Consider the following 225,196-nt stretch of genomic DNA (forward strand, 5'->3'; position numbering starts at 1 on the left):
CATTTCTATTCCTTAATTTAAACAGGATAGCAATTCCTGCAAAATCCCATGAAGTCGTTTCTTATCCTTGCCTACGGGTAAACGTGCCTTATGCATCAGAGATAAATTCAGACACTGTGGTTTTAATCCCTCATATAGTATCAATGCAGCCTCAATCAATAGAGTCTCCCGCATTGTTGGGAATGCCCACAGGACAGTTTTTCTGTACTGTTCACCATCAGTAATTTTTTGATTAACTATTTTTGAACTTGATGTGTACTCACGCCATCCATTTTCAATTGAATCAATTTTTAATTTTTTAATGTCTTTCACTCTTTTGTACATCTGTTTACTACCGATATACGTAGAGCCGTCCTCAAACTCAAATAAGTAAACGAATCCACAATAGCTACCATTTGTTAATTCTTCTTCACTCCAGTCTGTTGTGTAGTTCCATTCCATAAATATTCCAATATAACAATTACTATAGGAATATTTATGGACATTAAAGGCAGATTATGGATATACGAAGGTACTAAAGAGTTTCAAACTAAAATGAACTATTTCAGGAATGGGAAGTTTTACCCGTATAAGGATTCATTGGGAAAACTAACGATTGGTTGCGGTCATTTAGTACTGAAAACTGAAAATTTTAGTGATGGCATAACAGAAAAAGAAGCGGATATACTGTTATCACGTGATCTCGCGAATGTTATTTTGGAGGTACAGTCATTGGGATTGAGTGTGCCTGATGACTGGAATGATTTTTTGATCATCATGACATTTCAGTTAGGCATTAATGGTGTAAAGAAATTCAAAAGAATGATGACAGCCTTAAAGGCGAAAAACTACAGGGAAGCAATAGTACAAGCTAAAGACAGTCTTTGGTATCGACAAACACCCAATCGTCTAGATGACATGATTCAACAATTAACTAACAAATAAATAAGGGGCATTATGCCCCTTTTTCATTTTCCAGAATCGTTAAGATACGTTCAATTTTTAAATCGAGTTGATGAATCTGATCTTCCAGATTCTTTAGCGATTTCTTCATCTCATCCTGTTCTGCTTCAAGTCGTGAAATATTACTTTTCTGTAATGCAATTTCAGTCTCTACATTTCCCATTCGATCCAGCAAATCATTTGTATCAGTACTGTTATCCCGATAGATCGTCCACAAAAGCGTACAAAAAGCAACTACACAGGCTGCAATTGTTCCAATGTCCATTTTTAACACCTTATTATTCTAATATTAGTATTTATATTTAATATCCAGTAAAACTGGCTAAAGCAATACGGATTCCATTACCGCCCATCGCTTGTTGATATGTTTTTTGAAACCTGTTGATGTACTGAATCGAGAATGATGTACTGCTATTGCGTTTAATCACGATGCCTGAATATCCAGAAGTAGTACCATCAGTACTGTAATTACCAGGGCATTGACTGATGCAAATCCACGGATTAGTAATTACTGTATTCACAGTTAGAGCATTTTTCAAATCATGTGATGGTGGCACTGTAATGAAATCAGATATACGCGGCATCGTACCTGCACTTGCCGCACTCCATATGAGATTACCGGCTGGATCAAAAACATCCAGATATCCAGACTGAATAGGCGTTGTATTACTACATATCATAAAGCGTCCTGTACCCTGTTCATACATACTCGCTCCAGGAAAACAGTAACTACCATCGGTAAAAAACTGAAACCACTTTAACCCACTCTCGGGGAAAAACGGATATGGTAAATTACCCAACGTACTACCATTACCAAAATCACTAACAATTCTTGAAAAACCAATATCAGACAATGCACCCATCGCTTTTACAGTACTCATCACAACTGATTTGTTCTGAGAGTCAATTGTTAACGCTCCCGCTGAATTATAAAGCTGAAAACCTGCCATAATTACCCCTTACACATCATAGCTATATACGTCAAAATAGAGCGTAGTTGGATAAGTACCACTAGTTGGTAAGTACTGAACTGTAAAAGCATCAGTACCGGGAATACAGTAATAATCATTCCACGGCATATTAGTTCGTAGTACTGCCAACCATCCATTGGGACGCATTGATGGAAATGGTATGCTCCATGTTGTAATTCCTGCTGACACTGCCAGACTGACAGTACCCATAAAACGCATATTGTAATCATTGAGATCAACGGTTAATGTTCCCGTTGCATCCCAGCATTGTAAACCCTGTGCCATTTTTATTTCCCTATTACCATAATCCCATTCGTACACGTAACGTACCATTGTTATCAAATATCTGGATGAGGTTATTACTGATTGTCATTCTTCCAGTACCGCCAGCACCATTAATATATAAATTACCCGCCTTATCCATTAACCATCCAGTACTGTTAGGTACGTAATTATTACTCTGAATGTACTGACCTATTTTTGCGTTAGTGATTTCACCATCAATAATTTTTGCCGAATTAATACTCGCATTGGCGATCTTACCATTGGTAATAGCACCATCAGCAATGTATGCAGTGCCTATCGAACCAGACTGTATAATGGCATTATTGAGATATGTTGTATTTCCAACAATAGCAAATGGAGCTACCGCACCAACTGTTGCACCCGCCGATGGAGCCACTAATAATTTATCTGCAACAAAATAGATAGCACTATTATTTACAGTCCCCTGACTCGCAACAAGCCGAATACCCGATACAACACCATTCGCATTTGCAGAAAGAGTGTAAGATGCATCAACCGTACTTTTATCTGCTTTTGCAGTCATTTGTTGGTTAACACTGGCAATTTGATTATCAGTACTGGCCTTTAGCTGTGTAATCGCCTGTGTTTGTGCGGAATTGTTATCTACAACGGTCTGATTCAATGTAGTGATTTTTGCAGTATTACCATCAACTGTATTTTTCAGTGTATCCACGCGAGTATTGGTATATGCTGTACTCTGGTTAACTGCACTGGATAAGGTTGCATCAAGTTTATTCTGTAAATTAATAACGCTTTCAATCTGTACCGCATCATCCGCAGTAAATTGATAACGTGAATTAATCTGTATCGTCTGTTCGGTACTGTACTGAATACCATCCGTACCGAACATATCAAAAAGACCCATTTTGACTTTATATGTACCATCAACGATATTGGGTACAGAATCAAATGCTGGCTTATTTGAAATGAATGTACGAACCGTATTGCCTGATGTGATCACAAACTCAGCACCTGCATAGTCCGGTAGTTCATTTGGAGTCCATGACACAAAGAGATTACCAAATCCACCCGATATTGTAACACCCTGCACCAGTGGCATTTGTTTATTCTCGACTGTTATTCTCACCTCCTGGCTATATGTAGAGGCAAGATAACCCTGAGCTATAATGCCAATTGTAGGTTTACGAATCTTCCGACTATTGAGAACAAAGGTATAATTAAAACTACTGTCCTGAGTATAGAACGTATCAATAAGGGTATTACCATTATAGATATTAACGATATAGTACTTAAAATAATCAGTAAATGAACGACCATTGACTATTAACGCTTTCTGATTATCCCAACGCAGATTGAAATCTGTCTGATCAGTAATGTATGCAGACTCAGTACTGTTAATAAGTTTCAGTCCTGTTATTGCAGGCAGAAGAAAATTATACCCCGGTATAATACCATTAAGTGTTAATCGTTGGCTGATTAATCCGATGTTATTGAATGCAACGACTGAGAAATCATAAGTTTCAGTGTCGCTTAGACCGAATATCTCGTAATCTGTTTTTAATTTATTTGTACTACCTGCATAACTCCAGACATTGGATGTACTCAATTTATAATACACATAGTAGCCTCGAAGATTTGGATCAACGCTACCAGTCCATGACATGGTGACTACTGAACCAGTACTAATATTCCCCTTACGAGAAACCTGTAAATTCGTTGGAGGCATCACAGTTAATGCTGGAAACTGCATTGAACCCGATGGCGACCATACGCCCGGATCAATACCATCAAATATCGCATCTGGATACTCAACAGCAGTGATTGTTACATAGCCTACACTGTCTTGTTTGGTAGCAACATCTTTTGAGAGAACCTTAAATTTTCCGTTAATTGCCAGTTCTTCATTGCTGACATTTATGGCATCCCATACCTTCAAGTCCCAGCCTTCACTTGTTGTAAATGTAATAGTACGCAAACTGTACTTCGCCTTGAGGACTTCATTGTTCACCATGCGAGATAATGTATCGGTGTCATATACCCATGAATAATCCCGACTGAGCGTGATAACCTGTCCATCTGTCCTGATAGCTTCATCAGTACTGATATCTGATGGAATACGCAATACATCAGTAGTGTACATTGACAATGGATTCGTATATTTCGCATCGATGGTATTAAAATAGTCAGTACTCCCCGATGTACTAATCTGTACCTGACCAAACATGTTTGATTCATCAAATGATGCAACTGACAGTGTTTTACGGTCTGTAGTCATGCAAATCTGACCCGCATGTACATACATGATCCCACCGAAGGATTGCAGTACGTCCTCAATGTTCTGTTTATATGTATTGGAATAGCTCATTGAACCATTTGCATAATATTCCATCTGATTACAATATGCGGCTGTCTCATAAAATGTATCAGTATTAATTAATGCAGGTTCAATCCCCATCCCATATTCTGCATTTGTTAGGTAATCATAAATGATTGATGGGGGATTACTGGTAGCGAATTTAGTACCAGTACTGAAATCATAGATTTCCATACCTTTCATTTCAGTAGTTAATGTGAACTGATCATTAACGAGAAGATTATTTTCCAGAGAATCCTGTGTTTTCTTGATAACAACTGAAATGCTGACAACACCTTTTCCAAGAAATTTATCTGTCCATTTCGGCCCGGCATACTGTTTAGCCAGTGTTTTTGTCGTAGTGTAATCACCACCAAAACGTACTTCGAGCTGTAGTATGTCCCGATACTTACTGGCAATGCTCGCCTTTGGTACTACACCATCTGATGTGATCGGTACTGCAATGACAGGTTCATTATCGATATAGATTTGTTCAATATGCTTCTGCACACCTGCCATACACACAGCCTGTTCACTGAACAGGTACTGTGAACTGCCATCCGGGATGTTGTACCAGGCAACAATAGAACCGACCAGTATGAATGCTCCCCCACTGATACCGTTCTTATGGGGTAACTGACCACCGTACAGTACTGGTAGTCCGGTCGTGGGAGACGTCGATCTACTCAAACTTTCTGCCACATCCCCATAGTTCTGTACTCCCAACTGACTCAACATTGATGTAGCAACCAGACTTACGGCGGCACTGGCAGCCCCCCATCCAATAGCCGCTAATGCTGTACCACCAGAGAAGTACACAGCCGCTGCCACGATGACGCCCGTTATTACTGCGGAGAAAAACCCGCCTAAACTCTTACCCATTTAAGTTTTCCTTACTCTGTAATATTTCCCATCCGTGGGTTTTTGTATTAACTGAAAGTGTTCATGTTTATCATCGATTCCCAACAGGCGACCCGATACAACCACACCCATAGTCAGGGGATTATCTGAATCTAACCAGATATCGCCATCAATAGTATGTGTAACCTCATCACAATAAGTCTGTACTATCTGACCAGTATGGTCCCAGCCATCAGTATTTAAACCCTTAATACCCGCTTTGATAGTTTTATATTTCCTGTCAGAGAATGTAGTCCCAGCGAAGAGATCAATTACTTTCAGTACTGTCATATTACAGTCATTATCACAAAGTTTGTGGGGGTTATCTATTGCGTACTGAATAATGTCCATTAATTGATTATGTAAATTCATTATTTGTATTTCCATGTCTGGTTTTGATTCACCTGCCCCAACAAACTAAAGTACGCATCTGATGGATAATATGACTGATATACAGAATTCGCGGCAATCATTGGAGGTTGTCTGTCCAGTTTTTTATAGACTGAGTTTATATAGACAGTCATTTCATTTTTCATATCATTTGGTTCCGCTACAGCCTGGATATAGTCAATAAAACCACTAAACATGAGCATTGAATAAAGTACTGTACTGTCAAACGGATTCAGAATGGCTAACGTAATATTCATCTGTGCATCCTTGAGAAATCCACCAAGGGCAAGTTGTCGTACTGATGTATTGACATTACTGATTTTCATATTGATAGCGTCATTGCTGATGCCTTTCTGTTCAGTGAACGATGGTAATGAATCAGTCACAACATCTGGAAAACTAATATAGTTATTCCCATTCAATACAATATCTATGAGTCCATCTGTCCAGTGAAATGCACTGTATCCCTTTGGTAATACATCAAAACAGATCACATGAACACCCAGTGACATAAGTTCAGTTATCGTCAATTTTGTCTTATTACCGCCGCGAACGAGATTCCAGTACTTTAATAGCTGTGTATCCGTTAATATATTTTCATCCATTATATGATATTCTCCATTGCCTTGAGTTGAAGGTTCATGACATTAGTGATACCCATCGTGTAATCATTATCAGGATCTAGTACTGCCTCAATCATTAGATTGTTATAGGTAATGGGTTCATTAATCTGCACGGTATTCTGTAATGCGGGGAACAGCGTTAATGAGGTATCAGTACGGTCAATGATTCGGTAAATTTTATTATGATTCTGAAACTGAATCAGTTCACCTACTGCCATTGAATTGGCATTTGTACTGACAATGCGTGTACCTTTATTCGCTACTGACTTGCTCTCTAGTGCACCTGTCTGTGCTCCCTGATACATACCCATATGACCTAAAGAAAGCGTGAAGGGTTTGCCCTGTGAGTGCTCTGCAATAAAACTCATAACTTCATTTCGGTCTTTAACATTAAACGTTAATTGAAATGAAATTTGATAATACTGAATCCCAGTACTGCGAATAATCCGTTGACCTGTCCAAGATTTGTTGGAGTACATCGGTTCAGTACTTTTAATTTGCACATTGTTTATTTTGATTTTATTAGTAAAAGATGTCATGATCTCTCCCTGTCTTCTTATACTGAGTATTTATACGATGGATTTAATAATTGAATTTAATAAAACCATATTACCCATATTGAATATCATTGCGTTTCCGATATTACTTCTGATTATCAATATTTTTGTGGTTTATAGATCAGGTAATTTCGGTCTGGTATCAAACAAGATTTGGAATTTTTTCATAGGTGAGAAAAAATACTTTGATGAAGCACTGGACAAGCTTGAACAAGCAGAACATGATGTCGCCAGGTTTAATTTTAAAAACAACCTAAAGTTCACGGAAAAATCACAGATACTTACATTCATCGATACTATAAAGAAATATGACATCGATATTTCTGTATATGTTGGTTTACGGCGTTACTATAATCCTAAAACTGATAAAGTTAAGAAATACAAATCAAAAGATATGGCTACTTCTGTTTTCATTTTCATACTTATGTTTTTAATACTTTTACCACTTATGATCGCTGCTGCAATTGTAAAGGCACCACGAGGTTTTGAATTGTTTACAGTTCTCTTCTACATAGTTTCAATGACATTTTTTAGTTTCCTTACTTTTTCAGATATTTTAGAAAAACTGAAAGCAAGGCGAGCCAGAAAACAAATTTATGCTAAAAAAAGTAAGTACAGGAAGCGGAAATCGTGACGCATCTTTATGTATTACGTCTCTGTGCTGTACGTACTGCCTGATTAACGCTATTAGCATGTTTCTTTAGCATCTCATTGAATCTGGCATCACTACCAGACACATCCCCCTGTACGATAAGCGGAGCATTGATTGTGATTTCACCACCAGTACTGTTACTCTTCTCCTGATTATCAAGGAAAGATGTCAGTTTCTTGTTCGCTTCTGGCTGAACCACACGCTCACCCGCTTTCAGTACGAATGACTTGTTATCATAGCTTGCGGGGAGTTCATCAACACCGCCATGAAACTGACCTGATGAAGCACCTTTAGCAGTACTGATAATACTCATACCGAGTGAAAGTACTTTAGCGTAACTCGCTAATGATGCCGGGAACGGCTGTGCCAGTGCCTGTGCCAGTGCTGACTGAATTGACAGTACTGTCTGTGCGATTGTGATCCCGCGACTGACCATGAATGCGGCTTTGGCTGCACCTGAACTCTCACCAAATGCGGCAACCATCGCACCAGAAAGACTTTTTGCGGCATCACTAAAAATACTCAGTTCAGCCTGTGAATGCTGGTAACTGATATCGATCGCCTTAGCGTTGTATTTTGCAGTAATTTCCGCTTTGCGTTTCTCATAATCTTCATGGCCTTTCAGTAACATATCATTCTGAGCTAGTTCAAGATTCATCGCATCAGTGTTATCTTTCTGTAATTGTGCCGTGTTGTCATAGGCAAAAGGATTATCACCATTAGTACGTTCATTCTGTTGATCAGCGAGAAACGTTTTTTGCTTGTCATTGAGATTACCACTCTCAATAAGATTGTTTGTATCTCTCAATGGTTTGTTAGGATCTGAATATCCAATCATCTGATTAACCATTTCAGTACGTTTTGCTGCTGCACTTACCTTTTGATTATTCAGGTACTGTTCCAGTTCACTTTTGGACAGTCCAAGTGTTTTTGCACTGGCATTGATTGATTTGACTAATTCATCCTGTTGTCTGCCGAATTCTGATAACAGACGGGCATTGCTATCAATGGTCATATCTGAAATCGCCTTGTTCAGAACCTTACGTGCTGCAATCTCTTTATCCGCACGTGCCTTAGCTTCTGCTGCGGCTTTTTTCGCTGCTTCTTCGGCTTTCTTCCTGGCATCTTCGGCATCTTTATTGAGTTGTTTGTTCAGATTTTCACGTTTTTCTTTTACACCTGCATTCCATTGCTCTAATGCAGTATTCATTTCAGAAGTACTGCCATGATAAGCAGAGTATAATGACTTCTTGATTGCATCCTTCATTTGTGAATCTTGTGTTTTTAAATCACTAAGTTGATCCAGGATCTTCTGTCGTGAAGTTTGCAATGGCTTCATTGCATTTTTTAATGTATTCGCATCACTACCATCCGTCGCTGGTTTAAATGCCTTTGACATATTATCATTAACATCACTGGTATATTTTTTTAGTTCTTCACTCTTCTTTTTGGCTGAGTCAATTGCCTTTTGTTGATCTGCTGCTAACTGAGCACCATAGATTGATGAGTTTCTCAGTAATTCATTCTGAAAACCCTTTTGATAGTCTTCGACTTGTTTAATACCTTCCTGACTGGTCGCATAGGCAGAATCAGATATCGGAGCACTATTAATAATACTGGTCATCAGGTCAAGAATATCAGCTAATCTGTCTGCTATTGGAGCCAGTACTGCATAGTTCCATTTCTCCCATGCATTTGATAAATTATTAGTAGAATCGCGGTACTTTTCAAATGATGCACTTTGTTCATCCGTTAATTGTACGGTTTGTTTACTTAATGCTATCTGATATTCCTGTTCTGAATTGTACTGACTCAGTACCGGTAATCTTTTTGTCATGTCATTACCGATTGTCTCAGACATGTTCACCAGTTGTTGAGTACTATAACCCTGTGCTTTTGCAGCAAAGTAAATTTTTGCGAATACATCATCACCTGCTGCCGCCATTTTTTGTAACTCGACAATATTCAAACTCAATGGTTTAATAACATCGGTATACATAGAACCGCCAGCATTGAATAATCCATCCTGTAATTTGTCTTTCAGATCTTTTTGCTGGTCTGCTACGTTCTCCATAGTAAGACCGACTTTTGCGTACATATTTGCCATTTGCTGAATTTGACTCAGACTCGTCAAACTCAGACTCGCTGCCTGGAAAACTTCAAAAGACTTTTCAGCACTGTCCATTACACGTGAAAACGTTAATGCAATACCCGCTCCCGCTACAGCTACTGTACCAGCGAGACCAGTAAAGGCTAATCCGGCTTTACCCATGCCACCACTTAGCGTACTGGTAAATTCCTCAACAATACCGCCACTTTGAGAACCAAATTCATCAAGTGATTGAGTGCCTCGTCTTAATGCTCTTTGTAATGGAGTAATATCACCATCCAGCGTAACTCTAATATCATTATTATTTGCCATTATTTTTCCCTAAAGCAATTTTCCTTATTTGCTCTCCAAGTGATGTAATATCATTGATTTGTTTCTCTTTTATCTTTTCTAAATGACGTTCATGACGTTCTTTAGTCGTGAGGTTTTCACCATCTATAATCTCTAGAAAATCGAAATCAGTAATTTTCAAACCTTTTCGAAATGATTCTGTGAGATTTGGATTTGATATTGCCTCTGAATAACATCGGTGAGCATGAAATAACATATCCATTTTAGTACCAGACGGTTCAATATATGCGTCATATACCATTAATGCTTCAAGCACATCAGGATCTAAATTATTAAATTCATTTGGACTCAGACCCCGTTTATTCACCATCTTACAAAAGTAATTCAGATACTGATCACTTCTTACTTTTTTTCGATTTCATCAACTTTATCAGCAGAGACAAGATCCATAATCCCCATATAGATTTTATTTGCCATTTTAAAATCGATACTATTAACGTTAATACGCCCTTCCACATCTTCTGTACTGAAAACGGGATCACCATTTTCATCTTTAACGCATAAGACTAAAGTACTTTCAAGAGATTTACATTCCGGTAGATCACGTTGTGTCGGACGATGAATCTGTACGGTAATACCCGGTTCAATTTCAAAAGTATGTAGGGTTGGTTTTAATTTTTGCTTTAATTGTTCAATATTCATATTATTACTTCCATAAAAAAAGGTAAGGATTATTCCTTACCTTATTTATTAGTTCAGTATTATACAGTTGGTAGAATACCCGCCTGAATCGCCGCACCATCAACTGCAAGATTGAAGGTTTTGGTCACGACTGCATCTTTATCACCCGCCAGGGTAGTACTTGACACAAAGCATGTATAGATTACATAGAAACCATCGGTATGTGTTGAGTCATTGAAATATTCAATCTTTATCTGACAGCGTTTCTGCTCGTCAGCAAGCGTTTCAAGTAACTTATGTACTGTATTGTCAGGTAAGTAGTTAACCGTCAATTCAATATCGGGAATTGATTTAGTACCTAAAAGTTTACGATTATATGCACTATTAAAAGTGACCACGTCGATTACAGTACTTTCAAAGCCTGATGTAGTGAATACACCAACTTCCGGTACAACCTGAAAATCAGTTGCGACTGTAGGGGCAGCATTACCGATACTAACAGCGAGGTTAGCACCAGAAAAAACATCCATTGCCATTTTATATCCTTATATAAGTTTATTGGGAATTCCTTTCCCTTATTTATTAATTTTTAGTTCTGAAATTTCACTTTCAAGATTGTCTATCTTATCTAACAGGTATTGCAGTACTGGAGGAACATTAGCCATTAACATTCCAAGCTGATCTACCTGCAATACATTTTCAATATCGTCAATTGTGAGTTTTGTTTCAGTAACGTATTTTGGGTTTACCTCATCAGCAATAATACCGCGTCCATCTTTACCATATGAAAATTTATAATCATACGTTTTCCATGATTTCACTTCATCAATTGCATCTTCAACTGTAATAGGTACTATATCTGTTTTAATACGACGATCTGAAATTGGTGCATAGGATTTAGCAAGGAAAGTAACCAAATCGAATGTACCTGAATGACTCCATGTAGGCCCGGCAATATTTGCTGTGGTATAGAACGTTGATGTACCTGATACTAAGTTTCCATTAGCAACGATATCACCATTTTTTGTGAATGTAACACGTCCAGTTTCAGCACCATTCTGTGCCACATTAGCAAAAACAAATCCACCAGGATTACCTAACCCCTGATTGTTAATTAAATATGCTGAACCGCTACCAGCCACACTATTCCAGTTAAGATGTAAACCCTGTGGAGTTACACTATTATCACTAAGAAAAACACCTCCCGCCGCAACTGAACCATTTAAGTTTGATTTACCATAAACAGTTAATGTATCAGAAGATTCAAGTTTTGGAGACATAAATCTACCATCACTAAGAAATCTAAAGAATTGTGCTGTAGAACCGGGAACAAGTGCAAGATATGCATATGAACCAAAATTACTATCATAACGATGTGTTAGATAGGTATAGTGTGGAGTTAAAAACCCACTATAAGCAGATATAAGCTTTCCAGCATCAATGTTAGTTGCAGATGTTCCAGAATCAATTGTAGCTTTGATATCACCGATAACAGTACCGCCAGTTTTACCATTAATTGTATTTAACCGCGAGTCATTGCCTGCTGCAACAGTATTAGCTACTGTGCCAATATTCAATACTGATGAGTTACCAAGTCCTAAGTTTGTTCGTGCTCCTGCTGATGTATTTGCACCAGTACCACCACTATTAATTGATAGTGGAGTTGATAAATTTAGCACTGGTATATTAACTTCACTTGCAGTAAAACCAATAACACCATTACCTACTGATGTATTTCCGCCAACTGCATAAATCCGTGAATCATAATCAATATTATTTCCAGAAGTGTGAAAATCAATAATTTGCGTAGTTGACTTATCCAAAAATCCAACTTCAAGACCAGAATTCGCATATAGTACGCTTTCAAAAACCTGAGTTGATTTCCATGTATTGCTATTACCCAATACGGGTACAGTATTACCACTGTTACCAACGTTAAATTGTGCGGCTGTACCAAGACCTAAATTCGCTCTTGCAGTACTGACATTTGCTACATCAGATAGATTACTTGATATCTTTAACTGAGCATCATTGGTTACATTACCCAAGCCTACATCGGCCTTAGTGACTACGACATTACCCGATAATGGATGATCATTAACTGTAGTAATTTTATCGACATACTTAGCAGTTGTTTCAGCCTTACTGTATACGTCAAGATTAGTTCTGGCAGTACTGGCATTAGCCACATCTGCGAGATTCGCTGAGATCTTCAACTGTGGATCATTGGTCACAGTACCCAATCCTACATCGGCCTTTGATAACGACACGTCAGTACTAAGCGAATAGCCATTGATAGTTCTGCTCATTGGCACATACTGCCCTGCGATCTGTGTCGCTGTCAGTATGCGGGACCAGGCAGTAGAGGCATTCTTCGCATAAATCGCGAGTGCTCCACTTTTACTGATTGCCAGTGAACATACTGAGTTTACATCCACCAGACCAATTCCAAGCATATCAGCACCCACTGGATTACCATCCTGATTAGCCGGAACCTTGATAAAACTGTTACCTGTGGGTACGTCTGCTATGTACTGTGGTACGTCTACACCATTCGATCCGATGCCATAGTCGCCCTGGAAAACAGCGACTAATGCATTAATCGTTGTTGAACGTGCAATGACATCTTCTGGTGTAAATGTATAGGTTTTTGTCAGTACTGAATCCTTATCACCATTAATAATTGACGCCGTAATGGAACCATTCACGATTGCATAATCAATAGTACCTTCACTTTGTCTGTAATTGAGTACAACCTGAAATTCCTGTCCAGATTCGCCCATTTGATCCAGGTACTGATGTGATTCATCATCCGGTATGTAATTCACAACAATGCTAAAGGGATCTATTCCCTGCTCTGCCATGAGTTTTGTTTCATATTCGCTATCATATGTTTCAATAGACTGTGTACTGGAATTAATTTTCAGTACTGGAAATGCGGCAATTTCATTAATAAGAAGATTACCCGCTCCCTGTGGGGATGTATTACCCGTGTCACTATTGACATATAATTTAAAATTCAAACCTGTATATATGTCTGTCATAGTAAATCCTTGTTATTGTTTTTCGATTACTATGATATTTATTGTAAAAACCAGACTTACTGAACCCGTTGTAGGATCGGTAACTATGTCACTCTGCTCATATGAATAACCTATCAAAACTAAATTATTATCCCGGAAAGCCTGCCCTTTCTGTTCATCAAATACTGTAATTATTTCATCATATGTGAGTGAAGGGGCTGTACTGCCATTTGTCGGATTCGGTGAAACCAGATACTGAACAGTAATGTTTGCCTGATAACGCTGATTAGTACCGAAATTAATACTCTGTTTACTAAAGTTAAATGCAATTTCTTCAAAAATATCACTGTCACGTGACGTTTTGAGATTTTTTGTACTGTTAATCAGTTTCTTCATTGTTTGGCGTACATTGACGATAAGCTGTGACATTAATAGTCCTCCGCGAAGTGTTGTCCTTCCAAAGTGCGGTAATAGATATCCACTAAACCGGACAGGTCATCGACAATGTTATAGACTGTGTATTTTACGTCCCGAATAAGCAGTACTGAACCGATAGTGACGGTACTGATATCTGATTTTTTTACCGTGCAATATGTTTCATATGATTCGATGAAAGCACCACTACCGCTGGATACAGTTACGGGAACCATTTCAAGAATGGCCCTGAAAGTGGTTCCCTTTTCTGTTTGTACTGTTTCACCGAAAGCATTTATGAACACATCACACTGTGATGGTTTAAATGCTCGCATATGTTATGCACTAACTTTAATTACACGGAATGCTTCTGGATTGGTGAGTGCAAAATCGATATCAGCCCACACACGAGCAATAACAGAACCACGATTACGATTAGTTGTATCATCCATATCGAGTTCTAAACTGTCACCCCATTGAGCAATCGCCAGTTTTGAAAAGTCACCGAGGATCACGAAGTCACCCGCACCAGCCAGTACTTTACTGTCATAGGCAGGTACACCACAAAGGTCACCGTCATCAAACAAATACACAGCGGCGGTATTCGTACCACGTAATGTAGTACGTAGTGTCGCTTTAGTAGATGGGGACATTACAGCACTGATATTACCGAAGTTTACACCCTCATCACCCAGCTCACCCTGTGCTTCAACGATACTGTCATAATCATATGCAGTGACTGTTTTAACATGGCCTGCTGCAATAGCTGCATCCACTACTGCTTTCATAATGATGGTTTCAAGACGTTCTGCGGAACCCGCAACAATAGCCTGAGAAACAATCTGTTCAATCTGAGGACAGGATTTCACGACTGTACGCGATAACGGTACTGAACCCGTGAAGGTACGTGGTTTCATCAGTACTGATTCAAAGTTCGCGTCAACTTCTGGTGATACGCCATTCTCCGCAATGAAATCGAAGGTTTTAGTGAAATCACCGGATAGTTTTGGTAATGCGATTTCTGAGGTTAAACCAGTGTACATCTGTACCGGAAAGTTTTTTAAGACACTGTTTGCACGTAGTACATCAATAAATGAACCGTACAGTACATCAGTATGAATAACATCTTTCGCTGTCGCAGTTGTCACACCAGCACGAATGAAATCAGCATTACTGATGATGACACCATTTTTACCGTACTGTGCGTCTGTATTTTTTCCATCGAGCATATTACGCATCAATGCGTTTAGAGAAAATTCCATTTTTTTATCTTCCTTGATAGTTGTATTTTTATTCATGACCTGGCGTTTAAATCCATCAATGGATAAACCAGATTTAATTGCCTCATCACGAATGGAATCGGCTGTATTAAACGCACGTGAAATGGCGTTTATTTCATTTATACGTTCGTCTTCCTGAACATCCTGTTCTGGTTCAGACTCTGTATTTATTGATTCTTCTGTTTCAGTACTGGATTCCTGTTCAGCATTTGCTTCTGTTAGTTCAGTACTGGATTCTTGTTCTGTATTTGTTTCTTCTAGTTCAGCACTTGATTCTTGTTCATCATCCGTATTAGTTTCTAATGCCCGACCGATACCGACTTCATTATCTGCGGGTACTGTAACCATGCTGATTTCATAAGGTTCCCATTGAGTAATGATTAAATCATTCCCGGCAATTTGATAATCCAGAATTGAGTACCCTACTGAAACCTTCTGTAATGTACGCTCCTGCACCATCGCATATTTTTCAGCACCCAAACCTACAGAACTGAAACGGACTAATGCACGTCCTACACGGTCTGAATCGATGGTTGCTGATTCAATAGTTCCGATATGTGCATCCATATTATGATTGAATAATAAGGCTGCACCTGAATTTAAACGGTCCAGTAAAACATTCTCAGTACCGTGAAGAAGGATTTCATTGTATTCCTGACCACCAATATTACGAGTTACTGGCGTTTCAGAACTGAATGCTAACAGGACAGTAGTACTGTCATTATCTGAGAGACTATTTTCACTCGTTAGTGTCATCTCCCGTTTCTGTGTTTTGTTTATTTCCATCTGAACTTCCCTGTTCAATATTTGTTGTTGTATTTATTCCCTTCTCCCTTTCAAGTTCTTCAAATACGTGTTGTGGCTCCATGCCTAAATCACGGATTATCTGAGAACGAGATTTAACACCCATGTTTAGAAGTACCTGCTCGTACTGAGCATCTTTCACTGGATCGAGACTGATGGGTTTAACTGTTATAAAGGTACAATTTGCAATATTTTCAAAATCCACAAATGACAGATTATTCAGTTCTGTCACCATCAGTCGTTTAATAAACTCGCGGTAGATCGGTCTGAGTACTTTACTGATGAGTAAATTACTGCGGGTTTTAAAACCCTCCCGTGATATCCGATCTGCCATTTTCGCAGCACTGAATGATGCGTTTTGGGTGTCACCAGTAAGCATAGATTTGGGTACACCCAGACCAGTACTGATAGTGGTGAGTACTGCATCACTGAATTCGGTTATCTTGTCCGTGCCTGCGGTCGGATTCAGCGTCTGAATGTTCTGACCAGGCTGTAACTCTTTTATGGTTCCAGGTTCAAAGTACTCTATGTGTTCACGTGGTTCAGATTCAGTGTCGAGTAGTTCATCCTGAGTGGTATCACTGTTAGTGACAAAACCCATAGCCGAACTGGCTATTTTCTTCTGAATAACTGCCGCTTCGTTATAACTGTTAAAGTCCTCAAGCGTTTTGAACACGCTGATACAGTCAGGGAATCCGCGTTCCTGCCCTGCATACTCTGGTACGAAGTAATGAAGGATCTCATCTGCCGGAACACGTTCAGTACTGGAAGCATTAACCGTGTAATTCAGTGGGTTGATATCTGCTATATGGTAAGCCAGCACTTTCCCGTTACGATCACGTTCAATACCATTACTGATATAGGAACCGTTATTGAGTAGTTCATTTTTGGTACCAGGAATACGGGCCGCATCTATGACTGATATCTGTAGTTCCCGTCCCGGATGGATACGAATAAAACATTCACCATCGGTAGCTCGTGTACGTTCTACAAGTGCCTGAAATATATCGAATGAGAGAGTACCATCCAGTGAAAAACGTGAGGCATCAGAAGCCCATTCATAGAACATTTTCTCCAGACGATCCGCCAGTTCCTGATTTGTCTGTTCACCCATTATCGGGGCTGGCCTGACAGTGATCCCATCAGCACCGGCTACAGCATTTGAACTCATCTGTACGTAACGGCGGGCATAGGGGTTCTGTAGCGTCAGAGAACGGGATGCATCACGTAATGCTGTCAGTGACTGTCGCAGCACTGCATTGATATTAACGTTCTGAACCCCCGTACCATATGTACCGAGAATGCGTGTAGGCAATCCTGTTAAAGAACGGGTTTCACTTTTGAATTCCGAGGTACTGTTATGCGTTCTGTTCTTTCTGGCTGGTTTTGATTGTGGCAGTTCCGGTTGTGGATGAGTCTGCCGTGTATTAAAAGGCCACATTTCCGTGTGCTCCTGTTTTAGCGGCAATGTATTGTTGATTTAAAAAATCCAGTACTGCCATTTTTCATTTTACGTTTTAATTCATTTACCTGACTGGTGATTGAATTTTTCAGACTCATGAGCGTATTTATATCCTCATGAATTAATGTTTTATTATTAATTGTCAGTTGTGAATTATCATTATTTATACGTGCACTGATGATGACATTGATATCATCAAGTTGTTTTTGCAGTTCTGACAATCTGTTGGTTTGTGCCATCGGATCAATAACTGTTATATTACTGATACGCATGTTCCCGTCTGTATTTATTACTACGGTATAGTACCCTGCTGTAAAGTTTTTCGTATCGATTAATGCCGTTACATCATCGGCATTTTCATTTTTATATTCATATAGCGTTTGGGTACTGTTCCCGATTTTAATCACTGTATTGGCCGGGAGTACTTCATATAGCACCTCGCCAATAAAAATCTTGTCTTTCATTTATCCTCCGAACCATGATTTTCCGAGCGTAGTATTAGTTCTGGAGTATTTATTCGTTTTAATCTCTGATGGTGGCTGTACTGGAAGTACGGTTTCTTCACGTGTTGTTTGCTTATATTCACGTAATTTTTTGAACGGTTGAGTACCCAATTTTGAAAGGGCAAGTTTCATCATTACCAGTGAGTACACAAGTGTGTCCAGGGCTTCATTACGTCTGCCTGGAATACACTTCCAGCGAAACCCCGTACCAGAACGTTCCAGTGTTTCCGAGGTTAACTGGTCGAAATAGTCATCAGGGAGATCATGAGCAAACCGTATCTTTAGCGGTGCGTCGTTCTTTTCTGACAAGGCGTTATTCAGTAATGAACGTAACCAGTTTTTACCCTCATGTACATTGAGCATGTAGAACTGACGTCCCTCAGACGTACTGGACTTGAATAACGGACCATTGGTACTACTGCTGCCCTTGATTGCCTCGAATCGTTTATACGCCTGACAGAATGAATGTACTGTCTGTGTCGCCCTGCCGTTTCCACTGTCAACCGCAACTTTGAGTACAGGTACAGTACGACCGGATACCGTTCTGAACTTCTGCTGACAGAATGCGGCGAGATCGCTATATGCTTTTGCCCCTTTAATTTCACAGTTGGGTGAGTAGAAGTACCGATAACCGAGAACAAATAGCTCTGATTCATTGAATCCCATTACCTGGGCTTCTAATCTGTCTAGTTGTTGATCACAACCAATTACGATCCCAAGTACCGAATCGGGTATATGGGTTAAATCAAACGATTCATCCCTCAGTGCTTCGAGCTGGAGATCATCAAGTTCATCCCGGAACTCTGAATAATGCAGGCCGAGTACTGTGTTATAGAACGACTGGTAATTATATTCATACCATGCCATTTCAAATTCTTTTGCGATGGCCTGAATGGTACTGTTCGGTGAGTACAGACGGTTGATATAGAATCCGGCGGTATCAGTAACCTGGGGATTGGTGGCAACCCAGCGACCACATGCAACCATTCGTACACGCTGTGCTTCTGTGATTTCAGTATGACATTCAGGACAAAGTAATCTGGCAGTACTGCTATCAGGGAGATCACGCCGTCCGGCCTTTCGCCAATCAAACTTTACGTTTTCCCACTTTAAAGTGTGTTCATGTTCGCAGTGCGGGCATCTGCAAAAGTACTCCCGTTGGTCACTGTTCTGGTACTCAACATCGATTGCATCCCCGGAGAAAGTTGGAGTACTTGAAATGAGGATCTTTGCTTCCTGTCCGAAATCGGTGGCACGTTGTTCCGCTAATCGAATTGGATTCCCTTCATGCGTATTCTGATCAATTGCTGATATCTCATCCAGGATAATTCGTTTTAATGTTTTTCCCCTGAGTGCCTTTGCACTACCAAGCGTCATGAAGTACAGAAAATTTCCATCACGCAATTCAATCTGGTTTTGATTATTTGCTTTTGTCTTATCGTTCTTATCTGTTACAAGGTCTTTTAGTACTGGAACAGCTTCAATGGTTTTATCTATTTTCCCAGATTTCCATTGTTTCAGTTCTGCCAGTGATGATTGAGCAATGCCGATATTAGAACTGTCAGTACTCATCCAGTAGAATAATGCCGAGTTCAATATTGTCGTTTTTGCTATTTGAGCACTCGTCTTATAAATTACTTTCTTGTATCTGGTATCTTCAATAATATCCAGCATTTCACGCTGGAATGAGTACAGCTTAATTTTCTGCCCGGCTGCGGCACCATCGGGAAGTACTAAATTCTTTTCTACCCATTCAGAGGGTTTATATTTTATCGGTGGGATCAGGTTTCGTACTGTTCGTTTCAGTACTGTCGATATGTTCATCCGTGAACGTTCCTTCCATTGTCATTGTTCCTATCTCTTTAAGAATTTCATCAATGCGTTGTAGTAAAATCCGTTTTACTGCAAGTGCATCAGCCTGTTCGTGTATCTCATGGTGTAATCTGTTTGGTAGGGTGCGTAGATAATCACGCATCGTTTTGAAGTACTGCGAGAGTTCACGCTCTACGGTGCTGGCTTCCATCAGTTCACCAGTTTTGACCCGTACCTCTGCCTCTGCAAGATCTGCCTCTGCCTGGAGTTTGCGTAATCGTTCACGCTGAATCTGTTCATTGATATCAGTTTCACGTAATGGCTTGAGGACATTTTGTACTATCCATTCACGTGTATTGTGTTCATCGATATCATCACCAATTGGCATTCCCTTATCACGCCATTGTCTTACAGTACTTTCATCATAGCCATATTGTTTAGCTAATGCCCTTAAACTAATCATGTTTAAACCTCTTATCATTATTAAAGTATTTATCTTCTTTGCCGATAACTAGATTGTTTTTTTACGAATGGATGGATTCATGGGATTAAGACAAGATAAAATTTTAGTGCAAGCACTCATGCAAAAATTCCTTACAGATGAGACAATAAGGAAGAAAATTAGATTTATTTGCGGGAAGCATAAAAATGATTGGGAAAAATGGTTACAACTTGAAGTTGCATATTTCATATCTCAAATTGATGGATTATTTGTTGAAAAGGAAGTTCAAGCTTTTCCTGATAAAAGAATGCTTAAAAATAGATACAACATGTTTATCGATTTGGCATTTCGACAGAAACGTACACGCTATAACTCCTACATTTTTCTTGAATTTAAATGCTCAAACAACGTTCAGCCGCTAATAAATGGCTTCGAGCGTGACATTGATAAAATTAACTCTATCAAAAAGTGTTTATTGGATCAGCGTTCTTTTTGGTGTGTAGGTTTTCATCGAAATTGCAGTGATCGTAGCATCTCTAAAATGCGAGATTATGTCAAAGACATGAATGGTTTCTACAGTGTTATCAGGCTTTGTGATTGTGACGATGATGCAGATTGCGAATGCGAAGATGCTAGAGTTGGATTTGCTGTAATTTAGACAGCTTGCGGTGCGGGGTAAATAACACTCCGCATTCACATGAAAATATAAGGGCTGCCGAAACCTCGCGATCTTCGTCGAACGTCGGAGAACCTACTTGATCTTGATTTTTGATAAATTTATATTAGTTATTTCAAAAGGAATTTACTATGAATCTTTACACCAACACTAAATCAAGAAATGATTTCATTCGCAACGCAATCCTCCAAATGTCTCGGCAATGTAAGACAATGATGATAGCATCTGCATTTTTTACCGATGCAGAATTGATTTCTGATTTAGCCTCTAAAGGCATTACCATAAATCTAGTCGTAAGGTTAGGATTCCCCACAAGCCCTACGGCTTTGCGTTCTCTAATACAAAATAATAATGTAAACATACGCTTCTTCACAGATGAATCCTTCCATCCGAAACTTATCATATTTGATGATGACGATGCTCTTATTGGATCTGCAAATCTGACGAAAAGTGGAATAGATTCTAATCAAGAAATAATGGTTAGTGTTAATTCCGATGATGATGCGTTTATAGGATTAATTGAAACCTTTAACACTTATTGGATGGATGCTAAAGCACTCACAAATGAGTATTTAAATGATTATCAAAAAATATATAGAGAACATGATAAAATTAACAAAGATATTACCAGTCTTAACAATAAGGTATTGGATAAAATCGGTGTAATTCGCACTAATAACATTACAACTGATGTTAAGATTAAAGGATCAAAGAGTATATTTACTCATACATATCAGCAAAACTACCAATCATATCGAAATGCTTTCAATAAAATACAAAGCATTTATCAAGAATTCACCAGAAAAACACCTGACAATGTCATTCCATTAAGATTGGAAATTGACTCATTCTTTAGTTTTGTGAAGGATAAAATAGCAACTGGAGAAACATGGAAGGACACTAAGTTAGGATTTGATAATAACATCAATACATTAAGAGCAAACATATCAGAATGGCTTAAGACTTATTGGCCTCATTACGAGGAAAAAATTATACCCATTAATTACCCACTCATTCAAAGAAACTTTTCATCACCTGATAAAATAAAATCTTTAGACTACGATCAAATTATCGAAACATTAATGGTGCTGCATTCCTTACATGACCGTTATAGATTTTACAAAGGTGGGAAAGTTTCTCAAATACCGACATTTATAGAATTAAATCCTATTGACTGTGTCAAGATAAGCATTGTGCATTTACTTTATGGTCGAGGCGATATTGTAAGTAGAATGGCTGATTTAATTTATGATAGTAACTATAAGTTAAACCATTTTGGTAATGCCAATGTACAAGAATTAGTTGGATGGGTCAATAAAGAAGAATATCCGATCATCAATGGGAGAACAACAAAGATACTAAGGTTTTATGGTTTCGATGTTAAACAACTTTAATTAGCAGATTTTCAGAACTACAGGGGTTCGTACTGGTTCGGTACTATAGAACGTGACTGTTTCGTACTGATATCTGATGTGCCGTTACCGAGAGTGCAGGATGGAATTGATTTGATTAGATCAGAGGATGAGATGATACGTGAACATGAATCAGGTTGGTTCGTTGATCAGGAGAATTACCATTTTGAGTTGCACACATCCCCGTCCCTGATGCTGATACATCAACAAACCACCCAAAACTAGGGATGTGTGCGTAAAGCAGTATATCTGTAGGTTCCAGTAGTGGTAAAGTACTTCTGCTGCTTTTAATAAAGGTTTGATATGGACATTAAAAAATATGAAGTACCTTTTACTATCCTAATAGCGGTTGTTGCTTTTTTGGAAATTTTATTTTTGATAAAAGTACTATTTGCTGATGCGGCAGGGTTTGAGTGGGGTTCTGTAACAGATTGGGTTAGTGCTATATGTAACATTGCGATGGCAAGTGCTGCTGCTTATGCAGCATTACAAGCAAAGAAATGGTTTGAAAATAAAAAAGTTGAACTTGGCTACTTATCAGCGAGAGATCTATTTTTGACCTTAATGAAAATGAGACCAGTGTTAGATAATATGCATACACATGTTGAACATTTTTGTGCTTCATCAGATGTAAGCGAAGATTTAGCAAAAATAGAAAAGATACTTTCAGAGTTTTATACTCTCATTGCTGACTATGAGAAATCTATTTTCGAATTAAACGGTGTAGGTTGGAATTTTAAGAAAGAATACACTGATATTTATAATCTTCCGCTAAGAGTTGATATTGAACCTAATATTTTGCAAGCAAGAGTAACGGAGATTTTTTATTTAGATGCAATAAAGAATAGTGATTTACATAGCGATAAAAATAGTGATGTTTATGACCCTGATTATGTCAAAAATCAAGCCAGGCAATTAGAGCATGACATTAAAGAACTGTTGACCACTGTAATTCACTACAATGAGGTCATTGATTCTATATTAAATGAAAGACTGCAATATGAACTATATTTTGATATCAAAACTAAATGATATGAGTCTATATATCAACAAGGCTATGGCAGTACATTAATGTACTGCCTTTTTTTATAGTTCGTTCAGAGAAATCGATTTTGATATACTTGAGCCATCACCATAATTCTCAGTGATAGTTACTTTCTTACCATTGATAGTAAACTTTACAACACTATCGGCGGGATCATTTCTCCAACGTCCTGAACTATCTGGATTGTCAGAAGCCCACATAACTTGATCGCCGATCAGCTTACATTTTATAGCCCATCTAGTACCGTCATCTTTCCTAATATAGTGTACATACGCAATATCTGAGGCAATCTTATCCAGCTTCATGATCTTATGATCCCTACCGAACATAGTTGCAGCGGCTGCCTTACATATTTTTCCTACATTAGCTTCTGCTGCATACAGGGAAGTACTGAATATTAGAGGTAAAATGCAACATAATGATTTCATTTTCATAATAGTTTCCTTAAGTACTGTCAGTTTAATCATTTGTACTAAATAGTTATCGGTACATGAGTATTAAACTTTAATCAAAATTACATGTAACTTTTCTACCGCTTCTATGACAGTATCTATGTATGGATTGATTAAACTTTCGTTGAAGTACTCATCCCTTCTTTCCCGAATAGTTAAGTACTGGAATGGTTCACCTAAATTACGCACCTTAAAATCACGTGTTTCAATAGTCAATACGATGCCATCTGTACTGATACGAACTTCGTCTGTTATGTAATGATAGTAGTATGTACCATCATCACCTTCTCTAAATTCAATTATCACTTTCGTAAATCCATTTTATTGTTTATGGTATTTACTATAATACATCTGAGTTGTGCATTGCCTTTGACTCATACTATCCAAAGGCAATAATATAACTTAATCTTTTGTTATGTTTTTCTCATCAACATCTTCGGTTTTTATTACATGAAAATCAGAATCAAAAAATATTATATTAGCTCCTCCAACTTTATCACCATACATTTTAATACCCAATGATCGCTCCCCACATCTTTTAACTTTCTGACATTTTGAATTATAGTAACCAACAGATGTATATGGGCGACCATAATTATCAACCTGGTCAGTAGAGGTCATATCCCTAACAAACCTCTCCGCTCCAGTTTTAGGATTAATGTATACAGCAATTGATAAGTCATTGCTAACAGTTACTTTATTCCCTTCATTAGTTATTAAATAAAATGCAGCATTTGCGTTGGTACTCGCTATCAATAATGCCGCGACTGTTAATAACTTCTTCATTTTACCCCCTAACATTTCAAGTAATCTTTTCATTTTTCTTAATGATTTATTTTAAAGTATCTAAAGTTAGTACCTTACTGCCCCTATGTATCATTGCATGACAATTTGGACATAGTTGCCCCATGTGACTCGATGAATTGTTTCCTGTTCATTTTAGTATCCCTTTAAGTACTTCAATCTGAACATCGCTCTACACATTTTCACATAGTCTAATGCTCATTACATAGACAAACAATATGCCGGATCAATGGATTCGTTTCATGTCTTGATTGAAAATTTCACCATCATGCCGGGAAATGATCAGATGGGGTATCGCTTCGCTCTTGGATGTACTGACTGAGTACATATTAGGAGGCTTAAACAGCCGACGCCCCGCCCTTGTACAGCGAAATACTTTAGGCCGTAAGGCCGACCCCGTATTATTATTTTTACTTATTAGTACATAAAGAGAAAAGATTATGAGAGGTACTGAATGGCGAGGAACGAGCGGATTCAGTACCTCTCATAATAGCCACGAAGGAGCAAAGCGAATTCGTGTGCTATCTTATTATATAGAGGGATGATCTCTATAAGGCGGTACATACCGCCTTATGTCGTAACACTGCGTACATCAAACGGGCTTGCCCGTTTTCCTGTACTTGTTTTACGCCCTTCGGTCTTAATTTTGTCTCCTTTTATTACCTAACAATATTAGATAGTTTTTAGAGACATTTTTATGATCAACGTAGTGAATTATACTTAGATACAAAATGTAATCGTTGCTGTTCATTCAATTGTGATTGTGCTTTTTTATTCATCCACATATTAAATGACTCAATTGTTGGAAATTGCTCTTTAGTAATTCGTTGATATGCTTTTTTCTGTGAAGTACTTAAGTTCAATGGCAAGAATGTACTAACTGGCTTAGCACTATTCGTTACCTCAATAGCTAAATCAATAAAGATTGGTGTATCAGCCAATGATAGTGCCTGTTGCTTATCGAACACATAGATATCTACTACTACATCGCTCTCGTAGTCACGTAGTTTTGTACGTTGTATAAATTGATATAGTTCTTCATTCTCTCTTGCTTGTACTATCTGCTTGTATGTTAGGCCAAACATTAATTCACATTGTTTTACTTCTACATTAGAAGGTTTGAGTGAACTTAACCAAACGGCTTTTGTGTAGTTCTTGTAATCATTAATACCCCGGCTTTTAGGTGGTACATACTTACCGTTAAGTACTTTTTCGTTTTGGTCACTATTCACGGTAAATATGTAATCAGTTAAATTACTTCTTATCCACTCTAAAACCTTCTCAAACTGCTCAGGTGAGTTTGAACGTAGTGAGGCAGTTAATGGTACATCACTAAAGTAATGTACTCTCATACGCTGCTGTAGGGGTACTGAACGCTCTCTCAGTTTTATGGTAGTACGTTCAAAACTTTCAGGTGATGATAAGTACACAAGTGTGTTCTCAAAATCGTTAGCCATAAACGTAATATCAAGCCCAATGAAACGTTTCAAGTTCACCCAAGACATTACTTGAAGCTGATCTTTCTCTTGTTTGTACTGATTAGTACCGCCTACTTTCTCAAAGAAACGTGCATTGAAAAGAAAGTGATCATACTGCTTAACGAAAGAAAATGCTTTGGCCGCATTTTCAAGTACTACATCATTGAATTCCGTAACTGGTTTAGCCGTAACATGATTATCACCAATTGCTTCAAAGCTATGAAACAATTCATTCTCAATTAGTGATTTCTGGTTGGTGTTTGGTGTTGCGAAGTCATGGAATGATACAACATCATCTAGATATATCTTCCACTGTCGAAGTAATGATAAATCCGTTATACGCAAAAATGATTTATCAGTGATAAGTAACACTCTACAAGTTGGATTTAATAAAAATTCATATAATTCTTTTTCCACACTTTCAGTACAGCTTCTGGACGTAATCATCTTTGACACAGTCCCTAAGTCCCTATGTGTTTGTTCGACCAACTGTAATGTACCTTGTACGATGATATACCGATCATCAGTACGTAATATCTGTTGAATTAGTGCATGTGTCTTACCACTACCGCAATCTGAACTAATGTATTTTAATCTGCTATAAATAGTCATGTAATATCCCTATAGTATTAAAATAGCCAGCCTTCCCGCTGGCTTTTTTATTATTTTGAATAGTTGTAAAGTACTGAACTTAACTTTGTGTAATTTGAGTATTGGTTAGATAAAGCTAAACACCTTTCTTTTCGTGCAAGTACATATTCGTCATGTGCTTCTTGTACTGTAGGATATGTACCTAATTTTATTATTACCCCATTGATAGAAATTTGGGCCTGATACCCTTTATGATTTTGTACAACTCCCTTCATTAATGATGTGCTGAATGTTCGAAACAACTGATTTACTTCATTAGGTACGAACAAGCAGGTGTCCGGACTGTATATAGTACCTGATAGAAGGTCTTTATCTAATTGCCATCCGTTTTCATAGTTCGGTTCGAACCAAGCATAAAAATTACTAAATGCATACCATGCATTGCATATACTCACACTAGTGTAATTTTTGCTATGTTCAACTCTGTAATGCATATTCTGCCAATACCTATATGCTTCTTTATATAGTTGGTATTGATTACGTGTACATTTTAAATCATTTATCTTAGTCATTTTATATAATCCTTTATATTAAAGTACTTCAATCCTTGAAGTACTGATTACTTACTACCTAATATTATATGTTGGTTAATTAAGTACTGAATGGCTCCTGAAATGCTATTTGCTTTCCCATTATTAATTATTTTTTGTAGTGCTTCATGTTGAGTATTGTTAAGGCGTACTCCCACGCCTAGAGTTTTTTGCTCTTTCATATATTTTCCTTGTTCACATTTTTTTGTAATTTTCCGACAAAAAACACCCTAACATTGCGTTAGGGTTATAAGCGGAGATTTATCTTGCAATATGAGTATAAGACATAAATCATTTTCGTTTCAGGAATAATTTACTTCTTATTATTTTTATTTATTCTTTTTGTCAAACATGGGTATATAATACGAAATATAATTACTAAAACATAAAAAATAATTATTAATGGATACAGTATAAAAATATATAACAAACCAACTATAAACTCTTGTAATAAACACAACATATATTAATCTCCATTTGAATTACATTGTATTTATCATCAAGTATAAAAAAGCCCCCATAATGGAGGCTAATTGACTGCTACAATTAGGAGATATATTAAGCTTCAAGTACTTAGACCATGAAGGAATAGGTGCGAATATTTTTTGTATAATGTTTGAACTTAACACTAAACGCTACTATATGTTCTTTAATCTAAAGATTCCCCATATTCGAATGCTTCATCAGTCATTCTTTTAATTTCCTCTTGGGTATATTCTTCATTTTTTGTGGGATCAACACAAAGATCTTTTTCATCAAAAAACGCTACTGCCTCTTTGAATATTGTGACTCCCTTTTCATCTTTATACATAACAGGTATTTTTCGTGCTTTCATTTCAAGTACTTTCGGTTTCATATTTTATTCCTCATCATTTGTTAACTTAGATTTTAATGCATTTAACCGTTGAAACTTTTACCCATACTTAACCTCACTTTATCAAAACAGCTTCTTTAAATTGCTTAATCAAGTTATCCGATTTTTTCAATCCGTTCTCATTGCAATACTTCTCAAACACAACCTGAGAAATAGAATTAAGAGTACCATTTGCATTCAAGTAAAATTCTGAATCTTTATATCGAGCATTCAATGGGTAAATTTCACAATACTGGGTACTATATGCTCGCATGAAAGTATCAAGTACCATCATTTCCGGTTTTTCTATAATCAATTGTTTATACGCATCACTGTCTGTTAGCTTTTTAACTAGTTTCTTATGGGAAGTACTGTATTCAACTCCATCAAAAACAACTAGAAATTTATCATTAGCAGATGGTACACCACCGAGATAACGAATAAACTCTTCAATATTGATACCTTTATTAATAAGTTCATTCTTGCATTCATTATATAATTCATCTTGTTGTTTAATTTTATTAATCTGCTCTTGAATAGCTTCTTGTTTTTTCAAGAGATCATTAATAGTTTCCTTTTTGCTTTTACTCATGACTGCCTCGCTTAATTATAAAATGACAATGAGCGGCCCGTCGATTAATTAATAATCTGATTGACGTTCAATTTAATTTTATCGCGTGTCGGGCTGATGGAAATATATTACCACCCTGAACGGCTGGCAGCAACAAATAAATGAGAAAATCTTAAAATAATTGTTGACAAAACTCAAAATTAAAAATGTACTTTAAATTCCTTCTTAATAACTCTATCCGCACGTTCTGATAGTTAGTTTATTAGTACATTTAATTACTAGTACTTTTCCATTCAAATAATATTCCAGTACTTAATTTTATATTATCGCTCTATTCTTGACGCTGGCGTTATCGCAATAAATCGGCCCAAAAATCATCAAATAGGCATAGATAGTTCATTCATTGTACAACAAGGTTAAATCTCATACACATTAATTCAATATTAATGCATTTATTTTGCATAAAAATGCAATAATGGAGTGTAATTATTCAGAGATCGTCTAAAACGCTCTGTATCGCATTTTAAGGCCACCAGGCTAAAGACGAAGAATTACATTGGCAGGCGTAAAAAAACCTCACAGAACGCTTCCTGTGAGGTTGGATTTTTAAGAAGTACCGCGTTTTATATATTAAAATTGCAAAGTATCTTTGGGTAAAAGGTTAAGTACTTCATCTTTACTGATAATGCTTTCGCCTTGTATATATGTGTTGTTTTTTTGGTTATAAATTACAGTACCTTGTTTTGTTAAAAAGGTTACTTCATTTTCACTGATGAATACATTACCTAATACCTGACCGTCTTTAGCATCAACGTTGAGCCATTGCAACTCCTTCCCAGAATAGTATTCAATTGATATTAAAATAGTATCAGAGTTAGTTCTAAAAGCTGCTATTCTCTTGATAACCTTCCGCAGATGAGCATTGAATTCCTGTCTCATTGCAACATTCTCTCGATCTAATAATCCATCAGTAATGTTCTGAGCAATAGCATTAACCTCATCTTTTACATTATTACTCTTCTTCAATTCATCAAGACTATTTTCGAGATCTCGAATCTTAATTTGTAGATTTTTAAGTATGCGTCTATCGCTTGGGTCTGGAATATCCTCTTTTTCAATATCACTCATGACCTCATCGCGGTACTTTATAGTATAAATCAATTCATCATTAATCTTGTCAAACTCTTCATTTTGCACTGGTACTATTATTACATCATTCAATTTTCTCAAATGATTCAGAAGTGCCATCTCGAGAAATTCATACTTGAACCCCCTTGCACTACATCTCTTATTCCCTGCTACAACATGTGAGCAACGGCAGTACCTATTTTTGTAATCTATCATTACGAATAGATGTGCCTCATTGCATATGCCACACATTAGCATGCCAGAAAAAAGATTATTAGCACTTCTTGATATAGTTTTACTACGACCTTTACTTTTTAATTTTTGTTCAGCAGTTTTGAATTCACGTTGAGAAATGATTTCAGGGTAAATGATCATTTCATCATATTCTTGTCGTATTTTTGATTGAGGTCTATATTTCCCTGTTACTCTTACATCAGTTAACACACGATGTATGTTCCACCCTCCCCAAGTTTTACCATTGTATAACCAACCCCTGGTATTCAGTTCATCACGTATAAATGCTTGTCCATAACCTTTATTGTACAATTCAAAGATTAGTCGTATTGCTCTAGCATGTTCTTCAATAATATTGTACTCACCATTTTTAACTTTCAACCAACCAGGACAGCGACCTGTTAACGGTACTTTATACTGAACAGTATTTCGAAACCGTTTATCCCAATTTTTTGTTGATAGTTTTTGTTTTCGAAGTGATTCTTTGTGGCTACGAGTTAATCCTGCACTAATTAAATTTGTGTCTGAAAACTGATGATGAACTGTTTCCTGTTCTGCTTCATGTATATCACAACCGTTATTAATTAGTTTCAAAAACAATTCAGTTGCCGTGTTTGGATTTACACGCGAAAATCTATCAATATTTTCCAGAACCAATACTGCATTTTTTATTCTTCCTTTTACAATATCATCTATGAATCCGTGCAGTACTGAACCTAGTGCAATGTTCTTTCCTGAGAAACCAGAAACACCCTCAGCATTAAGAAAGGTAACAGTACTGGCATCGAGTGAATAGCCAAGTTTAAGTTCATCATCATAGTTCTTAATGTACTGCATTAATAAGCTTTGTTGCCTACTCATACCAAAACCACCCATTTCTGTCTTTTGGCGGCCAGACGATACCCTACAGTAGCAATATACGTTTTTCGTTTTCATGTACTGAATCCTTAACAAACCCGTGCTGTATAGTAGCATGATACATGGTGGTATAAGGACTAACAGGATGCAGCGCGATACCCGTCCCACAGAGTTAGGCGATTACCTCAAACACCGCCGTGCGCGGCTCGACCCGGATGCGCTTGGTTTTCATACCGGGCGTCGTCGTACACCCGGATTACGCCGTGAAGAGGTGGCGCATCTGGCCTGTATTAGCGCCACCTGGTATACCTGGCTGGAGCAAGGGCGCGGCGGCACCCCGTCAGCAGAAGTGCTGGAGCGCTTATGCCACGCTTTACAACTGAGCCCACCCGAACGTGAGCATGTCTTCCATCTGGCGCTCGGACGCGCCCCTGAGGTGCGTTATACCCCGTCGCTGGCCGTCACGGCGCGGCTGCAAAAGGTACTGGATTGTATGACGCTCAGCCCGGCGATGATCCGCACCGCGACCTGGTGTGTACTGGCATGGAATCAACCCGCTGCCGTCGTGCTGACCGATTATGCAAAGCTGCCCCATACCGAGCGCAATATTCTGCGGCGTATCTTTCTCGACCCGCAGGTACGTGAGGTCCAGGCAGACTGGGAAGGTCTGGCGCAGTCGCTGGTCGCCGCTTTTCGCGCAGATGCTACCCGCTCAGGCGCAACAGCAGAAGTGAAACCGCTTATTGATGAATTGATGGCCGCGTCGCCGCTGTTCGCCGAACTGTGGCGCAGCAATACCATCGACACGATGGGCGAAGGCACGAAAGTGCTGATTCATCGCGAGGCGGGGAGATTATCGCTGGAGTATTCGAGTTTTGCCGTTGAAGGGCAGCCAGATCTGACGATGATCGTCTATAACCCGTCAACGCCTGAGGATGCCAAAAAAATCAGCGCATTACTTAGCGCAGCCGCCCGCGCGCCAGATTAAGCCGGGTATCGCTCATTTGCACTGCGTTCTGGCTGACATGGCAATGGGTGATAGCAATCGCCAGCGCATCGGCGGCGTCCGCCTGCGGGTTCGCCGGAAGTTTCAGCAAGGCGCGTACCATATGCTGAACCTGGCTTTTCTCGGCGCTGCCAATACCGACGACCGTCTGTTTGACCTGACGGGCCGCATATTCAAACACGGGTAGGTCCTGGTTTACAGCAGCCACAATGGCCACACCGCGCGCCTGCCCAAGCTTGAGCGCAGAATCGGCGTTTTTTGCCATAAAGACTTGTTCAATCGCGAAGTAATCAGGCTGGAACTGGGTGATGATTTCCGTCACACCGGCATAAATTAATTTCAGGCGCGACGGTAAATCATCAACTTTGGTACGGATGCATCCGCTGCCCAGGTAGGTCAGTTGCCTGCCTACCTGGCGAATCACACCGTAACCGGTTACGCGTGAACCCGGGTCGATACCGAGAATGACAGACATCACGCGTCTCCGGTTATTGCGATAAGTTGCCTAATCACAGAGTAGCCGCAACCTCGTCAGAAATTTCACCGTTATGGTAAACTTCCTGCACATCGTCGCAATCTTCGAGCATGTCGATCAAACGCAGCAGTTTCGGTGCGGTTTCCGCATCCATATCCGCTTTGGTTGACGGGATCATGGAGACTTCGGCGTTGTCGGCTTTCAGGCCTGCCGCTTCCAATGCATCACGCACTGCGCCCATCTCTTCCCATGCGGTGTAAACGTCAATGGCACCGTCGTCGAAAGTCACAACATCTTCCGCGCCCGCTTCCAGCGCCGCTTCCATGATGGTGTCTTCGTCGCCTTTCTCGAAAGAGATCACGCCTTTCTTGCTGAACAGGTAAGAAACGGAGCCGTCAGTACCCAGGTTACCACCGGTTTTGGTGAAGGCATGGCGCACTTCGGCAACGGTACGGTTGCGGTTGTCAGACAGACATTCCACCATCACCGCTGTGCCGCCAGGACCGTAACCTTCATAAATGATGGTTTCCATGTTCGCGTCTTCATCACCGCCCACGCCACGTGCGATAGCACGGTTCAGGGTGTCACGGGTCATGTTGTTCGACAGCGCTTTATCCACTGCCGCACGCAGACGCGGGTTGGAACCGATATCGCCGCCGCCAAGGCGCGCTGCGGTAACCAGCTCACGAATAATTTTGGTAAAGATTTTACCGCGCTTGGCATCCTGTGCCGCTTTGCGGTGTTTGGTGTTGGCCCATTTACTGTGACCTGCCATAAGAAACTCTCCACTTAACCGTTGATTTATACGGCATGAATTACAAATTCTTCAATCGCCTGCCGGTTGCTCCATGATTTGGTTAACGCGGCCGCTTGCGGCGCATCGACCCAGCGGTAAGCCAGATGTTCAGTGAACACGACCGACCGTTCATGGGGTAGCGCAAGACAGAACCAGGATTCGGTATTGCGCACCACGCCAGGGGCGTAGCGATGACGTAAATGTTCAAAAATTTCAAACTCCACCGTGCGCTGACAGTCAATTAAGGCCAGTTGCTCAGTCGCAATGTCAATGGCGACCTCTTCCTTTACTTCGCGCGCGGCGGCTTGCGATGCGGACTCTCCCTCTTCCAGGCTGCCGGTAACCGACTGCCAGAAATCGGGATCGTCGCGTCGCTGCAACATCAGCACCCGCTTCGTGTCCTGGGCATAAATAACAACTAAGACAGAAACGGGATACTTAAATTGCATATTATTCGTTCTCCGAAATCTCTTTTGACGCTTTCGGAAGCACCTGAATACCCAGTTCCGCCAGGGAAGCCGGGTTAGCAAAGCTCGGTGCTTCGGTCATCAGACAAGCAGCCGCAGTGGTTTTCGGGAAAGCGATAACGTCACGAATGTTGTCGGTGCCGGTCAGCAGCATAGTCAGACGATCCAGACCAAATGCCAGGCCTGCGTGCGGCGGGGTACCGAATTTCAGCGCATCCAGCAGGAAGCCGAACTTCTCGCGCTGTTCCTGTTCAGTAATGCCCAGAATGCCGAACACGGTCTGCTGCATATCACCACGGTGAATACGCACAGAACCACCGCCCACTTCGTAGCCATTGATAACCATATCGTAAGCGTTCGCAACCGCCTCTTCCGGCGCGGCTTTCAGTTCATCCGCCGTCATGTCTTTCGGTGAGGTGAACGGATGGTGCATTGCGGTCAGGCCGCCTTCACCGTCTTCTTCAAACATCGGGAAGTCGATAACCCACAGCGGCGCCCATTTGTTTTCGTCGGTCAGGCTCAGGTCTTTACCGAGTTTCAGACGCAGCGCACCCAGCGCATCAGCTACCACTTTCTTGTTGTCGGCGCCGAAGAAAATCATGTCGCCGTCTTGTGCGCCAGTACGATCCAGGAGAGCTTCAACGATGTCCGCGGTCAGGAATTTCGCCACCGGGCTGTTGATGCCTTCCATGCCTTTCGCACGTTCGGTCACTTTAATGTAAGCCAGGCCTTTCGCGCCGTAGATCTTCACAAAGTTGCCGTATTCATCAATCAGTTTACGGGTCAGAGAGGCACCGCCAGGAACGCGGAGCGCGGCAACGCGGCCTTTCGGATCGTTGGCTGGGCCAGAGAAGACCGCAAACTCAACGTTTTTCAGCAGATCGGCTACATCCACCAGCTCCATCGGGTTACGCAGGTCCGGTTTATCGGAACCGTAACGACGCTCCGCTTCGGCGAAAGTCATGATCGGGAACTGGCCCAGATCGACGCCTTTAATGTCCAGCCACAGGTTGCGGATCAGCTCTTCCATCACTTCACGCACCTGCGGTGCGGTCATGAAGGAGGTTTCCACGTCGATCTGGGTGAATTCTGGCTGACGGTCAGCGCGCAGATCCTCGTCACGGAAGCATTTCACAATCTGATAGTAACGATCGAAACCGGACATCATCAGAAGCTGTTTGAATAGCTGTGGAGACTGCGGCAGCGCGTAGAATTTGCCTTTATGTACGCGTGAAGGCACCAGATAGTCGCGCGCGCCTTCCGGCGTCGCTTTGGTCAGCATTGGGGTTTCGATATCAAGGAAACCGTGGTCATCCATAAAACGACGCACGAAGCTGGTAATTTTGGCGCGGGTTTTCAGGCGCTGGGCCATTTCCGGACGACGCAGGTCCAGATAGCGGTATTTCAGACGCGCTTCTTCGGTATTAACCTGATTGGAATCCAGCGGCAGCGGCTCAGAGCGGTTGATAATGGTCAGTTCGCTGGCAAACACTTCCACTTCGCCGGTCGCCATATCGCTGTTGACGTTTCTTTCGTCACGAGCACGCACGGTGCCGGTCACCACGATGCAGAACTCATTACGCAGTTCGGAAGCCAGTTTGAAAGCTTCGGCGTCCGGGTCGAAGAACACCTGAACGATGCCTTCACGATCACGCATATCAATAAAAATGAGGCTGCCGAGATCACGACGACGATTGACCCAACCACACAGAGTCACCTGCTGTCCCACGTGGGACTTACGCAACTGTCCGCAATATTCTGTACGCATGAGATATCCCTTAACTTTGCCGCAGGCTGATTGTTGCCTGCCGTGCAGGCGACGATGTCGCAGCTTTAGCTGAATGTCACAACTGGATGAAAAAAGGCGGCTATTATACTGGAAATAATGGCACACGATAAGCCCGATACCGCCTGTACGCGCGTTTGCTGCGCACGCTTAGTGCGTATTCTCACAAAAATTAACAAAATTTGTAAACCGGGTGCAGCAGGATACCGCGTAAGGTAAGTGCGACCTCATTCTTTTTTCAGGAGTTATCATGCTTGAACTTAATGCTGCCAACACCGCCCTGGTGGTTATTGATTTGCAGGAAGGTATTCTGCCGTTTGCCGGTGGTCCGCACAGCGCTGAGGATGTGGTGAAACGTGCCGCGACGCTGGCTGAGGCGTTTCGCGCTAACAGTGCGCCGGTCATTCTGGTCCGCGTTGGCTGGTCTGCCGATTTTGCCGAAGCGTTAAAACAGCCGGTTGATGCGCAGACTGGCGGTCACGCGTTGCCGGAAAATTGGTGGACGTATCCGCTGACGCTTGGCAAGAAAGAGAGCGACATTGAGGTCACTAAACGCCAGTGGGGCGCATTCTACGGTACCGATCTGGAGTTGCAGTTGCGCCGCCGTGGTATCGACACCATCGTGCTGTGCGGTATTTCCACCAACATCGGCGTGGAATCCACCGCCCGCAACGCCTGGGAGCTGGGCTTTAACCTGGTGGTTGCGGAAGATGCCTGCTCCGCTGCCAGCAGTGAACAGCATCAGGGCAGCATGAAAAATATCTTCCCGCGAATTGGTCGCGTGCGCAGCACCGGGGAGATTCTGGCCGCGTTATGATTTACCTTGGCCTGCCGCAATGGTCGCACCCGAAATGGGTGCGCCTTGGCATCACCAGTCTTGAAGAGTATGCCCGCCACTTTAACTGCGTGGAGGGCAACACCACGCTCTATGCCCTACCGAAAGCCGAAATTGTCCAGCGCTGGTACGATCAAACTCACGATGATTTTCGCTTTTGCTTTAAATTTCCGGCGACCATTTCCCATCAGGCCTCGCTGCGCCAGTGCAGCGATTTGACGCAGGAATTTTTCACCCGTCTTGCGCCGCTGGAAACGCGTATCGGCCAGTACTGGTTACAACTGCCCGCCACTTTTGGTCCGCGCGATCTTCCGGCACTGTGGGCTTTCCTGGATGCACTTCCGGCGGATTTCACCTACGGTGTTGAAGTGCGCCACCCGGAATTTTTTGCCAAAGGCGAGACGGAGTTGTCACTTAACCGCGGTCTGCATCAGCGCGGCGTCAACCGGGTGATTCTGGATAGCCGCCCTATTCACAGCGCCATCCCCCACAGCGAAGCGGTGAGGGATGCGCAGCGCAAGAAGCCTAAGCTGCCGGTTCATGCCCTGGTGACCGCACAAAACCCATTGATCCGCTTTATCGGTAGTGACGATATGGAACAGAATCGTCAATTATTCAGCGTCTGGCTGGAGAAGCTGCCGCAATGGGAGAAGCAGAGCACGCCATATCTGTTTTTGCACACCCCTGATAACGGCCAGTCGCCGGAACTCGTGGATGTACTGTGGAAAGATCTTCAGCAGGCGCTGCCCTCTATTGGCACTCCTCCGTCCATTCCTCAGCAATCTTCTCTTTTCTGAACGGATTACCTATCATTGTAAAGCCATCCGCGTATAAAGGGAGTTTGTATGGTAAGCGCGCTGTATGCCGTGCTGGGTGCGTTACTGCTCATTAAGTTTTCATTTGATGTTGTGCGTCTGCGCATGCAATACCGCGTCAGCTATGGCGACGGTGGGTTCAGCGAGTTGCAAAGCGCCATTCGTATTCACGGCAACGCGGTGGAATACATTCCGCTGGCGTTGGTGCTGTTGTTATTTATGGAGATGAACGGCGCTGAAACCTGGATGGTTCACGTGTGCGGCATCCTGCTTATTGCCGGACGTTTAATGCATTACTACGGGCTTCATCACCGACAACTAAGCTGGCGTCGTTCCGGAATGAGCGCGACCTGGAGCTCGCTGCTACTGATGGTGGTCGCAAACCTGTGGTATATGCCGTGGGAGTTGGTTTTCTCCCTGCGTTAGCGCACAATACGCCACTTTGTTTTCCCGGATGTTTACATTATGTCTAACCGCGACATGCTTTTTTCCGCGCCTATCGCCAGCCTGGGCGACTGGACCTTTGATGAACGGGTTGCCGAAGTCTTCCCGGATATGATCCAGCGCTCCGTCCCGGGTTACTCCAATATTATCTCGATGATCGGCATGCTGGCGGAGCGTTTCGTTCAGCCACAGACGCAGATTTACGACCTGGGCTGCTCTTTAGGCGCCGCGACGCTTTCCGTGCGCCGTAATATTCATCACGATGGCTGCAAAATCATTGCCGTTGATAACTCGCCGGCAATGGTTGAACGCTGCCGCCGTCATATTGATGCGTATAAAGCGCCTACGCCGGTCGAGGTTATTGAAGGCGATATTCGCGATATCACCATTGAAAACGCCTCAATGGTGGTGCTGAATTTTACCCTGCAGTTCCTTGTGCCAGAAGAACGTCAGGCGCTGCTGGATAAGATTTATCAGGGGTTAAATCCCGGCGGCGCACTGGTGCTGTCCGAGAAATTCAGTTTTGAAGATGCCAACGTCGGCGAGTTGTTATTCAACATGCACCACGACTTTAAACGTGCCAATGGCTACAGCGAGCTGGAAATCAGCCAGAAACGCAGCATGCTGGAAAATGTGATGCTGACGGATTCGGTCGAAAAGCATAAATCCCGCCTGCAACAGGCCGGGTTTAAACATAGCGAAGTCTGGTTCCAGTGTTTTAACTTTGGTTCGCTGATTGCCCTGAAAGCGGGTGACCAGGCATGATCACCTTCGAGCGTTTTTATCAGCAAATCGCCGTCAGCCCCCTGTCTCACTGGTTAGAAACCCTGCCGGCGCAGATTGCCGCCTGGCAACGTGACCAGCTTCATGGTCAGTTCAAACAGTGGACCAATGCGGTGAATTTCTTACCCGAGCTGACGCCTTCGCATCTCGACTTGCTTAATAGCGTCACCGCCGAAAGCGAAACGCCGTTAAGCGCAGGGCAACTGACGCGCATGGAGACCCTGCTGCGCAATCTGATGCCGTGGCGTAAAGGGCCTTACTCTCTGTATGGCATCAATATCGACACGGAATGGCGTTCCGACTGGAAATGGGATCGCGTGCTGCCGCACCTGTCTGACTTGCAGGGCCGGACTATTCTCGATGTAGGCTGTGGCAGTGGTTATCACATGTGGCGCATGATTGGCGCGGGGGCAAAGCTGGCCGTGGGCATCGACCCGACGCAACTGTTCCTGTGTCAGTTTGAAGCAGTGCGTAAGCTGTTGGGGGATGATCGTCGCGCCCATTTATTGCCGCTGGGTATTGAGCAACTTCCGGCGCTGAATGCCTTCGATACCGTCTTTTCCATGGGCGTGCTGTATCACCGTCGCTCACCGCTGGAGCACCTGTGGCAGTTGAAAGATCAACTGGTGAAAGACGGTGAACTGGTACTGGAAACGCTGGTTGTCGACGGTGATGAGCATACCGTTCTGGTGCCGGGTGATCGCTATGCCCAGATGCGTAACGTCTATTTTATTCCCTCGGCGGCGGCGCTGAAAAACTGGCTTGAGAAGTGCGGCTTTGTTGATGTCCGTATCGCCGATGTCTGTGCGACCACCACCGGGGAGCAGCGCGGTACGTCATGGATGGTGACGGAATCACTGGCTGATTTCCTTGATCCGAATGACCACACCAGAACCATTGAAGGCTACCCGGCCCCGGTGCGCGCGGTGTTAATTGCACGTAAACCATGATGAGTGACGAAGCCCTTTCGCCAGAATAGTTCGGTTTGCAACAAGGCGGCGACGCAGCGCATCCCCGGGAGCGTAGATAACCAGGTGACCGGGGTGAGCGAGAAAAGCCAACGCCGTTGCAGGCCGAAATGTGCAGGCGAAAGATAAAAAAAGGCCCCTGTTAATGGCAGGGGCCTGGTACGAGCAAGCATCATATTGGGCGACATGATGCGCGGTAAAAACCGGTTATGGGCGATGCTGAACAATCATTGTCTTCATCACCGCCACTGCCTCGCCGTCCACACCATAGCGCGAATACTCATCCGCGGCGGCGTCCGACGACATGGACAATCCTGTATTGCGATAACGCATGGGCGATGGTGTCCAGATACCCGCTGAGCTGTGAACTTCTTTCACGCCTGCGTCAAGAAAACGCATCAGGTTCGCTGCACGGACACCCGCGCCAGCCATAATGATTGGAACACCTGAATGGGTATTTAGTTCCATAATTAATGAAAGACCTTTTTCTGCGCTCGCCTGTTGACCTGACGTCAGGATGCGGACAACCCCTAAATCTCTCAATTTTTCAGCGGCTTCACGCGGTTTTGCACACATATCAAAAGCGCGATGAAAAGTGACCGCCATCCCCCCTGCCGCCTCAATAATTTGTTGCATACGCGGCATATCGACATTGCCGTCCTCATCCAGCACGCCGGTTACCATTCCCGGAAAACCCAGTTCGCGGATGGACTGGATATCCTCCAGCATGGCGGCGAATTCATCGTCGCTGTAGCAAAAATCGCCCCCGCGCGGGCGTACTATCGGGTGCACAGGGATGGTGACCCGCTGACGGGCGGCTTTAAGCGTCCCGAGTGAGGGGGTAAGCCCGCCTTCTTTCGGCGCGGCGCACAGCTCAATGCGGTCCGCCCCGTTTTGCTGCGCGATCTCCGCACAGGTTGCGCTATAGCAACATATTTCCAGTAACGTCATCTCTTCTCCCTTTAAGATGCAGCATGCTCAGCATGGCACTATTTAACAACCTGCGTGCTGAGCGCCCTCACACAGTGAGATTCTATTTCTCGCTGGCGACAATCTCTTCTATCGACCAGGGGTGAAATTTGACGGTGACTTTACCATCGGTCACGGCAAGCGTGGGGTTCGGCAGGCGCTCTCGTTCACCTTTTGGCGAACTGGTCTTTACAAAAATGCCTGGCTGGCTCAACCCCTCATCCGAAAGCAGCGCCAGCGCGCGGGCATTCAGGGTTTCCGGCTCACCCGGCAGTACAATTTCGATATGCTCCCACCCCTCGTGCGGGTAACGTTTTTCCCCCGGCCACGGCAGTTCGACCACGCTAAATGCCCAGTGCGCGACCTGCACCGGTTGCGATAACCTGAACAGACAGATAGGTCGGCCATTAATAAGGGTTTCTGAGAGCAGCTCACCGCACTGTTCAAAGCCGCGACGCCAGCGTTCGGCCGTCGCGTTCTGGTGACAGCGCAAGGAGATATGGTCAGCATTGAGTTCATGAATATCCAGCCCCAGGCGGGTGACAAGGTGTGTCAGATCCTCAATGAAACGCGGGAGATCTGCAGCGATATCCTGCAGCTCGTCAATATGTTGCCAGCCAGCCATAGTTTGTTCCCATGCGATGAATTCGGGCGATACTTTACCCTGTTCTGCGCATGTCACCAACTCAGGTTATGCAGTGACATCGCCCGCGTCTGACGTCACTGCCACCCGGTTATTTGAGGTTCAGGCGAAGCCCCAGGTCGTTGGGATAGGGATTGAAATAGTTTTGTGCCAGTAAATAGTGATCAGGGTATTCACCAAGGTAATGTTTGAGCAACGTTAAGGGGGCAAGTATCGGCAGCAGCCCGGCGCGATAGTGAAGAATCACCTCCCGAAGCTCACCGCGCTGACGAGGCGTAAGTTTGCCATGAAAGTACCCCTGAATGTGCATCAATACGTTAGTGTGATTCTTGCGGGAGGCCGGGTGTTTGAGGATCGCCATCAGCTTTTCCCGGTAAGCCTCGAAAAACGCCTCCAGGTTGTCCCACTGGGAAAGTGACGCGACAAACGGCCCGATCTCGCGGTATCCCGCCTGATGATGTGCCAGCAACTGGAGTTTGTAGCGGCTGTGAAAATCGAGCAGGCTGTGACGGGTCAGACCGCGCGCCCGCAGGGTATTGAGTTCATATAACGCGAATACGCGCTCCACAAAGTTCTCGCGCAATACCGGGTCGTGCAGGCGACCGTCTTCTTCCACCGGCAGCCACGGGTACGCCGAGAGTAACGCGCCGGTGAAACGCCCCACGCCCTCTTTCCGACCTCGCCCGCCTTTTTCATCATACAGTCGCACGCGTTCCATTCCGCAACTCGGTGATTTCGCACAGACGATAAAACCGGCCAGTTCGGCAACGCGGGGCAGGTACGCCGTGGTGAAGTCATCTATTTTCTGGGTCACATCCTCATTCGGCGCCTGGCTAAAGCGCATCCGGGTCTCGCCACTGGCGGTCTGAACCAGACGCAACGCCGGGCGGGGAACGGGCAGCCCCATAGCCATCTCCGGGCAGACAGGGCTAAAGGTCACCCACTGGGCAAGTTCGTCCATCACAAACCCCATGCGCTTATGTCCGCCATCGAAACGCACGGCCGAGCCGGTCAAACAGCCGCTGATACCAATCGTCGGTTGAGTTTTCATACCCCTCTCCTTTTTATTGTGTTTTTCGGGTGAAAAAGAGCGTGACCGTTGCAACGGTAATGCCGAATTTCTTCATGGCGGTTTTGTTGAAAAGGTGTGTATCGTCCTGCAGATACAGCCAGTCATCAAAGTGTAGCAGCCAGGTTTTCCCGTCAGCCGTCACGTTCATGCTGTAACGCCAGTTAAAGGCATTGCCTGCCGCCTGACCGCGTGCGACACCGTCGATATCGCCGGCAGTCCCTTCATAGCGGCCGTTACCGGTACGCCGGATATGCCACACCCGCTGCTGTTTTTCGCCATCGTCGTACACAAAATGTTCGTTGAGTGTCAGCGTGTCGCCCACCACGTCGCCCTCTATCTCAACGTGGAAGCGGCGCAATTGTTTACCACTATAGTCCTGCACCATGCCCCAGGCTTCGGTCTTGCCCTGAAAATAGTGAAATATATCGAGCGATGGCTGTTGGCGTTGATAGTCATTTATCTCGCTACTACAGCCCGTCAGCATTAAGAGAAGTGTCAGTCCAAGTGCCAGAATGCGTTTCATTGTTCACCTCCAATAAGCTGCTGACGCAGCCTGGGGTATTGCGTATGGGGATCGAGCCAGATGGCCAGAAAGCTGATGCTGAACGCCAGGGATTGCGGTGGCCCCAGCGGGGTAAAGGCTTTTTGCGCCGCCGAAGCGCGATACCAGAACTGCCCTTGTTTATCGTGCAGAACAAACGCCAGTTGCGTGCCCGAACGGACATCCGGCCAGAGCGTTGCCAGGGTGCGTAGCCAGGCCTGACTCTGCGCTTCCCGCGTCAGAATGCCCAGCGCCAGCCACTGTTCGCGAGTCGCATCGACCAGTTCATCACGCGTGATGTCCCGCGCGTAGGTAATGATTAACGCCTGGTCCTGATCCACTGCGATATAGCGCCCCTGCGGCGTGCGCAGTTGCGAGGTATAAACGGTAAAGGGCCCCCAGGTTAACGTTGCGTCACCGCTTTTGCGCCAGTTTAGCCAGTCGGAGGCGCTCACTAAGGGAGTGGCGGCTATCAGTAATAGCAGCGCAAAGCGCAGAACTTTCATTGCCGCCTCCCCATCAATAAATGGAAAAAAAGCGCCAGTACCAGCCATCCGAGTCCGAGCCAGCTCAGCACAATAAAGTTCGGTTGCAGGAATGTAATCGCCCCCAGACGTTCACCGACATAGTAAGCAACAGGCCCGCCCAGCGTCGCCAGCAGCGCCAGCGTCCAGCCCGGCAAGGCACTGGTGTGGGTGAGTCGGGTCCAGACGACGGCAAACATCAGCCACAGCGCCACCATCCACAATGGCAGCACGCCATCTCCGCTAAAGCGGATCAATCCGGTAAGCGCCCAGAGGGCATCCAGCGAGCCGCCAGCCCCGGCCAGCACCAGCGCATATATGCGCAGCGCTGGCGCAAGCATAACGCAGGCGAGCATCGCCAGTGCGAGCCAGACGATAATGCCGCGCTCACGAAACAGCACCACCAGCGTCCAGTAAAGATCGAACGCCACGGCCATGATGAAAACCTGCAGATGGCGGTTCATACACGTTCCGCAGTCAGTTGCACCACGCTGATAGTGCGTGCATTGAAACCCGCTTCGCAGTAGCCAAAATAGTAGAGCCACATGCGGCGAAAACGCTCATCAAACCCCAGCTTTTCAATCTCTTGCCAGGCCTGAACGAAACGCTGACGCCAGTGCGCGAGGGTGCGGGCATAATCGGGCCCCATATCGAACACATTGCGCACCACAAAATCGGTATGGCGGGTCATCAGGTTGTTCATTGCCGTTATGCTCGGCAAGAAACCGCCGGGAAAGATGTAACGCTGGATAAAATCGACGCTTTTGCTGTAATCGCTGTAGCGCTGATCCTGAATGGTGATGGCCTGAATTGCCATTTTCCCGCCTGCGCGCAGGCGCGCCTGACAGGTTCGAAAGAAGGTCGGAAGATAGCGTTTTCCTACCGCTTCAATCATCTCAATCGAAACCAGTTTGTCGAACTGTCCGGTCAGGTCGCGATAGTCGCACAGCAACACCTGAACCTTATCCTGCAAGCCTGCCTGGAGAATGCGTGCCTGAGCCCACGTATACTGCTCGCGTGATAGCGTGGTGGTGGTCACCCGACAGCCATAATGACGTGCGGCATACTCCGCCATGGCCCCCCATCCGGTGCCAATCTCCAGCAGGTGATCGTCCGGCGTTAGGGCCAGTTGTTCGCACAATCGCGCCATTTTTGCCTGCTGCGCACTGGCGAGATCCTGATCGGGCGCGGTGAACAGCGCGCTGGAGTAGAGCAACTGTTCATCCAGGAAGTGGGCGTAAAAAAGATTCCCCAGATCATAGTGAGCGGCAATGTTTTCCCGCGCCTGCAGACGGTCGTTACGCCGTGTCCAGTGGCGTATCCGCTCAATCGGACGCCCGAGCAGGCGAAAGCCGCTTTCCAGTTTTCCCAGAACCTGGCTGTTGAGCGCTAAAATCTGCAACAACGGGGTAAGCTGATGCGTCTCCCACTCGCCATCCATCCAGGCTTCCGCCGCCGCAAGGCTACCACCAGTCAGTAAACGCCAGTAAACGGCCGGGGAAAGGATCTGCACCTCTGCGCGCAACGCGGCGGCAGTATCGCCAAAATGGTAAGTTTGCCCCCCCTCACGAAGCGTGAGAGACCCCACGCGTAAACCGTTCAGAAGGCGAAAGAGCATCCAGCGCGCGACGCGAGCATTACGCGGCATATCGGGTTCAAGCGCAAAGACGGGATCGGTCATGAGCGTTCACTCCTGCTGACGGGATGGTTATAAAGAGGTACGCGCTTAAGCCACAGACGCAGCGCCTGCCAATAAATGGTCATCACGGTCTTGAGCGTCATGAGCGGAAGACGCAACAGCAAGGACGTGAGTGCAGCGCGCGTTAATGGGCGCCGGGTCAGACGCAACGTGGCGTCGAAGACCTTCGCCTCTTGATGGTTTTCGATATGCATATGCAACGTTTTTCCGGGACGGTTAAAGCGCCAGTGATAGACCATATCCATCGGATTAAACGGGGAAACGTGGAACGCTTTTTCCAGCGGGCGGGCATTCTGTCCGTCAACGGCATAGTAATGTCGTTCATTCCAGGGCGTATTGCGCACCTCGGCCAGCACCCAACACAGAACGTCTTGCTGGTCGTAGCAGTAATAGAAATTGACCGGGTTAAAATGAAAGCCGAAATAGCGCAGTTGAGTGAGCAACATCACCCGCCCCTGCGGACGCTCGCCGGTCAGATTTTCCAGCCGTTCGAGAACTTTCGCCTTAAGCGGCGATCCCAGCGGATAATCCTCGTCATAAAAGGCGGCGGCAGCAAAACGGTTACGACGAATGCCTGACATCGGGAGTGCGTCCAGCTCATCCAGATCGAGCCAGGCCATAAATACGCGATAGTTGAAATGGTGCTCACGGGGCAGAAGACGCCGATGGCGTAAAACGCCTTCATAAAGACAACTGTTCATGTTACTGGCCCTCCCCATGCGCGATGCCCTGCACCACATCGAGCGCGCTGCGAACACCATCCTCATGAAAGCCGTTGTACCAGTAAGCGCCGCAGAACCAGCTACGCTGACGGCCATTAATCTCACCCCGCCGCGCCTGTGCCTGCCAGCTTTGTGGGTTAAGCAGCGGGTGCTCATAAACAAAGCGTTTCCAGACGTAGAGCTCATCAACGGGCTTGTCCGGGTTCAATGTTACGCAGAATAAAGGCGCTTCCTTTGGCAGCCCTTGCAGGATATTCATGTTGTAGGTCACACACGCGCTGGCCTGATCCTGCTCACTCAGGCGGTAGTTCCAGCTTGCCCAGGCACGCTCACGTTCCGGGAGCCAGCGTCGGTCACTGTGCAAGACCACCTCGTTACGCTGCCAGCCGATACCGCCGAGAATCTCTGTTTCCGCAACCGTGGGATCGGCAAGCATCGCCAGCGCCTGTGCGGAGTGGCAGGCAAAAATAACGTGGTCAAACGTAGAGGTCGCATCGGCAAGTTGGATTTCCACCCCCTTATCATGGCGGGTAACACTCTGCACCGGCGTATTGAGATGCAGCGTCAGGCGGTCGCCGAGTTTGGCGAGCATGGTGCGGATATACTCACGCGAACCGCCGGGTACCACATACCACTGCGGGCGATGGGTTACATCCAGCAGTCCATGATTCTCAAAGAAGCGCAGAAACAGTGGCAACGGGAAACGCCGCATCTCTTGCAGGGACGATGACCAGATGGCCGCCCCCATCGGCAGAATGTAGTGGCGGGCAAAAAAGGCGCTGAACCGGTGCTCATCGAGAAAGCTTTGCAGTGTGGCTTTCTCATCTACCTTGCCCGCGAGAGCCTGTTTTGCCTGGCGGTTAAAACGCACGATATCGCTGAGCAGATGCCAGAAAGATGGGTTAATGAGATTTCGGCGCTGGGCAAACAGCGAAGCAAGGGTGTGACCGTTATACTCCAGCCCACTTTGCGGATTGTGGACGGAAAAACTCATTTGCGTCTTCTGCCCGGCAATACCCAGTTCGCTGAGCAACCCCATAAAACGCGGATAGGTGCGATCGTTGTAGACGATAAAACCGGTATCAATGGCCCATGTCCCCTGTGGCGTGGCGACATCCACTGTAGCCGTATGCCCGCCGGGCGTGGCTTGTGCTTCAAATAGCGTCACCTTGTGATGACCGGCCAGCCGCCATGCACAGGTCAGCCCTGCAATGCCGCTACCAATAATTGCAATGTTCATGGCCGTACCATCCTGCGCAAGAATGCCCGCTGCACAACCGCGGGAAGAGAGGAGAGCGCGCGCAACAGCAACCCAAAAGCGCCCGGAAATGCGATATGTGTTTTGCCCTTTGCGAGACCGCGACGAATCGCCGTTACCGCCTGCCCGACGCTCACCTGACCAGGCATAGAAAAATCGTTTTTACGGGTCAGCGGGGTGTCGACAAAGCCCGGCGAGACCACGGTGACAGCGATCCCTTTCGGCTCCCAGTCCAGGCGCAAACTGTCAGCAAACCAACTGAGCGCAGCTTTTGACGCGCCATAGGCTTCGGCGCGGGGAAATGGCAGCCAGTGCGCCATCGAACTGACCAGTACAACGCGACTTCCGGGTTTAAGCTGTGTCTGGAGCGCGGCAAGACAGTTCACCGGGCCAAGAAAATTGGTGCTCATCACCCGTTCGACAAGAGCGGCATCCACCACCCCGTGCTCCAGATATTCGCAGGTGCCCGCACAAAGAATAACCAGATCGGCAGAACACCCTTCCAGCGCCTGGCGACAGGCGTCCCTGTCTGTCATATCGAACAGGCGCAGACGAATGTTAGGGCTATGCTGCTGTAGCGCCTCCAGACGCGATGGATCGCGCCCGCAGGCAATGACGAGGTAGCCATCGGCGGCGAAGGATTTAGCAAGCCCCTCGCCAATACCCGAACTGGCACCCGTGATAAGCACCGTTTTCATGCGCGGACCCTCTTTTTCACACCGCGGACCGCCCAGCCCAGTACAGGAAGATGCTCATACAGCATCTCCCCGGCGTCGTAAAAATCACGCTGATGTAAGACGTGCTCCCCCTGTACTTCCACGACCGAACAGCCTGGCAGCGTGAGGGGTTCGTTCCCACGGATATGCGGATGCGACCAGTGCATAGTCCAGGTCACCGCAAAACGCTGACCATCACAAAGCGGGGGATCAATAGAGAAACGGCACTGTTCAACGTTCGCCAGCAGATGGGTGAAGTAACGATGGATAGCAACGAATCCGTGATGCTCGCCAAACGGATCCTGCAACACAGCATCGGGATGATAGAGCGCGCTCAGCGCCGACGGCGGCTGGCTGTCCAGTTCAGCGTAGTAATGAATAAACCGATCAATGACGGACTGCATGGTGCTCATGGGTCTTACCCTTTCCGTTGACAAAACGCGGCTATCGCTCGATCTAAAACTTACACAATTAATTATATTTGTCCAAGTTTGTTGCAAAAATATTTTACAAACCATTAAATATCAACAAATTAATGCGATTAATTTTGTGCTTAATTTGAGGAAAAGGCGTAACCGTCCAGGTCGCTATGTAGCGACCATGAACACAAGCAGAAGAGAGGATCTAGAGGGTAATAACGTCGAGGGAATTGACCTGCGATTGCCACAGTTCAATCTGTTTTTTACGCGCGGCCGATAACTTACCGCTGGTGACCAGCAACCATTTTCTTGTCGGCAAAATCTCCGGCGCCAGCATTGCAGGCGGAACCGGAAGGATATCGATGCGATGCCCCTGCCCGGTCAGCCGCAACGCTTCAAGCCAGATTTCACAAGGGTCGGTCAGATGCCAGCCGGTGATAAGATAATTATCGCCTGGCGCGCGCTTATCCCCTTCAAGGCAAAACGAGGTGTAGGAGATAATAATGCCGTCGAGGATTTCACGTAGTGTCATCATTGCCGCAATATTGGCGGACATTTTACTGCGCAACGGGCGCAACACTTCCGTGACCAGTTCCGGGCGAGGATACTCGCGTCCGGAGTCGTAAATAAGCTGTCGCAGAGAGTCAATCTTCCCCTCTTTCAGCCGTGAAAGCATATTCTCTTGCAGGGTGACCCAGTTGTTCGTTCGCCGCATCTCTGGCCTTGCCAGCAGCGGCTTAACCTGGCTAACAGGCACCCCTTTTTTCACCCAGTCGAGAATTTTAAGCGCCTGTTGCACGTCGTCATCGTTGTAAAGCCGGTGCCCACCTTCCGTGCGCATCGGTTTGAGCAGACCGTAGCGGCGCTGCCAGGCGCGTAGTGTGGTCGCCGTTATCCCGCAAAGCCGGGCAAATTCGCCAATGGAATAAGTCATAGTACGCTCAAAGAAATAAACTCTTCTTACTATACTACGGATAAATCCCCCACGCAGGATAGCGAGTAAGATCAGGCGCCTGGCGTTTCGGATGAGGGGGCTGAAAACATGTCCATGATCGAATGTGTTAAGCGTTCATCCGGGCGCTAACAGGCCACGCTTTTTGACGTGAACCACCGGGTTACGGTGCTGACGCCTGCGGGCATTTGCAGTATACTCCCGCCTTTCATAATCAACACCCGGACGCGGCCTGCCCTTATGTGCCGCGTCATCAATGTAAGGTATCCCGGTGAATATTCAGGCTCTACTCTCAGAAAAAGTCGGTCAGGCGCTCATTGCCGCAGGTGCGGATGCGGATTGCGAACCGCAGGTCCGCCAGTCTGCAAAAGTCCAGTTCGGCGATTATCAGGCTAATGGCGTGATGGCAATTGCCAAAAAATTGGGCATGGCACCGCGACAACTGGCCGAGAAGGTACTGACTCATCTCGATCTCAGCGGGATCGCCAGCAAAGTGGAAATCGCCGGACCTGGCTTTATCAATATCTTCCTGGCCCCGGAGTTTCTGGCAGACCAGGTAAGCCTGGCGTTGCAGTCCGACCGTCTGGGCATCACGAAGCCGCAGGCACAAACCATCGTTGTCGATTATTCAGCGCCGAACGTGGCGAAAGAGATGCACGTTGGCCACCTGCGTTCAACCATCATCGGCGATGCATCCGTGCGAACCCTGGAGTTCCTCGGTCATAACGTGATCCGCGCGAACCACGTGGGTGACTGGGGTACCCAGTTCGGTATGCTGATTGCCTGGCTGGAGCTGCAACAGCAGCAAAACGCGGGTGAAATGGCGCTGGCGGATCTTGAAGGTTTCTACCGCGAAGCCAAAAAGCATTACGACGAAGATGAAGCCTTCGCCGAGCGCGCCCGTAGCTACGTCGTGAAACTGCAAGGTGGCGATGAATATTTCCTGCAGATGTGGCGCAAACTGGTCGACATCACCATGTCCCAGAATCAGATGACCTATGACCGCCTGAACGTTACCCTGACGCGTAAAGACGTGATGGGCGAAAGCCTGTATAACTCAATGCTGCCGGGGATCGTGGCCGATCTGAAAGCCAAAGGGCTGGCAGTGGAGAGCGAAGGCGCAACCGTGGTGTTCCTGGACGAGTTCAAGAACAAAGAAGGCGAGCCGATGGGTGTGATCATCCAGAAGAAAGATGGCGGCTACCTCTATACCACCACCGACATTGCCTGTGCCAAATACCGTTATGAAACGCTGCATGCAGACCGTGTGCTTTACTACATCGACTCCCGTCAGCATCAGCACCTGATGCAGGCCTGGACTATCGTGCGTAAGGCCGGTTATATACCGGAGTCTGTTTCTCTCGAACACCATATGTTCGGCATGATGCTGGGTAAAGACGGCAAGCCGTTCAAAACCCGTGCGGGCGGCACGGTGAAACTGGCTGATCTGCTTGATGAGGCGCTGGAGCGTGCCCGTCGTCTGGTGGCCGAGAAGAACCCGGATATGCCAGCAGACGAGCTGGAAAAACTGGCTAATGCCGTAGGTATCGGCGCGGTGAAATACGCGGATCTTTCCAAAAGCCGTACCACCGATTATGTCTTCGACTGGGACAATATGCTGGCGTTTGAAGGTAACACCGCGCCGTATATGCAATACGCTTACACTCGCGTACTGTCAGTGTTCCGTAAAGCGGATATCGACGAAAGCGCCCTTCTTGCCGCGAAGGTGGTGATCAGCGAAGATCGCGAAGCCCAGTTGGCCGCACGCCTGATGCAGTTTGAAGAGACGTTGAATGTGGTTGCCCGTGAAGGGACACCGCACGTGATGTGTGCCTATCTGTACGATCTGGCCGGTCTGTTCTCTGGCTTCTATGAACATTGTCCGATTCTGAGCGCCGGGAATGAAGAAGTTCGCAACAGCCGCCTGAAACTGGCGCTGCTGACTGCGAAGACGCTGAAACTGGGTCTGGATACGCTCGGTATCGAAACCATCGAACGTATGTAAATCGACGGTCTGTAAAAAAACCCGGCAAATGCCGGGTTTTGTTTTTATATCGCCATGCATGATAAAGATGCCCTCATCCCCCAGGGAGAGGGCCAGGGGTATATGCAGCTCAGGTGGTGGGTTCCGTTCCCCTTTATAATCCCCGCGGCCCCGCAAAGAAAGCGGTGCTTCGCACTGTGTTCGCCTCCCGCCCCGCTGCCTGCGGTCGGGAAAAGAGGTCAGCCCTGGCTAAAAAAGGTCGAAAACGTTCACAGCATTACCGACCGCACCAAGCGTATCCCCGGCAAGCTTTACGCCGCCGGGGAAACTTAGAAATACTTACGCAGATACTCGGTCAGACACAGCATCGCCATGGCCTGACCATACGGCATAGAGGTCAGCGGGATCTGGCGGTAGAAATCGAGATTGCTGCCCATGCCGGTACCGAATGAGACCTGCAGCAATTCGCCTTCAGGTGAGATATTCTTCACCACCGCTTTGATCGCTTTCTCAGCAACCTGCGCATATTCCTGGCCAACATAACGCTTACGTACCGCTTTCAGAATACCGTAGGCAAAACCGGCGGTTGCCGACGCCTCAAGATAGGATGTCGGATCGTCGAGCAGCGTATGCCACAGCCCGCTGTCGTCCTGGCATTTCGCCAGCGCAGCGATTTGTGCGTTCAACACCTGTACCAGATAACGGCGTACCGCATTGTTTGCCGGTAAATCCACCAGCTCCAGGAAATCCGGGATCACGATGGTCAGCCAGCTATTGCCGCGCGCCCAACGCGCATGCGCGAAGTTATGGCAACCTTCGTAGTTCCAGCCGTGGAACCACAGGCCTGTCTCCCTGTCCATCAGGTTCTGCACGTGCAGCAGGAACTGATAGGTCGCCTCTTCCACATACTCAGGACGGTTAAGCAGCTTACCGATTTTCGCCAGCGGCAGAACAGTCATCATCAGGGTGTCATCCCACATCTGCTGATGGTTCTCTTCTGCCAGAGTGATGTGTTGCATACCGCCGTGATCCGTACGCGGCATCTCATTCATCGCCCACTCAGCCCAGGTCTCCAGCCACGGCAGGAAAGCCGGATTCCGGGTCTCTTCGTAGCGATACGCCAGCGTCAGGAACGGTGCCATGGTGTTTACGTTCTTGGTCGTCGCGCCTTCGGCAAAACGGTCAGCGAACCAGCTATCAATCACGTCACGCACCGTCTGGTCACCCGTCTGCTGGTAATACTGATACATACCGTACAGACCGACGCCGTGGGTCCATTCCCAGCCCGCCCAACCTTTGGTGTCAATCACACGCCCGTCGTCAAGCCGTAGTAAAAACTCGCCGGTGGTGTCGTGAATATTGACCAGATTATGCGTGATCTTCTGAATCAATGATTTCAGCTCGTCGCGGGCGATAAAACGCTCTGGCTGACAAAGTAACGGGCTATGTTTGACAGGCCAAACCTTCATATTCTTAACCTCAGTTGTAAGTCGATTTCAGTGACGCGTTTTCTTTCAGGGAAGGCGCGGCAGGTTTATTACGATTCAGGTAGCCGATATTGTTGTTGCCCCACAGGGACTCAAACGGCATGCCGGCCAGCATCTCAACGGTGGCACGCGCTTGTGGCGTTGCGCTTTCCGGAATTACACGACCGGACTCACGCATTTTGGCCGTCTCTTCACGCAGAACGCTGTGGGTTTTCAGGTTCAGTTTGAAACGCAGAGAGACCAGGAAACCGCAGGCCAGCACCAGCAAGGTACCAAAGCACATGATCATCAGGATGGTATGGCTCACTTCCGGCACCTGCGTTTTCTGGCCGGAAACAAACCCGGAAGCCTGCATCACAATCCCCACCAGCATGACCGCACCGGCCTGAGAGGCTTTACGGGTCAGGGTCATAATGCCCGCGAAGATCCCTTCACGACGCTGGCCGGTAACCACTTCATCGATATCCGCGATATAGGTATAGGTGTTCCAGGGTACGTAGTTGATACCACCACGGCCCAGACCGGCAACGGCAGACACCAGCAGCAACAAGGCATAGATGTCGCTCAGACCCGCCCAGTAGAGGATGGCGAAAGACGCCGCGCTCAGACCAAACAGCACCACCACCATGCGATAAGACGGCGCCGGTCCAAAACGGATGCACAGCGGGATCATGGCGATAACGGCGATAAACTGGAAGATAGCCATGGTGCCCAGCAAGTTAGACGCGACAGACGCTTCCTGCATCAGAACGAAAACAACATAGTAGGTAAAGACGGCGTTAAAGACGTCCTGTGCGATATAGCCGCCCAGGTACATCCCAAGGTGCTGACGGAATATCTTGATGCGCAGCGTTGAGCTCAGCTCAACAAACAGGCGAGGCAGGCTCTGCCCCAGGGTCAGGTGTTTTTTCTCAGCTTCGGCACGCAGCGCGGCTTCGGTCCACGCTTCACGCGGACGCTCCCAGGTAAAGCACCAGACAAAAGTCAGCATCAGTGCGCACAGTACAGAGAACACCAGGCTTGCGTAGAAGAAAGAGATTGGGTTGTCTTTACCGAAGTGGGCCAGCAGCAGACCCGGCAGGAACGAGGCGAGGATAGCGGACATCTGCGCCATCGAGATACGCGCGCCGGAGAATTTGGTTTTCTGTTTGAAATCATCGGTCATTTCCGGCACCAGCGTTTCGTACGGCACCAGGATCATGGTATAGACCACATCAAACAGCAGGTATGTCAGCAGGTAATACCAGAAACTCATGTCACCTACCCACATAATGGAGTAGCTGAACACACAGGGGATGCCTAACAGAATAAAGAACTTACGGCGCCCAAAGCGTTTACCCAGCCAGGTAGAGCCGAAGTTATCGGTTAAAAAGCCCATCAATGGACTCACCACCGCATCCAGTACTCTGGCAGCCGCAAAAATAAACGTCGCTTCGATAGGCGTCAGGCCACAGAATGTGGTGTAGAAATAGAGTAGCCATGCGGCGGTAAGTGCTGTTGTGCCCGCCCCCAGGAAGTCGCCCGAACCATAGGCGAGGTAGTTAACCAATCCAATTTTACGTGTTTTCATTGCCGTTAACCCTGTTTATTAGTGAGGGACCTCTGGCAATCCGGCTTCGCCAAAGGTAATGCTTACACGGCTAAAGTAAGAGTATGTGCTTTGGGATACCTTTCTGTTTCTGCCACGACCGGGAGGCAAATGGCAAAAATACAAAGAGTGCCGCAACGCGCTTCACTGATTTATAAAACAGTGTTTCTTTTGGTTCAAAAGGCAGGGTCATAATTTGCGAGCCAGCCATCAGATTCCCGAGGGAAATGGCGATGGCTGGTGAAAAGACGAGCGGCTAGCGGTAGTTAACGATAACCTGGATACTGCGAACATTGAGGGCGGGAATCAATCTTCCACCGCCGGGCACTTCCCAGATAAAGCGTAACGGCTCAATCGCGGGCACATCGGCGAAGGCGACAGTGGTTCCACTCTGGGCATCGAGTTGCACACAGCGTGTCTGGCTACACAAGCGTGTATTTAATCCCGCAGGCGTCGGGCCGTTTAGCTCATAACGCCATGAAACTACTGTCATCAGGCCATTGACCGGCTGCGACGGGGCAAGAACACGCGATGACATGGCCTGCCCACGATTGCTGAGGATGACCCCGATATTGCTTGCCTGCCATGCGCCGTTTCCGGCGGCATGGACAAACAAAGGCAACGCGAGAAATAACCCGGCAAGCTTACGCATTATTTGCCTCCGATGGTCGCCGTCATCCGAATCGGACGGTTATCTGACATTTCCATGTTCGACAACACCACCAGTTGCGGCAGGCTGCGACGCAGGAAGCGAGACAACAACGGACGCAACGCATGGTTGACCAGCAGTACCGGCGGCGCGCCAAGCATCTCCTGACGCTGCAATGCTTCCTGGGTTTGCTCAAGTAAACGATCGGCAAGGCCCGGCTCCAGCCCACCGCCGCCTTGCAATGCCTGTAGCAACAGGCGCTCCAGCGGCGTATCAAGGCCAATAACCTGCACTTCGCCACTGCCAGGGAACCACTGCTGCGTAATCGCACGGCCCAGCGCCACGCGAACAACCGTGGTCAGTTCGTACGGATCGGTTTGCAGCGGAGCGTGTTCTGCCAGCGTCTCCAGAATGGTGCGCATATCGCGGATCGGCACTTTTTCTGCCAGCAGGTTTTGCAGCACTTTATGCAGCGTTGTCAGCGTAACAACTCCCGGCACCAGATCTTCGGTGAGTTTCGGCATTTCCTGCGTCACGCGGTCAAGCAGTTGTTGTGCTTCCTGACGCCCAAACAGCTCCGGCGCAAACTGACCGATCACGTGGTTCAGGTGCGTTGCGACAACCGTACTGGCCTCCACCACGGTGAAGCCCTGGATCTGCGCCTGCTCTTTGAGGGCGCTCTCAATCCAGATAGCCGCCAGGCCAAAGGCCGGATCGACAGTCTGTTCCCCTGGTAACGAACCTGCTGCGGTCCCCGGGTTAATCGCCAGCCAGCGCCCCGGATAGGCATCACCGCTCCCCACTTCCACCCCTTTCATCAGAATGCGGTAACGGGCTGGCGGCAAGTCCATGTTGTCACGAATATGCACCACCGGCGGCAGGAACCCCATGTCCTGGGCGAATTTTTTACGAATACTGCGGATACGTCCCAACAGTTCGCCATCCTGCTGGAAATCCACCATCGGAATCAGGCGATAGCCCACTTCCATGCCCAGTGAATCTTCCAGTTGCACATCATTCCAGGTGGCTTCCACCGCCTGGTTGTTTTCTGGCATCTTGATTGGCGTCGCTTCCGCCGGCGCCTTCTCTTCTTTACCGCGCAGCCACCAGGCCAGCGCCAGCAGACCCACGGTGAAAAGCAGGAAGACAAAGTTCGGCATACCTGGGACCAGGCCAAACAGACCCAGTACCGCGGCACTGAGCACCATTACGCGTGGGTTAGTAAACAACTGGCTAACCATCTGCTGGCCAACATCTTCATCGTTTGCCACGCGGGTCACGATAACACCCGCTGCGGTGGAGATAACCAGCGCCGGGATCTGTGCCACCAGACCATCACCGATGGTCAACAGGGTATAACTTTGCGCCGCATCGCCCATCGACAGGCCATGCTGCAATACGCCCACCAGCAGGCCGCCGACGATGTTGATAACCATGATCAGGATGCCCGCGACGGCGTCACCGCGCACAAACTTACTCGCACCGTCCATGGAGCCGTAGAAGTCAGCTTCCTGGGTCACATCAGAACGACGACGTTTCGCCTCATCTTCACCGATAAGACCGGCGTTAAGGTCGGCGTCGATCGCCATCTGTTTACCCGGCATCCCGTCCAGTACGAAACGTGCGCCCACTTCCGCGATACGCCCCGCACCTTTGGTGATAACCATAAAGTTGATGATAACGAGGATGATGAACACCACGATACCGATGGCAAAGTTACCGCCAACAAGGAAGTGACCAAAGGCTTCAACCACTCTCCCCGCTGCCGCCGTGCCGGTATGGCCTTCCAGCAGAATGATACGGGTAGAAGCAACGTTCAGCGCCAGGCGCAGCAACGTGGTAAACAGCAACACGGTGGGGAATGCCGCGAACTCGAGGGTTTTCTGGGTGAACATCGCCACCAGAAGCACCATAATCGAGAGCGCAATGTTGAAGGTAAAAAGCAGGTCGAGCACGAATGCCGGCAACGGCAAAACCATCATCGACAGAATCAACAAAATCAGGACGGGACCCGCCAGAATTTGCCATTGTGTTGATTTCAGGTTGCCAGGCAGACGCAACATTGCCACCAGATTAGCCATCAGTGTCCTTCTCGTTCATAAAATCCAGCGACTCTGGCACTGGGAGATTTTCAGGTCTGGCCGGGCGTTTGCCACCGGCCAAATTCCAGCGTTTCAATTGCCATACCCAGGCTAAAACCTCAGCCACGGCCGAGTAAAGCTGGCCTGGGATCTGCTGACCGATTTCAGCATGACGGTACAGGGCGCGCGCCAGCGGCGGCGCCTCAAGAATCGGAATACGGTTTTCGCTGCCGATTTCACGAATACGCAGCGCAATCAAACCAGAACCCTTCGCAATCACCTTTGGCGCACTCATTTTATTCTCGTCATATTGCAGTGCGACGGAGTAGTGCGTCGGGTTCGTTACAATCACATCGGCTTTCGGTACATCTGCCATCATACGACGGCGTGCCGCGGCACGTTGTAGCTGGCGGATACGCCCCTTAACATGCGGGTCACCCTCCTGCTGTTTAAATTCATCACGGATATCCTGTTTGGACATGCGCAATTTTTTCAGGTGGCTGTAGATCTGCCAGAAGACGTCGAACCCCACCATCGGGATTATCGACAGCACGACCAACAGGCAACACATCCCGGCCAGATTCAGCGCGCTGGCCATCGCAGTGACCGGCGCTTCCATCATCAGGCGCATGATTTCCGGCCATTTATGCCACAGATAAAAGGCGGCCACGCTGCCCATCAGGGCCGTTTTCATGATGGCCTTGACCAGTTCCGCCACGACCTGCGCTGAAAACAGGCGCTTAATACCACTCAACGGGTTAATTTTGGAAAAATTAAACTGTACCGATTTTCCGCTTAATACCAGTCCACCCAGTACCGGGGGAGCAGCCAGCGCCACCAGCACCACACCAGTCACCAGCGGCAATAGCGCCAGCACGGCATTTTTGAGCAACTCGATGAGATGCCCAAGGATCATTTTTTGGTCATTGATAATGCCATGATCAAAACGTAATCCCGACGACATGATGCCCGACAGTTTGCGGGCAAACGCGTCCCCACCCATCCAGAGCACGCCCACCCCAACAAAGAGCATCAATATTGATGTCAGCTCTTTCGATCGGGGAACTTGCCCTTCCTCACGGGCCTTCTCTTTTCGGTGGGGTGTGGGGGCTTCTGTTTTGTCGTCGCTATCGTCTGCCACGGCTCAAATCCACGGGTAGATGTTTGATGACATAATGCCAGAGTCAAGTCGGTCTAATGGGCAGAGTAAGGCATAAAAACACGGGGTTTTCGCGATTTGAGAAAAGGAAGAGTGCATGTACTTATCCGCCAACGATATACTACCGCGTGGGTCAGAAAAGCTGCTTTTGCTGCATATGCCTATAAAAAAGATATAAAACATAATTAACACAGGGATGATAACCATGCTGTTCAATCAGGAGCAGAGACGTCATCACACAATGATGTGTCTCGCAGCAGTACTGATTTATCATTTTTTTTTCTTTATTGTGGCATTGCTACCCAATTATGCCGCGCTCTATCATTCAGGTTTTGCTGCGCTATTTGTCGGCCTGGCCGTGAGCTTGCCGTGCACACTCTTGCTCTGGCGATGCTACAACCATCACTACCCTTTTATGCCGTTGGGGCAATTTAACCCCGGTTATTTCGCATTGGGCCTACTGGCTATCATCGCACTCAATATTGTCTGGCAGTTTTTGGGTATCGAAGAAGAGTGGGTGGCATCGCTAAAGAGCTACTCGGTTTCTGCGCGTTGGGGGCTGGCGTTCGCCATTTGTTTTATTGCCCCGTTTTGTGAAGAGGTGATTTTTCGCGGCTTCTTACTCAACGCGTTTCTCCGCTGGGGACGCTTTGCCAGGCAGCAGAGCATCGTGGTGACTTCGGTAGCCTTTGCGCTTATGCATACGCAATACCACGCGCCAGCCACCTTTATCTGGCTGTTTACTTTTTCGGCTCTGCTTTGCGTGGTAAGAATGTCATCCGGTGGGCTACTGCTGCCAATGCTGCTACATATGCTCAATAACACCGCTTCATTTTCCTTGTCCACGATGAGCTAAAAAAACGGGAAGCATTGCTGCTTCCCGTTTTATCAGTATGGCTCAGTGCAAGGGCATCAGAAACCGAGACTGTCGAGCAGATCGTCAACCTGATCCTGGCTTGCCACCACGCCCGCTTTCGTCGCATCAAGCTGCGGCCCATTGAGCAGACTTTCGTTTTCACGTTTCGGACGCGCAGACTGATCGGGAATGTTTTCGATCAGCACCATCAGAAGCTGTCGTTCAATTTCCTGAATCACATCCATCATACGCTTGATAACCTGACCGGTAAGGTCCTGGAAATCCTGCGCCATCATGATGTCTAACAGTTGCGCGTTGGTGAAGCTGGTGTGTCCCGGCACATCACCGAGGAATTTACGGGTGTCGGTCACCAGTTCACGGGCATCTTTCAGCTCGATAGGATTTTCAAACCACTCATCCCAACGCTTGGACAGGGATTTGGCCCCTTTTTCCATCGCATCCTGATGCGGTTGCGACGCCTCGACGCTATTGAGTGCGCGTTCAGCTGCCTGCGCGGTCATCTGCACCACGTAATCAAGACGATCACGGGCATCAGGAATGGCTTCCGCCGCTTCAGCAATCGCCTGATCCAATCCCAATTCACGTAAACTGTCACGCAGCATACGTGTCAGGCTACCGATACGGGCAATGATATCGCTGGCTGAATGTTCTTCCGTAGGTTTAATTGAAGGTTGAATCATCGTCCAGTCCTCACATGCCGAGTTTCTCGAAAATCTTACCGAGTTTCTCTTCCAGGGTTGCAGCAGTGAAAGGTTTCACTACATAGCCGCTCGCGCCAGCCTGAGCCGCCGCGATAATGTTTTCTTTTTTCGCTTCTGCCGTGACCATCAGTACCGGCAGCGAAGACATGTTGCCGTCAGCACGAATCGTCTTAAGCAGTTCCAGTCCGTCCATGTTCGGCATATTCCAGTCGGAAATGACGAAACCAAAACCACCGGTCTGGAGTTTGTTCAGCGCGTCAACGCCGTCTTCGGCTTCCTCGACGTTGTTGAACCCCAGCTCTTTTAACAGGTTGCGCACGATACGACGCATCGTGGAAAAGTCGTCGACAACCAGAAATTTGAGCTCTTTATCCGCCATAAAACATCACTCCTCGTTAAATACGTATTGCCTGTCCGGCACTAATTTTTGCCAACATCTGCTGGCTTACCTGGCTAAGATCGACCACTTCGCTGACGCCACCCATATTGATAGCTTCGCGCGGCATGCCGAACACCACACAACTTGCCTCATTTTGTGCAATGGTCCAGGCTCCAGCCTGGTGCATCGCTAACATTCCGGCCGCACCGTCATTGCCCATCCCGGTGAGGATAACCCCCACGGCATTGCGTCCGGCGTATTTCGCGACCGAATGAAACAGTACATCCACAGCAGGACGGTGACGGTTCACCGGCGGCCCATCGTGGATCTTAATCTGATAGTTTGCCCCGCTACGCGCCAGCTCCATATGCTTGTCGCCCGGCGCAATATACGCATGTCCTGGCAGGACACGCTCACCATCTTCCGCCTCTTTCACGGTAATCTGGCACAGCTTATTCAGGCGTTCGGCAAACGAACGGGTGAAGCCTGGCGGCATGTGCTGCGTAATAAGAATACCCGGACTTGACAGCGGCAATGGCTGGAGTACATGACGAATTGCCTCTGTTCCTCCGGTTGAAGCGCCAATGGCCAGTAATTTTTCCGAACTTAACAACGGACCAGACTTCAACGCTGCCGGGGCTGCCGACATGGGTTTATGTGCCGCAAGGCGCGCGCGCGAGGCGGTACGCACTTTTTCGGCGATCATTTCGCTGTAGGCCAGCATCCCTTCGCGAATACCGAGCTGGGGTTTAGTGACGAAATCAATCGCTCCTAACTCCAGCGCACGCAGCGTCACTTCCGAGCCTTTTCCCGTCAGGGAAGAAACCATTACGACCGGCATCGGACGCAGGCGCATCAGTTTTTCCAGGAAATCCAGACCGTCCATCCGCGGCATTTCCACATCAAGCGTCAGCACATCAGGGTTAAATTTTTTAATTAAATCCCGTGCAACCAACGGATCCGGCGCCGTCGCCACCATTTCCATATCGCTGTGGCTATTGATAATTTCGGTCATGATTTGGCGCATCAATGCAGAATCATCGACGGACATTACCCTGATTTTACTCATGCTTTATCCTTACTCAGCGCGTAAACGGTTTGACCACGCAGGCTAAACTCACGCACAAGGTTGCTGAAATTCTCCGAATGCCCGGCAAAAAGTAGTCCGTCAGGCTTAAGCAATGGCGCAAAACGATGCAAGATATCCTGCTGCGTCGTTTTATCAAAATAAATCATTACGTTACGGCAAAAAATCGCGTCAAACGGTCCAGGGACGTTATATTGTTTATCGAGCAAATTCACCGAGGTGAAGTCAACATAATTCGCCAGTTCCTGACGCACGCGCACCAGACCGGCATGGGGCCCGGTTCCGCGCATGAAGTAACGCTGTAGCTGTTGCGGCGACAGCGTTTTCAATTCATCCTGGCGATATACACCGTTACGGGCTTTTTCCAGCACTTCGGTATCGATATCGCTGGCAATTACCTTGAAACGACCCGGCGCCATGCCGAGTGCATCTGCCAACGTAATCGCAATCGAATACGGCTCTTCACCGGTCGACGCCGCGGCACTCCAGACGCGGTATTCACCGGTACGCTTGCGGGCATGCTCCGCAAGGACCGGGAAGTGGTGAGCTTCCCGGAAAAAAGCCGTGAGGTTAGTGGTCAGCGAGTTTATAAAAGCCTGCCACTCGGCGCTATTTTGGTTCGCTTCCAGCATGCTCAGGTAGCGACCAAAATCATCCAGCCCAAGGGTGCGTAAACGACGAACAAGGCGGTTATAGACCATGTCCCGCTTGTGGTCGGCGAGCACGATCCCTGCGCGTTGATAAATCAACTGACATATTCGACGAAAATGCGCGTCAGACAGCGCAAGACGCTGAGTCATCTGTTGCATGAGTGATGACGTTTGCCCGGTAGGCATTGATGATGTCATAGCGCCTTCTCATTCTGATTTAGGATACAACTGGTACTCCTTTGGGGAGTACCGCGTCTGATGTAACGACATGTTCTTCTAACTTAAACACAGCCACCAGAGAGGTCAGATGATCTGCCTGATGCGCTAACTGATCGGTTCCCGCGGCGGCTTCTTCAACGAGCGCCGCATTCTGTTGGGTCACCTGATCCATCTGACTTACCGCCAGTGCGACCTGCTCAATACCCCGGCGCTGTTCATCCGAAGCAGAAGCAATTTCGCCCATAATATCGTTCACCTGGGTGACAGAGTGGACGATCTCCATCATGGTTTTCGCAGAGGTATCCACCAGCACAGATCCCTGCTCAACACGTGAAACCGACTCTTCGATCAGGCCCTTGATCTCTTTGGCAGCCTGCGCGCTTCGGCTGGCGAGGTTACGCACCTCCCCGGCCACCACAGCGAAACCACGTCCCTGCTCACCTGCCCGCGCCGCTTCTACCGCCGCGTTCAACGCCAGAATATTGGTCTGGAAAGCGATACCGTCAATCACGCTGATAATATCGCCAATCTTTTGCGAACTGGCGGCGATCTCATGCATAGTGCTTGCCACATTCGACGCCTGCTGCCCGCCTTTACGCGCCGTTTCCGCCGCGCTCTGTGCCAGACCAGATGCCTGACGGGCGTTATCGGCGTTTTGTCCCACGGTCGCTGTTAACTGTTCCATGCTGGCCGCCGTTTGCGCCAGCGACGCCGCCTGTTGCTCGGTACGCGCCGACAGGTCGTTGTTGCCTTCGGCAATCTCCGAGATACCGGTATGCATCGCGTAGCTGCCGTGACGCACCTCGGTCACGGTAGAACGCAGTGCGGTCTGCATCTTTTTGAGGCTGGCAAAAATGGCCGAAATTTCATTTTTACCCACTACCGCAATCGGTCGAGCCAGATTGCCCTCGGAAATACTGTCAAAGTGACTACTGACAATGGCCAGCGGCTGAACAATCATCTTACGCGACCACCACAGCGCCGCCGACGTCAGCAACGCCGCCAGAACGACCACCACGGCAAAAATCACCGCTGAGCGCTGGTAATTGCTTTGACCCTCTGCCTTAGCGGTCTCCACAAAGTGGTTAATATGCTGCTGCCAGGCGGTAAAGTTTTTATCAAATACATCCTGCGACTGCTGAATCGGCGCCGACATAAAATCGGATAGCTGGTTGCTTTCAAGCCACGCGGCCTGGTGTTCCAGATCGCCATGCCATGCCGTATAAGCCACTTTCGTTCCGTCCTGCAGACGCTTACCTTCATCGGTCAGCGCCGGGATACTCAGAAACTCATTAATACTGTTATCGGCATCTTTCAGATTATCTTTCGCCTGTTTCATTAGCGCTTTGATATCGTCCGGCGGATAACTCAGCGCCGTTAACGTACCGGCTTTATTCAATGATGTACTGGCTTGTAATAACCAGGCGCGGGTTTGCATCAATGCGTTGCGCTGGATGTTACTTTTTTCAACTTCTGATAAATGGGCGGTGCTTTGACGAAACGCCCAAAACGACAACCCGTTGCTCCCTACCTGCAAAATGCCACAAACGATCAAGATCAAAAAAAGTGTCGTAGAAATTCGAATACGGTTTAACATCAACGCTCCCATCAGGCGGCAAAATGCCGCGGGTTAAAGCAGTTAAAAAGTTTCCCAGTTATCGTTTTGTCCGGTCGTTAGCTGACGGGCTCTGGAAGGAGCCGAAGTAATGGCTGCCGCCGGATTAAGCGCTCCTTGCGCGGTTTTTGTAGGGACAGAAGAGAGACGGAAAGTAGAAACCGCTTGCGTCAACCTGCTGGCTTGTTCTTCTAATGCAGCCGCAGCGGCGGCAGATTGTTGTACCAGCGAGGCGTTTTGCTGCGTGACGCGATCCATTTCGGATACCGCCAGCGCAACCTGGTCGATGCCACGGCTCTGTTCATCAGAGGCCGAAGCAATCTCACCCATAATGTCGTTTACACGGGTTACTGCACTCACAATATCGCCCATCGTCTCACCAGCGCTTTCAACCAGTACCGAACCGGTATCCACGCGGGAAACAGAGTCTTCAATCAGGGCTTTGATTTCTTTTGCCGCCTGGGCGCTGCGGCTGGCAAGGTTACGTACTTCGCCAGCAACCACCGCAAAGCCACGGCCCTGCTCACCGGCGCGGGCGGCTTCAACCGCCGCGTTGAGGGCAAGGATGTTGGTCTGGAAGGCAATACCGTCGATGACGCCAGTAATATCGGCAATTTTTTGCGAACTGGCGGCAATGTCATGCATGGTTTTCACCACGCCATCCACCACTTTACCGCCGCGTTCAGCGGTTTCGGAGGCGCTCTTCGCCAGCAGCGATGCCTGACGGGCGTTTTCGGCGTTCTGTTTCACCGTTGCGGTCAGCTCTTCCATACTGGCCGCCGTCTCTTCCAGCGCCGAGGCTTGTTCTTCGGTACGGGATGACAGGTCATTGTTGCCCGCGGCGATTTCGCTGGTGCCAGAGTGAATAGCATCAGAACCGGCACGCACATTGGTTACCGTATCAATCAATGAGCGCTGCATATGGTCAACGCTTTGGGCCAGATCGGTAATCTCACTGCGCCCTTCAACCACCAGCGTGTCGGTCAAATTGCCGCTGGCGATTTCACGAATGTGTTTAATGACGGCGGTCAACGGCGCCAGCAGAATGCGGCGAATGCCGTACCAGACCAATGCCAGCACAACGACCAGGGCCAGCGCGAGGGCCGCCATCTGCCATTTTGCAAAGTTATAATCACTCACGCTTTCGTCATAGGCTTTGCGATACAGCGATTCGCTTAACTGGGCATATTTGCCCATCGCATCACCGAGACCGTTTTGCATACCCTGCGTTGGCTGCGCAAAGTAGCCATCCATGTTGCCGCCTTCCAGAAACTGCACCAGTTCCGTCAGTCCCGCCGCATAGGTTTTATACTTTTCATCCAGAGTTTGACGCGCCTCTTCCATCGCGGGTACAGATGGCATGGCACGGAAGGCATCGTAGTGTTTTGCCGCATCAGCCAGGCTGGATTTCGCGCTTTTTAATAAATCTGTTTTAGCGCTACTTTGTTGGTTGTTCGGGTCCATCATCATTCGCGCAGATGAACGGCTCAGGTTGATACGTGTTTGCAGCATCAGTTCCCAGGTTTTTGTCAGTTCGGTCTGTTGCATGCGCAGATCGTTGGAAACCGCAAAGCTTTGCTGATTTTGATTAAGAGAAGAGAATAAAAGCCCGCCCGAGAGCAACTGCAGCAGCGCAAACACTACCAGTACACTCATCAGCATTGTGACAACGCGAATACGGTTCAACATGCTACACCTTCCTGAAAACTTGTTAACGGTGTTATCGGCAAGGGGCTATAGAACTTTACATTTGCGAAAGGGAATTAAACCGTCTCAATATTAACCGTAGAAATCTCCTTCGTCTGGAATGTTAAAAAGCGATAACTCAACTAAAAAGCGAGATCGATTAGTAATGTGTCACTGTATGTTCCTCCCGGTGGGGTCGTCTGATTCGGCATGACCTGCGCCGTATAGTTATAGGTGCGTAACGTGCCATCAGTGCTGATCGATGAAGACGTCCCACTGGACCAGCGCTCCGCCCCCGCAGCCCCCCAACGGGATGATGTGCTGCCTTTATAGATTTCATAACTCAGCCGATTTAAACCGTTTGCCATCTGTCGTACCGTCCCATTGGCATTGTTGCCATTATTGATACCAATGGTATAGGCATACCCTTTAGTGCAGGTCACGCTAATCGATTGTGAAATGGCGGGGAACGCCTTCGCGATTGGCGCACTGCCGAAATTGACATTAGGTGCTGAAATCGCAGTGCAATCGTTGGTCACTGTCATGCTTACCGTAAGATTCAGCGCCAGGTTACCACTTTGCAACTGCGTACAACCGGTTAAAATGGTCCCCACCGCGCATATGTTGTAGTAGAGATTCAGGTTTAACGTCCCCGCATAGGGACCGGCCGAAACGCTTTGACCGGTCACAGTGCGTAAAAAGAGTGGCAGCGTATAGCGCTTCGATCCCAGTACCGTCAAAAGAAAAGTGCCATTCCAGGTATAGCCAGCCCCACCGTTCGTGACTTCACCCGACGAACAGCCAGACACACCGCATAATTTCACCGGGATGGTATCCGTCACCGTTAAATCATCGGTACGCTTCATCGCCCCACGACTGGCAACCAGCGTTGAGGCCCCTGTCATAGTGAGTGTTGCGTAGTCATTTGTCAGAAGCGACAGCGCGGAGTCGCAATCAAGATAGATATTGGTAGACACCGGTTGCTCGGCGCTATTGAGGGTAAAAGATGTCACTGACGTGCCAAATGACGGGCTGGTATTCGATAAACTGGCGGTACAGGCAGCCCAAACCTGTGCGCTCGTTACCGACAGTAATAACAGCATTAACAGGATACGACGCATCAGTTGCTCCTCTTACACACAAGCGGGCCGTACGTTTCCAGCTTATGCTCCGGGTTGGCATTCAGGGTCAGGTTAGCGGTGCAGCGTGTGTCATCGGGTAACCGGACATTAAGCACACTGGCTTCATCCAGATTTTCCAGCCAGGCAATACCGTCATAGCCCACAATAGCTGTCGGTTTGCCCTGGCGACTCACTTCACTGGTGAGCGGTAACGGGTTGTTTTGCTCATCATGCAGGATCACACTCGCCACCCGCTCGCGCACCATTGGAAACTCCACCAGATAGCCTGAGTAACGACGCAGAGCAAGCCGCCGCTCGGTCTCAATGATCTGCGTGTCGGCGGGTAAATTCAGGGTGTCAATGCTGTAATTGGCCGGATAATACGAAGACACGCCGCTTATGAGCAGGTAGCCATTTTTATTCGTTTTTCCAATGAGTTGATTTTCATAATTTACCGGAATTTCCGGCTCTCCCCCCGTACTCACGACCACAAAGGCATCATTGATTCTTTTGGCGAAGAAGAATTCGTTATCCATCAGTACCAGCGATCCCATCGCCTCCCCCCACCATGTTCGCATGTCGCTGTAGCCGTACATGCCCCCCTGCAGTTCAACGTTGTTATTGCGCCAGCCGAGCGTTCCTTGTTGATAACTGTCGCCTTTGGTCTGTCGCGCCAGCGCCATATTCCAGCTCAAACCACCGTAAGAGGGCATCGAATGTCCGTAGTTAATCCGCTGCGCCGTGCCCGCATCCGCAGTGTTATCTACGCTCAGAGACACGCTGTCCCGATCGCCGAGCGGAATTTGTACCGAGACTGCGGCGTTCCAGTCACCGCGCCCATTCTCACGGCTTGCCGAAACATAAATATTGCTGTCTCCCCACAGATTCCGGCTCCATGAGAGGTTAAGCAATTCAGTCTTGCTGTTGTCAAAATTGCGAACGCCAATCCATGCCGCGCCAATATTGCCAAAATCGCCGAGATTAAAAGAGAGTGAGTATTGGTCCGTTTTACGACTCAAACTGGCTATTGGCGGCGTGTTATTGTCATTGGGATGGTCGTAATAGAAGTTTTGTTCATACAGCGCCAGGTTGCCGAAACCGCGATCGCGACGGATATGCTGCGTGGCAATGCTGAACATACCGGTACTGTACTGATATCCCCAGTTCAATTGACTACCACTGTCGCCCCGCATCTGACTTTGCGTCCATGACGAATTCACCACCCCAAGACGCCACAATTTCGCGACAGCGCCCACGCCGCCTAGCGCCAGTTTCTGCGCCCCTTCCCCATGAGCCTCCAGCGTCAAATAATCTGTCAGGCCGTAGCGATAAGACGCACTTCCCACCATGGAGCCATAGTCGAAACTGTCGATACCGTAATTACGCCGCAGCCCCCCCAGCGTTGCCGAACCATCACTGAGCCCCTCTTTAAGCAACTCGCTGGCGACATAAAACGGCATGGTGGTACTGACCTTGCGCCCTAAAGCATCGGTGGTGACCAGTACTGCATTCCCTGCACCGTTTATATAAGGCAAATTGGTCAGGGTAAAAGGGCCTGGCTCAATTTGTTTCGACCCGGCGCGGTAGCCATTAATGAATACATCAACCGAGGTCGGAACCGCCGCCTCGCCGGAAAATGACGGAATGGGCCAGGTCACCAGATCAGGACGCAGTGAAAAGTCACGCCCATAACTGATCCCCCCTACGCGTACGCTGTTACTCCAACTTAGCGAGTCGGAAATCACATCCCCCACACTCCACTGGATAGCCTTGTCTTCATCAGTCAAATGGAGGGTGGTGTCATAACGGGTATAGCCATCCTGTTGCGCAGGTTGACCCGAAAGGCGGGAGATGGCTGTCCCGGTCGTGGAAAACGTCATATTTCCGGAGAAATAGCGAAACTCATGCCAAAGAGAAGCACGTGTACCGATATTTTCCGTGTTATTGGTGTAGACATCATAATTCAGCAGCGCGCCACGCCCATTGGGTAAGGGGCTACGCTGCTGTCCGCCATTGAACGCGGTAAACCGCTCCGGCAACCACCCATCAGGAACAAACAGCAATAGCCGCTGACGTTCGCTATCGTAGTCAGTGCGCACGTTGGGTAACGCTGACACGTTTACCTCTCCCTGAGGAATATAATCCGCAGATATTCCGCAACGCTGCAGATCGGCGCTGGCGACAAAATAAGCACTGCCACGTCGCGTCACCGGTACAACCTGTTGCGTATCATAATGATTTATGACCAGGTTTAGATGAAACACCACCTGTTCATTCACTACTTGTGCATCCGGCGGCGGCGGAAGTGTGTCATCGCCCTGCTGTGCTCTGACATTAGCCGAATTGCCTAGCAGCATGATCATCGCCGGGAAAATTACCTGGCGGGAGACTGCCATTCACTTTCTCTGGCATTGATTGTCGCTTTAAGCTCGACAGGGGCAGGCAACCCGGCAGGGAGCGGCCAGGAACGCGTTTCCCCTGGCAGAACATAACCCAGCAGTCCGTCAGCAATGACCCGTGTTTGTCCACCTTGTCTGGCAGAGACAGCCGTCAATCGAACATGCACATCACCCTGGTTACGTATCTGCAGCGCAGGTTTTCCATTTTCTCGTACGACTTGCCAACTGAGCTCGCGCGGATCCACCAGCGCATGGTTTGCACTCTCAGGATAAGTAGTAATCCCCTTGCCATAAACAAAGAGCGGGATGGAGTAACGCATTTGCAGTTTGATACCCATCTGTCCCTGAGATGAGCCGGCTGGAGGGATTTCATCAACAATGATTCGGTATGCCTGTTCTGTGCCTGCGGGTATCTCCGTCTGTTTTATCAGGCGGATAAGCTGCTTAGTCCCTTTTTGTATGGTGACAATGGGCGGGCTGGCGACCACATCCGTCTGCGGTTGATAGCGCTCATCGCCACGCTCCTGGCGCCAACGGACGATACGCACCTGCATGGTTGCTGGCGTGTTGCCCTGGTTCTGGATCCACAACTCGGTGGCTTTATTCTCTGATCCTAACCAGGGATCAATCGGCCAGAGTAAGATTGTGGCTGCCGCATTGGCGTCTCCCATCGCAGTACACAGCATCATCATTAAACCTGCCGCCCTTGCGGCGCCGGAGGTGACGCTCATTTCCCTTCTCCCTTTACCATGTCAATGTCACAGTCAATTGATCAGAATATGTTCCCGCTGTGCCGAACGGGGACAGTTGCGCGGCGCCAAAGATGCTGAGCGCGATATTATTGGCATCGCTATAGGTGACTGACACCGACTGATTAACACCAATTTCTGTGTTTGCCGCCAGCGAGCTACTGCGGTAAATGCGATACGGAACCCGCTGTGTTCCACCGTTTAGCTGCATATTGCGTACCGTTGAGTAATACATCCCACCGTTGATGCTCATGGTTAAGGCAACACCCGGCGTGCAGGCGAGTGACATTCCGGCATTCGGTACAAAGCTGGTGGAGATCTGGCCGCTCTCCACCCCCGTATGAGTACCAAAATCAAGTGCGCCCAAAACCCCACCGACGCCTCTCGTTACAGAACATCCGGGTGTAATGGTCGCTCCAACGGTAAAAGTTTGTTGCGTCACCGTGACGGCAACCGCAGGCCCTGGCAGTACACTCATGCTCAGCGATAGCCCAAAAATGGCGTGCAACACCCCGTGACTTCTCGCAAGAGAAGCGCACTTTCCTTCTGGTTGCATCATATTGACGCTAGTAGGTCACGCTCACGTTTAGGGTGTCCGTATAGGTCCCGGGCAATACCGTTACGCTGTTACCCCCGCCAGTAATGCGGCCATACAACGTGTAAGAATCCACTCCACCGCTGGTGGTGGTTCGCGGGATGGCGGCACCGTTAACGATCTCATTACTGAACGCGCTGTCGCTAAAAACGCTGTACGCCACCCCTTGCGTGTTCGTTGGCGTTGCGGAACGCAAATACCGTGCCACTGTACCCGGCGTTCCCACCGTAGTGCCTGGTGTTGCAGTATTGGTGTTGCCGGTTATCTGGACGGTATAGCTGGTGGTCGTGCATTGAATAGTGAACGAACTGCCGCCAGCGCCCGTGTTAGAAAGTTGAGTGGTCAATTGAGAAAATGTGGCGGGATTTGTACCGAAGTCCAGTGTACCGAAGTTGATACCGCTTTGAGAGGGAGAACCATTAATTAAACATCCGTTTGATAATGTCAACGTCGCCCCAATAATACCGTTACTGGTAACCGCATCGGCATTATTTACCGACAACGTCACCAATCCAGTTAACAGGATAAGGCGTATTTTCTTCATATTATATCTCCGGGAAAGGCGAGCGTTCATTCAATATAAAAGAGCAACGTCATTAAAAACGGATGTGCGTAACTCAATAGGAGTAATAAGAAAAATTTAGTTGATGTCCAACGCTTCAACCACTGAATATGACCAACACCCTCAAAGGGTGCGTTAGTATATATTTTGATTGTTTTTCAATAAGTTAATTATAATGAAGCGTAACGAGAAAGAAATATGAAAAGGATATATTAGCAATAATGTGATAAACATCACAATATATGGTATAGCGTAAATTCACCATTAGCATATTAAAAATGCTGATTCGCACTGGTGCAATCACTGAAATTAAGCAGCACTTAAACTTTAAAAAATAAGTTTATTGTTTATTAACTTTATTATGATGCTCGACCATTTTTTAAAAATAAAAAGCCCATACCAATTGCAGGCCTTAAAAAATGACTTCAACCTGCTAAATTTAATAATTCACACTGACATAAATAGTATCTGAATAGTTACCGGGTGCAATCGCAGTATTTTTACCACCGCCGCGGATGCGGCCATACAGCGTGTAATAATCCACACCGTCAACTGTCGACAGACGAGGAAGCGCTGTGTTATTGGCAATCTCGTTGTTAAAACTACTGTCACTATAGAGACTGTAGGCAACGCCCTGGGTGCTATTACTGGCGCTTCGCAGATAGCGTGCCGTAGTTCCGGGGATACCAACAAGCGACGTGGGAGCCGTGGTGTTGGTAGTACCGGTTATCTGTACACTGTAGCTATTGGTGGTGCACTGGATCCCAAATGCATTCCCACCCGGCCCGCTGTTCGACAGTTGCGTAGAGAGTTCGGAAAAGGTGGCGGAATGGTCGCCAAAATTGAGCGTACCGAAGGAAATACCATTCTTGCTGGCGGAACCATTAACCAGGCAGCCGTTCGTCAGCGTCAGGGATACGCCAAGGGTGCCACTGCTGCTTGCCGAAACCTTAACCGGTAACGCCAGCGACAATATGCAGGCCAACAGAAACAGATATTTTTTCATAGTACAGTTCCGGAAAAAGCGCAGTTTATTCATCACGCAGTAACAATTTAAAAATTGCACTTCCATCGCTGCATAACACCGGGCATTCCTAAAATTGCATGTCACTGACAAATAAAAAATTATAAATATCTATGTTATTCAACAAATTACTGAAAGTTACTTACCATTTGACGTAAATTAGAATTCAAATAATTCAGTTGCGTAACTGATTCTATAATATAGGAAGTTAAGCCGAAAGAAAACATTATTTATGTACACTAAAACAAATTCAACGCTATGCTGCCATCTGTCTCTTTTAAAGAAACCCCATATATGTAATGCGTCATTATTCAGTAAATACAATGTGCCGTGTGTATTAACACGCAACATAACGGACATTCACATCATTTATCGTCAGGTATTTCTTTGCGTCGCTATATTTACGGTGATAAATACAGGAATCAGGACAGATGAATAAAAAACAAAAAGCGCGAGTGAATGGCAGGAAAGGAAAGAAAACCCCCACGCGATGGCGCAGGGGTTTAGGGACGCGCGATTAGGCGACGTGGGTAGCTGCGATATCCAGCAGTGCCATCTCGTCGCTGTTCAGCAGTTTTTCGATGTTGACCAGAATCAGCATACGCTCACCCAGTGCGCCAAGACCTGTCAGGTACTCGGTGGACAGGGTAACCGCGAATTCCGGTGCCGGGCGGATTTGATCCGCAGCCAGCGACAGCACGTCAGATACGCCATCGACAACAATCCCAACCACGCGCTGACCAAAGTTCAGGACGATGACCACTGTGTTATCGTTGTATTCAACGTCAACCTGGCAGAATTTCACACGCAGGTCGACAATAGGGACGATAACGCCACGTAAGTTAGTGACACCCTTGATAAAGTCAGGCGTGTTGGCGATACGGGTGACCTGGTCATAGCCACGAATCTCCTGCACTTTCAGAATATCGATACCGTATTCTTCATCGCCCAGGGTAAATACCAGGAATTCCTGGCCCGATGGCTCGCCAGCCAGTTTTGTTACATTGCTCATACCGGTCATGTTTTTACCTTCTTTTAACTCAGTCAGGCGGCAGTGTGCGCCACACGTTGTTCACGGTTTAATCCCTGTAGTGCCGAAACATCAACAATCAGCGCAACGCTACCATCACCAAGGATGGTTGCCGCAGAAATTCCCGGCACTTTGCGGTAATTGCTTTCAAGGTTTTTCACTACTACCTGATGCTGACCAATCAATTGATCAACCAGCAATGCATAGCGACGACCGGCGCTTTGCAGGATAACGACAATGCCCTGCGTAGCTTCGGTTTTCGCGCCATTAACATCAAATACCTTCCACAACTCTACCAACGGCAGGTACTCGCCACGCACTTCGAGTACGCGCTCGCCACCGGCCAGTGGGTGCAAATCTTCTTCGCGCGGCTGCAGCGATTCCATCACCGCGTTCAGCGGCAGAATGAACACTTCATCGCTTACTTTAACGGACATGCCGTCAAGGATTGCCAGGGTCAACGGCAGCAGAATGCGGATTGTGGTTCCTGCGCCCTGACGTGATTTGATCTCAACGTGGCCGCCCATCTCCTGGATATTACGTTTCACCACGTCCATGCCCACACCACGCCCGGAGACATCGGTCACCTGCTCAGCGGTGGAGAAGCCCGGAGCGAAGATCAGCATGCCGACTTCTTCGTCGCTCATGTTTTCGTGCACCGGCATACCCTGCGATATGGCTTTTGCCAGGATACGTTCACGGTTCAGGCCTGCGCCATCGTCGGTGACTTCGATGCAGATATTGCCACCCTGATGTTCTGCGGAAAGGATCAGGTTGCCAATTGGTGATTTACCCGCTGCAACACGTTTTTCCGGAACTTCAATCCCGTGGTCAAGGCTGTTACGCACCAGGTGCGTTAACGGGTCAATGATGCGCTCAATCAGGCTCTTATCCAGTTCCGTTGAGCTACCTTGCAGGGTCAGTTCAACCTGTTTATCCAACTTGCTCGCGAGGTCACGCACCAGACGCGGGAAGCGGCTGAATACATATTCCATCGGCATCATACGGATAGACATGACCGATTCTTGCAGATCGCGTGCGTTACGCTGCAACTGCGTCATGCTGGTAATCAGGTCGCCGTGGGTGACCGGGTCAAGTTCGTTCGAGCGCTGAGCCAGCATCGACTGCGTAATAACAAGCTCGCCGACGAGGTTAATCAACTGGTCAACTTTCTCTACCGCAACACGGATACTGGTTGACTCACTGGCGCGGGCCGGTTTTTCACGACCTGCGGGTTGCTCTTTGGCGACCGCTTTCAGCGCCGCGACAGGTGCTGCCTGGACAACCGGGGCCGGGGCCGAAACCGGGGCCGCTGCCGCTTCTGGTGCGGCCTCTTCAACGGCTTCAACCGCTGCAGCTTCCGCAGACGCGCTTTCCGCAGGTACGCTGGCGTTTTCAAAGGCGATCTGGTCTGCTTCTATAACGAAGCACAGCACCGCAATGATATCATCCTGGCTTACACCGCCATCCAACGTGACGCGTAAGGTATCCGTCCCTTTTACAACGTCGGTGAGCGTACCGAGGTTACCCAACTCTTCTTCCAGAAGGCTGACTTCGTTTTCTTTTAGACGCGACAGCACAATACGCAGCTTTCCGTCATCGGCCGGGCTCGCCGGAGCGGCAGCCTCAGCGTCCTGTGCGGCGCTTTCAACAACGGACAATTTGGCGCTATTGGCTGCAGCCGGAACAGCTTGCCCTTTGGCTTCCAACGCTAATTGACGCAACGCATTGCAGATATATTCAAAGCTGGCGGCATCTGGCTCCGTAGAGCTTTTATAGGCATCGAGCTGTTCCTGCATAATATCTTTGGTTTCCAAAAACAGGTTAATGATGTCAGTGTTGAGCTGCATTTCCCCACGGCGGGCTTCATCAAGCAGGTTTTCCATCAGGTGCGTGGTTTCCTGCAAAATGGTGAAGCCAAACGTGCCTGCACCGCCTTTGATAGAGTGGGCGGCACGAAAGATGGCATTGAGTTGTTCAGAGTCCGGCGCTTCTGGCACCAGGTCTAACAAATGCTGCTCCATGTCGGCCAACAACTCGTCAGCTTCATCAAAGAACGTCTGATAAAAATCGCTAATATCCATGCTCACGCAATCACCTCGACTCGGGTTGTGGCGATGTTGTAACTGCCGCCGCAGGCTCGGATGCTGGCGCTGGCGCCGCTTCTGCCTCCGGCTGTGTAATGACGCTTATTGGCACATTTTGGCTTTCGGCGTTTTCATGCAGAATGGCTTCTTCTGCTTGTTTGTTTAGCACCAACAGGCTGATACGGCGGTTGATCGCCTCATTCGGTCCGCGCTCTGCCAGCCTCATTGTGGCTGCCATGCCAATGACTCGAAGCATTTTTCCATCGTCGAGACCCCCAACAACCAGTTCTCGTCGCGAGGCGTTTGCACGATCCGCTGAAAGTTCCCAGTTGCTGTATCCTTTCTCACCGTTGGCGTAGGGATAGTCATCGGTGTGTCCGGAAATGCTAATTTTGTTCGGAATACCATTCAGTACCGGTGCTATAGCCCGCAAAATGTCACGCATATAGGGCTCCACTTCTGCCCGGCCGGTTTTAAACATCGGGCGGTTCTGGCTATCGATAATCTGAATACGCAAACCTTCCTGAACAAGATCGATCTTGAGGTGCGGGCGTAAAGCACGCAATTTCGGATCGGCTTCGATCAGTTGGTCCAGATCGCCGCGCAATTTTTTCAGCCGCGCTTGCTCCATGCGTTGTTTGAGATCATCAATGTTCGGCTGTTTTTTAACTTCGCCCTGCTGCTGTGTGTAGTCATCGCCACCGCCCGGAATCGGACTGTCGCTATTCGAAATTCTTGGTCCACCCGTTACCGCTGTTGCAAGGGGTGTACGAAAGTATTCGGCAATCTGAATCAGTTCTTTAGGGCTAGAAATTGAGATAAGCCACATAACCAGGAAAAAAGCCATCATCGCCGTCATAAAGTCGGCATAGGCTATCTTCCAGGAGCCGTGCGCTCCCCCGCCATGTCCTTTATGTTTTTTACGTCTTACGACGACGATAGGATGGGACTGATTTTTCATGCGTCCTCAGTCGTTGTCTGTTGGTTAGGGTTTCTTACCGCGCGCACATGCTCATCCAGTTCGACAAACGACGGACGTTCGGTTGAGTACAGCGTTTTACGCCCAAACTCGACGGCAATTGGCGGCGCGTAGCCGTTCAAATTCGACAACAGTGTGATCTTGACGCACTGCATCATTTTGGTCGTTTCGGCGCTTTTCTGACGCAACACGCTGGCCAGCGGAGAAATAAAGCCGTACGCCAACAAAATACCAAGGAAGGTTCCCACCATCGCGTGAGCAATGAGCGCACCAAGCTCCGCCGCCGGACGGTCCGCCGAGGCCAGTGCGTGAACCACGCCCATAACCGCCGCAACGATACCAAACGCGGGCAACGAATCCCCTACCGCCGCCAGGGCGTTGGCCGGGACTTCCGCTTCGCTTTCGTGGGTTTCGATCTCTTCGTCCATCAGCGCTTCAATTTCGAAGGTGTTCATATTGCCGCTGATGATAAGACGCAGATAATCAACAATAAATTCAAGCATGGTGGCATCGGCAAGGATGCGCGGATAGCTGGCAAAAATCTCGCTCTCTTTCGGGTTTTCGATATCCCGTTCAAGGGAGAACATCCCCTGCTGGCGAGACTTCGCCATCAGTCGATAGAGCAGCGCCAGCAAATCCATGTACATACTTTTTGTGTATTTTGAGCGGCGAAACAGCAAAGGTAACGCCTTGATGGTGCCCTTGATGGCTTTACCATTGTTGCCGACGATAAACGCACCGATGCCAGCGCCGCCAATGATGATAAGCTCGGACGGTTGATAAAGTGCGCCAAGGTGCCCGCCGGTCATCATATACCCGCCAAGGACAGCACCCACAACCACTATGTAACCTAATACGATAAGCACGACATCATCCTTCCGCTAATGACTATGGCAAGGAAGACAAATCGCAGGGTTTTCACGACAGGCAGGGAAAAAAAAAGCAGCGGTATAACTTCACCGCTGCTGGAGTTTGTCCCACACCTTGTTCGGTCAAACAGCCTGATCGATCTGTTCTTCCAGCAGTTGTGGAATAATATCGGCAGCATCCCGGGAAAGTTTACGTCTTTTTACCGCACGAGAAGGCGGCTGGCATAAACTACAGGCGAAACTGCCAACAGGCTGATGCGCGTGGGTGATAAAGTTACCACCACAGCAGTTACAGCGAGACAACTCCAGCATTCCGCTTTCCACGAAACGTACCAAAGTCCAGGCACGAGTCAGAGCCAGCAGTGGCCCTTCCTCAGGCTGAGGGCATTGTTCGAGATAGAGTCGATAGGCTTTAATTACCGCATCAACGCCGCTGCATAACCCGGTTTTTAGTAAGAATTGCCAGGCATTACAGAACATTGAAGCATGAATATTTTGCTCCCACGTCATAAACCAGTCGGTGGAGAATGGCAGCATACCTTTCGGCGGCGGGCTACCACGCAGCTCTTTGTAAAGCTTAATGAGACGACCACGGCTCAGTTGCGTCTCACTCTCCAACATTTGCAAACGTGCGCCCAGCGTGATCAGTTCCATTGCTAACTGAATGTCGCGGGCTTCTTGAACAATACTTTTCTCGCTCATGATTACGCCCTTTTCTTCCGGGCTGGTTCACCTGATTGGGTGGATTCATTCAGCAGACGAGTAGAGAGCAGAATGCCGGTATGGATTTGCTGTAAATCATCCACACGGGATTCCTGAGTCAGACGCGTAATGGTCTGATGGTTGTCAAAGCGGAACTGACAAATAACTTGATTTGTTTCAGCGAGCTTAACCATCTGTGGAAGAGTTAACTCTCCCAGCGTATTCGCCATTTCTTCGTTAACACCTAAGCGGAACATGGCGGACGCTTTGTCCTGACTAATTAAACGCTGAGCAAGGAGCAGATATGACAGATTGATGTCATAAATGTGTTTCAGCAACTCGGATGTATGCATTTTTCCCATCCCGAATAACCAACTTGTATCTTATGCGGACAAACCGCACCCCGTGATGTCGCCGGGAAAAAACCCGGTATAAAAAGAAAGGCTAAATGCATAACAGACTTAGGATCTCGTGCGGCAGGTCTCTCGCTCAAATGTTTTTACCTTGCCACACTCTTAATCATTTCTTACAAAGAACTAAGATTTTTCCTAATTCGACGCAACTGTACTCGTAGGTGCTGAGACATACAATGTGACCAGAGTGAAATTTTGGAAAAAATGTGATCCACGTCACATAATTTACGCATTTCCTGGTAAGAAATCTATCAGTCCTGCTTCTGAATTGATTATTTTTTGTTCTAACAATCCATTTTTCTATTCTTTTAATGCGAATACTCATTCATATGACATATCGAAATACGGCGCAGTGGTCAGCGGTGTACTATCTTTAGGCGTTTAAAATACGCAATTCGTCTCTAATAAAGAAACAATAATAAATACCTTTATAAAACAAGAAATTAGAAATACAGCCACGCTTATTAATTGCCGCCCGGGATCATTTTAAATTTGTTAATCAGGACGATTAATAATTTAGGGATTTAACTTTAAATTCTTAAAATTTCGCTTAAGCACCTAATTCTAATTAAGATGATTAAACTTCAAACTGTCCATTTCATAAGATTAATTAATGAATATTTATGAGTTTCTTCACAAGTTTGTCATATTGGTCTATTGCTACGTTGGCGCAAACGGAGTAATGGTGATATGTGAACCTCATAGATAAGGAGCCAGTCATGGGCTACACGCATCTGTTGGTTGCGGTATCGGCCTCTCCGGAAAGCCACGCCCTGGTGGCAAAAGCGGTGTCAATAGCACGTCCGTTTCACTCCCGCTTAACCCTCATCACACTAACGTCCGATCCCGAAATGTATAACCAGCTTGCGGCACCGATGATGGAGAATGTGCGCGAGATTCTGCAGGAAGAGACGCAACAGTTTATGAATGACCTGGTCAGCCGCGCTGATTACCCCATTGAACAGGTGATTATTACCTCTGGTGAGCTCAGTGAGCACGTGCTGCATACCTGTCGTACACAGGGCGTCGACCTGGTTATCTGTGGGAATCACAATCAGAGTTTTTTTGCGCGAGCAGCCTGCTCCGCTAAAGCGATAGTCGGTTCGTGTAAAGTGGATGTCTTGCTGGTGCCATTAAGCGAATAACCCCTCCCGCGTAACGGAAGGGGCTCTTGTCAGGCCATTTTCGGGAAGGTCGCCACTTTGTTTTGCAGGCTACTCTGAGCACTACGTGGCGTGATGCGCTTTAAATCGCTAATAAACCGTTCTTGCCAGTGGTTGATATCATTTTGCTCAATCACCTTAAGCATTTCAGCATGGCGCGCGATACGCTCAGCCAGCGGCATCGTCAGTGCCCTGTCCATTGCTGCGGCCACATCATCCCGGTCGTAAGGGTTAACAATCAGCGCCGAGGTTAGCTCGTTTGCCGCGCCGGCAAATTGCGACAGCACCAGTACGCCCGGGTTCGCAGGATCCTGCGCGGCAACATACTCTTTCGCGACCAGGTTCATCCCGTCACGCAATGGTGTGACCAACCCGACTTCCGCGTATCTGAAGACTTTCATTAGCACTTTGCGATCAAAGTGCTGGTTCAAGTAATAGAGCGGCGTCCAGCCAAGCTGACCATATTTCCCGTTAATGCGCCCTGCTTCCGTTTCCAGTTGATGACGAATGTCCTGGTAGGCCTGCACTTCACCACGCGAGGTCGGTGCGATTTGCGTATAGCGAATCTTGCCATGATGCTGCGGATACTTCTCCAGCAGCGTTTCATAGGCGAGGAAACGCTCCGGCAACCCCTTAGAGTAATCCAGACGCTCAACGGAGAAGATATTCTTGACGTTTTTCAGCTCGTTTTTCAGTTGCGCCAGTTTGGGTGGCAACGGCCCCGAAGCCTGCTGGGCAATCTCTTTCGGTTCGATACCGATAGGGTAAACCTCGGTCTGGAATGTTTTGCCCCATGCGGTATGGTGCTTACCGCCGCGTGTCGTCAGTCGCGTTTGGATAGACAGACAGTCAAGGAACGCCAGACGATCGCTCTCGGTCTGGAAACCCAGCAGGTCATAGTCACACAACTGCTCAAGCAGTTCAGCATTTGGCGGCAGTGCGTTGAAGATTTCCGGGGTCGGGAAAGGAATATGCAGGAAGAAACCAATACGGTTGTTCACCCCACGCTTACGTAATTCACTGGCAAAAGGCAGCAGATGGTAATCGTGGATCCACAGATTGTCGTCATCTTCTACCAGCGGTAATAACTTATCCGCCAACAGGGAATTTACCCGCTGATAGCCCTCCCAGGCCTCACGCTGGAACTTCACCAGGTCAAGGCGATAATGGAAAGCCGGCCATAACACGGCGTTGGAAAATTGAGAATAATATTGCTCGTAATTCTCTTCGCTGAGGTTAAAGGAAGCCCATGTGATATTTCCACGCGAAACCTTTTTCAGCGGCGCATCCTCATCACCAATTTCACCACTCCAGCCGAACCATAATCCGCCCGTGGCTTTTAATGCTCCCAGAATCCCTACGGCCAGCCCACCTGCGCTGGACTTTTTATCGTCAGGCGGAGCAATGCGATTAGATACTACGACTAAGCGACTCATAGCCATCTCTCCTGTTTGTTAGCGCCTTTTTTTCTTGTTCTTGATGGTCAGTTATACGTTTAAGCCACTGATGGACGTCATTTACACAACCCAAACGCCATTGCGCGTGAGTTGCACCAGCCCCTACTTTCACCGAAATACCTGATTTCGCGTTCACGACCTCAAAGCCGTGCTCATCCGTCAGATCATCGCCGATAAATATCGGTTTTCTGCCCTTAAACGGCGACTCCTGTAAAAACGCGTCAATAGCGGCACCCTTGTTGATGCCAGACGGTTTAAGTTCGATCACACATTTGCCTGGCTGCATCGCCAGTTGGCCCCAGGTCTCCACCATTTTGCGTGCCAGAGCGAAGATTGCCTCTTCATGCTCCGGTGCCTGCCGATAATGCAGAGCGAACGCCATCCCCTTGGTTTCAAGCTCGGCACCCTTAAGTGCGGCCATTCCCGTAGTCAGTGCCTGCTCCAGCGGCTGGATGATCTCTTCTGGCAACGTGACCCGGTGAGTTTGACCGTTGATATCGCGGCGCTCTGCCCCATGAACCCCGGCAAGGGGAAAACGGTAAGGTCTGGCAAGCTTGTCCAGCTCTACCATTGAGCGCCCTGAGATCAATGCCACCGCGCCATCATTCATTTCAGCAAGGCGTGCGAGCCGCTTGAGAACATCCGGCGGAACAAAAACCTGGTCAGGGTGAGGTTTGATATCAGCGAGGGTTCCGTCAAGATCGAAGAAAAAAGCAAAATTTCCGGAAAAGACAGGCGGTTCAGATAACAGGTCAGCCACCCTGGTTTCCTCCTTAATGGTCAACGGTGAAAGGTCTCATACGATAACCTTTCATTATCATTAGCCATGTAAGTATAGACAGTGTGACGCTGCTCGCCATTTTATGCATAACCCATCAACCATTCTGGCGGTTGATGGGTTACTGGAGGTATGCTTAAAGATCAATCATCATAGCGATGACAGGAGGATTACACCGTCCGTTTAGCCTTCTGTTTGTAGCGGTCAAAAATCACCGCAGCCAGCAAGATCAAACCACGCACCACATACTGGGCAAACGGCGAGATGTTCAGCAGGTTCATCGCATTCTCTACCGTCCCGAGAATCAGGATCCCGGCGACCACGTAAGAGATTTTACCGATACCGCCTTTCAGCGAAACCCCACCCAGCACGCAGGCCGAAATCACAATCAGCTCATAACCGATAGAGGTCATCGGCTGACCGCTTGTCATACGCGAGGCCAGGATAATCCCTGCCGCTGCGGATACCAGCCCGGACAGAACAAAGATAATGATTTTCGTGCGCACTACGGGTACGCCCGCAAGACGCGCCGCTTCTTCATTGCCGCCAATTGCCAGCGTGTTTCGACCGAACGTCGTTTTGTTTAACAGGAAACCAAACACGATCAGGCAAGCGACAGTCAGCCAGATTGGCGCAGGCAGCCCCAGCCAGTTGGCATAACCAAGCGTAAAGAAGCTCTCGTCTTCAATACCGACCGCTTTACCATCAGAAATGATATAAGCCAGCCCGCGCACGATTTGCATCGTGGCAAGGGTCGTGATCAAGGCGTTAATTTTCAGCCGGGCAATCACAAAACCGTTAATAAAGCCGCTCACCACGCCCAGCATCAGGCCAGCAAATACGCCCAGCCACAGGCTACCTGACATGTTGATCACCACAGCGGTGGTGACACCAGCACAGGCGATGACGGATGCAACCGAAAGGTCGAAGTCACCGGAGGCCAGACAGAACAACATCCCGCAGGCCACCATGCCGGACATGGAGATTGCAAGCCCCAGCCCTTTCATGTTCACAAACGAGGCGAAGTTCGGCACAAAAACGGCGCAGCCGATAAACAGTGCGGCAAACACCACCAGCATACCGAACTGATCCCAGATGCGGCCCAGGCTAAAGGCCGATGGCGACTTCGGTGCGCCAGAAGAAGTTACAGATGACATCATATTCTCCTTGCTCAGGCGACAGCCTGGCTAACTTTAGGCATCGCGAGGCTGAGCGCTCGCTGTTCATCGGCCTGACCATGAAGCAATTCACCGGCAATTTCGCCTTCGCGCATCACCACGATACGGTCGGCGACGCCAAGGACTTCCGGCAGGTCGCTTGAGGCAAACAACACCGCTACACCACGGGCTGCCAGCGCATAGATAACGTTATAGATTTCATGCTTGGCCCCCACATCAATCCCGCGAGTGGGTTCATCGAGCAAAATGACCTTCATCTCTTCCGATAACCAGCGTCCCAGAATGGCCTTCTGCTGGTTACCCCCGGAAAGATTCATAATTAACTGATCGGCACTGGGCGTTTTGATATTCAGGCTACGAATATGATGCTCGGCGTTCTGCGCCTCCCAGCCGTTATTGATCAAACACCCTGCATGGATAAACTTACGCCGGGCGCTGATATTGATATTCTCCTGTACGGAGTGGACGGGAATAATCCCTTCTGCTTTACGGTCTTCCGGGCAGAGCATCATACCGGCGCGAATGGCATGGGATGGTTTCTGGATATTAACCTCAGCACCGTCAATAAAGACTTTCCCTTCGGTAATTTGCGTACCGCCGAACAAACCTTTCATTAACTCGCTGCGCCCTGCGCCTACCAGACCGAACAGGCCAACAATCTCGCCGCTGCGTACCGTCAGGCTAATCGGTGTGCGAACACCGGGTGCTTTAACCTGATCGAGGCGTAGCCGTTCATCGCCATAGTCGCGCGGCTGCCAGCCGTAGATGTCGCCCAGGTCACGGCCAACCATCGCCTGTACTAACTGGTCATGGTTAACCTGCTGCATGTCCGTGAACGTACGGACATAACGTCCATCTTTAAACACGGTAATGGCATCGCTGAGCGCGAAGATCTCTTCCATGCGGTGCGAGACATACAAAATGACGCGCCCTTCTTTGCGCAGCTCACGAATAACCCTGAACAGGTTTTCGATTTCGCGCGCCGACAGTGAGCTTGTCGGTTCATCGAAGGCAATAACTTTGGCGTTACGTGCCAGCGCCTTCGCGATTTCGACCATCTGCCACTGGCCGATGGAGAGATATTTGAGCGGCGTCTGTGGATCAATATCCAGCCCCAGATGCTTGAGTTGCAGACCCGCTTCGTAGTTAAGAAGTGAGCGGTTAACGATCCCGCTTTTATGGGGTAACTGGCCAAGATAGATATTCTCCGCCACCGTCATTTCCGGTACCAGATGCAGTTCCTGGTAGATGATAGCCACACCGGCATTGAGCGCCGCCGTGGTATCCGCGAAGCTAACTTCCTGTCCTTTAATTGCCAGCGTACCGGTCGTCGGTGCGTAATTACCGCTGAGAATTTTCAACAGGGTCGACTTACCCGCGCCATTCTCCCCCATCAACGCGTGGACCTGACCGGCATGACAGTCAAAGCTGATATCGCTCAGGGCCTTGACGCCGGGGAACGTCTTGCCGATGCCGCGGAAGGAAAGATAAGGAGTAGAGTCTTGCATAACGTCTCCGTGAATCAGTTCAGTGTACTTCTGGCCCTCCCTGACCAGGGAGGGCACAACCATCAGAGATTTACTTCACGCCTAACCCTTTTTTCGCCAGCTCTTCTTTGAAGTTATCGCGAGTGATCAGCACCACATCGGTAACCGCAGTAAATTTCGGCGGCTCAACACCTTTGGTCACCCAGTTGTAGAGCAGCTCGCTGGTTTTATAGCCGTGTACATCCGGGCTTGGCAGCAGAGAACCGTAGAAGCCGGTCGCCTGCGCTTTAGACAACTCGCTCACCGCGTCCACACCGTTAATACCAATGCCAATCACATCCGCAGCTTTAAAGCCCTGACCTTCGGTTGCGCGCACGCCGCCCAGGACGGTGTTATCGTTCATACCCAGCACCAGCCAGTGTTTCACTTCCGGATGTTGCACCAGCAGAGAGTTACCGGCATCAAACGCACCGGGGATATCGTTTGATTTTGTCGGTACCTGGTAAATTTGTTTTTCCGGGAAGCCCGCGGCTTTCAGCGCATCCATTGAACCGGTGGTACGGCGACGTGCGGTATCCAGTTCATTGGCCGTGATCGCCATAACGCCGGTCGTTTTCACATCCCAGCCGCGTTTTTGCATCTCTTTGTACAATTCCTGACCCTGACGCGCGCCGATTTCGCTGGCGGCCATCATGACCAGAGGAACGGACGTCATCGGTTCGCCTTTGGCGTTAACGAACTGATCATCCACGGTAATGACTTTCATGTCATAACCGCGCGCTTTAGCAACAATCGCGGAACCTAATTTCGGGTCCGGCGTACAGATAACGAAGCCTTTTGCGCCGCTCGCTGCCAGACTGTCGATAGCATTCAGTGTTTTTTCGCCATCCGGAACGGCGATTTTAATCACCTCAAACCCTAAATCCTTGCCCGCCTTATCGGCGAATTTCCATTCAGTCTGGAACCAGGGTTCTTCAGGTTGTTTTACCAAAAAACCCAGTTTCATTGTTTCAGCAATAGCGGATTGTGACATAACGGCTGCAAGGCCAATGGCTGCTAACGCTTTAGTGAATTTGTGCATGGTTAACTCCAGCTTTGACTTTCTTTTACGTAGGGAAAAATAACTACCGGTTAACTTAAAAGGTCATAAAACAAGGCATTAGGATCCGTGCTTCCCTGGATACCTGTGCTGGCAGTAGTTTTAGCGGGAAATTGATTCTCCATAGGAGAGCAATATCACACCGCAGAATTACAGTAATTCCGTACATAAATTCAGCGGATTAAGACATAAAAATGGGAGTATTTGTCGTACAAATCAGAAGGGTGTTAGCAGGATAATCCATAGCTCCAGCTCGGTTATCCTTGTCCCCCGATACAAGGTGTATCGGGGTGTACAGGTTACCAATGGTAATAAATATGATCTGCGTGATCGCGCACGGGGGGTTCATCACCCAGCAAGCGTGCCGACAGGGCAAACGCAAAATCAAACGCGTGGCCAAGACCTTTGCCGCTTAACAGATTGCGGTCTTCCACCACCGGGGCATCAACGTACTCACCGTTTCGAACCCCTTGCCACAAATCGCCGGAGCAGACGTAGCGGCGGCCATCCAGCAGGTCATTGCCGCCAAGCACTCTTGCGGCCGCGGAGCAAATCGGGCAAATCAGCTTGTTTTGCGCATCATGATGCTTAACAAATTCGATAACGTCTGCATTCGCGGCAAGGTTAACACTGCCCTGCGGGCCACCCGGAAGCACCACGGCGTCGTAAAGTGTGTCAGCACGCTCGCTCAGCGTGCTGTCTGCCACCATCGGAATATTGTGATAGCTAACGACCGCACGTGATTGTGCGCAGGCCAGCGTTTCAACCTCAATATTCAGGCGACGCAGAATGTCGATGGTAATAATCGCCTCTGCTTCTTCAAACCCTGGCGCTAACAACACCGCCACTTTTTTCATTGCCTGCTCCTTACCCTGTTGTTGTCATCAATTGTCCCTACGATAAATCAAAACAGCGTTTCAAAAACACTCACAAGTCACATTCTGGCCGTCAGGGGAATGTAACCTGATACTTTTTAGAAAATCAGGGGGCATCAGCAGTTAAAAAATAGCGGTTTTCCCTGTCAGATCATTTGTGCCAGACGTAAGCAAAAATGAGTCGATATGACAGAATAAAAAACCATCACATCTATGTCATCCGGGTGTAACGAACAGTAACTTAATATAAGTCAGGATATTCTTATTCGTGCATATTCGTTATGCTACTTGCATTGAGGTAGAGGAATACCTGAATAATTTGCCGTATTAATTTTGTCGCGTGCAAAAGCTCACTCTGTAATAAGGATATTATTATGATGCCCCACGTTATCACGCAGAAACTAAACGCCCAGATGAATCTGGAGTTTCATGCGTCACATCTTTATATCTCTCTCAGCAACTGGTGTATGGGACGAAACCAAGCAGGCATGGCTGTGTTTCTGCGCATTCAGGCACAAAAATGCGTGAATCAAATGATGCGCGTATTCGATTATATAAAGGCATCTGGAACCTGGCCGGTTATTAATGCGGTCAATATGGCAGACAACACGATTATCTCTGTCGAAGAGGCTCTCATACAGTTGCTGGAAAACCAGGCGCTGCGTATCTGTGCGCTGGAATGTCTCGCCGAAGAGGCTACGTTAAACACGGACAACACCACGCTGGATCTGGTACAACACATTCGTACGGAGATCCAAAACAATAACGAAGAATTAAAAAACATTCTCGCCATTCAGTATTCTGCACCCGCTTCCCTCGCCTGCTAATATTTCCACGTTAGCTCTTTCTTAGGTCAGTCGATGTTTAATCCCCCGCCGACTGACCCATTATATTGCCAGGGTATGAATTATTTGTTAATAAAAAGTATATAAGTTATTGCTTTTATTAATTTTGCTCAAATTGGATCTGGCTCTCATTGAGAGACGTTACAAAATGTAATGATCTATTCAATGTATTAATGTCCAGGACAAGGTGAGTCATGATTACCATTGAATTTATCATTATAATTCTCTGTTTATTAATAGGGACACGTTTTGGCGGGATGGGGCTGGGTTTAATCAGCGGTATTGGCCTTTTTCTCCTGAGTTTTGTATTTGGTCTGGAACCGGGCAAACCGCCAGTTGATGTTATGCTCACGATTCTTGCCGTTATTGGTTGCGCGGCTACGCTGCAAACCGCAGGCGGTCTGAACGTGATGATGCAATTTGCGGAGCGGTTATTACGCCGCCATCCCCAGCATATTACGCTGCTGGCACCGTTCACTACATGGACATTGACGTTTCTCTGCGGTACCGGGCATGTGGTCTACACCATGTTTCCCATCATCGCCGATATTGCGCTTAAGAAAAATATCCGCCCGGAACGTCCGATGGCCGTGGCTTCTATTGCCTCGCAGATGGCGATTACCGCATCGCCGGTCTCCGTTGCCGTCGTATCGCTCGTCTCCATTCTTGCCGCGCAACACGGCATTGGTCATGCATGGAGCATCCTTGAAATACTGGCCGTCTCTGTTCCGGCCTCGCTGTTCGGGGTCGCTATCGCCGCGCTGTGGAGCCTGCGCCGTGGTAAAGATCTGGCAGATGACAAAGAATTCCAGGAAAAATTAAAAGATCCGAAACAGCGTGAATTCATTTATGGCAGTAGCGAAACACTGATGAACCAGCGCTTTCCCAAAGAGGCCTACTGGTCAACGTGGATCTTTTTTGCCGGTATCCTGGTCGTGGTATTACTCGGCGCACTCCCGCAATTGCGCCCGGCTTTCGACGTAAAAGGTAAACTTTCCCCCCTGTCCATGAACCTGGTCATTCAGATGATGATGCTGATTGCCGGTGCCGTAATGCTGATGGTCTGTAAGGTCAACGCTTCTGCTATATCAGGCGGTGCGGTCTTCAAAGCGGGAATGGTGGCTATTTTCTCGGTGTTTGGTGTTGCATGGATGAGTGATACTTTTTTCCAGGCACATCTGAACGAACTGAAAATGGCGCTGGAAGGGGTCGTGAAAAGCCATCCGTGGACCTACGCTATCGTGCTGTTCCTCGTCTCGAAGCTGGTTAACAGCCAGGCCGCCGCACTGACCGCCGTTGCGCCAATGGGTCTGATGCTGGGCGTTGAACCCAAAATGTTGATCGCCTTCTTCCCGGCCTCGTACGGCTATTTTGTTCTGCCGACCTACCCGAGTGACCTGGCCTGTATCGGCTTTGACCGCTCAGGCACCACGCGTATCGGCAAATTTATCATTAACCACAGCTTTATCATTCCGGGTCTGATTGGCGTGAGTTGCGCCTGCGCTGCCAGCTATATGTTGGTCTCGGCTTTCTTCTGATAGCAAAAAGCGGCGAAGATCGCCGCTTTTCTCATCCTTCCGCCTTTAGTTGCGGACATAAAAAAACCTGCCTCGGCAGGTTTTTTTATCATCAGAACATGGCGCCCGGGGGGACATCTTTGAAGGTTTTGCAGTAGGTTTCAAAAATGCTTTTCAGGATCTTGCGCAGTTTCATGTTTTGCTCCGGCGATTTGTTATGCAGGTGTTATCGGTTGATGTGCATATAATATGACCTCCATCACAAAAAGCAATATTTACGTGATAGAAATCACGTTTTATTTTTAAAGGAATGTGGTTTTTGTTAAAAAATGGTGTGAAATCTGCGGCTTACAATCTAAAAATTTTTTGGCATTTTTAAAAAATAATTGGGTGAGTTAAGGAAAAAATGGCGGGTGAATACGGGTAGGAAAGCAGAGGCCAGCGTGTGCTGACCTCAGGGGTATCAGGCGAGGATCTCACGCACGAAGGCTTCGATGGCTTTATCCTGACAGTTCTCAAAGAAGCACTGCTGGAAACGCGGGCCGGAAACGGCGGTTTTAACCAGTTCCGGATCGATGGCGCGCAAGGTATCAAGGTAGTTATCTTTGACCACCGCCGCTTTTACCTGGTTGAGGATACCGGCATTACGCACCTGCGGCTCTTTACGCTCTGGCGGATAGCCTTCACCTTTACGGCCCGTGAACGCTTTTTCAAAGATAAAGCGCACATTCAGCTCCGCGCCCCAGCCAAATCCTTTGGCGAACGGCAATGAGAGTGCGTTGCCGTTGTTAATCTGGGCAAACAGGAAAGCGTCAGCCGGATCAATACAGTAACCACAAATAACGCCAGGATGAATATTCAGGGACATCAGCGCCCCCTGCCCTGTACCGCAACCCGTCACTACAAAGTCGACCGCTTTAGCATTCAGCAGAATACTGGCCATAATACCAAGGTGGATATAGGTCAGGTGATGATCGTTTTCGTCACTCATACCCACATTGAAGACCGGAAAATCTTTTTCATCCGCAACCGCTTTCAGTTCTTTAAGGATGACGGCGTTTTTCCCTGCCTGGCTGTTTTCCATCATCAGTGCAATCTTCATCTTCATCTCCTGGTTAATGCATCAAGTTGCCAAATTGGATTAACCTTACTACCTGATAAACAGACTTTCAAATTTAATGAAAAATAGTTTTAAAAAAGTAAATTGCGTTCACAGTTTTGCCTGAAAGTGATCTGAACGCCACGTCGTTGCGCGTAAAAAGGCCAGTTACGCAGGCTATTCTGCCGATTGCCAGGGTAATAAGTCGGTAAGATGCAACAATGCCCATATGAATCAGAGCGCTTTCATGAACAAAATCCTTGTTGCCGCCTCGCTGCTACTGCTCGCCGGGTGCTCAATAACCAAAGAACCCAAAGTCAGCAATGTTGATACGACCAATGGTCTGATCCGTCTTAGCTTTAATCAGGCGATGATGCAAAACGCACACTATGACGAATACACCACGCAGGGAACCGCCAACAAGCAGTGTCAACAAATGGGCTATGCGACCGCAGTGGCCTATGGTCAGCCCATTTCGACCTGTAGCCTGATCAGTGGTTCCGTCTGTATGAACACGACCATCACCATTCAGTACCAGTGCCGTGGTATGGCGCTCAATAACGTGCCGGCCGCCAGAGCCTGGTAACGGTTAATGCCAGTGCACCACCGCTGGCATTACTCTTTATTTAAATAAAAGAATAATTATCATTTCCCCGTTATTTTCCTGCAATGCGTGTTATTCCCATTCTCATTTTTAATAAAAATTATTTTTTATTTTACCTTTTGCAAATAATTAAATAACAAATTATAGTGGCCGCTCTTTACCTCTTTTATTATTTTTCGGAGTGGCGCCATGCTTAAAGCTGAAATGATTGAAAAACTCAATGAGCAGATGAACCTCGAACTTTTTTCGTCTCTGCTTTATCAACAAATGAGTGCCTGGTGCAGCTATAACAGCTTTGAAGGCGCTGCCGCATTTCTGCGCCGCCATGCACAAGAAGAGATGACGCATATGCAGCGTCTGTTTGATTATCTGGCGGATACCGGCAGCTTACCGCGTATTAACACTATTCAGTCGCCGTTTGCCGAATACGCTTCGCTGGATGAATTGTTCCGTTCTACATACGAACACGAGCAACTGATTACCCAGAAAATTAACGAACTGGCGCACGTGGCAATGACCTCGCAGGATTATCCGACGTTTAATTTCCTGCAGTGGTATGTAGCGGAACAACATGAAGAAGAAAAACTGTTTAAATCCGTTATTGATAAACTGACACTGGCGGGTAAAAGCGGCGAAGGTCTTTATTTTATCGATAAAGAACTGTCTACTCTCGACACCGCAAATTAAGCAAAATGCGGTAATGACTCTACATTACCGCATTATTTTTTAGTGCTGGCAGATTTTACTTTCGTGGGTAGAAAACCCATTTTCCGCAGGAATAAATTTCCCACGCGATGCCAGAAACGCCACCAGCTCCGCTGCCGTCATATCCTCTGCTGAGCAGGTATGAAAACGGGCATCCTTACCAAAGCGCATACAGATTGCCGCTTCCAGACTTTGCTCTGAATAACGCTCCCCTGACTCCAGCATCATATTAAGTACTTCATGACCATGAATTGACGCCATATACCCTCCGCTTAAAAGATGCATCATAGACACATGTTTATAATGGTTTATTGCGCTGAGACAGGTTTACCTGCAATGCGCACAGCCTCCAGGCCGCCAGCCAGACAACCAAAGGTAAGGACCTCTTTTCATGTAATTATTTATTTACAGTGTTTGTAAGCCCGGTTTGACGCAGATCGGTTTTTCACATACTCTGCGCCGCATATTTGATAAAGCATGCGGTTTAAATCCAGAGGAAAGTGTGAAGAATCGAGCACTTGGCAGTGTTTTTATTGTGGCTGGTACCACTATTGGCGCAGGGATGCTGGCGATGCCGCTGGCCGCCGCCGGGGTCGGATTTAGTGTAACGCTGGTTTTACTCTTCGCCCTGTGGGGGCTGATGTGTTATACCGCGCTGTTATTGCTGGAAGTCTATCAGCACGTGCCCGCCGACACAGGGCTCGGTAGCCTGGCGCGACGTTACCTGGGGCGCTACGGGCAGTGGATCACCGGTTTTAGCATGATGTTTTTGATGTATGCCCTGACGGCGGCCTATATCAGCGGCGCCGGTGAGCTGCTGGCGTCCAGCCTCAGCGTATGGACTGGCATCAATGTATCGTCATCAGGCGGGGTATTTTTGTTTACCTTCGTCGCCGGTGGCGTGGTCTGTATTGGCACATCATTGGTCGATTTATTCAACCGCTTCCTGTTTAGCGCCAAGATCATTTTCCTGGTGGTAATGCTCGCGCTGCTACTGCCACATGTCCATCAGGTGAATTTACTCACCCTGCCGCTGGAAAAAGGGCTGGCCCTCTCCGCCATGCCGGTGATTTTTACCTCTTTTGGTTTTCATGGCAGCGTGCCGAGCATTGTCAGTTATATGGGCGGTAACGTTCGCAAGCTGCGCGGGATATTTATCACCGGCAGCGCGATCCCGCTGGTCGCCTATATTTTCTGGCAACTGGCGACCCTTGGCAGTATTGAGTCTTCAACCTTTATGGGGATGCTGGCTAACCATGCCGGGCTGAATGGACTTCTTGAGGCGCTGCGCGAAGTGGTTGCCTCCGCGCATGTGGAACTGGCTGTTCATCTGTTTGCCGACCTGGCGCTGGCGACCTCATTTTTAGGTGTGTCGCTTGGGCTGTTTGATTACCTGGCCGACCTGTTCCAGCGCCGCAACACGGCCGTCGGGCGTCTGCAAACCGGCGCGATAACCTTTTTGCCCCCGCTGGCCTTCGCCCTCTTCTATCCGCGCGGTTTTGTGATGGCGCTCGGTTATGCTGGCGTGGCGCTTGCGGTGCTGGCACTGCTGATACCCGCCCTGCTCGCATGGCAAAGCCGTAAGGCGCATGGACAAGCGCAATATCGTGTTCTGGGCGGGAGACCTATGCTCTGCCTGGTGATAGCCTGCGGCGTAACTATTATTGCCGTACAGTTTGCGATTTCAGCAGGCTTGCTGCCGGAAGTGGGATAATAAATCGGGCTCATCAGGAGCCCGATTTTTTTAGTGCAGGCAGCAGCTTTTGAATTTCTTACCGCTGCCGCACGGGCAAGGATCGTTACGCCCGACTTTTACACCATTCACCTGCGGTTTCTGAGCAACAGCCTGTTGTGGATTCGCCGACCAGTACTCATACAGACGTAGAGCGGCAGGCCTGATAGCCTCTACGCTTTCATTGAATTCCTCTTCGGTGAATTCATCCAGACGCTCAAAGTTTTCTTCCAGCCCGTGCAAGGCAATAATATCCAGATCGGCCTTACGCTCCTCCGGCAAGCCTGACCAGTCGGTTAGCGCCACGCCGCGCATATAGCCAAAACACCACTCTTCAACCACCGTGTAGCTCTTACCGTCCACTTCGTTGTAACCAAACACGGGTTCAAACTGATCCGGGTAATCACTCAGGCGCTCGGCAATATCGTTCAAATGCTTAAAGCAGAGATCGATAAAACGATTCATTTCTCGATCGTTTTTCCAGCGCGGAATGTTCTTTTCGCCGCCCCATACGGCAACCAGCCAGCGATCCGGCTCGACAACCACCGGGCCGGACAATACGGCGGTCAACATACCATCCAGCTCCGCCACATCGAGTACGGACTCATCGCTGTGACCATAAGCGACCAATGTCTCTTCCAGCCACTGCAATTCATTTTCATTTAACGGGCCTTCGGTCATTTACGACTCTCCTGATGGCATAAGGGATAAAAAAGAAGGGTATCACAGAAACGATAAGCGTAAAAAAGCCGGGACAAGCCCGGCTATTTATAATCAGGATTCTGGCGTCAATTTTTCGTTGCGCTGAACGACCTTTTAATTGATGACCGTATGCAAAATCACCGCTTTAGTGTCAGGGTCGATAAGCTGTACATCATCTTTTACCAGCGTTGCCTCAATGGTATTACGATCGCCATTAATGCTGTCGATATGGATGAAATATTTCGCTGAGGTGCTGACATTTTTGCCTTTGCCTTTGAAATCGGCGAACTTCGCAGAGATCTCACGGGCCTGATCGTCAGGAACCAGCACTGTGCAGCCACGGACGGTCTTATCGACAGATAACGATACGCCCCGTTCGTTGACGGTGATGCCACCGTTCATGTTGCAAAGGAAGTTATGATATTCATAGCCTTTCTTTGCAAAGTCATAGCTGCTATCGGTAAGGGTAAAGATCCCCATATCGTTAATTTTGATAGCGTTTTCACCCGACGCTGTTTTCAGCTTCAGGAAGTCCTCATCATGATAAGAACCATCGGTGGTGGAATAAATGACGATATTTTTGATGTCTTTATATTGCGCAATTTTTGCTTTAATTTGCGGCAGTTCTTCTTTTTTGATGTCTTCTTTCGCAAATGAATCGCTGGTGTTGTTCCATTTGTTGCTAAAGAGTCCCATCAGTTCATCATCGTTAAACTGGCGCGGTGTCTGGGCAAAATAGATATAAAAGAGATCTTTTGTAGAAATCGGCTGGTATTCGCTGTCGGCAACGTTTTTCAGCGCCTGATCTTTTGCATTTAATTCTGCTTCATATTTATCACGCCACGCCTTTTGGCCCGCCGTCGGCTCGACTTTGCTTTGCTTCATGTCGGCCAGCGCGAATTTCCCTTCGGTGATAATTTTCTTATCAGCCTTAGTGATGGTATAGGAAACCGGCGTTGAGAAGGCTTTACCGTAAATCTCATCACTGCTGAAATCAGCCTGAGCACTACAGGTCAGGCTGTCCTGGCCTGTTGCAGAAAGCGTCGGGTTACTTATTTTCAGAACGTCAGTCTGGCCAAAGCCTTTGTTAAAGGTTTCAGCGGAATAGAGAAAACTGTCATCAATACGACTTTTTCTTCTCAGGTCCGAATCAGTAATGCTTTTGGTCGAGTCAACGTTACGATCGCTAAAAGGATAATAGTTAAAGGGATGTTGGGTTAAAAACTCACTGGTGCCCGCTTTGAAGTTGTTCGTTAATTGCTCAATTGCCTGTGGCGACTTACATAAAGTCTGAGCTTCTTCACTTGTCAGTTCAGAAATTTTTTTATCTTCAACCGCTTTATCGCAGCCAACCAATACGACTGACAGCCCTAAAATACATACAATCCCGCGCATAATTCCCTCTTAAAATAATGACACTTTTACTTTATGTTCCGCATTTACCAGCATCACCTAAAAACAATCAGTGGCAGCGCCCAGTCCGTAGAAGTTGTCACATACAGCTAAGGCGAAATAGCCAACGGCAATGTTGATAATTAAAAAGCGGCGCATAACACTAACAGGATTATCAGACGACATGTACCCACCTGTTTTAGTACATGAGAAACCCGTTAGTCATTTTATTTAAAGCAAAAAAAAGCCCGGTTTCCCGGGCCCTTATCATGCGCCAAAAAGCTTAGTAGTAGGCTTTCAGCGTTCTCTGGCAGAGTGCGGAGCGGACGCAATCGTCTGTGGTGAAACGCACCACCCCTACCATCTCATCTTCCTCAAAACGCGACAGCGCATCGCTCAGACCGGACTGCACCCCGCGGGGCAAATCACACTGAGTCACATCACCGTTGACGATTACCGTCACATTTTCCCCGAGGCGCGTTAAGAACATTTTCATTTGCGCAGCGGTCACATTCTGAGCCTCGTCAAGAATGACAACCGCATTTTCAAAGGTACGTCCGCGCATATAGGCGAACGGCGCGATCTCTACCTTACCAATCTCTGGTCGCAGGCAGTATTGCATGAAGGACGCACCCAGCCTTTTCACCAGCACATCATAGACGGGCCGGAAATAAGGGGCGAACTTCTCCGAAATATCACCAGGTAAGAAGCCGAGATCTTCGTCGGCCTGCAGAACCGGTCGGGTTACAATAATCCTGTCCACATCCTTATGAATCAGGGCTTCCGCCGCTTTCGCCGCGCTGATCCATGTTTTACCGCAGCCGGCTTCCCCGGTCGCGAATATCAGTTGTTTACTCTCGATAGCATTCAGGTACTGCGCCTGAGCTTCATTACGCGCAACAATCGGTGAATTATCACGGCTATCCCTTGCCATTCCAATTGCTTCAACGCCACTCATCTGCACAAGCGAGGTGACCGACTCTTCTTCACGCTGTTTGTGACTGCGCGAATCGCGTCTCAGCACACGTTTAGCTTCACGACGAGCTTTGATCACTGCTTTCTGTCTTCCCATGGATAGCACCTTGAGTTGTTGGTTTACATCACACGCACCAAAATCGGCACGATTATGCGCACGAACGTCTGAGGTTTGGCTTCCTTTTAAGCCATGTCTTGCCTTTGAAATTGACATAACAAAGCAGCCGTCATCAGCGCTTGCCATGTCGGTTAAATCAGAAACAGGAATGAAGGAGAGAAATTCAGAGGTGAAGCGTTTACTGCCGGAGTGTGCATCCCCGAGCCGGGTGTTGCGCTGTTTGTTGGTGTTACGTCCAGTTGTGGACTTTACCATCCGCGATCTCCAGGTGACGACATCACCGCAGGGCAGTAATTCTATGTAATAAGTACATCAGGAATTAGCATAAACGCAACATTATTTTCACCGAAAGGTAACGAGCGTTTACCCTGCGCTATGGAAAAGAGTGTCTACGAAGAATATTACAGAAAAATAACAGATACTTTCTCATACGAAAAATCGATATTTTGATGGCAGAAAAAGTGTGAACGGATGCTACAGATAAGAGATTATCCTGCCTGGCTTCAGGCAGGATTCTTTTTTCAGGCTTCGAGCAGTGCTTGCCCGAGATACTGGTTTTGGTCTTTAACCCCTGGCAGCACGAAGAAGTAGCCGCCGCCGATGGGCTTAATATACTCTTCCAGCGCTTCGCCATTGAGACGTTTTTGCACGGTCAGAAACCCCTTCTCCAGGTCGTGCTGATAGCAGACAAACAGGAGTCCCATATCAAGCTGCCCGGCATTGGTGACACCCAGGGAATAGCTATAACCCCGGCGCATCATCAGGCTCGACTGCGTCTCTGGCGTACGCGGATTCGCCAGACGAATATGGCTGTCCAGGGCAATCACATCGCCACCGGGGTCGCTGGCGTAATCGGGGACATCATGCTCGTTGTGCATCCCCAGCGGCGCGCCGGTTTGCTTATCGCGACCAAAGATAGTCTGCTGCTCTTTGAGTGGCGTACGATCCCAGAACTCCACGTGAAACTGAATGATACGCACAGCCTGATAGCTACCGCCCACGGCCCACGCAGGCTCCGCCTGATCGCTTGTTACCCACACAACCTTGTCCATCAGCGCGTTATCACTGCTGTCCGGGTTTGCCGTCCCATCCTTAAAGCCCAGCAGGTTTACCGGCGTCTCCTTTCCTTTACTGCGCGCGGCGTGGTCGGAGATAAACCCTTCTCGTTTCCAGCGAACGCTCAGTAAATCAGGCGTGTGTTTAATCAAATCGCGCAGAGCATGAATCACCGTGTCCTGGGTATTGGCGCAGATTTGCACCAGCAGGTCACCATGGCTTAATGAAGAGACCAGCGCATCGTTGGGAAAGCGCTCCATCTTTTGCAATTTTTTCGGTTTTTGCGCACGCAGGCCAAAGCGGTCATCGAACAGAGAATCACCCAACGAAACCGTGATGGTCAGATTATCCGGTGCGATAAACGGCCCGAGAATACCGGAATCCATCGGCGGCAGGCGCGGATTAGGGGTTTCCGGCGCTGGCCCCCCTTCGGTCAGAAAAGCGATACGTTGCGTTAACAGACGAAACAGACGCTGCAAATCGGCTTTGTCGGACGCCAGCACATCAAACGCCACCAGCATCATCGACGCCTGTTGCGGCGTCAAAATCCCGGCCTGATGCTCACCATAAAAGGGCTGCTTTTCCATGCGCGCATTTGGGGAGAGAGTGCCTGGCGCACTTTGCGGTTTGGCCGCATGCGCCACCGGGCATCCTCCGGCCAGGGCAAGGGCGCCTCCCAGCGCGCCCATACCTTTTAATAAACGGCGACGCGAAGGCTCGCTAACGCCGTACTCTTCTTTGTCATTCATGATAATTAGTCCAGACCGAGCACACCGCGCAGTTGAGCGAGATCTTCCGCCAGCGTCGTGATCGGCCCTTTAAGCGCGTTACGGTCAGCATCCGTCAGCTTGTCATAGGTCTCATAGCCGTCTTTGGTACGGTATTTCGCCAGAATAGCGTCGACTTTCTTAAAGTTCGCATCCACTTTACCGAGCAGTTCGGCGTTGTTTTTCTGCAACTGCGGACGCAGCAGGTTGACAATTTTCTGCGCGCCATCGACGTTAGCCTGGAAATCCCACAGATCGGTATGGCTGTAGCGGTCTTCTTCACCGCTGATTTTGGTCGCCGCGACCTCTTCAATCAGACCCGCAGCGCCACCCACCACTTTTGACGGCGGGAAAGCCAGCTCGCTGATACGTTTTTGCAGATCCTGCACGTCGGTGTAGAGCTGGTCAGCATAAGTGTCCATGCCTTTCACCGAGTTGTCGCCAAAGAGGGCTTTTTCCAGACGGTGGAAACCGGTGAATTTCGGATCATCCGCCTTCTTCTCGTAATCATCTTCGCGGGCATCAATACTGCCGTCCAGGTCGGAGAACAGCTCAGCGATCGGTTCAATACGCTCATAGTGCTGGCGCGTCGGCGCATACAGCGATTTCGCTTTTTCGATATCGCCCGCTTTCACCGCATCGGTAAAGGCTTTTGTCCCTTTTACCAGTTCGGCTGTCTCGGCCGTCACGTAGGCTTTATAGTCGGTGATAGCAGTGCCAAGGCTCAGCAGCGCTTCGCTTTTTGCCGCATCCGCCGTCGCCTGGCCTTTAACGATGAGTTTGCCTTTCGGGTTGGTAAGCAGGCCGCAGGTCATGTCATATTCACCCGGCTGCAGGTTAGCGGTTAGCTTCTGGCTAAAGCCCGGCGCAATGTTTTCGCGCTCTTCAACCACCAACACCCCTTTGAGGATTTCCCACTCCAGCGCCTTCTGACTCTGGTTGACGATGAGGAACTGCGTTTTACCCGCGTTTACCGTCAGATTCATCGGCTCACACTGCTTGTCCGTGACGGTCACTTTTACCTGAGGGACATCCGCTGCATGGGCAGCAAACGCGCAAGAAAGCAGCGTTGCGATCCCTGCCTGTAACGCACTACGACGAAAATGAATTGCCATGACCCCTTCCCTTCTTAAAGTATGTTGTAACTATAACTCACCCGGTACAGCGATTATTGTGCAGCTCTGGAAGGCTGCGAGCCTGAGCGCGATGGCATGACATACAGCACCAGCGCAGGAATTAAGTAGAGGAACCAGACGCCAACTTCGCTGACGCTCGGTGTCTCCTGATAGCCGAAAATACCTTCCAGCAGCGTGCCCGTCAGAGAGTGCGTAGTCAGCACGTTGCTCAGATCGAACGCCACATCCTGGAAGTGGTTCCACAGTCCGGCCTCATGAAAGGCGCGAATCGCCCCTGCAGCCAGACCTGCCGCAACCAGCAAAATAAACAGGCTGGTCCATTTGAAAAACGCACCGAGGTTCAGACGAATGCCGCCCCAGTAGAGCAGGAAGCCGAGTACCACGGCCGTAACCAGCCCAAGCACCGCGCCCACAGGTGGCCAGATCCCCACATCTTGCTGGAATGCCGCCAGCAGAAAGAAGACCGATTCCAGCCCTTCGCGCGCCACGGCGAAGAAGACCATCATGATCAGCGCCCAGCCATGGTTGTTTCGGCTGGCGAGGGCGTTATCCACCGCCTGCTCCAGTTGCACTTTGACGTTGCGGGAGACTTTGCGCATCCAGAAGACCATCCATGTCAGGATCACCACGGCAATCACCGCGACAATACCTTCAAACAGCTCCTGCTCTTTCTGCGGGAACTCACCGGTGGTTTCGTTAATGATGATGCCGAGCGCCAGACATAGCGCCGCGGCGAGGAATACACCAATCCACATCACGCCAATCCAGCGTCCGCGCTGAGTGCGCTTGAGGTAACTGGCAATCAAACTTACGATCAGTGCCGCTTCGAGGCCTTCACGTAACATAATGAGAAATGGAACAAACATGCGGACGCCTCTGCTGTCATCAATGGTCAATTGCTGAAAAGAAAAGTAAATTTCTTTGATAGTGATTATCATTACGGAAAAAAGAAACTCAAGCGAAAATTAATCTGAATAATGAAAGGATGTAACCGGGTCGCAAACTAAGGCTGATCGAAACGGCTGTTATGCAGAATCAGAAGGTATATGGCAAAAAGTTAGCTTACAAATCATTAACTTTTTGTTTACTGAGTATACGGGCTGTGGCTAAATGAGCGCCCCAATTACCTGCACAATTTTCGACATGATCAACTTCCTACATTTTCTGCTGGCTCTGGTCGTCATTCTGGCTCTGGCATGGCTCACCAGCTTTGACCGCCGCAAAGTTCGCGTGCGCTTTATTCTGCAATTAGTGGTTATTGAACTGGCGCTGGCATGGTTCTTTTTGCATGCGCAAAGCGGACTGACGCTGATTAAATATGTCTCTGGCTTTTTTGAAACACTGCTCAAATTTGCAGGTGAAGGCACCAGTTTTGTCTTTGGTGGGATGAGTGAAAAAGGGCTGGCGTTTATTTTCCTCGGCGTTCTGTGCCCTATCGTCTTTATTTCCGCGCTGATCGGTATTTTGCAGCACTGGCGTATTCTGCCGATTTTTATTCGTCTTATCGGCACGCTGCTGTCAAAACTCAACGGCATGGGCAAGCTGGAGTCGTTTAACGCGGTCAGCTCGCTGATCCTTGGCCAGTCGGAAAACTTCATTGCCTACAAAGGGATTCTGGCCGACCTGTCCTCACGTCGTCTGTTCACCATGGCCGCAACCGCAATGTCGACGGTATCGCTGTCGATTGTCGGCGCCTATATGACGATGCTGGATGCCAAATATGTGGTGGCGGCGTTAATCCTTAATATGTTCAGCACCTTTATTATTCTGTCAGTCATTAACCCGACGCGCCCGGAAGCCGAACCGGAAATTAAGCTGGAAAAACTCCACGAATCACAAAGTTTCTTTGAGATGCTGGGGGAATATATTCTGGCCGGTTTCAAAGTGGCGATGATTATCCTGGCCATGCTGATTGGCTTTATTGCCCTGATTAGCGCGGTCAATGCCCTCTTCTCTGCCCTGTTTGGCATCAGCTTCCAGCAAATTCTTGGCTATGTGTTCTACCCACTGGCATGGCTGGTCGGCATTCCGCTTTCGGATGCTCTGCATGCGGGCAGCATTATGGCGACCAAACTGGTGGCTAACGAGTTTGTGGCGATGATCGAACTGCAGAAAGTTGCCGCTGAAATGACGCCGCGCGGGCTTGGGATCCTCTCCGTCTTCCTGGTGTCGTTCGCCAACTTCGCCTCTATCGGCATCGTGGCGGGCGCCATTAAAGGGCTTAACGAGCAGCAGGGGAATGTCGTCTCACGCTTCGGTTTGCGCCTGGTCTATGGTGCAACGCTGGTGAGTCTGCTTTCCGCCGCTTTTGCAGGCGTTGTGCTTTAATTCTCACGGCGGGCTTCACACCCGCTTTGACCACTCAAAATAGCAGGACAGCGACAGTACGTAGATATAATAATCAATGGGTTACTGAATAAGACTAGACAGCAACCAGACACAAAATAGACAAAAAAATGCACTTGAAATGCACGTGCACTTTCAAAAAGCCTCAGATTTCACGGTCTGAGGCTTTTCTATTTGTAAAAAAATGAAACAAAAACACACAATCTAAAAGAATGGACATCGGCAATACATTGGATATACTCAGAGAAAAATACTGTATATCCAAACAGCCCTATAGGGAGAGTTTGAAGTGGATAAAAGCAAGAAATCAAACGTAGGCGCGATGCCAGAGCTAACCGATTTCATGATCAGCTACTGCGCCATGACCGAGCATGTTCTCCTGCATGCTCGTTTCACCGATACAATGGCCGATGTAGCCGCATGGCCAACCGTGGAATTTCCCGATCAAACAATATGCTTATCCCGACGTCAGGCAGAAAACCTCTTCCGTGAATTAAAGAAAGCCGTTGATTACATTGATGCTGGAATTGAGCACCCTTCAATAAAATTTACCAATTAAATAGGTCTACCATGTTTGTTGAACTCGTTTACGACAAGAGAAATGTTGAGGATTTACCCGGCGCCAAAAACATCATTCTGGCTGAACTGACCAAAAGGGTGCACCGGATTTTTCCCGGTGCCGATGTAAGAGTTAAACCAATGCAGGCGAACGCGCTGAACAGCGATTGCACCAAAAATGAGAAGGAGCGGCTCAACCGCATGATCGAGGAGATGTTTGAAGAGGCTGAATTTTGGCTTCTTGAGGAATAACGCGTAACCCCCCTGATAAAGATCCAAGTTATCCTGTGTGGATGATTTCACGAAGTAACGCCTGACGATCACCACTGCATTCGTGATTGCGGGTGTTCATCTGACACGCATTCTGGACAGCACTACATTGTCTAGAGCTATCCTGCAACGATAAGAACCGATTAGAGCCCAGAGTTTACCTGTCGTGCTCTCGATCAATGGGCCTTCAAACATGTTTTTGAGTTGTGCTTAATTCGGCCTAGTGAGCCAACGCAGAACGGATTTATTGGGAGCTTTAACTGCTGCTCTCAGGATGAATGTCTGAATGAGTACATTCTTTATGCCCGAAAATCATTACTGATTGGCGAAAGTACTATAACGAGTGCTGACCTCATTCATCGCTGAATCATATATGCCTTCGTGAGCAAGAAACGCAAGAACCAGATATAAAAAGTGCATACTTTACATGTCATTTACTATGCAACTTATGCCATCATATACTAAATACTAGTTATTAGCAGTACTAACACCTGTCAAAACCAGATTTTTATGCATTAATTACTAAAAATTTAATTTAGTTTTAATTAAAATTCTGTTGAAGCAACATTAAACGGTATATTTAGCAATGCTAAAACATTGCTAATCAAATTTCATTTTTCGATAGGAATTAACATCGTTTTGTACGCTTAATATTGATTGAATGACCAATTAAATTGATCTAATAATAGCGCCATTATATTATCCAAAAGAACTGGTTACGATTATGCATAATAAATTCATGGCAATTCTTCATTGGCACTGCTGTTTCGTTGCTAAACATTTTATTAACAAAAATGGGGTTATCTTTATAGTTGAGTTTTTTACTCGATTTACAACCCTTGGGGCGCTTCCTGCCATGTATCAAAATTACAGTACCAGAAAAACTCTTTCATAAGAGTTGATATTACTGTTCAACAGTAAAATAGAGATTTTTCATAATCAATAAAATATTAAGCCATGCTAATATAGAGTGTGATGTTAGTGTGTTATTGATTTGCGACAAGAAAATAGTTAATTTCATCATGCTAAATCATTTATTTCACATTGAGGATCAGAAGTTATTCTAACTTTAATGAAAAGTAGAATAATTCCCCCTTTGAACTCTTTGTTTCGTAATTATCAATTGTGGATTGATAATTTTTTCAGGAAAGTCTAATTTAGATGCACTCCAAAATAGAGAGTATGAATATGTAAAAACTGATAAACAATACTCCTGACAGAATCATGCTAACCCTTCATGGGACATACAACTCAAGGAAATTGAGAAATTATGTGATTTGATTATTATCGAGAGCGTCTATAAATTAGAGTGCTTTCGGAATACTCCCGATACGGTTAATGTATTTCAGGATTATTCATTTGATAATAATCCCCTTGAAAATTTCGGAGTGCTAAATTTACACGACATTCCAAGCGGGGGGCATTAAAATTAACAAGATAATGAACCGTACATTATCTTTGCGTTATATTCAGATGAACAAAAAAAATAGCCAAAATTATTTATTATTCTAAAAAACCACTCTATATTTATATGATTAACGAGGTAGTTTATGAAAATATTGAACCATATTACCATCAGGAAAATGATACTAATTATTCTAGGGCTCTTTACTTTGATATGGAGCAGTGCGGCTATTCTTTCGGTAAACTCATTCACAAACATGAACAGTTTACTAAACGAAAATCTCGTGCAGAAAAAAAGTTATTCCCTGCTTGTTGAAGGCAACGATCAATCTTTGCGCTTAGTTAATCAGATGTTTCGGGTTAGGGAGTTGATAACCGAAGGGGACGTAACTCAGGCACAGCAAGCTCTGGGATCTGCAGAGGAATCGATAAAAAATATCCGTACTACACTCGAGCAGTTTACCCAGATCCCACATCCCGGCGTCACAGATACGCTAACCCAGCAAGTGATTACGTCATGGACACAACTTCTTAATGAGGCTGTAATACCAATGGCTATGGCACAGAAAGAGGGACGAATGGACGAGTTTAAGCGGATTTATCTCCGAACATATCACCCGCTAAATTCAACGTTTCACGAACTGACAGAGAAATATACTCAGACAATTTTATCAGATAACATTATAGGCACAGTAAGCCATAATATTGTCGTGAGCAAATACACGCTGTTGTCGGCTTTGGTTGCCGGTATCCTCGTACTTTTACTCTGTGACCGATACCTAGTAATATATTTGGTAAAACCCGTGGGGAAAATAAAAAACCATCTAGAACAATTGACCCATGGCAAGTTGGGCAATAAACTGGAGGAATTTGGACGTAACTGCGTCGGGCAGTTAATTCCTTATATCAATAATATGCAGGAAAATCTGCGCAGCACAGTGCAAGTCATTAATACCAGTTCTACCGTTATTCGTACGGGCTCCGGGGAAATACGACAAGGAAATGACGAGCTATCAGTCCGTACTGAACAGCAGGCTGCGGCATTACAGCAGACAGCGGCCAGTATGGAGGAATTGACTTCGACGGTACAAAATAATGCGGAAAATGTACACCAGGCACTGTTAATATCAAATGAGGCTCATGATGTGGCCCGTAAGGGCGGTGATATAACCCACAACGTTGTGACGACAATGCAAAATATCTCTGACAGCTCCAGTAAAATAGCAGATATCACCAGTGTCATAAATGGCATCGCTTTTCAGACAAATATTCTGGCACTGAATGCTGCTGTCGAAGCAGCACGTGCTGGCGAGCAGGGGAGAGGTTTTGCCGTGGTGGCCGGTGAGGTTAGAAATCTGGCGCAGCGCAGCGCGCAGGCGGCGAAAGAAATTGAGGAACTGATCAGTGAATCCGTTGTACGGGTTAGTACGGGCGCAGACCAGGTGCGTGAGGCTGGTCATGCAATGGAAAAGATTATGTCTTCTGTTTCTCTCGTCCATAATCTGATGGGGGAAATCTCTGCAGCATCCGATGAACAGAGTCGAGGTATTGCTCAAATCGGGCAGGCTGTGACGGAAATGGAAGGTGTGACTCAACAGAATGCCGCTCTGGTGAATGAGGCTGCTGCTGCTGCGGCCTCTCTGGATGAACAGGCTCGAAATCTGGTAAGTGCAGTGTCCACTTTCGACTTGGGTGACCAGCATTCCATGTCAATGGTACAGGATGTGTCATCCCCGCCACTGAAACGACCTATACCGAAAGCAGCCCTCTCAAGTGATAACTGGGCATCATTCTGATATTTGACGTTGCCCTTAAGGAAAAAACCGAAGGTCCCCACTGGCGCACTGACTTAGGAACAGACCAAACTGGCAGGAGTAAATGCAGCGAGTGTTGCATAAAACAGGGAGAATGTTCGAATGACTGTTTTCTTAAGTAACTATTTAAACCACAGGCCCTTATTGAAGCTGTATTATGATTTAACTGCTGCACGTAGTATTGCGCTCTTCTGATGTTTGAGTAACTTTTTGACCAGGCCCGCCATATGTGATTCTGGCGGGCTTTTTTTGTTCCTTTATTGTGTTAGTCTCACTCTTGCGATGACTTTTGTCGCGAATTTCCTCGAGAACCGATTTGCCCGTGACGAGCGGGCTTTTTTATGTCTGCACATTACCCCTTCATTCTGTTAATAATGGGCAGTGCAGCGCTGTTTTGATGATTAATTCTGTAACTGAAAAAAGAGTTCGGGACACAGGAGAAGAATCTTGAAAAGCGAAGTGGCTGAACTATCCTCTAAATGCTGTACACACAGCAGCATGTGTTCAGGATGACTTCTGTCCAGCCCGTCATTTTCACGCTGACGGGCTTTTTTGTGCCAGTAGAAGACCCGCTTTTTTATGGCTGACAGCTAAACACCATTTTTGCTATCAATTTTTTGCACTGAATAACGCGTTGATTATTCTGCCGCTGGTACCTCGGATTTTTTTGTCTCCAGTTCAGCAACGCGTGCGGTCAGTGCGTCTATCTGTGCCATCAGAGCCAGAATCGCCTCATGGTGCAGCGCTGCTGCAACCCCAGCAGTGTCAGGGCTGAGCACATCTTTAATTACAGTGCCATCTTCCAGCTCTCTGTCACCAGTCACGAACACATTATCCGGGAATACAGACTGAACCTCCTGAGCAATGAACCCGATGCCTGGAGAGACACTGTCCAGCCGTTTCCAGGAAACACCACGGATCATCTTCATTTTTTCCAGCGGGTCCGCAATGCGTTCAATATCAGTTTTCAGGCGCTCATCAGAGTTTGAAATCCACGCTCCTGGCGCTGTTGCTGAACCGTTCTGATCAAAAATATAGCGTGTGAAATTGCCTGAGGAACTGGTCTGAATGGCAATGATGGCGCGCGAACCGCTTCCCTGGACCACCGAACCATGGAACATCACCTGTACCTGCTGATAAACACCACTGGACCAGCCTGCACTGAATAATGGGGTCACTGTTTCTGTCCCCGTCGCGGGAGTTGTGACAGGTGATGTGCCACGAATGTAATTGTCCCCTGTAATGATTCCGCCACTTTTCCCGTTAATTGTATTCAGCCGCGAATCATTACCCTGGCAAAACGACCCGGCGACGGCGCCAAACGGGCTTGTTAATCCCGTCCCGCCCTGCCCCTGGCTGAGCGGGGTTGTTAGCCCGTTCAGTGAAGTGATATCTGAGTTCGCCCCTTTTTTTGCCAGCGACTTCTGGCCGGGAACCGTGACGGCCACTCCGTTAATCGTAATAGTAACGTCACCCGCCCCGTTTATCACGTCGGCGAAGCCGCTCATATTCCGCTGATACAGCGTCAGCGTCTCAGCGATATTCTGCGCCAGTCCGTCAACGCTCAGCGAATCACTCAGGAGGATGGCGTAAGCGGTACCCGCTGCAATTGCCGGGTTTGCCGCTGGCGTCACGGTAAGTTGTGTTGCGCTGTTGATTGCGGTTATCTGGAATACCTGCACCGGGTTTGCCAGCGTGACCAGAGTGCACCCAACGCGGATCAGTGAGCCTGCTGCTGTAAAGTTCGTGCCAATACCCGTCAGCGTATTGCCGCTGATGGCTATGGTGCCAGTTGTGTAAATCATATTTTCTCCAGACATAAAAAAACCCGCCGGGGCGGGTTTCATATTTATATGAGTTGGGGTTAGTTAGTCTGTACGAACGCGCCGCCGCCGCGAGCAATAAGCATGGTAGGTGAGAAAATAGTCACCGTGGACGAAACACCCACCTGCGCAGTTAACGAGATCGAGCAGTTAACGACACGGCTTGTAACCCGCGCGGAAAACATCAAACACACCGTGGTAGTGTTGGTTGATAACACGGAATACGATTTAGTCTGGCCTGCAATGTTAAATGTCGCCGTCGCGGAGCCTGACGAACCTGTCACCCGAAAAACAGCCATCAGTGTGACGTGCTTATCAAGATTGCTGTTGGTGCTGTCCGTGTAAGTGAAAGTGCGTGATACCGAACTGCTTTCCTGTGATGTATCGGCGAATACCTGAGCGTTAGCCACATCGCCAACAAATGCGTCGGCCTGAACGGTGCCCTTAAACGAGCCGCTGGTCGCATTGATTTTCCCGGTAAACTCCCCGTCCGTCGCATAAACAGTCCCGCGCACCGTGACATTGCTGAATTCAGATGAGCCATCTTTACCAATTCGCCAGCCAACTGAGCCAGCCACGTAGTTATTTGACTGGATATACGCACCGATTTTCGCATTGGTGATGGTCCCGTCCTGGATAAACGTGTCACGGATAAACGTCTGGCCGTTCTGAATAACAAACGGCAGCGTGACGGCTGAACCAGCCTGGCTCATCACAGCGAAACGGTCAGCAAGGAAAATAACCTGTGACTGCATGCCTGAAGGAGTATTCTGAACACCCAGCCCCATCCCTGCCGCATACTGACGCCCGTTCACATCCAGGCCGACCTTTATCGAGTACATCGCGCTCAGGTTGCCGTTGATATCCGCTACTGCCTGGGCGTTCGTAGTAATTGCCGCGGCCTGGCCGTTTACCGTGACGCCCATTGAGTTGATCCGCGTCGCAGAGGTCTGCGTAAAATCAGACATCGTTTTCGCAAAATCAGTGATATTGGCGTTGCCGCCAGCGGTCGCATCCAGGGTTTTCAACGATTCCGCAACGGCTTTGCTCGCGTCCACCATCACGTTATCAACGCGCTGGATACCGGCACTGTTTGCGCCATACTGAGCACTGAGTGTCATCCGGGTATTAACCTGCGCCAGCGTCTCCTGAATCAGCGCCACCGCCGTGTTTTGCACCCCACCAGCCGCGTTAGCCGTTTTCCCTGACAGTTCGTCGAAACGGGAAGCGGTAGCGCTGTCGAGGGTGGACACCGCCTGTGTGAGCTGGGTTACGTTAGCGGTATTGTCCTGCGTCTGCGCCGTCAGCGTATCAACCGCCGTCGCGCGGGCCTGAGTCTCGTCAGAGAGCGCCTGCGTGAGCTGCGTTACCTGTGCCGCGTTCTGGTCGGTTTTTGCCTCCAGGCGCGTCACGTCCGTAACGCGGGCCTGTGTTTCGGTGACAATCACCTCCCGCAACTGAGTGAATGAGGCGCTGTTTGCTCCGTTCAGCGCCGACTGCCTTACGACAACATCAGCGATGGCCAGTGCATTACCAATGATGGCCTCTGCCGTCTGCCGGTTCGCGCCCACTGCCGCCGCCAGTTGGTCGGCGTTTTGACTGACCGCCTCTGCCAGTTCAGCAACTTTTTCACTGCTCTCCACGGCATTTTCAATCAGATCCTTGAACAGTTCGGTATCCTTGATCTGCTCAAGCACGGCATCAGTGATGTCAGACACATCAACACTGGCCTGCCCCCTCACCCATCCGGTGTAACCCGACTCGTTCCCGGTCCTGTCCACCAGTTGTGCGCGGTACCAGAAAATCTGCCCCGCTTTGAGGCCCATCTGCTGATATTTGCGCAGCGGATACGGCACATCCGCCAGCAAAACAGCATCATCAGTCGTACCCGTGGCACTGTACTGAATTTCCGTTTTCAGCGTGTCGTCCGTGTTCGCAGGGAATCCCCAGTTCAGTTCAATGCCGAAAACCACATTGTCTGATGCGGTGAAACCGACAGGTTTCGGCGGGTTTCCTGTTTTCCCGGTCAGTGTTGTCTCGGTTGAATATCCCCAGCCGGAGGAAATTTCAGCCGCGTTAATAGCCCGCACCCGCGCAAGATAACGTCCGGTATAAATGGCTGGCACCTCAAACGACGCGGTAGAGCTGCGGGGTACGTTCACCCAGTCGCCATCGTTACGCCGCCACTGGGCCTCATACGAAATCGCGTTTGGTGCCTGGTCCCAACTGACGCGCATTGTCTCCAGGCTGATCCCCTGATTCACAACGGCGTAGCTGGAAATGACGATATTCGAAGGTGCAGACTGATTACCCGGCGGGATGACGCTTACCGGGCGCTGATCGATAATCGCGCCTGTATCGATACGGGCATATTTATCCGGGTCATGTGCGGCACCCACGATGGTGAACGTGCCGTCGTCGTTTTCCGTAACACTGACGACGCGGTATTGCTGGGCATAAAGCGAATCTGACTCAACCACCCACACCGCATGGGCTTCTGGCGTTGTAGTGAACACCGTCGAAACGGTGACTTTATTACCGCTGACAGCCTGAATGGTGCGGCTTTGTGATGCGCCTGTCGGGAGGTTCACCATGATGCGATCACCCGCTACGGCATCCGGTACACGGTCGAGCGTCAGTACCCGACCGCTTACTGCGCTGATGCGGCCACCAGTCACTTTTCCGGCCAGGTCCCTGTCACTGACCGCAATGATGTATCCCGGCTGTGGGATATTCCCGTCAAGACCAACAGAGAAAGTCACCACACGGTCTTTGTTATTGGTCAGGATGCCCCAGCGCCCCTTACGGTTTGCCTCCGATTGTCGGGTGCAGCCGATAGCCGTCAGTTCAAGCTGGTTAAAACCAAAGCGTCTGACCAAATCCTGTTCGAAGACAGGTTCCATTGCGTCGGCATATCCGTTCGCCGGGTCTGAGTATGAAACCAGCGCAGTGGTATACCGGGTTTTTGAAGTGCTGCTGCTGTATGTGAATTTACCGTCAAGGGTATTTGCGTTGGTGTAGCTGTAATCGACGTCACGCGGCATATCAGCCAGAGCAACAATCTGATTTCCGCCCCAGTACGTCATCCCCCGGAAAATAGCCGCAAAGTCGCGCAGCACGGTATACGCATCATTGCGATCCTGCACATAAACATTGCAGGTGTAGCGGGGCTCCAGACCATCACCGCCTTTCCCGTCAGGGACAAGCTGATCGCAGTACTGCGCAACCTGATACAGCATCCATTTATCGATGTTAGCTGCCGTCAGCCTGTCGCCCAGCCCAAAGCGATCGGTTACCACCAGATCATAAAATATCCACGCCGGGTTATCAGTCCAGGCCCACTTAAAACCACCCTGCCATGTTCCAGAATATGAACGCGTAACGGGATCGTAATTATCCGGCACGCGGATAACACGCATATAGGGTTCGCAGGAAATCTGCGGTACTGAGCCATTAAACTGGCTGGAGTCGAACTCGATATAGAGCAGTGCTGTGTTGGGATAGCGAAGCTTGGCATCGATAACCTCCGTGTAACTCTGGAGCGTCATCGTGTCGCCGATTTTTGCGCTGTTTGCATCTGCCGTAATTTTGCGCAGTCGAACCGTCCACGTTGTGGCACCGGCTGGCAGATTGACGCGATGACTGCGTTCGTAACCGCTGGTCGTTTTACCGCTGACTGAGGTATTAATTACCGTCTGGAACGCGCCGCCGTTTGTCTGCAGATCAATGGCGTAGTTGATGCTGTAACCGACCAGGTCACCGTCATCTTCCTGTTTAAAAATCGACGGCCATTTAAGGCGCAGGCGAACTGCAGAAAGCTGGGGATTCGTAAATGTACGGGTCCAGGCTGTTGCGCTGGAAATGGTAATGCCGCCTGCGCTAATTTCGTTTTCACTGCCGGGCATCCCCTGAATGTAGGGCTGCGCCTGTGTGCCCGCACGAAACTCCCAGGTTACACCGCTGAAATTTGACGAACCGTCAGCATTAAGTAACGGCGTACCATCCAGAAAAATAGACTGCCCGGTGAGACCGCCAGAAAATTCACCCTCACCCAGCGCCAGCAGGATTTTCGCTTTTGCGACCGACTGGAGATCGTCTGGCTGTTCTGTTGGTGTACGGGAGCTGGAGCTGCCGCCCTTGCGCCCCTGAATTTTTTTATTTGCCATATTGCGCCCATAAAAAAACCGCCAGGCGGCGGTTATTAAATTGAGGTGTTTTTATTGCTGGTCTTCAACGTAAATTCCGGCAGAAATAATTGCACCGCCGATACGACGCTTTCCATAGCCCAATGGAACTGGATATCCCTGTGCTGCCGTATTCGTGACGCTGCCAAAAGCGTAAGATGCTTTGTTATCGGCGTCCTGTTTACTGGATAATCCCGCTGGCTGCGGAGATAGCATCTGGACGATCCCTCCGGCCATCATTCCCACACCGCCAGCAACGAGAGCTGCACCGCCGTAGGCATATGTAATTACACCAACGACAACCAAAACAGCGCCAAGAATTGTCTGAAGGATACCACCACGCTTACTGCCCATGATAACCGGTACGACCCGGATGATTTCTCCGGTAACCGGAAAGCCCAGATCATCCATTCCGATATTTTTTTTACCTTTGAATACCGCATAGGTAAGTCCGCGCCGCTGACTGGATATCATGAATTTTTCAAAACCAGGAATTGTCGCAGCTAAGGCCCGCGTAGCTTCGTGAGTGGTGCTTATCAGGCGGTGATGAATTTTACCGAAGGATTTTCCTAATACACCGCCAAGTTCAATCCGGGTCATTATTTCTTTCATGGCAGCCTCAATAAAAAACCCGCCAGCGCAGGTTTGATTAATCTTTAATATATTTCTTGTCAAGAAGCGGTATATTTTTCTTTTTCCTGGCCTCATTGACACCTTTAAAGAAAATACTTTTTACAGGTATGTCGTAACCCGCGCCCGCACACATAGAAGAAAGGACATTCAGGTCTACAGGCCCCCCTGTTGATGAGTTAATATCAAAAGTCGCTACGGTTAATTCTTGCTTACCAGTTTTAGGAAAAATAAATGCAGTAAATAATTCTTTTCCTGCATAAGCCCCATGGGAATTCTTTCCATCAACATATCCGCAATACATATGGGTAGATCCCGGATATGGATAGTCCTGATGATAAAACTTTGCAGTCTCTGGATCCTTCATTTCCTCACGGATCGCTTTCTCTACAGCCAGTCTCTCAGGTTCCATTAAAGGTCTTGCGGAAGCGTTCCAACAAGCAAGTGCAAATAATAAAAGTAATGGTTTTTTCATCAAAAAATACTCTCCATTTTTTTGAAGATTAACATATGTCCTTATAACGGAGCACTTTCATTGTCCTTTCTCTCCAGTAGCCACCGTATGGGGTGCGATTACTGAGCCTCCCATAAAGATGATGGAGCAACAGGTTACCCTCCAGTAGTACCCCGGCGTGATTCCATTTGTTGGCCTGCACCTGCATGATCACAACATCACCCGGCTGTGTGGCACCAGCCACTTCCCTGAACCCGCATTTATGCCAGTTATCCTGATATAGATTGTCGGGGTACTGGTCCTCCCACCACGCATAATCAACACGGTAATCCGGCAATTCGATATCGTAGGTTTGCCGATAATAGGACATTACCAGCCCCCAGCAGTCGTAAACCCCCAACACAAAAGGCCGCTCCAGCAACGGCAATTCGCCGCGCGGGTTGATTGTACGCAGGTCGCCTTCCGGCCAACTGACGATGTGCCAGGGCACCGCCATCAAATCGCATTGCGCCTTATCCAGTTCGCTGGGCTGTGTTGTCGCATCGGGGTGGCTGTGCACAATAGCTGTTACTGTTCCCCAATCCTCGGCGGCAGCATAATCCTCCGGGGACAGAACAAAATGTTCAGTGGGTTCGTTAGCCTGGTTGCGGCATGGAAAGTAACGTTCGACTCGGCTTTTTTGCACGACCACGCCGCAACACTCACAGGGATATTCAGTGGCGGCATGCGCCATGATGGCGTCTATGGTTTTCTGACGCATATCAGCTCCTGATGAGTGACGTGCCGGGGAATCCGCCAAAAGAAAGTTCGTTATTTTCCCCGAAACGAAGTTTGCAGGCGGTCAGGGTGCCGTTGCACTGGTCCAGTGAAGGATCTGCCACCGGGTTGTTGTTTTTGTCGAAGTATTTCGTGCCTGCATAATCACAGCCATCACCGCTGCGGTACTTACCACGAATACACCAGGAGCAGAGAGAATGAAGCTGACGGGTCGGGATCATTAAGCCCTGCAGGTCCATCGGGCTGGTTAGCCGAAACTCGATAACCTCTGATGTTTCGGTATTTTTCCCGTCGATATACCAGACCTGCAGGGTTTCCTGAGTGGGATCTGCCGTGGCATTGCCGGAAGGGAAATTACGCGCATCCAGATACTGCGCCAGCGTGTCATGTATCGTGACCGTCGCTTTCAACAGGTCGTCATAGGCAAGACACAACGCAGTGATGGAGCCGTCAAGGTTCGCCACGGTCAGTTTTGGCGTGGCGCCACTGCCGGTAGTCGATTTTTCCAGTCCGTTAATCTGACAGGGCCAGGCTTTATATTCGTTACCCTGCCACCAGATGGATTTAGCCGGAAGCGTTGATTCATCACCACCTGCTGCAGTTATTTCTGCCGGGGTATGCGCAATATTGTGACTGTGAAATCGTAGCACTGCCCCCACGCCAAAAGAGGTACCATCAACTTCAAAAAGCCGGATTTCATTTCCCGGCTCCAGTTTTTGATAATCATTATTCAGACTCATGGTGCAAACGCCTGTTCAAAGGTTGCAGTGATGGAAATTAGTTTTTTGCTTTTAACGATGAGTTGCAGGCTGTCAGCCTGAACACGCCATAACGCGAGTTCCCCATAGGGGGGCTGAAAAGAAAATGACTTTGTTTTATGGCTCCTGAGAAACGCATAAATTTCAAGTGCGGTATCTTTATTCCCTGTATAGGAAAATGCGTAATTCAGGGTCTCCGAATTAAGCCCATTTCCACTTACCTGCGTATAACCGTCACCAAACTGAACCTTACGGATATTATCTTTGACGGTGACAGCAGGCTGTCCCGATGCCTGAATTTTCCAGGCAAACGCATCAATAGCCATATTTACCTCGTTTTGGTCAGAGCCCAAATCATTCCACCCGGTCGGGATTCTCTTTCAATGCCTTCCCGAATAGATTTGTCGACAACCTGCTGATAAGCCCGACCAAGCGCAGCAGCATTTGCCGAACCCTGTTGATCCTGAGAGGATTGTGGCGTCGTGACAGATACGGGCGCATAGACGCTAACGCCAGTCTGCAGACTGCCCGATGTGGCATTCCCGACGAACCCGCCAGAGGCATACCCTCGCATCAGGCGATAAAGGTTTCCCACGCCGAGGCGCGCTGTAGATTCTTTGGTGAAGACAAATTCGCCGCCATGAACAATCCCTTTTGGCTCGAATTTACCGCCGGGTCCGGTATAACCGCCGCCATCGTATTCAGGGATATAGCCGCCCTTCCAGGCCTGTACCGGGCCAACAAAGCTGGGACTACCTATTCCACCGCCCTGCGGGCCATCGAAAGAACCGGCTACCCATCCCATGGCTTTCTGAACGGCCCAGGCCACCAGCAACTGATTAGTGATTTGAACAATCGATTTGAGGATGGAAACGGTGAAACTTTTGAAGGAAGTCTTCCCGGTGGTCACCAGTTCAGTCAGCATATCGCTCATGCCGCCAAGTGCACTGGATGCGGCATTCTGCATGGCAGAATAGACGTTTGTTGCTGAATCCAGATACTCGGCGAACCCCTTTTTAGCCCCGCTGAGCCAGTCACCGCGAAGACTGTCCTCAGCGGCGTAATACTGATTCAATGCGGCGAGTTCACGCTGATAATCGACGTCAGTCGTCTTGCCCCCGGCATTTTCCCATCCGCTCCTGAGTTGTGCATACGCAAGGTTACGCCCGGCGGCGCGGTCGCTTAATGTCGCAGAATCCGTTAATGCCGACTGCTTCGCCGACATCTGGTTGGTGTATTTCGTCGCGGTGTCCATCCGCTTGTTAAGCTGTTCCTGCGCGGTGATCTGGTCGCCTAAAAGGGCTTTTTGCTGTGCAAGGGCAAGAATGCGCGCTTTGTTTGCCAGCAGCGATTCTTCCTCTTTTGAAAGTTTGCGCTGGCCTGCCGCCTCTTCCAGCACAGAGAACTGAGCCTCGGTTTTCCAGAGGTCTTTACGCTGCTGACTGATGACGTCATTTAATCCGGTGTGCTGCTGCAGCACTTTAAGCTGTGCCTGCAGGGCGATAAGTTCAGCCGCTTCCCTGTCGCTTGCTTTGTCACCTGCCGGAACCGTTGTTTTTGGGGTTTTGGGATCCTTATATTTTTCATTGATCGCGGCGGTCAGCTTATTGAATTTGTCCTGTGTGATAAGCCCCTGTTCAAGTTGCCGTTGATATTTCGTCTGCAGGTCGTTACGGATCTGAGCGTTTGTCCTGGCCGATTCCAGAAATTTATCAGCTTCAATATTTGCCGAGACCTGTTGCCGGTTTAATTCAGCAGTGGCATTACGTTGCTGTTCTTTAATCGCAGCAAGATGGTTTTCTTTCTCAATCTGGTTATCTAAAGCTTGCTGGCGTTCTTTATTCCCCTGGGCCATAGTGTCGTTGATACCATCAACCACTACCGATCCTGTACCTGGGCGAAACTCGGGAAGTTGAGCCGTAGTGGCATTATCAGCGACCCGGTCACTCCAGAACTTGTAATTTTTTACCTTTTCAATGAGACCCTGCCAGGAATTCGACAGATCGTCCAGGTCTGACTTGGAGGCGTCTTTGAAATTTTTCTGGCTGTCACCAAGTGAGTCGATGATCAGTTTTGTGGCGCCGGCTTTATCACCCAGGTCAACCATATGCCTGACCTGTTCATACAGTGCCAGATTCGCAAAATTATACTGCTGATTGATATCGACAAATGCTTTCAGCGGGTCCTGGGGGATTTTCCCCAGTTCGGCCACCAGGTCTTTTACGCTGGCTCCCGTATTTTTTGACAGCAGAATAGCCGTCTCGCTCACCTGTCGGATCTGATCAACTGTCAGGCCCAGTCCGGTGGCCTGCGCGACCGCTGCCGCAACCGCTGATTTACCCGCATCAGTGTTTTTTACTATCTGGGCGGTGATGCGCGCGAGGCTGTCGGCGGTCTGGCCGCTGATATTCCCGGTGGACGCGATAGCCTGGTTATACGCACTGGCCTGTAAGCGCCCCTGATTCCAGTTATAGGCGAGGAGCCCCACGCCGGATACCAGCGCAGTAATCCCGAGGGTGGTCGGGGTGATAAACCCGGCCAGCGTTTTTGCGTAATCAGCAACACCCAGCAGCGCGCCTTTTACGCCACCGAACTGGTCTTTGATCTGCCCGCCCTGCTGGAGCAGAATCAGAAACGGAGACTGGCCGCCAGCAAGCTGCGTCGCAATATCAGTAAACTGCGCGGGCAGGCTGCGCATGGCGGCATTGTACTGACCAATCGAAATTCCGGCTTTTCTCGCATACAGCTCCTGCCGGGTAAAAGCGCTTTGCACTTCCAGTGCCGCATCGTTTGCCGCAGACCCGATCCCTTCCAGCCCCCGTTTGACGTAGTTATACCGCTCGGTAAATTTCGCGTCGTTTAAATCCAGATTGACAATGAGATCACCCACCGCCTGGGACATAACGTGTTCCTCCTGTAATGCCTTCGGCGGCCAGCATCATGGCCTCGTCGGACGTTTCGGTGTCCGCTGCCGGACGTGTCTGGGGATTGAGCAGGCTGAAATCTGCAGTGGTAAGCCCGTGGTCTTTGCAGACCATATCGGTGATGTGGTGGCTCAGGCGTGAGAAATGGGTATCAATCAGGTCCGTCTGGAAATACTCAATGGTGTAAAATTGCTCCCATTCGCTCAGTTCGGTGCAGGACATCTGCGCCAGCATCACACGCCAGTCAGGTCTGCGGAACTCACGGGCAAGTTTAAGGGCGAAGTTCAGGGCTGCGGCGTGGGCTTTTCCGGGGAGTGGGGTTCCGTGTCGGCATTCGGTTCTGCGTCAGGTGCAACGGGCAACATTCCTGAGAGCTCCCGCACGATAAAATCCGCCTGACCAATGGCAGGCAACGGCCAGCCGGAAAGCACCTCCTCCTGCAGTTGATCAACGGATGGCCCTTTTTGCCCTTCCTTCTGCCACAGAGACATAGCGACGATCCGCGCGCCAATCTTCACATTGATGGTTGTCACGATGCCGTTGAGCGCTTCCGGGCTGACTTCTGTGTCGTCCGCAGGGACGTCTTTATTCACGTCGGCGATATAGCCGATGAACTCAATACGCTGCAGTGCTGAGAGTTCATAAAGCGTGACGGTTTCGCCGTTGTATTCCAGCGGCTGAGTTTTCAGAAACATGCATGACTCCGATCAGGATACGGTGATTTTGCTGACAGCCGCGAACGAGCCGTCATTCGTAATCGCAAGAATTTCGGCAATCCCGGCTGCAACACCCGTGACGGTAACAACACTGCCGGCCACGCTGACTGTCGCTTTTGACGGGTCGGATGACGCCAGGCGGAATGATTTATCGGTCGCACTGGCAGGCAGAACGGACAGGTTCAGTGTCGTGGTTGCTCCTACAGCCACAGCCGCTGTCGATTTATCAAAAGACGCGCCCGAAACAGCAATGACCGGGGTGGTGGTGTCTTCGGCCAGTGAGGGTTTACCACTGTTAGTGACCTTGACCGTGCGGGTAATGTATTCCTTGTTCGTCACCGCCTTACCCAGGCTGCTGACCCACCCGTAAAACACATCCACCGTACCGTTAGGGTATTTGATGCGATACGTACGTTTTGATCCGTCTTCAAACCACTGTGCCAGCGCAATTTGCCCCTGCTCGCCGGGTTTCCAGGCCAGGGTGAATGACGTGTCGCCCGCAGATTTCTGCCCCTGTCCGGTGGCCGTCCAGTCAGAATCAGGGTCATCGATATAGGTATCATCAAAGCTCTCCGCCGTCAGTTCGCCGGGCGTCAGTTCCTTGACCTGAGCCAGGCGCGTCCAGTCGGTATCGATAAGGGGATTTGCTGTGCCTGAGCCGGTATACAGCCAGAATGTTGTCCCGGCACCTTTAACGGGTGCCAGTGGATTAGGTGTTGCCATAGTTGCCTCACATAATATAGGTGATTGAATACTGCATATCTGCCGATCCCCATGTCGCCATTTCGTCATCGCGCTGATAGTCATAGCCGAGTGGCCCCATCAACTCGATGAGATCGGACAGACCTGGAATGTCTGAAAGGACGGGATAAATCTTTGATTCCATCCATTCATCCAGCGCCGCATCAGGCAGATCGGCCTTAAGGAAGACTTCGATATGCAGCGTTGCTGACCACTGGTCCTCATCCACCATTGCGCCAGTAAATTGCGCATCGGTCAGGTAGACGGCGACGGCAGGCAAATCCTGAACCTCAAGAAATGCCGGACGGCCATCAAACCAGGTAACAGAATCAGTGATGTTGTCTTTAAGCGCATCCAGAACGGCAGCGCGGATTTGAGGGTGTTTCATCGGATTAATACCAGTCGCAGTTGGTTTTTAAGCGCAGCAGACAACTCTTTAGGCATATCGGACTGCATCAGCCTGTTTGTCTCCGCTTTAAACGCCTCGGTTAACGGGGACGCCAGAGGAATACTCACCACCTCCACGGGATAGCGGCTTTTCGTTGTTCGCCGCAGGACATGCCAGCGACCGTTTTTCAGTTGCTGGATAAAACCACCAGGGAATGAAAACGGGCCAATCCGCAGGACACTGTTAGCGCCCTGTTTGTCGCGTTTTCGCCGTGAAAGTCTCACGCTTGCCACACCCAGCTTAATCGCAGGAAGATTCCCCCGGTTGACCCGGATTGTTGCCCTGGGTTTGCTGACCGTGGCTTTTTTCAGCCTCGCCCGCTGTTTTACCAGCTTACGCGGCACCTTCGTGTCCGTTGCGACAGTGCGGACGCTTCGGCTGACGGCGCGCCCCGCGACCCGGTTAACAGCCTGAGCAGAAGCACGGGGGACCGCCGTTTTACTGATGCTGCTGAGGTTTGCAATTGCCTGCTCAAGCCCGTTAATAGCGGACATGACAACCTCCTATTCAATCCATATTTGTGGCTTACCGTTAAAAAACTGGCTGCGCGTAACTTTGTACTCCGTGCCTTTCCAGATCAGCGCGTCATTACGTCGCGGATGGTAGTTTTCACTGAACACCACCAGCGAGATCCCATCTCCGGTTATCGGCCCCATCTCGGGTGCAAAATGGCTTTCTATCGCGACATAGTCGATGCCATTGATAGTGACCGGAGCGCCCATGCAACGAATGGTAGCGGCATCCATGCGCGCCGCCATTTGTTCGAAGGGATTAGCCATTGAGGCGAACCAGTACGGTTGTACTGTTGGCTGCTGCGGCTTCCCATGCCTTGCCAGCAGGCGTGGCGCTGGCGCTGTCGAGCTGGATTTTGCCGCTTTTCAGATAAACGGTTTTGCCCTGGGCAATGTTGTCTGCCGCAAGTTTGGGTAACGACATGACCCCTCGCGCCATTCCATCACCAGTTTCACCAGGCTGGATGTCCGTGATGGCAACAGCAACCAGATCACCCAGAGCAACGGGTGAACCGCTGGCAATAACCTCTGTGCCATCGTTGGTAACAGGAATAGTGTTACCGTCCTGAACATAATTTTTCATAGAAGATCTCCACGGCTCCGGGGAGCCGTTTTACAGGCATAAAAAAAGCCCTTTCGGGCGCGATTGTCTCGTCGGTGATTACTGGCCGGAGGATTTCGTCAGACCGCGATAGTCCAGCGGGGCCACGCCTGCATCAATACGCACTTTCGTGGCAATACCATCAGTGGTAAAGCCATCCTGCTGATCGATGTAAGGGGTATCCACACCATTGAGATAGGCCACCTCAATAGTGTCGCTTCCTTTCGCTGCAGTCAGGTACCAGGCTTTTGGATCGGCCTCATCCAGCCGCGCCTCGGCAATGACTTCGGCGAAATTCTGGATGGGGTTCATAATCCCGGAGTTGGCATCAGCCCCTTTAACGCTGGCGGATTTGATGGTCTGATTTGCCAGCGTTTCCAGTGCCACGGGCACCAGGATAAATGCAGGACGGATATTCAGAGAGCGGTCACCCTCTTTTTGCAGGCGCATCAGTTTACGGCTGTCATCCAGGCTGGATACCGAGATAGCACCTGAGCTGAGGTTCGCATGGTCGTTATGGAAAAGCGCCTTACCGTCAGACAGTTTTGCGTTACCTGTCAGAACGGCATAAACCAGATCGCCGATAGTCCCTTTAGCCGCGCGCCCCATTTTCATGGGGACATCGGTCAGTTGATTGAGATCATCGTTGATGATGGCCTGACGGGTGACAGAGAAGATCTCACCATAGGTTGCCAGCGCGATGGTTTGAGCTTTATCCCCGGTGGTGACGTATTTATACTCCGCACCCTCACGCACCTCGCGCAATGACGGGAAGCCCCCTATGCCGACACGATGAGCGGTTTTAAAGTCGCTCAGGCTGCCTTTTTTCGTCCACAATTCGAAGGTTTCTGACGCTTCTTCCCAGCCCTGTAACAGCGACTTATTGGACACATCCAGCAGAATGTTACCGAAGTCAGACGTGCTGTGCGTCAGCGCAAGCCCCACCATCTGTACCGGGTTAAGACCTGAAACACCAATACCGCGCTCAGTCAGCGCCATGCGGGCCAGTTCGCGCAGCGTCATGCCGTTATAAAAGTTATCTTTTTCCTGCGCTTCATAACCCGCGCGGGCCATCAGGGATTTACGAATGCCATCGCCGACGATATTGCCGTTACCCGCATAAATGTGGGGCTGGTTATTTTTATTTGACGGGGTTGTGTCTTTGCCCAGTTCGGCCAGTAGCTTATCTTTCGCCATAGCGACAGTGCATTCGACATCGCTGATGCAGGCGGCCTGCAGTTCCTGGTGTTTACCACCGAACATGGCAAACACATCCTGAATTCCGCTTACACGGGCTTTCTGTTCAGCCACAACCCGCGCGACAATGGCATTTTCGTCCAGAACAGGAGCTGCCGGTTGCTGCTGCGGGGTTGCCGGGTTCGCAGGTTCACGCGCCGTGGTGTTGCGCGGCGGCGTGATCATATTACGGATAGCGTTAGGCATCTTTTCAAATTCCTCAATACGTTTTGACTGAATGCAGGCCATCGCCTGCAGTGATGGTGTGGTCTGGTCTGCAAATCCCTGGGCAACACATTCACTGCCGTTCATCCAGGTTTCGTCTTCCAGCATGGCCGCGATTTCTTCTGCCGATTTCCCTGTTTTTTCTGCATATGCGGGGATCAGAACAGACTCCATTTTGTCCAGGAGATCGGCGTAATCCCGCATATCGTTCGCGTCACCGCCTGCAAACCCCCACGGCTTGTGGATCATCATCATGGTATTTTCCGGCATGATGACCGGGTTGCCGACCATGGCGATAACCGACGCCATAGAGGCGGCGATGCCATCGATATGCACCGTGATTGCCGCGCCATGGAATTTGAGTGCATTAAAAATGGCGATACCTTCAAAGACATCGCCACCGGGAGAATTGATATGCAGGTTAATGTGGCTGACATCACCCAGCGCCTGCAGGTCACTGACAAACTGTCGTGCCGTTACCCCCCAGAAACCGATTTCGTCATAAATATAAATTTCCGCTTCATCCGCTGCGAGCGCCTTCATGCGGAACCATGAATTACTTTTTACGCTGGCTTTCGGGCGGCGGCTCACCCGGTTTCGTTGTTGCTTCGGCACTGGTGCCTCCTTTGTCATTGGCGGGGTCGGTGTCGTACACCAGTCCCAGTTCGCGGTTTTCATCGATCTCCGCTTTTCGGCGGCGTTTCACATCGTCAGGATTGCTGCCCCGCGCGCGGACCCAGTCGGATTCTGTTGCCGCGCCACCACGGATAAGTATTTTCCAGGCGTTCGCTTCTTTTGCGGGGTCAATCCAGGGCATCACCGGCCCGGAATAGACAGCGGAATAGAGCGTGTCCATATCCAGGCCGCGAGGAACCGTGATTTTCCCGGAGAGGATCGCCAGATTCAGCCAGGCGCGGTAAATGTGGCGGGTCACCGAACCGATAAACCAGTCCTGAAGGACAAAATACCCGTCAGTGGACTCCACCAGCTCCTGACGCTGGGCACTGTAGGTGCCGTCGTAGTTTCGGGATGCGCTGGAATAGCTGATGCGGGTCCCGGCAGAAACGGCACGTAGCTGACCGTTGCGGAATGATTCAAGGTTGGTGTTCGGGCGGTCCGATTTGATCATCCCGATTTCCTCTCCGGGACGAAGGTCGTCGTACAACATCCCCGGCTGAATCAGCAGGTCGCGATCACCGTCCTGGGCAGGTGCCCCCGCATCATCGCCATAGCTTTGACCGTCGCCTTTTTTGATGTACATCCCCAGCGCCGCCGCAATACGCGCGGCCACCAGCTCGGAGTCTTCATACTCTTTAAGGGCACTCAGGCGCATCAGCACACCAGAAAACAACGACGTGCCACGGGCCTGGTGCAGGCGGCGGGTGAATTTAAGGTGCAGCATGTTTTCCGCTGCCACATCTTTGGTCTCCAGTTGCCGGCCTGACACCGGGCTGGTCTTGTACACCTGGTATTTTTTTGGCCTGCCCCAGTTGTCTTTATAAATACCCTGAATGAGCCCCTGTGATTCGTCGCTCTGCATTGGTACGTAATCAGCCTCCAGAGCTTCCAGCCAGAAACTGATCCCGGCTACGGGTGACAGCCCCATGGCATTGCCGCTGACAAGCTGGGTAAACACCTCCCCGTCTCGTAACCAACTGCGTAATAAAAGACGTTCGAGCATAGGGCGGGTAAATTCCCCGGTGACATCAGGCGAAACAGACCATTCCGCCCATGCGGAGCGAATCTGGCTGGCAAACTTTTTCGCAATATTGCCGTTTTTAAGCACCGGATGCGGATCAACAATGATGCCCTCAGAACCAATCACACGCTCTTCCAGTTTGTCCAGAATGCCAATAACCAGATCGTTATTGTTATCCAGCCAGCGTGCTTGTTCGCGCAAAGACACTGCGCCATTCTGGCTAAGTTGATTAGCGGAGCGATTCTCGCGGCGTGCCTTGTGTGTGCGGGTTGGCTTAACCGCTTCGAACGCCTGAATTACTGCACGTGAGCGAAGACGCGCAGCCTTCCAGCCCGGCGAAATCAGACCAATTGCATCATCCAGTAGAGACATCAGCCAAACCTCGCCAGTTTATAGCCGGGTCGCCCCAGGCTTTGCCTGTCACTGTCGGCAAGCCGCCGCTCCCACTCCTGCCGCCCCTTCCTGATTTCAGACAGATTTTCATAGGACATCTGCTGCCCATTGAAAGTAATGGACTTCCCGTCAAGGACAGCCATCTCAGCTTCAACGTAACGCTGTACCATCGCCTCGATATCACTTCGTTTCACAACCAGCCTCCTGTCGCTGTGACCCAGGGGTTTGATGCCTGGTCGTCGGTTTCCGTCACGGTGTTGTCCCGTGCTTTCGTGTTTCGGGTAACGGGCGGTGCAGCAGGCGGGGGTGGCGCTTCGCCAGTTTCCGGCGGCGCGCTCTCCAGCCACGTTTGCCGCCGTGCCCAGTCTGGCGCATTCGGCCATTTAATCTTTTCGTAGCCATGAAGGATTGCCAGCGCATCGGCGTAGACGAGCAGGTCAAAGGCTTCATTCGGACCGCGACCCGGTTTACTCCATTTTCCATCAGGTGAACGCTCCTCATACGTCAGCTCGTCGTAGAACCAGCTACCGAGCCATTTCGGGAAATGCACGTAGTTCGGTCCGGGGGATTCGCGCCATAAGGCGTTATTCACCTGGTCTTTCAGTGCATCGGTCTGGAGAAGAAAAAGCGGCACATCGCCTGCGGCTTTTGCGCGACGGGTTGACCTGTCCGTGTTGTCAGGGAATGTGCGTGTGATGAGTTTTGAGCGGCGGACACTGTCCCCCTTAAAGAGATAAATCTTTTTGCCCAGCCCTTCCCGGCGGCATTTGCGCCAGAACTTATAGGCGTTGTCGGTGACACCATCCTCACCGCCGGAATCGACCGCCATTGCCATCAGGCGCATACGTTTTGTCGGGTCGCTTGCCAGAGCCCAGGACTTTTCGAACACGTCGGACAGGAGTAAATCCCAGTCCTCCGGGTAACTGGCCGGATCAATGGGATAGCATTCGCCGTGCTCACTGGCCCGTAAGGACTGCCGGATGTTGTAGCGATCAACCACCCACCGCTCGCCCTGTTCACCGTAGCCGGTAACCTGCACCACGAATCGCCGTGACTTACCACCCTGCACATCAACCGTCGCCATAAGAAATTCAATGCCGTCAGGTACGGTGCGTTTTGGTATTTCCTCGGCGCGCTGCTCAAGCAGTTCACTCTTACGCTGTTCGAGGTTAGCGCGGGGAAGATATGGCCGACCAAAGTCGGTATTAACAACCGTTTTTAGCGTTTCCTCACTCTGGGTGGCGTCATACTCCTGCTCAGCAGTCAGGAATTTGTAAATCATCTGCGCCCAGGTCTGGTAAGCAGCGGCTGGTCCCTCCATCCAGAATGACGCAATACGCGAGCGGCGCGGCTCGCCATATCTGTTGCCGTCACAGTCTATTTTTTCCCCGTCGCGTAGCCAGACAGAACGAATGTTCAGTTCGCGTTTCATCTCCGGCGTAATTTTGCCTTTACATGCAGGACACTGGAGATAGGCGGATTCACTTGCCAGAACAGGATCCGAAGAATCACGGTAGCCTGTCATGTTGGCGACTTCCGGCTGAAAATATTCCCCGCAATGCGGGCACGGCCAGTAAAGGCGACGGCGGTCACCACGGTTAAATAGCGACAGAATCCCGGTCGTCGGGGGCGCTTCGTGCGCAGACGAGGGGCGCCATTTTGTGTCGCGGATGTCCCGGCCTGGGGAACTTTCCACAAGCGTCATACCACTGGACATAAAGGTGGTGGTACGCTTCGACCCCAGGGAAAAGGCATCACCCTCCCCGTCGATATCTTCCGGAAAGCGGTCATAGTCCGTCAGCGCCACACTTTTATAGTCAGACGACGACATGATATTGACTGATGGCCAGCCGAGCTTGAGGTAGTTACCGGCGCGAAATGTGCGGTCGTGGACGTTGTTGTCATTACGGCGTGGACTGAGCCGTGATTTCACTTCCGGGCTGCAGCGGAAAGTGCGGTCGAGTCGCTTTTTCGAGTGCTCGCGCGCTTTCTCTTCGGATACCTGGATAACCAGCATGTCAGCGGGGTCGCAGACAATGTTATAGACAATCCAGCCATCAATCAGACCGATGGTTTTCCCGGTTCGGGCAGGACCGACAAACACAACGGCATCGTATTCACGGGATGCCAGACAGTTCATCGGCTCAATTATGTAAGGGGCAAGATTCGGATCCCACGGTACGGAGTTCCCCGCCCCCATCGGCACACGCATATATGAGCTGACCGCATCGGCCACCTGCATACGACGCGGGGCACGTAATATACCGGAGACATCACGTCGGATCCCCCTGGCTGATGCCCTTTTTGCCATCAGTCCTCCTCTGGCTCATCCTCCTCTGGTTCAGCGTCCATTACTTTTTGTGCGACCTGATCGCGCAGGTCATCAATCACGTTTTGCACGCGTGACACCGCAACTGGCGTAAGTGCGCAATCGCGTTCAAGAATGTCCGGGAGTGTTTCAAGCACCATGACGACGGCTTTCGCCATCAGTGAAAATTCTCGGGCAACATCTTCGGCGGGGATAAGTTGCTGCGTATCGACCTCAAATTTCAGCCGCTCGTTTTCAGCTTTCCAGTGCGCGAGCCTGTCTGCTGGCTCCATCTCTTCCACGTTTGCCGTGGAAACGGTGGGGATCATCAGTTCGCTCAGAATATCGGTAACCAGATAAAGCTTGAGCTTGCTGTTACTGCCTGCTGCCGGAGCAACATTTTTCAGCCTGGCGGCAACCGTCTGGCGATGGACGCCAGTGATCCCGGCTAGCTGGTTGATATTGAGTTTTAAGGCCGCGATTTCCTGGTCCATGATGGTGAACACTTTTTGTACGATTCGACATCATTGATTAGCCGGGTCCCGGAAAATCAATAACCTGCATACATGATGATGATGACTATAAAATATGAAAACCAGCCGATTCCCGCGAGTCCGCCGCCCCGTGGCAAAGGCCCCCTCCGGGAGGACCCGCTCAAATGATAAGGATTATCATTTGCATATGGAGGGTGTTTTGACGTCCAGACGGAGGTATTCAGGTCCTGGTGCGGGAGGTGTATAGCACACCACCAGGCCTGAGTGCATTAGCAATGGCATCATTCACGGCCTGGTTAATTCTTTCTGTAATAGCAGCCTGAGCAGAGGCCAGTTCGATCATCATCGCTTCTTGTCTGGCGTGTTCTGCTTTCGCCGCTTCAACATTGAAGACGCTTAAACCACAATGAATCTCTTCACCGCCACCCGGTGACATGACTTTTACTGTTAACATGCTTCTTCTCCTGCTTCTTCTGGTTGTAAAAAAGCCCCGCATTAGCGAGGCTGGCTTGCTTTGTGTGAAGCTTAAATGAGGCTAAACAATGGCAGCAGTGATTGACAGGTGTGGCAAGTCAGGGCGGTTGTGTTCCACAACCACATCCGCATAGGATCCCATTACTTCATAATTTCTTTCATAAGGCCCGGTAGCTTTACCTGACAGCGAATCTTCAACCAATACTTTTCCGGCCTGGATTACTGTAAACGTTACGTTTGCCCCCTGGACAATACCATCGGCAACCTCCATCAGGTTGTTAATGGTAACTTTGAGATTTTTCATTTCTAGCTCGTTAGGGTTCGCACGAAGGCGCAATAAAAAAGCCACCAGCGGGCGCCAGTGGCTCAGGAATGATGGGAGGAGTTATTTAGCCAGGAATAAAACCACTCGTTGCCAGTTAGCAAAAGCCTCTTCTTTCGAGTCTCCCTTTTCCCTTACAGGTTTGTCGTTAAAATCCCCTATAGCCACCCAGACATCTGTGCTTTTTTGATGGCATGACACCAAGTAGCTTTTACCTTGTATGGCGATGATTCTCTGATTCATTGATTTGTCAGTCATCTACAACACTCCTTTGCTATTCAGTAACTGGTCAAATAGTGACGTAGTCACTGACTGAAAGCTTAGATCACATATAAGAATCATCCCAACTAAGCATTATCACAGGCACTCAGTGAATGCCTGCTGTAATGCCCGTTACGCTTCAAGGGAAACGCCCAACGATTCGAGAAGTTCATTTTTTTCCGCTATGCGGCGATCAAGCTCATCAAGGACGTATGGGCGGATGTTCTCGATGAAAGTATCATCCTGATAGGTTGACTGGATAGTTATGCCAAGACCTGCACCACCGGCAATAATGCCCCGCGTCCGATGCAATTCAGCAACCTGCTTTGAAATGCTATATGCCTCGCTTAGATGTTTCACCTGCATTATGAAATCCTCAGCAGTCAGCGTCAGGGCGCGCAACAGCGCGGCAAGCCCACATGCAAGCTTCCTGCATTTTGGTTCGGGCAATCGCCAGACAACGCAGCGCTTCTGCACGCTCTGTTTCAGCCTGGCTGCCACTCTCTACAACCTCCAGAGATAGGTGCGTGCGTTCAAGGTCGAGAGTTTCGCAAAAATTACGGCTAATCTCTTTCAGCTCATTCATTTGCGCGATATCGTCGGCGTCCAGGGTTCTATACCCCTTAACAGTACTGCCGTCCTGCGGTTTTGCTTCGCTCATTGCGTTACCTTTCTCGGGATGGGTTATGCCATGTCATAAGGAATGGCGAACTTTTATCATTTATAATGGGCGATGATGTTCCATAAACACACGGTATTAATACTTAATAGCTTTCAATGAGAGGTATTTATGGGGTTTATTACTTGGGAAGAAGCAAAGGAAATCACTGAAAGTTACTTTTCTCCATACAAATGCGTAGTGGATGCTAAAGAGAGTGATTACAAAAACCAAATCCCCTTCGTCATCTATTACAATCATGAAGAAAATGCCGATCGCTATGGGCCACATATGATTGTTGGATTCAATAAAAAAGATCGGCTTGAGCTTGAGTTAGCTGCGCATAAGGAGTCTTTTATGGAAACTCTTAAACGCAGGTAAATTCATTACTTTAAACACTACTCACGCACATACGCCTGCAGGCCAGTTAATTGGCTGGGCTGATGTCGATGTAATACTCTTTACCCTGCTCAAACTGGCTGAACGCAGCAGGGTTAGAGATGTGCATTTGCAGCAGGCCGCCTGGTGTGTACTTTGACCAGGTTTTATTTTCTGGCGTTTCGTTGGTGACAGGACTCATATGGACAGTGCAATGAGAATTGTCATCAGCCTTCTGGATGAAGTGACAACGGAACTTGGCGCGAACGGTCATTTTGGCCTCTTTCGTTTGGGCAAAAAAAAGCCGCTCGGACAGAGCGGCAGGAACAATTACCAGGGAATAAGAATGAAGCTTGGATGTAATCAATATAGTTTGCTAATAGTTCCCCACTGAAAACTAGGATGATTCTGAAATCATATATCCTTTACCCTTAGCAAAATAATGGTTGTAACGATAAATTGATTCTTTTTCATGCAGTTGCTTCCCTCAGGAGAAGATCGGATTTCCCTCTCCTGAGGGATTTTTTTATTTCAGACACTGCTCACGCACATACGCTTGCAGCCCAGTCAGTTGGGCTGTGACGGTTTCGATTCGGTTTCTGAGGGTGAAATAATCCCGTTCAGCGGTGTCAGTAAGTCGAGGGCCGGTTGCATCATCCATGCCGGGGGCGCTGGCCGTTCCGTTAGCTGGACATTTGGCGTTGACGCGCAACCCACACTTACCAGTGCTAACGCAACGCTGCAGATCTTCAAGCTGCTTTTTAGCATCTGAGAGTTCTCCCGTGTATTTTGCATCGAGTGTGGCGACTTCACGCTGGCGCACTGTCATATCGTAAATGGTGTCGTTCGCCAGAGTCAGCGCGCTGGTTGCCTTATCGCGCTGCTCTTTGTAGTTCAGAGCGTTGTCGCGGTAATGATTAACACCCCATGCCAGCGAGACAATCAGCAGGATAATGGCAGTAGCAATAATGGCTATTAAGCGGCTCATCGAATTGCACGCCTGTCGATATAAACACCCACATAGCCAGCACCCCAGCGGGTATAAAACCACATGCGCCGTCCAGTTGATGGTGAGCGGATATCCTGACGAACAACGCTGAAAGAAATTAAACGCCACCACGGCCAGAATTGAGGACCATGCGAAGGGCGAAGATCTTTGGCGAAATGCGCGGTGGATAATTCAAATTTTATCTTCATGGACTCACCCTATTATTCACTGTTCCACCCCCCAGCACGTCAGTGCGCTTTCCTGATCCCGTCGCTCTACCTGCCCGTAACAGCCGTTCGCCTGGCCTTTGGTTAACCGGCAGTCACGGCCACCATCTTTAATCCACCAGCGGATTGCTTCACATGCACCTTTGCGGTCGCCAGCATTAATGCGTTGGTAGAACGTCGAGGGGAAACACTTAGAGGGGCCGATGTTATACGGGCAGAATGACGCAATGCCTACTTTCTGCGGTTCAGTTAGCGGCACTTTGATATTTCGGCCTACCCACGCAAGCGCCTTATCGCGCTCGACAGCGTTAACCTTCCTGCACTGCTCCTCTGTTGCTCTTTGTCCTTTAATAACAGGCTTACCGTCAATAACCGTTACGCCGTGACACAGTGACCAGACGCCACCAGGATCGACAACGGCCACCAGCGCGTTACCTTCTTTTTCGCTGATGAACTGATCAAACAGTACCGGCGCTGATGCCCCCGCGGCGATGAGCGACAACATTGCCGCGCTAAGCTTTGCCCTGTTTGCCATCACTCACCCCTGGCGGCTTTGCGCCGATCCTCTTTTATTTTGAAATACAGATTGGTCAGATACGTCAGCAGACCAAAAAGAATACTTGCGAGAACACCTAACGCTGCCCACTGCGAGGGCGAGACTTTATCCAGTAGCTGGAGCACCCAAAATCCTCCGTTTGCTCCGGCAAAACCGTAGCTCACACCAGTTGTTATTTTGTCCATTCGATACATACTCCACCTCCACTTTTCGGGAAGTGCTGTGCGATGTGAGAAAGGGAAGGTCAGGCCCTCGGACTGCAATTAACAACGAGACGATGAGGGTTGACTGCTCGGGTCCTAAAAATTAATAGACCCGCTCAATGCGAGGATTAACCGTTAAACAGTGATTATCCTTTCAATTATTGCGGGATACTGTCATGCTGACTTTTTCTTCTGTCGGATAATTAATGGAAAATGAAGATAGCATCATCGGCAGAGCTCTTTTTGAGATCCTTCATTCAGGCTCAACATTACCAATCAGCAGAAGTATGCTGATTGAACATCTTACCCAAAAGTACAATCTCATTTATAAAACCAGCGATTCAGTGGAAGAGATTCAACTCTATGAAGCAGCGCTGCAAAAAGTGATAAAGAAATTTCGCTAAAGCTTTTTCATCCAGAGAGCTGCGGTGCGTTTGCTGCTCATCCTTCTTAATAGCATAAAAAAAGCCTGCTCGGGCGAACAGGCTAAGTGACTATGGCACAACCAATTACCTATTGTTATCTATGGCGCCGGGTGCCTCCCGGTGAGTCTTTGGTCAGCCACCGTAACTCGCGGATCTTTGAGACTGCAATGGAAAAACGACGCTGTTTCCGCCCCGCCACACAGGGGGATTCACCACAAAAGAAATATAAAAACGCCAGCACGTTTAGTCAACTGCTAACAAACAAGGTCCAGGGCAAATATAAGCAAAAAAAGACCCACCAGGGGGCGGGCCATAAATCAGGGTATGCTCATTATTTTTATATGTGGCGCCGGGTGCCTCCCGGTGAGTCTTTGGTCAGCCACCGTGACTCGCGTGGATTGTAAGACAGTAGTGGGTAACTACTCTGCTGTTTACGCCCCTCCGCATAGGGGGATTCACCACCTCAACAATGTAAAATTGCCAATACCAATTCGTCAATGAGTTAAACTCATCATTCAAACAAAACAACAGCCTTAGTCATAAAAAAAGACCTGCCACGGGACAGGTCATAAATCAGGGTTATCTCTATATTTGTTATGCATAATTCCAGGCATTCCGAATGTGCAGGACTGTTGCGTACCGTTGGTGTAAGTTACAGAAACAGCAACCTGCCTTACACACCCCGCAAATCTGGATTTATTACAGAAGTACATTACCACAGGTATAAAAGCATTTCGCCAAAATTTAGCTTTGTACATTTTCGTGATCTGATCCACACTTATCAGGCGTTAACAGACATATAATCAGACGTGTTGCTGTATTCACAGGGAGTGTACGGTGTCGTCACTTCCTGTTTTTTTCATAACACTCCACAAAGCCCCTCATACAACAGGGAATTTTTGTGCAGTCTTATTTTTTAGCTTTATGAGGCCGGTACCGGCAGACCACCAGCATGACGATGAACATGCCCAGCAGAGCAAGATCCATAAGCACGCCAGCCAGCCGCCAGGCAATAAACAGAGACGCGACAAGGAGTGTCCACCAGCCAATGCGCTTAATCATTTGCTGCCCAGTACGCGGGAAAGGTTCTTGAGCAACACAGTTGATGCGGTTTCCAGCATGTCATCACCGGCATCAGTGTTTGCGACCACCAGCGTTTTAGTACACGGCACTTTCACTTTTGAATCGCTGAGCCAGCCAGATTCAGTAACCGCCTTTTTCAGCTCATAAACCGCTTTGCCGTTTGGCAACTTATCGTCGACGTTCCAGCCGTTCATACTGATCATCGTCAGGCCGCTGCCCTTCTGGTTTACCGACTCCAGAAACTTATTCGTGCGGTCTGGTGCCGACACCCACAGGAACGCGTCATATTCCCCGGTGGTGACTTTTGCCAGCGAACGAACGCCGCCTTTTGCGTAGGTCTCTACTTTCGCGTAATCCTTTTCGAGGGACTGGAGATATTGCCAGGATGCATAAGAACCGCTGGCAGGTTCACCCACGGCGATTTTAATGCCTTCTTTCAGATCGCTTTCGCTGCCGACCTTCCCGCCGTCTTTCACGGCCACAAACACGCATTCATCGCCCAGCTCGCCGATGATGTCTACCTTCTGCGCTTCGTTACCGTGGCGCTGGCGCCAGAACTGGTATGCATCAGCCTGGGTAAAACCGATCTGCGCTTCTCCGCTCGCAACTTTATCGAGGTTGTCCAGCGAGCCTTTACTGGGAACCACCGTTGATTTGTAGCCATATTCACTGAGTGCACTGGCGAGGTTCACGCCGTAAACGGCGTTATACGTTAAACCCTGCTGCCCGGTAGTGATGGTGATATCGGTTGCTGTTGCGCCGAAACTCGCACAGAGGAGTACCGCCGCTAATGCGGTGAATCTTTTCATATGACTTTCCTTTAAGGGGTGAGCCAGTGCCCAGGGAGAGTACGCAGAGAGTCAAAACTCCCTGTGGCTCACCCCTGTAAAGGCTCTGCGTTTTTTTGATGTTGCGTCGGCACAGACGCGGGATCGCTTCGGTCACCGGAGCAATCACAACCAGACCAGTAGAGGGAACGGTCCAGCGACCAAAGATGGCGGCCTCTGCGTAATAGCCTGACGGAGGGGGAATGAGCCGCGGTCAGTGAGGCCTTAATACGACAAAGACCCGCCGAAGCGAGCCTTTATAAAAGAAATACGCGAATTAAATTACATTATTCCCATAGATTTTGGTGCTTTCCATTTTCCTTGATCTTTTTCTTTCCGATTTGTTCACTTTCTATCTCAAGTAGAATTTTGTGCTTTATAAGCTCGCATGCTTCTTGTATTTTTTGAGAATCCTTAATATTGCAAAAAACATTACCATTTCCTAATGATAAGGTTGGTTCATCATCACCGCTAATCAAATACATTGTTAAACTAATGCGGTGATATTTATATCGCTGAGGATCATCATCAAATGCTGTTATTAATTCAAATGCAAGACCGTTTTCCAAATCAACGCGAGCCTTATCAAAGGCATTTTCAGGATGTACACCTTGACCATCTATTGCAACATACACATAAGGATGTGTTTCACCATTTATACTCTGGAAAGATTTAGACGGCAACTCTAAAGATTGAATGTAAGTGTCTAAAAATATTTGCGAGGCTTCCCGTATTTTATTCCTATATGCAATTCGTTTTTCTTTTAACTCGTTTCTCTTACTTTTAAAGTCGCTAAAGGAAATCATTTATAGGCTCCATGTAAGCTATTCACATAACGATATCACATGTGTAGTTTACAACGACTTGTTTAAGCAGTAAAAAACCCCGCCGAGGCGAGGTTTCAAATAACTATTCGTTTCAGACGCACGAATCCATAATCAGAAGCATACTAGACAACTTCGGACAAAATCAAGTGCTACGTTTCAAAAATGCTAAATATTGTCGCTATCGTGTGACACGTTCAAATTCTCGCGCGGCATTGTTCTCGCCCGCGTTGCACACATCCACCAGCGATTCATAGAATGGCTTCCAGTTCCTTGTCCACGTTCTGACATGGAGGTCAGGCACGAATTTGAGGATTGCTTTGTGAGCCACTGTGGACGGCGTGACCGTAAAACCATTACCACTACAACGCTCACAGACCTTGAATACCGGCGAGCCCTTTTCTTTTGTCGCCTTGCGGTCGAGCACCTCGCCTTTTCCGCCACAGCGGCAGCGTGCGCTTAACTGGCCCTTGCCGTCGCAAGCTTCACATTTAGCCGGGACAATCTCCGTTACCTCTGTCCATTGCTCCCAGTCTGACGGATGAACAGCGCGGGAGCGACTGGCCCAGTAAGGTGCTTTTCCCCACGGGTAGGATACTTTACGCGTGACCTGCGTCGCGGTGGTTTTCCCTGTGCCGTTGCAACGGAGGCAGGTTGCTGTGCTGGCCGCCGAGCGTGAGTATTCTGCGAAAGCGAATTGCGCGATAAGCATCATACAGTTTCCGAATTGCCCACCAGCAGCTTTACGAACGTTCTTCGGCGCGACCTCCATTGCGTATCGTGCCAGCGCCTGAACCGCCAGTTGCTCATCAGACTTGCTAACCCCAGCTTTTCCGAGGAATGCTGCCAGGCCGAACCGTGCGCGGCTGCTGGTGGCTCCAAACGCATACATGATATCAGTGCCATTAAGTCGGTCGGGTGAGGTGCTCTTCGTATCATCATTGATGAGCATTCCCTGGGGGCTGAAATGTTTGAGACCTGATTCCATTTTCATTGCGCATTCTCCCACTTCTGACCGCTATAACGTTTAGGCTGTGTTCTTTGTTGTGGTGTGCACCGGCGGCGGGCCTCATCCTGGTCGACTGGCAGGAAGTGTCCGTTAAAGAAACGGCGATATACCGTGCCGAGCGCACCGTTGCGTTGTTTTGTGACATTGATTTCGGCGATACCTTTCGCCATTGACTCCGGGTTATAGACTTCATCGCGGTAGAGCATCATGATGATGTCCGCATCCGCTTCGATTTCCCCGGAGTTTTTTAAATCAGAGTTCATTGGGCGCTTATTGGGGCGGGATTCAACGCCGCGGGAAAGTTGACTCAGGGCGATAACGGGTATCTGGTTTGCCTTTGCCAGCCTCTTTAGCCCCTTCGACACCTCACCAACAGCCAGGTCATATCGTGCGGCACTCTGGATTCTGATAAGCGCCAGATAATCAATGACCACCAGTGCCATTTCCGGGTGTGCAATCTTCCACCGGGTGGCTGTCTGGCTAATCTGATCAAGCGTCAGGTTTGTGGCGTCAACCATCCAGACCTTGCGCCCCGTCAGTCGCCCGACGCCCGTCGACAGTCTTGCCCAGTCCTCGTCTTCAAATTTATCAGCGGCCTTGAGGCGCGATACGGGCATTCCGCCCGCGGCGGAAACCATGCGCTCGGTTATCTGAATACTGGACATCTCCAGCGAGAAGAGCAGTACGCCCTGCCCCCGCTCTGACACCTTATCGATAATATCCAGCGCCAGTTCTGTCTTGCCCATTGACGGGCGTGCGGCAATAAACACCAGGTCACCAGGTTCAATACCTCCCGTTTTCTCGTCCATCTCAGTAATGCCGGTAAGCAGCAGGTGACCCGCGTCGCGCCCCTGCATTCTGGCTTCCACCTTCTCAACGACGCCCGGGAGTAACTCATCAATCGCAACAGGCTGCACCAGTCCGTCATCGATACCGATGCAGGCCATAGCGCTTTGTGCCTGCTCCAGTGCAGCCACAGCAGCCTCACCGGTAGCAGCATTGCGGATACTATCCATCGCGGTTTCGATAACCTGATACGCGTCCCGGACAGCAGCATTGCGCATCAGTGTTGCGACATACGAGGGTAGCGAGGATTTTGCCCAGGCGATGGGTGCCGTGGCACTGATAATGGCCTCATACCCGGGCATCTGACCACACAGCAGTATCGGGTCGATAACGCCAGTGCCTCTTGCCTGTCGGCATACCCCGGCGTAAATATCCCGGTACTGGCTGACAGAAAACGCGGTTGCCGGCAGTCGGGATATCACATCCATCACTTCGGGATCCGCACCACGCAGGAGTATTGCACCAATCACCGCCCCTTCCAGATCGGTGTTTTTCCACACAGACGTCATTCGGTCACTCCATTGCTGCGATAGCTTTCCCAGTTAAACACCTGGCGGTTTCGCCCGCCGTCAGTGACGCGATCGACGATGCGCTCACCAATCGCATCTTTCAGTTGGTCAAATGTCAGGTTACTGATCAGGATGGTAGGCAAAATACTCTCGTAGCGGGCATTGATAACCTCCTGCAGGATGGCTGATTCGGCCTGGCTACCGAACTGCACACCCACCTCGTCGATAATCAGCAGATCCAGCGAAATGAAGTGGTCCAGTACGTCATCCTCGGTGTGGTCGGAATTATTGCGCCAGGTGTTTTTTACGGCACGGGTCAGGCGCATAACGTCGGTGATTTCCACCCGCGCAAGATGGTTACGAATGATGGTTTTCGCCAGAGAAACGGCGAGGTGGTTTTTGCCTGTCCCGCATTTTCCCAGCATCACCAGTCCGGTTCCTGCAGCAAGGCGGTCTGGCCAGCTTTCGGCATAACGCTGACAGGCTGAAAGGTTTTTGGCTGCGCCCGGGGTTACGGGCTGATAAGTGGCGAATTCGCAATGTTCAAAGCGGCGGGCAATCCCGGCTTCGCTCAGCAGGTCAGACACGCGCAGCGAACGCAGCTTCTCGTCGACCTGAGCGATCTCATCGCGAATACAGGCGGGGCAACGTGAGACCTTGAAGTTTTCGTTGCCCCGAAGGTCTTTGCCGATCAGCGTGAACTGCCCGAAATCGCCATGTCCGGCATTCGCAGTGCATTCAATGGTCCTGATTTCGCCACTGTGCCAGTGACCAAACTGCCAGGGTTTTTTATGCTCAACAGCAAATGACAGTTCTTCGCTGAGGTTTTCCTGCTGCGCTTTCAGCGCCTCGCGCTCTGAGCGCTGATTAAGATCCAACATGTTAATCACTCCGTTATCACCAGTTGCAGTCCGACTCGCCATAATCCTGCTCACTAAAACCCGATGCCGGGAGTACGTTTCGTCGCCCACCTCTGGGAGCGGATGGTGCCTGCCAGGGTTCGTCAAAGTGTCGGTCAGGGCCGAAGAACGTCGCGGCCTGCTTGACGAACTGAGTCCCGGTGCTACCTGTCGCACGGGCATAGGCTGCGTATCGCTTCACGCCTGTCAGCATGGTTTCAGGTTTAACTCCGTCTTTCAGGCGCGCTTTCCAGGCCTTGAAGGCGGCGGCTTTGGAATTACCACCAGCGCGTTTTGGGTATACCTGCCACGCTGTTTCAAACTCAGGTGAATAATCCTGTTTTGCAGGACAAGCCGGTGCAGAGGCGTCAGCCGATGCGCCAGTGTTTGTATTCTCTGAAGTAATCTCTGTTGTAATCTCTGTAGGATCGAAATGGGATTTTCCCGACTCGCGGCGAGGGGTTTCCCGTGTTCGCGGAGAGGGCGTTTCCGGTTTCCCGAAGTCGGCTTTTCCCTCTTCCCGAAAACGGGTTTCCCCATTTCGGGGAACAGTGTTGTTTTCATTGATAATTTCATCAAGACAATCACAGTCGATGCGAAAGTAAACTTTGTGCTCGAGGCGCTTGTGCGTTTCCAGAAGAATGCCACGCGAGACAAGTTGTTTGCGGGCTGTGGCCTGCTGGTCAAACGTCAGGCCGGTTTCAGCCTCAATGGCTTCACGCGTCTTGTGTACACCCTCCTCAGCGTGAGTTTTGTCCTGCCAGTAAAATATCTGGCTGAAAAAAATAACCGCATGAGGGCTGCCCATGACCTTTACCAGCCCAGGGTAGTAAGCGACAGGGCGCCCGAAATCGAGTAACAGATCAGAAGGTCTCATGGTGTACACCTGGGCTTGATTTGAAATTGGGTGTTCTGGTATTGTTTTTCATGGAATTACTCCTGAGGTAGTTTCAAAAAGACGCAAGGTAGGAAGTCAAAACAAACCCGGTTGAGTTGCCTCTCTTCCGGGTTTTTTCTTGCCCGCCTTACGCTCCGCTGCTGTTGTCTGACCGACAGCCCACTGACGGGCGTGACAGAGGCAGTCATCAAACGCGGCGCCCTTTTTGCTCGGTTGCGACATGCGCCGGTAATGCTCAACGCCCTTGTCGCCCCCCCTGGCAACCGCCTCACTGAATCCCTCTGCCACCAGCTTCGCGATGATGTGTTTTTTTAGGAAATCAACAGGGTGCATAACCTCTCCTCCGTTGGTGCCGAACCTGCCTCCGGTATATCCTTTCGGTTCCCACACCTACGGACCGCAGGAGGTTCGACATGTCTAATTACTCCCGTCTCTGGGAAAACATCAAAAATCACGTCATCAACATTCGTGATGTTAAATATGGCCACTTCACCAGTAGCAACGAGGATTTGAAGGTCAGCCACAGAACTGCGCAACTTTTCATCCTCGACGTGTTTCTTCATCAGCACCGGGAAAAATACGGCGCCGGCGTTTTCTCGCTCAGGGGTTTCTTTCTGCCGTGATTGAAAAGGCGTCTCAACTTGAATTTGATGATCTGCATGATGAGGAATGGAATAAGGAGCTGGGCGAACTATTCCTGCATACGCAACAGCCGTAAGCGGGTGTTCCTTCGCCATAGCATCAGATAGTTGTCTTTCTAACAAGGCTTGCTCTTCCCGGTTCCAGTTGAGGGATTTCAGCGCAAGGACGCGCCCCTCCAGCCATTTAATCAACTCACCGTCTGACAAATTCCCTACGTAGATGTACGGTTTATCGTTCATACCTACTCCAGTTGATTGATATGACATGTCACGCTTCTGGCTGTTGTACGCGCTTGTTTTTACGCTGACGGCCCTTATACAGACTCAGGTCGCATATGAGGGCGCCGTTAGTGATCTTTTCCAGCTCAAGGGCTGCGCCTTTGGGGATTACGTCACCCCAATTAGATACCGCCTGATCACTAACCCCCAGCGCAGTTGCGATAGCTCGCTGGGAGCCGTAAAAATCAACTACAATTGATTTATTCATTGAGTCACCAATGCATGTAAAGTAAAATGTATCTACTTAAATGAACATACAATAAAATTCACCAATACACAATTATAATGGAGTTAGAAATGGAAACACCACTCAACTCAAATATTGCAATAGGAACCAGGATTCGAGCACGACGTAACGAGCTTGGACTCAAGCAAGCGGATGTAGCAAAAGAACTGGGAATGACAATGCAGGCAATTTCCTTATGGGAAAACGGGAAGGTGGCACCCGGGGGTAATAGTATTTCGACCCTAGCGCGGGTTTTGCAGTGTGATGTGTCGTGGTTACTGGAAGGCACTACGGTTGATGAAAATAATCAAAAAATCCTCTCCGACCACGACGCTAACAGAATAAAAAAGAGAGAAAAGCGAGAAATCGACCAAGCTCAAAGTCAAACCCTACGGTCTTACATCCCTGAAAAATACAAGGATGACATTGATTTTATTGATGATTTACATAATTTGCTAATGTATTTTTGTGATCTTGATGAATCACGCAGAGCTGATGTTCTTATACATACGATAGAGCAATGGAAGGATAATGCAGCAGAAGAGATCGCCAGAGCTGATCGCATTTACAAGCAACTAAAAGACGGGATGTGATTTAATCACTTTAAAAACATGATGTTAAAATAAATATCAAATATATTTTAAATCAAACTTGATCAATCAATTTTTATTAATTATATTCACCTCTACCAGCTATCCAGCCAGAGGTGAATATGACTACCGAATTACCACTAACTGCATCTGACATGGGCGATTCACTTATCGTAATTCGCTCAATACTAGAGACATCAGCCCATCTCCTATCAGGAGATGAAAGTGACGTTGAACTATCATCCAATCTTTCACTTCTGGCTCTAAATAAAATTATTAATCTTGAAAAAAAAATCAATTTCCATACGACAAATCCAGCTAACCACGCAGGAGTAGTACACCAAACGGATATCAGCTTCCGCATCCATTCGTCACACAGAAACACTTCTATCGGTGGCACTATTCGCGAACTTCGCAAATCTCAACAATTAACGCAGGAACAGTTAGCTGAGTCGATTGGAGTAACAGCCGATGCGGTTACTCAGTGGGAGTTAGGTATCACCGAACCTTCATGGAAATATATTCTTCCGCTGGCCAACGCCCTCAAATGCGATCCGATTTGGTTGCTGACTGGCAATAACCCAGAGGCTGCCGAATGAAAACCTTCAAAGGTCTTTCCCTGCAATCAGTAGATGCGTTCCGTAACATCGCAGTAATGATCGAAGTAGGTCTGCTTATTTCAATTACCGATAAAGATGACGGTTCTGATTTAGGTGACTGCATTTTTCAACAGGCAAAACTATACGCCGAAGCCGCTGCCGATCACGCGCTGGAGAATCAGAAATGAAAACTCCCGAAGAAATGCTCAATGATATTGCTGCTCAGATTTCCGAAGGTAATACGCTTCTTGAAATGATTTATAAAAATTCTGGGGAAATGAACGAGGAAACTGATTGCGGGATAGCCTGCCTGATTCGCTCTCTCGATAAAACCCGAGAAACCACTTATGGTTATATTGATGAGCTGATAAAAAACAAAAATGCAGTATCGCCCCCCCCCGAAGGGATCGGTTCTGATATTGCGGATGATGTATTTTACGCAACGGTTAGCGCGGCGAAACTCAGGGAGCTTATTCACGTTTATAGTGAGTCATATTTTACCGAAAAAGACAGTGATGACCCTGATTGCCTGATGGCGGCGGTAATTTGCGATAACGCTATTAAAACACATGAAATACTGAAAAGCATCGAAGCGAAAATTAATTAATCAGAAAACTGAATTTAATAACGCCTTAACTGGCGGGGATTTCTGCAACTCAAAATCGAGTGAGGATAAATTATGACATTCATCAAAGACAAAGATGCGTACAGGTCGGCATGCCTGATTGCAAGTTGTGGCGAGCCGTATGCACATATCGCCCGGTTATATCTGTGTAAGGCTTATGGGTGTTAATTATGGTCAATAACAACAGCACAATTGATGCGGTCCGCGACACTGCTGAAAACTTATATCAGTTGCTGGATTTAATGTTTTCTCAGTTTAAGGAGATGGAGCCAGGGCAGACCGAATCTCTTATCGGTCTGAGTTTCGAATTAGCCAGCCAGATTTCTTCATGGGCTAACGCTGAGGAGAAACGTCGCAATGGATAAAAATAACCTGATTGAAACCCGTCGCCGCCGACTTGTACAAGCAAAACTGGATTCCGTTATGCGCAGAACGGGTGGAAACATTCAGATGGCAAAACTGGATAACGGAGCTTTATTCCCGGTTGAGTTATCCGAAGAAGTATTAACGAAAGCGTTAAGAAAGCTCTTCGAAGAAATGATTTACGACACGCACAGGCGCGCCGAAGCGGAATCCATTATTTCGGAGCATTACGCCGACTGTATGGGCAGAAGCAAATTAACGCCTGATGCCGTTTATTTCATGGATGCGTTAATTGAAACCCTGGCCGAAGAAGCGATGAAAAAACGGAGGCTCCAGAATGCATGCTGACCAGAAAACGTTTGTGCGCGACGGCGTTTCGATTCCGTTACCAGTGCGGACAGTTGACCTGCACGTCTCCCCGGACTTCTCCGGTCGCGTACTGGTGTACCTGCAAGGCGGCCTGGTCTCTGAACGTCGCCTTACTGACGACGAGATGATTCTCAGCCTGGACGGGTTTATCGATCTGGCCCGTAAGTTCGGATGGACTGTTACCCCCCCCAGCACGGATTAACGGGAGATACCTGTGGCACTGACAGCAATACGCATTCCTGAGTGGGTGCATGAACAGGCGGTTTTCGTTCTACGCCAGTACAGAAACAAACGGGTTCATCCCTGCCGTATGCATCGCTCAGGAAATCTGAGCCTTCGGGTTAACCGGCGCTGGCGGATGCTGTCACGCGATGGCGGCCAGAACTGGGAAGTGATGAGCCATGAAAAATACTCAAAGGTTAAGGACAGAAAATGACTGATAAACGCATTCACGCCAGCGCCATTGATCTGGCGTTCCAGAAGTACCACACGCCCGTCGGCGATCTGTTTGTTGCTGCACATCACGGACGTATGAAGCGCTGCTTTAGCCGTGATACTGCCATCCGGCATCTGGCGCACTTTCTGACATCGCACGCTTTCGCTCGTTCCGGCCTGTCGGAACGCCACCCTGATGCACGAGAGATGAGATCGGAGGGTGAAGTTTGGGTGCGCGGCGCCGTCACGCAGGAATACTCCCTGGCTCACCAGCGTACCGTCCGACGGTTGCGCCGCATGCTCGCCAGCAAGCGTGAAGCACAGAAGTGGCTGGCGAAGTGGGATGCCATGCACGACCGCTATGTGAAAGAACAGGCAGACCTGCAGGCAAGTAAGCCACCCGGGGTTCGCTAATGGCAAAGAAACGCAACAGTAAGACCCGTCAGGGATTGTGCGGTGTGACCCTGGCGCAGGGACACCGGCTGACGCGGGAGCCAGTTACCGAGCAGAGCAAAACAGAACTGTTCGTATCCCAATACGAGATCGGAGATGGCAACGTGCAGATGCCTCTAAATCGCAGCATGCGCCGTTATGCGAAACACATTGGAATCACCCTCACAAAGGTAAAGACAAAATGAAACTCCTGCCATGTCCGCTTTGCGGAAACGATCAGATCGGGACTACAACGGTCATTTCATCCGTACCTGAGCATACTGAATGGGTTTCTCTGTACTGCTCGTGCTGCGGATTGAACCTGCCACCGAATGATCGTGAAGCGGCGTCGCTTATCTGGAACCAGCGAGCACCACGCCCCGAAAACGCCCGGGAGCCGAAAGCATGAATATTGATTTCCAGGATAAAGGTGCCGTGGCCACGATATCCATCACCAGTTCCATATTTGAGTACCGTCGTCACACGCGGATCGTCGATACCGTGCTGTTTCAGACCGGAATCATTAATAGCCGTACCGGTTTCTTTCGCATGAAAACCGTTATTTCTGGCCCATCACAAAGAATGTGGATGGCATTCACAATCGCATTACATGAGGCATCACGATGAGCAATGGCAATTTCCCAACATTTCCTGTTCCAGCTCGCCCCGGGTGTGGGCTGGGCGACAAAGGTATGAATTATCGCCAGCATCTGATTGCCCAGTTAGCTCCTGTCACCGTGGGTGCGTTTTTCAATCACGACGCCTTTGATAGTTACGAAGAAATGGCAGATAGCCTAATGAATGCCGTTGACGCCATTGTTGCTGCTGAACAGGAGACATCAAAATGACGCAGAAAATCCTTATTGATACCAGCAATCTGAGCACCATTGCCGTTTGCCTGGAGCAATTGGTCAACGCTGAGCGTGCACAGTTGAGTATTGAGTTGCAGATCGCGCAACCAAGCAGCAGTAACGTGTGGCGTAAGAGGGCGGAAACGGCTTTACGCGCCGTCAAAGCGAAGCGCCGGCTAATTACGGCTCGCCTGGCCGTTCTTCGTCAGGAGGAGAAGGAGCGAAATATGCATAACCATGATCAGTACCTGATTGCAGAGCTTCGCGAAATCGTTACGCCATCCTCTTTCGAGCGTTGCGCTCGTCTGGCAACGGAGAAGATGGAAAACACGGCAAGTCAGAATGAATTTTGAAAGCCACCGGGCCACCAGCGTGGCCTGAATGTGGTGTGAGGTGAGTATGATTAATCTTGATGTTGTGCCCATCACGGCCTACTGCAATTCAATGGGAGAAACGCTCGATGCTGTTAACAAACGGTTACAACGGGGCGTGTGGCAAGAAGGCGTTCATGTTTTAAAAGTCGATGGTTCCAAAGAGCGTTGGATCGACTTAAACGAGGTTGCAAAATGGGCACGCAAAAACAAGAATCCTTATCCCTCCCAAGAGGGGTAACGGTTCGCCGGAATAAAACAGGAAGCACCATAGTCATTACGTTTACATATAAAGGGGTTCTTTGCAGGGAATCCCTTTCCCGAATGGATGCTAACTCTCGAAATATAAAATATGCCGAGCGCTTACTCGGCGAGATACAAAACAAAATAAGCAACAATGATTTTATTTACCTTCACTATTTCCCGGAATCAAAGAAAGCAAAATTATTCGGGAATGTGAACAATAAAAAAACCATAAAAGATTATCTCGATGACTATATCACTATTTGTGAAAATCGTGACCTGTCACCATCAACGATAAAAGGCTATAAAAAATGTCGAAGTGCGCTTAAGCAATTACATGCACTTCACGCCAAAGAGATGACCCCCGCTACTCTCAAGAACTGGGTGAGGGCCAAGAAGTCCACCATTAAAACGATCAGAAACAACCTCTCGTTCCTGCGTAGTGCGATGGATGAGGCTGTCACTGATGGCCTGGTTGACCTGAACCCTGTAAGCCAGGTTAACGCCGCTCGTTATCATTCAGGAAAAGCAAGCGAAGGCGGGGATTATGAGGTGGATCCATTTGCCCCGTATGAAACACAGGCTATCTATGATAATTGCCGGTTCAAAGAGTGGGCAAATCTGTTCCGGTTTGCTTTTCATACTGGTATGCGCAGCTCAGAGCTGTGCGCCCTCTCATGGGATGATATCGACTTCCCGGGCCGTACAGCACACGTCCAAAACGCCAGCGTAGTTGGCGTGCTCAAAGGCACAAAAACGAAAGCCGGCAAGCGTAAAGTTGAACTGGATGATGAAGCGATGAAGGCGCTGGAAGAGCAGAAGCCATTCACCTTCATGCATAGTAAATTTATCTTTGCTGACCCTAAAACCAAGAAGCCCTGGGCGGGCGCAGACTCAATCAGAAACAAGGCGTGGAAGCCCACACTGAAAAAAGCTGGAGTCCGTTACCGTAATCCATACCAGACGCGTCATACGTTCGCCACGCGTCACATTAGCGCCGGGGTTAACCTGTTCTGGCTGTGTGGACAAATGGGGCATAAGGGGCCAGAAATGCTTTTCAGAAATTACGGTTCATACATGGCTGATTACGACGGCAATACAAGCCGAAAACCACTTAAAACAGCACGATAATTGAACGGCAGGAAGGAAGAATGAAAGCTTTTAATGTGGTGATTGAGGACAGAGAATATACACAGGATGGATTTCAAAATGCACTTAATATGCACTTCAACGCTTTTTCATACCAATAAAAATATGTCAGTCAAGCAGTTACGGAATATTAAGAGGCGGGCTTCACACCCGCCGTTTTTTTTATCAGAACTGTACGCAAACCGGCTGATCAACCCGCATCACAGACTCCTGCCCGAAACGGGTTTTGTAGAGCGTGCGCAGCGTTTCGATATTGCTTTCACTTCCGGCATCTTTCCCGTGGATCAGCATTAACGCTTTGCTCGCTTCCTTCGCCACTTTGCCGTCGTTACCCAGCCATTGTCCGCGCGCGTCAAACACCGTCAGGCCATCACGAAAGCGCGGCGTCACGTCCGTATCGACAAACTGCTGCCACTCCTGTGCGGTGACATCTTTCCCTGCCGGGCGGCTTAAGCCGAAATAGAGCGTGGTTTGTTGCATCTGATTGTCGGCTTTACAGCTCTGGGCGGGCTGCTGTGCCTGTTTTGCCGGCTGGGCGACGCAGCCTGCCAGTAAACCCGCGAACGCCAGTGCAGTAACCCCTGTCTTTATCTTCATCTTGCTATCCTCATTGTTATAAGCAATGTGATAAGAGCGTAAATACACTGTTATATCAAGAAAAAACCCGCCGAAGCGGGTTTAGCAAGAGGGATCAGTCGGCCTGCAAGCGTGTCGGTGGCGCAGAGTGATAATGTGCGTCTGCTTCGGCGAAGCGGTCTTGCATCGCGCGAGACGGTGCTTTACCCAGCAGGCTGAACACCACAATGCCAAGGCTACCGAACACAAAGCCCGGAATGATTTCATACAGCCCCAGCCAGGCGAACTGCTTCCAGACGATAACGGTGACCGCACCGATAACCATCCCGGCCAGCGCGCCATTGCGGGTCATTTTTGACCACATGACCGAGAACAGCACCACCGGGCCAAACGCCGCGCCAAAGCCTGCCCATGCGTAGCTGACCAGGCCCAGCACGCGGTTTTCCGGGTTTGCCGCCAGCGCAATGGATACCAGCGCCACCAGCAGCACCATTACGCGGCCAACCCAGACCAGCTCGGTCTGCCCGGCGTTTTTACGCAGGAACGCTTTGTAGAAATCTTCGGTCAGTGCGCTGGAGCACACCAGCAACTGGCAGCTCAGGGTGGACATTACCGCCGCCAGAATCGCTGACAGCAGCACCCCGGCAATCCACGGATTAAACAGAATCTGTGCCAGTTCAATGAATACGCGTTCTGCGTTCTGATTGACCGCGCCAGCCTGTTCAGGGTGGTTAGTAAAATAGGCAATCCCGAAGAAGCCCACGGCAACGGCACCGGCAAGGCACAGGACCATCCAGGTCATGCTGATACGGCGGGCGTGGACGATGCTGTGGTGGGAATCCGCCGCCATAAAGCGCGCCAGGATATGCGGCTGACCGAAATATCCCAGCCCCCAGCCCATCAACGAAATAATGGCAACGAAGTTCAGCCCTTTCAGCATGTCGATATTTTCGATGCTTTTCTGCTTGATAACTTCCAGCGAGTCCGCAAGGCCACCTACGGAGAGGATCACAATCACCGGGGTCAGGATCAGGGCGAAAATCATCAGGCTCGCCTGTACGGTATCGGTCCAGCTTACCGCCAGGAAACCGCCGATAAAGGTATAGATGATGGTTGCCGCCGCACCCGCCCATAGCGCGTGCTCGTATGTCATGCCGAAGGTACTTTCAAACAGACGCGCGCCCGCCACGATGCCGGAGGCACAGTAAATAGTGAAGAACACCAGAATGACGACCGCCGAGATAATACGCAGCAGGCGGCTTTTATCTTCAAAACGGCCGGTAAAATAGTCCGGCAGCGTCAGGGCATTATTGTTGACCTCGGTATGCACGCGCAGACGGCCTGCGACCAGCTTCCAGTTGACCCACGCGCCAAGCGTCAGGCCAATGGCGATCCAGCTTTCAGAAATACCCGAGATAAAAATGGCGCCGGGCAGCCCCATCAGCAACCAGCCGCTCATGTCCGATGCCCCTGCGGATAACGCAGTCACTAACGGGCCCAGACTACGACCACCTAAAATATAGTCATCAAAGTTTTTCGTTGAACGCCAGGCAAAGAACCCGATGAGAATCATGCCAAAGATATAAATGAAAAAGGTCACCAGCAGCGGTGTGCTAATTGCCATCAATAAAAGTCTCCAGGATTTACCCGTTATCTTCACCACCGGAACGGGGTAGCGATGTGATTGTTGTTATGAAGCGACCGTATCCTGCCGGAAGCCCCGGTTATTCACAAATGATTTAACACAGCATTTACATTAATTTCATCCCGAAACCGTCATTATTTTCCACCAGGTTGCACCATGTCACACTTTCAAAGGTTGCACCTTAAAAAAGTGTTATCTACCGCAAACTAACTCGCTTTTAACCGTAATTCAGCATGCCAATTTCAGTTACATACAATTAACTTATCGTTCAATATTGACCTTGTTAACCCAGTCACATTTAACAAGGTTGCACAAAGTTGCAACATGACGGATAGTCTGCACACAACAAAAATTGCAGGAGAAAAACATGGGTACCACCACCATGGGCGTTAAACTTGATGATGCGACGCGTGAGCGACTGAAAGCCGCTGCTGCATCGATTGACCGCACACCACACTGGCTGATTAAGCAGGCCATCTTTAGCTACCTGGAAAAACTCGAAAATAACGAAATAATTCCAGAATTGCCTGCAACCCATGCGGGTCAGTACGCCGAAAACGATGAAGCTGATAGCAGCGCTGATGAAAGTGCCCAGCCCTTCCTCGAATTCGCCGAAAACATTTTGCCACAGTCGGTTTCACGTGCCGCTATCACCGCCGCCTGGCGTCGCCCGGAAACGGATGCGGTTCCCATGCTGCTTGAGCAGGCGCGTCTTGCACCGCCAATCGCCGAAAATACCCAGCAGTTAGCCAGCCAACTGGCGGCGAAGCTGCGTAACCAAAAGACCGCGTCCGGCCGGGCGGGTATGGTACAGAGTTTGTTGCAAGAATTTTCACTTTCTTCGCAAGAAGGGGTGGCGCTGATGTGCCTGGCAGAGGCGCTGTTGCGTATTCCTGATAAGGCCACCCGCGATGCGCTGATCCGCGACAAAATCAGCAATGGTAACTGGCAATCGCATATTGGCCGCAGCGCCTCGCTGTTCGTCAATGCCGCCACCTGGGGCCTACTCTTTACCGGCAAACTGGTCTCAACCCACAATGAAGCCAGCCTGTCGCACTCGCTTAACCGCATTATCGGCAAGAGCGGCGAACCGCTGATCCGCAAGGGGGTGGACATGGCGATGCGCCTGATGGGCGAGCAGTTCGTCACCGGGGAAACCATCGCCGAAGCGCTGGCTAACGCCCGCAAACTGGAAGAAAAAGGGTTCCGCTACTCCTACGATATGCTGGGTGAGGCCGCGCTGACCGCTGCCGATGCTGAGGCCTACATGGTCTCTTACCAGCAGGCGATCCACGCGATTGGGAAAGCCTCTAATGGCCGCGGCATTTATGAAGGGCCGGGGATCTCCATTAAGCTCTCTGCGCTGCACCCGCGCTACAACCGCGCCCAGTACGACAGAATGATGGACGAGCTCTACCCGCGCCTGAAATCACTGGCGCTGTTGGCCTGCCAGTATGACATCGGCATCAATATCGACGCCGAAGAGGCCGACCGACTGGAAATCTCCCTCGATCTGCTGGAAAAGCTCTGTTTCGAACCAGAACTGGCGGGCTGGAACGGCATCGGTTTTGTGATTCAGGCCTACCAGAAACGCTGTCCGTTCGTCATCGATTACCTGACGGATCTGGCCTCACGTAGTCGCCGTCGTCTGATGATCCGTCTGGTGAAAGGCGCGTACTGGGATAGCGAGATCAAACGCGCGCAGATGGAAGGGCTGGAGGGGTATCCGGTCTATACGCGCAAAGTCTATACCGACGTCTCCTACCTTGCCTGCGCGAAAAAATTGCTCGCCGTGCCGAATTTGATTTACCCGCAGTTCGCCACCCACAACGCCCATACTCTGGCCGCTATCTATCAACTGGCGGGGCAAAACTACTATCCGGGCCAATACGAGTTCCAGTGTCTGCACGGCATGGGCGAGCCGCTCTACGAGCAGGTGGTCGGAAAAATCTCGGACGGCAAGCTGAACCGCCCTTGCCGCATCTACGCTCCGGTGGGCACCCACGAAACCTTGCTGGCTTATCTGGTGCGTCGCCTGCTGGAAAACGGCGCCAATACCTCCTTTGTGAACCGTATTGCCGATACATCGCTGCCGCTCGATGAACTGGTGGCCGACCCGGTGCTGGCGGTAGAGAAACTGGCGACACAAGAAGGCCATGTTGGCCTGCCGCATCCGAAAATCCCGCTGCCACGCTGGCTGTACGGACAGGGGCGTATCAACTCAGCAGGGCTGGATCTGGCCAATGAACATCGACTGGCCTCCCTCTCCTCTTCCCTGCTCAACAGCACGACGCAGAAATGGCAGGCCAAACCGTTACTGGAAACCCCGGTAGCGGAAGGTGAAATGGAGCCCGTGCTCAACCCGGCAGAGCCGAAAGATGTTGTTGGCTATGTTCGGGAAGCCTCCGGCAGTGAAGTGGCGCGCGCGCTGGAAAGTGCGGTAAATAACGCGCCTATCTGGTTTGCCACCCCGCCCCAGGAGCGCGCGGCGATCCTCGAACGTGCAGCGGTACTGATGGAAGATCAGATGCAGACACTGCTCGGCATCCTGGTACGCGAAGCAGGCAAAACATTCAGCAATGCGATTGCCGAAGTCCGTGAAGCGGTCGATTTCCTGCGCTATTACGCAGGCCAGGTACGGGAAGATTTTGCTAACGAAACCCACCGCCCGCTGGGTCCGGTGGTCTGTATCAGCCCGTGGAACTTCCCACTGGCGATTTTCACCGGTCAAATCGCGGCGGCGCTGGCGGCCGGTAACACCGTGCTGGCAAAACCGGCAGAACAGACACCGCTGATTGCCGCACAGGGCGTCGCCATTCTGCGGGAAGCGGGCGTCCCAGCGGGCGTGCTGCAACTGCTACCAGGCCGGGGCGAAACCGTAGGCGCGCAGTTGACGTCAGATAACCGGGTGCGCGGCGTGATGTTCACCGGTTCCACGGAAGTGGCAAGCCTGTTGCAGCGCAATATTGCCACAAGACTGGATGCACAAGGGCGTCCGACGCCGCTTATCGCCGAAACAGGCGGGCTGAATGCAATGATTGTCGACTCTTCTGCGTTGACCGAGCAGGTGGTGGTCGATGTGCTCGCCTCGGCCTTTGATAGCGCCGGACAGCGCTGTTCGGCACTGCGCGTACTCTGCCTGCAGGAAGAGATTGCCGAACACACCCTCACCATGCTGCGCGGCGCAATGGCGGAATGTCGCATGGGGAATCCAGGACGCCTGACAACGGATATCGGTCCGGTGATTGACCGCGAAGCCAAAGAGAATATTGAGAAACATATTCAGGCAATGCGCGAGAAAGGTCGCCCGGTGTTCCAGACGGCCCATGAAAACACCCTTGATGCCCGTGAATGGCGAACCGGCACCTTTGTAATGCCAACGCTCATTGAGCTGGAGAGTGTGGACGAGCTGAAAAAAGAGATCTTTGGTCCGGTGCTGCATGTGGTGCGCTACCGCCGCAACGATCTCGACAAACTGGTGAGTCAGATTAATGCCGCAGGTTATGGCCTGACGCTGGGTGTTCATACCCGTATCGATGAGACCATCGCTCAGGTCACCGGCAGCGCGCATGTCGGCAATTTGTACGTGAACCGCAACATGGTCGGCGCGGTCGTGGGTGTACAGCCCTTCGGCGGTGAAGGGCTATCTGGCACCGGGCCTAAAGCTGGCGGACCGCTGTACCTTTATCGCCTGCTCGCCAGCCGCCCGGAAACGGCCATCAAGCAGACGCTGTCACGTCACGATGCCCGCTTCCCGCTTGATGCACAGCTTAAACCGAGCCTGATCCAACCGCTGGATGCGCTGACACAATGGGCAGAGGATAAACCGGCATTGCAGGCCATTTGCCAGCGGTTTGGCGAACTGGCCCAGACCGGGATCCAGCGCGTACTCCCCGGCCCTACCGGTGAACGCAATACCTGGACGCTGCTGCCCCGCGAGTCGGTTCTCTGCATGGCCGACAACGCAGAAGATAGCCTGACACAGCTTGCGGCAGCCCTCGCCAGCGGCTGTCGGGTATTGTGGCCAGATGATGAGCTTCACCGCACCCTGCATAACGCGTTACCAGAGAGTGTCAGCGCAAGGATCACGCTGGCCGCGCTTGATAACCTGCTTTCACAGCCATTTGATGCGGTTATCTATCACGGTGACTCCGATCAGCTACGTGAACTGTGCGGACATATCGCGACGCGCGATGGCGCCATCATCTCGGTACAGGGTTTTGCCCGTGGTGAGAGCAACATTTTGCTGGAGCGTTTATGGCTGGAGCGTTCGCTGAGTATCAACACCGCGGCCGCAGGCGGCAATGCCAGCCTGATGACCATCGGCTAAGGGCACAAAACTCGCCGATAGTACCGAATGTCGGGGCTACAATTCAGCGCGAAGCCGTAGTACCGTATGCCGGATATGCACAATGCTATCCGGCATTTTTTTATACGGAGAAAATATGAAACGTTTATTGATTGCAGGGGTGGTTTTGCTGGTCAGCGCCAGCGCACTGGCGGAGGATTGCGACAACGCCATCTCGCAGACAGAAATGAATATGTGTAGCGCCGATCAATACGACAAGGCGGACAAAAAGCTCAACCAGACCTGGCAGACGGCACTCAAACGCGCCACGCCACAACAGCGTGACTTACTGAAAAAAGCGCAGAAAAACTGGATTGCCCTGCGTGATGCCGACTGTGCATTTATCGGCTCCGGCTCCGAACAAGGCAGCGCGCAGCCTATGGTCATCAACCAGTGCATGACCGATAAAACGAACGAGCGCGAAGCCTGGCTTTCGTCTCTCCTGCAGTGCGGGGAGGGAGATCTGAGCTGCCCTTTCCCGACCGCCAACTAACGCACGCGGATGCCTTCGGTCACCATCCGCTGCACGTTTTCTACCGTGCGCTGAAAAAAGGCCTCATCCTGTAACGTTGTGCCGGTCACCGCCTCTACCTGCGTGGCGAAATCGGCATAATGCTGGGTTGAGGCCCAAATCATAAAAATAAGATGATGCGGGTCGACCGGTGCCAGTTTGCCGCTGGCTACCCAACCGGCAATAATGGCCGATTTCTCTTCCACCAGCGCTTTCAGCGATCCTTGCAGCTCTTCTTTCAGCACCGGCGCGCCTTGCAGCATCTCCATGCAGAACAACCGTGACGCCTGCGGATTATCACGCGAAACTTCAAGCTTTAAGCGGATGTACTCCCCAATCGCCACCAGCGGGGTCAGGTCCTCACGAAACGCTTTTAACGGCGCCAGCCAGATAGCAAGAATGTGCCGCAACACGGCAAGGTAGAGCGCTTCTTTGGAAGGGTAATAGTAGAGAAGATTGGTTTTTGACACCCCCGCTCGCTCCGCCACCTTTTCAATGCGCGTGCCGTGAATGCCATACAGGGAAAAGGTTTCAAGCGCCGCAGCCAGAATGGCCTCTTTTTTCTCGTTCACCGCCTGCGTCCGCTTGCCCGCTTTTTTCGCCGTATCCTGCGCCATATTTTTCTCCTTATTGATTTTTCTCAGCATATCAAATGGCGCGAGCCGACTCGACCCCTGCACAGCCATGGCGCAAGAGCGCCTGTTTTTTGTGCACTGTTTTTGACCATTTAGTCCACTTTTTTAATCTGCATTTCGTCAACTTTTGTTTAACACACTAATAACAATGCAGTTTTCAAAACTGGCATCTCATTTGCTAAATCGTTGATGCGAGGCTCACAGGAGAGTGCAGGATGCAACGCCACGCCCGACGTTCAACCGACAACGCGAGGTACGAGATGAAAATTGGTGTTTTCGTTCCGATTGGCAACAACGGCTGGCTGATTTCCACCCATGCGCCGCAATACAAACCGACCTTTGAACTCAATAAGGCAATTGTGCAAAAGGCCGAGCATTATCACTTCGACTTTGCTCTGTCGATGATCAAGCTGCGGGGTTTTGGCGGCAAAACAGAATTCTGGGATCACAATCTGGAATCCTTCACCCTGATGGCCGGACTGGCTGCGGTGACATCGCGGATTCAGATCTACGCCACCGCCGCCACCTTAACGCTACCGCCCGCCATTGTGGCGCGCATGGCCTCCACCATCGACTCCATTTCCGGCGGTCGTTTCGGCGTCAATCTGGTCACCGGCTGGCAAAAGCCGGAATACGACCAGATGGGCATCTGGCCCGGCGATGAGTACTTTTCACGCCGTTATGACTACCTGACCGAATATGTCCAGGTACTGCGCGATTTATGGGGCACCGGGAAAAGCGATTTCAAAGGTGAGTTTTTCACCATGAATGACTGTCGCGTCAGCCCGCAGCCGTCGCAGCCCATGAAAGTGATTTGCGCCGGGCAAAGCGATGCCGGGATGGCGTTTTCAGCGCAATACGCTGATTACAACTTCTGCTTCGGCAAAGGGGTCAACACCCCAACGGCATTTGCGCCTACCGCTGAAAGGATGCGCGAGGCGGCACAAAAAACCGGGCGCGACGTGGGCTCGTACGTGCTGTTTATGGTTATCGCCGATGAAACCGATGAAGCCGCACGCGCTAAATGGGAACACTACAAGGCAGGCGCGGATGACGAAGCGCTGGCGTGGCTGACCGAGCAAAGCCAGAAAGATACCCGCTCCGGCAGCGATACCAACGTGCGCCAGATGGCTGACCCCACCTCCGCCGTCAATATCAATATGGGGACGCTGGTCGGCTCGTATGCCACCGTCGCGCGTCTGCTTGATGAGGTGGCTACTGTTCCCGGTACCGATGGCGTGCTGCTGACATTTGATGATTTTCTGACTGGCATTGAGGCCTTCGGTGAGCGTATCCAGCCACTGATGAACTGCCGCAGCCAGATCCCTGCCCCTACCCGTGAGGTCGCCTGATGATAACGCTTGACGCCCGTCCCGATTCGCTGCGCTTCGACCCGGCGCAGAGCGCGCTGATTGTGGTAGATATGCAAAACGCCTATGCCACAAAAGGGGGATACCTCGACCTGGCGGGGTTTGATGTCTCCGCCACCGCGCCGGTGATAGAGAAGATTCAAACCGCCGTTGCCGCCGCGCGCGAAGCGGGCATGCTCATTATTTGGTTCCAGAATGGCTGGGATGAGCAGTATGTGGAAGCCGGCGGTCCGGGCTCGCCGAACTGGCACAAGTCCAACGCGCTTAAGACAATGCGTAAACGTCCTGAGTTACAGGGCAAGCTGCTGGCGAAAGGCGGCTGGGATTACCAGTTAGTGGATGAGCTGGTGCCGCAGGACGGCGATATTGTGCTGCCGAAGCCCCGCTATAGCGGCTTTTTCAACACCCCGCTGGACAGCATTTTGCGCAGCCGTGGCATCCGCCATCTGGTGTTTACCGGTATAGCCACCAATGTTTGCGTGGAGTCGACACTGCGCGACGGCTTTTTCCTCGAATATTTCGGCGTGGTTCTGGAAGACGCCACCCACCAGGCTGGCCCCGCTTTCGCACAACAGGCCGCGCTTTTTAACATCGAAACGTTCTTTGGCTGGGTCAGCGATGTCGGGACATTCTGCAACGCCCTTTCCCCTCAGCCTCGGGTCAAAATTGCATAAGGAGAACACCATGCCAAAACAGGTCATTATTCCTCCCGGAACCACCACCCCGATTGCGCCGTTTGTGCCAGGTACGCTGGCAGATGGCGTGGTCTATGTCTCCGGGACGCTACCCTTTGATAAGCAAAATAATGTGGTCTACCCCGGCGACCCAAAGGCGCAAACCCGTCACGTGCTGGAGACGATCCGCACCGTTATCGAAACGGCGGGCGGCTCGATGGAGGACGTGACGTTCAACAGTATTTTTATCACCGACTGGAAAAATTACGCCGCGATTAATGAAGTTTATGCGGAGTTCTTCCCCGGCGATAAACCCGCCCGTTTTTGTATCCAGTGCGGGTTGGTCAAGCCGGAGGCACTGGTCGAAATCGCCACCGTCGCGCATATCGCAAAGTGAGGTTTGCATGAAACTGATCCTCAGTGAACCGCCCTTTGCGGGCGCACCCGTGGTGGTGTTGATTGCCGGACTTGGCGGCAATGCCAGCTACTGGCTGGCGCAAACGGCGGCCCTGCAAACCCGGTATCAGGTGGTCAGCTACGATCAATGCGGCACCGGCAATAACCCGGCGACACTGCCGGATGGTTACCGTATCGCCGATATGGCCGCAGAACTGCTGAGCGCCCTGCAACAGGCGGGCATTGACCGTTTTTGCGTGGTTGGCCACGCGCTGGGAGCACTGGTCGGGTTACAAATGGCGCAGGATTACCCGCATAGCATCAGCGCGCTGGTCCTGGTCAATGGCTGGCTGCAACTGAGCGATCACACCCGCCGCTGTTTTCACGTCCGCGAGCGCTTATTGCAGGCCGGCGGCGCACAGGCATGGATTGAGGCGCAGCCGCTGTTTCTCTACCCCGCCGACTGGCTGGAGGAGCACGCGCCGCGCATGGAGGCGGAGGAAGCCCTCGCCCTGGCCCATTTTCAGGGCGAGCATAACCTGCTGCGACGCCTGAACGCCCTGAAACGCGCCGATTTTAGCGCCACGGCAGCGCAGATCCGCTGCCCTGTATTGATTATCTGTTCACGGGACGATCTGTTGGTGCCCTGGACCTGTTCGCAAGCGCTGCACGACGCGTTACCCCATAGTGAAATCCGGCTGATGGAACGCGGTGGGCACGCCTGTAATGTCACCGACAGTGACGCCTTTAATACCCTGTTACTCAGCGGGCTGGAAACCTTACTGCCCATTGCCGAAAAGGAGTTGTTATGAGTGAAGCCGTGAGCCAAAGCGCGCTGAATACCCTGTTTTATGACGCCCGCACCCACAACGGCTGGCAGGACAGACCGGTAAGCGATGCGACACTCGCCGAAATTTATGAACTGGTCAAAATGGGACCGACGTCAGCCAACTGTAGCCCGGCGCGTTTTGTGTTTATCCGCAGCGAGGAAGGCAAAGAGCGGCTGCGTCCGGCATTATCGAGTGGAAATCTGGCCAAAACGCTCAGCGCGCCCGTAACCGCAATTGTCGCCTGGGACGCCGAATTCTATGAGCGACTGCCGGAACTCTTTCCTCATGGCGACGCGCGAAGCTGGTTTACGTCAAGCCCGCAACTGGCAGAAGAGACCGCGTTTCGTAACAGCAGCATGCAGGCCGCTTATCTTATCGCTGCCTGTCGGGCCTTAGGGCTGGATACCGGACCGATGTCCGGCTTCGACCGCGCGCTGGTGGATAAGACATTTTTCAGCGATACCCCCTGGCGCAGTAATCTGCTGGTCAATATTGGCTATGGCGATGCCAGTAAGCTGTATGGCCGCCTGCCGCGACTGGCGTTCAACGACGCTTGCCAGCTTATTTGAGAGGTGATGATGGCGATTAATCAACAGACATTCCGCGACGCCATGGCCTGTGTAGGGGCAGCGGTCAATATTATCACCACCGATGGCGAAGCCGGCCAGGCGGGGTTTACCGCCAGCGCCGTGTGCAGCGTCACCGATTCACCGCCAACGCTTCTGGTTTGCCTGAACCGCGCGGCATCGGTCTGGCCGGTGTTTAATCATAACCGGGCGCTGTGCGTAAATACGCTGGCAGCAGGTCAGGAGGGACTGTCGAACTTATTTGGCGGGAAGACGGCGATGGCGGAGCGCTTTGCCGCAGCGCAATGGCAAACCGGTGAAACGGGCTGCCCACGGCTGGAGGGGGCGCTGGCCTCATTTGACTGCCATATCACTCAGGTGGTGAGTGTGGGGACGCACGATATTCTTTTTTGCGAGATTAAAGCTATCATCCACCACCCTGCCCCGGAGGGCCTGGTGTGGTTTAATCGTCATTACCACACGCTGATGCGCCCGGCCTGCTGATCAGGACTCCGGTTCAGCCGTCGTTTCCGGCGCTTTCATCGGCGCCGTTTTCTTTTTTAATTTCAGTTCACTGACTAATACGCCGACGACAATAAACACGCCCCCCAGAATAGCCAGCAGCGGCAAGCGTTCTCCCGCCATACGGCCAAATATACCCGCCCACACCGGTTCCCCGGTATAGATAACCGTAGCGCGGGTTGGCGAGACGCTGCGCTGTGCCCAGTTCATGGTGACCTGGATAATCGCGCTGAAAATGCCCAGCCCCGCTGCCAGCCCCAGTAGCGTTGGCGAGATATCCGGAAGGGATTCTCCGGCCGGCGCCATGGCCGCGAACGCCACCAGCGAAGCTGTCAGCAGTTGCACAATGGTGACGCGACGCACATCCACTTTCCCGGCCCAGGCGCTAATCAAAATGATCTCAGCGGCAATCGCCACCGCGCCTACCAGCGTAATGATTTCGCCTTTCCCCAACGCCAGCATGTTGCCATCCGGCCCGGCCAACAAAATCAGACCAATAAAAGCGAGCAGAATGCCAATGCAGGACATCAGCCCCGGTATACGTCCCAGACATAACCACTGCAACAACGGCACCAGCGGGACGTACATGGCGGTAATAAACGCCGATTTACTGCTGGGAATAGACTGTAGCCCCCAGGTTTGCAGGCTGTAACCCAGCGCAATCGCCACACCGATGGCGACACCGGCTTTAACTTCAAGCCAGGTGATACCTTTGAGGACATTAAAGGAGAGTAACGCCACCGCCAGCGCGGCCGTCGCGAAGCGCAGGCCAACAAAAAAGAACGGGCCGCTCATTGTGACCGCATATTGCACGGCAAGGAATGTCCCGCCCCAGAACATGGTGATGAGGATCAGGAGCGCTTCCTGAGGTTTAACGGAGAACTGGAATCGCGAGGTACGCATGTTGCAAACCGGTTAACGGAAACCGTCTAGTTTGCGACCTGTGGCCTGTTTCTTCAACTCAAAAAAAACCGCCGGGCAAAACCCGGCGGCGAGCAGACGGCGACGGTCAAAAGGATGAACCGCTACCACAACACTTGAATACTAGCTGCTGCGGCTACCGTGACTGCTTTTGCCCCCTTTCTTACCAGCTTCCGAGGCACGTTGTGGGTCATTTTTAAAATTACCCCCACTATGCTGGCCACCTTTACGACCTGCTTCTGATGCTCTTTCACGGTCTTCAGCGAAATTACCTGAACCACCACGATGGTTTGCCATTTCTGACCTCCGGTTGTGTGAAACATTAGACATCATACTGCATTCAGTAAAAGAGGATTCTTTCACCGCGCGGCGACATCAATGTACCGATGTCTTCGCCACGTGAAACTAAGCTTAGTAGAGCAAGGTTAATCAGCCAGTGAATCGTAATATCCTGCAACAGGAAATCGGGCAAATCGTTGATTTTTTAAGCAGCAAAATGATAAGCCGCTCTTATGCTTTAAAAAAACGGCTACGTTTAAAATGTGTCAAATTGCAACAAGCCAGGTACATTTAATTAATGAGAGAATAATCAATGATATATCCCCCCTCCGCTTTCACCCGCCGATATAAACGCAATGCCACGCCAACCGATACTATTCAGCCATCCAGAGAGTGGTACAGACAGCAAACGTTCAGGTGATACCTCAGACTATCCACACACTTTAAAATCATTGACTTAATTAAGACTTAAAATAACAATAAAAATAATCAATGAAAAGACTTGACCAAATAAAACCAAAGGCTAGAATGCACAACATTATAAGACATATTAATGACTTTAAAAGCGTAAAACTGCTTTCTCATGCACAAACATTCAACTGCCGTTAAGTGCCATTTCGCTGACTATTTTCGCAGCACCAGTACTGAACGTTGCGTATGCCAAACCATTACAGGCGCAGGCATTCCGTGATGGTGCTGCGACAAAGCCCTGGCGGGTATCGCAACACAAAAATGAACACCGCCACCCTTTAATATGATTAGCAAGGTTATTGATTATAATGATTAAAAAGTTATTTTTACTTGTTCCGGTGGCCTTTCTGGCAGGATGCACAAGCGCTGCGCAACGTATGAATGATTGCGAGGCCCAGGGCATTTCACGCGATGCATGCTATGTCGCTGAACAGAACCGTCAAAACGGCATCAACGCCCAGGCGCAAGCACAGGCGATGCGTAATGCTCAGGCGCTCTACCCTGTCGAACCGGCGGCGGGATATAAACATCATCATGATTCAACGCAATTCGCCCAGGCGGCACATAAAAACCGGGACACTATTTCCTGCGACGATCTGCGGCGTTTTATCGACGCAGGCATAGCCCTCACCCCCGGTCAGCAAAAACAGATCCCCAACTGCCATATCAATACCGCACCTGCGACACGGACCGTTAAAGGATATGGGGTCACCGTCAGGATCGATGGTCAGCAAGTTTATATTGATGATAAACCCGCGGCATGGGATGAACATGGCGAAACAAGTGATGTTTATTCTCAGGGGTTTTATCAGGTGGTGTTGTACAAATCGGGTAAGGTTGCCCTTCTGAAAAATCGTGTGGTTCAGGGATATTTGCATTAAATCGTTCCCCGTTACTGAAGGCTGCTTTTTTGCAGCCTTTTTAGTTGTCGGAATGCGCAAAAAAATTAACCGACATTTATCCATTCAGAGTATTGAAGAATGCGCGGCGAAACCAGAACCACAGTGACGAACCCCGCTTACGCCGAGTCACGTAAGACGTTTAAAGCCTTTTGCGTCATCATCGTCATATTGGTTGTTCTGAGCTGGTTATCCTGACTTTATAGATGTCTGCTGACAGGGATGAATGTGTGAAACAGAAAATCGCTAATGAGATTGCAGCCTTCATTAAACTCAAACCGCTAATCCGATACGATGCTGAACAAGGCCGCGTATTTTGGGCCGTCAGCCCGGGTAAACGCGTAAAAATCGGCGATGAAATAGGCGTATTGGTACATAACGGCTATCGACGCTTTCGATTCCAGAAGAACCTTTATCGCACGCATCGCCTGATATGGTGGCTGGAGAAAGGCGTATTACCTGATTTGATTGACCATTGTTGTACGAGGTTAAATGAGCGTGGCGAAAGAGATAACCGGATAGCCAATCTGCGCGAGTCTACTGGCGCAGCAAGTCAGGCTTACCGTCAGCATCGAAAAAGAAACAAATTAGGTGTGAAAGGGGTAAGTCAGCGAGGTTCTCGTTTTCGGGCGCATATTCAGGTTAATGGCAAATTAAAAGCGCTGGGCACCTTTGACACCATTGAGGAAGCGGCCAGCGCTTACAACGAAGCTGCCAGCCAAAAGTGGCAGTAAAAATGTGTAATGAAAAGACGTTTGTTTGAGTTCCATTGTGATGACTTTCATTAATCTTGGTCCATCACTTTTTTGTGGAAAATGAGACGTAATCTTTTTTCACAATTTCCAGGCTTACCCTTCACTGGTCGAAAAGTAACATCTTTGTTATAGTGGCCTGGTAAACCTACAAGGAACTTATAAATGGCACACATCTTTCTTGAAATTTCGGGTATTGACCCAGGCTTAAAAACCCCAGCCGATCTTAGTCATGTTTTGCGTGATTCAAAAGATACCACCTACTCAATCACCCCTGAGTTGGTTCACTGGATTAAAGGCGCCATTGCTTTCCGCGATGGTCAGTTAATGCCCGATTTCAAAAACTGCTGTTTTGCGTTTGGTGATGGTAAAGAGTTCATCGAATTTGATGGCAAAGGCAAGATTAAGCCCCCTCTCACGAAAACACCTGACTGGTACCCGGAGCCAGGTGAATTTATGCGTGAAACATGGCTTAAAAACAAGGAAATGCACGACCAGACGATTGTGCAGTTTATTAAAGAGTTCCTTGAAAGATTTACCGATGTCAACGAGCGAAGAGTTCACTGTGATCTGCTGTTTAATCTCCAACTGGATACCATTAACGCCAGCACGTCGGCTGTTAACACTCAACCCCCCGCAAGTAGAATCGGCAATAAAAACAGGTTATCGACTCAGCCAAAAGTGCATGACCTTAATTCTTTTGAAATGTTCAGCCAGTTCTTTTCACATCTCTCGGATGCTGTCCTCGCTAATCAATTCCCAACCATGCAAGTGTTAATCGGCCAGGATGACATCAGTAAAGCACCGACGCCGCTCAAAGGCGCAACAAGAACCTGGTTTAAAGCGATTACGGGTGAGTTACCGCCGAACAATAAAAAAGTTGCGGCTGGTCATGCTGACGTTTTTTGTGCACCGATTCAAACCACTTTATTGCAAATCAAAGAGTACGGTCTCGAAAAATTCTATGCCGAGCTTTCACAAGCGATTCAGAAAGCAGGCGATCTCACCTTAGACAAGTTCGAATTTCAGATGCCTAAGCAGTAAAAAAGATATTAAAAAGACTCCATCCATGACTTTTCAATGATAAATCAATGTCAGCTAATTGACTTGATAAACACTTTAAGTAGAATTGACACATCGAAACCGCAAAGGTGGGAAACCTGAGCGGTGGTGGTAAGTAAACCAACTAGACATTATGTTCGCCCCTTCATCCCCCGGTGTTGGGGCTTTTTTATTTCCGCAAGCAGCATCGGCAACAAAAGAGTGCGGCGCTTGAAATGCCTTTAGCCGCAACCGCCACACGCCCCTGGGCAAATTGTTATCAATCAAGGAAATGACGTTCAAATTTGCACTCTGCCCACCAGGGCATACGCTTAAGTGAACGCGGCAAAATGCCGTCTGGTAACATCAAAACGAGGAGTGATGAAAATGGCTAAAGTGCTGGTGCTTTATTATTCCATGTATGGACACATCGAAACCATGGCCCATGCAATAGCAGAAGGTGCAGAGAAAGTGTCAGGCGCAGAGGTGGTTATCAAGCGTGTACCCGAAACCATGCCCGCTGAACTGTTCTTGAAAGCCGGCGGGAAAACACAGAATGCGCCAGTCGCTACGCCGCAAGAGCTGGCCGAGTACGACGCCATTATCTTTGGTACCCCGACCCGCTTTGGCAATATGTCCGGCCAGATGCGCACCTTCCTTGACCAGACGGGCGGGCTGTGGGCCTCCGGCGCGCTTTACGGCAAGCTGGCCAGCGTCTTTAGCTCTACCGGAACCGGCGGCGGCCAGGAACACACCATTTCCTCTACATGGACTACGCTTGCACATCATGGCATGGTCATTGTGCCCATCGGTTACGCTGCGCAAGAGCTGTTTGATGTTTCTCAGGTACGCGGTGGCACCCCCTACGGCGCAACGACCATCGCCGGGGGCGACGGTTCGCGTCAGCCAAGCCCCGAAGAACTGGCGATTGCCCGTTACCAGGGTGAATATGTTGCCGGTCTGGCAGTCAAACTGAACGGCTAAGCTTCCACAGGAGGAGATGAATGCCTAATCAAGATACAAAAGCCCACCACGTTGGGGAATGGGCCAGCTTACGCAACACCTCACCGGAAATTGCCGAAGCGATCTTCGAGGTTGCAGGTTACGACGAGGCGCTGGCCGAAAAAATTTGGGAAGAAGGCAGCGATGAGGTTCTGATTCGCGCCTTCGAAAAAACCGACAAAGATTCGCTCTTCTGGGGTGAACAAACGATTGAGCGTCAAAACGTTTGATAAGACTCTCCCCCGCCTGCGCGGGGGATTCTTTTATTTCGCCGCCGCGCTCACAACCGCATTGAATTTCTCCAGCGGACAAAATCCCTCACCGTCAATCGGGCAGCCTTTCAGCGATAGCGTCACGCGTTGCGCCGGGGCTTTCAGGGTCAGCACCTCCGCATTACGCAACTGGATGCTGCTCTGGTAGACATACTCGATTTTCATCAACTCGCGTTTGCGCTCGCTGTCATACCAGCGCTGGAAGACGATTTTGCCGCCAATCGGTGTGCGTTCATACTGGTCATGAAGCTGATATGGCGCAAAATCAAGTGCGGTCAGCAGCGATGCGATGTTGGAATCATGACCTACCAGCACGGTCACTTTCGGCGTGTTTGCCGCATCGGTCACTAGCGCTTTATCAATGTATTTCACCAGTGGTTTCGCCACATTGCGCGCCACATCAGGTGACGTAAACAGAGCATCCTGATAGCTATTTTTGATCTTTGAGAGCAAACGCCATTGCTGCTCGGTTTTGATCTCGCCCCACGCGACCTGATCCAACGGAAAGCCTTCGTAATACTGCAACGTGAAAGCATCTACCAGTGAATTGCCGATTTTCAGCGGCCCGGAAACCCCAGGCTCCTGTTGTACCGACGCGCTAAAGGTATCGGTGGCCGTCGCCAGTGAACAGTTCTGCTTCTCTTTACAAGAAGGTGACTGGTCATAGCGGACAATTTTTTCCAGCAATTTATAGCTTTCACCCAGCGCATCGTGCTGATGTTGCGCCTCCATCGCTTTAATCGCCTGCTCGCCAAACTCGGCGGTTCCATCCGTTATAACCGGGTTAAATGTCGGGTCCATCGCCCCCATTTTTTCCTGATGGTGGACAGGAATATCGCACCCTGGAAACGCGCCGGTGATAAAGAATTGCGCGGTCGCAACCGTACGTTGCAGGCTGTTGGCATAGGCATAAACGGTCCCCGGTGCCGGACATTCGCCAGAGGTCACCAGTTTTTGCCCGGCCAGCCACTCCCGCATGTAGTGGCCCATATAGACCTCAAGCACGCCACCTTTGGTGGTCAATTGCCCGCCCGGGACTTCCCATTCCGGCCATTTGTTGGGGGTGGATTGTTCCAGCACGCTACCGTTGTTCGCCAGCGGCGCACGTAAGTTATGGCGGCTCATAATCAGCACTTGTTCAAGCTGATAACCCTGCGGCACAGTGTCTGCCTGCGCGGTTGTGGTGAACGGTAGCAGCGCGGCAAGCGCGAGTGTCCATGTAGACGGCTTCATCCTGACTTCCTCATCCTGATAGTGGTGAACAGAAAGTGTGACACATTTGTAACGCTTTGCAGTGAATTAGGGCACAGAAGTGGCCTGCCACAACATTGCTTTCCCACAGGGCTGAGTAGTTTTATAATAAAACCATTAACCGGAGAGTGAATATGAAACGTACCCGTCTTGAAGCCAGCACCTGCCCCGTCGCCCGTTCACTGGATGTGGTTGGAGACTGGTGGTCGTTACTGATCGTGCGTGATGCGCTGCGTGGCATGACACGCTTCGGTGAATTTCAAAAAAGTCTGGGTATCGCCAAAAATATGCTCACCACGCGTCTTAAGTTGCTGGTCGATGAAGATATCCTGCAATTACAGCCCGCCTCCGATGGCAGCGCGTGGCAGGAATATGTGTTGACCGCAAAAGGCCGCGCTCTGCAAACCGTGCTGGTTGCCCTGTCGCAATGGGGCAATGACCATCTTTTTGCCGGGGATGAGCAGGGTACGGTGCTCGTTGATGCCCGGCATCGCCGGCCATTGCAAAAATTACAACTGCTGGCAGAAGATGGCCGCGTCCTGCAACCCGACGAGATCGCGCCCCGCTATCCTGATATCGATAAATCAACACGTTAATAACCGGCGATCGCGAATCGCACATTTTGCCACGCTGAATGGTTGCATTATAAAACCAAATATCTCATGCTGGATTTGGTTTCATTATGAAACCTTTTATCCCCCTTTCGTTTTAACGAGGTAAGAGAATGGCTACGCAACGCATTAGCGCGCTTATCACTGGCGCATCATCAGGCATTGGTGCGGTTTATGCAGACAGACTGGCGGCCCGCAATTACGATTTAGTGCTGGTGGCACGACGCGCTGACCGCCTGGAGGCGCTGTCCAGTGCGCTGGAAAAACGCTACGGCGTCAGCGTGACGACACTGGTTGCCGACCTCAGCGAAACAGATGGCATCAAACGTGTCGAAGAGACGTTACGGCAAAATAGTGCCATCGAGCTGCTGGTGAATAATGCCGGGGCCGCCAATCTCGCGCCGTTTCTCTCCTCAGATGCCGATTCGCATGAAGCGCTCAATACACTCAACACCACGGCGCTGATGCGCCTGACGCTAGCGGCCCTGCCACGCTTTGTTGAACAAAACCGCGGGACCATCATCAACATCGCGTCTGTACTGGCCTTTCACGCCCGGGCAGGTAGCGCCGTATACAGCGCCACCAAAGCCTGGGTGCTGAATTTCACCCGTGGCTTGCAGGAGGAGTTTGCCGAAAGCGCAGTGCGTATTCAGGCAGTTTTGCCTGCCGCGACGGCGACAGAAATTTGGGGACACTCCGGCGTGACGCTGGACTCACTGCCCGCCGGGTCGGTAATGACCACCGAAAATCTGGTGGACGCGGCGCTGGCAGGCCTGGATCAGGGTGAACTGGTGACCATTCCACCCGTAGAAGACCTTGAGTTGTGGCAGCGTTGGGAAGAGGCGCGTCTGGCGCTGTTCAGCGCATCACGTAACGGTACGCCCGCCTCTCGCTACCCAATAGTCTGAGCGTGAAATCCGGTTCGCCAGTTGCAACCTCCACTGGCGAACGCTTCACGCAAGACGCGGTTACTTCACGCCGTTGTATCCAGCGATACCCCTCAACGCAGAATGATGGGAATGGTGGCACCTGGATTTTGTAAATCTGAGCGGAGCGGAACCTCTTTCGCTTCGCATCAAAAAAGTAGCGGCAGGAACAGATTAATGCCTGCACTTACCCCGACAAACAGCGCGGCCCATATGGCAGACGAAAAGAGGCAGATGCCATAAACTTTGCCCGGATTCAGGCGCAGCATTCCTGCCGCAAGCGGAACGAGATAGCGCAGCAAGGCGATAAAACGGGACGTAAACAGCACCACGGCGCTATTGCGCTGTAACTTGCTGCGAACGCGCAGCAATGCCTCCTCATGCCGGGATGTCACGCGATGAAAACGGTCGCTATGGGTCATCAGTAAGCCCAGATGGTAACTCACCAGCGAACCGAGCGTTGCCCCTGCGGTGACCGCCAGCCACGCCATGATCGGCGGCAGGCTTAAATGGCTTGCGGAGAGCGCCGCGACCAGCATCACCGACGCCGGGGGAAGCACGGTGGAGATGAGCACCGTGGATTTGCTAAACGCCACCATAAACAGCAGCGCGAACATCTGCACCGGGTGTGATGCAAAATGGGCAAGCAGGCTGTTCAACCACTCCATATTCATTCCGGCGTCCGTTAACATTTCGGGCATTCCCTTTTAGCGTATTGAACAGGGTCTGTCTTAAATATTACCTCAACAAACCGGGTGAGGCGGAATAGGGTTCTGGCGATTTAAAGAGACCGTTAAGTGTAAAACAGGCAATGTCGCATCATGACTTTGTCAGTGATAATTCCCATTTTAGCGATGCCATCGTGCAATACAGGCAGCTCGATTTTATTACGCTTACGCAATGTGTTGTGTAGTAAAAGCGCGGGAATGAGTTCTTGCGAAATGAGATGCTGACGATATTCCGCACATGTATGTGTTGAAGATAACGACTACCTGGCAGGAAGAGGATTGTGACAGCCTAAGGCTGAGGGTTCAGACGCGACAGACTCGCCTGAACCAACTGCATTCACCTTAAAGGCTCAGACGCGCTGGCTGCGCAACATGGTGCAGAACGGGCAATTACAGCCGCTCACCGGTGTGGCAGCGCAACTCCCCAGGCTTAAACCAGGCATTCCCTGCGTGCTGATGGCCTGATCATAGATAGCAAATTCTGCCCCACGAATCTGCTGGCGGGAAAATTCAGCGGGATCTTTATCTTTCGCCTGAAACGCCATCGCACTACCAGAAACAACCGACAACGAAATCGCTAAAATCTGACTGATTTTCATAGGGTATTGCCCTCAAAAGGAAGACGTCATTTTGATAAGTCGCTACATGCTGGCAGCCCGCAACCGCCATTAACTGTTATAAAATAACATTCCATAGCGCAATGCAACGTCAACAATGTGTCGAAATTTGCGCAGCAATCGGTTATGCGTCAAAGCCCGTGTTTATCGCCATACCGATAAACACGGGCGCTTTCTCCCATAAGTTGCAGTGATCACATGCACGACTCTTATCCTTTTGCGTAATCTGCCTGCGGTTAAAAACCGTAGCGGAACCAGGCGAAGAGGACATTGCCATTATTATAAGTGCCTGGAATATAGGTAAATTGCACGCTGGCCTGTTTATAACTTGCAGAAAGCAGCGGCAGCACGACAGGCAAAGGAACATAATTGGCGAAATCTTGCCGCGCGGTCACCGCTGCCGTCAAACCAAGCCCCAGACGAAAATCACGGTTTTGATCCAGATACCAGCCCTTTTCCCAGCCGTAGCCGATAATAGGCTCCCATTTGTTGTGGGAGTCCTTAAACGCCATGGCATACAATGAGCTCCAGTTTCCATCGGCGTTATAGCGGGACACACCAAAACCGCCGCCCCACGGCCTCTCGTTATAGCGGTCCGTTTTTTCTTTGTCGTAGGTGAAGCGGTTATGCCAGGTGAGAAAAGGTAAATAGAGATCATAATTCTGTGGATGGTCCCAGGTTTCAGTCACATCTTGTTTAAACCCGTCCCACCATTGCGCTATCCGTTGTTCGCCGTAAATGGCCGCCTCTACATCAGTCGGGACGAAAGCTGCCCACCCAATAGCCCAGCACACAATGAATAGCCTTAACATCTACCACCTCATAATACATTTGCCATCCTGAAATAAACGTCACTGTCTACTGTCAGGTCTTTATTTAATGGTGGTAAACACTACTGTCCCCACATTAAACAAAACATAAATTTTTGAAGCTTTCCTGAGAAGCAGATCACTCTTAATAAGCGTAGTAATCTTTAAACAAACGTGACGGCAATCATCTGCAAAAACGGCATTTCCCGGATAAAGGGTCAATGGATGGCGAGGCAGTCCGAAACCATAGTATGTTGTAACTATTTTTAAACTGTGTGTAAGCGGCAATGCAATATTGAGAGCGGGAATTATGGTCGACTCCCGCTGACGGCAAGCGTCTACCCCATCGCACCGATTACGGGTGATAGCGCAAGGTTTCAATTAACCGGGCAAAGGCCGGGGTATGCTGCCTGCGGCTGGGATAGTAAAGGTAATATCCCGGAAAGGGTTCGCACCATTCGTCCAGGGCAGTGAGTAACTTCCCATCAGCGATATCTTGTTTGACGCAATCTTCCGGGACAAAGGCTAACCCCATACCAGACAAAGCGGCATCAAGACGGGAGGACAGGTTAGTAAACGTAAGCTGCCCTTCGACTTTGACGCGGAGTTGCTGACCGTTTTTTGAAAACTCCTAGGCATACAAGCCTCCCAGAGTCGGCAGGCGCAGATTGATGCAGTTGTGGTGCTGCAAATCATGGGGCGTTTGCGGTTTACCGTAGCGAGAAAAATAGTCGGGCGAACCCACCACCACCATCCGCCAGTCCGGCCCGATACGCACCGCGACCATATCTCTGGCCACCTGCTCGCCCAGACGTACCCCCGCATCGAAACGCCCGCTGACGATGTCGGTCAGCGTGTTATCGATTACCAGTTCCACATGCACATCCGGATATGCCTGCAGAAAGGGTTTCAGCGCGGGCCAGACGGTAGATTGCAGCGCATGCTCACCGAGCGTAATGCGGATATTCCCGGCAATGTTCTCACTCATGTTGCTCAACATGATCAATTCGTTTTCTATATCCGCAAAGCGTGGCGCAATACTATTAATTAAAAACTCACCGGCTTGCGTAGGCGCGACGCTGCGGGTAGTACGGGTTAACAGACGTATTTTCAGACGCTCTTCAAGCCCACGAATTGAATGGCTCAATGCCGATTGAGATAATCCCAATTTTGCTGCTGCTCGAGTAAAACTGCGTTCACGGGCAACGACGATAAAGTAGAATAGATCGTTAAAATTATCTCTTAGCATCACAGCCCCGTTGCCAAATACTTTTATTTAATCGTATTCAATACTACTACGCATCACAGAGGAAACATATGTATAAATCTCATTGATAAAGATAAAAAATAACGCATAAGACGAAGCCCCTGTCTAACAATTGTGTTAATCCACAGGAAGCGCCCTCTAAAATGAGGCTATATCATGAGTGTTTGAGATAAAAAATATTATTCTCTATTAATAATTACGCGAATTTAAATAATCGTATTATTGATACATCAAAAGGATAATACTACCCGTCCTTTAATTCCCCCATTATTGAACACATCGTTTCGTGAAGGGAATATTAATTGCCATATCATGACATAAAAAGCCACGCTCAGACGCAAACAATGTCGGGAAACAGGTTAAAGAGGGTAGCATGCCCCCGAAAAACCGGGGGACAAGATTCGTACTGGATTGACGGCGAGAAAGGCAAAACAGTTGGGGAAAAGTTGCGGATGGAAAAAGTCTCTCCATGATAATTCAATATATTCCCTGGCGCCTCACGGCTCACTGTTTTGCAGATTATCGCGCCCCACCCCGCCAATAAACGGCAGCCGCAACCGCAACGGCGTGAAATCCAGCCCCATACTCAGGCCAAGGACGTTAAGCTCAAATCCCTCTTCGGCACCCAGGGTCATGCCCGCGATACCCAGCAGCGACACCTGTATACCGCGCCCGGACGGGGGTAAACCAATGGGGTTGCGCAGCGAGCGAAAATCTTTGCCCACCGCATTAGCGGGCATATCCAGTTTTAAAGCAGGCACGACACGGCCGATATGAGCAACAAACGTATTGCTGTTTGGTCCGGGCCAGGCGTGATAGGTATCCGGCCACGGGTATGAGGCGATGGCCGCCTCAATCTGCGGGATCATCGCCTCGGCTTGCGCGCCACGGTGTTCAACAAGCAGGCGGGGTTTCGCCCCGTACCAGTAGCCATCCGGCGCGTTGCGGTTACGTCGCACTTTTTCGCCGCCACCCCAACTGACAACCTCGTAGCGGTTGTATTCCGTATCACCCGCACGCTTAAACACAATCCATGGATGCACAGCCACCACGCCTTTCCAGCCCCATGTCGGCGCGGCATAAACCTGAACAATCGCCAGTTGGGCATTTTGCCGGGCATCAGGTGCCATGCCAGAAGAATCACGCCTGGCGGCCCACCACCCTTCCTGCACCCGCGATTCACGTTGGTGCATCGCCTGGACGAGACTGGCAATTAGAGAAAGCAGAATGATGCAAAAAATACATAAACAAAGCGTTTTTATCGGGGTCATGGCACCCTGCTATCAGAAGGGAATATCGACGCGTCCGGTGAGTATACTGTCGTTTTTTGTACTGCAGTACGCCCTTAGCACATAACGCAAAAGCCCGTATCTTCCCCGGACAGGCCTGAAAGTGTTCGCGCTTTCAGACCCCGATGACAACATCGCAAAACTAGCGCAACGTTCCTCTTGCACCTGAGCACACCAGTTGTCGACGTTTGATGTGGTACATCTCAACATCCGATTGCAGGAAGAAACCCATTTCCCAGGGATTTTTGCGGATAAATGCTTCCCGAATGGTCTCATAAAGTGGGCTATCTGGTGGCACCAGAGAGGCCTCGCCTTCCACAATGGTGTAGTTCCATTCAATCGCCCGCTCAAACGTATAGTGAGCACGTTCATCCATGGCAAAAAAACAATGTGGATTACGTTTTAGCAGCCTGGATTTGAACATCTGCGGGAAGGTAATGAGGAAAATATCATCATCGACGGACGATAAAAACGCCAGCACCGTGGTGTGCGGCTGCTCGTTGGCCATGGTAATCAATACGCCAACTTTATTCACCGCATCTTTTGATTCAGGTTCAGGCATATTGCGCAGCGTGGTGAATGGCACAGGCAGTTCGGGCCTGTTGTCAGCCGGGAACTGATATCCCTCTTCCCGGATCTCAAGCACGACGCTCATTCCGTGAATCAACTGACATTCCCGTGGCGCGACAACCACCCAGTCTTCTTCCTGACTGATAACGCGGCCTTTATACGAGGCGCGATATACGCTGATTTCCGCATCGAACTCATCAACGCCCGAACGGTTATCCAGATGCAGGGTAACGAAATCCCCTGCCGAAAACGTATGCCCTTTTGGGAAGTAAACCCGCAGGCTGTTATCCGACTGAATAAAAACACCACAGACATGAATAACCACATTGTCCTGCTGGTAACCCGCCAATATGCCGAGCACCTGTTTACCAAGAAAGGTTGCCAGATTCATTTATACCTTTTCCCTGTTCATAGAGTTTCAGTGAAACTGTTATCGGCAACGTTTTGTTAAACCATAGTTTTTTGTTCAGTGGGCTCAACAGGCCGCAGTGGAAGGTCAGTACTCAGAAGGGAAAAAAATAAGGCCGGTTACCCGGCCTGAATATCACTTGTAATCGATAAAGTTCAGGATGGCCTCGTTGAACTCCTTCGGTGCCTGAATAAAGGCGAAGTGGCTGGTGTTCGGCAATATCAGCAATCCGGCTTTCGGGATCGTATTGGCGATATATTCCAGGTGCTCACGCACAATGGCCTCGTCATGATCGCCGTCGACAATCAGTACCCGGTTGGAGATTTTCTTAAGATCCTCATCGCTCCAGTTGGGCTGCGTTGCCCACATATGGCTTATCTGATCGACAAAGGCATCATACTGGTCCGGGGTTTTGGAAAGCTTGCGATATTCATTGCCCGCCCGCTCGATATAGCTGGCAAAGACCGGGTTCTTCTCGGTATCGGGTTTCACACCGCTGGTTTTGGTGTTAGGGGCAAAGGAAAAAATACGGTTCACTCGTGTGGGGTGGCGAATCGCCAGATCGATACCAATAATCCCCCCGTCGCTCCAGCCGACAATATCCGCTTTCTGAATATTCAGGTGATCGAGCAACGCCACCACATCATCACTCATTAAGTCGTAGCTGTAAGGCCGTTCGTCGCGCGTACTGCGCCCGTGCCCCCGACTGTCGACCACGATAACCTTATGATCTTTTGCCAGCGCGGCAACTTGCAGGCCCCAGTAATCGGAATTAGCCAGACCGCCGTGGAGTAACACCACCGGCTTCCCCTCTCCGGCCGTTGCGTAATAGAGTTGTATACCGTTGACGCTGGCATACGCCGGTTTCAGCACGGCAACAGGAGCAGGTGTTCGCGGTAATTTTTTCCAGCGGTCTCCCCAGGCAAGCGGGGACTTAGGCGTAACAGCCCAGGTCGCAGATGTGCTCAATGCCCCCATCACGCAGAGCAGCCCGGCGAGGATTAATGTGTGTTTTTTCTTCATAGCGATCGCTCCTGATTACGTTTAATGTGCCTCACCCAGCTCTCGGGTACGTTTCACCGCCGCCAGCACGCTGCGTTGCAGGCCTGCGGCAAAATCGCTGTTGTTAAGCTCATACAACCCATGGATCCCGACGCCTGCTGGCGAATTGTTAATATCCAGAAGCTGTCTTGGATGTTTCTGGCTTCGGCGCAGCATCTCTACCGCCCCCTGCAGGTTTTCGAGCACCACTTCGCTTGCCTGCGCACGCGACAGACCGGCCAGAACGCCCGCGTCGGTAAACGACTCGATAAAGTAATAAATGTAGTTCGGCCCGGCAACACCGAAGCCGGTAAAGATATCGATAAGCCGTTCCGGCAGATAGAGCACTTTGCCAAAGCCGTTGAGAAAAGGTTCCACCTGTTCGGCGCTCGCCTGCGCATTCAGAACCACCCCGCTGTAGCCAAACCCGGTGTCGGTAAGCGTATTGGGGATAATGCGGGCAATGGATTTTCCCGTCCCCAACGCCGCTTCCAGTTGGTGCAATGTCACTCCGGCAATCAGAGAGACCACCGTTGTTGTGGCAGAAAGATGAGGCTGAATACGCGCAGCGACACTCGCTAAATCATCCTGCGGGCGGATCCCCAGTACCACCAGCGCAGCCTCGTGTAGCCGTTGCCCGTTCTGCCGCTCCGGCGCCAGACCATAACGTTCAGTGAGCAGTGCAATACGGTTTGGGTCGATATCCTCAAGCGAAATATCCTGCGAATGGAGTGTTCCCGCCGCCAGAGAGGCACGAATAATCGCCTCCGCCATTTGCCCGGCACCAATAAAATGGACTTTTGCCATGAGCCGCCTCTCCTTATTGAAAGCGATATTCGCCGTTACCTACATGAAAACGGTGGCCTTTCAGCGCCGGGTCAGAGACGTTAAAGACCAGTTCAACTAACCGATTAGCCGCACTCTGGCGAAAGATAAAGCGCTGTTCGCCCACCGCCAGCCCTTCCGGCGATTCGTTGAAACCAAACAACTTATGCCAGTGTGCTCGCACGGCCTGCGGATCCTGCACGTCAAAAATGGCACTCTGTAATGTCACTTCGCCTGCGGGATGTGGCCTGTCGAGCCCCTGAGCACGTAGCCGCGCCAGCCGGGCGTTATCGTCCTCACCCCATTGCAAAATAAAGGGATAAGGCAGGCCGTTAAAATCCCCATCGATGGTGAAGATGCGCCAGCTAATCACATTGCCCTGCGGGTCGTTACGCTGGCCATCGACTACCGGCGAGACCTGCAATCCTTTGCTGCGCAATTGCGCATGCGTCTGGTCAATATCATCCGTGCGTAGCGCCACCCGATGCAGCGCCTGGTTTTCCGGCAACAGGTGCGCCGCATCGCGGGAGAGCAAAAAATCGGTCTGTGCCGACGCCAGCTCAGCCTGATCAGCGATGGCGAGAAATTCAATATAGGTCAGCCCAAAATAGCTGAGTGCATTCCAGGTTCCCCAGCCAGGATGACGCCCACCGGCGAGCGCGTTGAGTCTCTGCCCTGTAAAGATGGCGATGGCCTCTTGCGGCTGGTTAACAAACTGCACGGCATGGTCCCATTTTAATGTGGTCATTACGCCTCCTGAGTCTGGTAGAAACGCAGGCGGCAGGCAGCATCACCCCGCGCCAGCGCGGCTTCAACCGTTAACTGTATGCCCTCGAACGCATCGGTTAACGCATGATCCCCTTCCATGCAGATATCACACAGCGTCTCAATCTGCCGGGCATCTCGCCCCTGCTGACGCCAGCAATTGACGTAAGGGCAATAGTGGAACAGAACAATAAACTCTGACGGGCTAGCCGAAACGGTCTCCATTTCGTAAACCTGCGATTCCAGCCCACCGGTAAATACCGTGGCAAATTCTTGCAAGTCATTGTCATGACGCATCTTCGCACGCACGGAATGCCCGATATCACGCCCATAACGGCGGATTGCGTCACGTGCATAATCATCGGGTTGACTGCGTTGTCGGGATTCATCAAGCAGATAACCCAGCGTGGCAGCGCGCTTTTCGGTGATGGCACGCAATGCCAGGGTAACCTCATCGTCCAGGGTCGGCGCGTTATGCGCCGAAGCGGGCTGTTTTGTACGCATCAGACAGCACTCCCCTTGAATGATTATTCCCAGTCGGTGTTCACTTTGACGTTCTCTGCACCCGGCAGGCCGTAAACGTCTTCGTCATACCACTTGCGAGACAACGCGGCGAGCGTGCCATCTTTTTTGAGGGCTTCCAGCTCAGTGTCGATGGCTTTGATCAGTTTCGGGTCAGCACTCTTTTTGTAGAGATAGACGTTAGGGAACAGACCGACAGACTCGGAGGCTTTCAGGTTCAGATTCAGCGCTTTGTTTAACGCCAGTAAGGCGCCAATCGGATAGATAGCCGCATCATATTCACCAGAAGCAACGGCTTTGAAAATGTCCGCCGCAGACTGCTCACCATTCGGCTGTAGATTGATTTGCTGGCCTGGGTGCTTTTTGTTGTAGTTATCAATCACGGTATAACGCGCATCGGATGTATGAATCGGCACCAGTTTCTTCTTGCCGCTCGCCAGATCGGCCAGCGTATGAATGTCGTTTTCATTGTTACGCACAATTAAACGCAGGTCGCTGATGCCCGAAGGCTGGCCGGAGTAAGCGTATTGCGCCGCACGCTCTTTTGTCAGATAAAAATGGTCAGCAGCAAGGGTGTATGCGCCGGTGGACAGACCGACGATCATCGCATCGCGGGAGACCGCATTAAAATGGAACTTATAGTCGGTGAGCTTCTGATCAATGACCTTTAATAACTCACCGTCGTAACCGGTAATATTGTTATTATCGTCTACAAAGCTAAACGGGAACCCGTTGGCATTCACCACCACTTCAACAGTTTGCGCATCAGGGCTTTTTTCGACCGCTTGCGCCACCGTGATATTCATTGCCAGGAGCAGTGAACTTACCAACAACAGCTTATTTTTGAACATATTTCTTTCCCCAAAATGAGTGAGATGGAACCACTTTACGTGCATGGCTTTTCCACCGGTTACTGAGATACACCTCGATATGTCGCAATATCCAGGTAAGGACCAGACAGAGCGCAATATAAATAAGCAGAACGATGCAATAGGCCTCCACATAATGAAAACCGCGCGCTGCGGCGATATTCGCCTTTGCCATCACATCCACCACCGTAATGGTGTAAACCAGTGACGTATCCTTGATCAGATCAATCAGGACGCTGGTGTAGTTGGGTAGCGCGGATACCGCCGCCTGCGGAAAAATGATGCGTCGAAACTGGGTAAAGCCGCTCAGCCCTATCGACCATGCGGCCTCGCGTTGCCCTTTTTCTACGGAATTCCACGCGGAGCGAAAAGTCTCGGCAAAGTAGGCGCTAAACACCACGGAAAAAGCAGTTACGGCGGCCACCAGCGGTGAGAGTTTGTAACTAAACGGCGTATCCTGCGGCTCGCCCCAAAGCCCGCTGGCAATCCACGGCCAGACATAAAAGACAAAATAGAGCATTACCAGCATGGGGATAGAGCGCCCGAAAGAGATAAACACCTGCACCAGATATTTCACGTACGGCACATTGCCAATCATCACCCAGGCAAAAACACCGCCTAATAACGTTGAAAATATTAACGATAAAAAAGTGATCAGTAACGTGACCGGTAGCGCGCTTAATATAAACGTGAAATTATCCCGCATAAAATCAAGGCTAAACATAGTCGTCTTTTACTCCAGTAAATATTGATACTTTTTCTCAATACGATTTGTGAGATAAAAGATAATCATGTTAAGCAACCAGTAGATGAGAATGACGCTAATAAACGCCGCGACCTGCTTCGCACCATAACTGTTTTGCGAGATTTTTTGTGCGCGACCAAAAATATCGACAATACCAATAATGTTTACCAGCGATGTCATCTTCACCAGATTGATTAAAAGGTTGCCGAAATTGGGAATAGCGATAATGAGCCCCTGCGGAAAAATAACGCGCGCAATACCAATGTGCCAGGGAATATTCAAACTGCGTATCGCCTCTTTTTGTCCGACATCCACGGCATTCCAGGCCGAGCGCATCATTTCGGCAAAATAAGGGCTGATGCCGACGGAAATAGACAGGATGGCAAAAGTCATATCGCTAATCAGTAGCACAGGAAGTTCCAGCGCTGAGAGAATCAGTTTCCCGCCGAAGAAAAAGAGCAGGATTAACAGCGCCAGCGGCGCACCGCGCAGCACATCGGTGTATGCTTTTGCCAGCCATCTCAATAACGATGAGCGACTAAACTGCAAAACAGTAGCGACCAGACCAAGAGCCAGACCGAGCAACAAAGAGGCCAGCGTGATCCCCAGGGTAATCGGCAGGTTTTCCAGTAATTTCGGCACAATCAATAACAGATCGTCGGAACGCAATAACGGTTGTGGATTCATTACATTAGCCTCAGGCGTGGAAACGGAGTCGGGCAAGAAACGCCTGTGTGCGCGTGTGTAACGCCGCGCCAAAAATCTGCTCCGGCGGCCCCTGCTCCACGATTTCGCCGTTTTCCATAAACACCACTCTGGAAGCGACCTGGCGGGCGAATTCCATTTCATGAGTCACGATAATCATCGTTTGCCCGTTGGCGGCAATCTCCTGAATGAGTGTCAGAACCTCGCCGACTTTCTCCGGATCCAGCGCCGATGTGGGTTCATCCAGCAACAGCACCGCCGGGTTAATCGCCAGCGCACGGGCAATGCCAATACGCTGTTTTTGCCCGCCAGAAAGGCTGTTCGGATAGTGATCTTTTTTATGCAGCAACCCGACCTGTTTTAGCAGACGTTCAGCCGCCGCGACCGCCTCCTGACGCGGGCGCTTTTGCGCATAGATCAAGCCTTCGGTAATATTTTGCAAGGCGGTGAGATTATGAAACAGATTCCAGGATTGAAAGACCATCGCGGTTTTTGCGCGTATTTTTTCAATCTCTTTTTTTCCTGCTTTGGCGCAATCAACAATGGCGTCGTCAATTTTTATTTGTCCGCTGTCGGCGGGTTCCAGAAAATTCAGCGTACGCAACAGTGTCGTTTTACCCGAGCCGCTTGGGCCAATAATGCAGATAATTTCCCCTGCGTTAATGGAAAGCGAAACCTCTTTTAGTATTTTTTCGCCAGTAAAACTTTTACTGATTTTCTCAATGGCAATCATCATTATATTTTCGCAGCGGGCTATCCCTGATAAATGCACAACGGCGGCATCTATTTCTTTACAAAAACTATATTGCCGGTGGGTCTATAAAGACAAACAAGAAAAATACATATGCAAAGTTGAAAATCACATTTCCGAAATGGGGGTATTTGCGGAAATTGACATATTTAAACTATTAAGGGGAAATGAAGGTGGGGGAAAGGATGATCCGCTCTTTATCGTCGCGGATCATCCTTTATATTCTTTTTAACGACTTACGCCTGCGGCCAGTAAGGTTCACCAAGCGTCAGCATCAGGCGATTGGCCCATGCGAAAAACGCGGCTGATTGCACAAGATCCACAATCTCCAGGGTACTCAGCCCCTGTTCACGCAGTTTCGCCACATCCTGTGCACTGGCCTGTGCGGGCGTGCTGGAGAGACGAGCAACGAAATTGATCTGCGCCTGCCAGCGTGGCGACTGCCCTTGTGCCAAATCGCCACCGGGGGCGATATCCAACAGACGTTGCACCGCCTCTTGCTGTTTAGAAAGCTGGCTGGCTTTACGGGCATGTACCGAGGCGCAATAAATGCAGCCGTTGACCTTACTGGCGACGGTTGCCGCCAGTTCACGCTCGGCGCGCGGCAGTCCCGACGCGGTATAGAAAATCCCTTTATCCGTCAGCGTACGCTGCTCAAGCACGGGAAGATTACGCCCCAGCAGGCGGAAATAGTCCGACTCGCTATGGCCGAAACGGGCCAGGGTCGCCTGCTCGTCGGCGTTAAAATCAGGCAGCGCTTTTGCCGCAATCCACGGCTCCCAGCCGAGCTCTGCCTGGGTAAAGGCAACCGGCGCCCGTTTGCCCGTAAGCGTCTGTGGCTGCGTATGCCACTCCCCTGCCGTTACGGCTTGTGGCTGGGGGATGTCCACCTCATGGTCTGCCAGTAAACGATAGCCGCGCAATAAGCGGCTCTGGAAACTGATAAAGGCGGTTAATTGCGACAGGGTCACAATGTCGTCCTCTGACCATCCGGCGTTCAGCAAGGTCTGTAAGTCAGTCGCCTGCGCGCTTACCGGGTGCAGCGTGAGTGTCCTGGCATGGGCCAGCGCCGCGTTCAGCGCCGGGGTCACGTTCGGGACAGTAACGTCCTTGCCGCGTTGCTCGTAATAGCGGCGCAGCACGCTGTCCCGCAGCCAGTTGCTAATCTGCGCCGCCAGCCAGAATCGCACGGCGAGCGTCAGCGTTCCCTGTACAGCCCGGGCGGAAAAAAGCGCCTCATAGCTGCTCTGGGTATGGCGCGTTGCCGCTTCCCGCGTCTGGCGAGCAGCGGCCAGTTCACTGTCCGGCGCAATCCCGGCCAGGCTGTCGAGCAGGTCGTGAGCGTGTAACGCCGTCTCTTTTTCCGGAATCAAAGGGTCATGCAACGTCATAAAATCTCCTGTTGTTGAGTACGGTGCGTCATGCCGGGAATGGCGTCGATCAGCTCCCGCGTGTAAGGATCACGGGAGTGGCTAAAAATGTGTTCTACCGGGCCGGACTCCACCTGCTTGCCGTGGTGGAGCACGCTCACGGTGTCGGCAATTTGCCGCACCACGGAGAGGTCGTGGGAGATAAACAGATAGGTCAGGCCGAGCTCGCGCTGGAGCGTGTCGAGCAGGCGCAGGATTTGCGCCTGTACCGTCACATCAAGGGCGGAAACCGCTTCGTCGAGTACCAGCACCTGGGGTTGCAGAATGAGCGCTCGCGCAATGGCCACGCGCTGGCGCTGGCCGCCGGAGAGTTCATGCGGTTTACGGGTCAGTAGCTCGTGCGGTAGCGCCACGCGTTCAAACATCTCATGGACTTTCTGCACGCGCGTTGCCCGGTCGAAGCGGCCAAAGTTGCGCAGAGGCTCCTCCACAATGTCGAACAGACGCTGCGCTGGATCGAGTGAACTGAACGGATTCTGATAAACCAGTTGAATTTTTTGCCGGAACTGACGCAGCGGCTCTCCTTTCAGGCGGGTGATGTCTGTCCCCTCGATCAGAATCTGTCCGCTGGTGGGGCGATGAAAGCCAAGCAGGCTGCGCGCCGTTGTGGTTTTCCCCGACCCCGACTCTCCCACGATGGCATGTGTGGTGCCGCGTTCAACGCTAAACGACAAATTATCCACCGCACGGAACAGCGTTTTGTTGTCTGCGGAGAGCGGATAGGTCTGGACCAGATTATCCACCCGAATCACTGTGTCACCGCCGCTTGTCCGTGGCGCGCGCGGCGTGGGATTGAGCGACGGCACATCCGCCAGCAGGGCTCTCGCGTACTGGCTGCGGGGTGCCTGCAACACCGCCTGAATGGGGCCTTGCTCCTGCACATGTCCGCGCTGGAAGACCACCAGCCTGTCGGCGCGTTCTGCCGCCACGCCTAAATCATGGGTCACAAACAGCACAGCCGTGCCACTTTCACGCCGCAGTTCATCCAGTAAATCGAGCACGCGCTTTTGTACTGTCACGTCCAGCGCGCTGGTCGGCTCATCGGCGACAATCAGCGCAGGCTTCAATGCAATGGCAATCGCAATCAAGACCCTCTGCTTCATACCGCCCGAAAGCTGATACGGATATTGCTGCGCACGTAGCTCGGGTTGCGTCAGCCCAACGCGGGCCAGTAGCGCCAGAGTTTGCTGGCGAATCACCTGACGGGGCGCGCGCTGGTGCAAACGCAGGATCTCGTCAACCTGCGCACCGATGGTTTTGACCGGATTGAGCGAGCTGGTGGGATCCTGGGGAATCAGACTGATACGCGCACCGCGAATGCCGTCCAGTTGCTTTTGCGACCAGCGGCTGATATCGGTGCCGTTCAGGCGAATCGTCCCCCGGGTCAGACGACCGTTTTCACTGAGCAAGCCAATGACCGCCTGTGCCGTGGTGGTCTTGCCGGAACCGGACTCTCCGACCAGCGCCACCACTTCACCGGGATTGATCTGAAATGACACCCCTTCAACCACCGTGCGATCGCCTTCGGCGGTGCGGTAACGGATGGTGACATCCTCCAGCTCCAGTACCGGTACGGTGGCGCTGCTCTGTTGCAGACTCAGGTTCAGGCTCATGATTGCCCCCTGCGTAATGACTGGCTGACGCGGTTGGCCGCCAGTACCACCAGCACGACGACAATCCCCGGGAAGGCCGTCAGCCACCAGGCCGTTGAAAGGTAATTCCGGCCTTCGGCGATCAGCAATCCCCACTCTGGCGTGGGCGGCGGTGCGCCATACCCCAGGAAACTGAGGGTGGAAATAGCCAGAATCGCGCTGCCGAATTGCAGGGCGGCAAAGGCAAAGACGGTACTCAGGGCGTTAGGCACGATATGGCGGAATAGAACACTGAAAAAAGTGCCGCCGCTGCCCCATGCCGCTTCGACAAAGTCGCTGTGGCGTACGCGCAGGGTTTCACCCCGCACCAGACGGGTAAAACTGGCAATCGAGGTGATCCCCACCGCAATGGCGGCATTCACCGTGCCGAAGCCCAGCAGAATGATGACGCTCAGCGCCAGCAGCAGCCCGGGAATAGCAAGCAGAATATCGATAACGCGCATGATCAGGCTATCGAACCAGCCTCCAATCGCCCCGGCCAATAACCCCAGCAGGCTACCGAGCGCCAGGCCAAGACCAACCGCAATAAGCGCGCCGGAAAGTGAATGCACGGCACCATAGACAATGCGGGAATACAGGTCGCGACCCAACTGGTCGGTGCCAAGCAGATAGCCGTTGCCGGGGGCAAGACGCTGTGCGCCCGCCACGCCGTCTGTCGGACTGAAATGGGTGAACCAGGCGGGAAACAGCGCCCAGAGCACAACCGTCAGCAAAACCAACCAGGCGGCAATCAATCCCGGACGCAGCGTAATACGGGGTACGCGAACGCGTTTGTATAATGACGGGAAGCCGAGCTTCCCCTGAGGAACGACCGTCATGAGGTGACTCCTGTACTGTTTTTCAGGCGGGGATCGAGCAAGGGATACAGCAGATCGATGGCGAGGTTAATCACCACAAAAGCGCTGGCGGAAATCACTACGATGGCCTGTAACACACTACTGTCCTGGGTATTGACCGCTTCCTGGGTGAGTTGCCCCAGGCCACTGCGACCAAATACGGTTTCGGTTATCAACGCGCCGGCAATAAGTTCGCCCAATAACAACCCCGCCACGGTCAGCGTGGGCAACAGCGCATTGCCCAACACATGGCGCCACAATACCCCCGCCCGGCTGGCCCCTTTCGCGCGCGCCACGGCGACAAACGGCTGGGTTTGTATCTGGTCAATACTGCGCATCAAAATTTGCGCCAGCGGCGCGGAAATCGGTAACGCCAGCGTCAATGTGGGCAGGATCAGGCCCTGCCATGGGCCTGGGTTAATAACCGGGATCCACCCCAACTGGAAAGAAAAAATCTGGATTAACACGATGCCAAGCCAGAAAGTCGGCACCGAAATAAACAGTGATGGCAGCGATTGCAGCGCCGCGCGTAGCCCGCTAAACGGCGACAAAAATGAGAGTGCCGCCAGCACAAAGGCCAGGATCGTGGCGACGATCAGCCCTAACAGCGCCAGCAGGAGCGTGGAAGGAAGATTCTCACTTAGCAAGTCACTGACCGGCACGCCGGTCTGGACGGAAAGGCCGAAATCCCCATGTAACAGGCTGACCACGGCATGGACATATTGCGTCAGCACCGCTGTGTCAGCACCATAGCTCAGGCGCAACTGGGCAATTTGATCGGCGCTCAGCCCGAGATCCGGATTCTGGAATTTGATCAATATTGCGTCGCCCGGAAGCGCCTGTAACAGCACAAATGAGAGCGTAAAGGCGGCCCATAACACTATCAGCGCCTGACCAAAACGTACCGTCAGATATCTGCCCATGGCTTGTCCTCTTTCACGGTGCCCCTCGCCCGATGACGAGGGGAAACCCGTGCGTTATTTATCTAACCAGGTGTTGTAAAAACTCGGACGCCCTACGGCTTCGAAGCTCAGCCCTTTGGTGGACGGCGCACCGGCATAGACCTGCGGCTCTTCAAAGATAGGGATCACGTAGGCTTTATCGATGAGGTATTGCTGCACCTCATTGACCAGCGCAATACGCTTATCCTGTGAGGTGGCGGAGGCGATACCACTGAGCAACGCGTTCAGATGGTCGTCCTCAAACTGCTTAACCTTGTCGCTGGCACCCCCTTTTTGCAGCAGCACATTGCGCAGAGTCGGGTAGTACTGACTTTTCAGGACATCCGGATCCGCGCGGCCCACCATGCTCGGATATACGCCCGTTTTAGCCGGGTCGAGGTTATCGAGGGTTTTACTGCCCGCATCCCCCGCCAGGATGTTGAGTTTGACGCCCACTTTGGCCCACTGCTGCGCCACCAGTTGCAGCGTCTCTTTGTTCTGCGGCTGTGGCGGCGATTCGTACGCCGTCAGCGTCAGGGATTGCCCGTCTTTTTGTCGCACGCCGTCCGGGCCGCTTTTCCAGCCTGCCTCATCCAGCAAACGCGCCGCCTGGGCCGGGTCAAATTTCAGCTTGTCGGAAAGATCCACATAGCCCACCGCCGTTTTGGCTAATACTGATGTAGCCTGCGGGTAATTTGCGGAGAAGAGCGTCTGGACAATCTCTTTGGTATTGGTGGCATGCAGCAGCGCCTCACGCACCTTTTGATCCGCCACCAGCGGGTTATCAGGGCGGAAGTTAACACTGTTGTTCACCCCACGCGTCGGGGAGGCATAAACGGCAAAGCCTTTGTCGGAGACGCGCTTCTCGTCGTAGGCCTGAATCTGGCGAATCGCATCAGCCTGGCCGGAGAGTAACGCGCCAATACGGACGCTATCTTCTGGCGTCACCAGCACGTTAATGCCGTCCAGATAAGGACGCCCCTGATGGGCAAAACTCGGCGGCGCCCAGTTATAGTCCTTGCGTGCCACCAGTTTCACTTCGCGGCCCGGACGGTCGCTCTCCACCACAAACGGGCCGGATCCAATAATGCTGCGCGCGCTGCCGAGCTGGTTAAAGTTTTTCTCCAGGGTCGAGAGCGAGACCAGCCCGGAGCCAATGGCGGAGGTGCCCTGCAGGAAGCCCGGCGACGGGGATTTGAAAAAGAACTTCACCGTTAGCGGATCGATCACTTCGCTTTTCAGGTAGTTGTTGATGACCTCGGACACCGGCTGGTTGAGGGCTTTATTGCCCAGACCGTAGGTATCGAAATTTTTCGCTACGGCGTTGGCATCAAGCGGAGTGCCGTCGGAGAACGTCACGCCAGGACGAAGTTTAAAGGTGTATTCCGTATAGTCCGCATTGGTGGTCCAGGATTGCGCAATCCACGGTTCAATTTGCAGGGTTTTCGGGTTTTGCCAGGTCAGCTTGTCGGTTATCTGGTTGAGGATACCGCCGTTCGGGTAAAACCCACCCGCAGGCGGATAGAGGTTGGTGTGTGCCTGTTGTTCCAGATAGATTAGCGTGCCGCCGTTTTTGGGCGCGTTCTCTGCGGCAACAGAAGCGGCGCTGATCCCTGCCAGGGCCATCGTGGCAAAAAGGCGAAATCGATATGTAGAGAGCAAAATCGACATTGTTATTTTTCCTGTAGTTATCGTTTAAGCGTCGTGCTGAGCGCGGCCGGACTCCCCCATACAGGCGGCTAGCCGTCCGAAACCTGATTTGATATTTTCACAGCGATGGGTAAACCGCAAAGAACAATACTGATAATGAATATGCGTAAATTTGTTAGCGAAATGTGACGCCAAATCGGCAGCAGCGCAGGGTCCAGGCCAGACTGGGTTCTGTAAATAAAGGGCAATCGCTATCAGGCGGCAAGGCGCAGGCTGGGGCAACCTGGTGGCGGGAAAATGCCAACAGTGCCCCAGCCTGCGCCTCCAGGAAATTAGCGTTCTCGCCAGGCATAGGGCACGGCAGGCTGCCACTCATCACCCAGCAATTCGGGATCATCGTAATGGATAATGGCCTGATAATGGTGTTCACGATCTTCAAAATAAAGCTGCCCGGAAATATGTTGTGCCAGGGTACGTGCGCCCTGGCTGATTCCAGGAATAAGACCAACGACATGACCGTTGCTTAACAGCGCCGGGTGGCTAAAACAGTGCACCCTCGCCAGCGAAGAGGGGCTGTCACTGTGTTTTGCCTGAAACGCGAAATCAGCCCCCAGATAGGGATAACTCGCCAGTTGCGCGTTTTGCTTATCAGCAGGAGGCTGCCAGGCATCGCCCCAGGTTTTGACCTGATCCACCAGCGCATGAAATTCCGGACGGGCATGCCAGTCCAGAGCATATCCCGTGGCAAGGATCAGGAAATCTACCGGCACTTCGCCCTGCGGGGTATGAACAACGATACCCTCCTGGCGGGTTTCGACCCGCTCAACCGGCGCGTTAAAATTGAACCAGGCGTTGGGATGACGCGACACGCGCAGCGTGCTGCCGTGCGGCGGTGGCGTCTGGACGGTCGCGATATGCTGGGCCAGCCGCCATTTCCACTCATCCGGCAGATTAAAATAGCCTGATTCAAAACCTGGGTTGCCTGCTCCTTTTGACAGGTTCACGCGGGGAAAATCAGGACGACGGATCAGCAGTTCAACCCCCGCAGCCCCCGCTTCCAGCGCCGTGGCCGAAACATCCATCGCTGTGGCGCTACCGCCAACCACCGCAACCCGACGACCCGCAAGAGCGGCAAAATCAATAGCCTCTTCTGAGTGTGCCCAATACTGCTTTGGTACATCACTGACAAAATCAGGAATAGCAGGTCCGCCAAACGCATCCATTCCGATAGCCAGGATCACTTTGCGCGCGCTCACCCGCCGGATCTCACCCTGGTGTGAAAAGGTCAGTTCTACGCGCTGTGGGTCGTGCAGGTTCAGACCTGTCAGGGCGTGATCGTTACGCACATCCAGCGCCAGCACCTGGCGGTACCAGCGCAGATACGCGGCCCATTGCAGACGGGGGATCTTGTCCAGCGTATTCCAGGCCTCAAGGCCAAATTGTGCTTCATACCAGGCGCGAAAGGTCAGAGAGGGAATATCAAGCGCCGGCCCGGTAAGGTGTTTAGGCGAGCGCAGCGTTTCCATGCGCGCGGTTGTTGCCCAGGGACCTTCAAAATCTTTGGGCGCTTTGTCATACAGCACGGCGTCAATACCCTGCAGGCGCAGTGCGAACGCCGCCGCCAGGCCCGCCATGCCTGCGCCAATGATCACCACGTTCTGAGCCTGTGCGTCAGATTGTTGTGGCAACCAGCGTTTTGCAGGCAACGCCAGCCATTCCAAGTCCTGTTTGATTCGGGCTTCCAGCGCGGCGAGCCCCTGCTCTGCCCTTTCGGATGATGTAATGGGGGAAATCGAAGAAAGTGACATCGTCGTTATCCTTTTGTGTCAATGCATTCAGTCATTTGCTGAGTGATAGCACTTCGATACCAGGGGAACTACGATTTAATATTGCTAGCCTAATGCAGACTTTTTCTATAGGAGACCGCGATTGGGTTTGACTGGCGAAAGCACATGAGGCAGGTAATTTGGATTACGCGGGGGCTGTAAACAGAAGTGGAGGTTCAGGGGAAAGGAGACGAAGAAGAAATGGGGTATATGAACAGGCGTTTTCCGGCGAAAGCGCAGAAATTCAAACGCTGATCCCTTGCGGATCGACGGCAGGTGATACGCCCGTAACGAGCAACGTGTTTAATTTTCGAAAAGTGTAAAACTACTCAGTAAGCTCTGACATGAGGGCAGTATCATCATAGCAAAATTGTAATTTCTGCAATCCAGGGTATTCCCGCCCCTGCGATTCGGTAATTAACTCTCTTCTGCTTGCGCACAGTTTCGGCCTGCTAACTTTGCTTCATACAGTGCTTTGTCAGCACTTTTTTTAAGCATTTCGGCTTCCCACTGCTGCCCCTCGGAGACGATGGTTGCACAACCTGCGCTGATGGTGACGACCTTTTCGGGGAGGTCTGTCGAGATGTGCGCAATTGCCGCCGCTCTGATACTCATAACCACATGATCAGCAAATTGTTTTACTTGCGAGGCATCAGCCTCAGACAAAATGATGGCAAATTCCTCACCACCGTAGCGGGCAACCAGATCACCCTGCCGATGAACGAGAGAACCCAGTATGCTGCCGACTTTTTTCAGGCAAGCATCACCTGCCACATGACCATAGGTGTCGTTATAACGTTTAAAAAAATCGATATCTATCATGATAAGAGAAACAGGCAGCCTACTTTTTTGCGAGTGAATCAGACTTCTTTCCAGAAACTCATCAAATTGTCTGCGATTGGCAAGGCCAGTCAGCCCATCAAGCAGTGCCAGCAACTGGAGGGTATGATTAATGGTCGTCAGTTCGTCCCGCACTAAGGCCAGCTCAGCCTGATTTCGCGCATTTGTGTTAATCTGACGCAGCACAAACAAGCCAAGAATAAGCATCATAAAGAGCATGGCGATATTAAGCAGTGCATCGGCTATGTTTTCTTGCAGCCAGTTCGTACGAATTCGGTCCTTGTCATAACCGGCGGTCACAATTAATGGATACCGTTCCAGGCGAGCATATCCAAAAATCCGCTCCACGCCGTCGAGTAATGAAACCCAGGTGGCACTTCCACTCTCAGACGCTTTCAGTGCGAAAGTAAAAAGAGGACTGTTAGACAAATTCTTATTGATAGCCGAGTCCGGTAAAGGGCGAACATAGAGAGTAGAACTATCAGCCAGAATGAGCCCGAGGGCATCTTTTGGACCGATAATAAAATAACTATAGAAGTGTCTGAAATAATCTACTTTGATTGTAGCCAGCGCTACTCCCGCAAAATCACCATTCGCATCATTGAGTCGTATTGACACCGGAATCACCAGATCGCCAGTGGAGCGACTTCGTATCACGTGACCAATATGAATGCCTTGCTCAGTATGCTGTTGATGCCATATAAAATATTCACGATCGGCATTGTTAGCTTTTGCGGGTATATAATTCCCTGTGGTGACGATCCAATTTCCCCTGGCGTCGTAAATAAACAGGCCATGGAGTTGTGTAAGTTTATCGTGCAGTGCTTTCAGGTGCCGGGCAAAGAGGGGCGTATTTGCATACTCCATACCATAGAGGTTTAATTGCCGCACCACCTCAGAAAGTGTGATATCTACCTGTAAAAAGGTATCTTCTGCCTGGCGAGCCAGTGACACAGAAAGGTTTCGTGCATCGTTTTCACTTTCTGCGAGTTCATTTTGCCAGGACTGCCACATAGTCCAACTGTTTATCGCTGCGACGGCTACGCTGACGATAAAAAGAAACAATGCCATACTTCTTCCCAATGAAGTATGTAAGATTGTAGATAAAAAAGAGCGCTGTTTTCCTGACATTTGCCCTGCCTCCGTGCCCATTTTTAGAAAATTAAGCGGTACTACATAAACGTTAAAAAATACAGAACCATCAAAGCGGCATTGTGTTTAACAGGCGGGAACTCTGTATGGGTATTTATTATATCACTTAGCTGGAATTACGGTGATGAAATAGCTTTTGAAAAATTTAAATATATAATATATAGTTTATATATTCATCATGACACCCGTTATCGTCAAGTCGCGTCAGTGCATTTTCCTGCATATCCAGCGAACTTATTTATAAGTTGCTGACAGCAGGACGACATCATACCGGGACCGAAATGAGGCAAGCGCAATTCCAAAACGCTAAACTATGGGTGGAACAGAACAAAGCGGGAAGCCGGAAAGGAACTATCTAGCGGATTTATAACTGAGGGGCACGTGGGGTGGATGACCGAAAAATTAAGGTCGCGCCGACGAGCGAACTGCCAGCATTGAAGTGTTCAAATTTGATGAGATTTCTAAAAGCCAAAAACAAAGGGCTTATCAAATGGTAAGCCCTTGTTTAATCTGGCGGAAGCGCAGAGATTAGAACTCTGAAACACTGCGGGTCGCTGGTTTTTTTATTCTATGGGTTTTCGTTTATATGGTGGAGCAATTATCTCCATTGGCATGGTTAACAAAAACGTTACGCGGCAGGCTGCTCCGGCCAGGTGATGTCCGGCGCAGTTGAGATGTCGACTCTATTCAGCAGTACGCGGTATTTTCGCCAGGCAGTGAGAGCCGTTTTTTCGTCATCTGTCGCCATTTCCAAATCAGCGGCGTCCTGTAGCGGCGCAATTTTTGCCGTAGCTGTTGTCAGCAGGCGCTGGCGCTCGTTGTCAGCGGTCGCAACCAACTGCTCTTTGGTCGGGCCTGGCCGCTCCGCTAAGACGGGAAAACCTTTCTCATCACTAATAATAATTTTCCCTGACGACAGGCCAGAAATTAACTGTTGGTACACCTCTGTTTCAATTTCGACCGCATCATCGGGCCAACCATCTGGAGAGTTTTTGTAGTCCTCCTGGAGTTCCAATGGATAAAACGCATTTCGAGATTTGCTGTAAAACGTCGTCATCATTAATATCCCCATGCAAACCAGGTGAAGCCCTGTAGTGCCGCTGACGTGGCGTAGTTGAATCCCTGCGCATTCACCGGGCCACCGCGAACGGTAACTGGACCGGCCGCACCGACCCCCACCTGAAAGACTGCGCCAACACAGGCGTGAGGGAATGCAATGTTATAACCAGATGTTTCCACATTAGTGCTGGCACTCTGTAACCAGCCGAACTGAACAATCAGCCCACTGGATGGGCTTTTAAAATAACCGTTCTGGGGACCGACCATAGTCAGTACATCCGCTACCATGCCAAACCGGTTATTGATATAATTCGACAGCCAGTCGTTGCCCCAGGCGCTGCCATGAATATTCCCGGACGGGTTATCCACAGGGATGGCGTTGAACTGGTTCTGAATTCCGACCCATTTTGCTGCGAGATGAGCCGACAACAAGCCACCCCAGGCAGTACCGTTGATATCACCTGATAAATTATTGATAGGGAGCGCGTTAAACTGATTCTGGATTCCGATAAATTTATTTGCCAGGAAGTTTGACAACCAGTCAGTGCCACCTGCTGTGCCCCACTGAGTGCCTTTAATATTGCCTGTGGGGTTATCGACAGGGATAGCGTTAAATCGGGTTGTCAGGTTGACTGCCAGAGACCCGCCCCAGGCCGTACCGGAAATGTCTCCCGTAGTATTGTTCACAGGAATCGCAGTGAACTGGTTCTGAATCCCGGAGAATTTTGTTGCCAGATAATTAGAAAGCCAGTCGCTACCACCCGCTACCCCCCAGATGGTGCCGTAGCTATTACCGTCAATGGCAAATTTTGCAGTACCGGCGCACAAATTAGACGGTGCGAGTATCTGGCCGTTGACGTCAAAGGTTATTGTACTGTGAACAATTTTGTTAGTCTGATCCACCGTCTGGAAAACAAATCCGCCGGCCCCCAGTCCCCGGTTATTGGTAAACCCTGCGGAGCCTCCTGGCCCCAGTCTGTTCCAGTCAATGGTTAACCCCTGCGTATCGGCTACGCCAGGCTGATTGACGTGCATGCTGGCTGCCTGGAGCAACTGAGCAACATTCAGCCAGGCTATATTGTCGCCCGATCTCTGTAGGGCATTAGCCGCCAGATTGATTGTGTTTTGCAATCCCAGGTACTGGATTATTGAGGCAACGTCCGCTTTATTAATCAGATTACGTCCGGCGGCGGTCAGGTTGGTTAATGCCAGGGTATCAGGCCCGGTAAAATAAGCCAGAGTATCAGCAGTGCCCGGCAGCGCGGCCAGAGACGTCAGCGCGGCGTCCAGTGCCTGAAAGTCTTTACCGAGCGCTGCCGCCATTTTGGTAATGAACGCAGCGATATCGCCATTATCCGGAACATCCTGCCCGGTTTTATTGGTGATGTATTGCGCCAGCGCCGCCGCAACAAATGTTGCCTGCCGGATAGCCTTGTTGATCTGGGCACTGCTGGCTTTACCAGCCTGAAAGCCCGTCAACAAAGCGGTCAGTGCCTCATACTCAGCCTGAGTGATGACGTTTGCACTGACCCCTGTCGCAAACGGTTTAAAGTCATTTTTAGCCATTACAGTAAAGTCCCCCATGCGCCGGTATCGAAACCGGTTATGTATTCGTTATCCATGTCAAAACCAAAAAAGCGGTTTCCCTCCGACGGCGTTTCCACCGCCGGAATTTGAATGCTGCCACCCCACACTCCCGCCGCTTTAACGGTCAGGTAGCCCTGCCTGATAGCGGCTATCAGTTCGAGTGAGACGTGAGAAATGTCGGTCTCAGGAAAAACCCAGAGACCAATAGTCATGTCCTGGTTATCCACGATTTGCATACGCAGTCCGGAACCGGCCAGCGCGTTATCGAGAATGGGCGGTAGCGTGTCGTTCGTGCCATCCCAGTTATTGATGGCAATTTTCGCTTTGAGGATTACCCGATAAGTTTCGTCACTGAGCGCGGTATACCCACTGTCAGGATCATATGGCCCCTGCCACACGCCCTGGTCATAGCCCAGCCCCTCGGTATCCCAGGCGAAGAAAATGCCGGATATGGGAACGGCGACGTAGCGGCTGCGTCCGATCCACTCCCCCAAAATGTCAAGCTGCACGCCCACAGCATTATCAATATCAAATGCCGTCACCAGGCGGTTTAACGTAGTGCTGGTATCCAGAAACGGACGCGTTGACAAATCGACATGCTGGAAGAACAGAGGCTTCGTGGCGTGATAATTGGTAATCAGATCAGTGTATTGGCTCATGGCACCACCGTGATGGCGATATTCGCTGGTGAGCAACTGGCGGCTTCCGCATAACCGATATCAATATTTGCCGTCGCCACACTGCCAGCGGTTTTACCAATAGACAGGCTGTTAATGTCGTAATAACGGGCATTTCCGCCGCTCACGACACCGAGGTTAGCGGGGGAGTAAACACGGCTGATCAGCACGTCGTCACCAATAGCCAGCGAGTTAATGTAACGGGCTATGGTTGATTTTATCTGGTCGGCAATTAAAGAGGTGTAGCCTGGAAATACCCGCAGAGTGATAGAGACAAACACCGGCACGTTTACCGGGCGGGAAAATGATATCGGATGCGGATTACCCCAGATGTCAGCAACCACAATGGTTGTGGCACCATATGTTCCCACCCCCTGCCCTTTTTTCCCCCGCAGCGTCTGCGCAATCGTTGTTGCATCACCGCCGTCAACAATGGCACTGATGGAGTGGGCCGGTAAGCCGTTTGCATCCACAGAGCCGGTGTCGTTTTCATAGAGTTTGTGACGTGTCACGCCGGATATATTCGCCAGCGCGCCATCAACAGCGGCGAACGGCGTCAGGGAGGGTAATGCCACGCTCTGGCCCTGCCTGGCGCGCAACTCTGCATCGGTTTCTGCAGCAGCTCCGACCGTAGCCGCCAGTGGATTAGTGACTGACAGCCAGCCTCGCGTGGGGGTATTTATATGCGTCACTGACCCTGCCAGAGCGGCAACAGCGCCGTTGGCATCACATGTGGCCGTGAGCGTGACGCTACCGCTCACTCCAATGGAAACTGACGCCGGAAAATGCCAGATGATTCCGTTTGTATCCTTCACCGAACCATTGGTGATGATCGTCCCGGCGGTCCCCGTCAGCAGCAGGTCAACCGTCGAACGCGTTTCTCCGCGCCGCACTATCCCGTTGATTTTAACATTGCGCGTAAGAGCGTCACTCAGTGCCGTTGAGGGAGAAAAGCTGTTATAGACCCCAATAGCTGTCGTGTTGGCGTCGTGAATTGCCAGCGCCACCAGCGCGACCATTTGGCCGTCTTTGCTGTCGGGTTCCAGATACACATCAGTGCCGTAAATCTGCTGAAAATACCCGGTTACGGTATCAAGTATTGTCTGGTAATCAGGCGCACTGATCCCCTGGGCGGTTATCGTTGCCGATAACCCCAGCGTGTCGAGGTTCAAAGCCATTTATGCCTCGCTTGTAAGGGTCGTCATTCCGTAGAAGGTTTCGACCGTCGCGGTGAACGTTACGCGCCGGGATGAGGTGTTTACTGCGGTGTTAAATTCGGTAATGGACTTAACGCCCTTCGTTTCAAGAATGCGCTGCCGGATGGCAAGGTTATACAACTCCGGACGCTGCTTACCGAGCACAGACTGGATCCATGGAGTACCCTCGGTGGTGTCGAGAAACCACTGACCGTACCACAACTCAAACCGTGTTTTGATGGCATGTGCCACCGCCTCCGGTGAATTGATCAGCCAGGTGTCATCACCACGGCCAAATGTATAATCGCCGTCGGTGTCCTCACGTCGGTATTGCATTAATTTGGCCCCCCGGTATTTCCGCTGCCCGTCTGTACGCCGCCATGCGTGTGCATCATCAGGCTTTTATTCCCGGCTTTAACATCGTTGGTAACGTTAACCGGACCGAGCATTGTTGCACTGCCTCCGCTGGCGCCCATGCCCTGCGACAGGTTACCGTTAATGGTTACGTTGCCGTTTAGCACGATGGTCGGGGACGTTATTTCGGTGCCACCGTCGGCGCTGGCCGTCAACTTACCCGGCGTTTTAACGGTAATCGCGTGACCGACAGCCACTTCAACAAACGCGGCCCCATCATTGGTTCGCAACTGTGCAGCGCTGGCGCTGATGCCGCTGATTTTCTTTGCCTGAGACTGAGGACCGACGATACAAAATGCATCGGACAAATCATGCATTCTCGGGTCTACCGGTTCCTGAACTCCACCGTTCTGCCACCAAAAATCAATACAGCGATCGGAGAAGATCACCAGGCACTCATCGCCAGGACTGACGGGGAATGTCAGCGTAACGCCGCCGCCACGTGGGAAAATAACAGGTACGTCTGCCAAAAGCGGATACTCTTTGGTCGTTGTGTGTCCGTCGTTATCTCGCACCATACAGCGGACCGACGGCTGAACTGTCGCCGTCACCGAGCCAGGGTCGAACGACTGGACAATACCAGGCAGTGCTACGCGAAGTTGCTCGTTTATCGCCTGACGTTCTGAGGCCAGAACATCATCAAATGAGCCGTTACGAGACTGGATTGAAGCTGACATGGGTTACTCCGGACATTAAAAAAGGCCGCCGAAGCGCCCCTTGAATTTATTAACGACATCATACGCCCATTGCGCGACCATAATTAAACCCAAACTTATTGAAAATTGATATCAGTTGATCAATTTCAAGTAATTTTTGATTGCACACGAATCGGATGAGTTGTGAATATCTTAAAATGTCACCAGTTAGATATTTGGCACATTACCGCCCTATTTGGCGAACTATCCTATATGGATACATGCCAATTAACGTCGGCGCATCCATATTATTTTGTAAAGGCTGAACGTTCAAAAACCGGGACTTATCAGCAGGCTGATGGATAGACTGAAATCCATATTATTATCGGCTCTGTCCTGCATGCGTCCAGAGTCGACATTAATTCCTTCTGAACCTGGGAGTGTAATTTTGCTAAGTGACACACCCGACATCAATTATATCCATATCGCCACCTTTGGTTATATAAGGATATAAGTGCCGCCGTGAGCAATATAACGCGGGTAATAGCCCCGAAACAGATAAAAGCAGCAATACAAAATATTGACGCCTTTAATGCCCCCTTTTAGAGAATCAGATATTCTACGCCCCTCGCGCTACACACGTCAAAACCATATACCATTCCTTGCCTCTTGTATCACCAGAATAGGTAATACCCTGAACGACATAAACACCATCTGTTGCAATACTTGCAGGTTTTTCAGTTGTACCAGAAACAGTGATGTTACCGTTCCTGGTTTCTGTAGTAATGTGACTTCCATCCTTTCCGAGATCCTCATTGCTGAGTTGTTTGCGTTTGATGAAAGCATTTTTCTGGTTCAACTCGATCAATCCATTAACATGGATATTCGGGTTTATGAGACACGTGACGTTAACGCCATTGCCAAACGTCTGTTGAGGCATGCCGATTAACCCCGTCTCGCTGTTCAGCACTATGGCGTCGTGTACCACCTCATTTTTGGCAACCATCTCACGCTTGCCATTCACAAACATCCATGTCGCTTCACATTGCGCCGCAACATTATCCATCAGATGTCTCGTCATCCCGAACAGGACTCTCCCGCGCGGGAAAACGGTATCCGGCATGGTTGGAGTACGCCCAACTTCCGCGCCCTTCAACTGGAAGTCTTTCATCAGCAACGTATCAAAATCAGTGGTACGGTAACCGGCGGCTAAAGTCTGTGAGGTCACTGTGGTGGAAAATGCCTGGTCGGTATCAGCGGCCTGGATGAGGACATAACTGTCCACCGATTTATCTTCATCTTTCCCCTCAATGGTATAACGAATTTCACCACTGAATATCTGCCCGTAGTTGCGACCGTCAGACTGGCCGTTAACCGTTCTCGCAATCCCTACCTGACTGGCATCAACCACCTGCGCAGCCATGCCGTCATAACCTGCGATGGCTTGAATGCGGGTAAACTCCTTCTTGCAGATCTTTTTCACAGTTTCTGGCGCCAGGTTATAGATTTTGAATGTGCCGACAGCGGTATTCGTACTGCTTTTAACCCAGCTGATATCGAAATGGACTTTGAATTTCCCAAAGTCTGTCAATTGGCCTTTGCTGTCCGTCAACAGTAACTCGAAATGACGCATCCAGTTCTTTGACATGGTTACTCCGTGACAACATAGAGATGACTGGTGATACCCAGATCGGTTTTTGTCGGGTTTTCTTGCCCGACAATATCGGTACCGACCACCAGCGCAAATCCCAGGTTAAGATAAATATGCTGCGCCAACAAATCCGCCCCCGACACCAAAGGCAGCGCCAGCGCAAGCGGCGTGGAATCGTCGCGAAATAGGTCAAGGCACCAGACAGGATCACGCCATGACACAGCCATTTTGTAGCTGGCCCCGGCAATAGCGATGGAAAACTGCTGATTATCTGCTGATAGCGGAATTTCGTTGATTGATACCATCACTTTCTCCCCAGAATATTGCCGCTGGAGGCTCCCTTCTGACCACCTAAAATACCCTTCGATTTCAGAATGGTTTTATTTGCCGGCGTGGCTGTCTTTACCCCGGCGTTCTGAACCGCTGACGTGTTAGCTCCCTGGGCCATATTGGACTTATCAGCCACCTGTGTTACCAACGTGCTGGTGATAATCACCTCACGTAACGTCAATAAGGCAGAAAGCACGTTTTCAGTTTTTTGATCGGTATTTACCTCAATACTGCGCAGGAGCATATTTTTATAAATACGCTTCCCGGTCACTACATCCAGCGGCGTTCTACTGGATTGCAAATCGAGTAATTGCTGGTAGGTTTCTCTCGGACTCATACCAAGCAGAGGAGGACCTGCCAGTTCATTCTTGAAATCCAGTAGCTCCCCCCCTCCCGCGAAGCCGACATCCATGATAACTTCCGACGGGCTTTTATAGGCATGGTCGGAAATCGCCGCGCCCGTCTCGACAGGGTGCTCCGTTATCTCCAGTTTGTCGGTGTGCTTTTCACTCACCACGACCGACGGAACGAGTATCCCTATATTCCGTGACTGCAAGTGAAACAGCGTTGATAGAATATCCATTAGCCCGCCCCTGTCTGGTTTCTTCGTAACACACGTGAATTCACACTTATCTGCCTTTGCTCGACTTCCCGGCCAATATCATGGGCGTTTCCACCGTAGATATTGTATGTGTTTTGCTGCTGAATTTGCGGCCCGGAGACAAACTTGCCCTGCAACATATTGCTCTGCAACTGGGGGATATACTCGCGCGTCTCCTTCGGTAAAAGGCCCATACCGTATTTCTCAACGTTACCCATGCCCCGGTTATAGGACGCCAGAGTCTTGCTCAATCCGCCACCCTTATCTCGCAATAGCTGACTAAGGTAACGCACGGCAGTTTCGGCAGATTTCATTGGTTCGAAAGCATCGCTGCCTTTCGGATCCAGGCCTTTCACCGTACCCGGCATCAACTGAAACAGCACGTGCGCGCCTGCTTTTCCCCCTGGGAACGGGTCTCCTCCGGATTCCGTTACAGCCGTGCCGCGTAATAATCCCGTGGAGAGGTTATACAGTCGCTCCAGATTCGCCAGCGCTGGGCGCAACCAGCCTTGCAATGCCTCCCCTTCTTTAGACGGCAGAGGCATCAACGCTTTACTGGATTTCTGAACACCTGACGAAATACGCCCAAACCAGGTATTGGCGACGGAGACAGACGTGTTGCTTTCCTGACGGCCTTTCGCTGCCTCCTGGCGTGAATCGGTTTGCGCCTTGTTCAGCGTGTTCAACTGCGGATTTCTGACGGACTGAGCTTGCAGCCCTGGCTCTGTTTCAGATACAGGCTGTAACGGCTTACTCTCCATCCACTCTGGCAGCGATTCGTGCGCGACATCAGCGACGCTGCCAGCCAGTCCAACGGCCACCTTTGTCACCCCTTTTACAACGGGGCTGTCAGAAAGGACTTTCGCCGCGTCTTTCACCAGCCCCCACGAACCGGAGAAATCATCCTTAACCCGTTTTTTAAGCACATCCACCAACGCACTAACGTATTTGATAGTGCTCTGAATGGATTCACTTATCGGGTCAAAAAGCCATTTACCGGAAAACTGCGAGGTGTCGATGTTCAGGAATTCAAAGAAGGCCTTCCCGGCACCAGCAATTGCGCCGCTCAGTTTCGTGATCTTTTCAAACAGGTCGCCGGAATCGCCCAGCCAGAGAGTTCCTTTGATAACACCAGCCTGTGCCTCCTCGATTTTCGAGAAGTCATCCAGGATCTGCTTACTTAGGTGATCAATGCTTCCTACCTGCACGTCTGACAGGCTGCTACCCATTTTATCGTCTGCCATACCCGCTATCTGACCGAACGCAGGAAGTGAGGTCATAAAGCGGTTACTGCTGACGGTCGCGGTATCGGCATTGTTGCCGATAGCCTTCGTCATTTGGGAATACAGCGCATTGAAATCATCCAGACTGCGACGCATCGCCACCAGTGTGTTTTCATCAATGCCAGGCATTAGCGCGTACTGGTTCGCGAGAAAAGACGTCATAGTGCTGAGTTTCTGATCCAGCCCGGAGAATATCGCCTCCATACTGCGAGCCTGCCCGTTAGCGTCGTGAGTATCCACGTTCAGGCGGCTCAGGCTCCCCTCACCGCCAGGATTACTACGCAGGAACCGGGCAAGCCCTTCCAGAGAACTTCGCACATCAGCAACACTCTTCCCTGTTTGGGATGCTGCGTACCCGGGCGCCTGGATATCCGCCACGGCCTCATCGCTGCGCTGTGGTGCCAAAGACAGATCGTCCAGCCCCGACGCGACTTTAGTCGTAAATCCCACGACAGACAGTGCCGCCGCCTCGACGGCCATGCCCAGTGCAATAACTCCTTCGGTTGCGCCCAAAATCGCGGCTTCAAATTTAGCGGCACCCGCGCCATCAACATCGAATCCCAGGGAGTGCAAAAATGATTTTATGGTTTCAGCATTCATTCCTGTTCTCTCTCCCAGCGCGCGATACGCGCATCGTTATCCGCTTTGATATCTATCCAGTCGTTCATGCGTGCGATATCCGCCAGATCAATGGAGCCATCTTTCAATGCGGTATAGGGGATAAAACCCGCCTGTACCGGACGGCGTAAATAGTCCTCGTCATCCGGCAGGGTATTGAGTGTCAGGCTGGCTGTTGGACCGCTGTCTCGCTCATAGGGGGGACGGGCAAAAAATTTCCCAGGTTATCGGCTGCCACCCGGCCAGCGATATTCAGCATGGTAAGCAGGTCAATATCCTTGAACATCAGTTCACCGTTACTGAAAACAGGCGTCCAGTTTCCGGTGATCGCTTTACGAGTCACCACCGACAGACACGGGAACAGAATCGCATTAACGTCCTCTTCGGGCATCCCTGCCACCACATCAGCGATTTTCGGCAGAATGGTACTAATGCTCTGTCCCGTTTTTTCACTTTCACCAGCAACTGCAGCGGCTTTATGCAGTGCTGACAGGTCAGGAACGATGCTCGACAGCACCGGCAATAATTTCCGGCAGACTTTCAACTGGTCAAAAACGCTCAGTTTAGTAGCGCGGTAATCCACACTATTGATCGTAAATTCCATCTGTTAAAACTCCCCCAACACTTGATCGATCTTGCCGCAGTCAAACGTCCAGGCGACGAGCGAAGCATCTTTTGCGTTAACGTGATCGGGCTGTTTGCTAAATGCCACACTACGGGCGACAGTGGTATCCCCGGATACATTGTTACGCACCAGAATCACGTTATTTCCCCAAAGAGAAGATGACATTGATTGCGCGTTACAGGCCAGGCTCAATTTCTTGTTTACCGGGGACGTTTTCAGCAAGTTGACGGTGATCGTGCCGTTTTTTCCGGCGTGCAATGAATGCATCACCTCACCATCAGCACCGATAGTCATGGTGTTTTTGGCATCTGCGAATGAGATGGTAATACCCGATTCGCCATTTGCCGAGCCGTAGCCAAGGTCAATTTCCCCCGTCGGACCTGCCAGGGTCGCCGTGACGTCCATAAAAGAATAAGTAGCCATTTTTTTTTCCTTATCGAACAACGTTAATCTGTACATCGGCGTAATGAACTGCGCCAGTCAGCTTGCAGGCCACCTGAATGAGTGGCGATTTACGGGCTTCACGGTCTGCCTGCGCCTGTTCAGCAACAGATTGCGCGTAGACGTAGTATCCCTTAGTCAGCGTGTCGCCGGATGCCAGTTGCCCAATAGGGCCACCGTTCCACACACCAGCCGCCACCAGCCCGTTAGTAACCGACTGATCCATAGACTGCTCTACGTTTGCCAGCAGCCGGGTAACGCCTGCGTCGGTCTGCGGAATTTTGGTCGTGCTGGTATAAAGCAGGTTAAAGAGGTTGGTCTGTACGTAGTTCTGCAGCCAGTCGAGGCCATGGCGTTCGTCGAAGAAGTCGCCATTAGCCATCACGCCCTGTTGCAGGATGGCGGTGTCGTTCTGGTAGTAAACAAAAACGTTACCGTTGATAGCATCGATGGCGGCCGCCTGGCCCATCGTCAGCGTTTCATACGTAATGCCCGGCTCCTGTTTGAATTTCAGGGTGATGGTGGTGTTGCTGCCCGTGAAATTTACCGTGAATGCGCGGCCAAACGCAGAAATCGCCGCGTACCTGCTGGACGAGCTGTATTGCCAGAAGGTGCGCGCATAGCCTGCTGCTTTCAATTTGTAGCCGAGATTGGTTGTGTCACCCGCAGTCAGTGTTTTAACGTCACTGGTGGTCACAGCCAGAATGCGGCTCAGACTGGACGCCTCAATCGCAGCAGCAACGGAAATCACATCCGCATCCACCAGCTCCGCGCTGTCAGCAATGGCCAGCCCGTACCAGGTGGTGTACTGCAGACAGGCATTCACCGCCGTAAGCAACGTTTCAATATTCCCCGTTTCGCCCGTGCCAATTGTTTTAGCCCAGCGGCCAATCAGCACTTGCATCGGTTTCGGTGATTGCCCAAAAAATACAGTCGCGGCGGCATACTCCGGCGCGTCAGTACCGAAATCTTTCCCAATCTCCTCTATGCTGGAATACTGACGAATGCGCTCCGATACCGGAATAACAGTCGATGTGCCGAGGATCAGCAGCGTACCAAAATTTCGACCCGTGGCCGCCTTAGGCGACATAATCACGTCGACGTTAACGACGTTTGATACAGGTAAACCCTGTGCCATAACTTACTCTCCGTAAAATAATGTAGGTGTGGACTGGATAGTTTTGATGTTAAAACTGCGGGTGTTTTTGCGTTGTAACGTCACATTGATGTCGTACCGGCGCACCCACTGGTTGTTAATTAATTCGGGAACGTTAGAAATTTTTCCTGCTTCCACCAGCGAAAGCCCGGCTGCACTCCGCAACGTGATGTTGTTCTGTTCGATGTAGAGGCCATCGTGAAAACGCGACGCCATTGCAGAACCTTGTGGGCCATAGAAACTGGCCTGCACCGTTACCAGTTCCCAGGTCCATTGCTCGCTCTGTTCGTCAGTGACCTGCACGAGTGCTGGCATGGCGTCACCGGGCAGAACGGTTATTCCGAACAATGCGCATGTTGCTCCGTCATTCGGGATAGATGATTGTGGATCGGTCCAACGCGGGAACACCAGGGAGGCATCCAGCCCGGTGACGCCGCAGATCCAGCGGCTGATTTGCCGCTCCAGTTCCTGGTCATACTCCGGGTCCGTGCCGACGGGCGTCAGGTACCCCGGTTCTGTACTGTCATTACTCAATCAAGGCACCTCCGATAAAAGGGATATCTTGCGGCGAATGGGCTGCAAAGTTGTCTTCATTCCGCATCTGAATCTGTCGGTGGCAAAACCCGCCTGGAGTTAACAACTCGACAGGGCTCACAACGGATAAATCTTTCTTCGGAATGCATATGCGACGCACAATAAAAAGCCCCGCTATTACGAGACGCTATATCAAGAGATGATTTTAAGGTTGCAGACAGTTAGCATTGTATATTCCCGTAATTGGCTTACTCTGCATGTCGCCCACACACCCATATATTTTCACATCATTTTAAGAAATTAATAGAATTAACTTCCGGACTTTCAAGCTTCTATTTTTAAAATCATTAAGCCGTGACCGAAGCCTGAAACTATTCTCGGTTAAAAATCCCGATAATCGTTTATGTAATTTATCGCCGATAATATCTACGCCTTCAAAAAATTAACGAGTGGACTATATCAGCAATATGCAAAGTTTTATTTAGTCACTGAATTATCAACAACGCCAATAAGCGAGCCGTCACGCGCTCGGGTAATATTCAGTTGAGCATTATCCGCTTTACGTTTAACCAGTACGTTAATGTCTTTCATAGCGTCGCCATTCAGATCTGACTGTACGGACAACGCGATCGGCTCGAGAGTATCATCGCTGGAGAACGGGATATAAGAAACCGTATTGTTCGCCGCGATAACCTTTACGCCCACTGCGCCGGTATCTGCATCCTGATAAAGGTTGTATACCGTTCCGTCTGCTGCATCCGTATCGTACATGACGTAATTCCCTACCGGAGAAACGGCGCTGGTAATCATAACGCCATCAATATCCGCCCCGTCAGTTCCGGTAACAGCGGAAGAACTGTTACTGGTATCTACAATTTTCACGTACGGGTAAGAAAGGAGAGGATCAACCTGGCTATCAATATTGAAACCCAGCCATGAGCCTGTACCGCCAGAGGCTTTCGCTGATGTTGTGGCGGTCAGTTTTTTGTACGTGACATTATCCGTTGAAATATAGACATCAAATGAATCCCACCAGCCACCTTCATAAACATACAGATCGGCAGCTGAGGTGCCGTCAGCTTTAAGCGCATTCGGCCCAAACTGCAAAACGATATTGCCTGATTTACCTAAAGAGACCAGAGTACCGTCGGGTGCACCAAACGCACTTTTCGGCAGCGCCGAGTTACCCGACGCACCGGACCCCGGATTATACGAAACAACCTGAGTAGCAAATCCCACTGCAGTACCGGGGGAGTCAGGATAAGTCAGGTATTTTTCAGCGTGAGCAGATAAAGACAAAAGGCAGATAAATGCAAAAATACATTTTTTCATTACGTTTCCTTAGATCAGGATGATACTGGCCGTGATCTCTTTTAGTGAGGTGGGAATTCTGTTTCAGCAGCGCAGTGACTACGCCAGGAATTGTTATGAATCAGGATGTCTTTCTTTGTGTTCGGGTCCATTACCCGGATGTCTTCTAAAGTCAGGTAGACTGGCTTTGCCCAGTCGCAGGCAGTGTCGATAACGTCAACCTTTGCGGGTCCAGTTGTCGCGCAGCTCCCGATCAATATCGTCATCAGGCATATGGTTAATAGTCTGCTGTACATCGCTGGCCTCTTTGATGACTTCAACCCGGCGTTTAGTGGCGGCGATAGCAGCGGCAGCGGTCTGCTCCTGCGCGTTGGCCTGAGCTTCTGCCTTACCCTGACTCTTTCCGACACGGTGTGTACCAAACAGAAGAAGGGCCAGAGTGATAATGCCGCCGATAATGGCTTCCAGGGCGCCCATCACTTCGGGTCCGAAGCTGCAGGCTGTTTTACCAGGTGACCAACGATGCCGCACACCGCCACAACCGCAGTGATTGCCCCCATCCAGCTCGCAGGGATCATTGCTTTGACGTCATCGGGTAATTGTGACCAGATAACGGGAATTGTCCCGGCGACAGCAAGAGCCTGAACGCTGAATAACTTCCAGCTTTGTTTCCAGTTTTCGATAACCATCATTCCCCCAATGCGCGTATTGCGCGGTTGTAACGATCAAGGCGGTCACTGATGCCGTTCTGACCGCCGTTAATAATTTGCGTGACCCGACCCACGTCGCCGGGATATTTCAGACAGCCGAGAGTGACGTAAAACCATGCGGCTGATCGAGCGGCATTGACATCTTCTTCCAGCAGTTCAGGGTAGGTAACAAGGTCAAGTTTCAACGCGACACCACAGCGCCGGTAATTGTTCAGGAAGGTAATGCCAATCAGTCCACGTCCCCGAAATTTCCAGCCATCACCGGGAGCGGTGTTACCAAAACGCTTGCTGTAAACCAGGTTGGCAATCGCGCGCTGACGCTCTACGGGTAAAACTTTCTCATCTGGCTTGCGTCCGAGCGCCTGAGCCTGCTGCGGGGTGATACGCCCCGCACGGACAAAACCCGCAAGACCTGAAACGCTGTAGTTAAAATTTTCCACCAGCGCGCTAAAGCTGGTGCTTTCATGTCCGGCCTGGGCAATAAACATTGCCTGGTCGATTGTGCTGGTAAGGCCAAACTCGGCCATCGCGTCGTTAAGTGGCTGGAGCCAGCGCGAAGCTAAACCGGCGTCAATGGGGACCGCCTTTTGGAACTGATTGAGATTCATTGAACTTTTACCCCGGTAAACCGCTCCCAGAAATACGTCAGTGCGACCGATCCCATCGAGCCGCTAATTCCGGCAGTAGCCAGAATCATGTAAATACTCAGGCCACTTTCAATGCTAATTAACCCACCAATGACACCGGTGAAACCTGAGACGACCATTTGAGCTAACGCGTTTACCCAACTCCATGCTGCTTTGTTTTGTCTGATATCGATCAGATAGCGAACCAGGCCGCCCCAGCCGGCAATGACCAGCAGAACAATCCAGGTAACCCCGGCAATACCCTCTTTATCGTGCATACACTTAGCCATAGATTCACCTCCGATTGAGTCGGGGTGCTATATGAGAGAGATCTGGCCTTCGGGCTCTTTCGTAAAAAGTGAAGGTTGTGTGCGATTCCCGAGGCCAGAAATGAAAAAGGCCCGCCGAAGCGAACCTTTGTTTACGTTAATATTTTTACACTGCGCTCAGCTCAAGGGTTTGCCCGAGAGCCACCAGCGCGTTTTGAAGGGTGGCGATTTTTGTTGAATGGTGTAAGTGCAGAATGCGCGTTACATCCTGCGGTCGCGCATCAATTATTCAGGCCAGTTCAGCGTTTGTAACCCCACGCTGAACAACGGCATTCAATGCACAAAAACAGCAATGCACAAAAACAGCAAACCCCGCCAGTAGGCAGGGTTTTATAATTTATTTCTTACGAGCGTTAATACGCATGATTAGAATCATACAGGACACGTTTATGCAAAGTCAACAGCGTCATGCAAAAAGTTATCGTCATTTATCCGGGCGCATCAATAAGAGGTCACCTTCTCGAATTCTGACGCAGCATGTTTCTCTTCTTTATGAAGCGTATCCACTAGCCTTTCAAAGAAAGGCTTCCAGTTGCGTGACCATGACGACTGATGAAGGTCTGGTAAATACGTCAGGATGGCGCGATGGACCGTTGCAGAAGAAACAGTCGAAAATCCATGGCCATTGCAACGCTTGCATGTTTTGAACACGGGAGCCCCCTTTTCTTTCGTCGCCTTACGGTCGAGTATCTCGCCTTTACCGCCACAGCGACATCGGGCGCTTAGTAGGCCTTTGCCCTCGCAGGCTTCGCATTTGACCGGGAAAATCTCCGTTACCTCTGTCCATTTTTCCCAGTCGGACGGATGAACCGCGCGGGATCGGCTGGCCCAGTAAGGCGCCTTTCCCCACGGATAAGAGACTTTGCGTGTGACCTGCGTCCTGGTCGTTTTTCCGGTACCATTGCAACTGGAGCAGGTTGCGTCACTTGCCGCCGAACGTGAGTAATCCGCGAAAGCGAATTGTGCCAGCAACAACATACAATGACAGAATTGCCCGCCAGCCGCCTTTCGGACATTCTTCGGTGCAATCTCCATTGCGTGCCGTACCAGCATCTGCACCGCCAGTTGCTCATCAGATTTGCTAACGCCAGCTTTACCCAAAAAAGCGGCAAGTCCAAAGCGTGCCCGTGTGCTGGTGGTACCCATGGCAGCTTTAACATCAGTACCAGTAAGACGATCCGGAGAAGTCCCTTTTATGCTGTCGCTAATCTGCATACCCTGAGGGCTAAAATGTTTGAGTGATGATTCCAGTTTCATTTTAAAAACCCCTTCTCTCCAGATTTACTGAGTGCGAAAAATCCCCTCGGCGTGCCGAAGGTTTCTGCGATGCGATAATGCGCCGGAGCGCCGGTACTGGGATTGAAATTACAGAGACCAGGAGTGCGGACGTTGAGTGCGCGCCCGTACACGTATTTGGTGAGATCGATTTTTTTCATGCGGCGTAATCCAGCAACTGAGCGGCGGCGTTTTCAGCGGCCTGCGGTGTGGGAAATGCCCGAAACGCGTCGAAGGATTTCACCAGACTGCTATTTCTGGCGCGTATCCCGGCTTGTTCGCGAAGATATTGCTCTGCTAATTGCAGAAGGGTTTTCTCATGCCCGGCATGGTGTGCGACGAGCTGTACATAACCTCGAAGCAGCTTTTCATCGGCCGAAAAAATTGCACCGCCGCCAGGCTGCCAGTAATCAAAGCCCAGGTTAAGGAGCGCAAAGAATTTCCGGTGAAACGCCGGGTTACGCGCTTGCCTGAAATCAGCATACAAAACAGCACCCGGTTTAACCTTTGAATTGATAAAGGCCCGTGTGTCGGGTGTAGCGGGAATTAATACCCCGCCAGTAGATTTGATAAAGCTATACTGCGCCATCGGTTCCCCCGTTAACGCAGCAGTTGTTCAGTAAGTGGTTACCGGTTGTTCAGGCCAGCCCACATTTTATACCTTAACGCACCCGTTTTTAGTGATCGTGTAACCAGCCATTTTTGCTATTTCAATCAGAGCATTAAGTGATGCCACATATTCATTTTCGTGCACCTGGCGCACGCTGCAGATAACACCGTTTTTACACGTTATAAGGACACGTCCATCCGCTGGGAGTTGCTCTGTTACCTCCTCAATTTCAATCACGTGTCACCTCAGAGTACTGTATATAATAACAGTATTTATACTCTCCAATCATCCGTAGTGCAAATACTTAGGATCACTATTTCTGGAAAATTTACAAAATTTCCTTTTATTACCAAAAGGTTAACAAACCGCCTGTGATGGCGGTTTTATCATGATTTTCTGACAGGTTATGACATCAGGCTGCGATTTCTTTAGCAGAACACACCTCAGGCAGAGTGGTTGTAACCTGTGGCGCAGCAAACGGGGGCGGTGCCGGAACCAACACGGAGCGGCTGCGGGCGCGTGCACCGGCCTTCATGTGCCACACAATGACATGGGTCCAGTCGCAACCGTCGTCGGCGTATTTGGTGCGATCAACATAGATAATAGCGGTCATCGTCTTTCCTCGGTTTGGTCAATAGCGCTGGTCAGGCGCGGTTAAAAGGCTTCTTTGCTGTACTTCTGGTCGTAACGGTATGGCTTTTTAGGATGACTTGCCTCCAGTTGGCTGCGGGTTTTCTCTCTTGCGCAATGCTGATCAATGGGCAGGAAATGCCCGTTACGAAATTCCTGATAAATCACTGTCCCGGCTGCGCTAAAGCGGGATTTTCCAAGGATGACCTCCGCAACGTTAGTTGGTGGCTTATCCAGGGTGTAAACGTCCTCGCGGTATAAAAACAGAATGCTGTCAGCGTCCTGCTCGATAGAGCCAGAATCGCGAAGATCAGACATGACCGGACGGCGCTGTGCCGCCGGGCGCGTGTCCACGGCGCGGGATAACTGGCTCAGGGCAAATACCGGGGTATGCAGGCGCATCGCCATGGTTTTCAGGCTTCGGGAAATGTGCGCGACGGCGAGATCGTGACGCTCGGCTTTGGGCTTTTTAATCAGGCCCATGTAATCGACCATGATCATGGACAGATGCGGATAACGCCGTTTATGGGTTTCGGCGATAGCCCGGATTTGCTCAACGGTGAGATCCGTTGCATCAACAATCCATATATCCCTGTTATTCAGTAGCTCCAGCGCGCTTGTCAGTTGCGCCCAGTCCCCATCCTCCATATCTTTCGGATTACGCAGGCGCGAAACTGACATATTCCCGGTGCCCGCGATCGAACGCTCAACAATTTGCCCGGCATGCATTTCCATACTGAAAACCAGCGCGCCTCCGCCACGTCCGGAGACCGCATGAACAATGTTCAGACTGAATTCGGTTTTGCCCATACCCGGGCGGCCAGCAACAACCACTAAATCGGTGGTGTTAATGCCGCCTGTCGCCCGATCCAGGTCTTCTATACCTGTCATTAAATTGCGGGTTTCAGCATCACCATTTATCCGTTTTTGAACCGTATTCATGTAGCGCGGCAACAGATCCTGGATGTGCACCGGCTGAACATGGCCGGTGTCGGCGGTCATATCCAGCAACTGCGCGATAGTGTTCTCTGTTATCTGGTCACGCTGGTCCTGATTGACGGCATTGCGTATGCCGTCAGCACCATCCTGCAGCAAGCGTGCCATTTCTCGACTACGCCATGCCTTAACCATTTTTGCGGCGTATCCCTTGAGGTTCGGCACAGTAGCGGGTTGTTTGCAGATTTCCGCCAGGTTACCCAGGGTCCCCTGCCCGCCCAGCGCCTCACTCACAAACAGCAGGTCGATCATGCCGTCCGTCAGTGCCTGTTTTTTTATCTCAGCAAATGCCCGGCGGTAAAATCCAGTGCTGAATGCCGTGTCTGGCGTCGTGGCTATAACGTCAAACGCGTCTGGCGTTGCGCCGCCGTTCAGCAGCCCGGCCAGCACGATTGATTCCAGTTCCTGCGGCGTCACAGTGCCCCCTCACGTGTTTTGCGGAGCGTTTCAGGCTTCATTAGGTAGTCAAAGCTGGCACGCCAGCCGTCGTCGTGTTCACCACCGAAATAAAAATCAGAAGCGGTTTCACGGAATCTCTCGAAGTAACCCAGGAATGCCCCGGTTGTCTGGTTTTTCATGTGCGCAGCCAGACGGATAATTGAGCGACGACGGTCGGCGTCCAGTTCTGCTATCGGCATAAGCCCGGCAAAAATTTGATTGAAACCCTCCATGACAGCCGCCGGGTCAATGTTTGCCTCAGTAATGGCCCATTTTTCAGCGTCAGCGATATATCCATCGAACCGGTTCACGCGGCAAATATTCACCGGTTTTGGTAAGCCGCTACCGCGTCGATTCCAGGTTGCCAGCACCCAGCGAATAACCAGTCTGATGTCGTCCAGGCTATATGCTGTCCGGGTGCTTGTCGGTGTCAGCAATACAACGAACGGTTTCATGTCACGGCAGCGGGTCTCTGTTTTGGCGTTGTAGTAGTCCAGGGCTTTTTGAGCGTCAGCGTGAATTCCCATATCCTCCTCCTGCTGGGGATAAGGGGGATCTTTTGGATCAATGGATGATTCAGAATAGTGACCGATTCTGGTGCCACCAGCTGGCATAGGGGGAGTGCTTCCTGGCGGCATACCTGTGTCTTCTTGTGGCACAGGGGGTATGCTTTTTCGCGGCACAGGTTTATCAAGATTTAACGTATAAATGTTTGATGCATTGCCCTTTCCATTTTTAACGCCTGGACGATTAAATTTTTGTAGTAAGCCCATTTCAATCAGGGCTTCAACATGTTCGCGCACGGCACTACGACTGCATTCACAGTGATCGGCAATATGTTGGTACGACGGCCAGCATTCACCGTTGTCGTTGGCGTTATCAGCCAGCTTGATAAGGACCAGTTTACGAATTGGGTTGCCCGTTTTAATGCTCATGGCGCGGGCTGTTAGCGTCATGCTCATCGTTAGATCCCCAACAATTCAGCCTGGTATCGGCCCACGTGTTCATCATTAGCTGTAGACAGGCGTTGTCTACGAGTTTCAGCTTTTCGCGATCCAGGGGCGTCCTGGTTTTCCGCGTAAATCTGCACCGCATAAATTTCCTCTTCGTCAGAAATAAATACCGGCTCAGCATTCAGGCGAAAGCCATTAAGCCATGTAAGACATTGTGTTTGCATTGGTCTTTCCTCGGCACAGTTAAACGCTGGTCAGGCGCTGTGTTTCCTACTGGGTCTGTAAGGCGCATGCAACGTGCTGCGGTCGGCCTCTCGCATCGAACAGCAGCGCAACAATCGCTGCCGCAAATTTTTTAATTGCCACGCAGATCAAATACTGGGCGGTCATTCCCAGTCTGCCAGCTCCTGTTGCTAAGCTGCATCATGGGTTGAATGGCTGCGATTTTTGTAAGCCTCAGGGTCATATTTCAAAATCCCTTCTGTGATCAGCGCTAATCGAGCGGCCTTACCTTCTGGCACCAACTCACCCCATGCATATACGGTCGGTGCTTTCACACCGGCGGCCTCAGCAAGCTTTTTCTTACTACCGAAATGGTTGATCGCTTCTCTTGTTAACATGTCTCCTCCCGTTTGTTAGATTTTCCTAACAAACTAGGTGTTCGAGATAACGAAGTCAAGGGAATTTAGAATTATCTAACTATGACGATGCCAGGTGAGCGCATTAGAGCGCGCAGAAAAGAATTGAATCTTACCCAGAGGGCGTTAGCCAAGCTGGTTAAAGTCGCGCATGTTACTATTTCACAATGGGAAACTGGAGATAGTGAACCGGGGGGCAAGAACCTCTTTTCCCTTAGTTCGGCCCTGCAATGCTCACCTACATGGATTCTTTACGGCGACGAAAACAGCGCCCCCGGCGACCCCATTCCCCCGCAAAATCAGCTAAACGAGAGTGAAAAAGAGCTGTTATCGCTATTCGCATCCCTTCCCGAGTCTGAAAAAGAGCGACATTTGTCCGACTTGCGTGAAAAAGTGGCAGAGTTCAATCGGTTGTTCGAAGAATTGCTCAAAGCAAGAAACAATAAATAATTAGTTATTTTTCAATCACATAACTTTATCTTTACTCGCAATGTTCGTTTTATCTAATTTTAAAGTTGCATAAAGTGTTAGATGTATCTAAATTAATCATACCAACAACGCACTAACCACGCGGCAGTTGTTCAGTAAAACGTTCTGACAGTCTGGAAAGACAGACAAAGGATCCGAGGTAAGATCCGGAGTGAATTGCAGTTGCACTGACAGCAATCAGAAGATAAGCACCTGACACCACAACCTTGAAGATGTAAAAAAGCCCACCGAAGTGGGCTCTTTTACCCCGAGCGGAGACCAATCCATCGGGTAGTGGCAACGGGAGACCAATCCCGCGCCGAGGAAAGACCAACGACTATGCCGTGGCCCGGCTGAAAGTATATCACAGGAGTCGCTATGGAAGCGCACACCACCACGCTTTCAACTCATCTGTATTTAAACCCGCACGCCAGAAACAAGCTTATGGTCTCCATGACGGATATGTGCAGTCCGATGCCGCAAGACATGTGCCACATCCCGTTTTAGCCGCGCCTGACCAGCGCAAATCCATCAATTGAGGAAAGACCATGATCAGTTTTAACGCATTATTTGAGTCCAAAAAGTTGACGCGGCAAGCTGATGGGCTGGATGCAGGTGTCTGATAAGGGGAGTTTGATTCAGCAGGCCAAAACAGAAAGTCAGGCGCTGAACTACAACCGAAGAGTGCAAAGCAGTCTGAGACGTGATCGCGCGGTTATTGGGGAAAATCACTGTTAAGGCAAATGGCGGGGTGAGCTATTCTTCTCGAAAAGTCTTTTTATTCTTCGCCTCAAAAACAAAGGGCTTACCTAATGGTAAGCCCTTGTTTAATCTGGCGGAAGCGCAGAGATTCGAACTCTGGAACCCTTTCGGGTCGCCGGTTTTCAAGACCGGTGCCTTCAACCGCTCGGCCACACTTCCGGAATGAGGCGCACTATAAACATCCCCGATGCATCTGTAAAGCCCTGAAATGTTCATATGCCTGAAAAACAGCCAAATGTGTGTTAATCGCCTGAAATAACAACACACTGACCATTTTACAGCCGTTTTTTTATGGCGACAGCACCTCAATGTTTTTTGATGTACATATCCTTCGTTAAATAATACCCGAGCCTGTCCGGGTCAAACCCGCCGACCCACGGCTTCACAAGATGCACGCGGACATAATGGTAAACCGGGATCGCCGGAACATCTTGCCCCAGGAAATCTTCCGCCTGCTGGTAATATTTGCTTCGCTCGGCGAGATTGCTTGCTTTGGCAGCATTTCGTAATGCGTCATCGTAAGCCGGATTACTGTACTGCGAGGTATTCTCGCTATCGCCTGTACGGAAGTTATTCAAAAAGGTTGCGGCATCATCATAGTCGGCATTCCAGGCATAGCGAACCAGATCAAAATGACCGGTATGCATGGCATCAAGCATCGTTTTCCACTCCTGGTTTTGCAGCTTTGCCTCTACTCCCAGGTTTTTCTTCCACATCGAACTAACGGCAATCGCGATGCGCTGATGGGTCTCCATGGTGTTATAAAGCAGATTAAACGACAGTGGATGCGCCTCATTAAACCCGGCTTCATTGAGCAATCGCTTCGCTTCTGCAATCCGTTGTTCCTGTGGCCAGGCGGCGTAATCCGGTGCGGATAAAGTTACTCCACCAATTTCTGGCTGGCTGATTAACCAGGCAGGACGCTGCCCCTGCCCCATCACCTTATCGGCAATAATATCTTTATCCAGCGCCATATTGAGCGCCCGACGTACGCGCGGATCGTTGAACGGTGCTTTAGTGGTATTGAATTCGTAGTAATAGGTCGCCAGCAACGGCGAAACGTTGACCTGATCGCCGAGCGTCTTTTTCAACTGGGCAAACTGATTTACCGGCACGGTATAGGTGATATCTATCTCACCGGCTTTATAACGGTTTACATCGGCGGTTTCAGAAGAGATGGGCAGATACGTCACTTTATTGACGACCGTCGCGCTATTATCCCAGTAGCGCGTATTGCGTACCGCGACGATACGCTCATTGACTACCCAGTCGCTAAGTTTGTAGGCGCCGCTGGTAACAATATGTTCAGGCTTGGTCCATTTTTCGCCAAAGCGGTTGATCAGTATTTTATCGACCGGCACCATTGCCGGATGCCCCAGCATAGCGAGGAAAGCCGCCGTCGGCTGCGTCAGGCGAACCTCCAGGGTATTATCATCCAGCGCCTTGACACCCAGTGTCTCGGGCGCTTTTTTTCCAAGAGCAATGTCGGCGGCATTTTCTATATGCATGTTGCCGGGGTAGCTGGCATAGGGAGACACGGTTTTCGGATCGACGAGTCGCTGCCAGCTCCAGACGAAATCTTTTGCCGTAATGGCCGTGCCATCAGACCATGTCACGTCAGGGCGCAAATGAAACACCCATACCGTGTTGTCTTTGTTTTCCCATGATTGCGCGAGACGAGGCTCAACAGAGCCATCTTTTTTTACCGCAACAAGTCCATCGAATAAATCTCTGATAATCCCGAATTCGACATCGCTTTCTACTTTATGCGGATCGAGAGACGCAGGTTCGCTACCATTGTTACGCACCAGCTCCTGCTGGGCCGCCAACTCAGTTCCTGCGGGAACTGTCGCCGCGCTTAACGACGCGGAGGCGCTCATAATGCCTAACGCTAAGGCGCTTAGGGTAATACGGGTAAAATATCGTGATTTCATCTTTTTTGCCCTGATTATATTCCTGATGACGACGCGACTTCTTTCTTAGCGCGCTCAAGTCATCAGAGCAATATTTTTCAGTGACATATAAGACACTGGTATGGTTATTTTCTTCAAATGCGCGCTTATGCTTAATTTTTGAGCATTTGAAGCATATTTAACCAAATGGATTTGCTTGCTTTTTGAGTAAAGATGGGTAAAACAACTTTGTAAGGAAACGGGGATTTCCTATCCTCGACATTTAATGACATCTGTTATGTTAAAAGAGAGTGCCTCATGGATCGTATTATTACCTCTTCGCGCGACCGTTCATCGTTGCTTAGCACCCATAAAGTGCTGCGCAATACCTATTTCTTACTGAGCCTGACGCTGGCTTTTTCCGCCATCACGGCAACCGCAAGCACCGTGCTGATGCTGCCCTCTCCGGGCTTAATTCTGACGCTGGTTGGGATGTACGGCCTGATGTTCCTGACCTATAAAACGGCGAACTCACCAGCGGGTATTTTTTCGGCCTTCGCTTTTACCGGCTTCCTGGGTTACATCCTGGGACCAATCCTGAACGCTTACCTGTCTGCGGGCATGGGCGATATCATCGGCCTGGCGCTCGGGGGGACCGCACTGGTGTTCTTCTGCTGCTCAGCATATGTGCTGACAACGCGCAAAGACATGTCCTTCCTCGGCGGTATGCTGATGGCCGGTATTGTGATTGTGCTGGTCGGGATGGTTGCCAATATCTTCCTGCAACTTCCGGCGCTGCATTTAGCTATTAGCGCAGTGTTCATCCTGATTTCCTCAGGCGCAATCCTGTTTGAAACCAGCAACATCATTCACGGCGGCGAAACCAACTATATTCGCGCAACCGTGAGCCTGTATGTGTCGCTTTACAACATCTTTGTAAGCCTGCTGAGCATTCTGGGCTTCGCCAGCCGCGACTAATCGCGTCATCGTGCATTACCAGGGCCCCGCTTATGCGGGGCTTTGTTTTTTGCTACACTCCCCGCGTTATTGACTCACCTTGCGAACGACCATGATCTTTGACGGTAAAGAAATTGAAACCGATAGCGAAGGCTATCTGAAAGACACGACTCTGTGGAATGAAGCACTGGCGTCGGCGATTGCCGAAAATGAAGGTATCACCCTCGCAGAAGAACACTGGGAAGTGGTGCGCTTTGTGCGCGAGTTTTATCTGGAATTCAATACGTCGCCCGCCATTCGCATGCTTGTAAAAGCGATGGCTAACAAATTTGGTGAAGAAAAAGGCAACAGTCGTTATCTGTATCGCCTCTTCCCGAAAGGACCGGCAAAGCAGGCAACAAAAATTGCCGGCCTGCCAAAACCGGTAAAGTGCATTTAATAGCGAATCCCAAAATTCGTCCATTCTCTGCCGGGTTGATGAGGCTCTGTTAAGACCTTTTCAACCCTGGCGCTGCGCGGTCCACCGGCTTTCAGCCAGGTAATGAGTTGCTCCACTTTCTCGTTATCGCCACAAGCGACAACCTCTACACTGCCGTCGTCCATATTGCGCGCGTAACCGGTTACCCCCAGACGCTGCGCCTCACGTTGCGTGCTATAACGAAACCCGACGCCCTGGACCATGCCATGAACCCAGCATATTACGCAATTCGATGTTGTCTCGTTCGCCATAACCACCACCTCACACGCAGAATTAGTCTCTCTTTTAATAGTAGAAACGTTAATCATCAGCGTACAGTTTTAGGTAAACATCCATAATGCTCGCGGAACCTGGCAGTAAAACGCGAACCCGAAAGATACCCACAGCGTGAAGCTATTTCGCCAATAGGCAAGGTAGTGGATTGTAGCTGTGACAAGGCAAGCGACATGCGAACCTCTTCGACAATTTGCCGGTAACTTTGAAACTCATCTTTAAGCCGTCTGCGTAAAGTGGATTCGCCAATAGCAAGTTGCCCTGCTATCTCTTGCACACTCCAGTTTTTTGCGGGAGATAACATGACAATTTGTCGCACCTGCTCGGTCAGACTATAACGACGCTCAATCAGAAGTGGACCCGCAACCCCCTCTTCAAGCAGTGCTAACAAAAGCCCCATCGCCTGATGTTTTTGTAATTTTTCCGGAAAATCATGGCGAACCGCATGCAATAAATTGTCCCACATAAATGCCAGATCATGACTTAGAGGAGCGCATACGGACACAGGCCTGGCGGCAGGGAAATCGCGTACATATTGTGTTTTAAACTCTGTGAGCAGATCGGGCGATAATACTAATAAATCGGAGTGAAACTGGCCATGTACTGGCTGATTAATGATTTCGAGAGAGGTATTTGCCGGAACAATAATAAGCTCATCAGGTGTCGCGACAACCCGATTATCTTCCTGAATAATAACTTTGCTTCCCTGAGTAATATGGCAAATGGCAGCACTGAAAAGCTTTACACGATGCAGACGATGCAGATGGTTCGAACGGACTTCTGCCGCCGTTAACGTTTTATGCTGAAACTGGACTTTCTGCACCGTGTCACCTTTATCTTCCGTAGGTTGCTGTGAAACTCGCTTTTGCAATGACATTACTGTTGAGCATATAGCCAACCAGAGCACCACTTGCATTGCTATCGATGGGCAGTTTATCAGTACTCAGTGCCCATACGGTGAATTGATACGGATGCGGTTTATCGCCGACAGGAGGACATGCCCCCCCAAAGCCCGCATAGCCATAATCGTTTCGCCCCTGAACTGCCCCGTCAGGCAACATAGGGCTCTTTTCATCTCCCGCGCCCGTTGGGAGTGTTTGTGTTTTCACCGGTATGTTCACCACCGTCCAGTGCCACCAGCCGCTTCCCGTCGGGGCTGAGGGATCATAAACGGTTATCGCAAAACTTTTGGTTCCTGCTGGTGGATTATGCCAGCCCAGTTGCGGAGATGTATTGCCGCCATGACAACCAAATCCCGCAAAAACCTGTTGTTCTGTTAAACGATGGTTCTGAATATCCGCACTGCTGAGGCTAAACGTCTCAGCCGCGAAGGCATTAACGCTCCCGGCGGCCAAAAAAATTAAGACGGTGAAGGTGATTTTTTTCATTGTATTTCCTCGTTGATGTTGAGAAATACAATTTAAGATTTAGCGTGCGCAGACGTTGTGCCTGAACGTTTTGTTTTTGTGCCGAAACGCTCACCCCATCAGGCGGGTGCCTGGCCCGGACATGTGTGCTACCCTACGCGCCGTTTAATTATCAAGAGCCGGGCCGATATCCCCCGGTTAATATTGACGTTCGTCAGAGGTTCCCCGGTATGACCGAATCTACAAGTGCAAGGTTTCCCCGTTTAGTGTTAGCCAAAGGGCGCGAGAAGTCCTTGCTGCGCCGCCATCCCTGGGTGTTCTCCGGCGCCGTAAGCCGTATGGAAGGAAAAGCCCGTCCCGGTGAGACTATCGACATTGTCGATGCGCAGGGTAAATGGCTGGCGCGCGGCGCCTTTTCGCCGGAATCGCAAATTCGCGCTCGCGTCTGGACTTTCGACAAAGACGAGCTCATCGACATCGCGTTTTTTACCCGCCGCCTGCAGCAGGCACAGCAATGGCGTGACTGGCTGGCAGAGCGCGACGGGCTGGACAGTTACCGTCTGATTGCAGGTGAATCCGATGGTTTACCGGGCGTTACCATTGACCGCTTCGGTAATTTCCTGGTACTGCAATTGCTTAGCGCTGGTGCTGAATATCAGCGCGCTGCCATTATCTCTGCGCTGCAGACACTCTACCCGCAATGCTCCATCTACGATCGCAGCGATGTTGCGGTACGTAAAAAAGAGGGGCTGGCGCTCGCGCAGGGTCCGGTTGTGGGAGAGTTGCCGCCTGATCTGCTGCCAATCCAGGAAAATGGCATGAAGCTGTATGTCGACATTAAGGCCGGCCACAAAACCGGCTATTACCTCGATCAACGCGACAGCCGCCTGGCAACCCGCCGTTACGTTGCCGACAAGCGCGTCCTTAACTGTTTCTCTTATACGGGTGGTTTCGCCGTGTCCGCTCTGATGGGCAATTGCCGTCAGGTGGTGAGTGTGGATACCTCCCAGGAAGCGCTGGACGTTGCCAAAAAGAACGTTGAGTTAAACAAGCTTGACCTCAGCAAGGCTGAGTTCATTCGTGATGACGTTTTCAAACTGTTACGCAAATATCGCGATCAGGGCGAGACGTTTGATGTCATCGTCATGGATCCACCAAAATTCGTAGAAAATAAGAGTCAGCTTCAGGGCGCATGTCGTGGCTATAAGGATATCAACATGCTCGCTATCCAACTGTTGAACCCCGGCGGCGTGTTACTGACTTTCTCCTGCTCCGGCCTGATGACCACAGATTTATTTCAGAAAATCATCGCCGACGCCGCAATAGATGCTGGCCGTGATGTACAATTTATAGAGCAGTTCCGTCAGGCCGCCGATCACCCGGTGATCGCTCCCTACCCGGAAGGACTGTACCTTAAAGGGTTTGCCTGTCGCGTCATGTAACTTGATTTTTGGAGCCTTGCCCGCATATCTGCGGTCATATACAGGTTCCCGGGAGGTGACAATGATTGCCAGCAAATACGGTATTGGTCAGCAGGTTCGCCACTCGCTGCTGGGCTATCTTGGCGTAGTGGTGGATATTGACCCTGAGTATTCACTCGACGAACCGTCAGTCGACGAGCTGGCGGTTAACGATGAACTCCGGGCTGCGCCCTGGTACCATGTGGTGATGGAAGATGATGACGGCCAGCCGGTACACACCTATCTGGCCGAAGCACAACTGACCAGTGAAATTCAGCAAGAACATCCTGAACAACCTTCGATGGATGAGCTGGCGCGGACGATCCGCAGGCAACTGCAGGCACCCCGCCTGCGTAACTGACAACACCCCGCAATGCGGGGTGTTTTTATTTTGCGAGTCCTAACCGCGGGATTTCAATAGCCGGACATCTGTCCATCACGACCTTCAATCCCGCCTCACTGGCCAGCACGGCGGCCTGTTCGTTGATTACGCCAAGCTGCATCCATAATGTTTTCGCGCCGATGGCAATAGCTTCCTGGGCAACGCCCCATGCCGCTTCGGAATTACGAAATACGTCAACCATATCCACTTTTTCCGGCACATCAGCCAGCGTGGCATATCCTTGCTGCCCCAGAAGCGTTGCACCGGCTACTTTCGGTGATACCGGAATAACGTGGTAACCCTGGTCAAGCAAATACTTCATGACCCGGTAACTCGGCCGGTCAGGTTTGTCACTCGCCCCCACCAACGCGATGGTACGTGTCGATTTCAGGATCTCGGCGATATCGGTCTCTTTCATGGTTTCCTCCAGCGGTTTTCCAAAGTGTATGTCAAACATTGCGCTACAACCATGTATCCCATACAGAAGTATGAGTGCGAGAACAGGTTATATGTCTATAAGTTAATAAATAAATTGAAATGTGAATTTGCAATGAGAACAGAGGAGCGTGCAATGAAGTGCGGGTGGACAGTATTCATTATCACGTGTTTGATACCGGTTAATGTACTGGCCACGTCGCTTCGTCTGTCTGGCGATATCGACCTGTTGGTTCTTGATGGTAAAAAGGTGTCCAGCTCACTGCTTCGCGGCGCGGAAAGTATAGAACTGGAAAACGGCGTTCATCAGGTGGTTTTCCGGGTTGAAAAAAATATGGAGCCCGGCAACCACGAATCCCGGCTATTTATTTCCGTACCGTTGATTGCCACCTTCGATACGCAGCGCATCAGCCAGGTCAACTTCAACCTTCCCCCTATAGACACGCAAAAGGCAGCCGAGGCGTTTAACGCCACGCCGCATCTGGCTCTACTGGATGGCAACGCCACACCGATTCCGGTAAAACTCGATATCCTTGAGATCAGTGCAAACGGGAAAGTCATTGACTATGAACGTGAGACAGAGCATTACAACAAAGCGGGGAAATATGCTTCGCTACCCAAATTTGCGAAGACGATGGCCGATGACAGCACCTTACTCTCTGGCGTTTCAGAACTGGATACCCCGCAGACACAATCGCAAACCCTCACAGAACAGCGCCTGAGGTTCTGGTACCAACAGGCCGACCCGCAAACCCGTGACCGTTTTATGCAATGGATTAAGCAACAACCCCCGTCATGATCCGCGCCAGTTAACATTGCGCGCATTCGCGCATAATTTTTTACGCCATTCTCTTGCAGCATCAGGCGCTTCCAGTAATCTGTAGCGAAAATACTTTGACGGAATCGGATTATGGAACTGACAACACGCTCCTTACCCGTGCGTAAGCACATCGCACTGGTTGCGCATGACCATTGCAAGCAGATGCTGATGACATGGGTTGAACGCCATCAGCCAAAACTGGCTAACCACGTTCTCTATGCCACCGGGACAACCGGGAACCTGATTCAGCGGGCTACTGGTCTTGAAGTGAATGCCATGCTAAGCGGCCCGATGGGGGGTGATCAGCAGGTTGGGGCGCTCATTTCGGAAGGCAAAATTGATGTGCTGATTTTCTTCTGGGATCCGCTGAACGCAGTGCCGCACGACCCGGATGTTAAGGCGTTGCTGCGTCTGGCGACCGTGTGGAATATTCCGGTCGCCACGAACCTTTCCACTGCTGATTTCATCATCCAGTCTCCCGGTTTCGCAGAAAGCGTCGAAATCCTGATCCCGGATTACCAGCGCTACCTCGCTGAACGTCTGAAATAGTCTGTGCGGGCGGCTGATGCCGCCTGCTCTCAGGGTTTCCTCGCCACCGGCACATTAAGCTGCCTGAGCGCCTCAACGAATCGCGACGGGTTGTCTTTATCAAACAGCAGCCAGACGCGTTTACGTGCTCGAGTGATAGCGACATACAACAAGCGGCGCTCTTCGGCATCAGGAAAATCTTCCGGTACCGGCAACAGCGCCTCCTCCATAATGGACTCACGGGCGGGGGCCGGGAAACCGTCCTGCCCTTCGTGTAACCCCAGCACAATGACATATTCCGCCTGCTGACCTTTACTGGCATGAATGGTCATAAAATCGAGCTGCAGTTTTGGCCAGCGCGTGGCGGCTTTCTCAAGGCTGGCGGGCTTACCATGGTGATAACGCGCCAGCACCAGAATACGATCCTCCTGGGTAGCGTAGCCGCTGAGCTTATCGAGAAGCGCATCCAGTTGGTCCGCCGCCAATAATGTCACCGCGTTTTTATCGCCGGCGCTCAGGCTGTTAAGAGGTTTATTGAGCTGGTGCGGATTCTGCTGGATAAATCCATTGGCGACTTCACCAATGCGCGTATTGAAACGATAGGTTGTATCCAGCGCGCACAGATCGCCTTCGCCAAAATAGTCATGAAACGCCGTGGTCAGCGAGAGTTGCGCGCCGCTGAAACGGTAAATAGCCTGCCAGTCATCACCCACCGCAAACAAAGTGGTTTGTGAATTCTGCCGCCGTAATGCTGCCAGCAGCGCGGCGCGTTGCGGCGAGATGTCCTGAAACTCATCCACCAGGATATGCTTCCAGGGGCTGACAAAACGCCCTTTATCCAGCACGTTAATCGCCTGATGAATCAATCCGGAAAAATCGACGGCGTTTTCCGCTTTGAGCGCGGTTTTCCAGGCTTTCAGCAGGGGTGCCATCAGTTTGACCCGCTTGCTGAACAGCGTGCGTACCTCTTCCGGCGCCGCATCAATCATTTCAGTCTGACTGCCACCATGCATACGCATCAGGCTGACCCAGCGATCCAACCGGGGCCCCATCCGACGCCGCAGTTTCTCATCGTCCCAGAAGTTGCCTTCCGGAACCTGCCACTGCAGCTCCTCTTCCAGCCACTGTCGCCAGCCTTTAGCCTGCGCCTTTTTCTCTGCGCACTGAGTTTGCCAGGCTTTAAGCAATAACGTTTGTCGTGCGCTGGTGTCGCTCTCAAGTTTGCTAATTTCCGGCGCTTTTTTTCCACCCTGCTGGATGATGTATAACGCCAGCGCATGAAACGTACGTGCAGTGATGTCATCCGTATGCAACCGCTCACGAATACGCTCATCCATCTCTTGCGCGGCTTTTCGACCAAAGGCCAACAGCAGGATCTGATCCGCTGATGCTTCGCCGCGCAGCAGCAGCCAGCCTGCGCGAGCCACCAACACCGAGGTTTTTCCACTGCCTGCCCCGGCGAGCACCAGCAGCGCGTTTTCACCATTGACCACCGCCCTTGCCTGCGCCGGGTTGAGCGGAGAACTTTCGATATTTTTAAAAAAGGCCTCGTACTGGACCAGCATTTTGTCGGTCCAGTCCTGATTGTGTTTGGCGCGTCCAGCCTCTGTATCTTTTAACCAGGCCTGACATTGCCGCCACAGGTCCCGACAGTTAGCAAAAGAGTCAAGGCGGCTGGTAGGAACAGGCAACGCATCGAACGCCTTGTGGAGCTGTTGCTGAACACCTTTAAGCTGCGCGCGAGTGAGCCATTTTTCCTGATCCATACGTCCGGAAATGTCAGCGAGTTGTTCGGAGAGCACCCCCGCAGCCACCTCGCTCATCTCGGTGCTCCACGCCACCCAGCGTTCATTCAGATGCTGATAAAAGCGCTGTGTTTCATTCCATTCAGTCCCGTGCAAACGAACGACTTTATTATCTGCCAGAACAAATTCCAGCTCGCCCCATACCAGGCCGCGCTTGCACTCAATTGCCAGCAGCTGATTAAAGGGAATAAGGTATTCATGTCGATCACCTGAAACCTTCACGCCCGCATTGAGGATGACTACTCGATCATATGGATGCTGCGCCAGCCGCTTTCCCAATGAAGTCGCTTTTAGTTCCATCACACATCCTTTTTCAGCTTATGACTGTGATTGCCAGTTTAACCGCCAGAGAATACGTGCTCCAGCCAAAAAAATCGTTACAATTGTCAGGTCAATTCCCTGACAGAATAGCATTGAGGTAATATGCGTACCGTTCTGAATATATTGAACTTTGTCCTTGGCGGTTTTGCCACCACACTCGGCTGGCTATTAACAACGATTTTGAGTGTTGCATTGGTTATTACCCTGCCGCTTACGCGCTCCTGTTGGGAAATCACTAAATTGTCGCTGATCCCCTGGGGCAACGAAGCTGTGCATGTCGATGAGCTGAACCCTGACAGTAAAAATACCCTCATGAATGCTGGTGGGACCATGCTCAATATTCTCTGGTTCGTGCTGTTTGGCTGGTGGCTCTGCGTGATGCACATTATGGCCGGTATTGCCCAGTGCATGACCATCATCGGCATCCCGGTCGGTATCGCCAATTTTAAAATTGCGGCAATCGCCTTATGGCCGGTTGGCCGCCGTGTTGTGTCGGTTGAAGTGGCCCGTGCCGCGCGCGAAGCCAATGCTCGCCGTCGTTTCCCGTAAACGAGTCACGAATACTATGCTAAGCCCCCTCCTTCGCCGGTACACCTGGAATAGTGCCTGGCTTTACAACATCCGTATCTTTCTTGCGTTAAGCGGAACGGCGGCATTGCCGTGGCTGCTTGGCGACGCGAAACTAACGATCCCTTTAACACTGGGCGTTGTTGCCGCGGCGCTGGCGGATCTCGATGATCGTCTGACCGGCCGTCTACGTAATTTAATCATTACCCTGATTTCTTTTTTTATCGCCTCGGCATCGGTCGAGCTTCTGTTTCCCTGGCCCTGGTTATTTGCCATTGGGCTTATCACGTCGACCATTGGGTTTATTTTGTTGGGAGGGCTGGGGCAACGCTACGCCACCATTGCGTTCGGCGCATTGCTTATCGCCATCTACACCATGCTTGGCACCACGTTATATACCGCATGGTATCAGCAGCCACTTTTATTGCTGGCAGGCGCCATCTGGTTTAACGTGCTGACGCTGGTCGGGCACCTCGTTTTTCCCATCCGTCCGCTGCAGGATAATCTGGCGCGCTGCTACGAGCAGTTATCCCAATACCTGGAACTCAAAGCGCGACTGTTCGATCCGGATATAGAGGAGGAAAGCCAGGCCCCGCTTTATGAGCTGGCGCTGGCTAACGGGCAGTTGGTGTCAACACTAAACCAGACCAAGGCGTCATTATTGACCCGCCTGCGGGGCGATCGCGGACAGCGAGGAACGCGGCGTACGCTGCACTACTATTTTGCCGCACAGGATATTCATGAACGTGCCAGCTCTTCGCATATACAGTACCAGACACTGCGGGAACATTTTCGCTACAGCGACGTGATGTTCCGTTTTCAGCGGTTGATTACTTTGCAATCCCAGGCCTGTTCCAGGCTCGCTAACGCCATCCTGCTTCGCACACCTTATCAGCATGATCACCGTTTCGAGCGCGCATTTATACATCTAGATGCTGCGCTAGATCGCATTCGAGCCAGCGGTACAACGTCGTCTGATCAACTGAAAGCGTTGGGTTTCTTACTCGATAATCTCCGTGCCATCGACGCACAACTGGCGAGTATCGAGTCCGGACAACCGCAAACTGCGCAGAAAAACGAAACGGAAAACTTACTGGCAGATGACAGCCTGCATGGATTGAGCGATATCTGGCTGCGTTTACGCAACAACCTTACGCCGGAGTCGGCACTGTTTCGCCATGCCGTGCGGATGTCTGTTGTGCTGTGTGCGGGCTACGCCATCATCCAAATTACCGGTCTGCACCACGGATACTGGATTCTGCTCACCAGCCTGTTTGTCTGCCAGCCTAACTACAACGCCACGCGCCACCGTCTTACGCTGCGTATCGTCGGAACTATTGCAGGTATCGCCCTCGGTCTCCCCGTCCTTTATTTTGTTCCCTCCCTGGAGGGGCAACTGATACTGATTGTTGTTACCGGTGTGCTTTTTTTCGCCTTTCGTCTTGTACAATACGCACAGGCCACCATGTTCATCACCTTACTGGTGCTGCTCTGCTTTAATTTGCTCGGCGAAGGTTTTGAAGTCGCCATGCCGCGAGTTATTGACACAATCATCGGATGCGCCATCGCCTGGGCTGCGGTAAGTTTTATCTGGCCAGACTGGCGTTTTCGCAATTTGGCACGCGTAACCGAGCAGGCATTCAATGCCAACTGCCGTTATCTGGACGCAATTCTCGAACAATATCATCAGGGTCGTGATAACCGTCTGGCCTACCGTATTGCCCGCAGAAACGCCTATAACAGAGATGCCGAACTGGCGTCGGTGGTCTCGAATATGGCATCGGAACCCGGTGCGACACCTGAACTGCGTGAGGTGGCATTTCGATTACTTTGCCTGAATCATACCTGTACCAGCTATATCTCTGCTCTTGGCGCGCATCGCGAACAGCTTACTCATCCGGCCATCCTTCGCTTATTGGATGATGCAGTCTGCTATGTTGATGACGCCCTTCATCACCAGCCTGCTGATGAAGAGCGCGTACAGTTAACACTGGCAGATTTGTCGCGACGAATTAAGCATCTTGAGCCGCGACCTGACAGCAAAGAACCCCTTGTATTGCAACAAATAGGTCTGCTTATCGCCCTTTTGCCAGAGATGTGCCGTTTACAGCGGCAGATCATGACTTAATGATCCTGGTTTTTTTTCTGACCCACCTCGTGGTACCAGTCGATTAACTCCTGGCGTCTCAACGCCGGGAGCGCGGCTTCATGCAGACCAATGATCGCACCTTCCAGCCCCAGCAGCACCTTGATGCCCATGTGTTTGTTCAACGCCTTCAAACGCAACCAACACGCTTTAGCGCCCAAACGCCGCAGCATACGTTCGTCTGGTATCCCTGCATCAAAAAGCATCATCTCAAGTTGAAAGCTTATGTTTGGTAGATCCTTAAGCCGATGAGGCGTATCTCGCGCCGCTTTTTCCTCCCGGGCCGCCGCGAGCGATTGTGATGAAAGCCGCAACAATGTTGGCAAGTCACGCCAGAGATGCTCATCAACAAAATAGTAGTTAAGCGAAACAGCGCGGCCACGCTTCTGGATTGTCAGAAGGGGTGAACTTCGTGTTACCCGATATTGCGCACTCTCCTCACAAGCACGCAGGTATAACTCTCCCTCTGAAATCATCGCAAACACGGTGTTGTCTATTGATAAGCTGTAGCCACCAAAATGCGCGCGAAAGCGAATTTTCCCCAAAGGTGCGAGGTATTCCCGTGACTGATAGATCCTTTGATAGGATATGTTTTTCATGATTATTCCCTTGTAAATCATGGAGTAAAAACATTAATTCTGTTAACCGATCCACTACTGAGGAACATAGGCAAGTGCGCGCAACTCAGCAAGAAAATTTTACGGCTTCATCGCAATACAAGACAAAATTGCGAGATGCTTTCAGAAAATGAGGTTGATCTTTGAACGTTCAGGGGTTACTGTATGTTTATACAGTAACTAACAGGGCTGGGTTGATCATGTACCATTCATTAAGCCGTGCAAATCGTTCAACACAATTTCTTTCCGCACACAACGCGGAGGCCATTGAGGCTTCTACGGGTCTGATCAGTGAGGTTGTTTATCGCGAAGATCAGCCCGGAATGACACAATTGCTGCTGTTGCCGTTATTACAGCAACTGGGTCAACAATCGCGCTGGCAGCTCTGGTTAACGCCGCAACAAAAATTAAGCCGTGAATGGGTATTGTCGGCAGGCCTGCCGCTGACTAAAGTTATGCAGATTAGTCAGCTCTCCCCCTGCCTTACGCTGGAATCGATGATTCGCGCGTTACGTACCGGCAACTATAGCGTTGTGATTGGCTGGCATGCCGAAGAATTGACCGAAGAAGAACACCAGCGTCTGGCGATTGCAGCCGAAGAAGGGAATGCAATAGGCTTCGTTATGCGTCCAGTACAATGTAATCCTCTCGCTGCGAGACAGCATTCCGGGATAAAAATTCACTCAAATTTGTATCATTGAGTAAAATTAAGATAAATCCTGGCATTATTTTTCTGTCTGACAAGGTTTACCGTGTAATCAGCGAAATACGCCGCCAGCGCCCGGTTCAGGCGACTTGCAAGGCAACTGAACTGGCGAATAGTTCCGCAAAAGTGTTAAATATTGTGTATACAAAGCCTTTTTTTTCATATGCCTGACGGACTTCACACTTGTAAGTTTTCAACTACGTTGTAGACTTTACATCGCCAGGGGTGCTCGGCATAAGCCAAAGATATCGTGAAGATATCTCTATAGGGACTGATGAGCAACGCCCCCGGTGAAGGATTTAACCGTGACTTCTCATCGAGATTTTCATGGCGATTTTTGGATGATAACGAGGCGCAAAAAATGAAAAAGACAGCTATCGCGATTGCAGTGGCACTGGCTGGTTTCGCTACCGTAGCGCAGGCCGCTCCGAAAGATAATACCTGGTATGCAGGTGGCAAACTGGGCTGGTCTCAGTTCCACGACACCGGCTTCATTCCGAACGACGGCCCGACCCATTCAAGCCAGCTTGGTGCAGGTGCGTTCGGTGGCTATCAGGTTAACCCGTACGTTGGTTTTGAGATGGGTTACGACTGGTTAGGTCGTATGCCGTACAAAGGCGACACCGTAAACGGTGCGTTTAAAGCTCAAGGCGTACAGCTGACCGCAAAACTGGGTTACCCGATCACTGACGATCTGGATATCTACACCCGTCTGGGCGGCATGGTATGGCGTGCAGACGCTAAAGCTAACGTCCCGGGCGCAGACTTCCACGCAAAAGACCATGACACCGGTGTTTCCCCGGTATTCGCTGGTGGTGTTGAGTGGGCAGTTACCCGTGAT

251 protein-coding genes, 1 tRNA gene and 3 pseudogenes (2 of these 255 only partly in view) are annotated in these 225,196 nt (G+C 50.1%); 69 read left to right on the forward strand and 186 right to left on the reverse strand.

Going from position 1 to position 225,196, the window contains the following annotated elements:
* Window positions 1-3, reverse strand: the beginning of a protein-coding gene (locus ABU190_RS07930; protein WP_354690949.1) for a hypothetical protein. 567 nt of this gene lie to the left of the window's left edge; the window shows 3 of its 570 coding nt (coding positions 1-3); the start codon lies at window positions 1-3; its stop codon lies off the left edge, out of view.
* Between the two features lie 9 nt (window positions 4-12).
* The gene (locus ABU190_RS07935; protein ID WP_354690950.1) at window positions 13-441 is read right to left on the reverse strand and encodes a hypothetical protein; all 429 of its coding nucleotides are present in this window, start codon (window positions 439-441) and stop codon (window positions 13-15) included.
* Between the two features lie 36 nt (window positions 442-477).
* Between ABU190_RS07935 and ABU190_RS07940 the strand changes: the two genes are divergently transcribed.
* Window positions 478-924 (forward strand): glycoside hydrolase family protein, encoded by a 447-nt coding sequence (locus ABU190_RS07940; RefSeq protein ID WP_354690951.1) that lies wholly within the window; start codon window positions 478-480, stop codon window positions 922-924.
* Window positions 925-934: 10 nt separating this feature from the next.
* Here the strand turns inward: ABU190_RS07940 and ABU190_RS07945 are convergent, their stop codons facing one another.
* The 7 genes from ABU190_RS07945 to ABU190_RS07975 are packed head-to-tail and all read right to left on the reverse strand — an operon-like array spanning window position 935 to window position 6,985.
* Window positions 935-1,207 carry a hypothetical protein gene (locus ABU190_RS07945; protein ID WP_103245541.1) on the reverse strand — a complete coding sequence of 91 codons (273 nt, stop codon included), beginning with the start codon at window positions 1,205-1,207 and terminating at the stop codon, window positions 935-937.
* Between the two features lie 37 nt (window positions 1,208-1,244).
* Window positions 1,245-1,892, reverse strand: coding sequence for a hypothetical protein (locus ABU190_RS07950; RefSeq protein ID WP_354690952.1), 648 nt, complete (start codon window positions 1,890-1,892; stop codon window positions 1,245-1,247).
* 9 nt (window positions 1,893-1,901) lie between these two features.
* Entirely contained in the window at window positions 1,902-2,198 is a 297-nt protein-coding gene (locus tag ABU190_RS07955; RefSeq protein ID WP_354690953.1) for a hypothetical protein, read from the reverse strand.
* A 13-nt stretch (window positions 2,199-2,211) separates the two neighbouring features.
* Complete coding sequence (locus ABU190_RS07960) at window positions 2,212-5,415, reverse strand: fibronectin type III domain-containing protein (RefSeq protein ID WP_354690954.1); 3,204 nt, start codon at window positions 5,413-5,415, stop codon at window positions 2,212-2,214.
* Entirely contained in the window at window positions 5,416-5,805 is a 390-nt protein-coding gene (locus ABU190_RS07965; RefSeq protein WP_354690955.1) for an ornithine carbamoyltransferase, read from the reverse strand.
* A complete protein-coding gene (locus tag ABU190_RS07970; RefSeq protein ID WP_354690956.1) occupies window positions 5,805-6,428 on the reverse strand; it encodes a DUF2163 domain-containing protein in 624 nt (207 codons plus the stop codon). The genes ABU190_RS07965 and ABU190_RS07970 overlap by 1 nt, the downstream gene beginning before the upstream one ends.
* Window positions 6,428-6,985 (reverse strand): hypothetical protein, encoded by a 558-nt coding sequence (locus ABU190_RS07975; protein ID WP_354690957.1) that lies wholly within the window; start codon window positions 6,983-6,985, stop codon window positions 6,428-6,430. The genes ABU190_RS07970 and ABU190_RS07975 overlap by 1 nt, the downstream gene beginning before the upstream one ends.
* Before the next feature lie 37 nt (window positions 6,986-7,022).
* On the opposite strand from ABU190_RS07975, the gene ABU190_RS07980 reads away from it, so the two are divergent.
* The gene (locus tag ABU190_RS07980) at window positions 7,023-7,637 is read left to right on the forward strand and encodes a DUF6216 family protein (RefSeq protein ID WP_354690958.1); all 615 of its coding nucleotides are present in this window, start codon (window positions 7,023-7,025) and stop codon (window positions 7,635-7,637) included.
* 7 nt (window positions 7,638-7,644) lie between these two features.
* Here the strand turns inward: ABU190_RS07980 and ABU190_RS07985 are convergent, their stop codons facing one another.
* From ABU190_RS07985 to ABU190_RS08035, 11 genes are all read right to left on the reverse strand, one after another.
* Window positions 7,645-10,077: a hypothetical protein gene (locus ABU190_RS07985; RefSeq protein ID WP_354690959.1), complete on the reverse strand. Its 2,433-nt coding sequence runs from the start codon at window positions 10,075-10,077 to the stop codon at window positions 7,645-7,647.
* A complete protein-coding gene (locus ABU190_RS07990) occupies window positions 10,067-10,426 on the reverse strand; it encodes a hypothetical protein (protein ID WP_354690960.1) in 360 nt (119 codons plus the stop codon). Before ABU190_RS07990 ends, ABU190_RS07985 begins: the two co-directional genes overlap by 11 nt.
* 32 nt (window positions 10,427-10,458) lie before the next feature.
* Window positions 10,459-10,758 carry a hypothetical protein gene (locus tag ABU190_RS07995; protein ID WP_354690961.1) on the reverse strand — a complete coding sequence of 100 codons (300 nt, stop codon included), beginning with the start codon at window positions 10,756-10,758 and terminating at the stop codon, window positions 10,459-10,461.
* Window positions 10,759-10,817: 59 nt separating this feature from the next.
* Complete coding sequence (locus ABU190_RS08000; RefSeq protein ID WP_354690962.1) at window positions 10,818-11,273, reverse strand: phage tail tube protein; 456 nt, start codon at window positions 11,271-11,273, stop codon at window positions 10,818-10,820.
* 39 nt (window positions 11,274-11,312) lie between these two features.
* Window positions 11,313-13,781, reverse strand: coding sequence for a tail fiber domain-containing protein (locus ABU190_RS08005; protein ID WP_354690963.1), 2,469 nt, complete (start codon window positions 13,779-13,781; stop codon window positions 11,313-11,315).
* Window positions 13,782-13,793: 12 nt separating this feature from the next.
* On the reverse strand, window positions 13,794-14,189 hold the full coding sequence (locus ABU190_RS08010) for a hypothetical protein (protein ID WP_354690964.1): 396 nt from the start codon (window positions 14,187-14,189) through the stop codon (window positions 13,794-13,796).
* A gap of 323 nt (window positions 14,190-14,512) precedes the next feature.
* Window positions 14,513-16,240 carry a phage major capsid protein gene (locus ABU190_RS08015; protein WP_354690965.1) on the reverse strand — a complete coding sequence of 576 codons (1,728 nt, stop codon included), beginning with the start codon at window positions 16,238-16,240 and terminating at the stop codon, window positions 14,513-14,515.
* Complete coding sequence (locus ABU190_RS08020) at window positions 16,194-17,699, reverse strand: phage portal protein (RefSeq protein WP_354690966.1); 1,506 nt, start codon at window positions 17,697-17,699, stop codon at window positions 16,194-16,196. The genes ABU190_RS08015 and ABU190_RS08020 overlap by 47 nt, the downstream gene beginning before the upstream one ends.
* Window positions 17,700-17,716: 17 nt before the next feature.
* Window positions 17,717-18,184, reverse strand: coding sequence for a hypothetical protein (locus ABU190_RS08025; RefSeq protein WP_354690967.1), 468 nt, complete (start codon window positions 18,182-18,184; stop codon window positions 17,717-17,719).
* Window positions 18,185-20,047: a terminase gpA endonuclease subunit gene (locus ABU190_RS08030; protein WP_354690968.1), complete on the reverse strand. Its 1,863-nt coding sequence runs from the start codon at window positions 20,045-20,047 to the stop codon at window positions 18,185-18,187. It abuts the gene before it with no gap.
* Complete coding sequence (locus ABU190_RS08035; RefSeq protein WP_354690969.1) at window positions 19,986-20,498, reverse strand: hypothetical protein; 513 nt, start codon at window positions 20,496-20,498, stop codon at window positions 19,986-19,988. Before ABU190_RS08035 ends, ABU190_RS08030 begins: the two co-directional genes overlap by 62 nt.
* A gap of 79 nt (window positions 20,499-20,577) precedes the next feature.
* Between ABU190_RS08035 and ABU190_RS08040 the strand changes: the two genes are divergently transcribed.
* The 3 genes from ABU190_RS08040 to ABU190_RS08050 all read left to right on the forward strand — a co-directional run bounded on the left by ABU190_RS08040 (window position 20,578) and on the right by ABU190_RS08050 (window position 23,597).
* Window positions 20,578-21,135 carry a hypothetical protein gene (locus ABU190_RS08040; protein WP_071195166.1) on the forward strand — a complete coding sequence of 186 codons (558 nt, stop codon included), beginning with the start codon at window positions 20,578-20,580 and terminating at the stop codon, window positions 21,133-21,135.
* A 149-nt stretch (window positions 21,136-21,284) separates the two neighbouring features.
* Window positions 21,285-22,547 carry a phospholipase D family protein gene (locus tag ABU190_RS08045; RefSeq protein ID WP_354690970.1) on the forward strand — a complete coding sequence of 421 codons (1,263 nt, stop codon included), beginning with the start codon at window positions 21,285-21,287 and terminating at the stop codon, window positions 22,545-22,547.
* 321 nt (window positions 22,548-22,868) lie between these two features.
* Complete coding sequence (locus tag ABU190_RS08050) at window positions 22,869-23,597, forward strand: hypothetical protein (RefSeq protein WP_354690971.1); 729 nt, start codon at window positions 22,869-22,871, stop codon at window positions 23,595-23,597.
* A gap of 54 nt (window positions 23,598-23,651) precedes the next feature.
* On the opposite strand, the gene ABU190_RS08055 is transcribed toward ABU190_RS08050, so the two are convergent.
* From ABU190_RS08055 to ABU190_RS08095, 9 genes are all read right to left on the reverse strand, one after another.
* Window positions 23,652-24,038: a hypothetical protein gene (locus tag ABU190_RS08055; RefSeq protein ID WP_354691200.1), complete on the reverse strand. Its 387-nt coding sequence runs from the start codon at window positions 24,036-24,038 to the stop codon at window positions 23,652-23,654.
* A 69-nt stretch (window positions 24,039-24,107) separates the two neighbouring features.
* On the reverse strand, window positions 24,108-24,368 hold the full coding sequence (locus ABU190_RS08060) for a hypothetical protein (protein ID WP_354690972.1): 261 nt from the start codon (window positions 24,366-24,368) through the stop codon (window positions 24,108-24,110).
* A gap of 96 nt (window positions 24,369-24,464) precedes the next feature.
* On the reverse strand, window positions 24,465-24,848 hold the full coding sequence (locus ABU190_RS08065) for a hypothetical protein (RefSeq protein ID WP_354690973.1): 384 nt from the start codon (window positions 24,846-24,848) through the stop codon (window positions 24,465-24,467).
* A gap of 719 nt (window positions 24,849-25,567) precedes the next feature.
* Window positions 25,568-26,956 (reverse strand): hypothetical protein, encoded by a 1,389-nt coding sequence (locus ABU190_RS08070; protein ID WP_354690974.1) that lies wholly within the window; start codon window positions 26,954-26,956, stop codon window positions 25,568-25,570.
* A gap of 50 nt (window positions 26,957-27,006) precedes the next feature.
* Window positions 27,007-27,507, reverse strand: a complete 501-nt coding sequence (locus ABU190_RS08075; RefSeq protein ID WP_354690975.1) for a hypothetical protein — start codon at window positions 27,505-27,507, stop codon at window positions 27,007-27,009.
* Between the two features lie 47 nt (window positions 27,508-27,554).
* Window positions 27,555-27,707 (reverse strand): hypothetical protein, encoded by a 153-nt coding sequence (locus ABU190_RS08080; protein ID WP_354690976.1) that lies wholly within the window; start codon window positions 27,705-27,707, stop codon window positions 27,555-27,557.
* 467 nt (window positions 27,708-28,174) lie between these two features.
* Window positions 28,175-28,381, reverse strand: a complete 207-nt coding sequence (locus tag ABU190_RS08085; protein ID WP_354690977.1) for a hypothetical protein — start codon at window positions 28,379-28,381, stop codon at window positions 28,175-28,177.
* A gap of 73 nt (window positions 28,382-28,454) precedes the next feature.
* A complete protein-coding gene (locus ABU190_RS08090) occupies window positions 28,455-28,970 on the reverse strand; it encodes a hypothetical protein (RefSeq protein ID WP_354690978.1) in 516 nt (171 codons plus the stop codon).
* 609 nt (window positions 28,971-29,579) lie between these two features.
* Window positions 29,580-31,247 (reverse strand): recombinase family protein, encoded by a 1,668-nt coding sequence (locus ABU190_RS08095; protein WP_354690979.1) that lies wholly within the window; start codon window positions 31,245-31,247, stop codon window positions 29,580-29,582.
* 67 nt (window positions 31,248-31,314) lie between these two features.
* Between ABU190_RS08095 and ABU190_RS08100 the strand changes: the two genes are divergently transcribed.
* Window positions 31,315-32,157: a helix-turn-helix transcriptional regulator gene (locus ABU190_RS08100; protein ID WP_354690980.1), complete on the forward strand. Its 843-nt coding sequence runs from the start codon at window positions 31,315-31,317 to the stop codon at window positions 32,155-32,157.
* Here ABU190_RS08100 and ruvC read toward each other — a convergent pair.
* From ruvC to aspS, 4 genes are read right to left on the reverse strand one after another with little or no spacing between them, the layout of a single operon-like run.
* A complete protein-coding gene (gene ruvC, locus ABU190_RS08105) occupies window positions 32,129-32,650 on the reverse strand; it encodes a crossover junction endodeoxyribonuclease RuvC (RefSeq protein WP_354690981.1) in 522 nt (173 codons plus the stop codon). The two genes, ABU190_RS08100 and ruvC, sit on opposite strands and share 29 nt — an antisense overlap.
* 34 nt (window positions 32,651-32,684) lie before the next feature.
* Window positions 32,685-33,425: a YebC/PmpR family DNA-binding transcriptional regulator gene (locus tag ABU190_RS08110; protein WP_047370910.1), complete on the reverse strand. Its 741-nt coding sequence runs from the start codon at window positions 33,423-33,425 to the stop codon at window positions 32,685-32,687.
* A 26-nt stretch (window positions 33,426-33,451) separates the two neighbouring features.
* Window positions 33,452-33,895, reverse strand: coding sequence for a dihydroneopterin triphosphate diphosphatase (nudB, locus tag ABU190_RS08115; protein WP_039078719.1), 444 nt, complete (start codon window positions 33,893-33,895; stop codon window positions 33,452-33,454).
* A 1-nt stretch (window position 33,896) separates the two neighbouring features.
* Window positions 33,897-35,681, reverse strand: a complete 1,785-nt coding sequence (gene aspS / locus ABU190_RS08120) for an aspartate--tRNA ligase (RefSeq protein ID WP_296439032.1) — start codon at window positions 35,679-35,681, stop codon at window positions 33,897-33,899.
* Between the two features lie 268 nt (window positions 35,682-35,949).
* Here aspS and ABU190_RS08125 point away from each other — a divergent pair, with 268 nt between their 5' ends.
* The 5 genes from ABU190_RS08125 to cmoB are packed head-to-tail and all read left to right on the forward strand — an operon-like array spanning window position 35,950 to window position 39,526.
* The gene (locus ABU190_RS08125) at window positions 35,950-36,516 is read left to right on the forward strand and encodes a hydrolase (RefSeq protein ID WP_110294764.1); all 567 of its coding nucleotides are present in this window, start codon (window positions 35,950-35,952) and stop codon (window positions 36,514-36,516) included.
* The gene (locus ABU190_RS08130; RefSeq protein ID WP_039078716.1) at window positions 36,513-37,331 is read left to right on the forward strand and encodes a DUF72 domain-containing protein; all 819 of its coding nucleotides are present in this window, start codon (window positions 36,513-36,515) and stop codon (window positions 37,329-37,331) included. Before ABU190_RS08125 ends, ABU190_RS08130 begins: the two co-directional genes overlap by 4 nt.
* Before the next feature lie 48 nt (window positions 37,332-37,379).
* A complete protein-coding gene (locus ABU190_RS08135) occupies window positions 37,380-37,775 on the forward strand; it encodes an MAPEG family protein (protein ID WP_039078715.1) in 396 nt (131 codons plus the stop codon).
* Window positions 37,776-37,814: 39 nt separating this feature from the next.
* The gene (gene cmoA, locus ABU190_RS08140; RefSeq protein ID WP_354690982.1) at window positions 37,815-38,558 is read left to right on the forward strand and encodes a carboxy-S-adenosyl-L-methionine synthase CmoA; all 744 of its coding nucleotides are present in this window, start codon (window positions 37,815-37,817) and stop codon (window positions 38,556-38,558) included.
* Window positions 38,555-39,526 (forward strand): tRNA 5-methoxyuridine(34)/uridine 5-oxyacetic acid(34) synthase CmoB, encoded by a 972-nt coding sequence (gene cmoB, locus ABU190_RS08145; RefSeq protein ID WP_071194611.1) that lies wholly within the window; start codon window positions 38,555-38,557, stop codon window positions 39,524-39,526. Before cmoA ends, cmoB begins: the two co-directional genes overlap by 4 nt.
* 225 nt (window positions 39,527-39,751) lie before the next feature.
* Here the strand turns inward: cmoB and cutC are convergent, their stop codons facing one another.
* The 12 genes from cutC to ABU190_RS08205 form a co-directional block, all read right to left on the reverse strand.
* Window positions 39,752-40,495 carry a copper homeostasis protein CutC gene (cutC, locus tag ABU190_RS08150; protein ID WP_354690983.1) on the reverse strand — a complete coding sequence of 248 codons (744 nt, stop codon included), beginning with the start codon at window positions 40,493-40,495 and terminating at the stop codon, window positions 39,752-39,754.
* An 82-nt stretch (window positions 40,496-40,577) separates the two neighbouring features.
* Window positions 40,578-41,138 (reverse strand): VOC family protein, encoded by a 561-nt coding sequence (locus ABU190_RS08155; protein ID WP_354690984.1) that lies wholly within the window; start codon window positions 41,136-41,138, stop codon window positions 40,578-40,580.
* 109 nt (window positions 41,139-41,247) lie between these two features.
* Window positions 41,248-42,207, reverse strand: coding sequence for a DUF523 and DUF1722 domain-containing protein (locus ABU190_RS08160; protein ID WP_039078710.1), 960 nt, complete (start codon window positions 42,205-42,207; stop codon window positions 41,248-41,250).
* Window positions 42,208-42,220: 13 nt separating this feature from the next.
* A complete protein-coding gene (locus tag ABU190_RS08165) occupies window positions 42,221-42,751 on the reverse strand; it encodes a DUF3833 domain-containing protein (protein ID WP_354690985.1) in 531 nt (176 codons plus the stop codon).
* Window positions 42,748-43,266 (reverse strand): hypothetical protein, encoded by a 519-nt coding sequence (locus tag ABU190_RS08170; protein WP_354691201.1) that lies wholly within the window; start codon window positions 43,264-43,266, stop codon window positions 42,748-42,750. Before ABU190_RS08170 ends, ABU190_RS08165 begins: the two co-directional genes overlap by 4 nt.
* A 5-nt stretch (window positions 43,267-43,271) precedes the next feature.
* The gene (locus ABU190_RS08175; RefSeq protein ID WP_125124971.1) at window positions 43,272-43,757 is read right to left on the reverse strand and encodes a DUF2878 domain-containing protein; all 486 of its coding nucleotides are present in this window, start codon (window positions 43,755-43,757) and stop codon (window positions 43,272-43,274) included.
* Window positions 43,754-44,974 (reverse strand): cyclopropane-fatty-acyl-phospholipid synthase family protein, encoded by a 1,221-nt coding sequence (locus tag ABU190_RS08180; protein WP_354690986.1) that lies wholly within the window; start codon window positions 44,972-44,974, stop codon window positions 43,754-43,756. The genes ABU190_RS08175 and ABU190_RS08180 overlap by 4 nt, the downstream gene beginning before the upstream one ends.
* The gene (locus ABU190_RS08185) at window positions 44,971-45,693 is read right to left on the reverse strand and encodes a DUF1365 domain-containing protein (protein WP_354690987.1); all 723 of its coding nucleotides are present in this window, start codon (window positions 45,691-45,693) and stop codon (window positions 44,971-44,973) included. The genes ABU190_RS08180 and ABU190_RS08185 overlap by 4 nt, the downstream gene beginning before the upstream one ends.
* A gap of 1 nt (window position 45,694) precedes the next feature.
* Window positions 45,695-46,954, reverse strand: a complete 1,260-nt coding sequence (locus ABU190_RS08190; protein WP_354690988.1) for an FAD-dependent oxidoreductase — start codon at window positions 46,952-46,954, stop codon at window positions 45,695-45,697.
* Window positions 46,951-47,670: an SDR family NAD(P)-dependent oxidoreductase gene (locus tag ABU190_RS08195; RefSeq protein WP_354690989.1), complete on the reverse strand. Its 720-nt coding sequence runs from the start codon at window positions 47,668-47,670 to the stop codon at window positions 46,951-46,953. The genes ABU190_RS08190 and ABU190_RS08195 overlap by 4 nt, the downstream gene beginning before the upstream one ends.
* Window positions 47,667-48,101: a nuclear transport factor 2 family protein gene (locus ABU190_RS08200; protein ID WP_296439007.1), complete on the reverse strand. Its 435-nt coding sequence runs from the start codon at window positions 48,099-48,101 to the stop codon at window positions 47,667-47,669. The genes ABU190_RS08195 and ABU190_RS08200 overlap by 4 nt, the downstream gene beginning before the upstream one ends.
* 211 nt (window positions 48,102-48,312) lie before the next feature.
* The gene (locus tag ABU190_RS08205) at window positions 48,313-49,041 is read right to left on the reverse strand and encodes a MerR family transcriptional regulator (protein ID WP_039078702.1); all 729 of its coding nucleotides are present in this window, start codon (window positions 49,039-49,041) and stop codon (window positions 48,313-48,315) included.
* Window positions 49,042-49,330: 289 nt separating this feature from the next.
* Here ABU190_RS08205 and argS point away from each other — a divergent pair, with 289 nt between their 5' ends.
* Window positions 49,331-51,064, forward strand: coding sequence for an arginine--tRNA ligase (gene argS, locus ABU190_RS08210; RefSeq protein ID WP_354690990.1), 1,734 nt, complete (start codon window positions 49,331-49,333; stop codon window positions 51,062-51,064).
* Window positions 51,065-51,372: 308 nt separating this feature from the next.
* Here argS and ABU190_RS08215 read toward each other — a convergent pair whose 3' ends face one another.
* The 5 genes from ABU190_RS08215 to flhB form a co-directional block, all read right to left on the reverse strand.
* Window positions 51,373-52,512 (reverse strand): glycoside hydrolase family 105 protein, encoded by a 1,140-nt coding sequence (locus ABU190_RS08215; RefSeq protein ID WP_079496736.1) that lies wholly within the window; start codon window positions 52,510-52,512, stop codon window positions 51,373-51,375.
* A 10-nt stretch (window positions 52,513-52,522) separates the two neighbouring features.
* Window positions 52,523-54,100, reverse strand: a complete 1,578-nt coding sequence (locus ABU190_RS08220) for an MFS transporter (protein WP_354690991.1) — start codon at window positions 54,098-54,100, stop codon at window positions 52,523-52,525.
* A gap of 274 nt (window positions 54,101-54,374) precedes the next feature.
* Complete coding sequence (locus tag ABU190_RS08225) at window positions 54,375-54,770, reverse strand: flagellar protein FlhE (RefSeq protein ID WP_354690992.1); 396 nt, start codon at window positions 54,768-54,770, stop codon at window positions 54,375-54,377.
* Window positions 54,770-56,848, reverse strand: coding sequence for a flagellar biosynthesis protein FlhA (gene flhA / locus ABU190_RS08230; protein WP_354690993.1), 2,079 nt, complete (start codon window positions 56,846-56,848; stop codon window positions 54,770-54,772). The genes ABU190_RS08225 and flhA overlap by 1 nt, the downstream gene beginning before the upstream one ends.
* Window positions 56,841-57,989, reverse strand: a complete 1,149-nt coding sequence (gene flhB / locus ABU190_RS08235) for a flagellar biosynthesis protein FlhB (RefSeq protein WP_039078696.1) — start codon at window positions 57,987-57,989, stop codon at window positions 56,841-56,843. Before flhB ends, flhA begins: the two co-directional genes overlap by 8 nt.
* A 223-nt stretch (window positions 57,990-58,212) precedes the next feature.
* Here flhB and ABU190_RS08240 point away from each other — a divergent pair, with 223 nt between their 5' ends.
* The gene (locus ABU190_RS08240) at window positions 58,213-58,863 is read left to right on the forward strand and encodes a type II CAAX endopeptidase family protein (protein ID WP_354690994.1); all 651 of its coding nucleotides are present in this window, start codon (window positions 58,213-58,215) and stop codon (window positions 58,861-58,863) included.
* Window positions 58,864-58,919: 56 nt separating this feature from the next.
* Here ABU190_RS08240 and cheZ read toward each other — a convergent pair whose 3' ends face one another.
* The 18 genes from cheZ to flhD all read right to left on the reverse strand — a co-directional run bounded on the left by cheZ (window position 58,920) and on the right by flhD (window position 77,691).
* The gene (cheZ, locus tag ABU190_RS08245) at window positions 58,920-59,564 is read right to left on the reverse strand and encodes a protein phosphatase CheZ (RefSeq protein ID WP_039078694.1); all 645 of its coding nucleotides are present in this window, start codon (window positions 59,562-59,564) and stop codon (window positions 58,920-58,922) included.
* Between the two features lie 10 nt (window positions 59,565-59,574).
* A complete protein-coding gene (cheY, locus tag ABU190_RS08250) occupies window positions 59,575-59,964 on the reverse strand; it encodes a chemotaxis response regulator CheY (protein WP_039078693.1) in 390 nt (129 codons plus the stop codon).
* A gap of 16 nt (window positions 59,965-59,980) precedes the next feature.
* Window positions 59,981-61,033, reverse strand: coding sequence for a chemotaxis response regulator protein-glutamate methylesterase (locus ABU190_RS08255; RefSeq protein WP_039078692.1), 1,053 nt, complete (start codon window positions 61,031-61,033; stop codon window positions 59,981-59,983).
* Window positions 61,030-61,899 carry a protein-glutamate O-methyltransferase CheR gene (gene cheR / locus ABU190_RS08260; RefSeq protein ID WP_354690995.1) on the reverse strand — a complete coding sequence of 290 codons (870 nt, stop codon included), beginning with the start codon at window positions 61,897-61,899 and terminating at the stop codon, window positions 61,030-61,032. Before cheR ends, ABU190_RS08255 begins: the two co-directional genes overlap by 4 nt.
* A gap of 19 nt (window positions 61,900-61,918) precedes the next feature.
* A complete protein-coding gene (gene tap / locus ABU190_RS08265) occupies window positions 61,919-63,517 on the reverse strand; it encodes a methyl-accepting chemotaxis protein IV (protein WP_039078690.1) in 1,599 nt (532 codons plus the stop codon).
* A gap of 42 nt (window positions 63,518-63,559) precedes the next feature.
* Entirely contained in the window at window positions 63,560-65,224 is a 1,665-nt protein-coding gene (gene tar, locus ABU190_RS08270; RefSeq protein ID WP_354690996.1) for a methyl-accepting chemotaxis protein II, read from the reverse strand.
* 140 nt (window positions 65,225-65,364) lie between these two features.
* Window positions 65,365-66,342, reverse strand: a complete 978-nt coding sequence (locus ABU190_RS08275) for a spore coat U domain-containing protein (RefSeq protein ID WP_354690997.1) — start codon at window positions 66,340-66,342, stop codon at window positions 65,365-65,367.
* On the reverse strand, window positions 66,342-68,738 hold the full coding sequence (locus ABU190_RS08280; protein WP_354690998.1) for a fimbria/pilus outer membrane usher protein: 2,397 nt from the start codon (window positions 68,736-68,738) through the stop codon (window positions 66,342-66,344). The genes ABU190_RS08275 and ABU190_RS08280 overlap by 1 nt, the downstream gene beginning before the upstream one ends.
* Window positions 68,717-69,472 (reverse strand): molecular chaperone, encoded by a 756-nt coding sequence (locus tag ABU190_RS08285; protein WP_271850888.1) that lies wholly within the window; start codon window positions 69,470-69,472, stop codon window positions 68,717-68,719. Before ABU190_RS08285 ends, ABU190_RS08280 begins: the two co-directional genes overlap by 22 nt.
* 13 nt (window positions 69,473-69,485) lie before the next feature.
* On the reverse strand, window positions 69,486-69,968 hold the full coding sequence (locus tag ABU190_RS08290; RefSeq protein ID WP_223878805.1) for a spore coat protein U domain-containing protein: 483 nt from the start codon (window positions 69,966-69,968) through the stop codon (window positions 69,486-69,488).
* A gap of 88 nt (window positions 69,969-70,056) precedes the next feature.
* Window positions 70,057-70,629: a spore coat protein U domain-containing protein gene (locus ABU190_RS08295; RefSeq protein ID WP_271850887.1), complete on the reverse strand. Its 573-nt coding sequence runs from the start codon at window positions 70,627-70,629 to the stop codon at window positions 70,057-70,059.
* Between the two features lie 457 nt (window positions 70,630-71,086).
* A complete protein-coding gene (locus ABU190_RS08300; protein ID WP_354690999.1) occupies window positions 71,087-71,653 on the reverse strand; it encodes a spore coat protein U domain-containing protein in 567 nt (188 codons plus the stop codon).
* 535 nt (window positions 71,654-72,188) lie between these two features.
* A complete protein-coding gene (gene cheW / locus ABU190_RS08305) occupies window positions 72,189-72,692 on the reverse strand; it encodes a chemotaxis protein CheW (protein ID WP_039078682.1) in 504 nt (167 codons plus the stop codon).
* Between the two features lie 23 nt (window positions 72,693-72,715).
* Window positions 72,716-74,791, reverse strand: coding sequence for a chemotaxis protein CheA (gene cheA / locus ABU190_RS08310; protein ID WP_354691000.1), 2,076 nt, complete (start codon window positions 74,789-74,791; stop codon window positions 72,716-72,718).
* A gap of 4 nt (window positions 74,792-74,795) precedes the next feature.
* Window positions 74,796-75,749: a flagellar motor protein MotB gene (gene motB, locus ABU190_RS08315; RefSeq protein WP_296438905.1), complete on the reverse strand. Its 954-nt coding sequence runs from the start codon at window positions 75,747-75,749 to the stop codon at window positions 74,796-74,798.
* The gene (gene motA / locus ABU190_RS08320) at window positions 75,746-76,633 is read right to left on the reverse strand and encodes a flagellar motor stator protein MotA (protein ID WP_039078679.1); all 888 of its coding nucleotides are present in this window, start codon (window positions 76,631-76,633) and stop codon (window positions 75,746-75,748) included. Before motA ends, motB begins: the two co-directional genes overlap by 4 nt.
* A gap of 126 nt (window positions 76,634-76,759) precedes the next feature.
* Entirely contained in the window at window positions 76,760-77,338 is a 579-nt protein-coding gene (flhC, locus tag ABU190_RS08325) for a flagellar transcriptional regulator FlhC (RefSeq protein ID WP_039078678.1), read from the reverse strand.
* A 2-nt stretch (window positions 77,339-77,340) separates the two neighbouring features.
* The gene (gene flhD / locus ABU190_RS08330; protein ID WP_228007953.1) at window positions 77,341-77,691 is read right to left on the reverse strand and encodes a flagellar transcriptional regulator FlhD; all 351 of its coding nucleotides are present in this window, start codon (window positions 77,689-77,691) and stop codon (window positions 77,341-77,343) included.
* Between the two features lie 779 nt (window positions 77,692-78,470).
* Between flhD and uspC the strand changes: the two genes are divergently transcribed.
* Window positions 78,471-78,896, forward strand: a complete 426-nt coding sequence (gene uspC / locus ABU190_RS08335; RefSeq protein WP_039078676.1) for a universal stress protein UspC — start codon at window positions 78,471-78,473, stop codon at window positions 78,894-78,896.
* Window positions 78,897-78,925: 29 nt separating this feature from the next.
* On the opposite strand, the gene otsA is transcribed toward uspC, so the two are convergent.
* From otsA to ABU190_RS08365, 6 genes are all read right to left on the reverse strand, one after another.
* Complete coding sequence (gene otsA / locus ABU190_RS08340; protein WP_271850883.1) at window positions 78,926-80,350, reverse strand: alpha,alpha-trehalose-phosphate synthase; 1,425 nt, start codon at window positions 80,348-80,350, stop codon at window positions 78,926-78,928.
* Window positions 80,325-81,131 carry a trehalose-phosphatase gene (gene otsB, locus ABU190_RS08345; RefSeq protein ID WP_354691001.1) on the reverse strand — a complete coding sequence of 269 codons (807 nt, stop codon included), beginning with the start codon at window positions 81,129-81,131 and terminating at the stop codon, window positions 80,325-80,327. Before otsB ends, otsA begins: the two co-directional genes overlap by 26 nt.
* A gap of 188 nt (window positions 81,132-81,319) precedes the next feature.
* Complete coding sequence (araH, locus tag ABU190_RS08350; protein ID WP_162303309.1) at window positions 81,320-82,309, reverse strand: L-arabinose ABC transporter permease AraH; 990 nt, start codon at window positions 82,307-82,309, stop codon at window positions 81,320-81,322.
* 11 nt (window positions 82,310-82,320) lie between these two features.
* On the reverse strand, window positions 82,321-83,835 hold the full coding sequence (araG, locus tag ABU190_RS08355) for an L-arabinose ABC transporter ATP-binding protein AraG (protein ID WP_354691002.1): 1,515 nt from the start codon (window positions 83,833-83,835) through the stop codon (window positions 82,321-82,323).
* Window positions 83,836-83,905: 70 nt separating this feature from the next.
* Entirely contained in the window at window positions 83,906-84,895 is a 990-nt protein-coding gene (locus ABU190_RS08360) for an arabinose ABC transporter substrate-binding protein (protein ID WP_039078671.1), read from the reverse strand.
* Between the two features lie 317 nt (window positions 84,896-85,212).
* Window positions 85,213-85,770, reverse strand: coding sequence for a DJ-1/PfpI family protein (locus ABU190_RS08365; RefSeq protein ID WP_354691003.1), 558 nt, complete (start codon window positions 85,768-85,770; stop codon window positions 85,213-85,215).
* A 392-nt stretch (window positions 85,771-86,162) separates the two neighbouring features.
* Between ABU190_RS08365 and ABU190_RS08370 the strand changes: the two genes are divergently transcribed.
* A complete protein-coding gene (locus ABU190_RS08370) occupies window positions 86,163-86,615 on the forward strand; it encodes a ferritin-like domain-containing protein (RefSeq protein WP_354691004.1) in 453 nt (150 codons plus the stop codon).
* A 212-nt stretch (window positions 86,616-86,827) separates the two neighbouring features.
* Window positions 86,828-88,171: an anaerobic C4-dicarboxylate transporter gene (locus ABU190_RS08375; protein ID WP_039078669.1), complete on the forward strand. Its 1,344-nt coding sequence runs from the start codon at window positions 86,828-86,830 to the stop codon at window positions 88,169-88,171.
* 91 nt (window positions 88,172-88,262) lie between these two features.
* Here the strand turns inward: ABU190_RS08375 and azuC are convergent, their stop codons facing one another.
* Together azuC and ABU190_RS08385 are read right to left on the reverse strand one after the other, a co-directional pair.
* On the reverse strand, window positions 88,263-88,346 hold the full coding sequence (gene azuC, locus ABU190_RS08380; RefSeq protein ID WP_088218881.1) for a stress response protein AzuC: 84 nt from the start codon (window positions 88,344-88,346) through the stop codon (window positions 88,263-88,265).
* 267 nt (window positions 88,347-88,613) lie between these two features.
* Window positions 88,614-89,252, reverse strand: a complete 639-nt coding sequence (locus tag ABU190_RS08385) for an RpiB/LacA/LacB family sugar-phosphate isomerase (protein ID WP_271850879.1) — start codon at window positions 89,250-89,252, stop codon at window positions 88,614-88,616.
* A gap of 244 nt (window positions 89,253-89,496) precedes the next feature.
* Between ABU190_RS08385 and yecR the strand changes: the two genes are divergently transcribed.
* A complete protein-coding gene (gene yecR, locus ABU190_RS08390) occupies window positions 89,497-89,835 on the forward strand; it encodes a YecR family lipoprotein (protein ID WP_039078778.1) in 339 nt (112 codons plus the stop codon).
* 207 nt (window positions 89,836-90,042) lie between these two features.
* Window positions 90,043-90,540 (forward strand): non-heme ferritin, encoded by a 498-nt coding sequence (gene ftnA / locus ABU190_RS08395; RefSeq protein WP_271850877.1) that lies wholly within the window; start codon window positions 90,043-90,045, stop codon window positions 90,538-90,540.
* A gap of 39 nt (window positions 90,541-90,579) precedes the next feature.
* Here the strand turns inward: ftnA and ABU190_RS08400 are convergent, their stop codons facing one another.
* On the reverse strand, window positions 90,580-90,819 hold the full coding sequence (locus tag ABU190_RS08400) for a YecH family metal-binding protein (protein WP_039078666.1): 240 nt from the start codon (window positions 90,817-90,819) through the stop codon (window positions 90,580-90,582).
* Between the two features lie 241 nt (window positions 90,820-91,060).
* Here ABU190_RS08400 and tyrP point away from each other — a divergent pair, with 241 nt between their 5' ends.
* Window positions 91,061-92,272 carry a tyrosine transporter TyrP gene (gene tyrP / locus ABU190_RS08405; protein WP_354691005.1) on the forward strand — a complete coding sequence of 404 codons (1,212 nt, stop codon included), beginning with the start codon at window positions 91,061-91,063 and terminating at the stop codon, window positions 92,270-92,272.
* 30 nt (window positions 92,273-92,302) lie between these two features.
* On the opposite strand, the gene ABU190_RS08410 is transcribed toward tyrP, so the two are convergent.
* From ABU190_RS08410 to efeU, 6 genes are all read right to left on the reverse strand, one after another.
* Window positions 92,303-92,971 (reverse strand): YecA family protein, encoded by a 669-nt coding sequence (locus tag ABU190_RS08410; RefSeq protein WP_354691006.1) that lies wholly within the window; start codon window positions 92,969-92,971, stop codon window positions 92,303-92,305.
* 135 nt (window positions 92,972-93,106) lie between these two features.
* Window positions 93,107-94,387, reverse strand: coding sequence for a hypothetical protein (locus ABU190_RS08415; protein WP_354691007.1), 1,281 nt, complete (start codon window positions 94,385-94,387; stop codon window positions 93,107-93,109).
* Between the two features lie 280 nt (window positions 94,388-94,667).
* The gene (phoH, locus tag ABU190_RS08420) at window positions 94,668-95,456 is read right to left on the reverse strand and encodes a phosphate starvation-inducible protein PhoH (protein WP_039078777.1); all 789 of its coding nucleotides are present in this window, start codon (window positions 95,454-95,456) and stop codon (window positions 94,668-94,670) included.
* A 542-nt stretch (window positions 95,457-95,998) separates the two neighbouring features.
* Window positions 95,999-97,282 carry an iron uptake transporter deferrochelatase/peroxidase subunit gene (gene efeB, locus ABU190_RS08425; RefSeq protein ID WP_039078662.1) on the reverse strand — a complete coding sequence of 428 codons (1,284 nt, stop codon included), beginning with the start codon at window positions 97,280-97,282 and terminating at the stop codon, window positions 95,999-96,001.
* A gap of 5 nt (window positions 97,283-97,287) precedes the next feature.
* Entirely contained in the window at window positions 97,288-98,415 is a 1,128-nt protein-coding gene (efeO, locus tag ABU190_RS08430; protein ID WP_271850871.1) for an iron uptake system protein EfeO, read from the reverse strand.
* Window positions 98,416-98,468: 53 nt separating this feature from the next.
* Window positions 98,469-99,302, reverse strand: a complete 834-nt coding sequence (gene efeU, locus ABU190_RS08435; protein ID WP_271850870.1) for an iron uptake transporter permease EfeU — start codon at window positions 99,300-99,302, stop codon at window positions 98,469-98,471.
* A 277-nt stretch (window positions 99,303-99,579) separates the two neighbouring features.
* Between efeU and ABU190_RS08440 the strand changes: the two genes are divergently transcribed.
* The 5 genes and pseudogenes from ABU190_RS08440 to ABU190_RS08460 all read left to right on the forward strand — a co-directional run bounded on the left by ABU190_RS08440 (window position 99,580) and on the right by ABU190_RS08460 (window position 104,810).
* Window positions 99,580-100,764: a nucleoside transporter C-terminal domain-containing protein gene (locus tag ABU190_RS08440; RefSeq protein WP_193796217.1), complete on the forward strand. Its 1,185-nt coding sequence runs from the start codon at window positions 99,580-99,582 to the stop codon at window positions 100,762-100,764.
* A gap of 307 nt (window positions 100,765-101,071) precedes the next feature.
* Entirely contained in the window at window positions 101,072-101,341 is a 270-nt protein-coding gene (locus ABU190_RS08445; protein WP_354691008.1) for a hypothetical protein, read from the forward strand.
* 11 nt (window positions 101,342-101,352) lie between these two features.
* Window positions 101,353-101,592 carry a DinI-like family protein gene (locus tag ABU190_RS08450; RefSeq protein ID WP_354691009.1) on the forward strand — a complete coding sequence of 80 codons (240 nt, stop codon included), beginning with the start codon at window positions 101,353-101,355 and terminating at the stop codon, window positions 101,590-101,592.
* 28 nt (window positions 101,593-101,620) lie between these two features.
* A pseudogene (locus ABU190_RS08455) lies at window positions 101,621-101,957 on the forward strand (integrase core domain-containing protein); the annotation flags it as partial.
* Between the two features lie 1,203 nt (window positions 101,958-103,160).
* Window positions 103,161-104,810 carry a methyl-accepting chemotaxis protein gene (locus ABU190_RS08460; RefSeq protein ID WP_354691010.1) on the forward strand — a complete coding sequence of 550 codons (1,650 nt, stop codon included), beginning with the start codon at window positions 103,161-103,163 and terminating at the stop codon, window positions 104,808-104,810.
* A 656-nt stretch (window positions 104,811-105,466) separates the two neighbouring features.
* Here ABU190_RS08460 and ABU190_RS08465 read toward each other — a convergent pair.
* From ABU190_RS08465 to ABU190_RS08585, 25 genes are all read right to left on the reverse strand, one after another.
* Window positions 105,467-106,633 carry a tail fiber domain-containing protein gene (locus tag ABU190_RS08465; protein WP_354691011.1) on the reverse strand — a complete coding sequence of 389 codons (1,167 nt, stop codon included), beginning with the start codon at window positions 106,631-106,633 and terminating at the stop codon, window positions 105,467-105,469.
* 59 nt (window positions 106,634-106,692) lie between these two features.
* The gene (locus ABU190_RS08470; protein ID WP_354691012.1) at window positions 106,693-110,817 is read right to left on the reverse strand and encodes a DUF1983 domain-containing protein; all 4,125 of its coding nucleotides are present in this window, start codon (window positions 110,815-110,817) and stop codon (window positions 106,693-106,695) included.
* 51 nt (window positions 110,818-110,868) lie between these two features.
* A complete protein-coding gene (locus ABU190_RS08475; RefSeq protein WP_354691202.1) occupies window positions 110,869-111,447 on the reverse strand; it encodes a tail assembly protein in 579 nt (192 codons plus the stop codon).
* Between the two features lie 37 nt (window positions 111,448-111,484).
* Window positions 111,485-111,940, reverse strand: coding sequence for a hypothetical protein (locus ABU190_RS08480; protein WP_354691013.1), 456 nt, complete (start codon window positions 111,938-111,940; stop codon window positions 111,485-111,487).
* A gap of 28 nt (window positions 111,941-111,968) precedes the next feature.
* Complete coding sequence (locus ABU190_RS08485; protein ID WP_354691014.1) at window positions 111,969-112,679, reverse strand: C40 family peptidase; 711 nt, start codon at window positions 112,677-112,679, stop codon at window positions 111,969-111,971.
* A 1-nt stretch (window position 112,680) separates the two neighbouring features.
* The gene (locus ABU190_RS08490; RefSeq protein ID WP_354691015.1) at window positions 112,681-113,436 is read right to left on the reverse strand and encodes a phage minor tail protein L; all 756 of its coding nucleotides are present in this window, start codon (window positions 113,434-113,436) and stop codon (window positions 112,681-112,683) included.
* The gene (locus ABU190_RS08495; RefSeq protein WP_354691016.1) at window positions 113,433-113,780 is read right to left on the reverse strand and encodes a phage tail protein; all 348 of its coding nucleotides are present in this window, start codon (window positions 113,778-113,780) and stop codon (window positions 113,433-113,435) included. Before ABU190_RS08495 ends, ABU190_RS08490 begins: the two co-directional genes overlap by 4 nt.
* Window positions 113,781-113,782: 2 nt before the next feature.
* Window positions 113,783-116,356: a phage tail tape measure protein gene (locus ABU190_RS08500; protein ID WP_354691017.1), complete on the reverse strand. Its 2,574-nt coding sequence runs from the start codon at window positions 116,354-116,356 to the stop codon at window positions 113,783-113,785.
* The gene (locus tag ABU190_RS08505) at window positions 116,337-116,612 is read right to left on the reverse strand and encodes a phage tail assembly protein T (RefSeq protein ID WP_354691018.1); all 276 of its coding nucleotides are present in this window, start codon (window positions 116,610-116,612) and stop codon (window positions 116,337-116,339) included. Before ABU190_RS08505 ends, ABU190_RS08500 begins: the two co-directional genes overlap by 20 nt.
* A 50-nt stretch (window positions 116,613-116,662) precedes the next feature.
* On the reverse strand, window positions 116,663-117,073 hold the full coding sequence (locus tag ABU190_RS08510) for a phage minor tail protein G (RefSeq protein WP_354691019.1): 411 nt from the start codon (window positions 117,071-117,073) through the stop codon (window positions 116,663-116,665).
* A 12-nt stretch (window positions 117,074-117,085) separates the two neighbouring features.
* Complete coding sequence (locus tag ABU190_RS08515; RefSeq protein ID WP_354691020.1) at window positions 117,086-117,817, reverse strand: phage tail protein; 732 nt, start codon at window positions 117,815-117,817, stop codon at window positions 117,086-117,088.
* Window positions 117,818-117,824: 7 nt separating this feature from the next.
* On the reverse strand, window positions 117,825-118,223 hold the full coding sequence (locus tag ABU190_RS08520; RefSeq protein WP_354691021.1) for a phage minor tail U family protein: 399 nt from the start codon (window positions 118,221-118,223) through the stop codon (window positions 117,825-117,827).
* Window positions 118,220-118,777, reverse strand: coding sequence for a phage tail protein (locus ABU190_RS08525; protein WP_354691022.1), 558 nt, complete (start codon window positions 118,775-118,777; stop codon window positions 118,220-118,222). The genes ABU190_RS08520 and ABU190_RS08525 overlap by 4 nt, the downstream gene beginning before the upstream one ends.
* 9 nt (window positions 118,778-118,786) lie before the next feature.
* The gene (locus tag ABU190_RS08530) at window positions 118,787-119,062 is read right to left on the reverse strand and encodes an ATP-binding protein (RefSeq protein WP_354691023.1); all 276 of its coding nucleotides are present in this window, start codon (window positions 119,060-119,062) and stop codon (window positions 118,787-118,789) included.
* Complete coding sequence (locus ABU190_RS08535) at window positions 119,055-119,378, reverse strand: capsid cement protein (protein ID WP_354691024.1); 324 nt, start codon at window positions 119,376-119,378, stop codon at window positions 119,055-119,057. Before ABU190_RS08535 ends, ABU190_RS08530 begins: the two co-directional genes overlap by 8 nt.
* 78 nt (window positions 119,379-119,456) lie before the next feature.
* Window positions 119,457-121,472 (reverse strand): ClpP-like prohead protease/major capsid protein fusion protein, encoded by a 2,016-nt coding sequence (locus ABU190_RS08540; protein ID WP_354691025.1) that lies wholly within the window; start codon window positions 121,470-121,472, stop codon window positions 119,457-119,459.
* Window positions 121,414-122,928, reverse strand: coding sequence for a phage portal protein (locus ABU190_RS08545; RefSeq protein ID WP_354691026.1), 1,515 nt, complete (start codon window positions 122,926-122,928; stop codon window positions 121,414-121,416). Before ABU190_RS08545 ends, ABU190_RS08540 begins: the two co-directional genes overlap by 59 nt.
* Window positions 122,928-123,143, reverse strand: a complete 216-nt coding sequence (locus tag ABU190_RS08550; RefSeq protein WP_090089253.1) for a hypothetical protein — start codon at window positions 123,141-123,143, stop codon at window positions 122,928-122,930. The genes ABU190_RS08545 and ABU190_RS08550 overlap by 1 nt, the downstream gene beginning before the upstream one ends.
* Window positions 123,140-125,260, reverse strand: a complete 2,121-nt coding sequence (locus ABU190_RS08555; RefSeq protein ID WP_354691027.1) for a phage terminase large subunit family protein — start codon at window positions 125,258-125,260, stop codon at window positions 123,140-123,142. Before ABU190_RS08555 ends, ABU190_RS08550 begins: the two co-directional genes overlap by 4 nt.
* Entirely contained in the window at window positions 125,260-125,751 is a 492-nt protein-coding gene (locus tag ABU190_RS08560; protein ID WP_317101631.1) for a DUF1441 family protein, read from the reverse strand. The genes ABU190_RS08555 and ABU190_RS08560 overlap by 1 nt, the downstream gene beginning before the upstream one ends.
* A gap of 220 nt (window positions 125,752-125,971) precedes the next feature.
* A complete protein-coding gene (locus ABU190_RS08565) occupies window positions 125,972-126,205 on the reverse strand; it encodes a hypothetical protein (RefSeq protein WP_354691028.1) in 234 nt (77 codons plus the stop codon).
* Window positions 126,206-126,286: 81 nt separating this feature from the next.
* Entirely contained in the window at window positions 126,287-126,529 is a 243-nt protein-coding gene (locus tag ABU190_RS08570) for a hypothetical protein (RefSeq protein WP_354691029.1), read from the reverse strand.
* 81 nt (window positions 126,530-126,610) lie between these two features.
* Window positions 126,611-126,805, reverse strand: coding sequence for a hypothetical protein (locus ABU190_RS08575; RefSeq protein ID WP_354691030.1), 195 nt, complete (start codon window positions 126,803-126,805; stop codon window positions 126,611-126,613).
* Between the two features lie 135 nt (window positions 126,806-126,940).
* On the reverse strand, window positions 126,941-127,174 hold the full coding sequence (locus ABU190_RS08580; protein WP_354691031.1) for a hypothetical protein: 234 nt from the start codon (window positions 127,172-127,174) through the stop codon (window positions 126,941-126,943).
* A 10-nt stretch (window positions 127,175-127,184) separates the two neighbouring features.
* The gene (locus ABU190_RS08585; protein ID WP_354691032.1) at window positions 127,185-127,469 is read right to left on the reverse strand and encodes a hypothetical protein; all 285 of its coding nucleotides are present in this window, start codon (window positions 127,467-127,469) and stop codon (window positions 127,185-127,187) included.
* 129 nt (window positions 127,470-127,598) lie between these two features.
* Between ABU190_RS08585 and ABU190_RS08590 the strand changes: the two genes are divergently transcribed.
* Entirely contained in the window at window positions 127,599-127,847 is a 249-nt protein-coding gene (locus ABU190_RS08590; RefSeq protein WP_354691033.1) for a hypothetical protein, read from the forward strand.
* Window positions 127,848-127,893: 46 nt separating this feature from the next.
* On the opposite strand, the gene ABU190_RS08595 is transcribed toward ABU190_RS08590, so the two are convergent.
* From ABU190_RS08595 to ABU190_RS08615, 5 genes are all read right to left on the reverse strand, one after another.
* A complete protein-coding gene (locus tag ABU190_RS08595) occupies window positions 127,894-128,118 on the reverse strand; it encodes a hypothetical protein (RefSeq protein ID WP_354691034.1) in 225 nt (74 codons plus the stop codon).
* 252 nt (window positions 128,119-128,370) lie between these two features.
* A complete protein-coding gene (locus tag ABU190_RS08600) occupies window positions 128,371-128,832 on the reverse strand; it encodes a lysis protein (RefSeq protein WP_354691035.1) in 462 nt (153 codons plus the stop codon).
* Entirely contained in the window at window positions 128,829-129,041 is a 213-nt protein-coding gene (locus tag ABU190_RS08605) for a hypothetical protein (RefSeq protein ID WP_354691036.1), read from the reverse strand. The genes ABU190_RS08600 and ABU190_RS08605 overlap by 4 nt, the downstream gene beginning before the upstream one ends.
* A 16-nt stretch (window positions 129,042-129,057) precedes the next feature.
* A complete protein-coding gene (locus ABU190_RS08610) occupies window positions 129,058-129,594 on the reverse strand; it encodes a lysozyme (RefSeq protein ID WP_354691037.1) in 537 nt (178 codons plus the stop codon).
* The gene (locus ABU190_RS08615; protein ID WP_047369739.1) at window positions 129,594-129,809 is read right to left on the reverse strand and encodes a class II holin family protein; all 216 of its coding nucleotides are present in this window, start codon (window positions 129,807-129,809) and stop codon (window positions 129,594-129,596) included. The genes ABU190_RS08610 and ABU190_RS08615 overlap by 1 nt, the downstream gene beginning before the upstream one ends.
* Window positions 129,810-130,024: 215 nt before the next feature.
* On the opposite strand from ABU190_RS08615, the gene ABU190_RS08620 reads away from it, so the two are divergent.
* Entirely contained in the window at window positions 130,025-130,222 is a 198-nt protein-coding gene (locus ABU190_RS08620; protein ID WP_354691038.1) for a hypothetical protein, read from the forward strand.
* A gap of 92 nt (window positions 130,223-130,314) precedes the next feature.
* Window positions 130,315-130,647, forward strand: a complete 333-nt coding sequence (locus ABU190_RS08625) for a hypothetical protein (protein ID WP_354691039.1) — start codon at window positions 130,315-130,317, stop codon at window positions 130,645-130,647.
* 505 nt (window positions 130,648-131,152) lie between these two features.
* Here ABU190_RS08625 and ABU190_RS08630 read toward each other — a convergent pair.
* The 10 genes from ABU190_RS08630 to ABU190_RS08675 all read right to left on the reverse strand — a co-directional run bounded on the left by ABU190_RS08630 (window position 131,153) and on the right by ABU190_RS08675 (window position 138,266).
* Window positions 131,153-131,305 (reverse strand): hypothetical protein, encoded by a 153-nt coding sequence (locus ABU190_RS08630; protein WP_354691040.1) that lies wholly within the window; start codon window positions 131,303-131,305, stop codon window positions 131,153-131,155.
* Window positions 131,302-132,135: a TAXI family TRAP transporter solute-binding subunit gene (locus ABU190_RS08635; RefSeq protein WP_354691041.1), complete on the reverse strand. Its 834-nt coding sequence runs from the start codon at window positions 132,133-132,135 to the stop codon at window positions 131,302-131,304. Before ABU190_RS08635 ends, ABU190_RS08630 begins: the two co-directional genes overlap by 4 nt.
* 305 nt (window positions 132,136-132,440) lie before the next feature.
* Window positions 132,441-132,959 (reverse strand): hypothetical protein, encoded by a 519-nt coding sequence (locus tag ABU190_RS08640; protein ID WP_354691042.1) that lies wholly within the window; start codon window positions 132,957-132,959, stop codon window positions 132,441-132,443.
* A gap of 199 nt (window positions 132,960-133,158) precedes the next feature.
* Window positions 133,159-133,971, reverse strand: a complete 813-nt coding sequence (locus ABU190_RS08645; RefSeq protein ID WP_354691043.1) for an antitermination protein — start codon at window positions 133,969-133,971, stop codon at window positions 133,159-133,161.
* Entirely contained in the window at window positions 133,968-135,341 is a 1,374-nt protein-coding gene (locus ABU190_RS08650) for a DnaB-like helicase C-terminal domain-containing protein (protein WP_354691044.1), read from the reverse strand. Before ABU190_RS08650 ends, ABU190_RS08645 begins: the two co-directional genes overlap by 4 nt.
* Window positions 135,338-136,222: an ATP-binding protein gene (locus tag ABU190_RS08655; RefSeq protein WP_354691045.1), complete on the reverse strand. Its 885-nt coding sequence runs from the start codon at window positions 136,220-136,222 to the stop codon at window positions 135,338-135,340. Before ABU190_RS08655 ends, ABU190_RS08650 begins: the two co-directional genes overlap by 4 nt.
* Before the next feature lie 16 nt (window positions 136,223-136,238).
* Window positions 136,239-137,117 carry a DNA-binding protein gene (locus ABU190_RS08660; protein ID WP_354691046.1) on the reverse strand — a complete coding sequence of 293 codons (879 nt, stop codon included), beginning with the start codon at window positions 137,115-137,117 and terminating at the stop codon, window positions 136,239-136,241.
* 96 nt (window positions 137,118-137,213) lie between these two features.
* Window positions 137,214-137,471 carry a hypothetical protein gene (locus ABU190_RS08665; RefSeq protein ID WP_354691047.1) on the reverse strand — a complete coding sequence of 86 codons (258 nt, stop codon included), beginning with the start codon at window positions 137,469-137,471 and terminating at the stop codon, window positions 137,214-137,216.
* The gene (locus tag ABU190_RS08670) at window positions 137,450-138,019 is read right to left on the reverse strand and encodes a hypothetical protein (protein WP_354691048.1); all 570 of its coding nucleotides are present in this window, start codon (window positions 138,017-138,019) and stop codon (window positions 137,450-137,452) included. Before ABU190_RS08670 ends, ABU190_RS08665 begins: the two co-directional genes overlap by 22 nt.
* Before the next feature lie 28 nt (window positions 138,020-138,047).
* A complete protein-coding gene (locus ABU190_RS08675) occupies window positions 138,048-138,266 on the reverse strand; it encodes a Cro/CI family transcriptional regulator (protein ID WP_354691049.1) in 219 nt (72 codons plus the stop codon).
* A gap of 89 nt (window positions 138,267-138,355) precedes the next feature.
* On the opposite strand from ABU190_RS08675, the gene ABU190_RS08680 reads away from it, so the two are divergent.
* The 15 genes from ABU190_RS08680 (at window position 138,356) to ABU190_RS08750 (ending at window position 144,293) form a co-directional block, all read left to right on the forward strand.
* Entirely contained in the window at window positions 138,356-138,877 is a 522-nt protein-coding gene (locus tag ABU190_RS08680; RefSeq protein WP_354691050.1) for a helix-turn-helix domain-containing protein, read from the forward strand.
* 119 nt (window positions 138,878-138,996) lie between these two features.
* Window positions 138,997-139,473: a helix-turn-helix domain-containing protein gene (locus tag ABU190_RS08685; protein WP_354691051.1), complete on the forward strand. Its 477-nt coding sequence runs from the start codon at window positions 138,997-138,999 to the stop codon at window positions 139,471-139,473.
* A complete protein-coding gene (locus ABU190_RS08690; protein WP_354691052.1) occupies window positions 139,470-139,661 on the forward strand; it encodes a hypothetical protein in 192 nt (63 codons plus the stop codon). Before ABU190_RS08685 ends, ABU190_RS08690 begins: the two co-directional genes overlap by 4 nt.
* On the forward strand, window positions 139,658-140,080 hold the full coding sequence (locus ABU190_RS08695; protein ID WP_354691053.1) for a hypothetical protein: 423 nt from the start codon (window positions 139,658-139,660) through the stop codon (window positions 140,078-140,080). The genes ABU190_RS08690 and ABU190_RS08695 overlap by 4 nt, the downstream gene beginning before the upstream one ends.
* A 188-nt stretch (window positions 140,081-140,268) precedes the next feature.
* Window positions 140,269-140,463 (forward strand): hypothetical protein, encoded by a 195-nt coding sequence (locus tag ABU190_RS08700; RefSeq protein ID WP_354691054.1) that lies wholly within the window; start codon window positions 140,269-140,271, stop codon window positions 140,461-140,463.
* Window positions 140,456-140,809 (forward strand): hypothetical protein, encoded by a 354-nt coding sequence (locus ABU190_RS08705; protein WP_354691055.1) that lies wholly within the window; start codon window positions 140,456-140,458, stop codon window positions 140,807-140,809. Before ABU190_RS08700 ends, ABU190_RS08705 begins: the two co-directional genes overlap by 8 nt.
* Complete coding sequence (locus ABU190_RS08710) at window positions 140,799-141,032, forward strand: hypothetical protein (RefSeq protein WP_354691056.1); 234 nt, start codon at window positions 140,799-140,801, stop codon at window positions 141,030-141,032. Before ABU190_RS08705 ends, ABU190_RS08710 begins: the two co-directional genes overlap by 11 nt.
* Before the next feature lie 12 nt (window positions 141,033-141,044).
* Window positions 141,045-141,266: a hypothetical protein gene (locus tag ABU190_RS08715; protein ID WP_125125532.1), complete on the forward strand. Its 222-nt coding sequence runs from the start codon at window positions 141,045-141,047 to the stop codon at window positions 141,264-141,266.
* A complete protein-coding gene (locus tag ABU190_RS08720; protein WP_354691057.1) occupies window positions 141,263-141,679 on the forward strand; it encodes a hypothetical protein in 417 nt (138 codons plus the stop codon). The genes ABU190_RS08715 and ABU190_RS08720 overlap by 4 nt, the downstream gene beginning before the upstream one ends.
* The gene (locus tag ABU190_RS08725; RefSeq protein ID WP_125125534.1) at window positions 141,679-141,903 is read left to right on the forward strand and encodes a hypothetical protein; all 225 of its coding nucleotides are present in this window, start codon (window positions 141,679-141,681) and stop codon (window positions 141,901-141,903) included. Before ABU190_RS08720 ends, ABU190_RS08725 begins: the two co-directional genes overlap by 1 nt.
* 199 nt (window positions 141,904-142,102) lie before the next feature.
* The gene (locus ABU190_RS08730; RefSeq protein WP_354691058.1) at window positions 142,103-142,324 is read left to right on the forward strand and encodes a hypothetical protein; all 222 of its coding nucleotides are present in this window, start codon (window positions 142,103-142,105) and stop codon (window positions 142,322-142,324) included.
* Window positions 142,321-142,545: a hypothetical protein gene (locus ABU190_RS08735; protein WP_354691059.1), complete on the forward strand. Its 225-nt coding sequence runs from the start codon at window positions 142,321-142,323 to the stop codon at window positions 142,543-142,545. Before ABU190_RS08730 ends, ABU190_RS08735 begins: the two co-directional genes overlap by 4 nt.
* Complete coding sequence (locus ABU190_RS08740) at window positions 142,542-142,901, forward strand: hypothetical protein (protein WP_354691060.1); 360 nt, start codon at window positions 142,542-142,544, stop codon at window positions 142,899-142,901. Before ABU190_RS08735 ends, ABU190_RS08740 begins: the two co-directional genes overlap by 4 nt.
* Before the next feature lie 46 nt (window positions 142,902-142,947).
* A complete protein-coding gene (locus tag ABU190_RS08745; RefSeq protein ID WP_354691061.1) occupies window positions 142,948-143,160 on the forward strand; it encodes an excisionase in 213 nt (70 codons plus the stop codon).
* Window positions 143,115-144,293, forward strand: a complete 1,179-nt coding sequence (locus ABU190_RS08750; protein ID WP_354691062.1) for a tyrosine-type recombinase/integrase — start codon at window positions 143,115-143,117, stop codon at window positions 144,291-144,293. Before ABU190_RS08745 ends, ABU190_RS08750 begins: the two co-directional genes overlap by 46 nt.
* Window positions 144,294-144,476: 183 nt before the next feature.
* Here ABU190_RS08750 and ABU190_RS08755 read toward each other — a convergent pair whose 3' ends face one another.
* Together ABU190_RS08755 and putP are read right to left on the reverse strand one after the other, a co-directional pair.
* Window positions 144,477-144,908, reverse strand: a complete 432-nt coding sequence (locus tag ABU190_RS08755) for a DUF3574 domain-containing protein (RefSeq protein WP_108701624.1) — start codon at window positions 144,906-144,908, stop codon at window positions 144,477-144,479.
* A gap of 94 nt (window positions 144,909-145,002) precedes the next feature.
* The gene (gene putP / locus ABU190_RS08760; protein ID WP_296438860.1) at window positions 145,003-146,511 is read right to left on the reverse strand and encodes a sodium/proline symporter PutP; all 1,509 of its coding nucleotides are present in this window, start codon (window positions 146,509-146,511) and stop codon (window positions 145,003-145,005) included.
* A 388-nt stretch (window positions 146,512-146,899) separates the two neighbouring features.
* Here putP and putA point away from each other — a divergent pair, with 388 nt between their 5' ends.
* Together putA and ABU190_RS08770 are read left to right on the forward strand one after the other, a co-directional pair.
* Window positions 146,900-150,862, forward strand: coding sequence for a trifunctional transcriptional regulator/proline dehydrogenase/L-glutamate gamma-semialdehyde dehydrogenase (gene putA / locus ABU190_RS08765; RefSeq protein ID WP_354691063.1), 3,963 nt, complete (start codon window positions 146,900-146,902; stop codon window positions 150,860-150,862).
* A 115-nt stretch (window positions 150,863-150,977) separates the two neighbouring features.
* Window positions 150,978-151,373: a lysozyme inhibitor LprI family protein gene (locus tag ABU190_RS08770; protein ID WP_039078656.1), complete on the forward strand. Its 396-nt coding sequence runs from the start codon at window positions 150,978-150,980 to the stop codon at window positions 151,371-151,373.
* Here ABU190_RS08770 and rutR read toward each other — a convergent pair.
* Window positions 151,370-152,008 carry an HTH-type transcriptional regulator RutR gene (gene rutR, locus ABU190_RS08775; protein ID WP_354691064.1) on the reverse strand — a complete coding sequence of 213 codons (639 nt, stop codon included), beginning with the start codon at window positions 152,006-152,008 and terminating at the stop codon, window positions 151,370-151,372. The genes ABU190_RS08770 and rutR overlap by 4 nt on opposite strands.
* A gap of 278 nt (window positions 152,009-152,286) precedes the next feature.
* On the opposite strand from rutR, the gene rutA reads away from it, so the two are divergent.
* From rutA to rutF, 6 genes are read left to right on the forward strand one after another with little or no spacing between them, the layout of a single operon-like run.
* A complete protein-coding gene (rutA, locus tag ABU190_RS08780; RefSeq protein WP_039078775.1) occupies window positions 152,287-153,378 on the forward strand; it encodes a pyrimidine utilization protein A in 1,092 nt (363 codons plus the stop codon).
* Window positions 153,378-154,070, forward strand: a complete 693-nt coding sequence (rutB, locus tag ABU190_RS08785; protein WP_071194645.1) for a pyrimidine utilization protein B — start codon at window positions 153,378-153,380, stop codon at window positions 154,068-154,070. Before rutA ends, rutB begins: the two co-directional genes overlap by 1 nt.
* A gap of 10 nt (window positions 154,071-154,080) precedes the next feature.
* Entirely contained in the window at window positions 154,081-154,467 is a 387-nt protein-coding gene (gene rutC, locus ABU190_RS08790) for a pyrimidine utilization protein C (RefSeq protein WP_039078653.1), read from the forward strand.
* 7 nt (window positions 154,468-154,474) lie between these two features.
* The gene (gene rutD / locus ABU190_RS08795; RefSeq protein ID WP_354691065.1) at window positions 154,475-155,278 is read left to right on the forward strand and encodes a pyrimidine utilization protein D; all 804 of its coding nucleotides are present in this window, start codon (window positions 154,475-154,477) and stop codon (window positions 155,276-155,278) included.
* Entirely contained in the window at window positions 155,275-155,865 is a 591-nt protein-coding gene (locus tag ABU190_RS08800; RefSeq protein WP_039078651.1) for a malonic semialdehyde reductase, read from the forward strand. The genes rutD and ABU190_RS08800 overlap by 4 nt, the downstream gene beginning before the upstream one ends.
* A gap of 6 nt (window positions 155,866-155,871) precedes the next feature.
* On the forward strand, window positions 155,872-156,366 hold the full coding sequence (gene rutF / locus ABU190_RS08805; protein WP_354691066.1) for an NADH-dependent FMN reductase RutF: 495 nt from the start codon (window positions 155,872-155,874) through the stop codon (window positions 156,364-156,366).
* On the opposite strand, the gene ABU190_RS08810 is transcribed toward rutF, so the two are convergent.
* Together ABU190_RS08810 and ABU190_RS08815 are read right to left on the reverse strand one after the other, a co-directional pair.
* Window positions 156,367-157,287: a DMT family transporter gene (locus tag ABU190_RS08810; protein ID WP_354691067.1), complete on the reverse strand. Its 921-nt coding sequence runs from the start codon at window positions 157,285-157,287 to the stop codon at window positions 156,367-156,369.
* Between the two features lie 141 nt (window positions 157,288-157,428).
* Window positions 157,429-157,602: a general stress protein gene (locus ABU190_RS08815; RefSeq protein ID WP_071845896.1), complete on the reverse strand. Its 174-nt coding sequence runs from the start codon at window positions 157,600-157,602 to the stop codon at window positions 157,429-157,431.
* A gap of 761 nt (window positions 157,603-158,363) precedes the next feature.
* On the opposite strand from ABU190_RS08815, the pseudogene ABU190_RS08820 reads away from it, so the two are divergent.
* From ABU190_RS08820 to ABU190_RS08840, 5 genes and pseudogenes are all read left to right on the forward strand, one after another.
* Window positions 158,364-158,558, forward strand: a pseudogene (locus ABU190_RS08820) (hypothetical protein); the annotation flags it as partial.
* A 626-nt stretch (window positions 158,559-159,184) separates the two neighbouring features.
* A complete protein-coding gene (locus ABU190_RS08825) occupies window positions 159,185-159,688 on the forward strand; it encodes an AP2 domain-containing protein (RefSeq protein ID WP_354691068.1) in 504 nt (167 codons plus the stop codon).
* 183 nt (window positions 159,689-159,871) lie between these two features.
* Window positions 159,872-160,750 carry a hypothetical protein gene (locus ABU190_RS08830; RefSeq protein ID WP_354691069.1) on the forward strand — a complete coding sequence of 293 codons (879 nt, stop codon included), beginning with the start codon at window positions 159,872-159,874 and terminating at the stop codon, window positions 160,748-160,750.
* 384 nt (window positions 160,751-161,134) lie between these two features.
* Window positions 161,135-161,731, forward strand: a complete 597-nt coding sequence (gene wrbA / locus ABU190_RS08835) for an NAD(P)H:quinone oxidoreductase (RefSeq protein ID WP_296438766.1) — start codon at window positions 161,135-161,137, stop codon at window positions 161,729-161,731.
* Window positions 161,732-161,751: 20 nt separating this feature from the next.
* Entirely contained in the window at window positions 161,752-161,979 is a 228-nt protein-coding gene (locus tag ABU190_RS08840; protein WP_039078645.1) for a YccJ family protein, read from the forward strand.
* Window positions 161,980-162,012: 33 nt separating this feature from the next.
* Here ABU190_RS08840 and agp read toward each other — a convergent pair whose 3' ends face one another.
* Window positions 162,013-163,254 carry a bifunctional glucose-1-phosphatase/inositol phosphatase gene (agp, locus tag ABU190_RS08845; protein ID WP_354691070.1) on the reverse strand — a complete coding sequence of 414 codons (1,242 nt, stop codon included), beginning with the start codon at window positions 163,252-163,254 and terminating at the stop codon, window positions 162,013-162,015.
* 152 nt (window positions 163,255-163,406) lie between these two features.
* Here agp and ABU190_RS08850 point away from each other — a divergent pair, with 152 nt between their 5' ends.
* Together ABU190_RS08850 and ABU190_RS08855 are read left to right on the forward strand one after the other, a co-directional pair.
* Complete coding sequence (locus ABU190_RS08850) at window positions 163,407-163,868, forward strand: helix-turn-helix domain-containing protein (protein WP_354691071.1); 462 nt, start codon at window positions 163,407-163,409, stop codon at window positions 163,866-163,868.
* 128 nt (window positions 163,869-163,996) lie between these two features.
* Window positions 163,997-164,791: an SDR family oxidoreductase gene (locus ABU190_RS08855; RefSeq protein ID WP_354691072.1), complete on the forward strand. Its 795-nt coding sequence runs from the start codon at window positions 163,997-163,999 to the stop codon at window positions 164,789-164,791.
* A 167-nt stretch (window positions 164,792-164,958) separates the two neighbouring features.
* Here ABU190_RS08855 and ABU190_RS08860 read toward each other — a convergent pair whose 3' ends face one another.
* From ABU190_RS08860 to ABU190_RS08925, 14 genes and pseudogenes are all read right to left on the reverse strand, one after another.
* Entirely contained in the window at window positions 164,959-165,477 is a 519-nt protein-coding gene (locus ABU190_RS08860) for a VTT domain-containing protein (protein WP_354691203.1), read from the reverse strand.
* 410 nt (window positions 165,478-165,887) lie between these two features.
* Window positions 165,888-166,136 (reverse strand): hypothetical protein, encoded by a 249-nt coding sequence (locus ABU190_RS08865; RefSeq protein ID WP_354691073.1) that lies wholly within the window; start codon window positions 166,134-166,136, stop codon window positions 165,888-165,890.
* 254 nt (window positions 166,137-166,390) lie between these two features.
* Window positions 166,391-166,966, reverse strand: a complete 576-nt coding sequence (gene pagP, locus ABU190_RS08870) for a lipid IV(A) palmitoyltransferase PagP (RefSeq protein WP_354691074.1) — start codon at window positions 166,964-166,966, stop codon at window positions 166,391-166,393.
* 352 nt (window positions 166,967-167,318) lie between these two features.
* Window positions 167,319-168,212, reverse strand: a pseudogene (locus ABU190_RS08875) (LysR family transcriptional regulator).
* Window positions 168,213-168,727: 515 nt separating this feature from the next.
* Complete coding sequence (locus ABU190_RS08880) at window positions 168,728-169,501, reverse strand: DUF3750 domain-containing protein (protein WP_354691075.1); 774 nt, start codon at window positions 169,499-169,501, stop codon at window positions 168,728-168,730.
* 160 nt (window positions 169,502-169,661) lie between these two features.
* The gene (locus ABU190_RS08885) at window positions 169,662-170,480 is read right to left on the reverse strand and encodes a hypothetical protein (RefSeq protein WP_354691076.1); all 819 of its coding nucleotides are present in this window, start codon (window positions 170,478-170,480) and stop codon (window positions 169,662-169,664) included.
* A gap of 153 nt (window positions 170,481-170,633) precedes the next feature.
* Window positions 170,634-171,521 carry an alpha/beta hydrolase gene (locus tag ABU190_RS08890; RefSeq protein WP_354691077.1) on the reverse strand — a complete coding sequence of 296 codons (888 nt, stop codon included), beginning with the start codon at window positions 171,519-171,521 and terminating at the stop codon, window positions 170,634-170,636.
* 21 nt (window positions 171,522-171,542) lie between these two features.
* Window positions 171,543-172,346: a pyrroline-5-carboxylate reductase gene (locus ABU190_RS08895; RefSeq protein WP_354691078.1), complete on the reverse strand. Its 804-nt coding sequence runs from the start codon at window positions 172,344-172,346 to the stop codon at window positions 171,543-171,545.
* 13 nt (window positions 172,347-172,359) lie between these two features.
* Complete coding sequence (locus tag ABU190_RS08900) at window positions 172,360-173,112, reverse strand: VOC family protein (protein ID WP_193795671.1); 753 nt, start codon at window positions 173,110-173,112, stop codon at window positions 172,360-172,362.
* Window positions 173,112-173,633 (reverse strand): L-2-amino-thiazoline-4-carboxylic acid hydrolase, encoded by a 522-nt coding sequence (locus ABU190_RS08905; RefSeq protein ID WP_354691079.1) that lies wholly within the window; start codon window positions 173,631-173,633, stop codon window positions 173,112-173,114. The genes ABU190_RS08900 and ABU190_RS08905 overlap by 1 nt, the downstream gene beginning before the upstream one ends.
* A gap of 23 nt (window positions 173,634-173,656) precedes the next feature.
* Window positions 173,657-174,502 carry a transporter substrate-binding domain-containing protein gene (locus ABU190_RS08910; RefSeq protein WP_354691080.1) on the reverse strand — a complete coding sequence of 282 codons (846 nt, stop codon included), beginning with the start codon at window positions 174,500-174,502 and terminating at the stop codon, window positions 173,657-173,659.
* Entirely contained in the window at window positions 174,489-175,244 is a 756-nt protein-coding gene (locus ABU190_RS08915) for an amino acid ABC transporter permease (protein WP_354691081.1), read from the reverse strand. The genes ABU190_RS08910 and ABU190_RS08915 overlap by 14 nt, the downstream gene beginning before the upstream one ends.
* Before the next feature lie 9 nt (window positions 175,245-175,253).
* Window positions 175,254-175,952 (reverse strand): ABC transporter permease subunit, encoded by a 699-nt coding sequence (locus ABU190_RS08920; protein ID WP_354691082.1) that lies wholly within the window; start codon window positions 175,950-175,952, stop codon window positions 175,254-175,256.
* A 10-nt stretch (window positions 175,953-175,962) separates the two neighbouring features.
* Complete coding sequence (locus tag ABU190_RS08925) at window positions 175,963-176,703, reverse strand: amino acid ABC transporter ATP-binding protein (RefSeq protein ID WP_354691204.1); 741 nt, start codon at window positions 176,701-176,703, stop codon at window positions 175,963-175,965.
* Here ABU190_RS08925 and ABU190_RS08930 point away from each other — a divergent pair.
* A complete protein-coding gene (locus ABU190_RS08930) occupies window positions 176,693-176,953 on the forward strand; it encodes a hypothetical protein (RefSeq protein ID WP_354691083.1) in 261 nt (86 codons plus the stop codon). The two genes, ABU190_RS08925 and ABU190_RS08930, sit on opposite strands and share 11 nt — an antisense overlap.
* Before the next feature lie 4 nt (window positions 176,954-176,957).
* Here the strand turns inward: ABU190_RS08930 and ABU190_RS08935 are convergent, their stop codons facing one another.
* The 35 genes from ABU190_RS08935 to ABU190_RS09105 all read right to left on the reverse strand — a co-directional run bounded on the left by ABU190_RS08935 (window position 176,958) and on the right by ABU190_RS09105 (window position 208,353).
* Window positions 176,958-178,112, reverse strand: a complete 1,155-nt coding sequence (locus tag ABU190_RS08935; RefSeq protein WP_354691084.1) for an alkylhydroperoxidase domain protein — start codon at window positions 178,110-178,112, stop codon at window positions 176,958-176,960.
* Entirely contained in the window at window positions 178,109-179,764 is a 1,656-nt protein-coding gene (locus ABU190_RS08940; RefSeq protein ID WP_354691085.1) for an ABC transporter ATP-binding protein, read from the reverse strand. The genes ABU190_RS08935 and ABU190_RS08940 overlap by 4 nt, the downstream gene beginning before the upstream one ends.
* Window positions 179,761-180,621 carry an ABC transporter permease gene (locus ABU190_RS08945; protein WP_354691086.1) on the reverse strand — a complete coding sequence of 287 codons (861 nt, stop codon included), beginning with the start codon at window positions 180,619-180,621 and terminating at the stop codon, window positions 179,761-179,763. The genes ABU190_RS08940 and ABU190_RS08945 overlap by 4 nt, the downstream gene beginning before the upstream one ends.
* A complete protein-coding gene (locus ABU190_RS08950) occupies window positions 180,618-181,562 on the reverse strand; it encodes an ABC transporter permease (protein WP_354691087.1) in 945 nt (314 codons plus the stop codon). The genes ABU190_RS08945 and ABU190_RS08950 overlap by 4 nt, the downstream gene beginning before the upstream one ends.
* 54 nt (window positions 181,563-181,616) lie before the next feature.
* Window positions 181,617-183,206, reverse strand: a complete 1,590-nt coding sequence (locus tag ABU190_RS08955; RefSeq protein WP_354691205.1) for a TIGR04028 family ABC transporter substrate-binding protein — start codon at window positions 183,204-183,206, stop codon at window positions 181,617-181,619.
* Between the two features lie 356 nt (window positions 183,207-183,562).
* Complete coding sequence (locus ABU190_RS08960) at window positions 183,563-185,038, reverse strand: NAD(P)/FAD-dependent oxidoreductase (protein ID WP_296438716.1); 1,476 nt, start codon at window positions 185,036-185,038, stop codon at window positions 183,563-183,565.
* A gap of 435 nt (window positions 185,039-185,473) precedes the next feature.
* Entirely contained in the window at window positions 185,474-187,027 is a 1,554-nt protein-coding gene (locus ABU190_RS08965; protein ID WP_354691088.1) for a sensor domain-containing diguanylate cyclase, read from the reverse strand.
* Window positions 187,028-187,676: 649 nt separating this feature from the next.
* A complete protein-coding gene (locus tag ABU190_RS08970; protein WP_354691089.1) occupies window positions 187,677-188,108 on the reverse strand; it encodes a tail fiber assembly protein in 432 nt (143 codons plus the stop codon).
* Window positions 188,108-189,673 carry a hypothetical protein gene (locus ABU190_RS08975; protein ID WP_354691090.1) on the reverse strand — a complete coding sequence of 522 codons (1,566 nt, stop codon included), beginning with the start codon at window positions 189,671-189,673 and terminating at the stop codon, window positions 188,108-188,110. Before ABU190_RS08975 ends, ABU190_RS08970 begins: the two co-directional genes overlap by 1 nt.
* Window positions 189,673-190,353: a DUF2612 domain-containing protein gene (locus ABU190_RS08980; protein ID WP_079496780.1), complete on the reverse strand. Its 681-nt coding sequence runs from the start codon at window positions 190,351-190,353 to the stop codon at window positions 189,673-189,675. The genes ABU190_RS08975 and ABU190_RS08980 overlap by 1 nt, the downstream gene beginning before the upstream one ends.
* Window positions 190,350-191,549 carry a baseplate J/gp47 family protein gene (locus ABU190_RS08985; protein ID WP_354691091.1) on the reverse strand — a complete coding sequence of 400 codons (1,200 nt, stop codon included), beginning with the start codon at window positions 191,547-191,549 and terminating at the stop codon, window positions 190,350-190,352. The genes ABU190_RS08980 and ABU190_RS08985 overlap by 4 nt, the downstream gene beginning before the upstream one ends.
* Entirely contained in the window at window positions 191,550-191,903 is a 354-nt protein-coding gene (locus ABU190_RS08990) for a hypothetical protein (RefSeq protein ID WP_354691092.1), read from the reverse strand.
* On the reverse strand, window positions 191,903-192,658 hold the full coding sequence (locus ABU190_RS08995) for a Gp138 family membrane-puncturing spike protein (protein ID WP_354691093.1): 756 nt from the start codon (window positions 192,656-192,658) through the stop codon (window positions 191,903-191,905). Before ABU190_RS08995 ends, ABU190_RS08990 begins: the two co-directional genes overlap by 1 nt.
* A gap of 577 nt (window positions 192,659-193,235) precedes the next feature.
* The gene (locus ABU190_RS09000; protein ID WP_354691094.1) at window positions 193,236-194,264 is read right to left on the reverse strand and encodes a hypothetical protein; all 1,029 of its coding nucleotides are present in this window, start codon (window positions 194,262-194,264) and stop codon (window positions 193,236-193,238) included.
* A gap of 2 nt (window positions 194,265-194,266) precedes the next feature.
* A complete protein-coding gene (locus ABU190_RS09005) occupies window positions 194,267-194,572 on the reverse strand; it encodes a hypothetical protein (RefSeq protein WP_039078621.1) in 306 nt (101 codons plus the stop codon).
* Window positions 194,572-195,180 (reverse strand): phage baseplate protein, encoded by a 609-nt coding sequence (locus tag ABU190_RS09010; RefSeq protein WP_354691095.1) that lies wholly within the window; start codon window positions 195,178-195,180, stop codon window positions 194,572-194,574. Before ABU190_RS09010 ends, ABU190_RS09005 begins: the two co-directional genes overlap by 1 nt.
* A complete protein-coding gene (locus tag ABU190_RS09015; protein ID WP_354691096.1) occupies window positions 195,180-197,081 on the reverse strand; it encodes a lytic transglycosylase domain-containing protein in 1,902 nt (633 codons plus the stop codon). The genes ABU190_RS09010 and ABU190_RS09015 overlap by 1 nt, the downstream gene beginning before the upstream one ends.
* Entirely contained in the window at window positions 197,078-197,251 is a 174-nt protein-coding gene (locus tag ABU190_RS09020; protein WP_039078618.1) for a hypothetical protein, read from the reverse strand. The genes ABU190_RS09015 and ABU190_RS09020 overlap by 4 nt, the downstream gene beginning before the upstream one ends.
* Before the next feature lie 11 nt (window positions 197,252-197,262).
* A complete protein-coding gene (locus tag ABU190_RS09025; RefSeq protein WP_354691097.1) occupies window positions 197,263-197,703 on the reverse strand; it encodes a phage tail assembly chaperone in 441 nt (146 codons plus the stop codon).
* A gap of 3 nt (window positions 197,704-197,706) precedes the next feature.
* Complete coding sequence (locus ABU190_RS09030) at window positions 197,707-198,147, reverse strand: phage protein (RefSeq protein ID WP_354691098.1); 441 nt, start codon at window positions 198,145-198,147, stop codon at window positions 197,707-197,709.
* Between the two features lie 10 nt (window positions 198,148-198,157).
* Entirely contained in the window at window positions 198,158-199,303 is a 1,146-nt protein-coding gene (locus tag ABU190_RS09035) for a DUF3383 family protein (protein WP_354691099.1), read from the reverse strand.
* Window positions 199,304-199,306: 3 nt separating this feature from the next.
* On the reverse strand, window positions 199,307-199,855 hold the full coding sequence (locus ABU190_RS09040; RefSeq protein WP_354691100.1) for a hypothetical protein: 549 nt from the start codon (window positions 199,853-199,855) through the stop codon (window positions 199,307-199,309).
* A 477-nt stretch (window positions 199,856-200,332) separates the two neighbouring features.
* Window positions 200,333-201,187, reverse strand: coding sequence for a cell envelope biogenesis protein OmpA (locus tag ABU190_RS09045; RefSeq protein ID WP_354691101.1), 855 nt, complete (start codon window positions 201,185-201,187; stop codon window positions 200,333-200,335).
* Window positions 201,188-201,382: 195 nt separating this feature from the next.
* A complete protein-coding gene (locus ABU190_RS09050; RefSeq protein WP_354691206.1) occupies window positions 201,383-201,643 on the reverse strand; it encodes a hypothetical protein in 261 nt (86 codons plus the stop codon).
* Window positions 201,643-201,858 carry a hypothetical protein gene (locus ABU190_RS09055; protein WP_354691102.1) on the reverse strand — a complete coding sequence of 72 codons (216 nt, stop codon included), beginning with the start codon at window positions 201,856-201,858 and terminating at the stop codon, window positions 201,643-201,645. The genes ABU190_RS09050 and ABU190_RS09055 overlap by 1 nt, the downstream gene beginning before the upstream one ends.
* Window positions 201,855-202,484 (reverse strand): glycoside hydrolase family 19 protein, encoded by a 630-nt coding sequence (locus ABU190_RS09060; protein WP_354691103.1) that lies wholly within the window; start codon window positions 202,482-202,484, stop codon window positions 201,855-201,857. Before ABU190_RS09060 ends, ABU190_RS09055 begins: the two co-directional genes overlap by 4 nt.
* Entirely contained in the window at window positions 202,481-202,780 is a 300-nt protein-coding gene (locus ABU190_RS09065) for a phage holin family protein (protein ID WP_143348910.1), read from the reverse strand. Before ABU190_RS09065 ends, ABU190_RS09060 begins: the two co-directional genes overlap by 4 nt.
* Window positions 202,781-203,272: 492 nt before the next feature.
* The gene (locus ABU190_RS09070; protein ID WP_354691104.1) at window positions 203,273-204,088 is read right to left on the reverse strand and encodes an antitermination protein; all 816 of its coding nucleotides are present in this window, start codon (window positions 204,086-204,088) and stop codon (window positions 203,273-203,275) included.
* A complete protein-coding gene (locus ABU190_RS09075; protein ID WP_354691105.1) occupies window positions 204,085-204,267 on the reverse strand; it encodes a nuclease domain-containing protein in 183 nt (60 codons plus the stop codon). The genes ABU190_RS09070 and ABU190_RS09075 overlap by 4 nt, the downstream gene beginning before the upstream one ends.
* Complete coding sequence (locus tag ABU190_RS09080) at window positions 204,264-204,695, reverse strand: DUF1367 family protein (RefSeq protein ID WP_354691106.1); 432 nt, start codon at window positions 204,693-204,695, stop codon at window positions 204,264-204,266. The genes ABU190_RS09075 and ABU190_RS09080 overlap by 4 nt, the downstream gene beginning before the upstream one ends.
* A gap of 433 nt (window positions 204,696-205,128) precedes the next feature.
* The gene (locus ABU190_RS09085; RefSeq protein ID WP_354691211.1) at window positions 205,129-205,329 is read right to left on the reverse strand and encodes a hypothetical protein; all 201 of its coding nucleotides are present in this window, start codon (window positions 205,327-205,329) and stop codon (window positions 205,129-205,131) included.
* Window positions 205,330-205,370: 41 nt separating this feature from the next.
* Entirely contained in the window at window positions 205,371-206,759 is a 1,389-nt protein-coding gene (locus tag ABU190_RS09090; RefSeq protein ID WP_354691107.1) for a replicative DNA helicase, read from the reverse strand.
* The gene (locus ABU190_RS09095; RefSeq protein WP_354691108.1) at window positions 206,756-207,742 is read right to left on the reverse strand and encodes a helix-turn-helix domain-containing protein; all 987 of its coding nucleotides are present in this window, start codon (window positions 207,740-207,742) and stop codon (window positions 206,756-206,758) included. Before ABU190_RS09095 ends, ABU190_RS09090 begins: the two co-directional genes overlap by 4 nt.
* A gap of 2 nt (window positions 207,743-207,744) precedes the next feature.
* On the reverse strand, window positions 207,745-207,957 hold the full coding sequence (locus tag ABU190_RS09100; protein ID WP_354691109.1) for a hypothetical protein: 213 nt from the start codon (window positions 207,955-207,957) through the stop codon (window positions 207,745-207,747).
* A 189-nt stretch (window positions 207,958-208,146) separates the two neighbouring features.
* The gene (locus tag ABU190_RS09105; RefSeq protein ID WP_354691110.1) at window positions 208,147-208,353 is read right to left on the reverse strand and encodes a Cro/CI family transcriptional regulator; all 207 of its coding nucleotides are present in this window, start codon (window positions 208,351-208,353) and stop codon (window positions 208,147-208,149) included.
* An 81-nt stretch (window positions 208,354-208,434) separates the two neighbouring features.
* On the opposite strand from ABU190_RS09105, the gene ABU190_RS09110 reads away from it, so the two are divergent.
* The gene (locus ABU190_RS09110) at window positions 208,435-208,821 is read left to right on the forward strand and encodes a helix-turn-helix domain-containing protein (RefSeq protein ID WP_354691111.1); all 387 of its coding nucleotides are present in this window, start codon (window positions 208,435-208,437) and stop codon (window positions 208,819-208,821) included.
* 851 nt (window positions 208,822-209,672) lie between these two features.
* Here ABU190_RS09110 and ABU190_RS09115 read toward each other — a convergent pair.
* Both ABU190_RS09115 and ABU190_RS09120 read right to left on the reverse strand, forming a co-directional pair.
* Window positions 209,673-209,760, reverse strand: a tRNA-Ser gene (locus ABU190_RS09115).
* A 146-nt stretch (window positions 209,761-209,906) separates the two neighbouring features.
* Window positions 209,907-211,535: an ABC transporter substrate-binding protein gene (locus ABU190_RS09120; RefSeq protein WP_354691112.1), complete on the reverse strand. Its 1,629-nt coding sequence runs from the start codon at window positions 211,533-211,535 to the stop codon at window positions 209,907-209,909.
* Between the two features lie 276 nt (window positions 211,536-211,811).
* Between ABU190_RS09120 and yccA the strand changes: the two genes are divergently transcribed.
* Complete coding sequence (gene yccA, locus ABU190_RS09125) at window positions 211,812-212,471, forward strand: FtsH protease modulator YccA (RefSeq protein ID WP_039078599.1); 660 nt, start codon at window positions 211,812-211,814, stop codon at window positions 212,469-212,471.
* Between the two features lie 91 nt (window positions 212,472-212,562).
* A complete protein-coding gene (gene tusE / locus ABU190_RS09130; protein ID WP_039078598.1) occupies window positions 212,563-212,889 on the forward strand; it encodes a sulfurtransferase TusE in 327 nt (108 codons plus the stop codon).
* Here tusE and yccX read toward each other — a convergent pair.
* Genes yccX through ABU190_RS09145 form a run of 3 tightly spaced genes read right to left on the reverse strand, consistent with a single transcriptional unit; the run spans window position 212,886 to window position 214,589 of the window.
* The gene (gene yccX, locus ABU190_RS09135) at window positions 212,886-213,179 is read right to left on the reverse strand and encodes an acylphosphatase (protein WP_354691113.1); all 294 of its coding nucleotides are present in this window, start codon (window positions 213,177-213,179) and stop codon (window positions 212,886-212,888) included. The genes tusE and yccX overlap by 4 nt on opposite strands.
* Before the next feature lie 56 nt (window positions 213,180-213,235).
* Complete coding sequence (locus tag ABU190_RS09140) at window positions 213,236-214,024, reverse strand: helix-turn-helix transcriptional regulator (protein ID WP_354691114.1); 789 nt, start codon at window positions 214,022-214,024, stop codon at window positions 213,236-213,238.
* 10 nt (window positions 214,025-214,034) lie between these two features.
* Window positions 214,035-214,589 (reverse strand): kinase inhibitor, encoded by a 555-nt coding sequence (locus tag ABU190_RS09145; protein ID WP_354691115.1) that lies wholly within the window; start codon window positions 214,587-214,589, stop codon window positions 214,035-214,037.
* Between the two features lie 209 nt (window positions 214,590-214,798).
* Between ABU190_RS09145 and rlmI the strand changes: the two genes are divergently transcribed.
* Together rlmI and hspQ are read left to right on the forward strand one after the other, a co-directional pair.
* Entirely contained in the window at window positions 214,799-216,010 is a 1,212-nt protein-coding gene (gene rlmI, locus ABU190_RS09150; RefSeq protein WP_354691116.1) for a 23S rRNA (cytosine(1962)-C(5))-methyltransferase RlmI, read from the forward strand.
* A gap of 61 nt (window positions 216,011-216,071) precedes the next feature.
* Window positions 216,072-216,389, forward strand: coding sequence for a heat shock protein HspQ (gene hspQ / locus ABU190_RS09155; RefSeq protein ID WP_039078594.1), 318 nt, complete (start codon window positions 216,072-216,074; stop codon window positions 216,387-216,389).
* A gap of 25 nt (window positions 216,390-216,414) precedes the next feature.
* Here the strand turns inward: hspQ and ABU190_RS09160 are convergent, their stop codons facing one another.
* Complete coding sequence (locus ABU190_RS09160) at window positions 216,415-216,828, reverse strand: CoA-binding protein (protein ID WP_039078761.1); 414 nt, start codon at window positions 216,826-216,828, stop codon at window positions 216,415-216,417.
* Window positions 216,829-216,981: 153 nt separating this feature from the next.
* Between ABU190_RS09160 and ABU190_RS09165 the strand changes: the two genes are divergently transcribed.
* Both ABU190_RS09165 and mgsA read left to right on the forward strand, forming a co-directional pair.
* A complete protein-coding gene (locus ABU190_RS09165) occupies window positions 216,982-217,644 on the forward strand; it encodes a DUF2057 family protein (RefSeq protein ID WP_354691117.1) in 663 nt (220 codons plus the stop codon).
* A gap of 111 nt (window positions 217,645-217,755) precedes the next feature.
* Window positions 217,756-218,214 carry a methylglyoxal synthase gene (gene mgsA / locus ABU190_RS09170; RefSeq protein WP_039078592.1) on the forward strand — a complete coding sequence of 153 codons (459 nt, stop codon included), beginning with the start codon at window positions 217,756-217,758 and terminating at the stop codon, window positions 218,212-218,214.
* Between the two features lie 29 nt (window positions 218,215-218,243).
* Here the strand turns inward: mgsA and helD are convergent, their stop codons facing one another.
* Window positions 218,244-220,298, reverse strand: coding sequence for a DNA helicase IV (gene helD, locus ABU190_RS09175; RefSeq protein WP_354691118.1), 2,055 nt, complete (start codon window positions 220,296-220,298; stop codon window positions 218,244-218,246).
* A gap of 123 nt (window positions 220,299-220,421) precedes the next feature.
* Between helD and ABU190_RS09180 the strand changes: the two genes are divergently transcribed.
* Complete coding sequence (locus tag ABU190_RS09180; protein WP_354691119.1) at window positions 220,422-220,868, forward strand: YccF domain-containing protein; 447 nt, start codon at window positions 220,422-220,424, stop codon at window positions 220,866-220,868.
* Between the two features lie 16 nt (window positions 220,869-220,884).
* Complete coding sequence (gene yccS / locus ABU190_RS09185; protein ID WP_296438534.1) at window positions 220,885-223,014, forward strand: YccS family putative transporter; 2,130 nt, start codon at window positions 220,885-220,887, stop codon at window positions 223,012-223,014.
* Here the strand turns inward: yccS and ABU190_RS09190 are convergent.
* Window positions 223,011-223,631 carry a TfoX/Sxy family DNA transformation protein gene (locus ABU190_RS09190; protein ID WP_296438532.1) on the reverse strand — a complete coding sequence of 207 codons (621 nt, stop codon included), beginning with the start codon at window positions 223,629-223,631 and terminating at the stop codon, window positions 223,011-223,013. The genes yccS and ABU190_RS09190 overlap by 4 nt on opposite strands.
* A gap of 218 nt (window positions 223,632-223,849) precedes the next feature.
* Here ABU190_RS09190 and sulA point away from each other — a divergent pair, with 218 nt between their 5' ends.
* On the forward strand, window positions 223,850-224,350 hold the full coding sequence (gene sulA, locus ABU190_RS09195) for an SOS-induced cell division inhibitor SulA (protein ID WP_271850920.1): 501 nt from the start codon (window positions 223,850-223,852) through the stop codon (window positions 224,348-224,350).
* Window positions 224,351-224,716: 366 nt separating this feature from the next.
* Window positions 224,717-225,196, forward strand: the 5' portion of a protein-coding gene (gene ompA / locus ABU190_RS09200) for a porin OmpA (RefSeq protein WP_071194674.1). It continues 579 nt past the right edge of the window; the window shows 480 of its 1,059 coding nt (coding positions 1-480); it begins with the start codon at window positions 224,717-224,719; its stop codon lies off the right edge, out of view.

Source organism: Phytobacter sp. RSE-02, from assembly GCF_040578655.1.
GTDB classification, from domain to species: Bacteria; Pseudomonadota; Gammaproteobacteria; order Enterobacterales; family Enterobacteriaceae; genus Phytobacter; species Phytobacter diazotrophicus.

Excerpts from the sequence above, each read along its gene's own strand:
- ABU190_RS08545 (WP_354691026.1), bottom strand. The coding sequence starts at position 122,928 with ATGTCTCTACTGGATGATGCAATTGGTCTGATTTCGCCGGGCTGGAAG.
- ABU190_RS08500 (WP_354691017.1), bottom strand. The coding sequence starts at position 116,356 with ATGTCCCAGGCGGTGGGTGATCTCATTGTCAATCTGGATTTAAACGAC.
- ABU190_RS07950 (WP_354690952.1), bottom strand. The coding sequence starts at position 1,892 with ATGGCAGGTTTTCAGCTTTATAATTCAGCGGGAGCGTTAACAATTGAC.
- ABU190_RS09080 (WP_354691106.1), bottom strand. The coding sequence starts at position 204,695 with ATGGCGCAGTATAGCTTTATCAAATCTACTGGCGGGGTATTAATTCCC.
- helD (WP_354691118.1), bottom strand. The coding sequence starts at position 220,298 with ATGGAACTAAAAGCGACTTCATTGGGAAAGCGGCTGGCGCAGCATCCA.
- flhA (WP_354690993.1), bottom strand. The coding sequence starts at position 56,848 with ATGGCTAATCTGGTGGCAATGTTGCGTCTGCCTGGCAACCTGAAATCA.
- nudB (WP_039078719.1), bottom strand. The coding sequence starts at position 33,895 with ATGCAATTTAAGTATCCCGTTTCTGTCTTAGTTGTTATTTATGCCCAG.
- ABU190_RS08675 (WP_354691049.1), bottom strand. The coding sequence starts at position 138,266 with ATGAATAAATCAATTGTAGTTGATTTTTACGGCTCCCAGCGAGCTATC.
- ABU190_RS08490 (WP_354691015.1), bottom strand. The coding sequence starts at position 113,436 with ATGAGTCTGAATAATGATTATCAAAAACTGGAGCCGGGAAATGAAATC.
- ABU190_RS08005 (WP_354690963.1), bottom strand. The coding sequence starts at position 13,781 with ATGACAGACATATATACAGGTTTGAATTTTAAATTATATGTCAATAGT.
- ABU190_RS08520 (WP_354691021.1), bottom strand. The coding sequence starts at position 118,223 with ATGAAACACCCTCAAATCCGCGCTGCCGTTCTGGATGCGCTTAAAGAC.
- cheZ (WP_039078694.1), bottom strand. The coding sequence starts at position 59,564 with ATGATTCAACCTTCAATTAAACCTACGGAAGAACATTCAGCCAGCGAT.
- ABU190_RS08605 (WP_354691036.1), bottom strand. The coding sequence starts at position 129,041 with ATGAAGATAAAATTTGAATTATCCACCGCGCATTTCGCCAAAGATCTT.
- ABU190_RS09055 (WP_354691102.1), bottom strand. The coding sequence starts at position 201,858 with ATGATGGTTATCGAAAACTGGAAACAAAGCTGGAAGTTATTCAGCGTT.
- ABU190_RS08940 (WP_354691085.1), bottom strand. The coding sequence starts at position 179,764 with ATGAGCCTGAACCTGAGTCTGCAACAGAGCAGCGCCACCGTACCGGTA.
- ABU190_RS08610 (WP_354691037.1), bottom strand. The coding sequence starts at position 129,594 with ATGGCAAACAGGGCAAAGCTTAGCGCGGCAATGTTGTCGCTCATCGCC.
- ABU190_RS09145 (WP_354691115.1), bottom strand. The coding sequence starts at position 214,589 with ATGAAAAAAATCACCTTCACCGTCTTAATTTTTTTGGCCGCCGGGAGC.
- ABU190_RS08985 (WP_354691091.1), bottom strand. The coding sequence starts at position 191,549 with ATGGCTTTGAACCTCGACACGCTGGGGTTATCGGCAACGATAACCGCC.
- ABU190_RS08925 (WP_354691204.1), bottom strand. The coding sequence starts at position 176,703 with ATGATTGCCATTGAGAAAATCAGTAAAAGTTTTACTGGCGAAAAAATA.
- ABU190_RS09030 (WP_354691098.1), bottom strand. The coding sequence starts at position 198,147 with ATGGCTACTTATTCTTTTATGGACGTCACGGCGACCCTGGCAGGTCCG.
- ABU190_RS08640 (WP_354691042.1), bottom strand. The coding sequence starts at position 132,959 with ATGATTTCCTTTAGCGACTTTAAAAGTAAGAGAAACGAGTTAAAAGAA.
- ABU190_RS08165 (WP_354690985.1), bottom strand. The coding sequence starts at position 42,751 with ATGAAACGCATTCTGGCACTTGGACTGACACTTCTCTTAATGCTGACG.
- ABU190_RS08375 (WP_039078669.1), top strand. The coding sequence starts at position 86,828 with ATGATTACCATTGAATTTATCATTATAATTCTCTGTTTATTAATAGGG.
- ABU190_RS08255 (WP_039078692.1), bottom strand. The coding sequence starts at position 61,033 with ATGAGTAAAATCAGGGTAATGTCCGTCGATGATTCTGCATTGATGCGC.
- ABU190_RS08930 (WP_354691083.1), top strand. The coding sequence starts at position 176,693 with ATGGCAATCATCATTATATTTTCGCAGCGGGCTATCCCTGATAAATGC.
- ABU190_RS08890 (WP_354691077.1), bottom strand. The coding sequence starts at position 171,521 with ATGAAGAAAAAACACACATTAATCCTCGCCGGGCTGCTCTGCGTGATG.
- flhC (WP_039078678.1), bottom strand. The coding sequence starts at position 77,338 with ATGAGCGAGAAAAGTATTGTTCAAGAAGCCCGCGACATTCAGTTAGCA.
- rutD (WP_354691065.1), top strand. The coding sequence starts at position 154,475 with ATGAAACTGATCCTCAGTGAACCGCCCTTTGCGGGCGCACCCGTGGTG.
- mgsA (WP_039078592.1), top strand. The coding sequence starts at position 217,756 with ATGGAACTGACAACACGCTCCTTACCCGTGCGTAAGCACATCGCACTG.
- agp (WP_354691070.1), bottom strand. The coding sequence starts at position 163,254 with ATGAAGCCGTCTACATGGACACTCGCGCTTGCCGCGCTGCTACCGTTC.
- tar (WP_354690996.1), bottom strand. The coding sequence starts at position 65,224 with ATGTTGAACCGTATTCGCGTTGTCACAATGCTGATGAGTGTACTGGTA.
- efeO (WP_271850871.1), bottom strand. The coding sequence starts at position 98,415 with ATGGCAATTCATTTTCGTCGTAGTGCGTTACAGGCAGGGATCGCAACG.
- ABU190_RS08030 (WP_354690968.1), bottom strand. The coding sequence starts at position 20,047 with ATGAACATATCGACAGTACTGAAACGAACAGTACGAAACCTGATCCCA.
- ABU190_RS08710 (WP_354691056.1), top strand. The coding sequence starts at position 140,799 with ATGCATGCTGACCAGAAAACGTTTGTGCGCGACGGCGTTTCGATTCCG.
- cutC (WP_354690983.1), bottom strand. The coding sequence starts at position 40,495 with ATGACGTTACTGGAAATATGTTGCTATAGCGCAACCTGTGCGGAGATC.
- ABU190_RS08945 (WP_354691086.1), bottom strand. The coding sequence starts at position 180,621 with ATGACGGTCGTTCCTCAGGGGAAGCTCGGCTTCCCGTCATTATACAAA.
- ABU190_RS08585 (WP_354691032.1), bottom strand. The coding sequence starts at position 127,469 with ATGAGCGAAGCAAAACCGCAGGACGGCAGTACTGTTAAGGGGTATAGA.
- ABU190_RS08720 (WP_354691057.1), top strand. The coding sequence starts at position 141,263 with ATGACTGATAAACGCATTCACGCCAGCGCCATTGATCTGGCGTTCCAG.
- otsA (WP_271850883.1), bottom strand. The coding sequence starts at position 80,350 with ATGAGTCGCTTAGTCGTAGTATCTAATCGCATTGCTCCGCCTGACGAT.
- ABU190_RS08655 (WP_354691045.1), bottom strand. The coding sequence starts at position 136,222 with ATGTTGGATCTTAATCAGCGCTCAGAGCGCGAGGCGCTGAAAGCGCAG.
- ABU190_RS08740 (WP_354691060.1), top strand. The coding sequence starts at position 142,542 with ATGACGCAGAAAATCCTTATTGATACCAGCAATCTGAGCACCATTGCC.
- ABU190_RS08075 (WP_354690975.1), bottom strand. The coding sequence starts at position 27,507 with ATGACTAAGATAAATGATTTAAAATGTACACGTAATCAATACCAACTA.
- ABU190_RS08440 (WP_193796217.1), top strand. The coding sequence starts at position 99,580 with ATGATCAACTTCCTACATTTTCTGCTGGCTCTGGTCGTCATTCTGGCT.
- ABU190_RS08135 (WP_039078715.1), top strand. The coding sequence starts at position 37,380 with ATGGTAAGCGCGCTGTATGCCGTGCTGGGTGCGTTACTGCTCATTAAG.
- ABU190_RS09000 (WP_354691094.1), bottom strand. The coding sequence starts at position 194,264 with ATGTCAAAGAACTGGATGCGTCATTTCGAGTTACTGTTGACGGACAGC.
- ABU190_RS08195 (WP_354690989.1), bottom strand. The coding sequence starts at position 47,670 with ATGAAAACGGTGCTTATCACGGGTGCCAGTTCGGGTATTGGCGAGGGG.
- ABU190_RS08080 (WP_354690976.1), bottom strand. The coding sequence starts at position 27,707 with ATGAAAGAGCAAAAAACTCTAGGCGTGGGAGTACGCCTTAACAATACT.
- ABU190_RS09025 (WP_354691097.1), bottom strand. The coding sequence starts at position 197,703 with ATGGAATTTACGATCAATAGTGTGGATTACCGCGCTACTAAACTGAGC.
- ABU190_RS08020 (WP_354690966.1), bottom strand. The coding sequence starts at position 17,699 with ATGTGGCCTTTTAATACACGGCAGACTCATCCACAACCGGAACTGCCA.
- ABU190_RS09180 (WP_354691119.1), top strand. The coding sequence starts at position 220,422 with ATGCGTACCGTTCTGAATATATTGAACTTTGTCCTTGGCGGTTTTGCC.
- ABU190_RS07965 (WP_354690955.1), bottom strand. The coding sequence starts at position 5,805 with ATGAATTTACATAATCAATTAATGGACATTATTCAGTACGCAATAGAT.
- ABU190_RS09015 (WP_354691096.1), bottom strand. The coding sequence starts at position 197,081 with ATGAATGCTGAAACCATAAAATCATTTTTGCACTCCCTGGGATTCGAT.
- ABU190_RS08970 (WP_354691089.1), bottom strand. The coding sequence starts at position 188,108 with ATGATGACGACGTTTTACAGCAAATCTCGAAATGCGTTTTATCCATTG.
- ABU190_RS08025 (WP_354690967.1), bottom strand. The coding sequence starts at position 18,184 with ATGAAAGACAAGATTTTTATTGGCGAGGTGCTATATGAAGTACTCCCG.
- motB (WP_296438905.1), bottom strand. The coding sequence starts at position 75,749 with ATGAAAAATCAGTCCCATCCTATCGTCGTCGTAAGACGTAAAAAACAT.
- ABU190_RS08180 (WP_354690986.1), bottom strand. The coding sequence starts at position 44,974 with ATGACCGATCCCGTCTTTGCGCTTGAACCCGATATGCCGCGTAATGCT.
- ABU190_RS08400 (WP_039078666.1), bottom strand. The coding sequence starts at position 90,819 with ATGGCGTCAATTCATGGTCATGAAGTACTTAATATGATGCTGGAGTCA.
- ABU190_RS08130 (WP_039078716.1), top strand. The coding sequence starts at position 36,513 with ATGATTTACCTTGGCCTGCCGCAATGGTCGCACCCGAAATGGGTGCGC.
- ABU190_RS08575 (WP_354691030.1), bottom strand. The coding sequence starts at position 126,805 with ATGACTGACAAATCAATGAATCAGAGAATCATCGCCATACAAGGTAAA.
- ABU190_RS07945 (WP_103245541.1), bottom strand. The coding sequence starts at position 1,207 with ATGGACATTGGAACAATTGCAGCCTGTGTAGTTGCTTTTTGTACGCTT.
- ABU190_RS08990 (WP_354691092.1), bottom strand. The coding sequence starts at position 191,903 with ATGCAATACCGACGTGAGGACACCGACGGCGATTATACATTTGGCCGT.
- ABU190_RS08110 (WP_047370910.1), bottom strand. The coding sequence starts at position 33,425 with ATGGCAGGTCACAGTAAATGGGCCAACACCAAACACCGCAAAGCGGCA.
- rutC (WP_039078653.1), top strand. The coding sequence starts at position 154,081 with ATGCCAAAACAGGTCATTATTCCTCCCGGAACCACCACCCCGATTGCG.
- pagP (WP_354691074.1), bottom strand. The coding sequence starts at position 166,966 with ATGTTAAGGCTATTCATTGTGTGCTGGGCTATTGGGTGGGCAGCTTTC.
- ABU190_RS08485 (WP_354691014.1), bottom strand. The coding sequence starts at position 112,679 with ATGCGTCAGAAAACCATAGACGCCATCATGGCGCATGCCGCCACTGAA.
- tusE (WP_039078598.1), top strand. The coding sequence starts at position 212,563 with ATGATCTTTGACGGTAAAGAAATTGAAACCGATAGCGAAGGCTATCTG.
- ABU190_RS07970 (WP_354690956.1), bottom strand. The coding sequence starts at position 6,428 with ATGGATGAAAATATATTAACGGATACACAGCTATTAAAGTACTGGAAT.
- ABU190_RS08065 (WP_354690973.1), bottom strand. The coding sequence starts at position 24,848 with ATGAAGAAGTTATTAACAGTCGCGGCATTATTGATAGCGAGTACCAAC.
- efeB (WP_039078662.1), bottom strand. The coding sequence starts at position 97,282 with ATGAATGACAAAGAAGAGTACGGCGTTAGCGAGCCTTCGCGTCGCCGT.
- ABU190_RS09095 (WP_354691108.1), bottom strand. The coding sequence starts at position 207,742 with ATGAGCATGACGCTAACAGCCCGCGCCATGAGCATTAAAACGGGCAAC.
- ABU190_RS08000 (WP_354690962.1), bottom strand. The coding sequence starts at position 11,273 with ATGGCAATGGATGTTTTTTCTGGTGCTAACCTCGCTGTTAGTATCGGT.
- putA (WP_354691063.1), top strand. The coding sequence starts at position 146,900 with ATGGGTACCACCACCATGGGCGTTAAACTTGATGATGCGACGCGTGAG.
- hspQ (WP_039078594.1), top strand. The coding sequence starts at position 216,072 with ATGATTGCCAGCAAATACGGTATTGGTCAGCAGGTTCGCCACTCGCTG.
- ABU190_RS08070 (WP_354690974.1), bottom strand. The coding sequence starts at position 26,956 with ATGACTATTTATAGCAGATTAAAATACATTAGTTCAGATTGCGGTAGT.
- ABU190_RS08185 (WP_354690987.1), bottom strand. The coding sequence starts at position 45,693 with ATGAACAGTTGTCTTTATGAAGGCGTTTTACGCCATCGGCGTCTTCTG.
- ABU190_RS08035 (WP_354690969.1), bottom strand. The coding sequence starts at position 20,498 with ATGATTAGTTTAAGGGCATTAGCTAAACAATATGGCTATGATGAAAGT.
- ABU190_RS08190 (WP_354690988.1), bottom strand. The coding sequence starts at position 46,954 with ATGAACATTGCAATTATTGGTAGCGGCATTGCAGGGCTGACCTGTGCA.
- ABU190_RS08360 (WP_039078671.1), bottom strand. The coding sequence starts at position 84,895 with ATGCACAAATTCACTAAAGCGTTAGCAGCCATTGGCCTTGCAGCCGTT.
- ABU190_RS08600 (WP_354691035.1), bottom strand. The coding sequence starts at position 128,832 with ATGAGCCGCTTAATAGCCATTATTGCTACTGCCATTATCCTGCTGATT.
- rlmI (WP_354691116.1), top strand. The coding sequence starts at position 214,799 with ATGACCGAATCTACAAGTGCAAGGTTTCCCCGTTTAGTGTTAGCCAAA.
- ABU190_RS09160 (WP_039078761.1), bottom strand. The coding sequence starts at position 216,828 with ATGAAAGAGACCGATATCGCCGAGATCCTGAAATCGACACGTACCATC.
- rutB (WP_071194645.1), top strand. The coding sequence starts at position 153,378 with ATGATAACGCTTGACGCCCGTCCCGATTCGCTGCGCTTCGACCCGGCG.
- ABU190_RS08625 (WP_354691039.1), top strand. The coding sequence starts at position 130,315 with ATGGCACAACCAATTACCTATTGTTATCTATGGCGCCGGGTGCCTCCC.
- yecR (WP_039078778.1), top strand. The coding sequence starts at position 89,497 with ATGAACAAAATCCTTGTTGCCGCCTCGCTGCTACTGCTCGCCGGGTGC.
- ABU190_RS07935 (WP_354690950.1), bottom strand. The coding sequence starts at position 441 with ATGGAATGGAACTACACAACAGACTGGAGTGAAGAAGAATTAACAAAT.
- ABU190_RS08860 (WP_354691203.1), bottom strand. The coding sequence starts at position 165,477 with ATGGAGTGGTTGAACAGCCTGCTTGCCCATTTTGCATCACACCCGGTG.
- ABU190_RS08755 (WP_108701624.1), bottom strand. The coding sequence starts at position 144,908 with ATGAAGATAAAGACAGGGGTTACTGCACTGGCGTTCGCGGGTTTACTG.
- ABU190_RS08205 (WP_039078702.1), bottom strand. The coding sequence starts at position 49,041 with ATGACTTATTCCATTGGCGAATTTGCCCGGCTTTGCGGGATAACGGCG.
- ABU190_RS08450 (WP_354691009.1), top strand. The coding sequence starts at position 101,353 with ATGTTTGTTGAACTCGTTTACGACAAGAGAAATGTTGAGGATTTACCC.
- ABU190_RS08510 (WP_354691019.1), bottom strand. The coding sequence starts at position 117,073 with ATGTTTCTGAAAACTCAGCCGCTGGAATACAACGGCGAAACCGTCACG.
- ABU190_RS08565 (WP_354691028.1), bottom strand. The coding sequence starts at position 126,205 with ATGTTAACAGTAAAAGTCATGTCACCGGGTGGCGGTGAAGAGATTCAT.
- ABU190_RS08960 (WP_296438716.1), bottom strand. The coding sequence starts at position 185,038 with ATGTCACTTTCTTCGATTTCCCCCATTACATCATCCGAAAGGGCAGAG.
- ABU190_RS08295 (WP_271850887.1), bottom strand. The coding sequence starts at position 70,629 with ATGAAGAAAATACGCCTTATCCTGTTAACTGGATTGGTGACGTTGTCG.
- yccS (WP_296438534.1), top strand. The coding sequence starts at position 220,885 with ATGCTAAGCCCCCTCCTTCGCCGGTACACCTGGAATAGTGCCTGGCTT.
- ABU190_RS08095 (WP_354690979.1), bottom strand. The coding sequence starts at position 31,247 with ATGAAAACGAAAAACGTATATTGCTACTGTAGGGTATCGTCTGGCCGC.
- ABU190_RS08645 (WP_354691043.1), bottom strand. The coding sequence starts at position 133,971 with ATGAAAATGGAATCAGGTCTCAAACATTTCAGCCCCCAGGGAATGCTC.
- flhD (WP_228007953.1), bottom strand. The coding sequence starts at position 77,691 with ATGCATACATCCGAGTTGCTGAAACACATTTATGACATCAATCTGTCA.
- ABU190_RS08465 (WP_354691011.1), bottom strand. The coding sequence starts at position 106,633 with ATGATTTACACAACTGGCACCATAGCCATCAGCGGCAATACGCTGACG.
- rutR (WP_354691064.1), bottom strand. The coding sequence starts at position 152,008 with ATGGCGCAGGATACGGCGAAAAAAGCGGGCAAGCGGACGCAGGCGGTG.
- ABU190_RS08085 (WP_354690977.1), bottom strand. The coding sequence starts at position 28,381 with ATGAAACCGAAAGTACTTGAAATGAAAGCACGAAAAATACCTGTTATG.
- wrbA (WP_296438766.1), top strand. The coding sequence starts at position 161,135 with ATGGCTAAAGTGCTGGTGCTTTATTATTCCATGTATGGACACATCGAA.
- ABU190_RS08530 (WP_354691023.1), bottom strand. The coding sequence starts at position 119,062 with ATGGCTAATCCCTTCGAACAAATGGCGGCGCGCATGGATGCCGCTACC.
- ABU190_RS09005 (WP_039078621.1), bottom strand. The coding sequence starts at position 194,572 with ATGGTATCAATCAACGAAATTCCGCTATCAGCAGATAATCAGCAGTTT.
- ABU190_RS08370 (WP_354691004.1), top strand. The coding sequence starts at position 86,163 with ATGATGCCCCACGTTATCACGCAGAAACTAAACGCCCAGATGAATCTG.
- ABU190_RS09065 (WP_143348910.1), bottom strand. The coding sequence starts at position 202,780 with ATGCACGATAAAGAGGGTATTGCCGGGGTTACCTGGATTGTTCTGCTG.
- ABU190_RS08995 (WP_354691093.1), bottom strand. The coding sequence starts at position 192,658 with ATGTCAGCTTCAATCCAGTCTCGTAACGGCTCATTTGATGATGTTCTG.
- ABU190_RS08730 (WP_354691058.1), top strand. The coding sequence starts at position 142,103 with ATGAATATTGATTTCCAGGATAAAGGTGCCGTGGCCACGATATCCATC.
- ABU190_RS07940 (WP_354690951.1), top strand. The coding sequence starts at position 478 with ATGGACATTAAAGGCAGATTATGGATATACGAAGGTACTAAAGAGTTT.
- ABU190_RS09035 (WP_354691099.1), bottom strand. The coding sequence starts at position 199,303 with ATGGCACAGGGTTTACCTGTATCAAACGTCGTTAACGTCGACGTGATT.
- ABU190_RS08895 (WP_354691078.1), bottom strand. The coding sequence starts at position 172,346 with ATGGCAAAAGTCCATTTTATTGGTGCCGGGCAAATGGCGGAGGCGATT.
- ABU190_RS08275 (WP_354690997.1), bottom strand. The coding sequence starts at position 66,342 with ATGCGTCGTATCCTGTTAATGCTGTTATTACTGTCGGTAACGAGCGCA.
- ABU190_RS08525 (WP_354691022.1), bottom strand. The coding sequence starts at position 118,777 with ATGTCCGCTATTAACGGGCTTGAGCAGGCAATTGCAAACCTCAGCAGC.
- ABU190_RS08920 (WP_354691082.1), bottom strand. The coding sequence starts at position 175,952 with ATGAATCCACAACCGTTATTGCGTTCCGACGATCTGTTATTGATTGTG.
- ABU190_RS08830 (WP_354691069.1), top strand. The coding sequence starts at position 159,872 with ATGGCACACATCTTTCTTGAAATTTCGGGTATTGACCCAGGCTTAAAA.
- ABU190_RS08200 (WP_296439007.1), bottom strand. The coding sequence starts at position 48,101 with ATGAGCACCATGCAGTCCGTCATTGATCGGTTTATTCATTACTACGCT.
- uspC (WP_039078676.1), top strand. The coding sequence starts at position 78,471 with ATGGGCTACACGCATCTGTTGGTTGCGGTATCGGCCTCTCCGGAAAGC.
- ABU190_RS09085 (WP_354691211.1), bottom strand. The coding sequence starts at position 205,329 with ATGACCGCTATTATCTATGTTGATCGCACCAAATACGCCGACGACGGT.
- ABU190_RS08480 (WP_354691013.1), bottom strand. The coding sequence starts at position 111,940 with ATGAAAAAACCATTACTTTTATTATTTGCACTTGCTTGTTGGAACGCT.
- ABU190_RS09045 (WP_354691101.1), bottom strand. The coding sequence starts at position 201,187 with ATGAAAAAATGTATTTTTGCATTTATCTGCCTTTTGTCTTTATCTGCT.
- ABU190_RS09070 (WP_354691104.1), bottom strand. The coding sequence starts at position 204,088 with ATGAAACTGGAATCATCACTCAAACATTTTAGCCCTCAGGGTATGCAG.
- yccA (WP_039078599.1), top strand. The coding sequence starts at position 211,812 with ATGGATCGTATTATTACCTCTTCGCGCGACCGTTCATCGTTGCTTAGC.
- ABU190_RS08810 (WP_354691067.1), bottom strand. The coding sequence starts at position 157,287 with ATGCGTACCTCGCGATTCCAGTTCTCCGTTAAACCTCAGGAAGCGCTC.
- ABU190_RS08155 (WP_354690984.1), bottom strand. The coding sequence starts at position 41,138 with ATGGCTGGCTGGCAACATATTGACGAGCTGCAGGATATCGCTGCAGAT.
- ABU190_RS08050 (WP_354690971.1), top strand. The coding sequence starts at position 22,869 with ATGGACATTAAAAAATATGAAGTACCTTTTACTATCCTAATAGCGGTT.
- ABU190_RS08365 (WP_354691003.1), bottom strand. The coding sequence starts at position 85,770 with ATGAAAAAAGTGGCGGTGTTGTTAGCGCCAGGGTTTGAAGAAGCAGAG.
- ABU190_RS07955 (WP_354690953.1), bottom strand. The coding sequence starts at position 2,198 with ATGGCACAGGGTTTACAATGCTGGGATGCAACGGGAACATTAACCGTT.
- ABU190_RS08505 (WP_354691018.1), bottom strand. The coding sequence starts at position 116,612 with ATGCTGGCGCAGATGTCCTGCACCGAACTGAGCGAATGGGAGCAATTT.
- ABU190_RS08580 (WP_354691031.1), bottom strand. The coding sequence starts at position 127,174 with ATGCAGGTGAAACATCTAAGCGAGGCATATAGCATTTCAAAGCAGGTT.
- aspS (WP_296439032.1), bottom strand. The coding sequence starts at position 35,681 with ATGCGTACAGAATATTGCGGACAGTTGCGTAAGTCCCACGTGGGACAG.
- ABU190_RS08900 (WP_193795671.1), bottom strand. The coding sequence starts at position 173,112 with ATGACCACATTAAAATGGGACCATGCCGTGCAGTTTGTTAACCAGCCG.
- araH (WP_162303309.1), bottom strand. The coding sequence starts at position 82,309 with ATGATGTCATCTGTAACTTCTTCTGGCGCACCGAAGTCGCCATCGGCC.
- ABU190_RS08090 (WP_354690978.1), bottom strand. The coding sequence starts at position 28,970 with ATGAGTAAAAGCAAAAAGGAAACTATTAATGATCTCTTGAAAAAACAA.
- ABU190_RS08570 (WP_354691029.1), bottom strand. The coding sequence starts at position 126,529 with ATGAAAAATCTCAAAGTTACCATTAACAACCTGATGGAGGTTGCCGAT.
- ABU190_RS08850 (WP_354691071.1), top strand. The coding sequence starts at position 163,407 with ATGAAACGTACCCGTCTTGAAGCCAGCACCTGCCCCGTCGCCCGTTCA.
- ABU190_RS08950 (WP_354691087.1), bottom strand. The coding sequence starts at position 181,562 with ATGGGCAGATATCTGACGGTACGTTTTGGTCAGGCGCTGATAGTGTTA.
- tap (WP_039078690.1), bottom strand. The coding sequence starts at position 63,517 with ATGTTAAACCGTATTCGAATTTCTACGACACTTTTTTTGATCTTGATC.
- ABU190_RS09110 (WP_354691111.1), top strand. The coding sequence starts at position 208,435 with ATGACGATGCCAGGTGAGCGCATTAGAGCGCGCAGAAAAGAATTGAAT.
- ABU190_RS08495 (WP_354691016.1), bottom strand. The coding sequence starts at position 113,780 with ATGGCTATTGATGCGTTTGCCTGGAAAATTCAGGCATCGGGACAGCCT.
- cmoA (WP_354690982.1), top strand. The coding sequence starts at position 37,815 with ATGTCTAACCGCGACATGCTTTTTTCCGCGCCTATCGCCAGCCTGGGC.
- ABU190_RS08695 (WP_354691053.1), top strand. The coding sequence starts at position 139,658 with ATGAAAACTCCCGAAGAAATGCTCAATGATATTGCTGCTCAGATTTCC.
- efeU (WP_271850870.1), bottom strand. The coding sequence starts at position 99,302 with ATGTTTGTTCCATTTCTCATTATGTTACGTGAAGGCCTCGAAGCGGCA.
- ABU190_RS08885 (WP_354691076.1), bottom strand. The coding sequence starts at position 170,480 with ATGAATCTGGCAACCTTTCTTGGTAAACAGGTGCTCGGCATATTGGCG.
- ABU190_RS08620 (WP_354691038.1), top strand. The coding sequence starts at position 130,025 with ATGGAAAATGAAGATAGCATCATCGGCAGAGCTCTTTTTGAGATCCTT.
- ABU190_RS08935 (WP_354691084.1), bottom strand. The coding sequence starts at position 178,112 with ATGACGTTGCATGACCCTTTGATTCCGGAAAAAGAGACGGCGTTACAC.
- ABU190_RS08650 (WP_354691044.1), bottom strand. The coding sequence starts at position 135,341 with ATGACGTCTGTGTGGAAAAACACCGATCTGGAAGGGGCGGTGATTGGT.
- ABU190_RS08470 (WP_354691012.1), bottom strand. The coding sequence starts at position 110,817 with ATGGCAAATAAAAAAATTCAGGGGCGCAAGGGCGGCAGCTCCAGCTCC.
- ABU190_RS08240 (WP_354690994.1), top strand. The coding sequence starts at position 58,213 with ATGCTGTTCAATCAGGAGCAGAGACGTCATCACACAATGATGTGTCTC.
- ABU190_RS08750 (WP_354691062.1), top strand. The coding sequence starts at position 143,115 with ATGGGCACGCAAAAACAAGAATCCTTATCCCTCCCAAGAGGGGTAACG.
- phoH (WP_039078777.1), bottom strand. The coding sequence starts at position 95,456 with ATGGGAAGACAGAAAGCAGTGATCAAAGCTCGTCGTGAAGCTAAACGT.
- ABU190_RS08880 (WP_354691075.1), bottom strand. The coding sequence starts at position 169,501 with ATGACCCCGATAAAAACGCTTTGTTTATGTATTTTTTGCATCATTCTG.
- ABU190_RS08280 (WP_354690998.1), bottom strand. The coding sequence starts at position 68,738 with ATGGCAGTCTCCCGCCAGGTAATTTTCCCGGCGATGATCATGCTGCTA.
- ABU190_RS08285 (WP_271850888.1), bottom strand. The coding sequence starts at position 69,472 with ATGAGCGTCACCTCCGGCGCCGCAAGGGCGGCAGGTTTAATGATGATG.
- ftnA (WP_271850877.1), top strand. The coding sequence starts at position 90,043 with ATGCTTAAAGCTGAAATGATTGAAAAACTCAATGAGCAGATGAACCTC.
- ABU190_RS08865 (WP_354691073.1), bottom strand. The coding sequence starts at position 166,136 with ATGAAAATCAGTCAGATTTTAGCGATTTCGTTGTCGGTTGTTTCTGGT.
- ABU190_RS08915 (WP_354691081.1), bottom strand. The coding sequence starts at position 175,244 with ATGTTTAGCCTTGATTTTATGCGGGATAATTTCACGTTTATATTAAGC.
- azuC (WP_088218881.1), bottom strand. The coding sequence starts at position 88,346 with ATGAAACTGCGCAAGATCCTGAAAAGCATTTTTGAAACCTACTGCAAA.
- ABU190_RS08175 (WP_125124971.1), bottom strand. The coding sequence starts at position 43,757 with ATGAACCGCCATCTGCAGGTTTTCATCATGGCCGTGGCGTTCGATCTT.
- ABU190_RS08555 (WP_354691027.1), bottom strand. The coding sequence starts at position 125,260 with ATGGCAAAAAGGGCATCAGCCAGGGGGATCCGACGTGATGTCTCCGGT.
- ABU190_RS08595 (WP_354691034.1), bottom strand. The coding sequence starts at position 128,118 with ATGACCGTTCGCGCCAAGTTCCGTTGTCACTTCATCCAGAAGGCTGAT.
- ABU190_RS08725 (WP_125125534.1), top strand. The coding sequence starts at position 141,679 with ATGGCAAAGAAACGCAACAGTAAGACCCGTCAGGGATTGTGCGGTGTG.
- ABU190_RS07960 (WP_354690954.1), bottom strand. The coding sequence starts at position 5,415 with ATGGGTAAGAGTTTAGGCGGGTTTTTCTCCGCAGTAATAACGGGCGTC.
- cmoB (WP_071194611.1), top strand. The coding sequence starts at position 38,555 with ATGATCACCTTCGAGCGTTTTTATCAGCAAATCGCCGTCAGCCCCCTG.
- ABU190_RS08475 (WP_354691202.1), bottom strand. The coding sequence starts at position 111,447 with ATGAAAGAAATAATGACCCGGATTGAACTTGGCGGTGTATTAGGAAAA.
- ABU190_RS08040 (WP_071195166.1), top strand. The coding sequence starts at position 20,578 with ATGGGATTAAGACAAGATAAAATTTTAGTGCAAGCACTCATGCAAAAA.
- ABU190_RS08125 (WP_110294764.1), top strand. The coding sequence starts at position 35,950 with ATGCTTGAACTTAATGCTGCCAACACCGCCCTGGTGGTTATTGATTTG.
- ABU190_RS08160 (WP_039078710.1), bottom strand. The coding sequence starts at position 42,207 with ATGAAAACTCAACCGACGATTGGTATCAGCGGCTGTTTGACCGGCTCG.
- rutA (WP_039078775.1), top strand. The coding sequence starts at position 152,287 with ATGAAAATTGGTGTTTTCGTTCCGATTGGCAACAACGGCTGGCTGATT.
- ABU190_RS08745 (WP_354691061.1), top strand. The coding sequence starts at position 142,948 with ATGATTAATCTTGATGTTGTGCCCATCACGGCCTACTGCAATTCAATG.
- ABU190_RS09190 (WP_296438532.1), bottom strand. The coding sequence starts at position 223,631 with ATGAAAAACATATCCTATCAAAGGATCTATCAGTCACGGGAATACCTC.
- ABU190_RS08680 (WP_354691050.1), top strand. The coding sequence starts at position 138,356 with ATGGAAACACCACTCAACTCAAATATTGCAATAGGAACCAGGATTCGA.
- cheR (WP_354690995.1), bottom strand. The coding sequence starts at position 61,899 with ATGACATCATCAATGCCTACCGGGCAAACGTCATCACTCATGCAACAG.
- ABU190_RS09050 (WP_354691206.1), bottom strand. The coding sequence starts at position 201,643 with ATGGGCGCCCTGGAAGCCATTATCGGCGGCATTATCACTCTGGCCCTT.
- ABU190_RS08660 (WP_354691046.1), bottom strand. The coding sequence starts at position 137,117 with ATGAGACCTTCTGATCTGTTACTCGATTTCGGGCGCCCTGTCGCTTAC.
- ABU190_RS08630 (WP_354691040.1), bottom strand. The coding sequence starts at position 131,305 with ATGATTAAGCGCATTGGCTGGTGGACACTCCTTGTCGCGTCTCTGTTT.
- ABU190_RS07995 (WP_354690961.1), bottom strand. The coding sequence starts at position 10,758 with ATGAATATTGAACAATTAAAGCAAAAATTAAAACCAACCCTACATACT.
- ABU190_RS09010 (WP_354691095.1), bottom strand. The coding sequence starts at position 195,180 with ATGGATATTCTATCAACGCTGTTTCACTTGCAGTCACGGAATATAGGG.
- ABU190_RS08385 (WP_271850879.1), bottom strand. The coding sequence starts at position 89,252 with ATGAAGATTGCACTGATGATGGAAAACAGCCAGGCAGGGAAAAACGCC.
- ABU190_RS08590 (WP_354691033.1), top strand. The coding sequence starts at position 127,599 with ATGGGGTTTATTACTTGGGAAGAAGCAAAGGAAATCACTGAAAGTTAC.
- ABU190_RS08905 (WP_354691079.1), bottom strand. The coding sequence starts at position 173,633 with ATGCGTACAAAACAGCCCGCTTCGGCGCATAACGCGCCGACCCTGGAC.
- ABU190_RS08010 (WP_354690964.1), bottom strand. The coding sequence starts at position 14,189 with ATGTCACAGCTTATCGTCAATGTACGCCAAACAATGAAGAAACTGATT.
- ABU190_RS08855 (WP_354691072.1), top strand. The coding sequence starts at position 163,997 with ATGGCTACGCAACGCATTAGCGCGCTTATCACTGGCGCATCATCAGGC.
- ABU190_RS09120 (WP_354691112.1), bottom strand. The coding sequence starts at position 211,535 with ATGAAATCACGATATTTTACCCGTATTACCCTAAGCGCCTTAGCGTTA.
- ABU190_RS09105 (WP_354691110.1), bottom strand. The coding sequence starts at position 208,353 with ATGTTAACAAGAGAAGCGATCAACCATTTCGGTAGTAAGAAAAAGCTT.
- ABU190_RS08045 (WP_354690970.1), top strand. The coding sequence starts at position 21,285 with ATGAATCTTTACACCAACACTAAATCAAGAAATGATTTCATTCGCAAC.
- cheY (WP_039078693.1), bottom strand. The coding sequence starts at position 59,964 with ATGGCGGATAAAGAGCTCAAATTTCTGGTTGTCGACGACTTTTCCACG.
- ABU190_RS08410 (WP_354691006.1), bottom strand. The coding sequence starts at position 92,971 with ATGACCGAAGGCCCGTTAAATGAAAATGAATTGCAGTGGCTGGAAGAG.
- putP (WP_296438860.1), bottom strand. The coding sequence starts at position 146,511 with ATGGCAATTAGCACACCGCTGCTGGTGACCTTTTTCATTTATATCTTT.
- araG (WP_354691002.1), bottom strand. The coding sequence starts at position 83,835 with ATGCAAGACTCTACTCCTTATCTTTCCTTCCGCGGCATCGGCAAGACG.
- ruvC (WP_354690981.1), bottom strand. The coding sequence starts at position 32,650 with ATGTCTGTCATTCTCGGTATCGACCCGGGTTCACGCGTAACCGGTTAC.
- ABU190_RS08015 (WP_354690965.1), bottom strand. The coding sequence starts at position 16,240 with ATGGAAATAAACAAAACACAGAAACGGGAGATGACACTAACGAGTGAA.
- ABU190_RS09165 (WP_354691117.1), top strand. The coding sequence starts at position 216,982 with ATGAAGTGCGGGTGGACAGTATTCATTATCACGTGTTTGATACCGGTT.
- ABU190_RS08690 (WP_354691052.1), top strand. The coding sequence starts at position 139,470 with ATGAAAACCTTCAAAGGTCTTTCCCTGCAATCAGTAGATGCGTTCCGT.
- ABU190_RS08980 (WP_079496780.1), bottom strand. The coding sequence starts at position 190,353 with ATGAGCCAATACACTGATCTGATTACCAATTATCACGCCACGAAGCCT.
- ABU190_RS08290 (WP_223878805.1), bottom strand. The coding sequence starts at position 69,968 with ATGAGTGTACTGCCAGGGCCTGCGGTTGCCGTCACGGTGACGCAACAA.
- ABU190_RS08800 (WP_039078651.1), top strand. The coding sequence starts at position 155,275 with ATGAGTGAAGCCGTGAGCCAAAGCGCGCTGAATACCCTGTTTTATGAC.
- ABU190_RS08685 (WP_354691051.1), top strand. The coding sequence starts at position 138,997 with ATGACTACCGAATTACCACTAACTGCATCTGACATGGGCGATTCACTT.
- ABU190_RS07990 (WP_354690960.1), bottom strand. The coding sequence starts at position 10,426 with ATGGTGAATAAACGGGGTCTGAGTCCAAATGAATTTAATAATTTAGAT.
- ABU190_RS08515 (WP_354691020.1), bottom strand. The coding sequence starts at position 117,817 with ATGGCAACACCTAATCCACTGGCACCCGTTAAAGGTGCCGGGACAACA.
- ABU190_RS08560 (WP_317101631.1), bottom strand. The coding sequence starts at position 125,751 with ATGGACCAGGAAATCGCGGCCTTAAAACTCAATATCAACCAGCTAGCC.
- ABU190_RS08535 (WP_354691024.1), bottom strand. The coding sequence starts at position 119,378 with ATGAAAAATTATGTTCAGGACGGTAACACTATTCCTGTTACCAACGAT.
- ABU190_RS08100 (WP_354690980.1), top strand. The coding sequence starts at position 31,315 with ATGCAGCGCGATACCCGTCCCACAGAGTTAGGCGATTACCTCAAACAC.
- ABU190_RS08955 (WP_354691205.1), bottom strand. The coding sequence starts at position 183,206 with ATGGCCCTGGCAGGGATCAGCGCCGCTTCTGTTGCCGCAGAGAACGCG.
- ABU190_RS08840 (WP_039078645.1), top strand. The coding sequence starts at position 161,752 with ATGCCTAATCAAGATACAAAAGCCCACCACGTTGGGGAATGGGCCAGC.
- ABU190_RS09075 (WP_354691105.1), bottom strand. The coding sequence starts at position 204,267 with ATGAAAAAAATCGATCTCACCAAATACGTGTACGGGCGCGCACTCAAC.
- ABU190_RS08615 (WP_047369739.1), bottom strand. The coding sequence starts at position 129,809 with ATGTATCGAATGGACAAAATAACAACTGGTGTGAGCTACGGTTTTGCC.
- ABU190_RS08770 (WP_039078656.1), top strand. The coding sequence starts at position 150,978 with ATGAAACGTTTATTGATTGCAGGGGTGGTTTTGCTGGTCAGCGCCAGC.
- ABU190_RS08225 (WP_354690992.1), bottom strand. The coding sequence starts at position 54,770 with ATGCGTAAGCTTGCCGGGTTATTTCTCGCGTTGCCTTTGTTTGTCCAT.
- ABU190_RS07985 (WP_354690959.1), bottom strand. The coding sequence starts at position 10,077 with ATGGCAAATAATAATGATATTAGAGTTACGCTGGATGGTGATATTACT.
- ABU190_RS08055 (WP_354691200.1), bottom strand. The coding sequence starts at position 24,038 with ATGAAATCATTATGTTGCATTTTACCTCTAATATTCAGTACTTCCCTG.
- ABU190_RS08670 (WP_354691048.1), bottom strand. The coding sequence starts at position 138,019 with ATGAACGATAAACCGTACATCTACGTAGGGAATTTGTCAGACGGTGAG.
- ABU190_RS08705 (WP_354691055.1), top strand. The coding sequence starts at position 140,456 with ATGGATAAAAATAACCTGATTGAAACCCGTCGCCGCCGACTTGTACAA.
- ABU190_RS07975 (WP_354690957.1), bottom strand. The coding sequence starts at position 6,985 with ATGACATCTTTTACTAATAAAATCAAAATAAACAATGTGCAAATTAAA.
- yccX (WP_354691113.1), bottom strand. The coding sequence starts at position 213,179 with ATGGCGAACGAGACAACATCGAATTGCGTAATATGCTGGGTTCATGGC.
- ABU190_RS08415 (WP_354691007.1), bottom strand. The coding sequence starts at position 94,387 with ATGCGCGGGATTGTATGTATTTTAGGGCTGTCAGTCGTATTGGTTGGC.
- ABU190_RS08665 (WP_354691047.1), bottom strand. The coding sequence starts at position 137,471 with ATGCACCCTGTTGATTTCCTAAAAAAACACATCATCGCGAAGCTGGTG.
- ABU190_RS08910 (WP_354691080.1), bottom strand. The coding sequence starts at position 174,502 with ATGTTCAAAAATAAGCTGTTGTTGGTAAGTTCACTGCTCCTGGCAATG.
- ABU190_RS08975 (WP_354691090.1), bottom strand. The coding sequence starts at position 189,673 with ATGGCTAAAAATGACTTTAAACCGTTTGCGACAGGGGTCAGTGCAAAC.
- ABU190_RS09060 (WP_354691103.1), bottom strand. The coding sequence starts at position 202,484 with ATGAATCTCAATCAGTTCCAAAAGGCGGTCCCCATTGACGCCGGTTTA.
- sulA (WP_271850920.1), top strand. The coding sequence starts at position 223,850 with ATGTACCATTCATTAAGCCGTGCAAATCGTTCAACACAATTTCTTTCC.
- ABU190_RS08815 (WP_071845896.1), bottom strand. The coding sequence starts at position 157,602 with ATGGCAAACCATCGTGGTGGTTCAGGTAATTTCGCTGAAGACCGTGAA.
- ABU190_RS08460 (WP_354691010.1), top strand. The coding sequence starts at position 103,161 with ATGAAAATATTGAACCATATTACCATCAGGAAAATGATACTAATTATT.
- cheW (WP_039078682.1), bottom strand. The coding sequence starts at position 72,692 with ATGACCGGTATGAGCAATGTAACAAAACTGGCTGGCGAGCCATCGGGC.
- ABU190_RS08220 (WP_354690991.1), bottom strand. The coding sequence starts at position 54,100 with ATGAAAACACGTAAAATTGGATTGGTTAACTACCTCGCCTATGGTTCG.
- ABU190_RS08300 (WP_354690999.1), bottom strand. The coding sequence starts at position 71,653 with ATGAAAAAATATCTGTTTCTGTTGGCCTGCATATTGTCGCTGGCGTTA.
- ABU190_RS08215 (WP_079496736.1), bottom strand. The coding sequence starts at position 52,512 with ATGAAGGTTTGGCCTGTCAAACATAGCCCGTTACTTTGTCAGCCAGAG.
- ABU190_RS08965 (WP_354691088.1), bottom strand. The coding sequence starts at position 187,027 with ATGTCAGGAAAACAGCGCTCTTTTTTATCTACAATCTTACATACTTCA.
- rutF (WP_354691066.1), top strand. The coding sequence starts at position 155,872 with ATGATGGCGATTAATCAACAGACATTCCGCGACGCCATGGCCTGTGTA.
- ABU190_RS09100 (WP_354691109.1), bottom strand. The coding sequence starts at position 207,957 with ATGCAAACACAATGTCTTACATGGCTTAATGGCTTTCGCCTGAATGCT.
- ABU190_RS07980 (WP_354690958.1), top strand. The coding sequence starts at position 7,023 with ATGGATTTAATAATTGAATTTAATAAAACCATATTACCCATATTGAAT.
- ABU190_RS08700 (WP_354691054.1), top strand. The coding sequence starts at position 140,269 with ATGGTCAATAACAACAGCACAATTGATGCGGTCCGCGACACTGCTGAA.
- ABU190_RS08635 (WP_354691041.1), bottom strand. The coding sequence starts at position 132,135 with ATGAAAAGATTCACCGCATTAGCGGCGGTACTCCTCTGTGCGAGTTTC.
- ABU190_RS08735 (WP_354691059.1), top strand. The coding sequence starts at position 142,321 with ATGAGCAATGGCAATTTCCCAACATTTCCTGTTCCAGCTCGCCCCGGG.